General features: G+C 66.5%; 193 protein-coding genes, 6 tRNA genes, 1 other RNA gene and 2 riboswitches (1 of these 202 only partly in view). Of the genes, 71 read left to right on the forward strand and 129 right to left on the reverse strand.

From position 1 onward, the window contains the following. From C563_RS0107530 to C563_RS0107565, 8 genes are all read right to left on the reverse strand, one after another. On the reverse strand, positions 1–680 hold the 5' portion of the coding sequence (locus C563_RS0107530; RefSeq protein WP_018761433.1) for a shikimate dehydrogenase. It extends 181 nt beyond the left edge of the window; the window shows 680 of its 861 coding nt (coding positions 1–680); it begins with the start codon at positions 678–680; its stop codon lies beyond the left edge, outside the window. Further along, positions 677–2,425 (reverse strand): endolytic transglycosylase MltG, encoded by a 1,749-nt coding sequence (gene mltG / locus C563_RS0107535; RefSeq protein ID WP_018761434.1) that lies wholly within the window; start codon positions 2,423–2,425, stop codon positions 677–679. Before mltG ends, C563_RS0107530 begins: the two co-directional genes overlap by 4 nt. Further along, complete coding sequence (gene ruvX, locus C563_RS0107540) at positions 2,422–3,021, reverse strand: Holliday junction resolvase RuvX (RefSeq protein ID WP_018761435.1); 600 nt, start codon at positions 3,019–3,021, stop codon at positions 2,422–2,424. Before ruvX ends, mltG begins: the two co-directional genes overlap by 4 nt. Positions 3,022–3,028: 7 nt before the next feature. Next, positions 3,029–5,707 (reverse strand): alanine--tRNA ligase, encoded by a 2,679-nt coding sequence (gene alaS, locus C563_RS0107545; protein ID WP_018761436.1) that lies wholly within the window; start codon positions 5,705–5,707, stop codon positions 3,029–3,031. 122 nt (positions 5,708–5,829) lie between these two features. Beyond that, the gene (locus C563_RS0107550; RefSeq protein ID WP_018761437.1) at positions 5,830–6,042 is read right to left on the reverse strand and encodes a hypothetical protein; all 213 of its coding nucleotides are present in this window, start codon (positions 6,040–6,042) and stop codon (positions 5,830–5,832) included. 35 nt (positions 6,043–6,077) lie between these two features. Further along, positions 6,078–6,452, reverse strand: coding sequence for a DUF948 domain-containing protein (locus C563_RS0107555; RefSeq protein ID WP_018761438.1), 375 nt, complete (start codon positions 6,450–6,452; stop codon positions 6,078–6,080). A 145-nt stretch (positions 6,453–6,597) separates the two neighbouring features. Continuing rightward, positions 6,598–7,224, reverse strand: coding sequence for a 30S ribosomal protein S4 (gene rpsD / locus C563_RS0107560; protein ID WP_009357431.1), 627 nt, complete (start codon positions 7,222–7,224; stop codon positions 6,598–6,600). 171 nt (positions 7,225–7,395) lie between these two features. Next, positions 7,396–8,862, reverse strand: coding sequence for a replication-associated recombination protein A (locus C563_RS0107565; protein ID WP_018761439.1), 1,467 nt, complete (start codon positions 8,860–8,862; stop codon positions 7,396–7,398). A gap of 64 nt (positions 8,863–8,926) precedes the next feature. Here C563_RS0107565 and C563_RS0107570 point away from each other — a divergent pair, with 64 nt between their 5' ends. Then, the gene (locus C563_RS0107570) at positions 8,927–9,595 is read left to right on the forward strand and encodes an acVLRF1 family peptidyl-tRNA hydrolase (protein WP_018761440.1); all 669 of its coding nucleotides are present in this window, start codon (positions 8,927–8,929) and stop codon (positions 9,593–9,595) included. A gap of 17 nt (positions 9,596–9,612) precedes the next feature. Here C563_RS0107570 and C563_RS0107575 read toward each other — a convergent pair whose 3' ends face one another. Both C563_RS0107575 and aspS read right to left on the reverse strand, forming a co-directional pair. Beyond that, on the reverse strand, positions 9,613–10,434 hold the full coding sequence (locus C563_RS0107575) for a GNAT family N-acetyltransferase (protein WP_018761441.1): 822 nt from the start codon (positions 10,432–10,434) through the stop codon (positions 9,613–9,615). Positions 10,435–10,517: 83 nt separating this feature from the next. After that, on the reverse strand, positions 10,518–12,299 hold the full coding sequence (gene aspS / locus C563_RS0107580) for an aspartate--tRNA ligase (protein WP_018761442.1): 1,782 nt from the start codon (positions 12,297–12,299) through the stop codon (positions 10,518–10,520). 97 nt (positions 12,300–12,396) lie between these two features. Here aspS and C563_RS0107585 point away from each other — a divergent pair, with 97 nt between their 5' ends. Beyond that, positions 12,397–13,662 carry an APC family permease gene (locus tag C563_RS0107585; RefSeq protein WP_018761443.1) on the forward strand — a complete coding sequence of 422 codons (1,266 nt, stop codon included), beginning with the start codon at positions 12,397–12,399 and terminating at the stop codon, positions 13,660–13,662. Here C563_RS0107585 and hisS read toward each other — a convergent pair. Then, positions 13,659–15,029, reverse strand: a complete 1,371-nt coding sequence (gene hisS, locus C563_RS0107590; RefSeq protein ID WP_018761444.1) for a histidine--tRNA ligase — start codon at positions 15,027–15,029, stop codon at positions 13,659–13,661. The genes C563_RS0107585 and hisS overlap by 4 nt on opposite strands. A 226-nt stretch (positions 15,030–15,255) precedes the next feature. Between hisS and C563_RS0107595 the strand changes: the two genes are divergently transcribed. The 3 genes from C563_RS0107595 to C563_RS22075 all read left to right on the forward strand — a co-directional run bounded on the left by C563_RS0107595 (position 15,256) and on the right by C563_RS22075 (position 18,526). Beyond that, positions 15,256–16,074, forward strand: coding sequence for a peptidylprolyl isomerase (locus C563_RS0107595; RefSeq protein WP_018761445.1), 819 nt, complete (start codon positions 15,256–15,258; stop codon positions 16,072–16,074). Between the two features lie 67 nt (positions 16,075–16,141). Then, entirely contained in the window at positions 16,142–17,659 is a 1,518-nt protein-coding gene (locus tag C563_RS0107600; RefSeq protein ID WP_026264495.1) for a DUF349 domain-containing protein, read from the forward strand. A 93-nt stretch (positions 17,660–17,752) separates the two neighbouring features. Next, positions 17,753–18,526: a type IV toxin-antitoxin system AbiEi family antitoxin gene (locus C563_RS22075; RefSeq protein ID WP_231369858.1), complete on the forward strand. Its 774-nt coding sequence runs from the start codon at positions 17,753–17,755 to the stop codon at positions 18,524–18,526. Here the strand turns inward: C563_RS22075 and C563_RS0107610 are convergent. From C563_RS0107610 to pdxT, 9 genes are all read right to left on the reverse strand, one after another. Beyond that, positions 18,407–20,797: a RelA/SpoT family protein gene (locus tag C563_RS0107610; RefSeq protein ID WP_026264496.1), complete on the reverse strand. Its 2,391-nt coding sequence runs from the start codon at positions 20,795–20,797 to the stop codon at positions 18,407–18,409. The genes C563_RS22075 and C563_RS0107610 overlap by 120 nt on opposite strands. A 147-nt stretch (positions 20,798–20,944) precedes the next feature. Further along, positions 20,945–21,961 (reverse strand): protein translocase subunit SecF, encoded by a 1,017-nt coding sequence (secF, locus tag C563_RS0107615; RefSeq protein ID WP_018761448.1) that lies wholly within the window; start codon positions 21,959–21,961, stop codon positions 20,945–20,947. After that, positions 21,961–23,718 carry a protein translocase subunit SecD gene (gene secD, locus C563_RS0107620; protein ID WP_018761449.1) on the reverse strand — a complete coding sequence of 586 codons (1,758 nt, stop codon included), beginning with the start codon at positions 23,716–23,718 and terminating at the stop codon, positions 21,961–21,963. Before secD ends, secF begins: the two co-directional genes overlap by 1 nt. A gap of 100 nt (positions 23,719–23,818) precedes the next feature. Then, a complete protein-coding gene (gene yajC, locus C563_RS0107625) occupies positions 23,819–24,214 on the reverse strand; it encodes a preprotein translocase subunit YajC (RefSeq protein ID WP_018761450.1) in 396 nt (131 codons plus the stop codon). A gap of 209 nt (positions 24,215–24,423) precedes the next feature. Next, positions 24,424–25,509: a Holliday junction branch migration DNA helicase RuvB gene (gene ruvB, locus C563_RS0107630; protein WP_018761451.1), complete on the reverse strand. Its 1,086-nt coding sequence runs from the start codon at positions 25,507–25,509 to the stop codon at positions 24,424–24,426. Then, entirely contained in the window at positions 25,502–26,146 is a 645-nt protein-coding gene (ruvA, locus tag C563_RS0107635; RefSeq protein ID WP_018761452.1) for a Holliday junction branch migration protein RuvA, read from the reverse strand. The genes ruvB and ruvA overlap by 8 nt, the downstream gene beginning before the upstream one ends. Before the next feature lie 89 nt (positions 26,147–26,235). Then, positions 26,236–26,814 carry a crossover junction endodeoxyribonuclease RuvC gene (gene ruvC / locus C563_RS0107640; protein WP_018761453.1) on the reverse strand — a complete coding sequence of 193 codons (579 nt, stop codon included), beginning with the start codon at positions 26,812–26,814 and terminating at the stop codon, positions 26,236–26,238. Between the two features lie 35 nt (positions 26,815–26,849). Beyond that, on the reverse strand, positions 26,850–27,605 hold the full coding sequence (locus C563_RS0107645) for a YebC/PmpR family DNA-binding transcriptional regulator (protein ID WP_018761454.1): 756 nt from the start codon (positions 27,603–27,605) through the stop codon (positions 26,850–26,852). A gap of 3 nt (positions 27,606–27,608) precedes the next feature. After that, entirely contained in the window at positions 27,609–28,319 is a 711-nt protein-coding gene (gene pdxT, locus C563_RS0107650; RefSeq protein ID WP_018761455.1) for a pyridoxal 5'-phosphate synthase glutaminase subunit PdxT, read from the reverse strand. A gap of 90 nt (positions 28,320–28,409) precedes the next feature. Here pdxT and C563_RS0107655 point away from each other — a divergent pair, with 90 nt between their 5' ends. Then, positions 28,410–29,702 carry a Mur ligase family protein gene (locus C563_RS0107655; RefSeq protein WP_018761456.1) on the forward strand — a complete coding sequence of 431 codons (1,293 nt, stop codon included), beginning with the start codon at positions 28,410–28,412 and terminating at the stop codon, positions 29,700–29,702. Then, the gene (locus tag C563_RS0107660) at positions 29,699–30,454 is read left to right on the forward strand and encodes a type 1 glutamine amidotransferase (RefSeq protein ID WP_018761457.1); all 756 of its coding nucleotides are present in this window, start codon (positions 29,699–29,701) and stop codon (positions 30,452–30,454) included. The genes C563_RS0107655 and C563_RS0107660 overlap by 4 nt, the downstream gene beginning before the upstream one ends. A gap of 28 nt (positions 30,455–30,482) precedes the next feature. On the opposite strand, the gene C563_RS0107665 is transcribed toward C563_RS0107660, so the two are convergent. After that, positions 30,483–31,844: a ferredoxin reductase family protein gene (locus C563_RS0107665; RefSeq protein WP_018761458.1), complete on the reverse strand. Its 1,362-nt coding sequence runs from the start codon at positions 31,842–31,844 to the stop codon at positions 30,483–30,485. A 163-nt stretch (positions 31,845–32,007) separates the two neighbouring features. Here C563_RS0107665 and C563_RS0107670 point away from each other — a divergent pair, with 163 nt between their 5' ends. Then, positions 32,008–34,020, forward strand: coding sequence for a M3 family metallopeptidase (locus C563_RS0107670; protein ID WP_018761459.1), 2,013 nt, complete (start codon positions 32,008–32,010; stop codon positions 34,018–34,020). A gap of 262 nt (positions 34,021–34,282) precedes the next feature. Here the strand turns inward: C563_RS0107670 and pdxS are convergent, their stop codons facing one another. The 6 genes from pdxS to C563_RS22080 all read right to left on the reverse strand — a co-directional run bounded on the left by pdxS (position 34,283) and on the right by C563_RS22080 (position 42,513). Beyond that, positions 34,283–35,209: a pyridoxal 5'-phosphate synthase lyase subunit PdxS gene (gene pdxS, locus C563_RS0107675; RefSeq protein WP_026264497.1), complete on the reverse strand. Its 927-nt coding sequence runs from the start codon at positions 35,207–35,209 to the stop codon at positions 34,283–34,285. A gap of 137 nt (positions 35,210–35,346) precedes the next feature. Next, on the reverse strand, positions 35,347–35,970 hold the full coding sequence (pgsA, locus tag C563_RS0107680; protein ID WP_018761461.1) for a phosphatidylinositol phosphate synthase: 624 nt from the start codon (positions 35,968–35,970) through the stop codon (positions 35,347–35,349). After that, on the reverse strand, positions 35,960–36,547 hold the full coding sequence (locus C563_RS0107685) for an HIT family protein (RefSeq protein WP_018761462.1): 588 nt from the start codon (positions 36,545–36,547) through the stop codon (positions 35,960–35,962). The genes pgsA and C563_RS0107685 overlap by 11 nt, the downstream gene beginning before the upstream one ends. 18 nt (positions 36,548–36,565) lie before the next feature. Next, the gene (gene thrS / locus C563_RS0107690) at positions 36,566–38,575 is read right to left on the reverse strand and encodes a threonine--tRNA ligase (protein WP_018761463.1); all 2,010 of its coding nucleotides are present in this window, start codon (positions 38,573–38,575) and stop codon (positions 36,566–36,568) included. Positions 38,576–38,701: 126 nt separating this feature from the next. Next, positions 38,702–42,193 (reverse strand): DNA polymerase III subunit alpha, encoded by a 3,492-nt coding sequence (locus tag C563_RS0107695; RefSeq protein WP_018761464.1) that lies wholly within the window; start codon positions 42,191–42,193, stop codon positions 38,702–38,704. Next, positions 42,190–42,513: a DUF6504 family protein gene (locus tag C563_RS22080; protein WP_081624119.1), complete on the reverse strand. Its 324-nt coding sequence runs from the start codon at positions 42,511–42,513 to the stop codon at positions 42,190–42,192. The genes C563_RS0107695 and C563_RS22080 overlap by 4 nt, the downstream gene beginning before the upstream one ends. 132 nt (positions 42,514–42,645) lie before the next feature. Here C563_RS22080 and C563_RS0107700 point away from each other — a divergent pair, with 132 nt between their 5' ends. Then, the gene (locus C563_RS0107700; RefSeq protein ID WP_018761465.1) at positions 42,646–43,035 is read left to right on the forward strand and encodes a hypothetical protein; all 390 of its coding nucleotides are present in this window, start codon (positions 42,646–42,648) and stop codon (positions 43,033–43,035) included. A gap of 8 nt (positions 43,036–43,043) precedes the next feature. On the opposite strand, the gene C563_RS0107705 is transcribed toward C563_RS0107700, so the two are convergent. Then, positions 43,044–43,367 carry a chorismate mutase gene (locus C563_RS0107705; RefSeq protein ID WP_018761466.1) on the reverse strand — a complete coding sequence of 108 codons (324 nt, stop codon included), beginning with the start codon at positions 43,365–43,367 and terminating at the stop codon, positions 43,044–43,046. Between the two features lie 16 nt (positions 43,368–43,383). Between C563_RS0107705 and C563_RS0107710 the strand changes: the two genes are divergently transcribed. Continuing rightward, entirely contained in the window at positions 43,384–43,806 is a 423-nt protein-coding gene (locus C563_RS0107710) for a VOC family protein (protein WP_018761467.1), read from the forward strand. A 27-nt stretch (positions 43,807–43,833) separates the two neighbouring features. Here C563_RS0107710 and C563_RS0107715 read toward each other — a convergent pair whose 3' ends face one another. Then, positions 43,834–44,595 carry an SOS response-associated peptidase gene (locus C563_RS0107715; protein ID WP_081624120.1) on the reverse strand — a complete coding sequence of 254 codons (762 nt, stop codon included), beginning with the start codon at positions 44,593–44,595 and terminating at the stop codon, positions 43,834–43,836. A 131-nt stretch (positions 44,596–44,726) separates the two neighbouring features. Here C563_RS0107715 and C563_RS0107720 point away from each other — a divergent pair, with 131 nt between their 5' ends. Next, the gene (locus C563_RS0107720) at positions 44,727–44,984 is read left to right on the forward strand and encodes a mycoredoxin (protein WP_018761469.1); all 258 of its coding nucleotides are present in this window, start codon (positions 44,727–44,729) and stop codon (positions 44,982–44,984) included. Between the two features lie 43 nt (positions 44,985–45,027). Here C563_RS0107720 and C563_RS0107725 read toward each other — a convergent pair whose 3' ends face one another. The 4 genes from C563_RS0107725 to C563_RS0107740 form a co-directional block, all read right to left on the reverse strand. Continuing rightward, positions 45,028–45,777 (reverse strand): lipoate--protein ligase family protein, encoded by a 750-nt coding sequence (locus C563_RS0107725; RefSeq protein WP_018761470.1) that lies wholly within the window; start codon positions 45,775–45,777, stop codon positions 45,028–45,030. 77 nt (positions 45,778–45,854) lie between these two features. After that, positions 45,855–47,525: an ABC1 kinase family protein gene (locus tag C563_RS0107730; RefSeq protein ID WP_043423913.1), complete on the reverse strand. Its 1,671-nt coding sequence runs from the start codon at positions 47,523–47,525 to the stop codon at positions 45,855–45,857. A gap of 47 nt (positions 47,526–47,572) precedes the next feature. Further along, positions 47,573–48,115: a PadR family transcriptional regulator gene (locus C563_RS0107735; protein ID WP_018761472.1), complete on the reverse strand. Its 543-nt coding sequence runs from the start codon at positions 48,113–48,115 to the stop codon at positions 47,573–47,575. A gap of 107 nt (positions 48,116–48,222) precedes the next feature. After that, positions 48,223–49,026 (reverse strand): thioesterase family protein, encoded by an 804-nt coding sequence (locus C563_RS0107740; RefSeq protein ID WP_018761473.1) that lies wholly within the window; start codon positions 49,024–49,026, stop codon positions 48,223–48,225. Positions 49,027–49,183: 157 nt separating this feature from the next. Here C563_RS0107740 and C563_RS0107745 point away from each other — a divergent pair, with 157 nt between their 5' ends. After that, positions 49,184–49,861, forward strand: coding sequence for an endonuclease/exonuclease/phosphatase family protein (locus C563_RS0107745; RefSeq protein ID WP_018761474.1), 678 nt, complete (start codon positions 49,184–49,186; stop codon positions 49,859–49,861). A gap of 21 nt (positions 49,862–49,882) precedes the next feature. Here C563_RS0107745 and C563_RS0107750 read toward each other — a convergent pair whose 3' ends face one another. Then, positions 49,883–50,398 carry an NUDIX domain-containing protein gene (locus tag C563_RS0107750; RefSeq protein ID WP_018761475.1) on the reverse strand — a complete coding sequence of 172 codons (516 nt, stop codon included), beginning with the start codon at positions 50,396–50,398 and terminating at the stop codon, positions 49,883–49,885. A gap of 32 nt (positions 50,399–50,430) precedes the next feature. Further along, the gene (locus C563_RS0107755; RefSeq protein WP_018761476.1) at positions 50,431–50,622 is read right to left on the reverse strand and encodes a DUF1918 domain-containing protein; all 192 of its coding nucleotides are present in this window, start codon (positions 50,620–50,622) and stop codon (positions 50,431–50,433) included. Between the two features lie 74 nt (positions 50,623–50,696). Here C563_RS0107755 and C563_RS0107765 point away from each other — a divergent pair, with 74 nt between their 5' ends. Beyond that, positions 50,697–51,200, forward strand: coding sequence for a metallophosphoesterase family protein (locus C563_RS0107765; protein ID WP_018761477.1), 504 nt, complete (start codon positions 50,697–50,699; stop codon positions 51,198–51,200). A gap of 144 nt (positions 51,201–51,344) precedes the next feature. Further along, positions 51,345–52,238: a glucose 1-dehydrogenase gene (locus C563_RS0107775; protein ID WP_018761479.1), complete on the forward strand. Its 894-nt coding sequence runs from the start codon at positions 51,345–51,347 to the stop codon at positions 52,236–52,238. A 33-nt stretch (positions 52,239–52,271) separates the two neighbouring features. Here C563_RS0107775 and C563_RS0107780 read toward each other — a convergent pair whose 3' ends face one another. Genes C563_RS0107780 through C563_RS0107795 form a run of 4 tightly spaced genes read right to left on the reverse strand, consistent with a single transcriptional unit; the run spans position 52,272 to position 54,961 of the window. Then, complete coding sequence (locus C563_RS0107780; RefSeq protein ID WP_018761480.1) at positions 52,272–52,718, reverse strand: DUF1810 domain-containing protein; 447 nt, start codon at positions 52,716–52,718, stop codon at positions 52,272–52,274. Positions 52,719–52,742: 24 nt separating this feature from the next. Next, positions 52,743–53,270, reverse strand: a complete 528-nt coding sequence (locus tag C563_RS0107785) for a hypothetical protein (RefSeq protein ID WP_018761481.1) — start codon at positions 53,268–53,270, stop codon at positions 52,743–52,745. After that, entirely contained in the window at positions 53,267–53,626 is a 360-nt protein-coding gene (locus C563_RS0107790) for a TraR/DksA family transcriptional regulator (protein WP_018761482.1), read from the reverse strand. The genes C563_RS0107785 and C563_RS0107790 overlap by 4 nt, the downstream gene beginning before the upstream one ends. 21 nt (positions 53,627–53,647) lie before the next feature. Continuing rightward, positions 53,648–54,961, reverse strand: coding sequence for a coiled-coil domain-containing protein (locus tag C563_RS0107795; protein WP_018761483.1), 1,314 nt, complete (start codon positions 54,959–54,961; stop codon positions 53,648–53,650). Between the two features lie 253 nt (positions 54,962–55,214). Next, positions 55,215–55,387, forward strand: a riboswitch (cyclic di-AMP (ydaO/yuaA leader). Between the two features lie 3 nt (positions 55,388–55,390). Between C563_RS0107795 and C563_RS0107800 the strand changes: the two genes are divergently transcribed. Beyond that, positions 55,391–56,227 carry a C40 family peptidase gene (locus C563_RS0107800; protein WP_018761484.1) on the forward strand — a complete coding sequence of 279 codons (837 nt, stop codon included), beginning with the start codon at positions 55,391–55,393 and terminating at the stop codon, positions 56,225–56,227. 78 nt (positions 56,228–56,305) lie between these two features. On the opposite strand, the gene C563_RS0107805 is transcribed toward C563_RS0107800, so the two are convergent. Then, positions 56,306–57,772, reverse strand: a complete 1,467-nt coding sequence (locus C563_RS0107805) for a protein adenylyltransferase SelO (protein ID WP_018761485.1) — start codon at positions 57,770–57,772, stop codon at positions 56,306–56,308. A 50-nt stretch (positions 57,773–57,822) separates the two neighbouring features. Next, the gene (locus C563_RS0107810) at positions 57,823–58,347 is read right to left on the reverse strand and encodes a mycothiol transferase (protein ID WP_018761486.1); all 525 of its coding nucleotides are present in this window, start codon (positions 58,345–58,347) and stop codon (positions 57,823–57,825) included. Between the two features lie 187 nt (positions 58,348–58,534). Between C563_RS0107810 and C563_RS20965 the strand changes: the two genes are divergently transcribed. From C563_RS20965 to C563_RS0107850, 8 genes are all read left to right on the forward strand, one after another. Continuing rightward, positions 58,535–59,686 carry an AI-2E family transporter gene (locus C563_RS20965; protein WP_155845122.1) on the forward strand — a complete coding sequence of 384 codons (1,152 nt, stop codon included), beginning with the start codon at positions 58,535–58,537 and terminating at the stop codon, positions 59,684–59,686. Between the two features lie 111 nt (positions 59,687–59,797). Further along, complete coding sequence (locus C563_RS0107820; RefSeq protein WP_018761488.1) at positions 59,798–60,664, forward strand: universal stress protein; 867 nt, start codon at positions 59,798–59,800, stop codon at positions 60,662–60,664. 62 nt (positions 60,665–60,726) lie between these two features. Next, positions 60,727–62,325, forward strand: a complete 1,599-nt coding sequence (locus tag C563_RS0107825) for a DUF4389 domain-containing protein (RefSeq protein WP_018761489.1) — start codon at positions 60,727–60,729, stop codon at positions 62,323–62,325. Between the two features lie 75 nt (positions 62,326–62,400). Beyond that, positions 62,401–62,868: a universal stress protein gene (locus C563_RS0107830; RefSeq protein WP_018761490.1), complete on the forward strand. Its 468-nt coding sequence runs from the start codon at positions 62,401–62,403 to the stop codon at positions 62,866–62,868. 52 nt (positions 62,869–62,920) lie between these two features. After that, positions 62,921–63,916: a polysaccharide deacetylase family protein gene (locus C563_RS0107835; RefSeq protein ID WP_018761491.1), complete on the forward strand. Its 996-nt coding sequence runs from the start codon at positions 62,921–62,923 to the stop codon at positions 63,914–63,916. Positions 63,917–63,936: 20 nt separating this feature from the next. After that, positions 63,937–66,708 (forward strand): cation-translocating P-type ATPase, encoded by a 2,772-nt coding sequence (locus C563_RS0107840; protein WP_018761492.1) that lies wholly within the window; start codon positions 63,937–63,939, stop codon positions 66,706–66,708. Positions 66,709–66,873: 165 nt separating this feature from the next. Next, positions 66,874–67,131, forward strand: coding sequence for an SHOCT domain-containing protein (locus tag C563_RS0107845; RefSeq protein WP_026264502.1), 258 nt, complete (start codon positions 66,874–66,876; stop codon positions 67,129–67,131). Between the two features lie 37 nt (positions 67,132–67,168). Next, on the forward strand, positions 67,169–67,489 hold the full coding sequence (locus tag C563_RS0107850) for a DUF3040 domain-containing protein (protein ID WP_018761494.1): 321 nt from the start codon (positions 67,169–67,171) through the stop codon (positions 67,487–67,489). A 108-nt stretch (positions 67,490–67,597) separates the two neighbouring features. On the opposite strand, the gene C563_RS0107855 is transcribed toward C563_RS0107850, so the two are convergent. Next, positions 67,598–68,098 carry a universal stress protein gene (locus C563_RS0107855; RefSeq protein WP_018761495.1) on the reverse strand — a complete coding sequence of 167 codons (501 nt, stop codon included), beginning with the start codon at positions 68,096–68,098 and terminating at the stop codon, positions 67,598–67,600. A 247-nt stretch (positions 68,099–68,345) separates the two neighbouring features. Here C563_RS0107855 and C563_RS0107860 point away from each other — a divergent pair, with 247 nt between their 5' ends. Beyond that, entirely contained in the window at positions 68,346–69,020 is a 675-nt protein-coding gene (locus tag C563_RS0107860) for a response regulator (protein ID WP_018761496.1), read from the forward strand. A 45-nt stretch (positions 69,021–69,065) separates the two neighbouring features. On the opposite strand, the gene C563_RS0107865 is transcribed toward C563_RS0107860, so the two are convergent. Next, a complete protein-coding gene (locus tag C563_RS0107865; protein ID WP_018761497.1) occupies positions 69,066–70,718 on the reverse strand; it encodes a GAF domain-containing protein in 1,653 nt (550 codons plus the stop codon). 241 nt (positions 70,719–70,959) lie between these two features. Between C563_RS0107865 and C563_RS0107870 the strand changes: the two genes are divergently transcribed. From C563_RS0107870 to C563_RS0107885, 4 genes are all read left to right on the forward strand, one after another. Next, entirely contained in the window at positions 70,960–71,415 is a 456-nt protein-coding gene (locus tag C563_RS0107870; protein WP_018761498.1) for a pyridoxamine 5'-phosphate oxidase family protein, read from the forward strand. A 74-nt stretch (positions 71,416–71,489) separates the two neighbouring features. Beyond that, positions 71,490–72,356 (forward strand): universal stress protein, encoded by an 867-nt coding sequence (locus tag C563_RS0107875; RefSeq protein WP_026264505.1) that lies wholly within the window; start codon positions 71,490–71,492, stop codon positions 72,354–72,356. Between the two features lie 25 nt (positions 72,357–72,381). Continuing rightward, positions 72,382–74,814, forward strand: a complete 2,433-nt coding sequence (locus tag C563_RS20970; protein WP_018761500.1) for an HAD-IC family P-type ATPase — start codon at positions 72,382–72,384, stop codon at positions 74,812–74,814. 104 nt (positions 74,815–74,918) lie between these two features. Beyond that, positions 74,919–75,341, forward strand: coding sequence for an Hsp20/alpha crystallin family protein (locus C563_RS0107885; RefSeq protein WP_018761501.1), 423 nt, complete (start codon positions 74,919–74,921; stop codon positions 75,339–75,341). A 65-nt stretch (positions 75,342–75,406) separates the two neighbouring features. Here C563_RS0107885 and ppsA read toward each other — a convergent pair whose 3' ends face one another. The 4 genes from ppsA to C563_RS0107905 all read right to left on the reverse strand — a co-directional run bounded on the left by ppsA (position 75,407) and on the right by C563_RS0107905 (position 82,964). Continuing rightward, positions 75,407–77,824: a phosphoenolpyruvate synthase gene (ppsA, locus tag C563_RS0107890; RefSeq protein ID WP_018761502.1), complete on the reverse strand. Its 2,418-nt coding sequence runs from the start codon at positions 77,822–77,824 to the stop codon at positions 75,407–75,409. Positions 77,825–77,901: 77 nt separating this feature from the next. Further along, complete coding sequence (locus C563_RS0107895; protein ID WP_018761503.1) at positions 77,902–80,475, reverse strand: cation-translocating P-type ATPase; 2,574 nt, start codon at positions 80,473–80,475, stop codon at positions 77,902–77,904. Continuing rightward, positions 80,472–80,933, reverse strand: a complete 462-nt coding sequence (locus tag C563_RS0107900) for a universal stress protein (RefSeq protein ID WP_018761504.1) — start codon at positions 80,931–80,933, stop codon at positions 80,472–80,474. Before C563_RS0107900 ends, C563_RS0107895 begins: the two co-directional genes overlap by 4 nt. 45 nt (positions 80,934–80,978) lie before the next feature. Next, on the reverse strand, positions 80,979–82,964 hold the full coding sequence (locus C563_RS0107905; protein WP_018761505.1) for a heavy metal translocating P-type ATPase: 1,986 nt from the start codon (positions 82,962–82,964) through the stop codon (positions 80,979–80,981). A 170-nt stretch (positions 82,965–83,134) separates the two neighbouring features. Here C563_RS0107905 and C563_RS0107910 point away from each other — a divergent pair, with 170 nt between their 5' ends. Together C563_RS0107910 and C563_RS20975 are read left to right on the forward strand one after the other, a co-directional pair. Then, positions 83,135–83,605 carry a GyrI-like domain-containing protein gene (locus tag C563_RS0107910; protein WP_018761506.1) on the forward strand — a complete coding sequence of 157 codons (471 nt, stop codon included), beginning with the start codon at positions 83,135–83,137 and terminating at the stop codon, positions 83,603–83,605. Positions 83,606–83,960: 355 nt separating this feature from the next. Then, positions 83,961–84,332: a YegP family protein gene (locus C563_RS20975; RefSeq protein ID WP_331271248.1), complete on the forward strand. Its 372-nt coding sequence runs from the start codon at positions 83,961–83,963 to the stop codon at positions 84,330–84,332. 23 nt (positions 84,333–84,355) lie between these two features. On the opposite strand, the gene C563_RS0107920 is transcribed toward C563_RS20975, so the two are convergent. Beyond that, complete coding sequence (locus tag C563_RS0107920; protein WP_018761508.1) at positions 84,356–85,813, reverse strand: DUF5129 domain-containing protein; 1,458 nt, start codon at positions 85,811–85,813, stop codon at positions 84,356–84,358. Between the two features lie 28 nt (positions 85,814–85,841). Between C563_RS0107920 and C563_RS22760 the strand changes: the two genes are divergently transcribed. The 4 genes from C563_RS22760 (at position 85,842) to C563_RS0107940 (ending at position 88,258) form a co-directional block, all read left to right on the forward strand. Then, positions 85,842–86,072 carry a hypothetical protein gene (locus tag C563_RS22760; RefSeq protein WP_018761509.1) on the forward strand — a complete coding sequence of 77 codons (231 nt, stop codon included), beginning with the start codon at positions 85,842–85,844 and terminating at the stop codon, positions 86,070–86,072. Between the two features lie 102 nt (positions 86,073–86,174). Beyond that, positions 86,175–86,369, forward strand: a complete 195-nt coding sequence (locus C563_RS0107930) for a hypothetical protein (protein WP_018761510.1) — start codon at positions 86,175–86,177, stop codon at positions 86,367–86,369. A gap of 50 nt (positions 86,370–86,419) precedes the next feature. Continuing rightward, a complete protein-coding gene (locus C563_RS0107935) occupies positions 86,420–87,286 on the forward strand; it encodes an HNH endonuclease (protein WP_026264507.1) in 867 nt (288 codons plus the stop codon). A 24-nt stretch (positions 87,287–87,310) separates the two neighbouring features. Further along, complete coding sequence (locus C563_RS0107940; protein ID WP_026264509.1) at positions 87,311–88,258, forward strand: alpha/beta fold hydrolase; 948 nt, start codon at positions 87,311–87,313, stop codon at positions 88,256–88,258. A gap of 54 nt (positions 88,259–88,312) precedes the next feature. On the opposite strand, the gene C563_RS0107945 is transcribed toward C563_RS0107940, so the two are convergent. Together C563_RS0107945 and C563_RS0107950 are read right to left on the reverse strand one after the other, a co-directional pair. After that, entirely contained in the window at positions 88,313–89,125 is an 813-nt protein-coding gene (locus C563_RS0107945) for an IclR family transcriptional regulator (protein WP_018761513.1), read from the reverse strand. A 40-nt stretch (positions 89,126–89,165) separates the two neighbouring features. Then, complete coding sequence (locus tag C563_RS0107950; RefSeq protein ID WP_026264510.1) at positions 89,166–89,999, reverse strand: NAD-dependent epimerase/dehydratase family protein; 834 nt, start codon at positions 89,997–89,999, stop codon at positions 89,166–89,168. Positions 90,000–90,100: 101 nt separating this feature from the next. Here C563_RS0107950 and C563_RS0107955 point away from each other — a divergent pair, with 101 nt between their 5' ends. The 6 genes from C563_RS0107955 to C563_RS0107980 all read left to right on the forward strand — a co-directional run bounded on the left by C563_RS0107955 (position 90,101) and on the right by C563_RS0107980 (position 96,645). Then, positions 90,101–91,426, forward strand: coding sequence for an ABC transporter substrate-binding protein (locus C563_RS0107955; protein WP_018761515.1), 1,326 nt, complete (start codon positions 90,101–90,103; stop codon positions 91,424–91,426). Then, positions 91,423–92,373 (forward strand): carbohydrate ABC transporter permease, encoded by a 951-nt coding sequence (locus tag C563_RS0107960; protein WP_018761516.1) that lies wholly within the window; start codon positions 91,423–91,425, stop codon positions 92,371–92,373. The genes C563_RS0107955 and C563_RS0107960 overlap by 4 nt, the downstream gene beginning before the upstream one ends. Further along, a complete protein-coding gene (locus C563_RS0107965; protein WP_018761517.1) occupies positions 92,370–93,281 on the forward strand; it encodes a carbohydrate ABC transporter permease in 912 nt (303 codons plus the stop codon). The genes C563_RS0107960 and C563_RS0107965 overlap by 4 nt, the downstream gene beginning before the upstream one ends. A 46-nt stretch (positions 93,282–93,327) precedes the next feature. Next, positions 93,328–94,617 carry a glucarate dehydratase family protein gene (locus C563_RS0107970; RefSeq protein WP_018761518.1) on the forward strand — a complete coding sequence of 430 codons (1,290 nt, stop codon included), beginning with the start codon at positions 93,328–93,330 and terminating at the stop codon, positions 94,615–94,617. Then, entirely contained in the window at positions 94,611–95,795 is a 1,185-nt protein-coding gene (locus tag C563_RS0107975) for a hypothetical protein (RefSeq protein WP_018761519.1), read from the forward strand. Before C563_RS0107970 ends, C563_RS0107975 begins: the two co-directional genes overlap by 7 nt. Positions 95,796–96,087: 292 nt before the next feature. Next, on the forward strand, positions 96,088–96,645 hold the full coding sequence (locus C563_RS0107980) for a hypothetical protein (RefSeq protein ID WP_018761520.1): 558 nt from the start codon (positions 96,088–96,090) through the stop codon (positions 96,643–96,645). Between the two features lie 22 nt (positions 96,646–96,667). On the opposite strand, the gene C563_RS0107985 is transcribed toward C563_RS0107980, so the two are convergent. From C563_RS0107985 to C563_RS0108005, 5 genes are all read right to left on the reverse strand, one after another. Then, on the reverse strand, positions 96,668–97,099 hold the full coding sequence (locus tag C563_RS0107985; RefSeq protein WP_155845124.1) for a hypothetical protein: 432 nt from the start codon (positions 97,097–97,099) through the stop codon (positions 96,668–96,670). A gap of 196 nt (positions 97,100–97,295) precedes the next feature. After that, a complete protein-coding gene (locus C563_RS0107990) occupies positions 97,296–97,718 on the reverse strand; it encodes a hypothetical protein (RefSeq protein ID WP_018761522.1) in 423 nt (140 codons plus the stop codon). 28 nt (positions 97,719–97,746) lie between these two features. Next, positions 97,747–99,039, reverse strand: coding sequence for an ABC transporter permease (locus tag C563_RS0107995; protein WP_231369859.1), 1,293 nt, complete (start codon positions 99,037–99,039; stop codon positions 97,747–97,749). Beyond that, positions 98,987–99,919 (reverse strand): ABC transporter ATP-binding protein, encoded by a 933-nt coding sequence (locus C563_RS0108000; RefSeq protein ID WP_026264513.1) that lies wholly within the window; start codon positions 99,917–99,919, stop codon positions 98,987–98,989. Before C563_RS0108000 ends, C563_RS0107995 begins: the two co-directional genes overlap by 53 nt. Before the next feature lie 198 nt (positions 99,920–100,117). Further along, entirely contained in the window at positions 100,118–100,336 is a 219-nt protein-coding gene (locus C563_RS0108005) for a hypothetical protein (protein WP_442852926.1), read from the reverse strand. Between the two features lie 456 nt (positions 100,337–100,792). Between C563_RS0108005 and C563_RS0108010 the strand changes: the two genes are divergently transcribed. After that, a complete protein-coding gene (locus C563_RS0108010) occupies positions 100,793–101,434 on the forward strand; it encodes a hypothetical protein (RefSeq protein WP_018761526.1) in 642 nt (213 codons plus the stop codon). Further along, entirely contained in the window at positions 101,434–101,595 is a 162-nt protein-coding gene (locus tag C563_RS22545) for a hypothetical protein (protein ID WP_018761527.1), read from the forward strand. Before C563_RS0108010 ends, C563_RS22545 begins: the two co-directional genes overlap by 1 nt. Positions 101,596–101,679: 84 nt before the next feature. Here the strand turns inward: C563_RS22545 and C563_RS0108020 are convergent, their stop codons facing one another. Further along, a complete protein-coding gene (locus C563_RS0108020; protein ID WP_133247071.1) occupies positions 101,680–102,015 on the reverse strand; it encodes a hypothetical protein in 336 nt (111 codons plus the stop codon). 411 nt (positions 102,016–102,426) lie between these two features. Here C563_RS0108020 and C563_RS0108025 point away from each other — a divergent pair, with 411 nt between their 5' ends. Continuing rightward, on the forward strand, positions 102,427–102,900 hold the full coding sequence (locus C563_RS0108025) for a DUF3995 domain-containing protein (protein WP_018761529.1): 474 nt from the start codon (positions 102,427–102,429) through the stop codon (positions 102,898–102,900). A 183-nt stretch (positions 102,901–103,083) separates the two neighbouring features. On the opposite strand, the gene C563_RS0108030 is transcribed toward C563_RS0108025, so the two are convergent. From C563_RS0108030 to C563_RS0108080, 10 genes are all read right to left on the reverse strand, one after another. Continuing rightward, complete coding sequence (locus tag C563_RS0108030; RefSeq protein WP_018761530.1) at positions 103,084–103,887, reverse strand: hypothetical protein; 804 nt, start codon at positions 103,885–103,887, stop codon at positions 103,084–103,086. Between the two features lie 952 nt (positions 103,888–104,839). After that, positions 104,840–105,814 (reverse strand): class 1b ribonucleoside-diphosphate reductase subunit beta, encoded by a 975-nt coding sequence (gene nrdF, locus C563_RS0108040; protein WP_018761532.1) that lies wholly within the window; start codon positions 105,812–105,814, stop codon positions 104,840–104,842. Further along, complete coding sequence (locus C563_RS0108045) at positions 105,811–106,602, reverse strand: NUMOD3 domain-containing DNA-binding protein (protein ID WP_018761533.1); 792 nt, start codon at positions 106,600–106,602, stop codon at positions 105,811–105,813. Before C563_RS0108045 ends, nrdF begins: the two co-directional genes overlap by 4 nt. A 32-nt stretch (positions 106,603–106,634) precedes the next feature. Further along, positions 106,635–108,755, reverse strand: a complete 2,121-nt coding sequence (gene nrdE / locus C563_RS0108050; protein WP_018761534.1) for a class 1b ribonucleoside-diphosphate reductase subunit alpha — start codon at positions 108,753–108,755, stop codon at positions 106,635–106,637. Between the two features lie 20 nt (positions 108,756–108,775). Next, entirely contained in the window at positions 108,776–109,246 is a 471-nt protein-coding gene (gene nrdI / locus C563_RS0108055; RefSeq protein ID WP_026264518.1) for a class Ib ribonucleoside-diphosphate reductase assembly flavoprotein NrdI, read from the reverse strand. 84 nt (positions 109,247–109,330) lie between these two features. Beyond that, positions 109,331–109,576 carry a glutaredoxin-like protein NrdH gene (nrdH, locus tag C563_RS0108060; RefSeq protein WP_013601222.1) on the reverse strand — a complete coding sequence of 82 codons (246 nt, stop codon included), beginning with the start codon at positions 109,574–109,576 and terminating at the stop codon, positions 109,331–109,333. A gap of 377 nt (positions 109,577–109,953) precedes the next feature. Continuing rightward, the gene (locus C563_RS0108065) at positions 109,954–111,192 is read right to left on the reverse strand and encodes an SAM-dependent methyltransferase (protein ID WP_018761536.1); all 1,239 of its coding nucleotides are present in this window, start codon (positions 111,190–111,192) and stop codon (positions 109,954–109,956) included. Then, entirely contained in the window at positions 111,192–112,565 is a 1,374-nt protein-coding gene (locus C563_RS0108070) for a class I SAM-dependent methyltransferase (RefSeq protein WP_018761537.1), read from the reverse strand. The genes C563_RS0108065 and C563_RS0108070 overlap by 1 nt, the downstream gene beginning before the upstream one ends. After that, on the reverse strand, positions 112,562–113,293 hold the full coding sequence (locus C563_RS0108075) for a DUF1365 domain-containing protein (protein ID WP_018761538.1): 732 nt from the start codon (positions 113,291–113,293) through the stop codon (positions 112,562–112,564). The genes C563_RS0108070 and C563_RS0108075 overlap by 4 nt, the downstream gene beginning before the upstream one ends. Then, positions 113,290–114,687 carry an NAD(P)/FAD-dependent oxidoreductase gene (locus tag C563_RS0108080; protein ID WP_018761539.1) on the reverse strand — a complete coding sequence of 466 codons (1,398 nt, stop codon included), beginning with the start codon at positions 114,685–114,687 and terminating at the stop codon, positions 113,290–113,292. The genes C563_RS0108075 and C563_RS0108080 overlap by 4 nt, the downstream gene beginning before the upstream one ends. Positions 114,688–114,782: 95 nt before the next feature. Here C563_RS0108080 and C563_RS0108085 point away from each other — a divergent pair, with 95 nt between their 5' ends. Genes C563_RS0108085 through C563_RS0108095 form a run of 3 tightly spaced genes read left to right on the forward strand, consistent with a single transcriptional unit; the run spans position 114,783 to position 117,017 of the window. Next, a complete protein-coding gene (locus C563_RS0108085; protein ID WP_026264521.1) occupies positions 114,783–115,700 on the forward strand; it encodes a LysR family transcriptional regulator in 918 nt (305 codons plus the stop codon). Positions 115,701–115,745: 45 nt separating this feature from the next. Next, the gene (locus C563_RS0108090; RefSeq protein WP_018761541.1) at positions 115,746–116,252 is read left to right on the forward strand and encodes a DUF2004 domain-containing protein; all 507 of its coding nucleotides are present in this window, start codon (positions 115,746–115,748) and stop codon (positions 116,250–116,252) included. Positions 116,253–116,300: 48 nt separating this feature from the next. Continuing rightward, complete coding sequence (locus tag C563_RS0108095) at positions 116,301–117,017, forward strand: hypothetical protein (protein ID WP_018761542.1); 717 nt, start codon at positions 116,301–116,303, stop codon at positions 117,015–117,017. Between the two features lie 28 nt (positions 117,018–117,045). Here the strand turns inward: C563_RS0108095 and metE are convergent, their stop codons facing one another. From metE to C563_RS0108130, 7 genes are all read right to left on the reverse strand, one after another. Beyond that, on the reverse strand, positions 117,046–119,388 hold the full coding sequence (gene metE / locus C563_RS0108100; protein ID WP_018761543.1) for a 5-methyltetrahydropteroyltriglutamate--homocysteine S-methyltransferase: 2,343 nt from the start codon (positions 119,386–119,388) through the stop codon (positions 117,046–117,048). A gap of 62 nt (positions 119,389–119,450) precedes the next feature. After that, positions 119,451–120,416 carry a methylenetetrahydrofolate reductase gene (locus C563_RS0108105; RefSeq protein WP_018761544.1) on the reverse strand — a complete coding sequence of 322 codons (966 nt, stop codon included), beginning with the start codon at positions 120,414–120,416 and terminating at the stop codon, positions 119,451–119,453. A gap of 332 nt (positions 120,417–120,748) precedes the next feature. Then, positions 120,749–121,462 (reverse strand): hypothetical protein, encoded by a 714-nt coding sequence (locus C563_RS0108110; protein WP_018761545.1) that lies wholly within the window; start codon positions 121,460–121,462, stop codon positions 120,749–120,751. Next, a complete protein-coding gene (locus tag C563_RS0108115; protein WP_155845125.1) occupies positions 121,459–123,441 on the reverse strand; it encodes a vWA domain-containing protein in 1,983 nt (660 codons plus the stop codon). The genes C563_RS0108110 and C563_RS0108115 overlap by 4 nt, the downstream gene beginning before the upstream one ends. Continuing rightward, positions 123,432–123,902, reverse strand: a complete 471-nt coding sequence (locus C563_RS0108120) for a hypothetical protein (RefSeq protein ID WP_018761547.1) — start codon at positions 123,900–123,902, stop codon at positions 123,432–123,434. Before C563_RS0108120 ends, C563_RS0108115 begins: the two co-directional genes overlap by 10 nt. After that, positions 123,892–124,791, reverse strand: coding sequence for a DUF58 domain-containing protein (locus C563_RS0108125; protein ID WP_018761548.1), 900 nt, complete (start codon positions 124,789–124,791; stop codon positions 123,892–123,894). The genes C563_RS0108120 and C563_RS0108125 overlap by 11 nt, the downstream gene beginning before the upstream one ends. A 6-nt stretch (positions 124,792–124,797) precedes the next feature. Next, the gene (locus tag C563_RS0108130; RefSeq protein WP_018761549.1) at positions 124,798–125,805 is read right to left on the reverse strand and encodes an AAA family ATPase; all 1,008 of its coding nucleotides are present in this window, start codon (positions 125,803–125,805) and stop codon (positions 124,798–124,800) included. 110 nt (positions 125,806–125,915) lie between these two features. Between C563_RS0108130 and C563_RS0108135 the strand changes: the two genes are divergently transcribed. After that, the gene (locus C563_RS0108135; protein WP_018761550.1) at positions 125,916–126,143 is read left to right on the forward strand and encodes a hypothetical protein; all 228 of its coding nucleotides are present in this window, start codon (positions 125,916–125,918) and stop codon (positions 126,141–126,143) included. Here the strand turns inward: C563_RS0108135 and C563_RS0108140 are convergent. From C563_RS0108140 to C563_RS0108165, 6 genes are all read right to left on the reverse strand, one after another. Further along, complete coding sequence (locus C563_RS0108140) at positions 126,140–126,997, reverse strand: carbohydrate ABC transporter permease (RefSeq protein ID WP_026264525.1); 858 nt, start codon at positions 126,995–126,997, stop codon at positions 126,140–126,142. The two genes, C563_RS0108135 and C563_RS0108140, sit on opposite strands and share 4 nt — an antisense overlap. Further along, the gene (locus C563_RS0108145) at positions 126,994–127,875 is read right to left on the reverse strand and encodes a carbohydrate ABC transporter permease (RefSeq protein WP_018761552.1); all 882 of its coding nucleotides are present in this window, start codon (positions 127,873–127,875) and stop codon (positions 126,994–126,996) included. Before C563_RS0108145 ends, C563_RS0108140 begins: the two co-directional genes overlap by 4 nt. A 2-nt stretch (positions 127,876–127,877) precedes the next feature. Further along, complete coding sequence (locus C563_RS0108150; protein ID WP_018761553.1) at positions 127,878–129,227, reverse strand: extracellular solute-binding protein; 1,350 nt, start codon at positions 129,225–129,227, stop codon at positions 127,878–127,880. Positions 129,228–129,234: 7 nt separating this feature from the next. Beyond that, entirely contained in the window at positions 129,235–130,434 is a 1,200-nt protein-coding gene (locus tag C563_RS0108155; RefSeq protein ID WP_018761554.1) for an ROK family transcriptional regulator, read from the reverse strand. Between the two features lie 220 nt (positions 130,435–130,654). Continuing rightward, complete coding sequence (locus C563_RS0108160; protein ID WP_018761555.1) at positions 130,655–131,812, reverse strand: class I SAM-dependent methyltransferase; 1,158 nt, start codon at positions 131,810–131,812, stop codon at positions 130,655–130,657. Positions 131,813–131,862: 50 nt separating this feature from the next. Next, complete coding sequence (locus C563_RS0108165; RefSeq protein WP_018761556.1) at positions 131,863–132,945, reverse strand: FAD-dependent oxidoreductase; 1,083 nt, start codon at positions 132,943–132,945, stop codon at positions 131,863–131,865. Between the two features lie 46 nt (positions 132,946–132,991). Here C563_RS0108165 and C563_RS0108170 point away from each other — a divergent pair, with 46 nt between their 5' ends. Then, on the forward strand, positions 132,992–134,314 hold the full coding sequence (locus tag C563_RS0108170) for a class I SAM-dependent methyltransferase (RefSeq protein WP_018761557.1): 1,323 nt from the start codon (positions 132,992–132,994) through the stop codon (positions 134,312–134,314). Between the two features lie 20 nt (positions 134,315–134,334). On the opposite strand, the gene mctP is transcribed toward C563_RS0108170, so the two are convergent. From mctP to C563_RS0108245, 15 genes are all read right to left on the reverse strand, one after another. Continuing rightward, complete coding sequence (gene mctP, locus C563_RS0108175; RefSeq protein ID WP_018761558.1) at positions 134,335–136,011, reverse strand: monocarboxylate uptake permease MctP; 1,677 nt, start codon at positions 136,009–136,011, stop codon at positions 134,335–134,337. After that, the gene (locus C563_RS20985; RefSeq protein ID WP_018761559.1) at positions 136,008–136,385 is read right to left on the reverse strand and encodes a DUF3311 domain-containing protein; all 378 of its coding nucleotides are present in this window, start codon (positions 136,383–136,385) and stop codon (positions 136,008–136,010) included. The genes mctP and C563_RS20985 overlap by 4 nt, the downstream gene beginning before the upstream one ends. Before the next feature lie 205 nt (positions 136,386–136,590). Beyond that, a tRNA-Ala gene (locus tag C563_RS0108185) sits at positions 136,591–136,663 on the reverse strand. A gap of 196 nt (positions 136,664–136,859) precedes the next feature. Continuing rightward, positions 136,860–136,932: transfer RNA gene (locus tag C563_RS0108190), tRNA-Ala, on the reverse strand. Positions 136,933–137,049: 117 nt separating this feature from the next. Beyond that, positions 137,050–137,451 (reverse strand): ribosome silencing factor, encoded by a 402-nt coding sequence (gene rsfS / locus C563_RS0108195; RefSeq protein WP_026264528.1) that lies wholly within the window; start codon positions 137,449–137,451, stop codon positions 137,050–137,052. 43 nt (positions 137,452–137,494) lie between these two features. Then, a complete protein-coding gene (locus tag C563_RS0108200) occupies positions 137,495–138,784 on the reverse strand; it encodes a hypothetical protein (RefSeq protein WP_018761561.1) in 1,290 nt (429 codons plus the stop codon). A gap of 7 nt (positions 138,785–138,791) precedes the next feature. Beyond that, positions 138,792–139,406: a nicotinate-nucleotide adenylyltransferase gene (gene nadD, locus C563_RS0108205; RefSeq protein ID WP_018761562.1), complete on the reverse strand. Its 615-nt coding sequence runs from the start codon at positions 139,404–139,406 to the stop codon at positions 138,792–138,794. A gap of 55 nt (positions 139,407–139,461) precedes the next feature. Then, on the reverse strand, positions 139,462–139,701 hold the full coding sequence (locus tag C563_RS0108210) for a hypothetical protein (protein WP_018761563.1): 240 nt from the start codon (positions 139,699–139,701) through the stop codon (positions 139,462–139,464). A gap of 80 nt (positions 139,702–139,781) precedes the next feature. Then, positions 139,782–141,146: a glutamate-5-semialdehyde dehydrogenase gene (locus C563_RS0108215; RefSeq protein WP_018761564.1), complete on the reverse strand. Its 1,365-nt coding sequence runs from the start codon at positions 141,144–141,146 to the stop codon at positions 139,782–139,784. After that, on the reverse strand, positions 141,143–142,324 hold the full coding sequence (proB, locus tag C563_RS0108220; protein ID WP_026264529.1) for a glutamate 5-kinase: 1,182 nt from the start codon (positions 142,322–142,324) through the stop codon (positions 141,143–141,145). Before proB ends, C563_RS0108215 begins: the two co-directional genes overlap by 4 nt. After that, positions 142,314–143,903, reverse strand: a complete 1,590-nt coding sequence (gene obgE / locus C563_RS0108225) for a GTPase ObgE (protein ID WP_018761566.1) — start codon at positions 143,901–143,903, stop codon at positions 142,314–142,316. The genes proB and obgE overlap by 11 nt, the downstream gene beginning before the upstream one ends. Before the next feature lie 117 nt (positions 143,904–144,020). Then, positions 144,021–144,284 carry a 50S ribosomal protein L27 gene (gene rpmA / locus C563_RS0108230; protein ID WP_009372867.1) on the reverse strand — a complete coding sequence of 88 codons (264 nt, stop codon included), beginning with the start codon at positions 144,282–144,284 and terminating at the stop codon, positions 144,021–144,023. A gap of 61 nt (positions 144,285–144,345) precedes the next feature. After that, a complete protein-coding gene (rplU, locus tag C563_RS0108235; protein ID WP_018761567.1) occupies positions 144,346–144,654 on the reverse strand; it encodes a 50S ribosomal protein L21 in 309 nt (102 codons plus the stop codon). Between the two features lie 264 nt (positions 144,655–144,918). Next, complete coding sequence (thiD, locus tag C563_RS0108240; RefSeq protein ID WP_026264534.1) at positions 144,919–146,439, reverse strand: bifunctional hydroxymethylpyrimidine kinase/phosphomethylpyrimidine kinase; 1,521 nt, start codon at positions 146,437–146,439, stop codon at positions 144,919–144,921. A gap of 7 nt (positions 146,440–146,446) precedes the next feature. Further along, positions 146,447–146,544, reverse strand: a riboswitch (TPP riboswitch). Positions 146,545–146,694: 150 nt separating this feature from the next. Next, the gene (locus C563_RS0108245) at positions 146,695–150,069 is read right to left on the reverse strand and encodes an Rne/Rng family ribonuclease (RefSeq protein ID WP_018761569.1); all 3,375 of its coding nucleotides are present in this window, start codon (positions 150,067–150,069) and stop codon (positions 146,695–146,697) included. A gap of 436 nt (positions 150,070–150,505) precedes the next feature. On the opposite strand from C563_RS0108245, the gene C563_RS0108250 reads away from it, so the two are divergent. After that, the gene (locus tag C563_RS0108250) at positions 150,506–151,174 is read left to right on the forward strand and encodes a vitamin K epoxide reductase family protein (RefSeq protein ID WP_018761570.1); all 669 of its coding nucleotides are present in this window, start codon (positions 150,506–150,508) and stop codon (positions 151,172–151,174) included. A gap of 62 nt (positions 151,175–151,236) precedes the next feature. Here C563_RS0108250 and ndk read toward each other — a convergent pair whose 3' ends face one another. From ndk to ileS, 4 genes are read right to left on the reverse strand one after another with little or no spacing between them, the layout of a single operon-like run. After that, the gene (gene ndk, locus C563_RS0108255) at positions 151,237–151,656 is read right to left on the reverse strand and encodes a nucleoside-diphosphate kinase (protein ID WP_018761571.1); all 420 of its coding nucleotides are present in this window, start codon (positions 151,654–151,656) and stop codon (positions 151,237–151,239) included. Positions 151,657–151,703: 47 nt separating this feature from the next. Then, a complete protein-coding gene (locus tag C563_RS0108260; protein ID WP_026264535.1) occupies positions 151,704–152,159 on the reverse strand; it encodes a DUF4233 domain-containing protein in 456 nt (151 codons plus the stop codon). Between the two features lie 3 nt (positions 152,160–152,162). Continuing rightward, positions 152,163–153,521, reverse strand: coding sequence for a bifunctional folylpolyglutamate synthase/dihydrofolate synthase (locus C563_RS0108265; protein WP_018761573.1), 1,359 nt, complete (start codon positions 153,519–153,521; stop codon positions 152,163–152,165). 3 nt (positions 153,522–153,524) lie between these two features. Beyond that, positions 153,525–156,851, reverse strand: a complete 3,327-nt coding sequence (ileS, locus tag C563_RS0108270) for an isoleucine--tRNA ligase (protein WP_018761574.1) — start codon at positions 156,849–156,851, stop codon at positions 153,525–153,527. A gap of 459 nt (positions 156,852–157,310) precedes the next feature. Here ileS and C563_RS0108275 point away from each other — a divergent pair, with 459 nt between their 5' ends. After that, a complete protein-coding gene (locus C563_RS0108275; RefSeq protein ID WP_026264537.1) occupies positions 157,311–158,315 on the forward strand; it encodes an endonuclease/exonuclease/phosphatase family protein in 1,005 nt (334 codons plus the stop codon). On the opposite strand, the gene C563_RS0108280 is transcribed toward C563_RS0108275, so the two are convergent. Beyond that, positions 158,312–159,070, reverse strand: coding sequence for an SDR family oxidoreductase (locus tag C563_RS0108280; protein WP_018761576.1), 759 nt, complete (start codon positions 159,068–159,070; stop codon positions 158,312–158,314). The genes C563_RS0108275 and C563_RS0108280 overlap by 4 nt on opposite strands. A 74-nt stretch (positions 159,071–159,144) precedes the next feature. Here C563_RS0108280 and valS point away from each other — a divergent pair, with 74 nt between their 5' ends. Then, positions 159,145–161,766, forward strand: a complete 2,622-nt coding sequence (valS, locus tag C563_RS0108285; protein ID WP_018761577.1) for a valine--tRNA ligase — start codon at positions 159,145–159,147, stop codon at positions 161,764–161,766. Between the two features lie 349 nt (positions 161,767–162,115). Here valS and C563_RS0108290 read toward each other — a convergent pair whose 3' ends face one another. The 6 genes from C563_RS0108290 to C563_RS0108315 all read right to left on the reverse strand — a co-directional run bounded on the left by C563_RS0108290 (position 162,116) and on the right by C563_RS0108315 (position 167,308). Next, the gene (locus C563_RS0108290; RefSeq protein ID WP_018761578.1) at positions 162,116–162,730 is read right to left on the reverse strand and encodes a mycothiol-dependent nitroreductase Rv2466c family protein; all 615 of its coding nucleotides are present in this window, start codon (positions 162,728–162,730) and stop codon (positions 162,116–162,118) included. 14 nt (positions 162,731–162,744) lie between these two features. Then, on the reverse strand, positions 162,745–164,025 hold the full coding sequence (gene clpX / locus C563_RS0108295) for an ATP-dependent Clp protease ATP-binding subunit ClpX (protein WP_018761579.1): 1,281 nt from the start codon (positions 164,023–164,025) through the stop codon (positions 162,745–162,747). 177 nt (positions 164,026–164,202) lie between these two features. Further along, entirely contained in the window at positions 164,203–164,862 is a 660-nt protein-coding gene (locus C563_RS0108300; RefSeq protein ID WP_018761580.1) for an ATP-dependent Clp protease proteolytic subunit, read from the reverse strand. 37 nt (positions 164,863–164,899) lie between these two features. Continuing rightward, the gene (locus C563_RS0108305) at positions 164,900–165,523 is read right to left on the reverse strand and encodes an ATP-dependent Clp protease proteolytic subunit (RefSeq protein ID WP_018761581.1); all 624 of its coding nucleotides are present in this window, start codon (positions 165,521–165,523) and stop codon (positions 164,900–164,902) included. Between the two features lie 235 nt (positions 165,524–165,758). Further along, positions 165,759–167,153 carry a trigger factor gene (gene tig, locus C563_RS0108310; protein ID WP_018761582.1) on the reverse strand — a complete coding sequence of 465 codons (1,395 nt, stop codon included), beginning with the start codon at positions 167,151–167,153 and terminating at the stop codon, positions 165,759–165,761. Between the two features lie 80 nt (positions 167,154–167,233). Further along, positions 167,234–167,308 (reverse strand) — tRNA-Pro (locus C563_RS0108315). A gap of 131 nt (positions 167,309–167,439) precedes the next feature. On the opposite strand from C563_RS0108315, the gene C563_RS0108320 reads away from it, so the two are divergent. Beyond that, positions 167,440–167,513, forward strand: a tRNA-Gly gene (locus C563_RS0108320). 45 nt (positions 167,514–167,558) lie between these two features. Here the strand turns inward: C563_RS0108320 and C563_RS0108325 are convergent. The 3 genes from C563_RS0108325 to C563_RS0108335 form a co-directional block, all read right to left on the reverse strand. Further along, entirely contained in the window at positions 167,559–168,518 is a 960-nt protein-coding gene (locus C563_RS0108325) for an Fpg/Nei family DNA glycosylase (RefSeq protein ID WP_018761583.1), read from the reverse strand. Next, a complete protein-coding gene (locus C563_RS0108330; protein WP_018761584.1) occupies positions 168,518–169,012 on the reverse strand; it encodes a ribose-5-phosphate isomerase in 495 nt (164 codons plus the stop codon). Before C563_RS0108330 ends, C563_RS0108325 begins: the two co-directional genes overlap by 1 nt. A gap of 88 nt (positions 169,013–169,100) precedes the next feature. After that, the gene (locus tag C563_RS0108335) at positions 169,101–170,117 is read right to left on the reverse strand and encodes a hypothetical protein (RefSeq protein ID WP_018761585.1); all 1,017 of its coding nucleotides are present in this window, start codon (positions 170,115–170,117) and stop codon (positions 169,101–169,103) included. A gap of 190 nt (positions 170,118–170,307) precedes the next feature. Between C563_RS0108335 and pepN the strand changes: the two genes are divergently transcribed. Continuing rightward, the gene (pepN, locus tag C563_RS0108340; protein ID WP_018761586.1) at positions 170,308–172,881 is read left to right on the forward strand and encodes an aminopeptidase N; all 2,574 of its coding nucleotides are present in this window, start codon (positions 170,308–170,310) and stop codon (positions 172,879–172,881) included. Next, positions 172,878–173,351, forward strand: coding sequence for an OsmC family protein (locus C563_RS0108345; RefSeq protein WP_018761587.1), 474 nt, complete (start codon positions 172,878–172,880; stop codon positions 173,349–173,351). The genes pepN and C563_RS0108345 overlap by 4 nt, the downstream gene beginning before the upstream one ends. On the opposite strand, the gene C563_RS0108350 is transcribed toward C563_RS0108345, so the two are convergent. After that, positions 173,348–174,343: an NAD-dependent epimerase/dehydratase family protein gene (locus C563_RS0108350; protein WP_018761588.1), complete on the reverse strand. Its 996-nt coding sequence runs from the start codon at positions 174,341–174,343 to the stop codon at positions 173,348–173,350. The two genes, C563_RS0108345 and C563_RS0108350, sit on opposite strands and share 4 nt — an antisense overlap. Positions 174,344–174,409: 66 nt before the next feature. Here C563_RS0108350 and C563_RS0108355 point away from each other — a divergent pair, with 66 nt between their 5' ends. Beyond that, on the forward strand, positions 174,410–175,093 hold the full coding sequence (locus C563_RS0108355; protein ID WP_018761589.1) for a mechanosensitive ion channel family protein: 684 nt from the start codon (positions 174,410–174,412) through the stop codon (positions 175,091–175,093). Position 175,094: 1 nt separating this feature from the next. Then, complete coding sequence (locus C563_RS0108360) at positions 175,095–175,574, forward strand: globin (protein ID WP_018761590.1); 480 nt, start codon at positions 175,095–175,097, stop codon at positions 175,572–175,574. Positions 175,575–175,598: 24 nt separating this feature from the next. Here C563_RS0108360 and C563_RS0108365 read toward each other — a convergent pair whose 3' ends face one another. After that, on the reverse strand, positions 175,599–176,258 hold the full coding sequence (locus tag C563_RS0108365; protein WP_018761591.1) for a hypothetical protein: 660 nt from the start codon (positions 176,256–176,258) through the stop codon (positions 175,599–175,601). 64 nt (positions 176,259–176,322) lie between these two features. Between C563_RS0108365 and C563_RS0108370 the strand changes: the two genes are divergently transcribed. Further along, positions 176,323–177,258, forward strand: a complete 936-nt coding sequence (locus C563_RS0108370; RefSeq protein WP_018761592.1) for an acyl-CoA thioesterase — start codon at positions 176,323–176,325, stop codon at positions 177,256–177,258. 85 nt (positions 177,259–177,343) lie between these two features. On the opposite strand, the gene ettA is transcribed toward C563_RS0108370, so the two are convergent. The 3 genes from ettA to C563_RS0108385 form a co-directional block, all read right to left on the reverse strand. Continuing rightward, the gene (gene ettA / locus C563_RS0108375) at positions 177,344–179,026 is read right to left on the reverse strand and encodes an energy-dependent translational throttle protein EttA (protein ID WP_018761593.1); all 1,683 of its coding nucleotides are present in this window, start codon (positions 179,024–179,026) and stop codon (positions 177,344–177,346) included. A gap of 60 nt (positions 179,027–179,086) precedes the next feature. Further along, positions 179,087–179,644: a DUF6993 domain-containing protein gene (locus tag C563_RS0108380; RefSeq protein ID WP_018761594.1), complete on the reverse strand. Its 558-nt coding sequence runs from the start codon at positions 179,642–179,644 to the stop codon at positions 179,087–179,089. A gap of 112 nt (positions 179,645–179,756) precedes the next feature. Further along, a complete protein-coding gene (locus C563_RS0108385) occupies positions 179,757–180,314 on the reverse strand; it encodes a single-stranded DNA-binding protein (protein ID WP_018761595.1) in 558 nt (185 codons plus the stop codon). A 206-nt stretch (positions 180,315–180,520) separates the two neighbouring features. On the opposite strand from C563_RS0108385, the gene C563_RS0108390 reads away from it, so the two are divergent. Next, positions 180,521–180,593 (forward strand) — tRNA-Arg (locus C563_RS0108390). A gap of 51 nt (positions 180,594–180,644) precedes the next feature. Here the strand turns inward: C563_RS0108390 and C563_RS0108395 are convergent. Continuing rightward, a complete protein-coding gene (locus C563_RS0108395) occupies positions 180,645–181,871 on the reverse strand; it encodes an ROK family protein (protein WP_026264541.1) in 1,227 nt (408 codons plus the stop codon). Positions 181,872–182,012: 141 nt separating this feature from the next. On the opposite strand from C563_RS0108395, the gene xylA reads away from it, so the two are divergent. Next, positions 182,013–183,200 (forward strand): xylose isomerase, encoded by a 1,188-nt coding sequence (gene xylA, locus C563_RS0108400; protein WP_018761597.1) that lies wholly within the window; start codon positions 182,013–182,015, stop codon positions 183,198–183,200. A gap of 3 nt (positions 183,201–183,203) precedes the next feature. Continuing rightward, a complete protein-coding gene (xylB, locus tag C563_RS0108405) occupies positions 183,204–184,622 on the forward strand; it encodes a xylulokinase (protein ID WP_018761598.1) in 1,419 nt (472 codons plus the stop codon). Between the two features lie 117 nt (positions 184,623–184,739). Here xylB and C563_RS0108410 read toward each other — a convergent pair whose 3' ends face one another. Genes C563_RS0108410 through C563_RS0108420 form a run of 3 tightly spaced genes read right to left on the reverse strand, consistent with a single transcriptional unit; the run spans position 184,740 to position 187,959 of the window. Beyond that, positions 184,740–185,579, reverse strand: a complete 840-nt coding sequence (locus C563_RS0108410; RefSeq protein WP_018761599.1) for a sugar phosphate isomerase/epimerase family protein — start codon at positions 185,577–185,579, stop codon at positions 184,740–184,742. Continuing rightward, positions 185,576–186,790: a dihydrodipicolinate synthase family protein gene (locus C563_RS0108415; RefSeq protein WP_018761600.1), complete on the reverse strand. Its 1,215-nt coding sequence runs from the start codon at positions 186,788–186,790 to the stop codon at positions 185,576–185,578. The genes C563_RS0108410 and C563_RS0108415 overlap by 4 nt, the downstream gene beginning before the upstream one ends. Then, on the reverse strand, positions 186,790–187,959 hold the full coding sequence (locus tag C563_RS0108420; RefSeq protein WP_018761601.1) for a Gfo/Idh/MocA family protein: 1,170 nt from the start codon (positions 187,957–187,959) through the stop codon (positions 186,790–186,792). Before C563_RS0108420 ends, C563_RS0108415 begins: the two co-directional genes overlap by 1 nt. Before the next feature lie 171 nt (positions 187,960–188,130). On the opposite strand from C563_RS0108420, the gene C563_RS0108425 reads away from it, so the two are divergent. Both C563_RS0108425 and C563_RS20990 read left to right on the forward strand, forming a co-directional pair. Next, complete coding sequence (locus C563_RS0108425; RefSeq protein ID WP_018761602.1) at positions 188,131–189,213, forward strand: LacI family DNA-binding transcriptional regulator; 1,083 nt, start codon at positions 188,131–188,133, stop codon at positions 189,211–189,213. Next, complete coding sequence (locus C563_RS20990; RefSeq protein WP_018761603.1) at positions 189,210–189,986, forward strand: alpha/beta hydrolase; 777 nt, start codon at positions 189,210–189,212, stop codon at positions 189,984–189,986. Before C563_RS0108425 ends, C563_RS20990 begins: the two co-directional genes overlap by 4 nt. Here C563_RS20990 and C563_RS0108435 read toward each other — a convergent pair. Next, positions 189,983–190,894 (reverse strand): aldose 1-epimerase family protein, encoded by a 912-nt coding sequence (locus C563_RS0108435; RefSeq protein WP_018761604.1) that lies wholly within the window; start codon positions 190,892–190,894, stop codon positions 189,983–189,985. The genes C563_RS20990 and C563_RS0108435 overlap by 4 nt on opposite strands. An 80-nt stretch (positions 190,895–190,974) precedes the next feature. Between C563_RS0108435 and C563_RS0108440 the strand changes: the two genes are divergently transcribed. Continuing rightward, positions 190,975–191,688 carry a DNA alkylation repair protein gene (locus C563_RS0108440; protein ID WP_018761605.1) on the forward strand — a complete coding sequence of 238 codons (714 nt, stop codon included), beginning with the start codon at positions 190,975–190,977 and terminating at the stop codon, positions 191,686–191,688. Here C563_RS0108440 and mptB read toward each other — a convergent pair. After that, positions 191,685–193,241, reverse strand: a complete 1,557-nt coding sequence (gene mptB / locus C563_RS0108445) for a polyprenol phosphomannose-dependent alpha 1,6 mannosyltransferase MptB (RefSeq protein WP_026264543.1) — start codon at positions 193,239–193,241, stop codon at positions 191,685–191,687. The two genes, C563_RS0108440 and mptB, sit on opposite strands and share 4 nt — an antisense overlap. 153 nt (positions 193,242–193,394) lie before the next feature. On the opposite strand from mptB, the gene orn reads away from it, so the two are divergent. From orn to def, 3 genes are all read left to right on the forward strand, one after another. Continuing rightward, complete coding sequence (gene orn, locus C563_RS0108450) at positions 193,395–194,024, forward strand: oligoribonuclease (protein ID WP_081624126.1); 630 nt, start codon at positions 193,395–193,397, stop codon at positions 194,022–194,024. 129 nt (positions 194,025–194,153) lie between these two features. After that, positions 194,154–194,226: transfer RNA gene (locus C563_RS0108455), tRNA-His, on the forward strand. A 135-nt stretch (positions 194,227–194,361) separates the two neighbouring features. Further along, positions 194,362–194,934 carry a peptide deformylase gene (def, locus tag C563_RS0108460; protein WP_018761608.1) on the forward strand — a complete coding sequence of 191 codons (573 nt, stop codon included), beginning with the start codon at positions 194,362–194,364 and terminating at the stop codon, positions 194,932–194,934. A 19-nt stretch (positions 194,935–194,953) separates the two neighbouring features. On the opposite strand, the gene C563_RS0108465 is transcribed toward def, so the two are convergent. The 5 genes from C563_RS0108465 to rnpB form a co-directional block, all read right to left on the reverse strand. Next, a complete protein-coding gene (locus C563_RS0108465) occupies positions 194,954–195,751 on the reverse strand; it encodes an HNH endonuclease family protein (protein ID WP_018761609.1) in 798 nt (265 codons plus the stop codon). Positions 195,752–195,867: 116 nt separating this feature from the next. Continuing rightward, positions 195,868–196,077: a hypothetical protein gene (locus tag C563_RS0108470; RefSeq protein ID WP_018761610.1), complete on the reverse strand. Its 210-nt coding sequence runs from the start codon at positions 196,075–196,077 to the stop codon at positions 195,868–195,870. A 74-nt stretch (positions 196,078–196,151) separates the two neighbouring features. Further along, positions 196,152–197,630: a glyceraldehyde-3-phosphate dehydrogenase gene (locus tag C563_RS0108475; protein ID WP_081624127.1), complete on the reverse strand. Its 1,479-nt coding sequence runs from the start codon at positions 197,628–197,630 to the stop codon at positions 196,152–196,154. Positions 197,631–197,881: 251 nt separating this feature from the next. Continuing rightward, complete coding sequence (locus C563_RS0108480) at positions 197,882–198,421, reverse strand: TspO/MBR family protein (RefSeq protein ID WP_026264545.1); 540 nt, start codon at positions 198,419–198,421, stop codon at positions 197,882–197,884. A gap of 45 nt (positions 198,422–198,466) precedes the next feature. Then, positions 198,467–198,854, reverse strand: an RNA gene (gene rnpB, locus C563_RS21850) — RNase P RNA component class A. A gap of 57 nt (positions 198,855–198,911) precedes the next feature. Here rnpB and C563_RS0108485 point away from each other — a divergent pair. Further along, a complete protein-coding gene (locus C563_RS0108485) occupies positions 198,912–199,676 on the forward strand; it encodes a YaaA family protein (protein WP_018761613.1) in 765 nt (254 codons plus the stop codon). Between the two features lie 12 nt (positions 199,677–199,688). On the opposite strand, the gene C563_RS0108490 is transcribed toward C563_RS0108485, so the two are convergent. Together C563_RS0108490 and C563_RS0108495 are read right to left on the reverse strand one after the other, a co-directional pair. Beyond that, positions 199,689–200,426, reverse strand: a complete 738-nt coding sequence (locus tag C563_RS0108490) for a zinc ribbon domain-containing protein (RefSeq protein ID WP_018761614.1) — start codon at positions 200,424–200,426, stop codon at positions 199,689–199,691. 98 nt (positions 200,427–200,524) lie between these two features. Next, on the reverse strand, positions 200,525–201,448 hold the full coding sequence (locus C563_RS0108495; protein ID WP_026264547.1) for a Nif3-like dinuclear metal center hexameric protein: 924 nt from the start codon (positions 201,446–201,448) through the stop codon (positions 200,525–200,527). Between the two features lie 98 nt (positions 201,449–201,546). Here C563_RS0108495 and msrA point away from each other — a divergent pair, with 98 nt between their 5' ends. The 3 genes from msrA (at position 201,547) to epsC (ending at position 203,697) form a co-directional block, all read left to right on the forward strand. Then, positions 201,547–202,071 carry a peptide-methionine (S)-S-oxide reductase MsrA gene (gene msrA, locus C563_RS0108500; RefSeq protein ID WP_018761616.1) on the forward strand — a complete coding sequence of 175 codons (525 nt, stop codon included), beginning with the start codon at positions 201,547–201,549 and terminating at the stop codon, positions 202,069–202,071. A 64-nt stretch (positions 202,072–202,135) separates the two neighbouring features. Then, positions 202,136–203,071: a cysteine synthase A gene (cysK, locus tag C563_RS0108505; protein WP_026264549.1), complete on the forward strand. Its 936-nt coding sequence runs from the start codon at positions 202,136–202,138 to the stop codon at positions 203,069–203,071. A 41-nt stretch (positions 203,072–203,112) separates the two neighbouring features. Next, a complete protein-coding gene (epsC, locus tag C563_RS0108510) occupies positions 203,113–203,697 on the forward strand; it encodes a serine O-acetyltransferase EpsC (protein ID WP_018761618.1) in 585 nt (194 codons plus the stop codon). Positions 203,698–203,748: 51 nt separating this feature from the next. Here epsC and C563_RS0108515 read toward each other — a convergent pair whose 3' ends face one another. Both C563_RS0108515 and gndA read right to left on the reverse strand, forming a co-directional pair. Then, positions 203,749–204,582, reverse strand: a complete 834-nt coding sequence (locus C563_RS0108515; protein ID WP_018761619.1) for an oxidoreductase — start codon at positions 204,580–204,582, stop codon at positions 203,749–203,751. A 134-nt stretch (positions 204,583–204,716) separates the two neighbouring features. Further along, positions 204,717–206,153, reverse strand: coding sequence for an NADP-dependent phosphogluconate dehydrogenase (gndA, locus tag C563_RS0108520; protein WP_018761620.1), 1,437 nt, complete (start codon positions 206,151–206,153; stop codon positions 204,717–204,719). A gap of 231 nt (positions 206,154–206,384) precedes the next feature. On the opposite strand from gndA, the gene C563_RS0108525 reads away from it, so the two are divergent. Next, positions 206,385–207,110 (forward strand): FadR/GntR family transcriptional regulator, encoded by a 726-nt coding sequence (locus C563_RS0108525; RefSeq protein WP_018761621.1) that lies wholly within the window; start codon positions 206,385–206,387, stop codon positions 207,108–207,110. 3 nt (positions 207,111–207,113) lie between these two features. On the opposite strand, the gene C563_RS0108530 is transcribed toward C563_RS0108525, so the two are convergent. Continuing rightward, positions 207,114–208,024, reverse strand: a 911-nt coding sequence (locus tag C563_RS0108530) for an L-idonate 5-dehydrogenase (protein WP_018761622.1), incomplete at its 5' end; no start/stop codon positions are given.

Below are 208,024 nucleotides of genomic sequence, written 5' to 3' on the forward strand. Positions count from 1 at the left end.
CAGGGATCGTAGGCGACGTCCAGGAGGACTCCCGGCGTCGTCGTCTTCAAGGCGGCGATTTCGGCGGCGAGCCCGTCGGCCGCGCGTGGCGGCAAGGTGGAGATGACGACGTCGGCTTCCGACGTCGGGCGCGCGGCGGCGGTGAGGGGGCGGACCTCCAGCGCGACCCCCAGGCTGCCCGCAGCGGCGCGGACGTCCGACGTCCGCGACGAATCACGGACGTACACCTGGACCGTGGTGGTGCCAAGTTCCTTGAGGGCAGCAACAGCCGACGCCGCCGTGCCGCCGCCGCCGAGGATGACGGCGGACGGCGCCGCAGCCGTCCCGGCGTGGCGCAGGGCATTCACGATCCCCGGGACGTCGGTGTTGGAACCTACCGTCTTCACTGCGCCGCCGGATTCCTCGAAGGTGACTGTGTTCACGACCCCCAGGGTCTGCGCCACTCCGCGGACTTCGTCCACTTCATCAAGCATGGCGGTCTTCAGCGGCATGGTCACCGAGAGCCCGCGCCAGCCGGGCTGGTTCCGGATCTGGCGCATGAACGACGGCAGCAACTGCTCGGTGACGTCGATGGCCGTGTAGCTGATGGCCGCGCCCAGCCGCTCATACGCCGAAAGGTGCAGCGCGGGAGACTTTGAGTGGCTGATCGGGTGGCCCAGGACGGCAGCCCGCAGGCTCATGTGCAGCGGCCCGCGTTAGCCTTGCACCACGCGTTGTATTGCTCAACGTTGACGTTATGTTCGGCGAGCGTCTTCGCGAACTTCGTTTCGTTGGTGTCCAGGTTGACGGTCACCCAGTACAGGTAGTCATTGGACTTGGGCCGTGCTGCCGCGTCGATGGCAGTCTTGCCGGGCGAACCAATGGGGCCCGGCGGGAGTCCGGGGTTGGCATAGGTGTTGTACGGGTTGGACTTGTCCTTACGCTGGTCATCCGTGAAGTTCAGGCTCTTGGTGCCCAAGCCGTAAGTCACCGCCGAATCCACCTGGAGGAAACCGCCGGTCTGGTCGTTCGGCTTGAGCCGGTTATAGATCGCACCGGCCACGTCGCCGTAATCGGCCTGGCCACCCTCGGCCTGGACAATGCTGGCCACAATGACGGCCTCGTACTGCTTGGCGGGGTCGGTGATTCCCTGCGACACCAGCTCATCGGTGGTGGCTTTCACGAGGGCCTGCAGGATGTCCTTGGCCGGGGTTCCGAGCGGGAAGCGGTATTCTCCGGGGGCGAGGTAACCTTCAAGGTTCTTCGCGTTTGCCGGCAATCCAAACTGGGCAGGCTGGTTGCTCAGGGCCTGCAGCTGCTGGATGGAAACGCCCGAACCCTCGGAAACTGCCTGCAGCGACTCACCGATCCGCAGACCTGCGCTCAGGGCGAAGTAGATGACCTTGGACTTGTCTTTGCCGGCCAGGACATCAACGGCGTCGGCGTTCTTCATTTCGGTCTTGAAGACGTAGTCGCCCGGCGACAGCGTTGCGCCGGAGGCATGGAACGCCTGCATGAAGGTGTCGGCATTGGCGACGACCCGCTGGTTCTCAAGGTCCACAGCTACGGACCGGGTGCCCTCGCCGCTTGCCACGGTCACGTGGACCTCGCCGGTCCCCGGTCCGGGGAAGTCCGATGGCTTGCCGCTGCCGAGGAGGGGCTTGAGGAACTGCGCGCCCACGGCCACGGCCGTCACGAACACAGCGAGCGTCAGGAACAGCGCCAGCAACCTGCGCCGGCGCCGGACCTTCTTCGAGGGCCGGGGCACTGACTGGGCTGCCGAGGACACGGGAAGCAGCTCATGGGCGGCATCCGGGTGGGCAGCATCCGTATGCGCATCGTCGTGGTATCCGGCGTCGTATGAATGGTCGTCGGGGATTTCCCCGTAATGGTGCCCGTCGGCGTCATGGTGGCCGTCGGCGAAGGTGGCGTGGTCCGGGTGGTGGGCCACGTCGTCGTGGTGCTGTACGTCCTGGTGGTGTGCAACGTCCGCGTAGGCGTACGCGTCCCCGGGGTGCTCCGTATCCGGGACATGCGCCAGCTCCTCGTGCTGGTGTACGTCGTCGCCAACCTGCACGTCGTCATGCGGCGGCGCAACGGCGTCGTGGTGGGTTCCGGCGGAAAGCCCGTTACTCCAGGCTCCAGCGGGGTGGGAGTCACCGGGGTGCGGTCCGTCCTGGATGGATCGCGGCGCATCGGGGGCAGCCGGCACGTCCTCGGCGCCCGGCAGCGGAGCAAAGGTTGGTTCTCCGGCCGAGGGTGCGGTTGCCGGCGGCGCGACGGGAGGCGGCGGGACCTCGCCCGTCTCATAGGCCTGCTCGGGGACGGCGTCGTGGCCGCCGGTATTGAGGCTCTTTTCGCGTGCGCGCAGTTCCTTGCGGGTCAACGGCCTCGCGTCCCCGGCGTCCTGCGGGCCGGAAGTGTCGTCAATGTTGGCAGGGCTCACTGTTGCCTTCCATTATCTGAAAATCGGGCCGTGTCTGCGGAGATGGCGCGGACTGGTTCGTCCACCCCACCGGCCCCCAGGTCCACGGTCGGGGATGGCGCTGTCACGCGTGAGCCGACATCCGCTCCCCTGGCTTTCTGCATGTCGATGGCGTGCTGAAGGATACCCACCGCCGCGACCTGATCAACTACTTTACGGTGGTTCCTGCTGCTCATGCCAGCTTCGTGCAGGTTCCGGTGCGCCGTAACGCTGCTCAGCCGCTCGTCCACGAGGTTCACCGGGACCGCCAAACCGCGGGCGGAAAGCTCTTCAACCAGCAGCAGGGCGTAGTCCGTGGCCATCCTGGCGGACGCGTGTTCTTCGCCCTTCATGGTGCGCGGCAGTCCCACGAAAACCTGGACGGCTCCCTGTTCCTCCGCCAGTTTGGCGATGACCCGCACGTCCGAGTTCTTCTTGGCGTTCCGGTCAAGGGTCTTGTAGGGCGTGGCCAGGATCCCGTCGCGGTCGCACAGGGCCACCCCTACCCGGACGGTGCCCACGTCCACCCCCAGTTTGACGCCCTGGGGGTAGCCGCCGGCAGCTGCAGGATTGGTCATGACAGGATTAGCGCGCGGAAATGGCGTCAACGACGGCGGCCAGCGCGGCGCCAACCTTTCCGGCGTCGGTCCCTCCACCCTGGGCAACATCGTCCTTGCCGCCACCGCCACCGCCGAGAACGCCGGCGGCGATCCGGACCAGCGCACCGGCTTTGACGCCGGCCTCCCTGGCTGCCTCGTTGGTGGCCACCAGGATCAGCGGACGGTCGTTGGCGACACCGGCGACGGCAACCGCGGAGGCCGCCGAGCCGAGCCGGTTGCGCAGGTCCAGGGCCAGGCCGCGGAGGTCGTCGGCTCCACTGACGGTGCCGGCGTCGTGGGCCAGCACCTTCACTCCCCCGGCGTCCTTGGCCGTGTCCACCAGCCGCGCGGCAGAGGCGGCCAACTGTTCCTTGCGGAGGCGGTCCAGTTCCTTCTCGGTGGCCTTCAGCTTGGCCAGCGTGGCGGAAATCCTGTCGGCGAGCTGGCCGGACGGGACTTTCAGCAGGTCGGTCAGTTCGGTCACCAGGGCCCGCTCGGCGGCAAGGTGGCGGAAGGCTTCCATGCCCACGAAGGCTTCCACGCGCCGGTTGCCTGAACCGACGGACTGTTCGCCCAGGAGGGACAGGCTGCCGATCAGCGAGGTGTTGGCAACGTGGGTGCCGCCGCAAAGCTCGCGCGACCACGCGCCGTCGATTTCCACCACGCGTACTTCGCTGCCGTAGTTCTCGCCGAAGAGGGCCATGGCACCCATGGCCTTCGCCTCGGCCAGGCCCATGATCTTCGTTTCCACCGCGTAGTTGTTGCGGATGGCAAGGTTGGACACCTCTTCGATTTCTGAACGCGTCGCCGTGCTCAGGCCTTCGCCCCAGGCAAAGTCGAAGCGCAGGTAGCCGGCCTTGTTGAAGGAGCCGCGCTGGGTGGCCTCCGGCCCGAGGATCTGGTGCAGGGCGGCATGCACGATGTGCGTGCCCGTGTGGGCCTGCTCGGCGGCGTGCCGGCGTTCACGGTCGACGGCGGCGCGCACCAGCGAGTCCGCGCCGATCTCGCCTTCGCGGACGATCGCCTTGTGTACGCTCAGGCCCTTGATGGGGCGCTGGACGTCCAGGACCTCGACGACGAACCCGTCACCGGTAATGAGGCCAGTGTCGGCAGCCTGGCCGCCGGCCTCGGCGTAGAACGGGGTTTCGGCGAGCACGAGTTCGATTTCGTCGCCGGTGGCAGCCTGCTGGACCTTGCGTCCGGCGCTCAGGAGGCCGCGGACACGGGACTCGCCTTCGAGTTCGGTGTAGCCGGTGAAGACCGTCTCACCCTGGCCCAGGAGCTCCTGGAACACGGTGACGTCTGCGTGGCCGCCCTTCTTGCCCTTGGCATCTGCCTGGGCGCGCTGGCGCTGTTCCTGCATCAGGCTGCGGAAGGCAGCCTCGTCAACCTTCAAGCCCGCCTCTTCGGCCATCTCGAGCGTGAGGTCGATGGGGAAGCCGTAGGTGTCATGGAGGGTAAAGGCGTCCTCGCCGGACAGCGGCTTGTTGGCTGCCTTGGATTCCTTCACGGCGTCCTCAAGCCGCGCAGTCCCGGACGCAATGGTGCGCAGGAACGCTTTCTCCTCGGCGTAGGCGATGCGGCTGATCCGGGCGAAGTCGGTGTCAACGACGGGGTACACGCCCTTCATGGCATCCCGCGACGCCGGCAGCAGCTCCGGCAGGCAGGCCTGTTCGACGCCCAGCAGGCGCATGGAGCGCACGGCACGCCGGATCAGGCGGCGCAGGACGTAGCCGCGGCCCTCGTTGGACGGGGTGACGCCGTCGGAGATCAGCATTAGGGCCGAGCGGATGTGGTCGGCCACAACCCGCATCCGGACGTCGTCCGTGTGGTGGGGGTCCTCGGGAGTCTCAGCGGAGGTGTACTCCTTGCCGGAGAGTTCCGCGGCCTTGTCGATGACCGGCCGGACCTGATCGGTCTCGTACATGTTCTCGACACCTTGCAGGATCATGGCGAGGCGTTCCATGCCCAGGCCAGTGTCGATGTTCTTCTTGGGCAGCTCGCCCACGATGTCGAAGTCCACCTTGGAGCGCACGTTCTCGATCTGATACTGCATGAACACGAGGTTCCAGATCTCGATGTAGCGGGTCTCGTCAGCCAGCGGGCCGCCTTCGATGCCGTAGGCCGGTCCGCGGTCGTAGTAGATCTCCGAGCAGGGCCCGGCCGGACCCGGCTGGCCGGTGGACCAGTAGTTGTCCGACTTGCCCATCCGCTGGATGCGTTCAGCGGGGACGCCGGTGTTCTTGAGCCACAGTTCCTCGGCTTCGTCGTCCTCTTCGTAGACGGTCACCCACAGCCGCTCGGGCGGAAGGCCGTAGCCGCCGTCGTCAACGCTCGTGGTGAGCAGCTCCCACGCGAACTTGATGGCGTCTTCCTTGAAGTAGTCGCCGAACGAGAAGTTGCCGCACATCTGGAAGAAGGTGCCGTGCCGGGCCGTCTTGCCCACTTCTTCGATGTCACCGGTGCGGATGCACTTTTGCACGCTGGTGGCACGGGAGTAGGGCGGTTCCTCACGGGCTGTGAGGTAGGGGATGAACGGGACCATGCCGGCCACCGTGAACAGCAGCGAGGGGTCGCTGGAGACCAGCGATGCGGAGGGAACCGCCGTGTGGCCCTTGCTGACAAAAAAGTCCACCCAGCGCTTAGTGATCTCCTGCGACTTCATGAGCTGTTTTCTTACCCTTCGTGGTCCGCGGCTCCTGCCGGGCGCGGAAAGTTAATTCAGGTGGCGGGATCCGGGATTGGTTCCTGCCGGTTTTCGTTGGCTGCCGTTGCTTGCCCCGGGGCTCAGCGGCGCACCAGTTCCGCGGAGTCGACGCCCAGTGCGGCGCGGAGGTCGGTCTCACGCTCGCGCATCCCGGCCCGGACGGCATCAGCGAAGTCGTAGACGCCGTCTGCCAGGCGCCCAACAGCACGGTTGAGGCCTTCGGGTCCGAGGTTGGCCTGCGCCTCGGTGACTTTACGGAACGCGATGACGCCGATGGCTACGCCAATTCCCATCCAAACAATTCTTTTCATGTTCGTTCTTTTCGAATCTAGCGGCTGCGGCGGCCGGCTGCGGGCTTCCTGCGGTTCGCGAAGGCGCTGCGCACGCCGTAGCTGAACGCGGCCACCTTGATCAGCGGCGAACCCACCGTGGCGGCGACCAGCGAAGACAGGGCGGAAATGTTGGCGGATGCATCCGAGACGTTGGACGAGATGCCGTCGACCTTCTTCAACTGCTGGTTGGTGGTCGAAACGGTGGCGGTGACCTCGTCCATCAGGGGCGTGGCGCCGTCACTGATGGACTTGATGGCGGTGCGCACCTCGTCGAACACACTTCCCAGCTTCAGGATGGGTACCGCGAGCAGCAGCACCAGGAGCGCGAACACCCCGGCAGCGATCAGGCCGGCAATATCGCCACCAGACATAGACGTTCATCTCCTCGAAATTCCGTGGTCGGGTTCCATCCTGGCCGGGCCCGGAAGGCCCGATGCGCAGATGTCCCCCAAGTACCTTACATACAAAGAAGCCCGTGGCGCTTGCCACGGGCTTCTTTGGATACGCTGCTGGGATTTAGCGTGCGTAGAATTCGACGACGAGCTGCTCTTCGCAGGTCACCGGGATTTCCGAACGCTTGGGGCGGCGGACCAGGCGGGCCTGCAGGGCTTCCAGCTTGACGTCCAGGTAGGCCGGAACGGCAGGCAGGACGTCGCGGTGGGCACCGGCGGCGGCAACCTGGAGCGGAACCATGGTCTCGCTGCGGCTGTGGACGTGGACCAGCTGGCCCTCGCCGACGCGGAACGACGGACGGTCAACGCGGACGCCGTCAACCATGATGTGGCGGTGCACAACCAGCTGGCGGGCCTGGGCGATGGTGCGGGCGAAGCCGGCACGCAGGACCAGGGCGTCAAGGCGCATTTCGAGCAGTTCGATGAGGTTCTCACCGGTCAGGCCCTTGGTGCGGCGGGCTTCTTCGAAGGCACGGGTCATCTGTGCTTCGCGGATGCCGTACTGGGCGCGCAGGCGCTGCTTTTCGCGCAGACGTACGGCGTAGTCGGAGTCCTGCTTCTTGCGGGCGCGGCCATGCTCACCGGGGCCGTACGGGCGGCGCTCCATGTACTTGGCGGCCTTGGGGGTCAGAGCGATGCCGAGGGACCGCGAGAGGCGGGCCTGACGGCGAGCACGAGTGTTGTTAGCCACTTGTGTCCTTCCAATATCTGCGGTGTGTCAGTGTTACTGGCCTCCACGATGGAGAGCATCGGCCAACCGCTGCCTTTTGCTACTGGGCACAGGGCATAACCTTCTCAACGGTAAAATTGGGGAGATTGTGCGCCGGGCCTTGCCAGACAAACATATAGCCTACCACGGCAGCTACGTGCCCCTCACAATCTTCCGCAGCCGCTCCAGCCGCACGGCGATGTCCCGTTCGGCTCCATTGCCCGTTGGCTGGTAGTAGTCCCGCCCCACCAGGTCATCCGGCGGATACTGCTGGCTGGCCACCCCGTGCGGAGCATCGTGGGCGTACTTGTAGCCCACACCATGGCCCAGCTGCTTGGAGCCCGGATAGTGTGCATCGCGCAGGTGGGCGGGGATTCCGACCCCGAGGCCGGCCCGCACATCGGCGATCGCCTTGTTGATGCCCATATAGGCGGCGTTGGACTTCGGCGCGGTGGCCAGGTGGACCACTGCCTCGGCCAGGATGATCCGCCCTTCCGGCATCCCGATCAGCTGCACTGCCTGTGCTGCGGCCACCGCCGTCTGGAGCGCGGTGGGATCCGCCATGCCCACATCCTCTGCCGCGGAAATGACGATCCGCCGGGCGACGAACCGGGGGTCCTCCCCCGCTTCGAGCATCCGCGCGAGGTAATGCAGTGCGGCATCCACGTCGGAGCCCCGGATGGACTTGATGAAGGCGCTGGCCACGTCATAGTGCTGGTCGCCGGCCCGGTCGTACCGCACCGCGGCAGCGTCCAGGGCACGCTCGGTGTGGCGCAACTCCACCGTGACCGGCTCTGTGGTGCCGCTGCCCTCCGGGACGGAACGTTCGACGTCGTCCGCGTCGCCGAAGGCAACCCCCGCCGCGGCTTCCAGCGCCGTCAACGCCCGGCGGGCGTCGCCGCCGGAGAGCCGGACCAGGTGGTCAAGGGCCTCGTCGCCAAGCCTGACCTTGCCGCCGAGACCGCGGGGGTCTTCCACGGCCCGCACCAGCAGGCCCTCTATATCGGCGTCCGTGAGTGGCTTGAGCGTCAGGAGCAGGGACCGTGACAGCAGCGGGGAGACCACGGAAAAGGACGGGTTCTCGGTAGTGGCCGCCACCAGGACCACCCAGCGGTTTTCGACCCCTGGCAGCAACGCATCCTGCTGGGCCTTGTTGAACCGGTGGATCTCGTCAAGGAAGAGCACGGTGGTGGTCTTGTAGAGGTCGCGGGCCGTCAGGGCGTCGTCCATGACGCGCCGGACGTCCTTGACCCCTGCCGTGATGGCGGACAGTTCAACGAATTTTCGTCCGGGCCCGCGGGCAATGACATGCGCAAGGGTGGTCTTGCCGGTGCCCGGGGGTCCCCACAGGATCAGCGAGCTGGGACCCGCCGGGCCTGCGGCGTCGGCCCCCGCCGCCAGCTGCCGCAGGGGTGAGCCCTGGCCGAGCAGGTGCTGCTGGCCCACCACCTCATCCACGCTGCGCGGCCGCATGCGCACCGCCAGCGGGCTCCGCGGCGATCCCTGTCCGCGTGCACCCTGTCCTCGCGCGCCTTGTCCTCCGGTACCGGCGCCTGCCTCGGCGACGGCATCGTCGTCGTCGTCGTCGTTTTCTGGGCCGTGCCCGAAGAGATCATCCACATAGATAGGCTACTTCCAGTCCCCTCCTGCATTTTCCCGCCCCCACCACAGCGAAGGAACACTTATGCCCGCCACCGCTTCCGCCGGCGGCCCGCCATCGGTCCGGACGGCATTCGTGGCCGGCGCCCGGCTGGCCGGCTGGGTGGAACGCTTCGGCTCCTCCCACGGCGGCTTCCGGTTGCGGGATGACGACGACGGTCTCCGGCTTTTGGCCGCTGACGGCACTGAGGCGCTCCTGCAGGCGCCGTGGCCGGCTGACGGCCGTCCCGGACGCGGCAACGGCCCGGTGGATCGGCTGGCCGCCCTTGCGTCCCAGCCGCGCCGGCTGGGACTGCTCCTGGTGCGTCGGGGCGGCTACGGCGTCGGGGTGGCATGCGAAGGCATGCTGCTGGCGTCCAAGGCCGGGACCCGGTACGTTCAGTCGCGTACCGCGGCGGGCGGCCAGTCCCAGCAGCGGTTTGCCCGGCGCCGTTCCAACCAGGCGGATGCCTTGGTGGCCTCCGTGGCGGAACAAGCGGCTGGGGTATTCGGTGGTGCGCCGTTCGAGTACGTGGTGCCGGGCGGTGACCGGGCCCTGGCTGACCTTGTCCTGCAGCAACCGCCGTTGCGGCCCTATCTCCCGCTGCCCCGCCTCGCATATCTCGACGTCATTGAGCCGCGGGCGGCCGTGCTGAAGAAGGCCGCGGCGGACGCCTGCTCCGTCCGGGTCCAGGTAACCGACCCGTCCGGCTAACGTGGGCCGCCGCTTGGTCAGCAGCCCGTCAGCGGCCGGCGGGGCCGCTCCTGGCGGTACAGGTAGCGCCCGTACTCACTGAAGCCCGCCCTTGAATAGAGCTCCCGGGCACCATGGTTCTGCGCCGTCACCAGCAGCCAGAAGTCCGTCATACCGTGGTCGACGCCGGCATGCAGCAGCGCATGGAGAATGGCTGCCGCAAACCCCTTGCGGCGCGCGCCAGTCCGTGTGGCCATGCCATACACCCCACCGAGGGTGCTGCCGGCAGGCATGGCAAGGCGTCCGACGGCGGCGGGGCGGCCGTCGCTGTCCCGCGCCAGGGCGTACAGCGACGGGCAACCTTCGAGGATTGCCCGTGCGGTGCCCAAGGCATCCTTGCCGCCGCGGCCGTCCACCTCCCACCAGACCCGCAGCCAGTCCTCGGACGGCATCGGTGCCAGTTCAACCGCCGCGCCGTTATGGCCGCCTTCAGGGGTACCGCCCGCGGCCGCGCTGCGTGTCATGACCACGGTCTCGGACTGGCGGGTGAACCCCTCGGCGTCGAGCAGGTCCTGGAGCGCTGCCGTGGCGGGGTGGTCGAACAGTTGGAAGATCACGGGCAGCCGGCGGAGGCGGTACCAGGCCCTTGCTTCGGCGAGCAAGGCGGCCAGGTCGCCGTCGGGGTGGCCGTCCTCCAGGACACGCGGCCAGATGGAGTTGGCCCGCTGCGTGACGCCATCCGCCGCCCGGAGCACCCAGTTTCCGGCCTCCTGCCGTTCCCGGGCCGGCCACGCTGCATCCATGGCAGATTCGAGTTCCAGGGCACTGGGTTTCACATCGTCCGGGCTCGCCACCGGCATTCCTTCCTTAAAGGCCGAAGGTCCCCCGGTTTCCCCGGGGAACCTTCGGTGACGGACGGCGCCCTGCGGCTGCCGTCCTTCGTCTACTTCTTTTCTTCCGGCTTCTTAGCCTCCGGCTTGAAGTCCACGCCGGCCTCTTTGCGCTGCTGCGGCGTAATGGGCGCCGGAGCCTCGGTCAGGGGGTCGTGGCCGCCGCCGGACTTCGGGAAGGCGATGACGTCGCGGATGGACTCCACGCCGGCGAGCAGCGAAACAACGCGGTCCCAGCCGAAGGCGATGCCGCCGTGCGGGGGTGCGCCGTACTTGAAGCCCTCCAGCAGGAAGCCGAATTTAGTCTGCGCGTCTTCCTTGTCCAGGCCCATGAGCTCAAAGACCCGTTCCTGGACCTCACGCTGGTGGATACGGATGGAGCCACCGCCGATTTCGTTGCCGTTGCACACGATGTCGTAAGCGTAGGACAGCGCCGATTCCGGGTCCTTGTCAAAGGTGTCCAGGAACTCGGGCTTCGGTGAGGTGAAGGCGTGGTGGACGGCGGTCCACTTGCCGGCACCGACGGCGACGTCACCGGAGGCGATGGCTACGGCGGCCGGCTCGAACATCGGTGCGTCCACGACCCAGCAGAAAGCCCACGCGGTGGGGTCGATCAGGCCGGTACGGTGGCCGATTTCCACGCGCGCGGCGCCCAGCAGGGCACGCGATGGCGTCTTCTCACCGGCGGCGAAGAAGATGCAGTCGCCGGGCTTGGCGCCGACGGCGTCGGCCAGGCCGGCGCGTTCGGTGTCGGTGAGGTTCTTGGCCACGGGGCCCGCGAGTTCGCCGTCTTCCTTGTAGAGGACGTAGGCCAGGCCTTTGGCGCCGCGCTGCTTGGCCCATTCCTGCCAGGCATCCAGGGCGCGGCGTGCCTGCGAAGCGCCCCCGGGCATCACGACTGCGCCGACGTAGGGGGCCTTGAAGACGCCGAAGTTGGTGTCCTTGAAGAATTCGGTGAGCTCGGTCAGTTCCTGCCCGAAGCGAAGGTCAGGCTTATCGGAACCGAAGCGCGCCATGGCGTCCGCATAGGTGATGCGCTCGATGGGGGTGGGGATGTCGGCACCGATGAGCTGCCATACGGCCTTGACGATGTTCTCGCCCAGCCGGATGATGTCGTCCTCGTCCACGAAGCTGGCCTCGATGTCCAGTTGCGTGAATTCCGGCTGGCGGTCCGCGCGGAAGTCCTCGTCCCGGTAGCAGCGGGCGATCTGGTAGTACTTCTCAAAGCCGCCCACCTGCAGCAGCTGCTTGAACAGCTGCGGGGACTGTGGGAGGGCGTACCAGGAACCCGGTGCCAGGCGGGCCGGAACCAGGAAGTCGCGGGCACCTTCCGGCGTGGAGCGGGTCAGCGTCGGGGTCTCGATCTCCACGAAGCCCTCGTCGTGGAGCAATTCACGGGCCACGCGGTTGGCCTCGGAGCGCAGGCGCAGGTTCCGGCTGGGGCCCGGACGGCGGAGGTCGAGGTAGCGGTGCTTGAGGCGCGCTTCCTCGCCCACCTCGACGTGCTCGTCAATCTGGAAGGGCAGCGGGTCCGAGGTGTTGAGGATGGTGACGTCCTCGGCGATGACCTCGATCTCGCCCGTGGCCAGCGCCGGGTTCTCGTTGCCCTCGGGGCGGCGGGAAACAGTGCCCTTGACCTGCAGGACGTACTCGTTGCGCAGGCCATGGAAGACCTCTTCTTCACGCACCACCACCTGCGAGACGCCGGAAGCATCGCGCAGGTCCACGAAGGCCACACCACCGTGGTCACGACGGCGGCCCACCCAGCCGGCCAGGGTTACGGTTTGTCCAATGTGCTCGGAACGGAGGGATCCGAGGTCATGTGTGCGCAGCACAGCACGCCTTTCTGCGGGAAAACAGTGGGAAGTTCAATATGATCGTTCCGGGAACGATCCCGTCCGAGTTTACCCGCTGGAAAGGTACTGCCGCCTCATGGCCCAACCCCAGCAGCTCCAACGCCGGCTCGGCGCCTTCGATGCCACCGCCATGGGCCTTGGCTCCATGCTGGGCGCCGGCGTGTTCGTGGTGTTCGCCCCCGCCGCAGCCCTGGCCGGCAACCTGCTGGCCTGGTCCGTGGTCCTCGCCGGTGTCGTGGCATACTGCAACGCTGTTGCCTCCGCGGCGCTTGCCGCGCGGTACCCCACCAGCGGCGGCACCTATGTCTACGGCCGGAAACAACTGGGTGAGTGGCCCGGCTTTGTCGCCGGATGGGGATTCGTCACGGGGAAGACCGCGTCCTGCGCGGCCATGGCCTTGACTTTCGGCAGTTACGTCGCACCGGGCTATGCCGTGCCGGTGGCCGTCGCTGCCGTGGTTGCCCTGACCGGCATCAACCTCTTGGGGATTACCCGCACTGCCCAGCTCACGCGGATCTTGTTGTGCGTGGTCGTGGCGTCCCTGGTGTTCGTCGGAGTTGCCGCAGTCCTTGGCCCGCATCCCGCGGCGGACGCGGCCGGTCCGGGTTCCGGTGGCCCGGCGGGGGTCCTGCCGGCAGCCGGGCTGATGTTTTTCGCCTTCGCCGGGTACGCGCGGATCGCCACACTGGGCGAAGAAGTCAAAGATCCCTCCCGCACCATTCCGCGGGCCATTCTGGCCGCGCTGGCCTCCGCCTTCACCATCTACCTGCTGCTGGCCCTACTTTTGCAGGCCCACCTGGGAGACCGGCTCGCTGCTGCCAGGACTCCCCTCCTGGACGCGGTATTGGCATCGCAGCTGGCGGCGGGTGCACCACTGGTGCAGGTGGGCGCCGCCGCCGCATGCCTGGGCGCCCTGCTCGCGCTGATCACCGGCGTCGGACGCACGACGCTGGCCATGGCGCGGGAAGGTGACCTTCCCCGCACCCTGGCCAGGGTGGGCGGGGCGCACACCGTTCCGTTCCTCGCGGAACTGGCCGTGGCCGCCGTCGTGATCCTGCTCCTGCTGACCACGGACGTAATGACCGTGGTGGGCTTCTCAAGCTTCGGGGTGCTGGTGTATTACGCCGTTGCCAACGCCTCCGCCTACACCCTCGGTTCGCATCCGGCCTATGCGCCGCGCTGGCTGAACGCGGCGGGCTTCCTGGGGTGCGTGGTGCTGGCCTTCACGCTGCCGCCGGCTCCCCTGCTGACCATGGCAGCGGTCCTGGCCGCGGGTATGGCCGGCCGTTGGCTGGTGCTGCGCTTCAGGCAGCGCCAGCACGGCCGGCCGCGCGGCCGCTAGGCCGACGCCGGTGCGGTGGCCGTGGTGCTCACCTGGACGGTGAGGTCCTCCAGCGGCGGGGCCCAGGTCTCCGGGGCTGCCACCACCTGTTCACCGGTCCGGATGTCCTTGACCTGGTGCGTGCCGTCGTCGTCCGTGAACCATACGAACGGGATTCCGCGCCGGTCGGCGAACTTGATCTGCTTGCCGAATTTCTCCGCTTTCGCCGCGACCTCCGTGGGGATGCCCCTGCTGCGAAGCAAAGCAGCAACATCCTGCGCTGCGCCCCAGCTGTCGTCGTGGCTCAGGGCCACCAGCACGGCGGTGGGCACGGAACGGGAGGCCCTGGCCATGTCCTGGCTGAGGATACGGGACACAAGGCGGGTGACGCCGATGGACAGGCCAACCCCGGGGAACTTGCGGCTACCCTTGGACGCCAGTGCATCGTAGCGGCCGCCGGAGCAGATCGATCCCAGCTGTTCATGGCCTACCAGGACGGTCTCCACGACAGTGCCCGTGTAGTAGTCCAGGCCGCGGGCGATGCTCAGGTCCGCCAACACCTTGCCGGGGGCGCGCTGCACGGCGGCATCGATCACCTGCTCCAGTTCATCCAGGCCCTCGTCCAGGAGCTCGTCGCTGACGCCCAGGGCGCGGACCTTCGCCACGAACGAGGTGTCTTCTGTGCGGATGGCCGCCAGCTGCAGCGCCTTGGCTGCCTGCTCGTCGGTGGCACCGAGCTCTGTCTTCAGCAGCTCCGCCACCTTGGCGGGACCGATTTTTTCGAGCTTGTCGATGCTGCGCAGCACGCCCGCGGTGTCATCGAGCCCGATCCCCCGGTAGAAGCCTTCAGCCAGCTTGCGGTTGTTGATCCGGAGCCGGAAGTCCGGGATGGGAAGCGCGCTGAGCGCCTCAGCGATCACCAGGGCAATCTCCACGTCGTAGCGGAACGGCAACTCACCGTCGCCCACAACATCGATGTCCGCTTGGGTGAACTCCCGGGCCCGGCCTTCCTGGGGCCGCTCGCCGCGCCACACCTTCTGGATCTGGTACCGGCGGAACGGGAACGCCAGGTACCCGGCGTTTTCCACGACGTACCGGGCAAACGGGACCGTCAGGTCAAAATGCAGGGCAAGGGCGTGTGGATCGGCCTTGCCGCCCTTGACGGGGTTGTCGCTCTCGTCCTCCTGCAGCCTGCTGAGTCCGTACACTTCCTTGTCGATCTCTCCCTTGCGCAACAACTGGCCCACCGTTTCCACGGCGCGGGTTTCGATCGAGGCAAACCCGTGCAGTTCAAAGACCCGGCGCAGGGTATCGAGCACGTGCAGCTCCACCAGCCGCTCCTCGGGAAGCCACTCGGGGAATCCGGACAGGGAGGCGGTGCGTGCCATGGGGAAAGTTCTCCTTACGGTGAAAGGTGCGCCGGGGGCTGCCCGCGCGCCGCTCCAAGGCGACGTTCGGCGGCAGCACAGCCAGCCATGCATAAACTATGTGCGGCAGCCAGTTTATGCGCCATCCGTGTGCATCTCTAATGCAGCGGACCGGCGCTGATGGCGGCCCCACCTGCGCCCGGCGGCCATCCGCCGGGCATCAGCAGCCCGACGACGAGGAGGACCCTTGGCGGCCAGTTCACGCAGTGCCCGCGAAACAAAACGGCGCATCCAGCAAATGGAGGCCAAGCGCGAGCTGCGGCGCAGCCAGGAGAAGCGGCGCAAACGCGACAACCTCGTGGCCGCCGGCGCGGGAGCCGCCGCCGTCGCGCTCGCCGTCGTGCTTCAACTCACCGCCTTCGCCGGAAATCCCACCGAGGACGAATACGCTGCCGCGCAGGCCGGGCTGACCGACCCGTCGGCGTCCGCAAGCGCCTCCGCCACCCCGTCTCCGCAAGTATCCAACGGGGCGAACATTCCCGCAGCCGAGACCGCCGCCGGCAAGACATTCTCCGGTGAGCTGTCGCTGAACGGCAGCCCCCTTGGCGTGGAAGTGGACGGCACCAAGGCGCCCCAAGCGGCCGCAGTGTTCAAGTCACTCAGCGACCAAGGCTTTTTCAACGGCAAGACCTGCCACCGCTTGACCACAGCGGACCAGTTCGGTGTCCTGCAATGCGGCTCCGCCAACGGTGACGGCCAGGGTGACCCGAACTACACCTGGGGCCCCTTGGAAAATGCCCCTGCCGACAACAAATATCCCGCAGGAACCATCGCCGTGGCGCGGAGCGGCAACAACGCCTACGGAAACGGCACGCAGTTCTTCATTGTCTACAAGGACACTGTCATCAATCCTGACTCTGCCGGCGGCTACACGGTGGTGGGCAAAGTGACCTCCGGGCTGGACGCAGTGACCAAGATTGCCGCCGCAGGTATTAAGCCCGGGGCCAGTGACACAGACGGCGCACCGATCCAACCAGTCACGATAGACTCGTTTTCTCTGAAGTAGGACGCCGGGCCCAAGCGGACACGGTGCAGTACGTGAGTATTTCCCTCCAAGCGAAAGACTTTTAGCGGTGACAGACAGTCAGAAATCCGACGAAACAGCAACAGACCTGACCGTGGCGGCGGCCTCGGACACCAGCGAAGGCGCCGGCACCGAAGCAACCAACCCACCGGCATCCGCAGCCCCGGAAGAGGCCGCTCCCGAGGAAACGCCTTCCGCAGCACCTGCTGCGGGCCCCCGGCCTTCCGCGCCTTCTCCTGCCGCGTTTGCGTCGCGCCCGAAGCCTGCTGCAGCCGCTCCTGCCGCCGCACCCGTTCCTGCCGCTCCCAGCACGTCCGTCGCCGAGGCCTCCAAGTGGGGCCGGGTGGAAGGGGACGGCCACGTTTACCTGACGATCGACGGCGGTGAGCACCCGGTTGGGCAGTACCCCGGCGTCAGCGGCGAGGAAGCCCTGATCTACTTCGCCCGGAAGTACGACGACGTCGTGGCACAGATCGTGCTCCTGGAACAGCGGGTCAGCTCCAAGGCTCCCAGCACTGACATGCAGAAGACCGTGACCCACCTGCACGAGCAGCTCGCCGAGCGGAACATGGTGGGCGACCTCCGCGCCGCCGAGGCCAGGCTGGAAAAGCTGGCCGGCCAGATCACGGAACTCGAGAAAGCCGAAAAGGCCGAGCACGACGCCGTCCGCGCCGCCGAACTCGCGGCCAGGGAAGCCATCGTGGCTGAAGCGGAGGAGATCTCCGGCCAGGATCCCGCGCAGACGCAGTGGAAGACTTCCAGTGCCCGGATGAACGAGTTGTTCGAGAACTGGAAGGCCGCGCAGAAGAGCGGTGTCCGGCTGGGCCGCAGCAACGAGGATGCACTGTGGAAGCGGTTCAGGGCTGCACGTACCGTCTTCGACCGCCACCGCAGGGCGTATTTCTCGCAGCTGGACAGCAACAACTCGGCGGCCAAGGCCGCCAAGGAGAAGCTGATCGCCGAGGCTGAGGCGCTGTCCACCTCGACGGACTGGGGCTTCGCCGCCGGAGAGTACCGCCGGCTAATGGACCAGTGGAAGGCATCGCCGCGCGCCAGCCGGAAGGACGACGACGCACTGTGGGCCCGGTTCCGCGCCGCCCAGGACGTGTTCTTCACCTCCCGCCAGGCTGCCAACGACGAGATTGACCAGGAGTACACGGCCAACCTCGCCGTCAAGGAGGAGCTGCTGGCTGAGGCCAACGCGATCCTCCCGGTGAATGACCTCGCGGCCGCAAAGAAGGCACTGCAGTCCGTCCGTGACCGTTGGGAAGAAGCAGGCAAGGTGCCCCGGGCAGACATGGGCCGGATTGAAGCAGGCCTGCGGAAGGTGGAGGACGCCGTCCGCCACGCCGAGGAAGAGCAGTGGCAGCGGTCCAACCCGGAGCGCAAGGCCCGCACCAACAGCGCCCTGTCACAGCTGGAGTCCGCCATTGCAGGGCTCCAGGAGGACCTCGCAAAGGCAGAGAAGAGCGGCGACCAGCGCAAGATCAAGGCCGCCCAGGAAGCCCTCGAAGCCCGCCAGGCATGGCTGGACCAGATCCAGCGCTCGGCCAGCGAGCTGTCCTGACGCTTCCCCTGACTGACGCGGGCCCGGTCCGGTTATCCACATAACCCGGACCGGGCCTGTGCTCGTTAACGGCCATCCGGGCAGGATAGGGACATGGCCACAGCACCAGTTCCTCCGGCTCCCGGGCAACCCAGCACTTCCGTTGCGGGCACTCCCGGTGCAGGCAGCCAACTCCAGGGCACAGACGCCGCCTCAGCGCCCCGTTTTCCGGAGCTCTACGCCCCCGGGGCTCCCTTTGCTGCGCCCGAACTGCAGTCACTCGCCGCCGACGGTCTGCTGGCCCGGTTCCACCAACACGGCTACACCCTGCCCGGGATGCCCGCCTCGCCGAAGCTCCGGGCCCGGGCGGCCGCCGCAGTGGTCCCCGCGGCGGTACGGCAACGTGTGGTGGCCGGCCGGATGACCGCTGCCTGGATCTTCGGTTGTGCCGCGGAACCTGACCGGCTTGCACTGCTGGTGGATACGAAACGGAGGGTATCGAGCCTGCGGAACACGCGCGGCTGCACCCTTCACGAAGTGAAGCTTGGTCCGCTCGATGTCATCAGCCTGGGCGGGCTGATGGTCTCCACCCCGCTGCGGACGGCGCTGGATATTGCCCTCCACGTGGAAGCGGAACGAGCCCTGCCTGCCCTCACGGCCTTACTGGCCAGGCCGCAGCAGGACGTGGGACTCCGGCTGCTTGTCCGTGCCATCGAAGCCACACCCCGGGTTCCCCACAAGCGGGCAGCGCTGGAAAAACTGGCGCTGCTAGCTCCGGCGCTTGTTCCCGGTGGTGCGGTAGACATCGAACACGCCGTCGATCCGTCGGACCGCGCTCAACACGTGGCTGAGGTACTTGGGGTCGCCCATTTCAAAAGCGAACTTTGAGATGGCCACCCGGTCGGTGGACGTGTGGACACTGGCCGCCAGGATGTTCACGTGGTTCTCCGACAAGACGCGGGTGACATCGGAGAGCAGCGATTTGCGGTCGAGCGCCTCTACCTGGATTTCCACCAGGAACACGCTTGACTGGGTGGGCGCCCAGTCAACGTCCACGATCCGGTCGGGCTGGTCCTTGAGGTCCGAGATGTTGGTGCAGTCGGTGCGGTGCACGGAAACGCCCGAACCCCTGGTCACGAACCCGAGGATGGGATCCGGCGGCACGGGGGTACAGCACCGGGCCAGCTTCACCCAGACGTCGCCCACGCCGCGGACCACCACGCCGGAATCGGAGAAGCGGGCCTTGGTGACCTGGGTGGGGATGCTGACCTCTTCGACGTCATCATCGGCGCTTTCGTTGCCGCCCAGGCTCTCGATGAGCTTCTCCATGACGGACTGGGCCGACGTGTGGCCGTCACCCACGCCAGCGTAGAGGCCGGAGATGTCGGTGTACTTGAACTCCTCGGCCACGGCGGCCAGGGCCTCGTGGGTCATCAGCCGCTGCAGCGGAAGGTTCTGCTTCCGCATGGCGCGGGTCAGCAGTTCCTTGCCGCGGTCGATCGCCTCTTCGCGGCGTTCCTTGCTGAACCACTGCCGGATCTTGTTGCGGGCCCGCGCGCTTTTAACGAAGTGCTGCCAGTCCTGGCTGGGGCCGGCGCCCTCGGCTTTCGAGGTGAAGATCTCCACCCAGTCGCCGTGATTCAGTTCGCTGTTGAGCGGAACCAGCTTCCCGTTGACCCGGGCGCCGATGGTTCGGTGCCCCACCTCGGTGTGCACGGCGTAGGCGAAGTCAACGGGTGTCGATCCCGCCGGCAACGCCATGACCTCGCCCTTGGGGGTGAAGACGAACACTTCGCGGGCGTTGATTTCAAAGCGGAGCGAGTCCAGGAACTCTCCCGGATCGGACGTTTCCTGCTGCCAGTCCACCAGGGAGCGCAGCCAGCCCATGTCGCCGTCGCGCGGGCTCCCGGGGCCGACGGCGGTGCGGTTCGGCTGGTCTTTGTATTTCCAGTGTGCGGCCACGCCGTATTCGGCCCGGCGGTGCATTTCGTGCGTGCGGATCTGGATTTCCACCGGCTTGCCGCCGGGGCCGATCACGGTGGTGTGCAGGGACTGGTACATGTTGAATTTGGGCATCGCGATGTAATCCTTGAACCTGCCAGGCAGCGGGTTCCAGCGCGAATGCATGGTGCCCAGGGCTGCATAACAGTCCCGGACGGAGTCCACCAGGACACGGACACCCATGAGGTCATTGATGTCGTCAAAGTCCTTGTCGCGGACAATCATCTTTTGGTAGATCGAGTAATAGTGCTTGGGCCGGCCGGTGATGGTGGCCTTGATGCGGGCGGCACGCAGGTCCTCGGTGATCTGGTCGCGGATGACGCCCAGGCTCTTTTCCCGCTCGGGGGTCCGGTCCCCCACCATCCGGACAATCTCTTCGTACACCTTGGGATAGAGCGCCGCGAAGGACAGGTCCTCCAACTCCCATTTGATGGTGTTCATGCCCAGGCGGTGCGCGAGCGGAGCGAAAATCTCCAGGGTCTCCCGCGCCTTGCGGGCTGACGACTCAGCGGACACGAACCGCCAGGTGCGCGCATTGTGCAGCCGGTCCGCCAGCTTGATCATCAGCACCCGGATGTCCTTGGCCATGGCGACGACCATCTTGCGGACCGTCTCGGACTGGGCGGCTTCGCCGAAACTGACCTTGTCCAGTTTGGTCACGCCGTCCACCAGCATGGCCACTTCGGGCCCGAAGTCCCGCTTCAGGTCCGCCAGGGTATAGGGGGTGTCCTCCACGGTGTCATGCAGCAGGGCCGCTGCCAGGGTGGTGCCGCTGAGCCCTAGTTCTGCCAGGATGGTGGCGACGGCCACTGGGTGGGTGATGTAGGGGTCGCCACTCTTGCGTTTTTGCCCGCGGTGGCTTCGCTCGGCGACATCGAACGCGCGCTGGATGAGGTCGAAGTCCTCTTTGGGATTGTTGGCCCGGACCGTCCGCAGCAGTGGTTCGAGGATGGGCGAGTATGTGGCCGTCCCCCGTCCGGTCAGGCGGGCAAGCCGGGACCTGGTGCGCTCACGGCGGCCGGGAAACGTCGCGCGCGAGCCTGAATTGTCCACGGGAACCAACGATCCGGGGCGCGCCGAAGATGCCATACCGGCCTGTATACCGGCAGGATTCTTATCATCCTCTGCCGTAGGCGCCGACGCCGATCGTTCTTCCAATGAAGCACCCCTCACCACCATTTAATTACCCCAGTCTATTCCCCAAGGCAGTGACTTTTATAACCGGCCCCGCATATGCGAAGACCGGGCAACGCAGAGGATGCGTTGCCCGGTCTTTCGGGAGTAACGGGTGCCGTTGGCGGCGGATCAGGCCTGGGCCGGCGAGGCCGGAACTGGCCGTTCCGGCGCACCCGCCCGCCGTTGTTCCACGCGCCGCGCCTGCTTGACGAGGTCCGGTTCGCCCTGGCGGAGCCACGCGTACATCGGAGCGGCCACGAAGATGGTCGCGGCGGTGCCGATGAGGATGCCGACGAACAAGGCCAGCGACAGGTCGCGCAGGGTTCCCGCACCCAGGAGCCCGGCCCCGATGAAGAGGATGGCTCCGACGGGGAGGATGGCCACCATCATGGTGTTGATGGAACGGACCAGGGTTTGGTTGACGGCAAGATTGACCTCCTCGCCGAAGGTCCGGCGGGTGGAGGCATCAATGCCGGAGGTGTTTTCCCGGATCTTGTCGAAGACCACCACGGTGTCATACAGCGAGTAGCTGAGAACCGTGAGGAAGCCGATGATGGCCGACGGCGTGACCTCAAAGTCGCTGAGGGCGTAGACCCCGGCGGTGATGAACATCGTCACCGCCATGCCGGCAAGAGCCGACAGCGACATCTTCCAGGTGCGGAAGTAGAGGGCCATCAGCAACGCCGCGAGGAGCACGAAGACCGCCAGGCCGATCAACGCCTGCTTGGTCACGTCAGCACCCCAGGTGGGACCGACGAACGTGGATGTCACTTCGTTGTCGGTGACTCCGTAGGCCGTGGTCAGGCCTTGCTTGATCTTAAGGGTTTCGTCATCGGTCAGCTTGTCGGTCTGGATCCGCATGGTGTTGCCCGCGACGTTCGCCACGCGGGGGACACTGCCGGCCACCACATCGGTGACGGCGCGCTCACCCACGGTGGCGTCGGTCGTCTTAACATTGGAGACCGTGAATTCAGAGCCGCCCCGGAATTCGATGCCGAGGTTGAAGCCGCCCTTGGCCACCGGGATGAGGATGGACAGGGCCACTGCCACGGCAGCGATGAGGAACCAGATCTTCTTGGCGCCCACAAAGTCGTAGGAGCGCTTTCCGGTGTAGAGCTCGTTACCAAAACTGGCGAAGCCTGACATTACTTGTTCTCCTTCGCGGAGGTTTTCGACGAGCCGGCGAGCTGTTCCTGCTTCTCTGCCAGGCGCCGTTCGGCGATGGTCATGCGTCGTTCGGCCTCAGCTGCGGCACCGGCATTCTTGCCGCGCACCGCCATGGGCCGGTCCTCCGGGGTCCGGATGCGACCGGCACCGCGGTACAGGGGCACCGCTCCGAGCCGCTCCGGATCCAGGCCGGAGAACTTATGGCCCTCACCGAAGAACTTGGTGCGCGCCAGGAGCTGCAGCGTGGGGTGCGTGAACATGAACACCACGATGAGGTCGGCGATGGCTGTCAGGCCAAGGGTGAAAGCGAACCCCCGCACGTTGCCCACAGCGACGAAATACAGGACCAGCGCAGCGAGGAGGTTGACCGCCTTGGAGGCCAGGACGGTGCGCTTGGCGCGCTTCCAGCCGTTTTCGACGGCGGACACCAGGCCGCGGCCCTCACGCAGTTCGTCACGGATGCGTTCAAAGTAAACAATGAACGAGTCCGCCGTCTGGCCGATGGCGACGATAATGCCCGCGACGCCCGCCAGGGACAGCCGGTAGTTCTCGGTCCAGCCGAGGATCGCGATGGCCAGGTAGGTCAGGGCTCCGGCCACCACCAGGGATGCGATGGTGACAAATCCGAGCGCCCGGTACTGGAACAGCGAGTAGACCACCACAAGGAGGAGGCCGATCAAGCCGGCCAAAAGGCCCATACGCAGCTGTTCACCACCGAGGGTGGCCGAAATCTGCTGCTCGCTTTGGATGTCGAAGCTGATGGGCAGAGCCCCAAAGCGCAGCTGGTCGGACAACGCCTTGGCGGTTTGCTCGGTGAAGCCGCCCGTGATCTGCGGGCGTCCGTCAGTGATGACGGCCAGCGAGCGGGGAGCGGAGATGACCTGATCGTCAAGCACAATGGCGAACTGGGACTTGGGATCGGTGCCAGACTCGCCCCCAGCGGCGACGTAGAACTGGTTCAGGCGCTCGGTGACGTCCTTGAACTTGGCCGTGCCTTCGGCGTCGAACTGGATGTTCACGGCCCAGTCATTGGTGACCGCGCCCTGCGCGCCCTGCTGCAGCTGGAAGGACGAGGTGACGATGTTCGTTCCCTTGACCTCCACCGGCCCCAAAATGTACTTGATGGCAGGGGTTTTGGCGGTGGCGGGTTCGCAGGTTACCAATGGCTTGGTGGGATCTGACCGCTGTGATTTCTCGGCTGCGGGGCTGTTGCAGTCCAGCGCTTCGAACTGCTTGTAGATTTCCGGCGTGATCCAGTTGGTGTCGCTGCTGTTGGCCGGCGCAGCGGTCGGCTTGGGCAGCTGGTCGTCCGGGGTCTGTGATTCCGGCGGCACTGCTGCTCCGTCACCGTTTAGGATCACGGGGCGGAAGTTCATGTCGGCGGATGCCTGGATCAGGTTCCGGGTTTCAGCCGACGGCGTGCCGGGAAGGCTGACCACCACGTTGCGGCCGGACTGGGTGCTGATTTCCGCTTCGGAGACGCCGGAGCCGTCCACGCGCTGGCGGATGATCGCCACGGCCTGGTTGAGTTGCTGTTCGTTAATGTCCGAACCACCCTCAACCTTCGGCGCCAGGATCATCTGGGTGCCGCCTTCGAGGTCCAGGGCCAGTTTGGGTGCCCAGCTGGCTTGTCCGGCGATGGTGCCGCCCGCCAGGACGGCGGTCAGTGCTGCCAGGAGTACGCCAAGCCAGACCAGGACGCGCAGCCCTGGTTTCTTGCGGCCAGTTCGTGCCATTGTCGATCTTTCTCTTATTCGCGGAAGAACCGCCGGCGCGGGCTGCAGCCTGCGCCGGCGGCAATCCGCAGCGGTAGAGGGAGGAAAGGAGCCAGCGGGCCTAGCTGTCCTTCTTGCCCTCGTCGTTGAGGCGCTTCAGGGTTTCCTCGGGAGTCTCAGTGCCCGTCACTGGGCTGCCCGTCTCCGGGGTGGTGAGCGAGGAAGCATCGTCGGGGACGGCAGGCGAGGCGGCGGCCGGCTCAGCTGCAGGCTCGACCACCTTGGTCACCGCTTGGCGGTGCACGGTGGCAAGGTTTCCGGGGGACAGTTCAAGGGTGACCTTGTTCTCTGCTTCGTCGATGTCCACGATCCGGCCGAAAAGGCCGAAGCTGGTCATGACCTCCACGCCCGGGGCAAACTTCGACTGGAGCTCTGCCTGCTGCTGCTGCGTCTTCTTGTTGCGGCGGAACATCATGAAGATGAAGACGCCGAGCATGACGAACAGGAGAATTGACATTGGATCCAAGGGGAATTCCGTTCTTTTGCGTGGGTGTTGCCGGTTTTCCAGCGACGTCGGCCTCGCTTCAGCCGGGGCGGGAAGTAGATGCAGGCAAAGCCTGACGGTTCCTTCCCCAAGCGACGGAGGCGTCAGGGCCACCGGCGAAACAAAGCGCCGAACGTGCCGGGCGTCATACCAGTCTAAAGGGAAAAGCTGAAGGCAGCCTGCTATTGGCCTTCCGGGGCCCATTCGCCGGCGCCGGCGGCTTCTTCCCCGGAATCGAAAAGGTCCAGCTGTTCCTGCGCGAAGACTCCCGACGGGATGGCGTAGCCCAGGTGCGTCCAGGCGGGCGCCATGGCGATCCGGCCGCGGGGGGTCCGCCCCAGCAGGCCCTCGCGGACCAGGAAGGGTTCCGCCACCGTCTCCACGGTTTCGGTTTCTTCACCGACGGCGATGGCGAGCGTGGACAGGCCTACGGGGCCGCCGCCGAACTTGGTGATCAGGGCCTCAAGGACGGCCCGGTCCAGCCGGTCAAGGCCCTTCTTGTCCACTTCGTACATGTCCAGGGCGGCTGAAGCTGCCCGTGAGTCGATCTGCTCGATGCCGTGCACCAGCGCCCAGTCCCGGACCCGGCGCAGGAGCCGGTTGGCAATGCGGGGGGTGCCGCGGGAACGGCCTGCGATTTCGGCGAAGCCCGCGGAGTTCACTTTCAGGTCCAGCAAGCCGGCGGAGCGCCGCAGGACCAGCTCAAGTTCGGGAACGGAGTAGAACTCGAGGTGGCCGGTAAAGCCGAACCGGTCCCGGAGCGGTCCCGGGAGCAGCCCGGCCCTGGTGGTGGCACCCACCAGGGTGAACGGCGGGAGTTCCAACGGAATGGCGGTGGCGCCGGCGCCCTTGCCCACCACGATGTCCACGCGGAAGTCTTCCATGGCCATGTAGAGCATCTCTTCTGCGGGCCGGGACATGCGGTGGATTTCGTCCAGGAACAGCACCTCGCCCTCCGACAGGGAGGACAGGATCGCAGCAAGGTCGCCGGCATGCTGGATGGCGGGGCCGCTGCTGAGCCGCAAGGGCGCATTCATCTCCGCGGCAACGATCATGGCCAGCGTGGTCTTGCCGAGGCCGGGAGGCCCCGAAAACAGCACGTGGTCCGCCGTCCGCCCGCGCATCCGGGAGGCCTGCAACACCAGGGACAGCTGCTTGCGGACGCGGTGCTGCCCAACGAAATCATCGAGGTTCTTGGGCCGCAGCGCCGCCTCGATGGCCCGTTCTTCCGGCTCCTCCCCCGCTGCAACCAGTGACGGTTCAGCCACGGCTGCCTACGCGGTTGCCTGCCCGGGCGCCGTCCTGGCCCAACCAGCGGAGCGTGGTGCGCAGGATCTCCGGAACATTGCCGCGGAAGGAGACCTCGGGTTCGTCGGCCAAGGCCTTGTCGATGCTGCCAGACGCGTCTTTTTCGGACCAGCCAAGGCTGGTCATCGCGGCGATCACCTGCGGCTTCCAGGCGGCCTCGGCGGGGGTTGCGGCGCCGGCCACGGGAGCGGTCCCGTGCGGAACGAGCTTGCCGGCCAGTTCAAGCACAATCCGGCCCGCCACCTTGGGACCGATCCCCGGAACCTTGGTGAACGTCTTGCTGTCCCCAGTGTGCGCGGCGACGCGGATCGCCTCCGGCTCATGGACCGCCAGCACGGCAAGGGCAAGCCTGGGTCCGACGCCGCTGACACTGAGCAGGACGTCGAAAACCTCGCGTTCGTCGTCGGAGGCGAAGCCGAAAAGCGTCAGCGAATCCTCCCGTACGATCAGGGACGTGAAGAGCTGCCCCTGTTCGCCCACCTGCAGCCGGCTGAGGGTCTGCGGCGTCGCGTTCACGCTCATGCCTGCGCCATTGAGGTCGATGACGGCCGTGGACAGGCCGACGTGCGCTACGGTTCCGCGGAGGAAACTGATCAAGGCCGGGCTCCCGTTGTATCGCCGGCCTCGCAGTGAGCACCCGGCTATCCGAACATATCTACGAATACCCTAGCAAGCGGCAGGGACATTCAGCGTGCGCGGCGCGCCTTGGCCTCAGCCTCGGCCCACGCCCGCTGGGCCGGCGTCAAGGACGAACTGCCCGGCCCGGTGGTTGCCACGGCGGCACCGCTTCCGGCCCGCCACGCGTGGGTGATGGCCAGCGCCAGCGCGTCGGCGGCATCGGCCGGCCGCGGCGGCGCCTCGAGGCGGAGGATCTTGGTGACCAGCTTGGTTACGGCGTCCTTGTTGGACGAACCGCTCCCGGTGACCGCCGCCTTCACTTCCGACGGCGTATGCAGCGCCACCGGGATACCGCGACGGGCGGCCGCCGCGATGACGACGCCGGACGCCTGCGCCACGCCCATGACGGTGCTGACGTTCAGTTGCGAAAAGACGCGTTCGACGGCGAGGACCTCGGGTTCGTACCGGTCCAGCCACTCGTCGATGGCGGTGGCGATCACCAGCAGCCGCCGGTCCAGCGATTCCTCGGGCGAGGTGCCCACCACACCGACGGCCACCATGGTGGCCCTGCGGTTCCGCTCGACGTCCACCACGCCGATCCCGCAACGGGTCAGGCCGGGGTCGACGCCCAGGACACGGAGCGTCAACGCCGGTGCCGGGCCTTAGCTGGCAAGGCGGGACGTCACTCTGATTCCAGGGCAGCCTGGACTTCGTCGCTGAGGTCGGCGTTGCTGTAGACGTTTTGGACGTCGTCGAGGTCTTCGAGGGCGTCTGCCAGCTTCAGGAACTTCCGGGCGCCGTCGACGTCGAGCTCCACCTGCATCGACGGGACGAACTCCACCTCGTCGGTGTCGTACTCGATGCCGGCTTCCGTCAGGGCCTCGCGGATGGCCTGCAGGTCACCCGGTTCCGAGTGGATCTCGAAGGTCTCGCCGTTGTCCTTGACTTCCTCGGCGCCCGCGTCCAGCACGGCCATCAGGACGTCGTCCTCGCTCAGGCCGTTCTTGGGCAGGTTAACCACGCCCTTGCGCGTGAAGAGGTAGCTGACCGACCCGGGATCGGCAATGGTGCCGCCGTTGCGGGAGATGGCCAAGCGGACCTCGGAGGCCGCGCGGTTCTTGTTGTCCGTGAGGCACTCGATCAGCAGCGCCGAGCCCTGGGGGCCACGGGCCTCGTACATGATCTCGGTGTAGTCCACCACTTCGCCGGTGAGGCCGGCGCCGCGCTTGATGGCGCGGTCGATGTTGTCGTTGGGGACCGAGGTCTTCTTGGCCTTGGTCACCGCCAGTTCCAGGCCCGGGTTGCCCGCGAGGTCCGGTCCGCCCATCCGGGCGGCTACTTCGATGTTCTTGATCAGCTTGGCGAACGACTTTGCGCGGCGGCTGTCAATGATCGCCTTTTTGTGCTTGGTCGTCGCCCATTTGGAGTGGCCTGACATGCTTTACGCTTCTCCTCTGATCATGCGGATAAAAAGTTCGTGTACGCGTTTTTCGCCAGTCACTTCCGGGTGGAAGGAGGTGGCCAGCAGCTGGCCGGAACGCACTGCCACAATTCTAGCCGCCCCGGGCAGCGGGACGGCGTGGGAGGCGTGCTCCGGGTCCGCCGGTTCAACCTGGGCGAGGACTTCCACTCCCGGGCCTACCCGCTCCACCCACGGGCCGCGGATGAACACGGCGCGCACCGGGGCCACCCCTGATTCGGTGGCGCTGAAGTCCAACCCCTTGAAGTCCAGGTCGGTTTCGAAGGACTCCCGCTGGCGCCCGAACGCGTTGCGGCGGACGGTAATGTCCAGCCCACCGAATGTCTGCTGCGGGGCGCCTGCGAGGTCGGTTGCGGGATCCGCGATGTCCGAGGCGAGCAGGATCATCCCGGCGCACGAGCCGTAGACGGGGAGCCCTTCGGCGATGTACTTCCGGAGCGGATCGGCGAGCTCGAAGGCCCGGGCGAGCTTGTCGATGGTGGTCGATTCTCCGCCAGGGATGATGAGGCCGTCCAGGCCGTCCAGCTCCCGGGGGCGCCGCACCGGCACGCCGCGGGCGCCGGTGGCCTCGGCCGCATGGAGGTGCTCGCGGAAATCGCCTTGCAGGGCCAGGACACCGATCCGCAGGCCTGCTCCTACGCGCGCAGGAGCCGCTGAAGGGGGATTTGTCATCCCTCCAGCATACGGCCAGGCCCGCGGCCCGCGGTCCGGCAGCACCTTTCCGGCAGCGGTTGCATGCCGTTGCTGGGATATATTCAAAACATGGTCTTCTTCAGTGTTCCGCTCGGCAAGCTGGTCCGCCGGGTATCCCGGCTTCGGGGCGGCGGCTCGGCCCTGCCGGGCCTGGTGGTCGAGAAAATCGATCCCGGGTTCATGCGGCGGACGCTCAGCACCCTCCCCCACGGCGTGGCCGTCGTCAGCGGCACCAACGGCAAGACCACCACCACGAAAATGGTGGTTGAACTGCTCGAAAGCCAGGGTCTGAAGGTTTTCACCAACCGCACCGGGAGCAACTTCACCCGCGGCGTGGCGGCGGCGCTCCTGGGCGAAGTGGACTGGCGTGGCCGGCTGGACGCCGACGTCGCGGTCCTGGAACTCGACGAAGCCCACGCGGTGCACTTCGTGAACAGCGTCCCGCCCCGCTACTGCCTGCTGCTGAATGTGCTGCGCGACCAACTGGACCGCTTTGGCGAGATCGATAAGACCGCCCAGCTGCTCCAGCACATCGCCGCCAAGACCACCGGAACCGTTGTCCTGAACCGTGAGGACCCGCGGGTGGCACGCATCGCGGACACCCTCACCGGCCAGGAGGTCAAGTACTTCGGCCTGGACGAATCGTTGCTGGGAACCTTCCCCAACGACGACGACATGCGCGCAGCCCCCGGCAGCCCAGCCCCGGCGGGCCTGCCGCAGAAGCCGCAGGCCGACGTCGTACTGCTGAAGGTGGGCGCGGACAGCGCCGAGTTTGCGTACGACGGCGGCACGTTCACCACGGCAATGAAGCTGCGGGGCGTGTACAACATCTTCAACGCCGCAGCGGCACTGACGCTGGCCCGCAGCATTTGCGGCGGCGGCGCCGCCACCGCCAACCACGCCACCTTGCTGGAGGCGCTGTCCCGGGTGGCGCCCGCGTTTGGACGCGGCGAAAGCCTGACCGTTGACGGCCTGCCGCTTGACCTTGTCCTGGTGAAGAACCCCAGCGGATTCCGGCTGGGGCTCAAGTCCTTCCCGGCCGGCGGGTACGCCACCATGATCGCGATCAATGACAACTACGCCGACGGCCGGGACATGTCCTGGCTGTGGGATGTGGAATTCGATTCCCTCCGGGCCGAAGGTGTTGACCAGCTGACCGGTTCCAGGGCCTATGACATGGCGCTGCGGCTGCAATATGATGACGTCCGCATCGGCGCCGTCCAGCCCGAGATCGCCCCCGCGCTGGCGGCTTTCATCAGGGAAGGACGCGGAAAGCCCAAGCGGATCTTCTGCACATACACCGCCATGCTGGCCATCCGCCGTGAGCTGGCCAAAATCACCACCGTGGAGGTTGTCTCGTGAACCCAGCCGAAGCCTCGACCGCTGCCGCTCCGTCCAAGGGCACGCTCCGAGTGGTGCAGCTTTACCCGCGGGACATGAACATTTACGGCGACTGGGGCAACGCCCTTGTCCTGCAACGCAGGATCGCCTGGCACGGCTACACGCCCGATGTCCTTGAATACAACGTGGGCGATCCTTTTCCCGACAATGTGGACATCATCGTCGGTGGCGGCGGCCAGGACAGCGGGCAGCTGGCGATCCAGGACGATCTGCAGGCCCGGGCCGGCGAATTGCGGGAACTGGCCGAAGAAGGGGCGCCCATGCTGGTCATTTGCGGCCTCTACCAGCTTTTTGGCCGCTTCTTCAAGACCCGCACCGGTGCAGTGATTCCGGGCATCGGCATCCTTGACGTCGAAACCCACGGCACGGACGAGCGCCTGATCGGTAATGTCAAGGTGTCAACCAGCGAGTTCGGCGAAGTCCTTGGCTACGAAAATCACAGCGGGCAAACCACCCTGGGCAGCGGGGTCAGGCCCCTGGGCACGGTTCCCAAGGGCACAGGAAACAACAGCACTGACGGCCACGAAGGTGCCCGGTACCGCAATATTGTGGCCAGCTACCTGCACGGTTCCCTGCTGCCGAAGAACCCGGCCATTGCAGACTTCCTGATCCGGACCGCGGCAGAACGAAAGTTCGGCAGCTTCTCCCCCGGAACACCGGACGATGCCTACGCTGTCCTGGCGCGGGAGCACGCAGCCCGCAGGCCCCGCTAAAGTCACTGCCGCACGCGGGCGCCGCCGCCTAGCGCCATTGAAAATACTCGCGGTGGATGTTGGCCCGGCGGACTCCGGCTGCCCGGAAGGCCTTCCGGAACTGGCGCAGCATGGTGTCCGGGCCGCCCATGAACACCGACAGCCTGCGCGGTTCGGTGCCCACGGCTTCCAGGACCGACTCAGGGGTCAGGCGGCCGTCCGCCGCGGTGTCCACCATGTGGACCATAAGCCGCGGATGGTTCCTGGCGACGGCGGCGATCTCGTCGGCGAACGGGGAGGGTCCCGCCGACGTGACGAAGAAATGGACGTTTTCATGCAATTCCCCGTCGAGTGACCGGAGCCAGCTGAGGAACGGCGTGATGCCCACGCCGCCGGCGATCCAGACCTGGTCAAATGTGCCGCGGTGCCGGTCGAAACGTCCGTAGGGGCCGCCGACCACCGCCGGCATCCCCGGCTGGATGACGTCCGGAAGCCTGGTGGTGTGGTCCCCCAGAGCCTTCACCGTGATGCTGATGCCGCCCTCGCCCGCGGGCCCGGAAATGGAAAATGGATGCCGCTGCCAGCCTTCTGCCGTTTCCAGGTAGATCATGGCAAACTGCCCGGGTTTGAAACCCAGGGGGCGGCCCAGGGGACGGAGGGCCACCTCCACCAGGTCCGCAGCGACCGTCCGGACGCCCGATACCTGGTAATCGTGGTGCGGCAGGAAGTGGCGGGAAAGCAGCTCCCGATAGGCATAGAACGCCAGACCCGTCGCCCCGATGGCCACGTAGCTCCACCGCAACGCGGGGGCCGCCTCGAAGGCGCTGGCATCCAGCAGACCGTGCAGGAATCCGGCAGCCACGAACAGACCGGTCAGCCGGTGGAAGCCGCGCCAGCGTTCATAGCCACCGAGCACGCGGCCTGCCAGTTGGAAGGCCCGGGTTTGCAGCGAGGCGATGACGACGCGGCGGGCGGCCGCCGGAAGCATGGTCCGCCACCGCGGGAGGACAGCCCACACCACCAGCGCAATAAGGCCGCAGATGGCCACCACGGCCAGCGTTTTGCCCAGGCTCGTGGCCTCGGGGCTGGCCGCAAATTCAATGTGCGGCAGCAACAGGACAGTTGCCGTGATGGCCGCCCTCCGGTGCCAGATGGCCGCGTGGTCAATTCCGCCAAAAATCGGTTCGACGTGCGGGAGCGTGCTGACCAGGACCAAGGCAATCGAGTACAGCAGGACCGACTCCCCGCCGAAAAGCTGACCCACGTAGCCAAGGACAGGTTCCCCCGCCGGACGCACCGCGTACCAGAACAAGGCGTACGCCACTGCCAACACCAGCACCGCCCCGGGACCCATCCAGCGGAGGGGCATTCCCAGGATGGCGGCCCGTGGCCTCTTGGCAGGCTTGGTCATTGGCCGGATCCCTTCGTGGTGGCAACCTGCTGCGGATCCAGGCAAAGGACACGCAAAGTGCGGGCCGTTCGTGGCACGCACTCGCAATTCTAGGGAGGGCCACGCGCCGCAGCCGCCTTTTCGGATAATTGAGAAGCGTGGCCTGCTGTGAAAGGTTTACCCCATGACGAACCCGCTGCTGACCCCGAGTCCCTTGCCGTATGGCCTGCCGCCCTTTGCACTCATCACCGCTGAGCACTACGGGGAGGCCGTCAGGGCAGGGTTGGCGGAACACGTGCGCGAGATCAACGCCATCACAGACTCTGAAGAGGCCCCGACCTTCGAAAATACTGCACTTGCCATGGAGCGCTCGGGGCAACTGCTGAACCGGGCGGCAGCTGCCTTCTTCACGCTGGTTTCCGCCGACGCCTCGCCGCGGATCAGGGAACTGGAAACGGAACTGTCGCCGCTCCTGTCAGCCCACCAGGACGAGATATATCTCAATCGGGCCTTGTTCGACAGGTTTTCCGCGATCGACACCGACCGCCTCGACGCCGAATCCGGCCGGCTGGTGGAGGAATACCTCAAGGAGTTCCGCCAGTCCGGCATCCAGCTGGACGACGCCGGCCAGGAACGCCTGCGGGCCATCAATGCCGAGCTGGCCCGACTGGGCACCGAATTCGGGCAGCGGGTGAAGGAAGGGATGAAATCGGCCGCCCTGTTGCTCGATGATGCCAGCGACCTGGCGGGCCTGCCGGCGGACGATGTCGCCAGCGCCGCCGAGGCCGCCCGCACCGCTGGGCACGAGGGGAAGTTCCTGCTGACCCTGATCCAACCCAGCAACCAGCCGGCCCTGGCGGCGCTGCAGGACCGGGACGTCCGGCGCCGCCTGTTCGAAGCATCGGTGGCGCGGGGAAGCGATGGCAGCAGCCTGGACGTCCTGGACCTGGCCCGGTCCACGGCCGGCCTGCGGGCCGAGAAAGCCCGGCTGTTGGGCTTCGCCAATTACGCCGAGCTCGTGGCGGACCGGCAGACGGCGCCTGACTTCCAGGCGGTCCACACCATGCTCAACCGGATGGCCCCGGCTGCCGTCCGCAATGCCGACGCCGAGGCGGCAGCCCTGGCGGAAATTGCCGGCCACGCCCTGGAACCCTGGGACTGGGCTTTCTATTCGGCCATGGTGCGGCGGGACAAGTACGACGTCGACGAACAAGCCCTCCGCGCGTACTTCGAACTGGACCGGGCCATCACGGACGGCGTCTTCTTCGCCGCCACAGCACTGTACGGGATCACGTTCCACGAGCGGACCGACCTCCAGGGCTACCACCCGGACGTACGGATCTGGGAGGTCCGCGATGAAGACGGCGCCGGCCTGGGCCTGTTCCTCGGTGACTACTTCGCCCGCGAAACCAAGCGCGGCGGGGCATGGATGAACTCGCTCGTTGAACAGTCCGCGCTGCTGGAGTCCAGGCCCGTGGTGATCAACACCCTCAATATTTCCAAACCGGCGGCCGGTGAACCCACGCTGTTGACCCTGGATGAGCTGCGCACCTTGTTCCACGAATTCGGCCACGCACTCCACGGCCTGTTGTCAGCGGTCACCTATCCGCGCTTCGCCGGGACGTCCGTGCCGCGGGATTTTGTTGAGTACCCATCCCAGGTCAACGAAATGTGGATCATGTGGCCCGAGGTGCTGGCCAACTACGCCCGCCATCACGTCACCGGGGAGGCGTTGCCCCGGGCCGTCGTGGAGCGGCTGGACGAATCGCGGTTGTGGGGAGAAGGTTTCGCCACCACGGAGTACCTCGGCGCGGCACTTCTCGACCTCGCCTGGCACGTGCTGGAGCCGGGAGATATCCCTGATGACGCACTGGCCTTTGAGGCGAAGGCCCTTGCAGCGGCCGGAGTCGGGCACCGCCTGATTCCGCCGCGGTACCGGACCGGGTACTTCCAGCACATCTTCGCGGGGGCGGGCTACGCGGCAGGTTATTACTCCTACATCTGGAGCGAGGTGCTCGACGCCGAGACCGTCGAGTGGTTTAAGGAGAACGGCGGCCTGTCCCGGGCCAACGGGGACTTCTTCCGCACCGAACTGCTCTCCCGCGGCAACAGCCGCGACCCGCTGGAGTCCTTCCGGGCCTTCCGCGGCCGGGACGCCCGGCTGGATCCGCTGCTCAAGCGCCGCGGCCTGGAGTAACGCCGCATCGATTGCCCAGTAAGCGTCGTTTAGAGCCCCCAAAACGACAAGTACGGAGCAATCGATGCAAAAGAACGACGCCGGTCCCCCACCAAGAGAGGTGAGGAACCGGCGTCGTACTATAAAGAAAAGCACGACGGTGGGTGCTGATCCGGCAGCGTGCGTAAAAGGGGCCCCGCCCCCAGCCACCACCAAAAATGGCGGCAGCGGAAGGCGGGGAATAGCACGCCGAGGATCAGCGCCCACCGGGCGCGGAAGCGACTTACCAGCCGCGTTCGGCGAGGCGGTGCGGCTGGGGGATTTCGTCGACGTTGATGCCCACCATGGCTTCGCCCAGGCCGCGGGAGGCCTTGGCGATGACGTCGGGGTCATCGAAGAAGGTGGTGGCCTTGACGACGGCGGCGGCGCGCTGGGCCGGGTTGCCGGACTTGAAGATGCCGGAGCCGACGAACACGCCGTCGGCGCCAAGCTGCATCATCATGGCGGCGTCGGCCGGGGTGGCGATGCCGCCGGCGGTGAACAGCACGACGGGCAGCTTGCCGGCAGCGGCAACTTCCTTGACCAGTTCGTACGGTGCCTGCAGTTCCTTGGCCGCGACGTAGAGCTCGTCTTCGGGGAGGGCTGCGAGCTTGGCGATCTCGGAGCGGATCTTGCGCATGTGGCCGGTGGCGTTGGAGACGTCGCCGGTGCCGGCCTCGCCCTTGGAGCGGATCATGGCCGCGCCCTCGTTGATGCGGCGCAGGGCCTCACCGAGGTTGGTGGCACCGCAGACGAAGGGAACCTTGAAGTTCCACTTGTCGATGTGGTTGACGTAGTCGGCCGGGGTCAGGACCTCGGACTCGTCGATGTAGTCCACACCGAGGGACTGCAGGACCTGGGCTTCGACGAAGTGGCCGATGCGGGCCTTGGCCATGACCGGGATGGACACGGCGTCAATGATCTGGTCGATCATGTCGGGATCGGACATGCGGGACACGCCGCCCTGGGCGCGGATATCGGCCGGAACACGCTCCAGCGCCATGACTGCCACGGCACCGGCGTCTTCGGCGATGCGGGCCTGCTCGACGTTGACGACGTCCATGATGACGCCGCCCTTGAGCATCTCGGCCATGCCACGCTTCACGCGGCTGCTGCCCGTGACGCTGTTCGCGGACGAACCGGCCTCGTTGCTTACATCAGGTGTAGACACAAAAACCCCTATGGGTAGACAGATGATCTTCGCCGGGCATGCGGCGGCAGCTGCCGGAGGTGCACGCACGGATTGCCGGGTCGCTTGACCGGGCACTTATATACTAGTCCCCCGCCGCACGGCAGGCTTAATCATGTCTAATCCGCGGGTGTGGGCTCCGCCAAGGCCTGCCGGCGCACGGAGGTGATGCGCTGGACCACCGTCACAAGGCTTGCCGCCGCGAGGAGGACCAGTGTTGCCAGGAGCACCACCGCGGGGAGGCCCAGCCCCGTGAGGCCGGTCACCACCAAGACGGACACCAGGCGTTCGGCCCGCTCCGCGATCCCCACATTGGCGGTGAACCCCAACGACTCGGCCTTGGCCCGGGCGTACGAGACAACCATGCCCAGGACAAGGCAGACCAAAGCTGCCGTGGCGATGATGACATTGTTGCCGCCGGTGTAGAACCAGACGGCTACCCCGGCAAAGAGCGCGCCATCGGCGACGCGGTCCAGGGTGGAGTCAAGGAAGTTGCCCCAGCGGCTCTTCACGTCCTGCATCCGGGCCATGATGCCGTCCAGGACGTCGGAAAAGATGAAGGCCGTGATAAAAAGCGTTCCCCAAAAGAGCTGGCCCAACGGGTAGAACACCAAAGCCCCCACCGCCACGCCGAGGGTTCCTGCGATGGTCACCGCGTCCGGGGACACGCCCATCCGAAGCAGCCAACGGGCCAGCGGGGTGAACAGTGCGGTGAAGAATCCGCGGGCGTGCCTATTCAGCATCCGACTCCCCGGGCCAGGCCTGGGCCACTTGTTGCCGGACCTCGTCCAGGGTCTGGGTGATGGCCTTGGTCTGGGCAATGATCGGGAAGAAATTGCCGTCCCCGCCCCAGCGCGGAACGATGTGCTGGTGCAGGTGTGCGGAAATGCCTGCTCCGCCGACAACGCCCTGGTTCATGCCAAGGTTGAAGCCCCCTGGATTGGATACCTTGCGCAGGACCCGCATGGCCGTCTGGGTGAGCTCGGCGAATTCGGCTGTTTCCTCACGGGTCAGGTCCGTGTAGTCCGGGATATGCCGGTAGGGGCACACCAGAAGGTGGCCGGGGTTGTAGGGAAACAGGTTCAGCACCACGTAACAGGTGCTGCCCCGGTAGACGATCAGCGCTTCTTCGTCTGTGCGGGCGGGCCCTGTGCAGAAGGGGCAATCGTCTTCGTTCTTGAATTGGTGCTGGCCGCCCTTGATGTAGGCCATGCGGTGCGGAGTCCACAGGCGCTGGAAGGCGTCCGGGACACCGGCGAGGTCGAAATCGTCGGTAACGCCGGCATCACCTGGATACCCTGCGCCTGTGTTCTCCTGCACTCTGCTGCTTCCGTTCGGCTAGCTGGTCCGGTTGCGGACGGCTTCGGTGATCCGCTTGACCGCTTCGGCCACGGGCACGCCGTTGTCCTGGCTGCCGTCGCGGAAGCGGAAGGACACGGCTCCTGCCTCCGCGTCGTCGCCGCCGGCGATGAGCACGAATGGAATCTTGTCCTTGCTGGCAGTGCGGATCTTCTTGGGGAACCGGTCCGAGGAGGTGTCCACCTCGGCGCGGATTCCCGCCGCTTTAAGCTCGTCGACGACGTCGAACATGTACTCGTTGAAGGCCTCCGCCACGGGGATGCCCACCACTTGGACCGGGGCCAGCCAGGCGGGGAACGCGCCGGCGTAGTGCTCGGTCAGGACGCCCATGAAGCGCTCCACGGATCCAAACAGCGCACGGTGGATCATCACGGGGCGCTGGCGGGTTCCGTCCGCGGCCTGGAACTCGAGTTCGAACCGTTCGGGCAGGTTGAAGTCCAACTGGATGGTGGACATCTGCCAGGTCCGGCCGAGCGCGTCCTTGGCCTGCACGGAGATCTTGGGTCCGTAGAACGCGGCTCCGCCCGGGTCCGGTACCAGTTCCAGCCCGGACTCCTGTGCCACCTCGGCGAGGGTCCTGGTGGCTTCCTCCCAGGTGGCGTCGTCGCCCACGTACTTCTCCGGGTCCTTGGTGGACAGTTCCAGGTAGAAGTCGTTCAGTCCGTAGTCCTTGAGCAGGTCCAGGACGAAGGTCAGGGTCTTGGTGAGCTCGTCCTTCATCTGCTCGCGGGTGCAATAGATGTGGGCGTCGTCCTGTGTCATGCCGCGGACGCGGGTCAGGCCATGCACCACGCCGGACTTCTCGTACCGGTACACCGAACCGAATTCGAACAGTCGAAGGGGCAGTTCGCGGTAGGACCGGCCGCGGGCGCGGAAGATGAGGTTGTGCATGGGGCAGTTCATCGGCTTCAGGTAGTAATCCTGGCCGGGCTTGCGCACGGTGCCGTCCTCATTGAGTTCGGCGTCCACGTGCATGGCGGGGAACATGCCGTCCTTGTACCAGTCCAGGTGCCCGGAGACTTCGTACAGGTGGCCCTTGGTGATGTGCGGGGTGTAGACGAACTCGTAGCCGGCCTCGACGTGGCGCTGGCGGGAGTAATCCTCCATCTCCTTGCGGATAATGCCGCCCTTGGGGTGGAACACCGGCAGGCCGGAGCCAAGCTCGTCCGGGAAGGAGAAGAGGTCAAGTTCGGAGCCGAGCTTGCGGTGGTCGCGGCGTTCGGCCTCGGCAATGCGCTCCTGGTAGGCCTTCAGCGCGTCCTTGGTGGGCCAGGCGGTTCCATAGATGCGCTGCAGCTGCTGGTTCTTCTGGTTGCCCAGCCAGTAGGCAGACGAGGACCGGGTCAGCGCGAAGGCGTTGGAGATGAGCTTGGTGTTGGGCAGGTGCGGGCCACGGCAGAGGTCGCACCAGACAGTGGTGCCTTCCTTGCGCTCCACGTTGTCGTAAATGGTGATGTCACCGGCGCCGACCTCGACGTTAACGCCCTCCCCGGCCTCGGCAGCGCCGTCCTTCTTGCCCAGCAGTTCAAGCTTGTAGGGCTCGTCCTTCATGGCCTCGCGGGCCTCGTCCTCGCTGACCACGCGGCGGACAAATTTCTGGTTCTGGTTGACGATTTTGAGCATCATCTTTTCGAGGGTCTTCAGGTCCTCAGGGGTGAAAGGCTCGGCCACGTCGAAATCGAAGTAGAAACCGTCGGTGATGTAGGGGCCGATGCCAAGCTTGGCGTCGGGACGCAGCTGCTGCACTGCCTGCGCCATCACGTGGGCAGTGGAGTGGCGCAGGACGTTCAGGCCGTCGGGGGAATCGATGGTGACGCCCTCCACTTCGGCGCCCTCGGGAAGTTCCTGGTCCAGGTCCTTCAATTCGCCGTTGACGCGGGCTACAACAACGTCACGGCGCTCAAAGAAGAGTTCCGCACCGGTTGTCCCGGTAGTCACCTTGGTCTCTTCGCCATCGACGAGAAGGGTGATCTGCTGGGCATCTGACACGGGTGTCTCCTATTCAAAGTTCAGGCTTCATAGCTTGTGGCATACGGGGACCACAGCCAGCCATCGTCAATGCTATCGGTTCCGACTGGGGCCGACCAACGCGGCAGGTGGTGCCCGGGGCTTGGTTCAGCCGCTGAAACCGGTGATGGCCAGTGCCCTGCTGATGCCGTCAAGGGGATGTGGACCGTCAGAGTCCGCATGCGGTGTTGATTCCGGGAACGGCAAAGTCGCGGTCCTGGCCAGGTCCCAGGCCATGCTCGCGCTCAGGCTGATGCCCCGGGGTCCGGTCCTTCTGGTGGTGCCCCGGATCAACAGCAAACGGGTGCCAAAAAGGAGGGGCCCTGCACTCTCCTGGGCTTCATGGAAGAAGACTGAGTCCACGCAGCCTGTGCCGTCGTCGATGCTGATGAACACAACCCGCCTTCCGCCGCGCATGGGAGGGGTCTGGGTGGCCACCCGCACACCGGCCACCAGGACCTCGGTGCCGTTGCGCAGGCTGAGGAGTGAGTCAGCAGTGGTGACGCCAAGCTTGTCCAGTAACGGCCGGTGGCTGTCCATCAGGTGGCTGCTGACATCGACGGCCATGAGATCGAGTTCGGCCCTGACATTCTCCACCAGGGTGGGTGCCGGGAGTCCGGGTTTGATATTTCGCAGTTCAACATCCCCCAAGGGCAGGGAAAGTTGCCCTTCAAGGACTTCAACTCCCTTCCGTGCCCCTTTGCCTGCTTGGAGTTGTTGGAGGTGTTGCACAAGATCGGCCCGGTTTGCGTGGCCTCCCGCTTCACGGTGCAGTGAATCGAAGGCGCCCAGCTGCGCCAGGCGCCTGATGCTGGGCTTGCTGAGCCGCGAGCGCGCCCTGAGGTCCGCCAAAGAGTCGTAGGGCTGTCCGGCGACAATCCGCTTCAATTCCGTCGCTGAGAGCCCGTAAATACCGTTCAGGCTCAATCGGATACCCAATTTTCCCTGGTCCTTGCCTTCCTCCACCCGTTCCACCCGGTACTCCGCCTGGCTGCGGTTGATGTCCAGGGGCAGGATGGGGATGCCAAGACGCCGGGCTTCGGCTACCAGCAGCCGCTTGGGATACATTCCCGGGTCATGCTCCCAGAGCCCGGCGAGGAACGCTTCCGGATGGTGGGCCTTGAGCCAGGCAGACTGGTAGGTGGGCACGGCAAAAGCGGCACCGTGGGCCTTGCAGAAACCAAAGCTGCCAAAGGCCTTGAGGGTTCCCCAGACCTTGTCCACCACGTCAGGAGCGTAATTGCGGGCACGGGCTTCGCGGCGGAAGAATTCCTCCACCGCAGTCTCCAGCGCTTCGTTGCCCAAGGCGCGCCTGAATTCGTCCGCGCGGGCCAGCCCACAACCGGTCATGACATTGAACGTCTTGAGGATCTGCTCATGGAAGACCGTCACTCCATGGGTTTCCTGGAGAACGGGCTTGAGGTCCGGGTGCGGATACACCTCCGGGGCGAACCCATGGCGGTGTTCCAGGAAGGGACGGACCATGTCCGATTTCATGGGTCCCGGCCGGAACAGGGAGATGTCGATAATGAGGTCGTTGAACTCCCGGGGTGCCAGCTTTCCAATCAGTTCCCGCTGGCCCGGGGATTCGATCTGGAAACACCCGAGGGTGTGGGTGCTGCGGATCAGCTCATAGGTCGGTTCGTCATCGAGGGGGACGGCGTTGAGGTCGATCCGGCCGTCAGCGGCGATGTAGTCAGGTCCCCTGCCATCCGGACCTGCCGGGTGGCGGCCAGCAGCCACCACCTCGGCCTTGGAAGGGTGCAGGCGGATCACTTCCCGGACCGCGAAGGCCATGGCGCTCTGCATCCTGACGCCGAGGACATCGAGTTTGAGCATTCCCATGGGGTCCATGTCGTGTTTATCGAACTGGCTCATGGGCAGGCCCAGGCCGCTGGGCTGGACAGGGGTGCGGTCCAGGAGCGTGGCGTCTCCCAGGATGACACCGCAGGGGTGCATCGAGATATGCCGGGGCAGCCGGTCCAGCCGCTCCGTCAGGTCGACCAGAAGGTCCAGCTGCTGGTTTCCGTCGGCGTCTTTGTGCTCCACCCGGCCGGCGAACTCCTTGAGTTCGGGTTTTTCCTGCAGCGCTTCGCGGAATTTCCTGGCCGAGAACCGCCACAACTGCTTGGCAATCTCCCCCACCTCGTCATCGTCCATCCCCAACGCCATCCCGGCGTCGCGCACTGCCCCGCGGGCCCGGTAGCCGTTTTGCATGCTCATCAGGGTGACGCGCTCTGAGCCGAAGCGTTCGAAGATTTGGCGGTAGACGTTGTGGCGTTCAGCGCTTTCAACGTCGATGTCGATGTCCGGCAGGGTGGCACGGTCGTTGGAGAGGAACCGTTCAAAGATGAGATCGTGCTGCAGCGGATTTACGTGGCTTACCTCGATCAAATAATTGACCAGGCTGGACGCCCCGGACCCACGGGCTGCCGCCCTGACTCCCATGTCCTGGATCATCCGGGATACCTCTGCCACAGTCAGGAAGTAGGACGAGAAGCCCAGGTTCCGGATGATCCCCAGCTCATGCTCAAGCCGTGCCATCATCGTTTTTTCGTCGTGTCCGCCGATCCCCGGGAACCGCCTGCCAATTCCGGCATGGCACCGCTGGATGAGTTCCATATGCGGATCCCGGGTAATGCCAATGACTGATGCCTCCGGCACCACGGGCTGCTTCCATCCCATGTCCGAGGTGGGGTCCATCCGGCAGAGGTCGGCGAGCGCCTCGGTTTGGGCCATCAGTTGCTTGAGGTCAGCGGCCCCATACCCTGCTGCGGTAATGATTTCCTTTCCCAGGCCGAGCATCTGTTCCGCGGTTTTCAGCCACCCCTGGCCTGTGGGCTGGAGCAGCGGTTCCCCTGCCAGCTCCGGCAGGGACTTCAGCGTCCGGGCAGAGTCAAGGACATCCGCGGTTGGCGCCCCGTCCGCAGCGCAATACCGCACCGCGTTGCTGAGGATGGCGGGGACGTGGTGTTCTTCGGCGAGCCGGAGCATGCGGACTGCATGGGCAGTGCTGAGGGGGAAGCCGGGCGCGCTGAGCTGGGAGACGATTTCTGCAACGACGGTTCCCGCGGGCATGGCATCCAGCCATTGTTTGAAAAGGGTTCGGGGACGGAGGTACCGCCTGCCTCCCATGGCCTTGCCGACGTCGGAATCCGGTCCAATCAGCACGGTCAGCACCGGTTTGAGCGTTGCCGGGTCGAGGGTCCGGGAGGCCAATTCGGCGCGGGTGACCGCTACCGGCACTGTTCCCCCGGCCTTCCCGGAGGTCCGGGCGTGGGCATCGGAAACCAGCCGGCATAGAGCACGATAACCCGCGCCATTGTTGTGCCCGCGGGCGAGCACCACCACCCGCCCGGCTACCTGCGTGCGGTGGTCCCCGTCGTCGTCGAAGACCGCAAGGTCCACCCCCACGATGGGGTCGATGCCTGCAGCCATGCAGGCTTTGAGGTGCTTGATGGTGCCATACAGGCCGTCCCGGTCGGTGCATGCCAGGGCAGTGGCGCCGTCGCTTGCGGCGGCCTGTGCAAGTTCCTCCGGCCAGGAGACGCCGTAATGGGCGCTGAATGCTGTGGAAACGTGAAGGTGGGTGAAGCTCATGCTGTTCTGGGGCGAAGGGCGTCATGGATCCGCAGCAGCCGCCACCGGCCGCTGCCAACATGCCGGGTGAGGTCGAGGGTCAGGGGTTCTGAAGCATTGTTCCCAGCAGCGGGAAGCACCTGGATTCGCCAGATTTCGTGGTCCACCACGCCAGGGCCGCTCCCCAGGGGAGCCCTGGCGTCTTCAGCCCACCACTGGCGGCGTTCATACCACCGGACGGGGTCTGCGCAGACGAGATAGTCCCTGCCTGCCCACGTTAACGATTCAGGCTGCCCGGAGGGGGAACATGCCACGTCTATGGACTCGCTGAACATGCCCATGCGCGCCTCCCGGACGGTTCTTCCCAAATGCTCCATTCGAATATGTGTTCGAATAAATCAAGTCTACGCCGGGGAGCCGGCAAAACATAGGCGGGGGTGGACGGACCGTGCGGCAGGGAGCAGGATGATGGCATGAGTACCGATGACGCACTCCTGAAGCAGGCAAGCATCAAGACCCAGGACTCCACCCTGGTGGCCACGTTCGATATCGATGGCGCCATTCCGGAGTCCGGCGCCTACGTGGTGGGCTTGATGGGAGCCACGCCGGACTATTCAACGCAGCGGCGGCTTTGCATTGAATTCATGAACGGTGAGGCCATTGCCTGCTACGCGTTCAACCGGGACCAGGGAATCGAAGAAGATTACGACCTGTCCGGCGTATCCCACTCGGAAAACACCATTACCGGGAGCTTTCCCGCCACGGCCTTGAACGGGCTCGGGAAAGGACACGTCCTGTCAGCCTTCAGCGAGGCGGACGGGCGGGAGTTCCAGCATGGGGTTCCGGTAGAGGAAACCCTGTAGGGGTTTCCTTAGCTGTTTTCCTTATGGATCTTCAGTTCGAGTTCAATGAACGCGGAGATCATGGCCCGGTAGGTTGACTCGACGATGTCCGGGTCAATGTCTTTTTTCTCTGCCGCGGCCCGGACGTGCTCGATGATCCGCTCCACCCGGCCGGGGGCCCGCACCTCGGCGTCGTCGCCTTTCAGGGTGCCGGCGATCCGGATCAGCCGCTCGCGGCGGGCGATGAGGGTAACAATCTGGTCATCCACCTCATCGACGGCAACCCGGACAGCTGCGAGCTGTTCCCTGTCGGCCTGGGCATCCCGATCGTTTCCTTGAATTGTCGCCATCATCTGACAGTATCGAAGCATGGAGCCAAGAGTCGACTTTATCTCCCTCGGCGTCCGCAGCGTTGACCGGTCGCGGGCTTTCTACATCGACGGCCTCGGCTGGCCGGTCCACCGCGAGGTTGCCGGGGAGGTGCTGTTCATCCAGGTGAACCACGGACTGGTGCTCTCCCTCTGGGACGCCCGGCAGATGCAGGCGGAGGCAGGCGTCAGCCCGCCGGACGGGGTTCCCTGCATCACCCTCAGCCATAACCTGGCCAGCGCCGGGGACGTGGACCGGGTCATGGAAGAGGCCGCAGCGGCGGGGGCAGCCATCATCGCCGAACCCGTTACCCAGCCCTGGGGCGGCTACACGGGGTACTTCGCGGATCCTGACGGCTTCCGCTGGGAAGTCGCCTACAACCCCACGTGGACCGTGGACGACGCCGGCACGGTCACCGTGTGACGGCGTCCGCACCCTGGGCAGTGGCTGCTAGAACAGTGCCTCCACAGGGCGGATCAGGTCCGGTCCGTTGTTGCGGACGTTCCCCACGTCCTTGCCCACGGACTCCACGTGCCAGTCGGCGGCAGCTTCCTTGACCCCGGCCCGCACCAGGTCCACAAGGGCGGCTGCGTCGTCAGCCTGCGGGTCCAGCCAAGCCTGCGTGGTGGCCTTGTCCATGGGCAGGGGCACGCGGTCGTGCAGTTCCGTCAGCTTCCCGAAGATGGTGGATTCAGTCCCGGGCGGTGGGGTGTCCGCCGTGAGGATGGAAGTGGACAGCAGCCAGCGCCCTGGTTCCCCTTCCGGAATGGACGGGTCCTTCCACCACTCGTAAAGGCCGGCGAATACCAGCCCGTGGTCCTCACCGGGGTGCACATAATAGGGCTGCTTGGACTTCCCGGGCCCTTGCTTCCATTCGTAGTACCCGTCGGCGGGGACGGCGCAGCGGCGTGACTTCACGGCCTTCCTGAACGCAGGCTTCTCCAGCACCGATTCGCTGCGGGCGTTGATCATGCGCGACCCGATCCCGGGATCCTTGGCCCAGGACGGGACCAGGCCCCAGCGGGCCACATGCAACTGCCGTACCTGCCGGGCCCCTGCAGCATCCTCCACCAGCCGCTCCAGGACGATGGGGACGGCGTCCGTTGGCGCTACGTTCCACGACGGCGGGATGCTGACCTCCTCCTCCAACTCGGCGTCGAACTCGGCCAGCAGGTCCCCCACGGCGCGTGCCATTACGTAGCGTCCACACATGGGACCAGCATGCCACCGTCGCCACATACTGTCATGCAGCCGCCCCGCCGCCCCGGAAAGTCCGGGAATACCGGCGGCCACGCTACCGTTGACCGTAAGGAAACCTTTCAAGCGACGTTTAGGAGATCCGCGTGGACTTCACTCCCGAATCCGGCACCATCACCATGTTTTCCACTACTTGGTGCGGCTATTGCAACCGGCTGAAGAAGCAGCTGGACGCAAAGGGCATCGGCTACACGGAAATCAACATCGAAGAGGTGGACGGCACCGCCGAACTCGTGGAGAAGCTGAATGGCGGCAACCGCACCGTTCCCACCGTCCTGTTCCCGGACGGCTCCGCTGCCACCAACCCGTCAGCTGCTGAGGTCCAAAGCAGGCTCGCTGCCTAAGCGGCAGGAGACAGCCGGCTTCGCGCCGAAGAACTGATGCGGGTCACGCCCCCAGGCTGCTGAAGGAAGCAGTTTCCAGGGTGGCGTGGCCCGCATACGTTTCCAGGAGGGCATGCTCCACGGCCGCCACATCCAGCCCGGGTACCAGGTCGTCGGCGGCGCCGGCCGTGGACGGGTCCCAGTCCAGGCCGAGGGCGGCATAGCTGTCCGTGAGCACCTTCCGGATCGGGCCTGAATCCTCCACCACAATCACCGAGCTGAACAGCCAGCCACCGGAAACCACCCGTTGGGCGGTGCCGACCAGCTTCACGCGGCGGGAGCTGTCGGCCGCATCGGTTCCGTGCACACTGAACTCGCCGGGGCAGTATTCGCCGGGAATTTCCCCTACCGCGGCCTGGACCCCGACGCTTCGCAGAGCCTGGGCAAAGAGCTCACCGAAATAGGCGAACCGGGCTTTGGACCCGGCTACTGCGTCGGCGTCCGGTTCGATGTGGTCCACCACCAAGGTCCCCTGGTGGTAGGCGGCGGCCCGTCCCCCGGCCCTGCGGACCAAGGGCTCAAATCCGTTGGCCAGGCAGGCCCGTGCGGCCGCATCAAATCCGGGCAACCGGGTGTCCCGTTGCCCGAAGGCGACGGTGGGAGCGGGCCGGTACAGGCGCAGGGTGGGACCGAGGCTGCCTGACCTGGCCCTGGCCAGCAGCTCCAGCCCGAATTCGAGGTCACGTCCCGCGCCGAGGGACACGTCCTGCCGCACCACAGTCAGCGGGCGGGCGTCGGTACCGGTGTGGTGCATTGTTGCTGAACTCCCTGGGGTCGATGGCCGCCGGCGGACAGGCCTCCCTTAGGTTACGCCCGACGACGGCACGGGCCTTAACGGCCCCGGCGCCCTGCCCACACTGCGTGCATCAAGGGAACGGCAGAAACGGCCATCAGGACGTTGCCGAAAACCAGGTCGTCAGAGCGGACGATGGCGCCCGCCACCAGCAGCGCACCGAACACCAGGGCCGAACCGGAGCGCCGCGCCGCCCTTTCCAGCCGGGCAGCCTGCCGCTCCAGCCGCGGGACTGCGACCTCAAGCGATCCTTCCTCGAGCCGGCCGGCCAGGGCGTCCAGCCTGCCGGGCAGGCGGAAGGCGGTAGCGGCGGCATCGAGGGCCTGCCGGGCCACGTCCTGGACCACGTTGCCGCGTTCGTTCCGCAGCAGCTGCGCGGCGTAGGGTTCCACTGAGTCCCAGAGGTTGAAGCGCTCATCCAGGGCGCTGCATACCCCTGACGTCAGGGACATGGCGCGGATGATCAGGAGGAAGTTCTCCGGCAGCTGGAATGGCAGCGAGCGGACCACGTCACCGAATTCCACCGCGAAGTCGCGGAACTCGCGGGGGTCCACCTCGCGGAGTTCGGCAAAGCCCATGCCGCCGAAGCGGGCGAAAAGCTGGGTCATGGCCCGTTCCAGTCCTGCGCTGTCCGCCGACGGCATCAGCACGCCGACGTCGTTGATCGCCGCCACGAGTCCCTTGCCGTCGCGCGCGGCCGCAGCGATCAGGAGCTTCCGCAGGCCGCTGCGCGTGGAAGCCGTGACCTCCCCCATCATGCCGAAGTCGATGAACGTCAGCTTCCAGCCAGGTCCCCCCGTCCCTGCAGGGACAGGCGTGACGAAGATGTTGCCCGGATGCGGGTCGGCATGGAAGAACCCGTTGGTGAAGAGCTGGTCGAACATGATGGACGCGAAAACGGGGGCCACCGCGGCGGGATCGATGCCGGCGGTCCGGAGCGCTCCCGCATCGGTGATTTTGATGGCCGTGACGTCCTCGAGCGTGAGTACGCGGCGGGTGGTGCGCTCCCAGACGACTTCCGGCACTGCGACCCTGGCGTCGCCGGCAAAGTCTGCGGCGAAGCGTTCGGCGTTGACGGCCTCGCGCAGGTAGTCAATCTCCTGCAGGCTGATCTGGGCGAATTCCTCCACCAGCGCCGGCATGTCCGCGCGTCGGGAGACGAGGCGGACATGGCTGAGCCAACCGGCCACCTTCCGAAGGGCGGCGAGGTCGACGTCGACGATCGCGCCGATGCCCGGACGCTGTACCTTCATGACGACGGCGTCCAGGCCCGTATCTTCGGCGTCCAGGAGATTCAGGCGGGCGCGGTGGGCCTGGCCCAGGGAGGCGGCCGCAATCGCGGATTCGTCCACGCTGGCGTAGACCCGGCCCACGGGGGCACCCAGTTCACGCTCTGCCAGGGCGGCGATCAGCGGGAAGGCCACGGGCGGCACCTCGTCCTGAAGCCCTTCGAGTTCTTTGGTGATTTCGGGCGGGAGAACGTCGAGCCGGGAGGACAGGAATTGCCCCACCTTGATCATCAGGCCGCCGAGGTCGATGGCCAGGTCGTGGAACCGGCGGGCAAAGTTCTGCATCCGTCGGGACCGTGTCCGCGTGGAGATGCTGCCCAGCCCCACCCTGGGCAGCAGCAGTTCGAACCACCACGTGGTGGCAAGATGCCAGGCGGCAAACCGGAGGATCCGCCGGTACCGGCCGCGGTGTTCCCGCATGGGCGACGCCGGGTCGGCCCGGTCCCGTACGGTCAGCGCCACCCGGGTCAGTCCTGCGCGAGGATGGCGTACAGCCGCCGGCGGGCCTCGTCGAGCACCGCCACTGCCTGCTGCACCTGGTCCGGTGAACCGGTCCTGCCCACCTGCGCCGCGGCCTGGGCCAGCTCAATCCCGGCCTTCGGAAGGGAGGCGCCGCCGGTTCCGAAGGTGGCGGCCGCGGGATCCCAGGGCGCGGACCCGTGCAAGTCAGCCGCCTCTTCGCGGCCCGCATCGGTCAGCGAGTAGATCTTCCTGCCGTTGGATTCCTCGGCCCTGATGGACCCTTCGTCTGCCAGGAGCTGCAAGGTGGGGTAGACGGACCCTGCGCTCGGCTTCCAGCTGCCGCCGCTGCGCTCCTCAATCTCGTGGATGACCTGGTAACCGTGCATGGGCTGCTCAGCGAGCAGCGCCAGAATCGCCGCCCGGACCTCGCCTTTCCCGGCCCGGGTTCCAGCCCGTTTCTCGAACCTGGAGCGAAACTCTTCGACCGCTTGCCACATTCCGTCCAGGTTGTTCCCGCCGAACCCGCCTGCAGGGTTTGAACCACGCATGATGCACTCCTTCGTCAATCGCGAACGATACACAACGATACTCAGCGATACATTCCGGCACCATAGCCGGACGGCCGGTTTCCGGGGCCGGAAAGGCCCAGGCGGCGTCAGGTCCTGCGCAAGGTGAGGATTTGCTCCGCCCGGCCGAAAGGTCCCTGCCGGTCGTGCAGCACCGTGGACGTCAGCCCAATCCCGTCCGAGCCGAAGGAAACGGCGTTGTCCAGCCCCAGCCACTCCCCTTGCGGCCGGCGGTACATGTGGATCTGCAGGTCCAGGTTGGGGAAGGCATAGCTGTCCTTGCCGGGCGGGACCCTGGCGGCGATTCCGTTGGCCGTGTCCACCATTCCCATCAGCCGCGCCAGGTCGCCAGTGTCGGCCCGGTCGGTCAGCGGGTGCCCGGTGCGGAGCCACACTTTCCCGGCGCCGGGGCGGTGCCCCTCAGCCACCCGCATTTCCAGGGAACGGATGTAGCCTCCCGGCCACACGGCCGAGCCGTCATACGGCTTGCATTCGTCCGGGCCCGGTATGGCCGTGTCTTCGACCTCTGCTACCGGGCTGGTATCGCTGGTCAGCATGCGCCACGCCGTGGCACGGATGGCGGTACGGCCGCCGGCCACCAGTTCGGCCTGCACAAGTTCAATGGTCCTGCCTGGCCGCAGCGTGGTGGTCTCGATCCGGAAGTCGCCACCGGGGATCAATCCCAGGATCTCGTAGCTGATCCGGGCCATCCGCATGTCGTCGCGCGGCTGGTGCCGTTCCAGGAGGTCAGCCATCAGGCCCGAGGCCGGCGCCATGTGCTGCTCGTGGGTGTTCCAGGCACCCTGGGCATGGATGGTTGACCGGAACCGGCCCCCGCCCAGTTCCTGGTAATAGAAGTTGCCCTCGGCGAGTTCAGGCAGGTCTGCAGTCAAAGCTGGCCCCTTAAGCAAAGTTCAGTGAATTGCCACTAACCCTATCGCCAGTGAGTGCGCCGCGACGCGGCAGGCAACGAAATGTTGGCGGGTACCACAGCCAAGCGGACTACACTCAGGAACTGGTCCTGTCAGCAACCCTCAAAAGAGGTGTTTCATGCGCGTCATCAGCTACAACCTCCGCAAGCATGCCGCAAGCGGCGAACTTCTCGCCCTGGCACGGAATCACGACGTCGATGCGCTGTGCCTCCAGGAGGTGGATTCCAGCGACCTCCCGGAGACCCTGGGCCCCCTCCATCTGGCGGATGCCACCAAGGGCAACAGGCTGGGCCTGGCCATCTACTACCGGACCAGCAGGTTCACGGCCCTGGACACGCAGTCCTTCGCGTTGAAGAAATCGATGCACGACAGGGTCCTTGCACCGGCCCATGAGCGGCTGATCGGCACGCGGGTCATGGACAACCAGACCGAACACGAACTGGTGATCGGCTCGTTCCACGCAGCACCCCTGACGGCGTCGAACTCATTGCGGCGAAAGCAGATCCACGCGGCCCACGCGGAACTGCTCAGCATGGGCAAAGGCCTGATGACGCTGATGGTGGGCGACTTCAATTATCCGTTCTTCACCAAGAACCTGGATATGCACATGAAGAACTCCGGCTATGCCCTCTCCTTGAGCAACCGGCGCACCTACACCCGGTACAAGGTTTTCAAGGGCCATTTCGACTTCGCCACCTCCCTGGGGCTGGATATCGCCAGCGTGGAAACCCTTCCGCGCGGCAATTCAGACCACCTGCCCATCCTGGTGACAGCCGAGTACGGCGAAGGCTACTAGGCCCGGCTGCAACGCCGCCAATTACCAGGACTCCCCGGCGTCCAGTTGTGCCATCAGGTCCGGCCAGGCTGCTGCGAAACCGGGGTGGAGTTCCATGCCGTGGACCTCAGCCACCGGAACCCAGAGAAGGGCAATGCTCTCCGGATCGCTGATGACCGGCTCAAAGGACTCCCGCACACGGACCACCACGGTGGTGTAGGACCAGTAGCCATGGTCCAGCACGGAGGTAAAGAGAACGTCGACGTTGCCGGGCGGAACCGACGCTTCCTCGTAGGCCTCCCGGAGGGCGCCGTCAACCGGCTCTTCGCCCTGGTGCAGGGCCCCGCCGGGCAGGCCCCAGGTTCCGCCGTTGTGACTCCATACCGCGCGGTGCTGCAGCAGGACTCCCTTGGCGGGATCCCAGGCCAGGACCCCGGCCGCTCCGAACCTGCCCCAGAACCGGCCGCGGTCACCTTCCACCCAGGCGTCGCCCGGATCGCGGGGGCCGGTCCGCGGCGGCGGAGTGGAGGACAGGCTGGAGGGCGGGTAATGGTCCATTGCCCCAGTTTGACAGGTGAAGCGGCGGGACGTCAGGTGCCCTGTCCGTGGTCGACGGCGAAATCACCGCCCGGGTACATGACTGTTTCGTGGCCGTCGTCGAACCGGACCAGGTAGGGCGGGCCGCCGCCTTGGCCGCGCACCTCCAGGATCACCCCGTGCCGGTCCGCGGACCCCACGTTCCTGCCGCGCACCACGATCCGGTCGCCTTGGGCTGCCTCCATGGCAATCACCTCCACGGCCCAAGGGTACGACCCGCGGGCGCACCGGAACAGTGCCGCATGGCAGGATTTCCGGTATGCCGCTGAACCTCGTCCTGCTCGCCGACACCCATGTACCAAAACGCGCCAGGGACCTGCCGGGGCAGGTGTGGTCCGCCGTCGAAAATGCCGATGTGGTTTTCCACGCCGGCGACTGGGTGGAGGCAGCCCTGCTGGACGAATTCGAACGCCGGAGCAAACGGCTGCTGGCCGTCTACGGCAACAACGACGGTCCCGAACTGCGCCGGCGCCTGCCGGAAACGGCAACCGCCGCCCTGGATGGGGTCCGCTTTGCCATGGTCCATGAGACCGGGCCGGCCACAGGACGCGAGCTCCGGTGCGAAGCGCTGTACCCGGACGCCGATGTGCTGGTCTTCGGCCACAGCCACATCCCCTGGGACACGGTGTCACCGCGCGGGCTTCGGCTGCTGAACCCCGGGTCGCCTACGGACCGCCGGCGCCAGCCGGTTTGCACCTATATGGAGGCGGTACTCGACGATGGCGCCCTTGCCGGGGTCCGGCTGGTGGAGGTCCCGCGGTGAGCCGCTTGGCACGGCGGCCGGAATTGCCTAGGCTGGAACAGTAAGCAAGCTTAGTTTTTGTTGGCTACCCTTTCCGCAATTGCCGGCTGCTTCATGTCCCGGGCCACCAATGGGCCCGCGTCCCACCCGAACAGGAGGACCACCATGACTGACCAGTACACCTTCCGCAATCCCGTGACCGCCTACGAAAAGATCTCCCCGCCCAAGCAGCACCAGCCCGAACCGGGCCTGGACGCCGACCTGGAGCCCAAGGCCGACCTGGGTGAGGAAACCTACCGCGGCACCGGCCGGCTGGAAGGCCGCCGGGCCATCGTTACCGGCGCGGACTCCGGGATCGGCGCCGCGACGGCCATCGCCTTCGCCAGGGAAGGCGCCGACGTCGTCCTTTCCTACTTGCCGCAGGAAGAGGAAGACGCCGCGCGCATCGCCGGGATCATTGAGGCCGCAGGCCGGAAGGCGGTCAAGGTGCCGGGCGACCTGAAGGATTCCGCAGCGTGCCGCGAACTGGTGGATACTGCCGTGGCAGTGCTGGGCGGGGTTGACGTCCTGGTCAACAACGCCGGAAAGCAGGTTGCACAGGAGGATCTGCAGGACATATCGGATGAGCAGTTCGACCACACGCTCAAGACCAACGTCTACGCCATGTTCTGGGTCACGAAGGCTGCCGTGCCGCACATGCCCGCCGGCTCCACCATCATCAACACCACGTCCATCCAGGCCTACAACCCGTCGCCGACCCTGGTGGACTATGCCACCACCAAGGCCAGCATCAACAACTTCACCAAGGGCCTGGCTCAACAGCTTGCGCCCAAGGGAATCCGGGTCAACGCGGTGGCGCCCGGGCCCATCTGGACTCCGCTGCAGGTCAGCAGCGGCCAGCCCAAGGAAGAATTGCCCGAGTTCGGCCAATCCACTCCCCTGGGCCGCGCCGGCCAGCCCGCTGAACTGGCCCCCGCCTACGTCTTCCTGGCCTCACCCGAGTCCAGCTACGTGGTCGGCGAGACACTGAATGTCAACGGCGGCAGCCCCACGCCCTAGGCTCCCGGCCGCCCAACACGGCGGGCCCTCCGGTTATTCGGCGGCCTCCTGGCCGGCCAGGAGCTCATCCGTGGCAGGATCCGGCTCGCCATCAAAAAATTGGGCCAGGACCGTCTTGAACACTGTTTCTCCGGGCGCGGCCCGGAGAAACAGTGTCATGGACGAACGGAGCTTCTGCGTATCGATTCCGCCAAGGATGTCCGACGCCGAACGGCCGGAATGCGTGGTGAGAGCCAAGGCACACTCAAGAAGGCGCGGGCCCAGGACGGGGTGGTCCAGGTAGGCCCGTGCCTCTGCCAGGGACGAGATGGCGTAAGTCCGCGAGGTGGCGCTCTGCCCCAGCCCGGCAACTTGGGGGAAAATGAACCACATCCAGTGCCCGGTCTTGTTGCCGAGCTGCAGTTCGCCAAGCGCGCTTCGGTAGGTTCCCCCACTGTCTTGGGCGGCGACGAATCGTTCCAGGTCAAACGCTTCACTCATGGGCTCTCCTCTGTGGCCTGCAGGTCATTGTGTCAACTCTTTCTCCAGGAGGCGTGCTGCCGTTTGGAGTTGGGATTCAGGGTCTTCACGCCAGCGCGCCAGGACAGCCGCGGCCCGCTGGCGGTCTCGGTGGTCCAAGCCGGCCAGCAAGGGCACCAGGACGTCGGAGACCAAAGGCCCGGCCAGCTCTGCCGCCTGGGCCGAGCGGAGAAAGCCCTCCAGCCGGGTGAGGTCCGAATGCCGCAGCACCTGCACCTTTGTTTGCAGCAGGACAACGGCGGCCAGCCGGCGTTCGAAGACCGGCTGCGAGCCTGGTTTCGGCTGGCCCCACAGGGCGGAGGCCAGCATGACCGTGGTGTCATGGCCCATGTCCTTGAACTTCCGAAGGGCGTCCCGGACTGTGCCGCGGACTGCGCCGATCGAAGACCCGTAGGAGGCCAGGGCTCCGCCCAGCCGGTAGCCCACCTCGTCGGCCCGATACCAGGCACCCTCGTTCTGAAGGGTCCGGTCGATAAATTCAGCAGCAGCCGCGACGTCGGGCACCTCGGTCACCGCCCCCGCCCCGCAGAGGCATGAAGGATACAGAATGGGGTCCAAGGCCGCGCCTCGAGTCTGCCGGCCGCGATGGGCTCGCCGCAGACCGCACAGGTTCCATATGTGCCGTTGGCCAGCCGCTCCAGGGCTGCCTCCACCTGGTCCAGCCCGGCTGAACTCTGCTTCAACAATGCCGACGCCTGCGACAGTTCGAAGGCGATCGTGGCGCCCTCGGGATCGTGTTCGTCATCGACGTTGGAGTCCTGCCGGGCCGCGTTGGCCGCGTCGATATCAGCCCGCAGCGCCGGCAACAGGGCCAACCTCCGGGCCCGTTCCTCTTCGAGCAGCACCCTGAACCGTTCGAAATCTGGCATGCGGAAAGCCTAGCGCGCCAGTCAGTACCAGTTCAGGGCGACGGAATGGCTCCAGGCGCCGCACGGGGACCCGTAGCGGTCGCGGATGTAGCCGAGCCCCCAGTCAATCTGCGTCCGGTAACTCGTCAGCCAGTCGCTTCCGGCGCTGGCGTACTTTCCCGGCGGCAGGGCCTGGGCTATGCCATAGGCCCCGGATGAGGCATTCGTGGCCGTGGTCAGCCAGCCGGATTCCTTGGTCCACAGCTGGGACAGGCACTGGAACTGGTCGGCGCCCCAGCCGAGGGCACCCAGGCGTCCTGAGGCATAGGCCTTGGCGCCGGCAGGATCATTGACGGCACCGCCCGGGACGGAGGGAACGACGACGGGCGGCGGGCCTGGCAGGGCAGGCTGCGGCGGACTGCCGGGAACCGGGTCGGCCGGCGGGGCCGGTACCGCCGCGTTGCCGGCCGGAGCCGCAGCCGCGGGTTTGGGCTGCCGGGCTGCGGCCGCGGCAGCCTGCGCCGCGGCTTCGGCCTGCCGGCGGGCCTGCTCCGCCGCAGCGGCGCGCTTGGCCTCCTGGGCCGCTTCATAGGCAGCCAGCGCCGCCTGGCCCTGGCGATACTCCCCCTCAAGTGCCGCCGTCGTTCCCTTCAGCGAGGCCAGCTGGGCGGTCAGTTCGGTGCTGTGCTGCTGTTCGTCATTTACCTGCCGGGCAAGCGCGTCCTGGGCGGAGCGGGCTGCGTCCAGTTTGGCTTTTGCTTCCCCGGACAGTCGTTCCCGCTCAGTGCGGGCCACTTTTTCCTGCTCTGCCAGGGATGCGGCAACTTTTCCGGCAGCCGCAGCTTTCTCCACCAGAGCAGCAGTCTTGTCGCCCACCAGCTGGACGAGGTTGAGCCCTTGGACGCTGTTGTTCCGCAGGGCATCAAGGGCCACGAAGAATCCGGTATTGGTCCCGCCCGTCTTGTACGCCTGGACGGCAAGCGCTCCGATTTCCTTGCGATGACGGGCCAGTTCGTCGTTGGCGCGGGCAGCCTGGGTGGACAATGAATCCAGCCTGACCGATGCCGCTTGCAGCCCGGCGTCGGCTGCGGCGTAGTCGGCCGCTGCCCGGACCGCCGTGTTACCGGCGGCTTCAGCCTGGGTCTGGAGGCCGTCCAGGAGCCCGTTGATGGTGGTGATCTCTGCCACTTTCGCTGCCTCGGAAGACTGCGCCTGCTGCACGTCAGCCCAGGACGGATACCCACCGGGAGGTGCAGGCTCGTCTGCCGTGGCAGGCAGGACCGTGGCCGCTGCCACTGCGATGGCGAGCAGTCCCCCCACCAGCGGGGACGTGGGCATGGTCACGAACAGGGGCATAGTCCCGAAGCATACCGGCGGCACGCCGGAGCGGAAAGGCGGCCGTGCCTGCTTTGTTACCCGTTTGGTCCGGTGCCGGACCGGCGGGAGCCCGGCGAGGGTGGATCGGACCCATCCAATCGCTGGTTGAATACGAGAGAAGAACCTCGCATGTTATCTAAACGTGACAATGGGAGGGTCGGCGGGTTATGGTCTTCTGGTGTCCCTCCCCAAACGGGACACTCCCATCAGTTTGCCGAGCCCTGCCGCTGATACCGGGATTCAACCGCATTCATGCTGGCAGGGACGGGGGAACCAAGTTTCCACGACCTTTCAGGTCTTGGGGTTAAGTCGGACAGCTCCTCCGCCCACCGCGGAGATATGTTCGGCCGGGTATCTCCAACCCGAACCCGACAGCTCACCCCGCAGGCATGGGAGAGGCGATCAATCGTGTCAAAGAATCTCAGCACTGCCCGCCACCGCGCGACCCCGGCCCGCTCCATTGCGCTCGAGGGACTCGCCGTGACGGCCAAATCACAGGCCCGTTCGTTTGGCCGTCCGGCCCTCGCTGTTGCCGCCGCGTCCGGCATCGCGTTCGGCGTCGGCGCCCCGGCCCATGCGGGCGTGACGGGCGCGGACACCACTGAGCAGGCCAGCGTCCAGGCCGCCGCAGCTCCTGCAACTGCTCCGGCAGCCGCGGCAGCAACCGTCCACACCGTCGTTTCCGGGGACACCCTCGGCGCGATTTCGGCCGCGTACGGAGTCAGCCTCAATGACGTCCTGGCTGCCAACGGCCTGGGATTGTCGTCCATCATCTACCCCGGTGACCAGATCCAGATCCCCGGCGCCGGCTACGTGGCAGCACCTGCCCCGGCGCCGGCAGCGGCCCCCGTCCAGGCGGCAGCCGCCACCGCACCGGCGAACACCGGCATGAACATGTCCTACGCATCAGCAACGCCGGTGGCGTCCACCACCGGGAGCGGGACCGGTGCTGCCATCCTGGCCTCCGCCTACGGCCAGGTCGGCGTGAGCCAGGACTGCACCGCCATGGTTGAAAAGGCCCTGCGCTCCGTCGGCAAGAGCGTCGGCGACCTGGCTCCCACGCAGTTCTTCCAGTACGGCAGCGTGGTCGGGAGCCCGGCACCCGGCGACCTCATCATCACCTCCGGCCACGTGGGCGTTTACGCCGGCAACGGCCAGGTTGTGAGTGGCGGCGTCAACGGCTACACCACGCAGGTGCACTCCATCAGCTGGCTCAGCGGCTACTCAGTGGTCCGCGTCGCCTAGTCTTCGCGCAGTAAAGCCTGCTCCCAACAGGAGGGTGGCAGCCGGGTCTCCGGTTGCCACCCTCCTGTTGTCGTCGGATCAGGTCCCGCAAAAGGTCGTATAGGTCCCGAAGTCCGCCGGGGCACCGTCCATGTAGCGTTCCAGCCCGGCCCGCTCGGTGAAAGGATCGGTCACGGCCTGAAGCAGGCGGTGCAACGGGGCAGGATCTCCCTCCGTGCCGGCGGCGAGGGCTTCCTCCACCAGATGGTTCCGTGGAATGTACGCCGGGTTGACGCTGTCCATCAGCCCTGCGTCGGGTTGCAGCGCCAACCACCGCTCCGACCAGGCGTCGAAGCCGGCCAAATCCATCACCATCCCGCGCACCGGGCGCAGGTCGCCGCGGGCCGCCCTGCCAAGGTTACGGAAGAACAGGGTGTAATCCACCGGGCCGTCCTTGAGGATGGCCACCACATCGTCAATAAGGCTGGACGCGGCGTCGTCGCTGGCGTTTCCAGCGGCAAGACCCAGTTTGGTTTTCATGCCGCCCGTCCACGCCGTGCTGTACTGTCCACGGAATCCACCAAGCACCTCCACCGCTGCAGCAACAGCCTTGTCCTCGTCTTCGTCAACGAGCGGCAGCATTGCCTCGGCAAGGCGGGCAAGGTTCCATTCGGCAACGACTGGCTGGTTGGCGTAGGCGTAACGGCCACTGACATCGATGGAACTGAACACGGCGGCGGGATCGAAGGCATCCAGGAACGCACACAGGCCGTAATCAATGGTTTCCCCTGAGATGGTCATGTTGTCCGTATTCATGACCCCGTGCACGAATCCCGCCAGCATCCACCGGGCCACCAGCCCGGCCTGGGCGGAACAGACGGACGCAAACAGTGCCAGATAGGGGTTTGGGGCGACTGCAGCGTCCGGATAGTGCCTGCTGATGGCGTGGTCAGCCAGCCGCTTGAGCAGGTCCATGTTCTCCGTGGCCCGGGCGTACTGGAAACTCCCAACCCTCAAGTGGCTGCTGGCCACCCGTGCCAGGACAGCACCGGGCAGCATGCCCTCGCGCCGGACCTGCCGCCCCGTCGCCATGACGGCGAGGGAGCGCGTGGTGGGAATACCCAGGGCGTGCATGGCCTCACTGACAACGTACTCGCGCAGCATTGGCCCGACGACGGCCCGGCCGTCCCCGGCGCGGGCGAAGGGGGTGCGCCCCGAGCCTTTGAGGTGGATGTCCAGCAGGCGGCCGGCGCGGTCCGTGACTTCCCCCAGCAGGAGCGCGCGTCCGTCGCCGAGCAATGGGGAGTAGCCGCCGAACTGGTGGCCCGCGTAAGCCTGCGCCACCGGGGTGGCACCGGCGGGAACGTGGTTGCCCACGAGGAGGCGCACCCCTTCGGGACTGCGGAGGTATCGCGGGTCAAGGCCCAGGCCTGCTGCGAGCTTTTCATTCAGGACCAGGAGTTCGGGGTCCGGAGCTTCCTCGGCCTGCCAGGGAACGGCAAGTTCCGCCAGTTCACGGGCGAAGTGGCCGTCGAAGGTGACCGTGGATTCAGCTGCTGCCGTCATGGGTTAACCCTATCGCCGTGGTGCCGCCCGCCCTTCCTGCACGGAGAGCTTCAGGCCCTGCCGCCGCTGGCCCCTGCATCATCCAGCCCCTTGGCATAGGCCGCCTGGCCGGCATGCTGGAGGCAGTCCCCCAGAATGCTGACAAGCCGCACCCCAAGGGTCACCGGCGGATCCCAGCGCCTGTCCACCACGCGGTCCAGGTCCTGTTCTTCCAGGCTTTCGAGGACCTTCGTGGTCTGCCGGTGGACTGCTTCACAGTACTCAAGCAGGAGCTCACCGGATGCCCGGACAGCATCCACCTGGCCGCTGGAGTGGCCATAGCCCGTGTCGCCTTCCGCCAACGGGAGGCCAAAACGCGACACGAAGCCTTCCGACGTCCAGACCTGTTCCAACTCCGAGGCGGAGGCGACCTGCGCATCCTCCACCCTCCCCAGGTGCCACACCAGCCAGGCGATGGAGTTGCCGCGGCCGGAGGGGCGGTGCTGGAGCTGTTCCTCGTCGAGCCCGTCGAGCACCTGCCGGACCAGGCCCGGGAGGCGGCCAAAGGACTCGAGGAGCAATTCTTTTGAATCCATGGATCTGGCGCCTTTCGGGTTGCCCGGTCGGGGGAACAATAAGGTTACTGAGTAAACATAATGCCCGTGAACAGGCGGCCCCAGTCAACACGTGCGTTTGTTTCGACTTTGAGGGGGACGCGGGGTACAAGGTAACCAAGGTGCATCATGTCGTGGGCCGGGCGTTGACCGCAAGCAAGGAGAACCGATGGAACGCAGCAATGTATCCCCGGACAGTCACGGGACAGAACCGTCCCGGACCCAGTCCCCCGCGGCAAGGATGTCAGCGCTCTGGGCGGATGGTTTGGGCAGGGCCAGCATCAGGGCCGTCCAGGCGCTCTCGCTGCTGGCGCTCGCCTGGGTGGCCGTGGTGGCCGCCACCCGGGTTCCGCTGGTGACCGTACCCGTTCTGGTCGCCCTGATCCTGGCGTCGGCAATGGCTCCCGCCGTGCGGTGGCTCGCCGCCCGCGGGTTCCCCCGGTCGCTGGCCGTGCTGTCATCCTTCCTGGTGATCATCGCCGTCGCGGCCGGAGTGGTGGGCGGCATCGTTGCACTGGTCCGCCAGCAGGCCCCGGTTCTGGCAGCACGGGCGGAAGCAGGGATTGGCCAACTGCAGCAATTCATCACCACGGGACCCGTCGCACTGACCGGCGCACAAATCGACGCGGCCCGCAACGAATTCCAGAAGTTCCTTGCCGGCGGAACCCTGGGAGCCGATGCGCTGACCGGACTCAGGACCGCCGGGGAGATAGCTGCCGGCACGGTCCTGACGGCCGTCATCCTTTTCTTCTTCCTCAAGGACGGCGAGAGGATCCGGTCGTTCCTGATCGGGTTCCTTCCCGGCAACCATCAAGGAAAAGCACAGTTGGCCGCGGAACGCAGCCTCCTGGTGCTCGGCGGCTACGTCCGGGGCACCCTCATCATTGCCGCGATCGATGCGATCCTGGTGCTGGTGGGGCTGCTCATCCTTCGGGTCCCCCTGGCCGTGCCGCTGGCCGCCGTGGTCTTCCTGGGCGGGTTCATTCCGATCATCGGGGCAACCACCGCCGGCAGCCTCGCCGTACTGGTAGCCCTGGTGGAAAACGGGCCGGTACCGGCGCTCATCGTGCTGATCATCCTGGTGGCTGCCAACCAGTTCGAACACCACATCCTGCAGCCAGTCTTCATGGGCCGGGTCCTGCGGATCCACGGGCTGGTCATCATCCTGGCGCTGACGGCCGGGGCCACCTTGGCCGGGGTGGTCGGGGCGCTGCTCGCAGTCCCGCTGGCCGCCGTCGGATGGACCATCTACAGGACGCTGTCCGGACGCGAAGCAACGGCCGGCGATCCACCGGCACCGCCGCCGGCACCTTCGGCCTAGCGGCCCTCCTGCACGCCTGCTTCGGTGACTTTAGGCCCTAGAGTGCCGGTGGGGCGGGGGCCAGTCTTGAAGGGCAGGAAGACCCTTTCACGACAAGCAGGAAGTGCGGCCATGTCATCCCAGAAACCCATCGCCGTGGGCACCAACGATTCAGCACAAAGCCAGGCCGCAGTCTTGTGGGCTGCCCGCCGTGCACACGACGCCAAGCTGCCCCTGGTGATCCTCCACGTCGTCGATGACCGGTGGATCGCCGAGCCCTACCCCTGGTTCGGGACCCTGCAGCACGCTGGCGAGGAACTCCTGAAGACCGCCGCCGCGCGCCTTGAAGGATCCGTCCCGATCACGCCCGCCACGGAAATGCTCACCGGGAGCGTGGGCGGATCGTTGGCCAAATACTCCAAGAAGGCCTCCATGATGGTCATCGGCTCCGGGAGCGGACACCTCGGCGGCACCCTGGCCGACCGGGCGCTCCAGGTTGCCACCGCGGCGAAAGTCCCGGTCGCCGTTATCGGAACCCAGGACCTTGAGGGCAGGACGGGCGTCGTGGTGGGCGTGGATGGGTCCGCGGAATCGACCCAGGCTGTCGCGTTCGCCGCTGCCGAAGCAGACCGCAATGGTGACGAACTCACGGTCGTCTACGCCGTTAACATCCCGAATCCGGTCGTCGATGCGGGCCTGACACCCGGCGCCCTCGCTGACCTGATCGTCGATGAGGAACGCGTTGTTCTCTCCGAAACCGTCGCGGGGCTCAAGGAAGACTACCCCGACCTGACGGTGCACCAGCGCCTTGTATCGGACAAGGGCCCGGTGGACGCCCTGGTCGACGCCGCCGCAGGGGCCCGCCTCCTGGTGGTGGGCAGCCGCGGACGGGGCGCCTTCAAGCGCCTGCTCCTTGGTTCCACCGCCCATGGCGTGCTGAAGCACCTTCCTTGCCCCACCATCATTACCCGGACCCAGGCCATGAAGGACACCATCTAGCCGCAGAGCCTGCAGGTCCTCTTCCCCACCTGTCCATGACCCCACCCGGAAGGTCCGGCGCCATGAAAAAACCCGCCGCAATCATCATGCTGATCCTTGGGATCCTGCTGGCACTCCCGGGCCTTGCAGCACTGGCGGGAGGCGCCGTGGCTTCCGCAGTGGGGTCGATCCAGGGAGACGGATTCCTCACGTCCGGTACGTCACGGTTCTCGGTGAACTCCTTCGCCCTGACTTCCCCACGCGGCGACACCATGGGGCAGGAAGTGCCCGGCCGGCTTCCCTTTGACATTGGTACCCTGCGGCTGCGGGCAGAATCCGAGACGGCGGGCAAGGCGGTCTTCATTGGCATCGCACCGCAGGCCGACGTCGAAAAGTACCTGGCCGGCGTGCACCACTCCGAACTGCTCAACGTCTCCCAGCGGCCGTTCCGGGCCGATTATCGTGATGTTCCCGGGACCAGTCCTGCCACCCCGCCGGCGGACCAAGGCATCTGGAGCGCCTCGGTTTCCGGCTTCGGCCAGCAGGAACTCACCTGGAACCTGGCACCGGGGGCCTGGGAAATCGTGGTGATGAACGCTGACGCCTCCTCCGGCGTGGACGTCCAACTGCAGGCGGGCTTCCACTCAGACCTCTTCCGTCCGGCGGCCACGGCCCTGCTGGTGGCCGGGATTATTGCCCTGCTGATCGGGATAGCCCTGATCATTGTCGGCGCGGCTGGGCTGGGGCGGCACGCAGGACCCCCAAGGGGCGGCCCGCCGGTGGGAGCACCGGCAACCGCAGGCCCGGCGATGGCCATGGCCGGGCCAGGCCAGGCCGCCGGACCAGCAGTACCCGGCACTCCGGCGCCGTACGGGGCATTCCATGAACCACAAGCCTTCGCTCCGGTACCTGTTCCCCCCACGGGCTACCCGGCGAGGCTGGTGGGCGAACTGGATCCAGGCCTCTCCCGCTGGTTGTGGCTGGTCAAGTGGTTCCTGGCCATTCCACACTTCATCCTTCTGTTCTTCCTCTGGTTCGCCTTTGTCATCACCACGATCGTGGCAGGATTCGCCATCCTGTTCACCGGCCACTACCCGCGGGCACTGTTCGACTTCAACGTCGGCGTGATGCGCTGGAACTGGCGGGTGGCCTTCTACGCCTACGCCGCCGTCGGCACCGATCTCTACCCGCCTTTCACGCTGAGGCGCACCAACTATCCTGCCGACTTCGACGTGGACTACCCTGAGCGGCTCTCCCGCGGCCTGGTCCTGGTGAAATGGTGGCTCCTGGCCATCCCGCATCTTCTCCTCGTGGCCGCATTCGCGGGCACCACGGGCGCCGTATGGCGGTGGGAGGCAGGGAACGACATCATCGGTGGCACGTATGAACGCGGATCGGGCCTGTCCCTCCTGGGCCTGCTGGTGCTGATTGCGGCGGTCATCCTGTTGTTCACCGGCCGCTACCAGCGTCCATTGTTCGATTTCATCCTCGGCGTGGACCGCTGGATCTACCGGGTCCTGGTGTACACCTCACTGATGAGTGACGAGTACCCGCCCTTCCGGCTTGACCAAGGTGCCGGTGAGCCCGGCGTGGCCCCGGCCGCTCCCCCGGCGGGCCTTCCACCCGCCGCGGCCGGGCCGCCGCCGGCGGGCGGGCCCCAAAGCGTGGGGCCGGTGCAGTGACCTTCGCCCCTACCTCCCGGCCGCCGGGGCGAACGATGATGGGCGTGACCAGCCGGGTCCGATGAAGGAGCAGACATGAGCGTTGCCGGGGCACCGATAACCAACATCGTGGTGGGCGTCGACGGATCGGAGGCGTCCGTTGAAGCCCTCCGCCAGGCCCAGCGGATGGCCGTCCCGTTGGGCGCCAAAGTCCAGGCGGTAGCCTGCTGGGACTACCCCCAGGTGTATACCGGCTACGTGATGATGGGCGTGGAAGGCTTCGAGGAAGGCGCTAAAGCAGTCCTCGACGGCGCCGTGACGCAGGCCTTCGGCGCCGACACGCCGTCGAACGTCACCGCCACGCTGGTCCGGAGCCATCCGCGGGAGGCGCTGATCGACGCCAGCCGCGAGGCTGACATGGTCGTGGTGGGGCGCCGCGGGCACGGCGGGTTCGGCGGCCTGCTCCTGGGCTCGGTGAGCTCCGCCGTCGTCGCCCATGCCCACTGCCCGGTCCTGGTGGTTCACACCCCGGAGGCCAGCACCGCCGATTCCAAGGCCTCCTGACGGCGACGGCGACGACGCCAACAGCCACCGGCGTGCCGGGCGGGTGAGGCAAGTGCCGGCGGATGACGTACGACGACGGACGCTCGCCCTGGCGATCGCCGGCGCGCTGGTGGTCCTCGCCGTCGCCCTGGCCCTGTTTCGCCCCGCACCGGCGGCCGGCCCGCCCCTGCCCACCCCGTCGGGGGCGTCTGACGCCCCGGCCGCAACCCAACCCATCCGGTCCGCATCAGCCAGCGCGGATGCTGCCCCCGGCACTGCGCCGCCGGCAGAAACGGACACGCCCGAAGCGGGCGGGACACCGGTGGAACCTCCAGCCACGATCCCGCCGGCCGGGCCCTCCGAGGTACCGGATGAACCGGTGGCACCCCCGGCACCTCCGGCTCCCCCGGCTCCCCCGCTCCCGGAGTTTCCCGAAGCCCTCCGCGGCCAGGACCTCACAGTCGTTCCCGGGGCAGGCCCCAACGTCGCACTCACCTTCGATGCCGGAGCCAACGCGGCAGGGCTGGCTGGAATCCTGTCCACCCTCGCGGCCAAGGGCGTTGCCGGCACTTTCTTCCTGACCGGAAACTGGGCTGCCAGCAACCCGCAGGGAGTGGCACAGATTGCCGCAGCCGGGCACCGGGTGGCAAACCATTCCATGACGCATCCAGGGTTAACCGGGCTGGCAGGGGACGCCATCGTCAACGAGGTGCGAAGTGCAGAACAGGCCATCCTGGCCGCGGGCGCCGACCCCAGGCCCCTGTTCCGGTTCCCCTACGGGGACCGTGATGCGCGGACCATCGCGGCCGTCAACGCCCTGGGATATGTGGCTGTTCGATGGACGGTGGACACTTTGGGGTGGAAAGGAACCAGTGGCGGCGCCAGCGTCCAGTCGGTGGCCGACCGTGTCCAGGCCGGGCTGCAGCCCGGGGAGATCATCCTGATGCACATCGGTTCAAATCCCGACGACGGCACCACGCTCGACGCGGACGCCCTCCCCCGGGTCATCGACCGCATCAGGGCCGCTGGCTACGGTTTTGTCACTCTCGATGCCCTGCTGGCGCGCTAGCCTCCGGCCGCACCACCATCATGGGCAACAAGACGCCGGCAGGGACCACCCCGGCAGGCACCCCGGGCCCGGCCCACCATGGACTGCCCGTCCACGAAGTGGTGCTGCTGTTTGGCACGGACACCGCCATAGGCCTGGACCCGGCCGAGGTGGTCCGCCGGCGGGCGCAGTTCGGCGCGAACATGCTTCCCCGGCCACGGCGCGGGGGTATTGCCGGCAAACTCGGGCGCCAGTTCAACAACCCGCTGGTTTACGTCCTGCTGGCGTCCGCCGCGGTGACCGCGTTCCTTCGCGGGTTCCTGGACGCCGGGGTGATCCTCGCCGTGGTTCTGGTCAATACGCTCATCGGTTTCATCCAGGAGGTTCGGGCCGACGCGGCCCTCGATGCCCTCCACTCCATGGTTCGCACCCATGCGGCAGTCGTGCGGCGCGGCGAAAGGTTGAGCGTTCCCTCCGAAGACCTGGTGCCCGGAGACCTGGTGCTGCTGGAAGCGGGTGACAGGGTCCCCGCCGACCTGCGCCTGGTCCGCCTTTCAGCGATGCGGGTGGATGAATCCGCCCTGAGCGGCGAATCCGAACCGGTTGCCAAGGACCAGGTGGTGCTCCCCCGGTCCACACCCGTGGCAGACCGGCGGAACATGCTGTACAGCGGCACGTTGGTGACTGCCGGAACCGGGGCAGGGATCGTCGTCGCTATCGGCGGCGAAACCGAACTCGGCGAAATCCACCGGCTCATCGGCGACATCCGGCCCGAGGCCACGCCCCTTACGCGCAAGCTGGCACGGTTCAGCACAACGCTTACCGCGGCCATCCTTGCCCTGGCGGGCGTGGCTTTCCTTGCCGGCGTGGCACGCGGTGAACCGCCCGAAGAAATGTTCACCGCAGCCGTCGCCCTTGCCGTTGGGGCCATCCCCGAAGGCCTGCCAGCCGCTGTCACGGTGGCCCTTGCCATCGGCGTCCGCCGGATGGCGAGGCGCCGTGCCGTGGTCCGCCGGCTTCCGGTTGTGGAGACGATCGGCAGTGTCACCGTGATCTGTTCGGACAAAACAGGAACCTTCACCGAAAACCAGATGACCGTCCGAGTCCTCTGGACCCCTGCCGGCAGGTATGGCGTGACAGGCACCGGCTACAGCCCGGAGGGACACATCATTCCCCCAGGCACCATCCACACCGGCGGCACAGCGCAGCCGCCGGTGTCCCTGGGGCGCGACGGGATCCGGGACGAGGCACTGCGATGGTGCCTCCTGGCTGGGGCAGCCTGCAATGACGCCGGTGTCCGCCGCGAGGGAGCAACCTGGCAGGTGCGCGGAGATCCCACCGAGGCCGCGATGCTGGTGGCCGCCGGGAAGGGAGGCATCTCGCTTGCGGAGTTCCTCGCCGGCTGGCCGCGGCACGCCGAACTGGCCTTTACTCCTGAGCGTCAGTTCATGGCCACGATGCATCGCTCCGCGCATCCGGACGGTACCGGGTTCGTGTTTGTCAAAGGCGCCGTGGAACGTGTCCTTGAACTCTGCGGTGGCGAGATGGACGCACAAGGCGGCGCCAGGCCGCTCCGCAGGCAGGCCGTGGCCAATGCTGCACATGCGCTCGCCGACGGTGGACTGCGTGTGCTGGCAACGGCCATGATGCGCCTCCCCGCGGCTACCGGAGCCCTTGACGGCACGGAGTTGGAAGGACGCATGACCCTGACCGGGCTCCAGGCAATGCACGATCCGCCGCGTGAAGCGGCGGCATCGTCAGTCCTGGCGTGCCGACGCGCCGGGGTGGCCGTCAAGATGATCACCGGCGACCACGTCCGGACCGCCCTGACTGTCGCCGCGGCGGTAGGGCTGACCAACGGTCCAGAACCCGGAGCAGCGCTCACCGGCGCGGAGCTGGACACCATTCCAGCCGATCGGCTGCCGGATGCGGTGGAACGCGCCACGGTGTTCGCCCGGGTTTCCCCGGAACAGAAGCTCCGCCTTATTCAGGCCCTCCAGTCCCGGGGCCATGTGGCGGCCATGACCGGGGACGGCGTCAACGATGCGCCCGCCCTCCGGCAGGCCAATGTTGGCATATCCATGGGGCGCAGCGGAACCGAGGTGGCCAAGGAAGCCTCGGACATTGTCCTGACGGATGACGACTTTGCCACCATTGAGGCTGCCGTTGAAGAAGGACGGAACGTTTTCGACAACCTGGTCAAGTTCATGGTCTGGACCCTGCCAACCAACATGGCAGAGGGGCTGGTGATCCTGGCGGCCATCCTGGCGGGCGGGACGCTCCCCATCCTCCCTACCCAGATCCTCTGGATAAACATGACCACAGCCGTTGCCCTTGGGCTGATGCTCGCCTTCGAACCGAAAGAGCCCGGACTGATGACCCGGCCGCCGAGGGCACCGGACCGTCCGCTCCTGACCTGGGCCCTCACCGTGCGCGTCATGCTCGTCTCAGCGCTCCTGGTCGCGGGCACCTGGTGGCTCTTTGGCCACGAGCTCACCGTCGGTGCATCCGTTGCCCAGGCCCGGACGTCCGCCGTGAATCTCTTCGTGGCCGTTGAGGTCTCCTACCTCTTCAGCTGCCGGTCCCTTACCCGGCCGGCCTGGCGGATCAGGCCATTCGGCAACCGCTGGCTCCTCCTCGGGGTGGGCCTCCAGTCCGCCGGACAGGTGGCCCTCACCTACGTTCCCCTCATGAACGAACTCTTCCATACCGCCCCCATCGGACTGGATGCCTGGCTGCGGATCCTCGGCCTGGCCATGCTCGCATCCTTGGCGGTCGCCGTCGACAAGCGCCTGCGCCGGCAGGGTTTCTAGATCGTTTTCCCGCTGGCTCACGAGCGGCGGCGGATCTGCCGGCGCAGGGCTCCGGTGCCGGCCGGAACGGGACTAATGGCTCTGCCTGCGCCCACCCCGCAATCCAATACTGGAAGGGAAGGCAGCCGGTTGGCGGCGGCCTTCTGTGAATCGGAGGTCGGGGAAGTGTACGGCTGGAACGACGGCATGGGCCTGTGGGGCTATGCCCTGATGAGCATCAGCATGCTGGTGGTCTGGGGAGCGATCATCACCGGCATTGTGCTGCTGGCCCGATCACTGCGGGCCCCCTCCCCGCACAATCCACAGCCTCCGTCTCCGCGGATGGCGGAAGACCTGCTGGCGGAGCGTTTCGCCCGCGGGGAGATCGACGTTGCGGAGTACCAGAACAGGCTGGCCGTCCTGCGCGGCCGCCCGGGCACCTGAGCCAAAGTCCGCAGGAAACGGACACGGGGAGCCCACGATGCCTCTTTCCGAATTCGAGAAAAGGGAACTCGAACTGATCGGGCACGGCCTGGAGCAAGACGACCCCAGGCTCGCCGTACTGCTGAACCACGACGCCTTCGCCTTGTCCCGCCGGACAAGCTTCCGGCGCGCAGTGGTGCTCTTCGCGGCCGGGGTCTGCATCCTGCTGCTTGGCCTGGTGGCCCACGCCCCTGTCGTTGGTATTGCCGGCTTCACGGTGATGAACGGTGCCGGGTACTGGGCCATCAAAGATCTGCACTGGTCGCCGCGGAAGGCAGCCCCGCACGCCACCCGGATGGAAGGCACCACCAGCGAATAGCAGGACGACGCCGGCGTCCCGGCTGTGCGGGGCCAAGCGTCCCGGGCGGCATCGGGCCAGGCGGGTCGACGTTCAAGCGGGCCGGCGGTGCAGGGCTTCAGGGGCGCTTCAGGGCTGTGCCGTCGCGTCGGTCAGCGCAACTTCTTCCGCGGCACCGGTTTCCGCGGCGTGGACCACGAGTACCGGGCAGTGGGCATGGCTGACAAGGGTTGAACTGACCGAGCCAAGGACAAAGCTGCCGTGGCCCCGCCGTCCCACGATCAGGAGCGATGCGGTGCGGCTCGCGTCCAGGAGAACGGGGCCGGGCTTCCCGCGGACCACCCGGGGGTGCACAAAGGGCGGCGCCTGTCCGAATGCGTCCCGGATCGCCTGGCCCAGCACCTGCTCGGCGGCATACTTGAAACCCTCAATGCCTACGGCCAGGTAAATCCCGTAACCGGCCGGGACATCCCAGCACGCCCATGCTTCAACCGGAGCCCCCAGGGGTTCAGCCACCGCCCGCGCCACGCGCAACGCCGCGACCGACGCGTCGGAACCATCAACTGCGACGATGATCCTGGGGCGCCGTTCAGGTGCCGCGGACGGCCCTTGGTTCCCTGCTGTTGCCACATTTCCTCCCGTTGCCCTTCGGACCAAGCGTGGACCGGAGCCGGCCGCCGGACCAGGGCCAAAAGTCATGCGGCATACAGCAGCTCCGCGGTCCGGACGGTGCACCCGGCAGCGACAGGACCGGCGCGGCGGACTTTGGTCCCTTCCGGCGGGGCCGGTTGCGGGTAAGAATGGGGTGTGGCCGCTCCGGGGAGCTGCCCGCACAGGTGCGGTTTGGTCCTGCAAGCGTTTGGGAGCGTGGGTGCACATGCATGAAACTGCCGGCAGTGAAGCCACCGGGTCCTCCGGGCCGGTCCGGGTGTTCATCCTTGACGATCATGAACTTGTCCGGCAGGGCCTGAGGGACCTCCTTGAGGGCGAGGGTTTCGTGGTGGTTGGCGAAAGCGGATCGGCGGCCGAGGCCACCCGCCGTATCCCGGCCCTGCACCCCGACATTGCCGTCCTTGACGGGCGCCTTCCCGACGGCACCGGAATTGAGGTGTGCCGCGACGTCAGGTCCCTTGATCCACGCCTGCGCTGCCTGATCCTCACAAGTTACGACGACGAGCAGGCCCTTCGCGGCGCCGTCCTGGCCGGCGCATCCGGGTACATCCTGAAGCAGATCAGGAGCGATGACCTCCTTGCCGGCATCCGGAGGGCGGCGGCGGGCGAGTCCCTGTTTGAACCGGGCGTTGAGCAACGGATCATCGCGGGCCTTTCCACAGCACCCACGGACCCCCGCCTGGACGGGCTGAGCACCCAGGAGAAGAAAGTGCTCGCCCTGATCGGCCAGGGCCTGACCAACAGGCAGATTGGCGATGAACTGTTCCTGGCGGAAAAGACGGTCAAGAACTACGTCTCGTCCATCCTGGCCAAGCTCGGTTTTGAACGGCGGACGCAGGCCGCCGTCTACGTCACCCGGAACAGTACGGACGGCGCCTGACCGGGTACCCCCAACAGGGGTGCCGCGCCGCCGGCCGACGCGCACTCAGGACAGGCGGGCAACCCATTTCACTGACGTGCCCTCGCCGGGGATGCTGTCGATGTCGCAGCGGCCGCCAAGAAGCCCGGCGCGGTAGCGCATGTTGGCAAGCCCGCTTTCCGTGGCGGGTCCGCTGAATCCATGGCCGTTGTCCTGAATGCACAGCTGGACGTCATCGCCGGAAACGGTGAGGCTGACCTGGATCTCCTCGGCACCGGAGTGCCGCAACGCGTTACTGAGCGCTTCGGAGAGCACGGGCAGCAGTTGGGCAGCCACATCTTCCCTGACCGAATCCACCGGACCGTCGAGCGACACCTTGGGAATCAGCCCGTAGCTGCGCGAGCTTTCCCGGACAACCCGGAGGATCCGGCCGGTGAGGGGTTCCCGTTCCACATCTGCCGTGCGAAGCGAGTAAATGGTGTCCCGCAGCTTGCGGATGGTGTCATCAAGTTCCTTGGTGACCGCAGCAATTCGATCATGGGCCACGGGGTCTGTGGTGAAGCGTCGCAGGCTTTGGATGCTCAGGCCGGCAGCAAACAACCGCTGGATGACAAGGTCGTGCAGGTCGCGGGCAATCCGTTCCCGATCCGTCAGGAGCAGGTCCTGCTCGCGCAGGGCACTCACGCGTGCCAGGTCCAGGGCCAAGCCGATCCTGCTCCCAAAGATCGAACTGGATTCGGCGTCAGCCTGGGTAAAAGCGGCAGCTCCGTGGGCACGGGCCAGGACAAGCACCCCGTTGCCGCTGTTGCCGTGCCCCAGTTGGCAGACAAGGACAGGCCCCAGCGTTTCGACAATCGCGTGCTCGAAGACCTGGCGCGGCTCCGGAGCCACGAAAGATTCGCCGGTTGCGAAGACTCCGGTTACTGCACTGGAAACCACCAGTTCCTGCCCTGCCTTGATGCCCTGCACGCCAAGGCACGACCGGCACCGGATCACGCCGTCGCCGGCCGGAACTCCGATGAAGGCCACCGAGGCGTCGGCTGCCTTGAGGGCGGTCCCGGCCACGATATCCAGGCTTTCCGCATCCCCTGCATGGGGCTCCATGATCAGTCGGCTGCTCAGTTCCATGCCGGCCTCCAGCCATTTCTGCCGGCGGCTGCTGTCTTCAAAGAGGCGGGCGTTCTGGATCGCGACCCCGGCTGCGGCCGCCAAGGCCACTGCGAGGTCTTCGTCTTCCTGCGTGAAATCAACGCCGCCCTGCTTTTCGGTCAGGTACAGGTTTCCGAATACCTCGTCCCGGACGCGGACCGGCACACCCAGGAATGTCCTCATCGGCGGATGGTTGGGTGGAAAACCCGACGCTATGGGGTGCTGGCCGAGGTCATGAAGGCGCAGCGGCTTGGGTTCGCGGATCAGGAGCCCGAGGACACCGTGCCCGGTGGGCAGGTCTCCGATGGAACGGATGCCCGCCTCATCAATTCCCACCGTGATGAAGTGGCTGAGCCGGCGGTCCTCGCCAATGACACCAAGCGCCCCGTAGCCGGCACCCACCAGGGCGCAGGCAGACCGCACCAGCCGGTCCAGGACCGCTTCAAGGCTCAGGTCCTCCGCGACGGCTATGACGGCCGCCAAGAGGCCGTTGATCCGCTCGCGGGTATCCAGCAGCTCATCGCCCCTGGCTGTGAAATCCCGCAGCAGGTCTTCCATCTGGTCCCGCATTGGGGAGCGCCACGGCTGCTCAGTGCTCACGTCCCACCTCCGGCGGCAAAAGCCCGCAAGGCAGCAGGCCCGTAGCGCGAATCAAGTGTTCGAAGACATCCTCTGGGAGTAGTCTAGGGGCCGCGTCAACGGCAGGCAGTCCCTGCCGTTGACGCTGAGTCCGGCTCACCGCCGCCAGCCCCCTGTACCGGCGGGACCTTTTCCCCTACCGGCCGAATGATCGCGGACCTAGGCTACGGCCATGAACACAGCAGGGGCAGATCCGGAAATCAAGGAACTCGGTGTCCACGATTGTTGGAAACTCCTTCATTCCACATCCGTTTGCAGGATCGCGTTCACGGACGGCGACTCGGTCGAGAACTTTCCCATGAACTTTGTCACCACCAACGGAACCCTGCTGATGCGGACGGGTGGGGCAACAAAACTCTCCTCCTTCGACGGCAAGGCCGTGGCTGTTGAGGCGGACGGCATGAACCAGTACGGAACCATCGCGTGGAGTGTCATCCTCAAGGGGCACGCCACAGTGGTTTCCGATGCCGAGGAGACCCAGGACGCCATGGATGCCGGACTCTCACCGTGGCAACCGGGTCAGAAGAACACCCTGATCCGGGTTACGCCCCACGACATCAGCGGCCGGAGGTTCGTCATCGCGGCACCTACGCACTGGTGGCCGCCCCGGGAGCCGGCAGCGGACTGAAGATCGCAGCGGCCAGGAACCCGACTTTCGACCTCGCCCCAGCCAACGCCACAACACTCCAAAGGATGGCCCCCATGGCACCTGCCAAGCCAATCGCCGTCGGCATCACCAACACACCGGCGTCCGACGCCGCCCTGATGTGGGCCGCCGCACGGGCCGACAGGCTCAAGGCTCCCCTCGCCGTCGTCACCGTGGTCGATGACCGGTGGATGGCCTCCGAAGTACTGCCCTACTTTGAGGTGTTGCGTGAATCAGGCCTGGGCCTGCTCAAGGAGGCCGGCGAGAAGGTCAGTGCCGCCTACCCGGGGCTGAGCCTTTCGCTGAAACTCCTCGAAGGAGGGGTGGGCTCGGCGCTGGGCGCATACTCGAAAGAGGCCGCAATGCTTGTCCTGGGTACCAGCGGCCACTCACGTGGCGCACTGACAGACCGTGCCCTCCAGGCTGCTGCAACGGCCGAATGTCCGGTTGCGGTCATCGGCGGGGGGCAAGAGGCCGGCCGCGGCGTGTTCGTGGGGGTGGACGGTTCCGAGGAGTCAACGCAGGCGGTGGCCTACGCTGCCACCGAGGCCGATATGCTGGGCGAGGAGCTGACGGTCCTCTACGCGTTCACCGGGCCCAACCGTTGGATCGCGGCGGGACTGCCCTCAAGCAGTTTTGCCACCCATGTGCTCGAGGAGGAGCAGATTGTCCTGGGCGAAACGGAGGCAGGCCTGCGGCAGGACTACCCTGACCTCACCGTGCACACGGTGATGGAAACCGTCGTGGAGCCCGCGGCTGCCCTGGTCCGGGCCGCCTCCGGGGCGCGCCTGCTGGTGCTGGGCAGCCGCGGCAAGGGCGGCTTCGAGCGGCTGTTGCTGGGCTCCACGGTGCACGCGGTGCTGGCACAGCCGCCATGCCCCACCATCATCACGCGGATGCACGTACCGCAGCACGGCGATTGAGCGCGCCCGCTTGGTGGAGCATGCCATGCCGGCCGCCGGGAAAGCCGGGGCCTCCGCCCCCGATGTGGAGGCCCGCCGTGCCCGTGAGGGGCTGACAACCGGTGAAGTCCAGGAGCGGACCGCTGCCGGACGGATCAACAGCGTGCCCACGGCCACCAGCCGAACGGTCCGGGCGATCGTCCAGGCGAACGTGTTGACGCTTTTCAACGCCGTTGTGGGCGGCTGTTTCATCCTGCTGTTCGTCCTGGGCCAGTGGCGTGACGCCCTCTTTGGGTTGTCGGCCATCAGCAACTCGTTGATCGGGATAGTCCAGGAGTACCGGGCCAAGCGTTCGCTCGACCGGTTGGCCATCACGCAGGCGGCGACGAACACGGTGATAAGAAACGGCGCACGGGAACGGATCCCGTCGGCGGGGCTGGTCCCCGACGACACCGTCGTCCTGGCCGGCGGCGACCAGGTCACGGCTGACCTCCTGCTGCTGGGCGGAGCCTCACTGGAGGTGGACGAATCCTTGTTGACCGGCGAATCCGAGCCGGTTCCCAAGATGGGCGGCGCCGTGCTGCTCTCCGGGTCGCTGATCCTGGCGGGCAGCGGCCGGGCCACCGTGCTCAGGGTGGGGCCGGATACGTTCGCGTACCGCCTCGCGGCGGAGGCACGCCGGTTCTCGCTGGTCACGTCGGAGATCCGCAGGGGCCTGGGGAAGGTCTTCGCCGTCATCACATGGTTGCTGCTGCCCACTGCGTTGCTGCTGGTAAACGCGCAGATGCAGGACCGGGGCGGGTGGACGGGTGCCTTCGGCTCGGGGCGGTGGATCCCCGCCGTGGTGGGGGCAGTGGCCGGGATCATGGCGATGATCCCCCTCGGCCTGCTGCTGATGACCAGCGTGGCATTCGCCGTTGGAGGCCTCCGGCTGGCACGCCAAAAGGTCCTGATCCAGGAGCTGGCGGCCGTGGAAGTGCTGGCGAGGGTGGATGTCCTGTGCCTCGACAAGACGGGCACGCTGTCCTCAGGCTCCATGGTGTTCGACGCCGTCCACGCTCAGGGGGCCTTCCGGGCAGCACGCTGGCAGCCGGTGCTGGAGTGGTTCGGGGCCCAATCGGAAGGCGGCAGCACTGCAGCGGCCATTGGTGCGGCTTTTCCCGCGGCCCCGCCGCTGGCGGAACGGTCCGCCATCCCCTTCTCGTCCGCCCGGAAATGGAGTTCTGTCACTGTGGGGCCGGAATCCGGCGCGGCCGGCACGTGGATCCTCGGGGCGCCGGACGCCGTCCTCGGAGGCTCCCCTGGTTGCGCGGCGGCACACGGGGAGGCCGCCGCCCTGGCCTCCACCGGCCTTCGGACGCTGGCCTTGGCCTACCTTCCGGACATCCTGCCGCCGGACGCGGGCGAGACGGGTCTCCCCACGACACTGGAGCCGGTGCTGCTGATAACTTTCCGCGAAAGAATCCGGGCGGACGCCGCCGCGACACTGGACTACTTCCGACGGCAAGGCGTCACCGTGAAGATCATCTCCGGCGACGACCCCCGGACGGTGGCGGCCCTGGCACGGGGAGTTGGCTTCGGCAACGGGGCCGCGTACGACGCACGCCTCCTTCCCGGGGATCCGGCCCAACTGGAGGACATAGTGGACGCGCAGAGCCTCTTTGGCAGCGTCACGCCGTCCCAAAAGCGGGATCTGGTCAGGGCCCTGAAGCGGCGCGGGCACACGGTGGCCATGACCGGAGACGGCGTAAACGACGTCCTGGCACTGAAAGAGGCGGACCTGGGCATCGCCATGGACTCGGCCTCGCCGGCCACCAAGGCGGTGGCCCGGCTGGTTCTCCTTGACGGCCGCTTCGAAAGGCTGCCCGCGGTGGTGGATGAGGGGCGCCGGGCGATCAGCAATATCGAGCGGGTTTCCTTGGTATTCCTCAGCAAGACCGTCTACGCCACGGTCATCTCCGTGGTGTGCGGCATCCTGCTGCTGGCCTTTCCGTTCCTGCCACGGCAGTTGTCCGCACTCGACGGCTTGACCATCGGCCTGCCGGCCTTCTTCCTGGCCCTGCAGCCGGGCGGCGAGCGCTACGCCCCCGGGTTCCTCCGCCGTTCCCTGGCCTTTGCCGTGCCGGCGGGGTTCTGCACCGCCGTGTGCGTTTTGGCCGTCAGTGCACTCGCCACAGGCTTCGGCGGGCACACCCGGGAGAACGCGCAGTCCGCAGCCACCGTAACCTTGGGTCTGTTGGCTGCGTGGATCCTGGTGATGGCGTCCCGGCCGCTCAACGGCACCAAGGTCCTGATCCTGGCCGGTATGTACGCGGGCCTGGTCCTCCTGTTCAGTGTGCCCCTGACCCGGCATTTCTTCCGGGTGGATTGGCCTCCCCCGGGCCTGCTGGCCCTCGCGGTCGGGTTTGGCCTGGCAGGCTGCGCGGCCATCGAAGGGGTGGGCCGGTTTACCCGGCACAGGCGCGCCCGTGCCGGGTAAAGCGGCGCTGGGACCTTGGACTCTGGCTGCTGTCCTGCCAAGAGGGGATGGTGGAAATGCCGGGCGATCCGATGGTCCGGCTTCCACTTGAGCAGGAGGCAGTAATGACTGACCTGATGAAATGGTTCGATTCACGGCGCTCACCCTTGGACGTCATCGAACGGCTTTTTGAAGGTGACGTGGGAACTTCCGCCATCCGGGTGGAGGAGATGGTGGACGGCAATACCCTCGTAGTACGGGCTGAGCTGCCCGGCATCGACCCCGAAAAGGATGTTGACGTCACCGTTTCCGACGGCGTGCTGTCCATCAAGGCGCAGCGGGAGGAAAAGAAGGAACACAAGGACAAGGGCAGTTACCGCTCCGAGTTCCGGTACGGGTCCTTCGTCCGGCGTATTCCGCTTCCCGGTGGCGTCCAACAGGCGGACGTCACCGCCGCCTACAAGGACGGCGTCCTGGAGGTCCGTGCCCCGATGCCTGACCAGGCGGTCGAAGCCAGCGCGTCGAAGATCCCCATCACCAGGGGCTGAGCAGCGCCGGGCGGACGACGTCGGTGCCTGGCCCCCGCGGGGACCAGGCACTTTGTCCAGCGGGCTTAGGACGCCTTGCCGGCCGCAGCTTCCGCTGCGGCGATGACCGGAACTGTTTTGACGTAGGTGTCCGGGTTCAACGAAACGGAGTCGATGCCCTGGCCGACCAGGAATTCGGCAAGGTCCGGATGGTTGCTGGGCCCCTGCCCGCAGATTCCGATCTTGATGCCGGCCGCGTGGGCTTTGCGGATGGCCTCGGCAATGAGCGCCGTCACGGCGGGGTCGCGTTCATCGAAGAGGCCGGCAAGCTCCTCGGAGTCGCGGTCCACTCCCAGGGCCAGCTGGGTAAGGTCGTTGGACCCGATGGAGAAGCCGTCAAAGCGCTTGGCGAATTCCTCGGCCAGGACCACGTTGGATGGGATCTCGCACATCATGTAGAGCTGCAGGCCGTCAGCGCCACGGACCAGGCCGTGCTCCGCCATCGCCTCGATGACCTGGTCCGCTTCGCCGACTGTGCGGCAGAAGGGGACCATGACGATGACATTGCGGAATCCTGCCTGCTCCCGGACCCGTTTGAGGGCCCTGCACTCCAGGGCGAACCCTTCCCTGTAGTGGTTGCTGTAGTAGCGGGAGGCGCCGCGGAAGCCAATCATGGGGTTCTCCTCCGGACGTTCGAAGAACCTGCCGCCCACCAGGTGGCTGTATTCGTTGCTCTTGAAGTCGCTGAGCCGGACGATCACCGGTTTCGGATGGAAGGGAGCGGCGATCTTGGCGATTCCCGTCGCCAGCACGTCCACGAAGTACTCCTGCGGGTCGTCGTAGCCGCTGGTGAGCCGCTTGATGAGGTCTGCTTCCTGCGGATCGGTCACTTTTTCCGGATGGACCAAGGCCATGGGGTGGACGCGGATCAGGCTGTTGATGATGAACTCCATCCGGGCCAGTCCCACCCCGGCTGCAGGCAGCCGCCACCATTTGAACGCCGCGGCCGGGCTGGCGATGTTGACCATCACATCCGTTCGGGTGGCGGGAAGACCCGCCATGTCCACATCCTCCACTGAGTACTCCAACAGTCCTTCATAGACGCGCCCCTCCTCCCCTTCCGCGCAGGACAAGGTGACCGGGGCGCCGTCGGACAGTATCTCCGTTGCGTTGCGCGTTCCGACGACGGCCGGCACGCCAAGCTCACGGCTGACGATCGCGGCATGGCTCGTGGTCCCGCCGTGATCGGTGACGATGCCGGCGGCGCGCTTCATGACCGGCACCCAGTCGGGGTCGGTCATCCGGGTGACCAGCACGGAACCGTCAACGAAAGACTCGATGTCCTTCGCATCGCGGATCACGCACGCCGCGCCCTTGGCGATGGCATCGCCAATCGCCGCCCCGGTTGCCAGGACCGGGCCGGGGTGCAGGAGGTGGTAGGTCCGGAAGGTGGAGGCGCTTCTGCGCGCCTGGACAGTTTCCGGCCGCGCCTGCACCATGAAAAGGTCACCGGTCAGGCCGTCCTTTGCCCACTCCATGTCCATCGGCCGCCCGTAATGCTGTTCGACGGCGGCGGCCCACCGGGCCAGGAGGACAATTTCCGCGTCGCTCAGCACCAGCGAGCGCCGCTCGCGTTCGCTGGTGTCAACGGTCCGGGTCCGTGCATCACCGCCCTGGCTGTACACCATCTTGCGCTCCTTGGCGCCCACGGCCCGTTCGATGACGGGACTGAACCGCGGGTCGGCCAGGAGCGGCTTGAACACCTGGTATTTGTCCGGGTTGATGGTGCCCTGGACCACGGTCTCCCCCAGCCCCCAGGCGGCGCTGATCACCACAACGTCGGGAAAGCCTGATTCGGTGTCAATCGAGAACATCACCCCGGAAGCGCCGACGTCGGACCGGACCATTCTTTGGACCCCCACGGAAAGGGCGACGTCCAGGTGGTCATAGCCCTTCATCTCCCGGTAGCTGATGGCGCGGTCGGTGAACAACGATGCGTAGCAGCGCCTGCAGGCATCAAGGACGCCGCGCTCGCCCGCCACGTTCAGGAAGGTCTCCTGCTGCCCGGCGAAGCTGGCATCGGGCAGGTCCTCTGCCGTGGCGCTGCTGCGCACGGCCACGGGCACCTGGGCCTGCCCCGTCCGGCGGCACAGGTCACGGTAGTGTTCCTGGATGTCTGCGGCGATGGCGTCGGGAAAACTCGCTTGCAGGAACAGTTCCCGGATGGCTGCGCCCGCCTGGCGCAGCGTTGCCCGGCCGGCGCGGTGGTCATCCATGTGCTGCCGGATCCCCGGTTCCAGGCCGTTGGCTGCCAGGAAGGTCCGGTAGGCGGCGGCAGTCGTGGCGAATGCTTCGGGAACCCGCACTCCCGAGGATTGAAGGGACCGGCTCAGCTCACCCAGGGATGCGTTCTTGCCGCCAACCGAAGGTATGTCCGCGAGCCCGGTGTCTTCGATCCAGGTGACATTGACGTTGGCCAGGACGGCTTCTGCGGGGGCACTCATGGCTCGATTCTGGCGGCCGCCGGGCAGGGCAGGCAGAGTCTTTGGTCCCGGTGCCGCCCCCTCAGCGGCACCAGTACTTACGCAACAGCGGACCCCTGGGCCGGCCGCAGGCGGTTCCGGACAGTTTTGTGGATCCAGTCGGCTGCCAGGACGGCGGGGGCGGCGAGGAGGGCGAGGGCCATGCCCATGGGGGTAGGCGGGGCCTGGCCCAGCACTGCCGCAAGATAGGGCACGTAGAGGCATGCTGCCAGGATGGCCAGTTCAGCCAGCACGGCCCACACCAGCAGCCTGTTGGTCCCCCATCCCAGCTTCCACGGCGGCACGGTGGCGCTCCGGCACGCGAAGGCGTTGGCGAGCTGCCCCAGGACCACCGCCATGAAGGCGGCGCCGGATGCGGCCGCCAGGAGGCCGGGAGCCGGTGGTTGCCCCCGGGTCCAGCCGCCGGCCGCGAGGACAGCGGCGAACACCGCCATTTCCGTCGTGGCCTCCACCGGCCCCAGGATGCAGAAAACCCTGATGATCAGCCGCCTGTCCATGAGGTGCCGGCGTTCGGGCGGACGGGACAGGACACGTTTGCCCGGCGCCTCCGCCCCGAGCGCCAGGGCCGGCAGCAGGTCGGTGCCAATGTCCAGGGCAAGGATCTGGAGCACCCCCAACGCCAGCGGAAACTGCCCGCCGGAAAGTGCCCAAATGACGAAGGGGGTCAGTTCCGCCACATTGTCAGTGAGGTGGTAGGTGAGGAAGCGGTGGATGTTGGCGTAGGTGGCACGGCCCTGCTCGATGGCTGCGACGATGGTGCCGAAGTGGTCGTCAAGGAGCACCAGGTCCGACGCCTCCCGCGCCACGTCGGTCCCGCTGAGCCCCATGGCCACGCCGATATCGGCTTCGCGGAGGGCAGGGCCGTCGTTGACGCCGTCGCCGGTCATGGCCACCACATGCCCACGGGCCTGCAGGGCCCTGGCGACGCGGAGCTTCTGCTCGGGCGATACCCTGCTGACTACTACCCCGTCCCGGTCCAAAAGGGCCCCCAGAACCTGGTCGTCCGCGGGAAGGTCCGAACCTTCAAGGACACATTCGGGTGATCCCGTCAGACCGATTTGGCGGGCAATCGCTGCCGCGGTCCCCGGGTGGTCACCGGTAATCATGGCGATCTTCAGGCCGGCCCGGCGCGCAGTCCCAATCACGTCGCCCACATCGGGGCGAGGCGGATCCTGGAGGCCAATCAGGCCGAGGAATTCCAGCCCGGTTTCGAGGTCGGCCGGCGTGCCGGTCTGCCATGTTGCCGGCACTCCCCCGAGTCTCCGCCGCGCCACGGCGATGACGCGCAAGCCACGTGATGCCATCACTTCAACATGTTCCTTGACGTGCGGCGGCACGGAGCCGCACACCGGGAGCACAGTTTCGGGGGCGCCCTTGCAGAACAGGTCCGCTCCCACAAGGGCAGATTCCCGGCGCCGCACCGGGTCAAAAGGCAACCGCCGCGCAGGGGCTGCCCCGGGTCCGGTTCCAGTCAGCCTGCGGGCCAGGACGTCCAGGGCTGCTTCCATCGGATCTCCTTGCGCGCGCCACTGCCCGCCGTGCAGCTCGGCCCGGCCCTGCGACGCCGCCCGTGCTGCGAGTGCGGCGGCGGCCGCCTTGTCCATTCCGTGTCCCTGCACGTCGGCGTCGGGGCCATACCCGTCGCCGGTCACGTGGACGGATCCATCGGCGGTGAAGACTTCGACGGCGTTCATCCGGTTCTGGGTCAGGGTGCCGGTTTTGTCGGTGCAGATGAATGTTGTGGACCCGAGCGTTTCGACTGCTTCGAGGTTGCGCACCAGTCCGTTGCGTGCAGCCATCCGCTGTGCGCCCATGGCAAGGGAGAGAGTCACGGTGGGAAGGAGCCCCTCCGGTACCAGCGCCACGGCAACGCCAATGGCGAAGAGGAACGAATCGCGCCATTGGAAACCCACCAGCAATGAGGCCATGAAGAAGACGGCGGCGATTCCCAGCGCCATCGCCGCGGTGACCCGGACGATCCGGCGAAGTTCCAGGGACAGTGGTGTGGGGGGCGAAACCGCTTTGCTGGTGAGGTCGGCGATTCCGGCCAGCCTGGTGTTGGCGCCGGTCGCCGTGACGGTCGCTTCCCCGTAACCGTTGACCATGAAGGTGCCGCCCCAGACCCGGTCTCCCGCCGCTTTGGAGACCGATTCGCTTTCGCCGGTCAGCATCGATTCATCCACCGCGCATGCCGAGGCCAGCATGAGGGCCATGTCGGCGGGGAGCCGGTCTCCGGCAGCGAGCAGGACCACGTCGCCCACCACCAGTGCGCTGGCGTGGACGGTCTGCACCTTCCCGTCCCGGCGGACCATGACGTCGGCCGGCAGCAGGGCGCGCAGCTTGGCTGCGGCGTGCTGGGCGCGTTCCTGCTGGATGTGGGCAAACACGCCGTTGACGATCACGACGACGACGATCGCCACCGCCAGCTGGGGCATGTCGGCAATGAAGGCCAACCCGGCGGCACACCAGAGCATGAGGGCGAAGAAGTGCGTCATCTCGGCCCAGAGCTTCCGCCATTGCGGGACGGGTTTTTCAGTGGGCAGCTGGTTGGGGCCGGCCTGTTCCAGGAGTTGCGCGGCCCTTGCAGATGTCAGGCCCTCCGCGGTCCTCACACAGCGTCCGCCTCCTGGCCCACCAGGAGCACCGGGCAGGCGGAGTGCGCTGCGCACGCCTTGGTGACGGACCCCATGGACTGCTTAAGGAGGCCGCCCTCTCCATGCCTGCCCACCACCAGCATCTGCGCCCGGCGGCTTTCGTCCACCAGCACCTTCGCCGGTGGCCCGAATTTGACGTCCACATCGACGTTCGCCGGCCGCTCGCCCGGGAAGGCCCGGCCCAGGGCGTCCTCCACGAGCCGTTCGGCGGCGTCCTCCAGCCTCGCGGTGAACTGCCGGTCTGCCCCCTCGAGGCGTGAGGTCACCAGGTAGTCGGGCATCCCGACGCATGTGATGACCTCAAGGCGGGTCCCCAGGCGGGCGGCCAGCTTGCCGGCATACCGCAGGGCGGCGGAGGAATATTCGGAACCGTCCACGCCAACGATGACGGGCTTGGCCACTGTTTCTGCGTTCATACCACCACGTTGGCCGCTGGTGCATTTGGGCGGAAGGGCCGAAAGTCATGCTGACGGGCGGACAACGCCGGCAGCAGGCGAAGGGCGCCTGGAGCCTGCCATCCGCGTCGGGTCGGCACCGTGGAGAGCGCGCAGGCCGTTCAGGATGGTGGCCAGGTCCACCAGCTCCTGCAGGAGGGCACCGGCGACGGCGGGAATGTACCCAGTCATGGCGATGGCCATCAGGAGCAGGCTGAGCCCTATCCCGGTCCAGATGCTCACCAGGGCCACGGCTACCGTCCGTTTGCCGATGGCGACGGCCTGGGCCACCTTGGACAGGTCATCGAGCATGATTACCACGTCGGCCGATTCGCTGGCGGCCGTTGCGCCTTTGGCGCCCATGGCTATTCCTACCTCGGCGGCGGCCAGGACGGGGGCGTCGTTGACGCCGTCGCCCACCATGATGACCGGGCGTTCCCGGATGGCGGCCACGGTGTTGACTTTGTCCTCCGGCAGGCATTCCGCCTGCACGCGGCCGATTCCCGCTTCCTCGGCAATGTGCGCCGCGGTGGCTTGGGCGTCCCCGGTCAGCAGCATGGTGTTCCGCACTCCCAGGGAGTTCAACTGTGCCAGGGTATCCACGGCGTTGCGGCGTAACGGATCCTTCATGACCAGCGCACCGGCGTACTCGCCGTCCACGGCCACGTGGATGGCCAGCTGGCCGCTGTGGACCGGTGTTTCACGGAACCCGGTCGAGACATTGCTGACCAAAGCTGCTTTGCCCACCACCACGCGCCGGCCGCCGCAGACAGCTTCCACCCCGTGGGTGGCAGTTTCGGCCGCCTGCTGTACCGGCAGGAGCTCCAGGTTGGCCAACCGTGCCGCCTCGATCACCGAGCCTGCCAGGACGTGCGAGGAATATTGTTCAGCCGAGGCAGCCAGCTGCAGGATCCGGTGGCTGCCCAGGGACCCGCCCTTGCCCGGGGCCACCCGGACCTCGTCAAGGACGGGACGCCCGGAGGTGAGGGTTCCGGTCTTGTCGAAAACCGCTGTCTGCGCCTTGGCAAGTTGCTCGAGGGTCCGGGTGTTCTTGATGATGATGCCCTTGTGCGCGGCCTGGCTGGTGCCGGCCAGGAAAGCCACCGGCGCCGCGATCAGGAGCGGGCAGGGCGTAGCCACCACCAGGACCTGTGCAAAGCGGAGCGCTTCACCTGACAGGATCCAGGCCGTGGCGGCCATGGCCAGTGCCAGGAGGGTGAAGGGGACGGCGTACCGGTCAGCGAGCCTCACCACCGGGGCCCGGCTGTTTGATGCTTCCTCGACCAGGGCGATGATGCGGCTGTACTGGGAGTCGGCCGCGGTGGCCGATGCCCGCATGCGGATTGCTGCCACACCGTTCACCGATCCGCTGAGCAGCACCTGCCCCCTTGCGTGTTCCACGGGAAGGCTCTCGCCCGTCAGCGAAGATTCGTCAAGGCTGGCCGTTTCAGACAGCAGCGTGCCGTCCACCGGCACCAGCTCGGAGGGGCGTACCATCAGCACGTCCCCCGGCACCACCTCGCCGATCGGGATATCTTCGAGCACGGTGCCGGCTCGCTCGCGGTGCGCGAAGCGGGGTGCCCGGTCCAGCAGGGACCGCAGCTCCCGGGCGGCACGTCCCTGGGCGAAGTTTTCGAGCGCTTCCCCGCCGGTCAACATGAGGATGACCACCAGGGCGGCCAGGTATTCGCCCACTGCCACGGTGCTGCCGATCGCCATGAGCGCCAGGAGGTCGATCCCCCAGCGCCCTTCCCGCAGGGCGCGGACCATCCCGGCGGAACGCAGTACCACGATCACAGCGGCATAGGCAGAGGCCAGGATCCGGACCTGCAGTTCCAGGCCGGATTGCATCAGCACCAACGTGGCCGCCAGCACCAGGCACGTCAGCGCGACGACGGGATACTGCTTGGTGAATCGCCACGCCTTCTCCGCGGGGGACTTTGCGGGCCCTTCGGGGTCAACTCCATCGAGGCGCCCGCCCGACGCCGTGGGCGGGGCGGCCGGCTTCCTCATTCAGGACACTTCAAAGCTGTGTACCGATGGTGTTCACGCATAGAGCCGAACCTACCGGTCCGGCACTGCCTGGGGTAGGGCATTTGGACCCGGCACCGGGCTCGTCGCTCCTTGTGGCGGTGTGACCTTTGGCCCTGTCATGTAACCGGCCTCGCGGCAATGCTGGTGGCATGAACGGAAATGGGCAGGAACCGCGGAAGACCCACGTTGCGGAGCAGGCTGTGGCAGTGGTCCACGAACGCGTCCCGATGGACGCACTGACAGGCTTTTTTGGCAGGGCCTTCGGTGCCGTCATGGCGGCTGTCCAGATGCAGGGAGCCAGCCCTGCAGGCCCGCCGTTCGCGCTGTACCACGGTATGCCTGGCGAATCAGTGGACGTTGAAGCGGGTTTCCCCGTCGCGGGACGCTTTCACCGAACAGACGAGGTGGCCAGCGGGACGCTTCCCGACACCGATGCGTATGAGGCCATCCACAGCGGCCCGTATGACACGTTGGGCACCACCTACGATGCCATCCGGCAGCGCATGGAGGAAGACGGCGCCACCCCGGGCGGGATGGTGTGGGAATACTACTTGAGCGATCCGGAAAAGCAGCCGGATCCGGCCACGTGGCAGACCAAGGTGGTTTGGCCCGTTGCCTAAGGCAGGGCAGACGCCGTCGATCAACTCCTGGCACGGCTGAAGGTCAGATCCCAGGGCTGTGTGCCGCGGGCAGATAGTTGCCACCCGTCACGGGCTATGTCCCGGCGCAGTTGGCGGAGGCTGGCCTGCAGGCCCGGGGCCCACTGTTCCTCGGGAGGAGTCCGGTTCAGCGGCGGCCCGGGAAACGTGCAAGGACCGGCGCCACAGAACAGGGCACTTGGTACCTCTTTGGGTGAACCAACGGAACCGCCTGACAGCCGGGCCGAATGGTGCTGTCTACGCCGGCGCCCCATATGGCGGAGCCCAGGCATGAAGAGGCCTGGGCGTGTTGCTCTTTGACGGGAGCCTGCCGCTGGTGGCCTTGGTATTCGGCGCCCTGCCGTGGGCCCTGCCCGGCAGCCGGAACCGGCCAACCGGGACTTTGGGCCCTAAACGCGGGCCGTGTCCTCTGGAATGGTGGTCTGGGCCGGAACACCGCTGTGGTTGTACATCCGCCAGGATCCGATTCCGGCTTGTGATGCCGGACGGCCACGTTCTGGCTGTCTCCGGCCCGTTCACGAACAAGCGGTCGGCGGCCGCGGCCATAGAAGAAGTCCGGGAATGTGCCGGGACCGGACTGATCCGTGACGTGGTGCCACCAGCGGGACTCGTCCTCGCTCCCGCAGCACACACCCGGTGCAGCATCCGGCGCGGAATCGGCCGGTTGGGTGCGCTCGGCGTCGCGTAGGCCCCCGGATACCGCCCCCGGAACTAGAAGCTTGACGAACTGCCCGACCCGGAAAAGCTCCCGCCGGTGCTGCCGTACCCGGTGGTGCTGCCGCCGCCCCTGGCCGAGTTGACACTGCCGATGCCGGTGGTGAACCCGGAGTTGAAGGTGGCAACGGAGAAGAACTGGTATGTGGGATAGCACGTGCCAAGGATGCTGGGTTCGTACCTGCGCTGCCCGTGGTGGGTGGGCCCTTCATGGGCGGCGTCCATTTTCTCCCGCATCAAGCGCGCCTCGTCCTCATTCCTGGCGAACCCCTGGATGACCGTTTCGGCGTGCTGCTCCAACAGCTCCGACAGCCGGGAACGGGCATCGTAGAGCCGGTCCAGTGCCTGCTCCGGCGTGATTGTTCCGTCGGCCAGGTCAGCCGTCCAGCGCTCGATCTCCCGCAGGCTTTCGTCCCTGAAGGACCGCAGGGCCGCCGCGCTGGCGGACTCGCCCTGCCCGTGCCTCTTGCTCAGGAGCTGCTCCAGCCCGGCTAAGTCCTCGCGGAACGGTGCAAGCTGCCGGTCCCAGGCCGTGGGCCAGGTGGCGGCGCGGTTCAGCAGGGCGTTGCTGTCCGCGATGACGTCATCCAGGGCATCCAGCTGGGCTGCGTTGTCGGCGAATTCGCGGGCAAGGTTGAGGCTTTTCCGCCGACTCAGCGCTCGCCGCGGGAGCGCATGCACCTGGTTGGACAAGTCCGTGGTGGCTGCGTACCGGCTCAGGAAAGTGCGGTGCTTCTCCAGGACCTGGCTGCCATAGCGCGACGATTCGGGGATGGTGCCCGCGTTCAGCTCCGTGACCTCCAGGTCCATGCTGACGTTGGAATAGCTGCGGTCCCCCCGATCAATCTGCCTGCGGCACCGGGCTCGTGTCACGCCGCGGACTGTAAGCCATGCGGCTGCGACCAGCGCCGCCAGCCCGCCCGTTACCCCCACTGTGATGAGGAACCCGGCAGAGCGGTACCATGGCTGGTTGATGAGCTCGGCGGCCCGGCGGATGCCGGCCACGGTGCCGTCGGTCCACTGGGCGTCACGGAAGAGTTCCTTCGACGCGTCCTGGATGTCGCTACGCTGCTCCAAGGACACTTTCCGGTCCTCACCCATGTATGTGCCCACGTGGCGGCCCACAGGATCGAGCGCGAAAATGAACAACCCGTCCGCCCATTTCTGCCCATCCGCACTGATCCATTCCGGATGCCGGGACCGGGCAAACGCGAGGACCTTTTCGTTAAGGTTGTCCGCGGCGGTTCCGTTGTAGGTGAAGACTGCGATACGGGTGGGTTCGTAGAACTGGATACTTTCGACGGCGGGGACCAGCGTGTTCTGGTCCAGCACCCCTGCGGTGTCCTCCACAACGATGGCCACGGGCGCACCCGCGGCGCTCGCCGCCGGCACCCCCACCAGGAGGGCACCCAGCGCAAGCACGATCGCACCAATCCGGCTGGCCAGAGTACCCATGTCCCTCTCCTTACTGCGTGGAATCAGGATGGAACCAGGACCAAGCCGGACAAAGGGCCAAAAGTCCCGCCGGGCCGAGTGGCGGCGGACCCCGTGGGCCTTGGACAGGGCCCTGGACCCGGGCGAAGGAACCAAAGCGCTGGGGCTGGCCACCCTGGAGGTGCTGGCACGGAGCGGGCTCGCGCGCACCGAGGAGCTCGAGCTGTTCGATATTGCCTGGAAGAGCGTCTCCGGGGAAAGAGAACGGAGAGGACACTGAGACGGACACGGGCCCATGGGAGGAGGCGGCCGGCGTGGACGGCCGCGCCATCTTGGGCGAGAATGAAACGAAAGACGAAGAAAATGCCGAGGAGGTTGGACCATGAGCGCAACGTCGCCTGAGCAGCGTTATGTCCACCCCGCACGGGAAGCCGCTGCCCCCTCGGCCACAAAGAAGGCAACCCCCGCCGAGCGCCGGGTCCAGGTCGCTGCGGCCAGGCTCCGGGTCACGCTCGATGAAAGGCTGGGGCGCGAAACACCCGCCAAGACCAAGGCGCTGGCCAAGGAACCGATCTAAATCCCGCTGCACGGTGGGGGCCGGCCCCGCGCGCCAAGGCAAGGTGAACAGTGGCTGCAGTAATACTGGCCGTGGACGCCGACGACCTGCATCGCCGGGACTACCGTGCCGCCGTCGAACAGGTCATGGAATCCGGCAGGTTCGTGGACCGGTGGAAACTCGATTCCCGGCCGGAAGCAGTCCCGGGAACGGACGCCTGGCTGCTGCTGCGCGGCGGCGGGCAGGGCAATGGCCTGATCGGCCACGGGCTGGTGGAGTCCGAGCCTTACCAGGTCCCCGCAGCCGGCCATGCCGCAGACACTGGCTGGTTCATCACGGTGGTCTTCGACACGCTGTTGCCCATTGGTGAACAGACCGGCCCTGAAATCATTGAGTGCGCGTTTCCGGGCGGTTTCCTTGCCGGTGAGTCCGCGCATTCCTTGGTGGACGTCCCGCCGGAGTGCGAGCCGGCCCTTCACAGGCTGTGGCGTGGCCAAGGTCCTGCGATGACGGATCCTGATGAAATCCCCGGTGGAACCTTTCACCCTTCTGCCGTCCGCCACGTCCAAGTGAACCGTTACGAGCGGGACCCGGATGCGCGCAGGTTGTGTTTGGCGTTCCACGGCACGTCCTGCGCGGCCTGCGGCTTTTCCTTTGAAGCCACCTACGGAGTGGCCGGTGCCGCCATGGTTGCCGTGCACCACCTGGTTCCGGCAGAGATGCTGGGGAACGGCTATCAGCTTGACCCCGTAGCCGATCTCGTCCCGCTATGCCGGAACTGCCACGTGGTCGCGCACAGCGAGAACCCGCCCCGGACGGTTGCGGAACTGCGCACCATGGCCTCCACCGGCGGCAACGTGGCGGGTGACGTGGTCAGCACGGCCCAACTCCAAGCGCAGGCCGATGCACGCCGGATTCTCGGAGGCGGCCCGGCGTAGGGCTTACCGGACTATGTTGGGACCATGGCAAAGCCTGGCCGGAGCGGAAACGGGGAAGACCCGGGGGACCTCGGTCGTGCCCGGGTGGACGCGGCCGCACTGCTGGATGCGGGGCTCGGCGACGTCGACTGGGCAGTCCCGCCGCCAGGCTCGGTGGACTTCACCATCGACGTGCCGAGCGGCAAGCTTGCGGCTGTCGCGTTGGGCGATCCGGAGGATCCCTGCGTCGTGCTGGTCCCCGGCGCCACGGGGTCGAAAGAGGATTTTTCCCTGATGATGCCGGACCTCGCCGCGGCCGGTTACTTTGTTCTCGCTTACGACCTTGCAGGCCAATACCAGTCAGCCGGGGCCGGCCCGGAGAATCTGGTTCCGCCACGCAACCATTACGACTACCGGCTGTTCGTGGATGACTTTGTGGCCGTCCTGGAGACGACGGCAACGCCGGTCCATGTGGTTGGGTACTCGTTCGCCGCCATCATCGCCCAGCTCGCCTATGTGGAGCGGCCCGGGCTTTTCCGGTCCTTGACGCTGCTGGCCTGCCCGCCCGAACCGGGACAGGGCTTCAAGGGAGTGGGCAGGATCGGCCGGTTCAGCACGTGGGTGAACGGCCGGGCAGGGGCCGCCCTCCTCATCTGGGGCATCCGCAGCGGCCGGGTGGCGAGGGTCCCGCGGGGCAGGCAGCGGTTCGTGAACTATCGATTCCGTTTCACCCGGCGGGCCTCAATCCGGGACATCTACACCCTCATGCAGCATGTTCCGGATGTCCGGCAGGAGCTGGCCGGGGCATCCCTGCCCAAATTCGTAGCGGTCGGTGACCACGACCTGTGGCCGCTGAGCCTGCACCGGCAGTTTGCCCAGGCCATCAAGGCGCGGATCGGGGTGTACCGGGGTGGCCACAGCCCCTGCGAAACCTCGCCCCACGAGTTCAGCCGGGATTTGCTGGCCCTGTACGCCGGGGCCGGGGAGGCGTAGCGCCCTGCTGCCGCCAGGGGCCGGCGGATCGGCGGCCAGGCCCTGAGGGAAGGCCTAGCGGATGCCTGCGGCGCGCAAAGTGCGGGCCAGTTCGCCGGCCGCTGAGTGCAGGGTCTCCACGGTCTTTTCGATGACGTCATCGGTGGCCAGCTCGATCGGCATGGAGCAGCTCATGGCGTCCGTGCCGGGGATGCGGTACGGGACCACCACACTGACACAGCACAGCCCAACCGTGTTCTGTTCCCACTCCACGGCGTGCCCGGTTTTCCGGAATTCAGCCAGCTCTGCCTGCAGCGCCCCGAAGTCAGGCACCGTGTTGGGGGTCAGCGGGGCGTAGGGTCCCGGACCAAGCCGTTGCCTTACTTCATCGTCGGTGTATTCGGACAGGATGGCCTTTCCCAGCGCAGTCACCTGGGCCGGCAGCTTGCGGCCCACCCGGGAGGAAAGCCGGCGGCGGTCCACTGCCTGCCGGGTGGCCAGATAGATGACGTCGGAACGGTCCAGGCGGGCGTAGTGGGTGGTGAAAGTGGTCGCGTTGCGGACTTTTTCCAGGATGCCGGAGACATGTTCCATCACAGGATCACGGTCAAGGTACGCGGTGCCGCACAGGAGTGCATGGGTCCCGATCCGGTAGGCGCCCTCCGGCGTCTGCTCGATCCAGTTCAGCTCAAGCAAAGTCAGCAGCAGCCAGTGCAGGCTGGAGCGCGGATAGCCGGTCAGTTTGAAGATCTCGGCGGTGGTCAGCGGCTGCGGGGCCGCAGCGACCAGTTCGAGGATCGCGATGGTGCGCTCGGCGGACTTTACCAGTTTCACGTCGCCGCCCGGCGCCTCCCCGCGCGGACTCTCCTGGACCTCGAGTGATGCCATCAGTGCTCCCCCTGTCGCCACAGTCCCGGCTCGCCGCAACTCATTTGACGGCCAGGTGCGGGTAGTTGTCTATTCCCACCTTATGGTCACTGCCCGCCCAGCCACCGCCAAGGAGTGCAGCCCATTCATCGGGAGTCGTGGTGTCAACGTCGCCGGCGAATTCTTCCGCATTGTCCCGCGGCTCAAATCCGATGGCACGGCCGGCTTCCAGGTTCGCCCATCCCCGGCTGTTGGCGGATACCGCCCACACCACATGGTGGCCGGGCGCGCCCGCATCGCTGAGTGCCGCCTCCACCAGGCGGAAGGAATCCGCCGGGGAGAGCCACGAACCAAGGGTCCGCAGGTTTTCCGGCCGCGCACCGCCGGTGCCGATGCGCGCACTGACCACCTTCATGCCGAACTTGTCGGCGTACAGGCTGCCCAGCGCCTCCACGGCGGCTTTGCTGACGCCGTAGTAGGTGTCCGGGCGCGGCGCCAGGACAGCATCCGCCGCCGCCGCGTGCGTGGGATGGAATCCCACGGCGTGCGTGGAGCTGGCCAGGAGGACACGGTCGACGCCGTTGCGACGGGCCGCTTCAAGCGTCACCTGGGTGCCCGTGATGTTGGTGGACACAATTTCCTCCCACGTCATCTCGCGGTGCAGGCCGCCCCAATGCACAACCCCGGTGACTCCGGCCAGGGCGGCGTTCATGAAGTCGGGGTCCGTTACCGATCCCACGTATACCGACTCGTGGGCACGGGGGTCGGCAGCCTCTGCCAGGTCCAGCAGGCGGACGGCATATCCGGCCTCTGCCAGATAAGGCCGCAGCAGCGTGGCCATCATTCCCGCCCCTCCGGTGACGGCAACAGTGACGGGCTTCGATCGTGCGGCCAAGATTTCCTCCAGTGGTTGACAGCCTGTGACCATGATCATACTCTCGTGAAGTACGTTTCACATAGTAACAGTCATTTATATATGTAAAAAGGAGAATCAGAGTGGATTCGAAATTCAAGTCCCGCTCCCGGGCGGCGCTGGCGCTGTCCATCGCTTCGGCTGCCTTGCTGACCGGTTGCGGCAGCGGATCCTCGGCACCGGCGGCGAAGGATGATGGACAACCCATCGAGGTGTGGGCGCGAGCCGGAACCGATGCCGCCACCACTTACTCCGCACTGTTCAAGGAGTTCACCGCCAAGACGGGTGTGCAGGTCAACTTCCAGGGTGTCCCGGACCTGGACCAGCAGCTTCAGACCAGGGCGGCGTCCAAGAAACTGCCCGACATCGTCATCAACGACTCAGCTGCCCTGGGCAACTACACATCCCAGGGCTACCTGCAGAAAATTGACAAGTCCTCCGTCGCAGGACATGACATGATCCCGGACACCCTGTGGAAGGAAACACAAGGCCTGGACGGCTCCACCTACGGCGTACCGTTTTCCCGCCAGACCATGGTGACGATGATCCGCAAAGACTGGCGTGAAAAGCTGGGCCTGCCCATCCCCAAGACGCAGGAGGACCTGGCAAAGCTCGCAACCGCTTTCGCCACGCAGGACCCCGACGGCAACGGCCAGGCCGACACCTATGGCATGACTGTTCCCGGCTCCACAGAGCGCGGCTACTTCGGCTGGTGGGCCTCCTCCTACCTCTGGCAGGACGGCGGGGCCTACCTTAAGGACGACGGCAACGGCAAGTACTCGGCCTCCGCCTCCGGCGCCCAAGCGGGCGTCACGTGGATCAAGCAGCAGTTCTGCACCCCGGGCAACACCCAGCCGGGCGCCCTCACCGCGGCCACGAGCGCCGCGACCCCATTCTTCCAGACCGGCAAAACAGGCATCATCCTGACCGGCCCCTACAACTTCTCCTCGTTCGATGCCTCGCTCGGCAAGGACAAGTACGAGGTCATCGAGACCCCGAAGGGCAGCAAGGACAACACCGTCCTGGCAGAAGGCGAGAACATCTACGTCACTGCCACCAATGGCAAGAAGGACCAGACCAAGCAGGTCATCGACTACCTCGTCTCGGCAGAGGGGCAGAAGGCGGGCATGACCGCCGGCAAGCAGCCGATCGTCCGGGTTCCCGTGAATTCGGGCGTCGATGCCGCCGCCGTCTACAACGATCCGCGCTGGGCCGTGGTCCAGGATGCGTTGAAGAACTCTTCGAAGGCCTTCCCGTCCGCCATCAACTTCGTCCCGATCAAGCAGGCCGCCGCGGAAGCACTGAACAAGATCGCCTCCGACTGCGCTGCAGACAACGTGTCGTCCGGCCTCAAGGACCTTGACACCGCCATCAACAACGAACTGACAAGCCAGAACGCGAAGTCATGACCACAGCCCCAACCAAACCAGCACGGTCGCTGACCGGAGCTCCGGACACGGGGCAGGTGCCGGTGCGCAGGAAGCGCAGCAACGGCAAGCAACTCCTGGCCATCTGGCTCTTCCTGGTGCCGGCGGCCGTGCTGGGCCTCTATTTCAAGTTCATCCCCATGGTCGAGGGCATCCGGCTGAGCTTCTTCAAGGTCCAGCCGTTCCTGGGGGACGTGTTTGTCGGCATGGACAACTACATCAGCGTCCTGACGGACGCCCGGTTCATGGAAGCCCTGGGCCACACGGTGGTACTCGGCGTAACCCAGACGCTGGGCGCCCTCGTGGTCGGGTTCGCGTTGGCCCTCCTCCTTGAAGGCCAGGCCCGGTCCCTGTGGATCCTGCGCACCACCATCTTCCTGCCTGTTGTGACGGCCCTGGCCGTCGTAGGCGAGATCTGGCGGATCCTGTACTTTCCCACCGCTGACGGACCGCTGAACAATATCCTGGGCTGGCTGGGACTCGGTCCGCTGCAGTTCCTCAACGGTACGGACACGGCACTGTGGTCCATCGCCGTCGTCGGCATCTGGAGCGGCGCACCCTACAACATGGTGATCATCCTCGCCGGCCTCACCGGCGTGGACCGTTCCCTCTACGAATCGGCGGGGGTGGACGGAGCCAGCGTCTGGCAGCGTCTGCGCTATATCACTCTGCCGGCCCTGCGCCCATCGCTGGTGATTGTCCTGACCCTGGCCGCCATCCGGAGCCTTCGAAGTTTCACCGAGGTCTACGTACTCACCGGCGGCGGTCCCGCCGGGTCCACCGAAGTCTGGATGACGCGCATGTACTCTCTCGGATTCCAACGCAATGACATCGGGGTCGCGTCTGCGGCCGCCGTCCTACTGCTGGTGGTCACCCTGCTGCTCACGGTGGGGACACAGCTTGTTGGCAAAAGGAAGGCCGTACGATGACCCATACCGTTTCCCGCCCCAAGGCGCGCCCAGCCAAGCCTTCCGCCGGCGCGCGATTCGACACCGCATTGGGCTGGTCTCCCCGGCTGGGGCCGAACATGGTCCTCCGCGTCCTGCTCTGCGTGCTGGTCTTCTGCATCTTTGCGCTGCCCTTCGTGGCCATCATTTCCGGTGCCTTTGACCGGAATTCCAGCCCCACGGACATATCGCTGCTGCCCAAGAGCTTCACGCTGCGGAACTTTGAGGCGGCCACGCAACAAGGGCTGTGGGGTTACCTGCTGAACTCCCTGGTGGTGGCCGGCGGCGGACTCCTGCTGCAGATGACAGTTTCGGTGTTCGCCGCCTACAGCCTCAGCCGGAGGAAGTTCCGCGGACAGGCGCTGGTGCTGCTCCTGGTCCTGATGACCATGATGCTGCCGGAAGAGATCATCGGCATCCCGCTGTCCCTGGTCCTTGGAGATTTGCCGCTGCTGGGGATCAGCCTGCGCGGTTCCGTCCTGGCCGTCATCCTCCCGGTGGGCATCTGGGGTTTCTCCATCTTCATCATGAGCGAATTCATGAAGGAGATCCCGGGCGAGATCGAGGAAGCCGCCCGGCTGGACGGAGTGGGCGAATTCCGGATGCTGTTCACCATCATCCTGCCGCTCTGCAAACCCGCCCTCGGCGTCATCGGAATCTTCGGCTTCATGATGGTCTGGGACCAGTACCTGCTGCCCCTCATCGCCGCCAATGACCCCAGCGACTACACCCTGACCGTCGCGCTCTCGGTGCTGCGCAATGACACCACGGTGGGCCCCGGCGTACTGCTGGCGGGCGCCCTGATGGCCATGATTCCCAGCCTCCTGGTGTACCTCTTCCTGCAACGCTCCATGATCCGCGGCATCACTTCGGGCGCCACCAAGGGGTAGGGCATACCCTTCGCTCCCCCGCCGCCCATTCCACGAAAGAAACCTTATGAAAACCAGCACCACCATCCACGCAGCGTCCACACCCGTAGCGGCGGACCTCATCATCACGGATATCACCATCACGCCCATTGCGTTCTCAGACCCTCCGCTGCTGAACGCCGTCGGAGTGCACGAACCCTTGGTCCACCGGGTGGTCATTGAGGTCCGGACAGCCAACGGCCTGCTGGGGCTGGGCGAATGCGCCGGCGGCCGCAGCCGGCTGGACAACCTTGCTGTGGGGGCCAACGCCATCAAAGGCGTGAATGTATTCGAGACCACCCGGATGGAACAGCTGATCAACCAGGCCCTCGACCCCGCCCTGTCCGCGTTCGAACGGGCAGCCGTCTTCTCCGCCTTCGAGGTTGCCGCGCTGGACATCCAGGGACACGCCACGGGCCGGACTGTCAGTGAACTGCTGGGCGGCACCGTCCGCAACGAAGTTCCCTTCAGCGCCTACCTCTTCTACAAGTGGAAGGAGCATCCGGCCATGGACGGCAAACCTGCCATCGGCGACGAGTGGGGTGAGGCGCTGGACCCCGCGGGCATCGTCAGGCAGGCACAAAAGATGATTGCCGATTACGGGTTCAAGTCCATCAAACTCAAGGGCGGAGTCTTCCCGCCGGCGGAGGAAATCGAAGCCATCAGGGCCCTTCGCGAGGCGTTTCCGGACATGCCGCTGCGGCTCGACCCCAACACCGCATGGACAGTGGAGACGTCCCGGTGGGTTGCCCGGGAAACCGAGGGTTTGCTGGAGTACCTGGAGGACCCGACGCCGGGCCTTGAGGGAATGGGGCAGGTGGCCGCCGTAGCCACCATGCCCCTGGCCACCAACATGTGCGTCGTTGCGTTCGAGCACATCAAGCGGAGCGTCGAACTGGACTCAGTCCAGGTCATCCTCGGCGACCACCACTACTGGGGCGGCCTGCGCCACACCCGGGAGCTCGGAGCCATCTGTGAGACGTTCGGAATAGGATTGTCCATGCACTCCAACTCCCACCTGGGCATCAGCCTCGCCGCCATGGTGCACGTGGCCGCGGCCACCCCGGCCCTGACCTACGCCTGTGACACCCACTATCCCTGGAACGGGCACAACGATGTGGTCAAGCCCGGCGCCCTGCGCTTCGAGGACGGCAGCGTCCGGGTTCCCACAGGCACGGGATTGGGCGTGGAACTGGACCGGGACAAACTGGCCGAACTGCACCAGCAGTACCTGGACGCCCGGATGACGGCCCGCGATGACACCGGATACATGCAGCGCTTCGTTCCCGACTTCACGGCGGACCTCCCCCGGTGGTAGGCACGCAGGCGCCGCGGGCCACCGGCTACCTCTATCCCTGGGACGTGCTGGGTGACCCCGGAGCCGTTCACTGGATCAAGGCCAGCGGCGTGGATCGCGTGGCGCTTGCGGCGGCTTACCATTCGGTGCGGGCCGGCACGCCAAGGCACCCCGGCCGCCGCGTGGTGGACGCCCAATCCGCGGCACTCTATGTTCCCGCCGCGGATGCGTTCGCAGCCAACCCCATCGTCCCGGGCAGTGCGAGCGAATGGACGGGCACGGACAACGCGTTCGGTGAGGCCGCTTCGGTACTCCGTGCCGCCAACATCCCGGTGGACGCATGGACGGTCCTGACCCACTCAAGCGCAGCCGGGGGCAACAACCCCGGCATGTGCGTGCGCAACGCCTTCGGCGAGGTCTACAGCTATGCTCTGTGCCCCTCGCACCCGGAGGTCCGCGGTTACGCCGCCGGCATCGTGGCCCAGGTCCTGGCCCACGGGCAGCCCGACGGCCTCATCCTGGAAGCTGTGGGGCCGCTGGGATTCAGCCACCAGAACAGGCACGAAAAGACGGAGGGCGCGGAGTACTCACCATGGGTGCAGGCTCTGCTGTCGCTGTGTTTCTGCGAGGCATGCAAGGCTTCCCATGAGGCTCGCGGCCTGCCGGCTGACGTGGAGCAGGACCGGGTGCGGGCAGCAGTCATGGAATCAGAGGATCCCGGGCTCACCGCAGCCACAGCGGCCGGGGCGCAGGACTTCCTTCCGCTGCTGGAGGTCAGGTGGGACGCCGCCGCAGCGCTTCTTGATCAGTGCCTGACGGCCGTTGCAGCCTCCGGCTCCAATCCCCAAATCTCCTTGCACGCGTCCCCGGATCCCTGGAACACGGGACCGTTCCTGCCGGTGGAGGCGCTGCGCAGGAGCCGGCTGTGGAGGCAGCGTGGTGACGTGACCGCCGTCGTGCCTTGCTGGGGCAACCCGGACGACGGTGCGCTGACGGTCCAAGCCATGTCAGCCAACGGTGTGCGCACCGGCGCGTACGTCCTGGCGCTGCCGCCAAAGGCGCCCGACGGCGGCGGGCTGGCCGGCGAGTGGGGCGCACTTCATGCGGCCGGCGCCGACGAACTGCACGTGTATCATCTGGGACTTGCCTCGACCAGGCGGCTTTCGGCAATTTCTGCGGCACTCGCCGGGCTGCGCTGAGGGCTTGGTCCGGGCGGGCACCGGCGCGCTGCCGCCCTGATCGCCGGCGCCCCGGTCCGAATCTTGAGCCAAATTTGCGGGGATCATGGGCGGCCGTTGGGGTTCCAGTCCTACCGTTGAAAACAAGATCCTGCCGGCGAGGGCAGGATCTTGGCACCAGGGACAGGACCGGCGGCCGGAGCATCCACGAGACCATGGGTGCCGCCCCCCAAACGCCGCCGGTCCAGCCCCACCTTGTCCGCCGGTTTTGGTTGCGTTCACCGGTGGCCGCGCCCACCATGGAAGCGTGCGAATGACAGGCTTCCGGCGCCGGCTGGCTATGAGCCTCTGCTTTCTGGTGCCGGCGGCCGGAACGGCCGGGTGTTCCTACGACTACCCGGATCCGGCGCACAGCCCCGGCGCCGAAACTGACGGCACGGCCACAGCCGTGACGGCGCAATCCGTCGCAAGCCCCGACCCCCAGGTCCTTGAGCGCGAGGTGCGGAACTATCGGGATTTGGACGGACTCCTCAAGGCTGTCCCGGGGGACGCCCTGCTCTTTCAAGAAGGGCCCTTGGACGGGCCCGCCAGCGGTTTTGGCACCACTGAACAGGTCATCACGGCTGGAGAATACACCGTCACGGCTGCCTGCATCGGCGCCCCAAACGCTACGATCTACATCCGCCAGGAGAATCCCAAAGTCACACTCTGGCCTGTCGAAGTCACCGTTGACTGCCCGGGATCCACGTCACAGGTCATCACACTGCAACAGGGCTATGTTTCGGCGCACCTTTCCCTGCCTGCACACGGTGACACACCCTGGACGGGGGCGGTGGCTGGAGTGCGGGTAACCGGCTGGCGTGTGTCATAGAGGCAGCGCCTGGCCCCCGGTTTCACCTGGCCGGTTCTTCGACGTCGATTTCCACCGTCTTCTCCCCGCACACCAGCCGCAGCACCGCCTCACCCGCGTCGAGCCTGCACTCCCGGTCCCTTACCCGCGGCCACCCGGACAGCTCCGGGGCGCTGCGGGCCCATTTGTAGCGGAAGCTGCCGTTCTCCGTGTAAATGTCCACCACGTCTCCGTCGAATCCGTCCTGGGTTACGAGCACCGACCGTCCGTCCGCGGCTTCCAGCCTGACCGTATCCCCGATCCCCGTGGCCTCTAGGAGGGCGAATGCGGCAACCACCCCAAAACAGGTCGCAGCCGCTGCGGCCCCTCCTACGGTGGCCCATCCGGCGAGCCGTCGCACCGCTCTCCTGCGAATACGGCCGATCAGCACCGGAAGAAGGAGCAGCAGGCCTGCGGCGCCGATGGGAACCGCCACGACGAGAAGCCAAGCGGCCAGGGAGTTCAAGGGGGCGCCGGCAAACAACAGTTGGTGCTCGCGCCTGGCGGCCCAATATGCATCGTCAAGTATGCAGAAACCCGTTACCGACAGGGCTGCACCGATGAGAAGGATGACACCCCAGCTTGAGCGGCTCCTCAATGCCTCACTTCCCGGGCGGCGGGCCGGCCCGCGGTCATCTGACGGCCACATCCCGCCAGACGGCCAGTCGACCCAGGGCAGCGGCGAAACCAACGGTTGCCCACAGGCCGAGGGCACCGACGGACCAACCGAAGCCGAGCACGGATCCCAGGGCCCAGAAGCCCAGTGTCGGCACGATGAAGAACGCGGCAACATGGATCCACTGGTTGCGGATGGGTCGGAGCAGGCGGCCAAGGATCCATGCCAGCGGGACTCCCGTCACCAGCGCGATGCCATACCCGTACATCAGGACCATCAGGGCAAGGTCGAGCAGGAACCCCTGCGAGGTGGCGGCCAGCACGATATACAGGCCGACGAGCCACAATGTCGTGGTGATGGCCCAGCCCTTGAAGAGCGCCCGGCCTGTCAGGATCACGCCGCTCCTGATCAGGACGTCGCCGGCGGCACCGGGTGTCATGGCACCTTTCCCCGAGCCAGGACCAGGGTCATTTGGCGGCCAGCTCGTTGCGACGGAACGTTCCGGCAATGGAGAGTTTGCGGCCGTATTCAATGGATCCGTACCTGAACAGATGGACGGCCAGTCGAAGGATCAGGGTCCCGACGACGAAGAGTTCGACGACGACGATGGTCGCTTCAACAGGGTTGAGGGTTCCGAACCCGTTGCGAAGCAAGGCGGTGACGGGAGCGGTCAGCGGGAAGTAGGTGAAGATCTGGACGATCAGTGCACCCGGATTGGAGATGATCAGGCTGAATGTGTAGAAGGGGATGAACATCATCGCCACGAGGGGACCGAAGACGGTTCCGGCTTCCTTGGCGGTTGGCATGATCGCCCCGATGGCTACGAGGACCCCGGTGAAGACCGTGAACCCGCCCAGCGTGAGCAGCGCACCAGTGATCATGGGGCCGGGTTCGAAGACCAAGGAGGACAAGTCAACCTCCGGCAAGGCCAGGCGGTCCCGGAAGAACAGGTAAGCCAGTCCCACTGGCGCCAGGAACACCAGGATCTGGACCAGCCCGACGGCGAACAGCGAGATGATCTTGCCGGTAATGAGTGTGGTTGGGTTCAGCGTGGTCAGGATCATCTCGGTGACACGGTTTTCTTTCTCCTCCAGGGTGGAGTTCAGCATCTGGTTCGAAAGAAGGATCATCGAAATGTAGAAGACGACCAGGAACAACAAAGGCGGGATGATTCCGCCGACGCCTGGCGCGACGCTGCCGTCCTTGAACGTTTGCGAGTCAAACTTAACGGCTCCAGTCAGGGCAGCGGTCAGCTCGGGTGAGCCCACCTGGTTCTGGGCTGAGACCGCCAGAAGCTCTTTGGCCACTGCTTGGTATTTATCATTCTCGAACATGCCTTTGTCAGCCCCGTAAACCTTCACCGATTCCTTCGCAGGGTCGGCCGGGTAGGCGAAGTAAGCCTCCGAGGTGCCGTCTTTTACAGCTGCGATGGCAGCCGCCGGGTCGCCGGCTACCGTCCCGCCGGCCAGTTTCGCAGCAGCTGGCACGATGATTCCGGACGCGTCGGTGTAGGTGAACGCGAACCTTGCGCTCTTCTGTGCGGCCGCGGTGTCCTTGGTGCTGGCGTTGGACGCGTACACCAGCGCGAAGATGAGCACGAGGATGACCGGGAGCGCCAGGGTGGCGATCACGAATCCGCGCTTCTTGATGGTCCGGAAGAACTCGAAGGAGATGACGGTGCCGAGGTTGTGCTGTCCCATTGCCATCTCAGCCTTCCGCCAGTTCATGCTGTTCGCCGTAAACCTGGATGAAGATTTCATCCAGGGAAATCCTTGCCGGGGTAAAGGACCGGATCCCGGCGCCGGCGTCCACGAGCGCGAGGAGAACGGATTCCTCCGTTGCCCCGGGCCGCGGCGAGAGTTCAGCCCGGCCGTTCTCCTGCGATACGACGTCGAACAGGGCCGACGCAGGCAGCGGACCGTCGTGGGTGACCCGGTAGACGGTGCCGCCGAATTCTTCCTGTACCTCTTCCACTGTCCCGTAGGCGCGGGAGACGCCGTCCTTGAGCAGGATGACACGGTCGCAGAGCCGTTCGACTTCCTCCATTTGGTGGGTGACCATGATGACGGTCGCCCCGGCCCGCTTGTGCTCTTCGATGATGTCCATCAGCAGCCGCCGGTTGACCGGATCGAAGCCCTTGGTGGGCTCGTCCAGGATCAGCAGTCCCGGGTTGTTCATGATGGTTACCCCGAGCTGGACTTTCTGCTGCTGGCCGCTGGAGAGTTTGTCGAGCCGGGTCTTGGCTTTGCCCGCCAGTCCGACCCGTTCCAGGTAGTCCTCGGACCAGGACCGGGCCGTGGCCTTTGACAATCCTTTGAGCCGGCCGAAGTACACCATCACGTCCAGGACGTGTTCCTTTTTGTACAGGCCGCGCTCCTCGGGCAGGTATCCGAGGCTGGCCCCGTCCCTGGGCTCGAAGACCTTCCCGCCGATGTGCAACGTCCCTGCCGTGGGCCGGTAAATACCCAGGAGCGCCCGCAGCGTGGTGGTCTTCCCGGAACCGTTGCTGCCAAGGAACCCGAAGGTCTCTCCGGCGTGGACATCAAAGGACAGGTCCCGGATGACCGTGGTGTCCCCGAAGTCCATCCTGAAGTCTTGAATGTGTACCAGCGGCTCCTGCGCCGTTTCCCCCATTGTCATGATCCCAGCGTATCGTTTGGCGAACCCGGCCTCCTCCCCCGCGTTTCACGTCAAGGGCCAGGCTCTTTTGTCGATGTCGCCATTCAGAGACAATGGGTATTGCGCGAACAAAGATAAGCATGCTTATGATAGGTGCAGCCGACGGGAGACGGCTGTGAGGGGAATAAAGGGGGTGCGCTCGGTGAACGGGCGCACCCCTTATCCGCGTGCTTCCCGGCGGCGGACTCCTCGCCACGCCCGCTTCCCGGCCTGCAGCCGACGATAGCGCAGGGCTGCGCGGAGCCGCTCCACCAAATCGTCAAGCGATTCGCGCCATTCCGGTTCGTCGGCATCGTCCCATAATTCGGCGCGCTCGGAGTCCTGCCCCGGCACGCGCTGAACGGCCTCCAGGGCCATCTCTACATCATCGTCCGTGATCTCTGCGCCGTGGGCCGTGGGCCGTGGGCCGTGACCAAGTCAGCTACGTTCTCGGGCAGTCTTTGCCAACGCTACAAGTTTGCCATGTCTTGACCAGCTAACTATCAGCATGCTTATGATAGGGGTAACGGATGGGGATCCGGGTTGTGGAGGATCGAAAGGGTGCGCTCAGCGAACGGGGCGCACCCTTTTCGTGTTCTCACGGTCCGGAGTTGCGCGAAGACATCACGCGCCCCGGACCTGGAGTCGCGAACATCTGATATGGCTGCAGCACGGACGTAGCGGTCCCTTCGTACCGAAGCGCCGCCAGCCGACAGTCAAGACGCGAGGTCCTCGCGGTGGATCCGGCAAGACCGGCCGGTAGACTGGGCCGCGTAAGGACGGATTGGGGGATCCACGGCGGGCTCGCACTGCTGTTCCGCTGGTCAGTCGACGCCAGCACCCCAAGGAACCGCCTTGACCTTCTTCCAGGACCTGCCCGTACCCGAATTACCACCCCGGGGCCGTACCATCCGTTACGTACCGCCCGTATGGGCGGGCGCCCCGCGGCATGAGCTGCCCGCGGTGGTGGGGGTTGGCCGTTTCCTTCATATGTCGCCAACGTTCGTCATGGCTGTTGAAGCCGTCAAGGTGTATTCCACGGGTTGCCTTTTTGATCTGTCGTGGAAGTTGCGTCGGCATGACGAGAACGACGAAGAATGGGCTGAGCTCAACGCTTCCTTCTTCAGCCAGCCGCACGCCCGGTGGGCCAAGGCCAACATGCCTCTCGCGGCCCTTCTCTGCGGAGTGGAGTTTGCTGACGGCTCCAAAGCCTCCACCGGGGCGATGCTGAACAGACCCCACCCTGCACCCGACGCACCCCAGCCGGAGCCGCCGGTGGTTCTCTTTCAAGGCCAAGGCGGCAGCGGCGGGGACGACGAGATGGCGGCCAGCGGAACCCTCTGGCTGTGGCCCTTGCCGCCGGCGGGAGCCATGCGCCTGGTCACCCAATGGACCGACATGGGCATGCCCGAAACCTCCATTGACCTTGACGGAACCCAACTCCGCGATGCCGCGGCCGGCGCCCGGCAGTACTGGCCGGAAGGTGACGGAGAGTAATGGCACTCGACAGCTTGGTCCTGTCCGTCGTCTTCGTGGCAGTGTTCTTCTACATCCTCTACGGCATCATCCGCGCTGCCGTCCGTGACGGCATCCTCCAAGCCGACGAACGGCGACAGAAAGCCCGTCAAACGGTGGGCGGCGGCGGACATGAAATGTAGGCGCCACAGGCTAATAGAGGAACACCAGCCCACCCTGCATGCGCTTGTCCTAGTCTTCGTCGCAGGTTGGCGGTCCCGATCGAGTCACCACGGCAGATTCAGCAGGAGGACCACGCCGATGGCAACCCCCAGCACAGCAATCCCTGCGCCCACTATCCGGTAGACACCGCTGTCGGGAGCCGACCCCTTTGCATACAGCGAGGCATTGTTCTGAGCGACCTGCCCCAGCCATTGCGCCGATCCGCGGACGTCGGCAAGAAGGCAGGTTCCCAACAGTACAGCGGCGCCCGCCGCCACACCCCCCGCATAAACAAAGTAGGGCCGCCCCATTTGGCCAAGCAGGACCATGGCCGCGACGGAGAGAAAGAGTAACCCGCCAGATAACATCAACGGCCACGGCATCCCAAGTTTAGGTTTCATCAGATCCCCCAAGTTCGCAAAGCGAGTCGTCGTCCTGCCATGAGCATAGAGGCTGAAATGCTACCCATCCGTCCCGGACGGATGAGGGGATCCAGGGCGGCTCACGCCGTCGTTCCGCTGGTTGGTCGCCGCCCGTGGACCAAGGACGACCGTGGCTTTTTCCAGGACCTGCACGTCCCGGAGCCACCCCGCCGCGCCCGCAGGACGAGAGCGACGAAGAATGGTCCGGGCTTGGCGCCCCATTTTTCCCCCAGCGGCACGCATGGGCATGCCAGAATCGTCCACCACGTTGGTCGGTGCCCAGCTTCGAGACTCCGCTGTCGGCGCGCCGCAGTTCGTCTCGGCGCCCTCCAAGCCGACGCCGATCTTCAGCAATTAGCTACAGTGATCCAGGTGACGCTTGAGAGAAACATGTCCTTCAGCCGATCGTTGGCTTGGTTGGCATGCATAGCCGGTATCGTCCATGCCGGATTCAGCTTGTACTGGGCTCTGGGTGGGCGATGGCTTGTAGCCACGGTGGGCCAATGGGCGGTCCAGCTGTCCGTGGAGGCCCCGCTTGAGGCAGGGCTAGTGCTTGGCCTCGTTGGGATAGGAAAGTTGCTGGCAGCGACGATCCCCGTCGTCGTCGCCTATGACCGTATGCCCTGGCGAAGATTCTGGCGTGCGGTGAGCTGGGCCGGAGGCCTGCTCCTGGTCAGCTACGGGGGCGTGAACACCGTCGTCAGCAGTGCCGTCCTAGGAGGGTTGATCCATCCTTCAGGTGGCTATGACCTCAACGCGATGATTGGACACGCATGGTTGTGGGATCCCCTGTTCTTGCTTTGGGGTACAGCCCTGGTTATCTCGCTCTGGACCTCGCGAAGGAGCTCACCAGTGATTGCGTAAGTCCAATCAAGGTGGGCCGGAAGCTGGTGTGCCGGCTGCAGCACACGCCTCCCTCCGGGCTCCCCATGTCCAATTCCGACCCACTCGAAACGCGATAGGCAGACCATTATCCGGACGAAGAGCTCCGCCCATCAGCTGGCCCCCGACCACACGGGCGGACGGCACCACTTCCGCCGGAAGCGACTACGGGTTCGGAACAAGCTTGAAGGCATAACGGGTTTTGGTCCCGCTGCTCGGGACCATGCTGAATTCTGCTCCCCGAGTCCGGAGCTCAACAGGGGCCTTGAAGACGTTTCCGTTGCAAGGGATGCTCATCGGGCTCAAAACTTCCGCCCCTGTCCAACTGGCCACTGAAAACTCAACGTCGGCCGCTCCGTCGCAAAGGAACTGCACTTCGTAGCTGCCCGGTTCTGCCGATAATCCTTGGCTCGTGGGCGAGCTTGAGCTGGCGGCACCCGCCAACTGTCCAGGCAGTTTGGGTTGAAGCTGCCGAGCCACCCATTCCGACATGTCCTCAAACTCTGACGCGCGCGGATCAGTGTTGAGTTCAAGCATGACACCGGCGGCGGCAGGCTTGTCCACGGGCGAGACGGTACTGATGGTGATCGGGCCGCCGGCGTGCCGGACAAATCGCTCCAAGACAGAGTCACACGTGTAGGGCACCCCTATCGTTGGCTTCTCGCCTTGGACAATGGAGACTGTGACACCGTGAACACCAGCACATGCACTCTTGATCACGTAGTCCCCTGGCGCGAGGTCAACCGATAGTTTCCCTAATGGTTCCCCAACCGTCGGCATCCCTGGTTCATCCGAAGAAACCATGAGTGCGCGCGCAACTTCATCAACGTTTTCCTCAAAGGACAGCATTCGCGTGCCGCCGGCCTGGGCCTGGGAACTGACCGGCGCGCTCTCCGGGCCGGTGTACTCACATCCGGCCAGCGCGACGATGAGGACTGCGGATACCAAACAACCTGTTGCCATGCGCATATGCGTTGCTTCCCCCAAGCTCGCTTATGAATCGAGTCTAGCCCCGGCAGCGCCGTCCACCACGTACATGCAGGCCCGTCGCTGGACTGGGCCGGGCAAGGAGGGATTGGGGGATCGCTCGCTGCGACCGACCAGCGGAGCCGCCGGTGCGAGCCGCCCTGGATGCCCTGGATCGACCGTTATGTTTGAACCTGGCGATTCCGCTCCCGACTGCCAGCTCGTCCCCTAGTCTGGCAACGTCCCCATACGGTGAATGCACCTGCCCTAGCCCGGACCACCTCCGGGCCGGTCTTTCGGAAACCTCTCCGGGTGCTTGGGGTCCCGGCCCCGTTCCCGCCAGTATTCGTCACGCTGCCACAGTGAGAACCGGATAACGGCCGTTCCGTAGACGACGACAAACACGATCTCGACGGGCATAACTGCAAATCGCCAAGCATCAGGACGGTTCGGAATTAGATTCCAGACCCCGAAGGCGATCATGAAGGGCAGCGACCAGTACGCGACTCGGTTGATCCTGCGCCGGGCTTCCTCCTTAGAGGCAACCGGCTTACTACTCTGAGGCCCGGTCGGTGCTGCTGACATGCCTGCACTGAACCACCCGACTGGCCCCCGTGCAAGGTGCTTGAGCTGATCTTGCTTCGGAGACTACGAGAATGCAGGCTCAACGGATTCATGATCTTTCGCAGCGCGGCGGGGCTGGCGGCCATCCCCGGATCTGATTGCCATTTGCACCGGTTGCGGAAACATTTCAGTGTGAACTGCCGGTGGACGTACACCGGGCGCGGCGCCGATTACAAGCCAAGGTCAAAGTGGCCAAGCGACTGAAGCTGGCCAAGATAGTTGGCGCCGCGCCCCTGTTTGTCACAGCGCCAACCATCTTGTCAGTGGTGCCAACTAAGTCGTCAACTCATAACCAGCCGCAAACCGCCAACCAGCTTCTCTCACACCCGATTTAGAAGTCCCAGTCCTCATCTTCAGTATTGACAGCCTTGCCGATCACGTAGGACGAACCGGATCCGGAGAAGAAGTCGTGGTTCTCGTCCGCGTTCGGGGACAGCGCCGACAGGATGGCCGGGTTTACGTCGGTGACGGAGGCCGGGAACATGGCCTCGTAGCCGAGGTTCATCAGCGCCTTGTTGGCGTTGTAGTGCAGGAACTTCTTGACGTCCTCGGCCAGGCCCACGCCGTCGTAAAGGTCGTGGGTGTACTGCACCTCGTTCTCGTACAGCTCGAAGAGCAGCTCGAAGGTGTAGTCCTTGATCTCCTGGCGCTTCTCCTCGGAAACCTTCTCCAGGCCCTTCTGGAACTTGTAGCCGATGTAGTAGCCATGCACGGCTTCGTCGCGGATGATCAGGCGGATCAGGTCAGCCGTGTTGGTCAGCTTGGCCCGCGAAGACCAGTACATGGGCAGGTAGAAGCCCGAGTAGAACAGGAAGCTCTCCAGCAGCGTGGAGGCCACCTTCCGCTTCAGGGGATCGTCGCCCTGGTAGTAGTCCATGACGATCTGGGCCTTCTTCTGAAGGTTCTCGTTCTCGGTGGACCACCGGAAAGCCTCGTCAATCTCCTTGGTGGAGGCCAGGGTGGAGAAGATGGAGGAGTAGCTCTTGGCGTGCACGGACTCCATGAACGCGATGTTCGTGTACACGGCTTCCTCGTGCGGAGTCAGCGCGTCCGGGATCAGGGAGACAGCACCAACGGTGCCCTGGATGGTGTCCAGCAGGGTCAGGCCGGTGAACACGCGCATGGTGAGCTGCTGCTCGGCCGGCGTCAGCGTGTTCCAGGACTGGACGTCGTTGGACAGCGGCACCTTCTCCGGCAGCCAGAAGTTGTTCACCAGGCGGTTCCAGACGTCCACGTCCTTGTCGTCCTGGATGCGGTTCCAGTTGATGGCCTCGACGTGACTGAGAAGCTTCACTTTTTCGGTCATGACTCCGACTCGCTTTCTGAAGAGAGACTTGGTTTGGCTGAGTCCTCGACGCAATACTTGCAGTCGGCTTTCTCGATGCCTTTGTTGGTGTGATGTCTAGTGTGTGCGCTGCGCTGGCTGGAAGGCATTGGACGGCCCTTCCGAACCGCTGACATTTTCGCACGGGTTTCCTCGCTGGCCTTCTTCCCGAAGTTCGGATTCCCGGCGCCCTTCCTGGCTTCAGAAAGTGCCCTTCGGGCTTCTTCGCCGACAGTGCGTCCGAACCCTGGATGGTCCGGCCCGAACCTGCCGTAATTCGGGTTAGCGGTCCCGGAATTCGTACCTTTGCGGTCCTGTGACCACTTGCTGCGCTGCTCCACGCTGTGCTTTCCGCCATAGAAGGGGTTCGCTGCACCCGGCCGGCTCGACCCCTTACGCCCGGTACCACGTACACTGGCTGCCGCCCGCATCTCGTCCGTCCAGATGACGCCCATGGGACCAAGTCCGCCATCGGAAAGATTCAGCAGGCGATCACCCTCGCGGCGCAGGAAGCTGATCCACTCCATCTCGGCCCGGCCCAGATCCTGCAAGCCCTCGATCCAATCCAGTTCGTCCGCGATCAGGTCGGCGGGATCGTGCTTGCGGACCCAATCGTAGAACGGCGTTTTTCGGCCCTCCGCTGCTGCCCGGAGGTGTTGATGGAAACGACGACTGGCCGTCTTGGTGGTGATACCGACGTAGCGGTACTCGACCTCCCGCCGAAGCCGGATGCCGTAGACCAAGCCGCCCGCCGCCGTCGTCGTTTCCATCTCTCTCCTAAGCAGAACTCAACCGATTCTGGTTACAGCATGCAGGAAACGCAATTTTCCACCTCGGTCCCTTCCAGCGCGAGCTGGCGGAGACGGATGTAGTAGATCGTCTTGATGCCCTTCTTCCAGGCGTAGATCTGGGCCTTGTTGATGTCGCGCGTGGTGGCGGTGTCCTTGAAGAACAGCGTCAGGGACAGGCCTTGGTCCACGTGCTGGGTCGCGGCGGCGTAGGTGTCGATGACCTTTTCGTAGCCGATCTCGTACGCGTCCTGGTAGTACTCCAGGTTGTCGTTCGTCAGGTACGGCGCCGGGTAGTACACGCGGCCCAGCTTGCCTTCCTTGCGGATCTCGATCTTGGACGCCACCGGGTGGATGGAGGAGGTGGAGTTGTTGATGTAGGAGATCGAGCCGGTGGGCGGCACGGCCTGCAGGTTCTGGTTGTAGATGCCGTGCTCCATGACCGAAGCCTTCAGCTCGCGCCAGTCAGCCTGCGTGGGGATGTGCACGTTCTTGAAGAGCTCGCGGACCTTCTCGGTCTGCGGAACCCATTCCTGCTCCGTGTACTTATCGAAGAACTCCCCCGAGGCGTATTTGGACTTCTCGAAGCCGCCAAACGTCTGGCCGGTTTCGATGGCCAGCAGGTTGGAGGCGCGCACCGCGTGGTACACCACCGAGTAGAAGTAGATGTTGGTGAAGTCCAGGCCCTCTTCGGAGCCGTAGTGGACCCGCTCCCGCGCCAGGTAGCCGTGCAGGTTCATTTGGCCCAGGCCGATGGCGTGGCTCTGGTCGTTGCCCTTGGCGATGGACGGCACCGAGGTGATGTTGGACATGTCGGAGACGGCGGACAGCGAGCGGATCGCAGTCTCGATGGTGAGGCCGAAGTCCGGCGAGTCCATGGTCTTGGCGATGTTCAGCGAGCCCAGGTTGCAGGAGATGTCCTTGCCGGTGTCGGCGTAGGACAGGTCATCGTTGTACGTGGTGGGCTGGGAGACCTGGAGGATCTCCGAGCACAGGTTGGACATGATGATCTTGCCGTCGATCGGGTTGGCCCGGTTCACGGTGTCTTCGAACATGATGTACGGGTAGCCGGACTCGAACTGGATTTCGGCGAGGGTCTGGAAGAACTCGCGCGCCTTGATCTTGGTCTTCTTGATCCGGGAATCGTCCACCATCTCGTAGTACTTTTCGGTGACCGAGACGTCGGAGAACGGCATGCCGTAGACGCGTTCGACGTCGTACGGCGAGAACAGGTACATGTCCTCGTCCTTCTTGGCCAGCTCGAACGTGATGTCCGGGATGACGACGCCCAGGGAGAGGGTCTTGATTCGGATCTTCTCGTCCGCGTTCTCCCGCTTGGTGTCCAGGAAGCGGTAGATATCCGGGTGGTGGGCGTGCAGGTATACGGCACCGGCGCCCTGGCGGGCTCCGAGCTGGTTGGCGTAGGAGAAGCTGTCTTCGAGGAGCTTCATCACGGGGATGACGCCGGAGGACTGGTTCTCGATCTGCTTGATGGGCGCGCCCACCTCGCGGATGTTGGTCAGGGCGAAGGCCACGCCGCCGCCGCGCTTGGACAGCTGCAGCGCGGAGTTGATGGAGCGGCCGATCGACTCCATGTTGTCTTCGATGCGGAGCAGGAAGCAGGAGACCAGCTCGCCGCGCTGCTTCTTGCCGGCGTTCAGGAAGGTGGGGGTGGCCGGCTGGAAGCGGCCCTCGATGATCTCGTTCACCATCTGCAGGGCGAGCTGCTCGTTGCCGCGGGCCAGGTGCAGGGCAACCATGCACACACGGTCCTCGTAGCGCTCCAGGAAACGCTTGCCGTCAAAGGTCTTCAGCGTGTACGAGGTGTAGAACTTGAAGGCACCGAGGAAGGTTTCGAAGCGGAACTTCTTCTTGTAGGCACGGTTGAACAGTTCACGGATGAAGTTCATCGTGTACTGGTCCAGCGTTTCGCGCTCGTAGTACTGGTTCTTCACCAGGTAGTCGAGCTTCTCCTCCAGGTCATGGAAGAACACGGTGTTGTTGTTCACGTGCTGCAGGAAGTACTGGTGGGCGGCCTCGCGGTCCGCCTCAAACTGGATTTCGCCGCTGGGACCGTAGAGGTTCAGCATGGCGTTCAGCTCGTGGTAGCCCAGGCCCTTGTAGGCGGCCGGCATCTCGGGCTTCCCGGCCCTGGTTACTTCTGTGTCTGCGACAGTCGTGTCCAAAACGTGTCCAATCCTTGGTTGACCCGGGTGACGTCTTCCGGCGTTCCCATAAGTTCGAATCGATAAAGGTGGGGTACTTTGCACTTGGCGGCGATGATGTCACCGGCCATGCAGTAGTTGTCCCCGAAGTTCGTGTTGCCGGCACCAATCACGCCGCGGAGCAGTTGCCTGTTCTGCGGGTTGTTGAGGAACCGGATGACCTGCTTGGGAACGGACCCCTCTCCCCCGGTGCCACCGTAGGTAGGCACCACCAGCACGAACGGCCGGGTGGCGAGGAGGGGTGCGTCCTTCGCGTAGAGCGGGATCCGGGCCACCTCACGGCCTAGCTTCCTGACGAAGCGGCTGGTGTTCTCGGATGCGGAGGAAAAGTAGATGAGCTGGCTGCCGGTACTGACCGGCCCTGCATCAGCCTGTGCACCGGCCAATGCGGACGCCTCCATGCGCTGAGCCGCATGGTCACGCTGTGCTGTGGGTGCCACCATGGACGTCACCTCAGCTTGTTGCTGTCGGGAAAAGCGGAAACCTTAGGCTACGGAGGAAACGGCGGACAGTGCCAGTTCCTCGATCTTGTCCGGGCGGAAGCCTGACCAGTGATCCTGGTCGGTGACCACAACGGGAGCCTGCATGTAGCCCAGTGCCTTCAGGCGCTCCAGCGCCTCGGCGTCCTGGGAGATGTCGACGCTCTGGTAGGTGATGCCCTTTTTGTCGAGCGCACGGTAGGTGGCGTTGCACTGAACACACGCAGGCTTCGTGTAAACCGTTACGGTCATTGTCGCTGTCCCCTTAGTTGAAATCTCTTGCTGGTGCGGTGTCCCCGTCCAAGCCGTATGTAGATACTACATGTAGTGCAGGCGCCTCTTTTGGACCCCAAGATGATGTATTACAAGTATGTCATTTAATGCACCGTTAATCCACAGGCAGGGCCCCATAAAATGGCCGGGATCCCGGGATTTTTGGAAGTTCCGTCCACACCCTGTGGACTACTTAGCCACAATTAACGGCCAGCGTGTCGCGAAAACGACGGCGTGTCGCGGCGTTGTCCACAGGGCTTCCGGGCACGGAAAAGGGGTCCCGAAGTGACCTTCGGAACCCCTTGGGGTGACCAATCGCACCCACCGCCTGGTGCTGGTGGAAGCGGCGGGAGCCGCTACAGCGGGGCGGGCCTGCTGCAGAGGATCTGCTCTACGCCCATCCGGCCTTCGGCAAAGCTGCGGAGGGCCCCCACCAGGTACAGCCGCCAGACACGGACCACTTCCGGGCCCATCATTTCCCGGGCCCGGTCCAGGTTTTGCTCGAACGTCGCGTACCAGGCGTCAAGGGTGCGGACGTAGTGCCTGCGCATGCCCTCGACCCCCTCCACCTCAAACCCTGCGCCCTCGAGGAAGTTCAACGTCTCCCCCACCGGGCGCATGTGCATGTCCGGCGCGATGAATGATTCGATGAACGGACCGCCGCCGGGGTGGCGGCCGCGCCGGGACATCTGCTGTACCAGCACTTTCCCGCCCGGCGCCAGGTTATCGAACAAGGCCTGGGCGTAAACGGGATAGTTCTTCTGCCCCACATGTTCGCCCATCTCCAAGGAGGCAACGGCGTCGAATGGCCCGTCCGGGATCTCGCGGTAATCCTGTACCCGGATCTCCACCTGGTCCGCCAGGCCGTACTCGTTGATCCGCGCGTCGATGAATGCTTTCTGTTCCACGGAGAGAGTGACACCAACCACCTTGGCTCCATACTGCCGCGCGGCATGCAGGCTGAGGGAACCCCATCCACAGCCAACGTCCAGCAGGCGCATACCCGGTTCCAGCCCGATCTTGCGGCACACCAGGTCCAGCTTGTCGCGCTGGGCATCCTCGACGCCGTAGCCGGGACCGGGAGCTTCCGTCCAGTAACCGCTGGAGTAGGCCATCTGCGGGTCCAGGATCAGGCCGTAGAAGTCGTTGCTGAGATCGTAGTGGTGGCTGATCGCGGCGCGGTCACGGATCAGGCTGTGCAGCCGTCCCCGGACCTTGGCCTGCGTTGCCGGGGGCGCCGGCGGTGTCCCCAGGGCCCCGGCCGAGCGGGCGATCCTGCCGATGCCGGCGATGACTCCGGGCGTAAGGCGGATGCCGGACAACCGGCGCTGCCGGACCACTTCCCACAGCTGCTGCAGCGCCGAATTGAGGTCACCGTCAATGTCCAGTTCACCCGTGACGTAAGCCTGTGCGGCGCCAAGTTCGCCGGGGTTCCACAGCAACCGGCGGATGGCGTCCGGGCTGTTGAGCCGGACCACCGGGGCGTCCACCGGCCCCGCTTCCGAACCGTCCCAGGCCTTCAGGCGGACAGGCAGGTCCCCGCCCACCACGGGCCGCAGCACCTCTGCGATCGTTTCGGCAAGTGCAGCGGTCATCAGCGGCCTCCGTTGACGGCAGCGTTCTTCCTCCGGTCCAGCACAATTTGCTGGACGTTCAGGTAGCCCGAGGCAAAACCGGCCCTTGAATAGCAAAGGTAGAAGAGCCACATCCGCTGGAAGACGGCGTCGAAGCCGAGTTCAGCAACCTCGTCCTTCCGCGCCATGAACCGTTCCTCCCAGAGGCGCAGCGTCTCGGCGTAGTGTTCGCCGAAGGCAAGGCGTTCACGCACCTGCAGTCCGGTCCGCTTCTCTGTGACTTCCTCGATGGCCCGCACCGACGGAATCACGCCGCCCGGGAAGATGTATTTGTGCACCCAGGTGTATCCGGTCCGGGTGGCCAGGAGCCGGTCATGCGCGATGGTGATGGCCTGGATGGCCACCTTTCCGCCGGGGGCAAGGACACGCTCGATGGTTTGGAAGTACGTGGCCCAATATTCGTAACCGACGGCCTCGATCATCTCGACCGAAACGACGGCGTCGTATTCGCCCTCCACGGCACGGTAATCCTTCAGCTCAATGGTCACCTGGTCCGCGTAGCCTGCCTCCGCCACCCGTTTCCGGGCCAGCGCCTGCTGCTCGCTGGACAACGTGACCGAGTAGACGGTGGCGCCGCGGGCGGCTGCACGCAGCGCCAGTTCGCCCCACCCGGTGCCGATCTCAAGCACCCGGGTTCCGGGTCCGACGCCAGCCTTGTCCAGCAGTCGGTCGATCTTCGCCTGCTGGGCGGCGGCGAAGCCCTCCCACGGCATGTCCTTCACGGCGCTTCCCGATGCAGGGAAGAGCGCGCTGGAGTAGGACATGGTCTCGTCGAGGAACGTGGCGAACAGTTCGTTGGAGAGGTCGTAGTGACGGGAGATATTGGAGCGGGTGTTCTTCAGGGAGTTGCGTTCCGTCCGCGGCTGGCGCGGCAGGAAAATGGACCGCAGTTTCTGCAGCGGAGCCGGTATCAGGGTGCCCGCCCGCTCCGCGAAGACCTCCAGCACTGCTGTCAGGTTGTCCGCATCCCAGTCGCCGGCCATGTAGGACTCGCCCAGGCCGATCAAGCCCCCGTCGCCCAGCCGCAGGGCAAACTGCGCGGGCCGGTGGATGGTCATGACGGGTGCGCCCGAGCCGGCCGGGGCAGAACCCAGCACCTGGCCATCGGGATAGCGCACCTCGAGCGGAAGGCGCCGCACCGCGGCCTTGAAGATCCCGTCCGCAATCCGCGCTGCACCGTTCGCCTTGAAACCCGAAGGCACGGCGGCGATTCCCGGCCAGATGCCCGCATCGATGGACGCGGGTGGCCGCGGCACGGTGTACGGTGCGGCGGAACCGTGATGGTCCGCCGGCCGCTCAGCCGAGGCGGTGCCGTTATCGTCCGTCATTGTCATTGAACTGCCTCCTGTGGGGGGTGATGTGGTCTGGCGACGACGGGCAGGCGTCTTGCCCAGAGCTTAACGCCCTGAAGCCGGATAAGTGCGGATACCAGCATCGGCGCGGCAGGCACTGCAACGGCTGCCGCGAGGATGTTCCGGATGGTGGCCGGTTTACGCCTGCCGTCCATGGTTGCCACGAAGGGTCGGTGCCCTTCGCGTTCCAGGACGATTGACACCGCCAGCCGCTCTCCGGGGGCGGGAAGCTTCATCCGGTATTCGCCGTCAACGTCGTTAAAGGGTGAAACGTAGAAAGCCTTCGGCACTGACGCGCGTCCCGAGGGGTCTGTCCGGAGCAGGTAGCAGTGCCGTTCGCCGTAGGTGTTGTGGACCTCGGCCACCACGCACCGCAGCTCTCCGTTGGTGCCGTAGCACCAGAAAAGCGTCAGCGGGTTGAAGACGTAGCCAAAAACCCTGGCACTGGTCAGCATGTGGATGGGGCCGCCGTCGGGCTCGATTCCCTGCGTCCGCAGGTAACGCTCCACGTTGGCCCTGAAGCTGGCCCCGGGATCGCCCAGATGGTCTCCCGCGCGGAATTCCGCCAGTGGCCGGAGCAGGCGGGGCAGGCGTGGCAGGTCATCCACGTCCACGAACCAGCTGTAGCTGCGGTAGGTGAACGCGTTCTTCAGCGGGGTCTGCCGCACATGCGCGATGGCGGTGCGGTAGATGGCGGCACCCATGGTCACGCCGGTTCCGCGGCAAGCAGTTCCCGCTCCCCCTCGCCGGAGGAGTTTCCGCCGTCATCGGCCCTGGCCACCGGCCAGGTGCGGCCGAGCTGCTCCGCGGCACGGACCCCGGAGAGGGCGCCGTCTTCGTGGAAGCCCCAGCCAAGATAGGCCCCGGCATAGGCGATCCGGTCGTTGCTGAGAGCCTTGATGGCCTGCTGGGCCTGCAGGGACTCGGGGGTGTACTGCGGGTGCTCGTAGACCATCCTGTCCAGGACGGCGACGTCGGCAATCAGTTCGGACTCGCCAAGACTGACCAGGTACGGCCTGCCGTCGGCCGGTTCAAGCCGCTGCAGGCGCGTCAGGTCGTAGCTGACCAGGACTTTGTCCGGTCGGGCGTCGCAGCCGGGAAGCCGGTAGTTCCATGAAGCCCTGGCATTCTCCGCCGCGGGCAGGACTGCGGGGTCCCGGTGGAAGACGGTGTGGTTGACCGAGTACGGCATGCCGCCGAGCGCTTCCTTCTCCGCAGGCGTGGCGTCGGCCAGGAACCCCAGTGCCTGCGCCGGGTGGGTGGCGATGACGACGGCGTCGAAGGCTTCCAGCCCAGCGGCAGTTGCCAGTTCCACACCGTCAGGGGTCCGCCGAAGGGCAGTGACCGGGGTTTCCAACCGGACATCGGGAAGGGCCGCAGCCAGCTTTTCGACGTAGCGGGCGGAGCCGCCGGTAACGGTGCGCCACTGCGGTGAGCCTTTGATGCCCAGCATCCCGTGGTGGCCGAGGAACGTGAAGAGGTACCGCGCAGGGTAGGACAATGCGGTGGTGGGGTCGCAGGACCAGACGGCGCTCACTACCGGGGTCATGAAGTGCGAGATGAAGTAGGGGCTGAATTTTTCCCGCTCCAGGAAGGCGCCGAGCGTCAGGTCGGGAACGTCCACCCCGCCGCTGACGGCCGACGGCGGCGCGGTCCTGAGCAGTTCGCGCGCCTTCCGGTAGAAGCGGGTGACCTCCAGGAGCATCAGCAGGTAGCGGCCGCGCAGCAGGCTCGACGGTTTGGCGATGATGCCGCGTGCACCGTCCCGGGCGCCGGCATATTCGAGTCCGCAGCCGTCACAGCGGATGGACATGCTCATCTCCGAGTCCTGGGTTTCCACGCCCAGTTCAGCGAACAAGCGCAGCAGCGTGGGATAGGTCCGTTCATTGTGAACAATGAAACCCGTATCGACGCCGATGGCGCTGCCGTCCGGCTGGGGCATGTCGTGGGTGTGGGCATGGCCGCCCAGGCGTGAATCTGCCTCGAACAAGGTGACGTTGTCCTGCCGGTTCAGCACGTAGGCGGCCGTAAGTCCGGCCACGCCGCTGCCGATGACGGCGATGCGCCGCCGCCCGCCTGCATCTACTGCTGGATTAGGTGACAATTCGTGCTCCTCTGTTGGACATCTGCCGCCGGACCGGGTGTACAGAGGCAATTCGGTACCGTGGCGGCGGCGGATGGGTGCAGTACTGTGGGCTGGTGGTAAACCCCGTGCACTTGAAGACCTTATTGGAGGTCACGCGGCTTGGCTCATTCGCCGCGGCCGCCGCGACACTTGGTTATACTGCCTCCGCTGTTTCGCAGCAGATGTCCGCCCTGGAGCGGGACACCGGCGTCACGCTCTTCCAGCGCTCGGCGCGGGCCGTGGTCCCTACGGAAGCCGCCGTCGTCATGACCCGCCACGCCGCGAAAGTGCTCACGGACATCGAAGCCCTGATGGCGGCAGCGTCCAGGGCACAGGACACGGGAAGCCAGGAGCTCCGGCTGGGAATCTTCCCCAGCCTCGCCACCTATGTCCTGCCCCGGATCCTGAAAAATCCGGCCTGGAAGAAGCTGGGCATTGACCTGCGGGTGTCCGTGGCTGAACCGGGCCAAACCATCCAGGGGCTGCGGACGGGCGGCGACCTCGACCTGGCGGTGGTGTTCCAGGTGGGCCAGACCGGCTTCGCCTGGCCCAACACGATCAACCGGCAATGGATTGGCGACGACGACTTCCGGGTGGTGCTGCCTGCCGGCTGGGGATTCCGGGCCGACGCGAAGGTGGCAGCGGACCATCTCTCCGACATGCCATGGATCATGCACCACCCCGGCACCAGTGATGCCATGGTGATTGAGCGGCTCTTCGCCGGCTGCAACCTGCACCCGCGCGTGGTGGCGCACAGCGACGACTTCCACGCAAGCCTGGAAATGGCAGCTGCCGGGCTGGGCGCCGCCCTTGTCCCGGAGCTCGCGCTGCGGAACAAACCGGCTGGGGTGGTGGTGCTGGACGTCCCCGAGATCCGGCTGGCACGCAACGTGTTCGCGCTTCTGATCAATGACCGGAAAACGGCACGGGTGCAGCTGTTCGTCGACCTGCTGGCTGAAACCCTTGCCGGCATGCGCACCGCAGTGAATTAGCCCCGAACGCTGGAATGGGCCGGACTTCGGGTCTATGTTGAGAATATGAACAAGGTAGCGAGCCAGCACTTTGGAGAGATCGATCTGAACCACGGCATGGATCATCTCTTCGCCGCCCGGCACGAGCTGCGCGGCCACCCGCTGGAACTCGACCTGAACATCAATGCCCACGACCACTTCGATGAAGCCGCGCTCCGGAAAGTCGAATACCGGCTGCGTTTCCTGCCCGAACTGGTGGACGAGGTCCGCGAGATGATCGCCGAGGAACTTGAGCAGGAGGGCACCAGCCCGCAGGAATACCTGCACTTCCACTGCAACGCGCTCAAGGAAGAACATCTGCACAAGGTGTTCGGTGTCCAGGACCGCAGCCAGCTCACCAATGAGGTGTTCCTCAAAGCACTGAAGCTCGGCCATGTGGGCATCTACCCCGGCCAGCCCGAACGCTACTTTGTCCTGGACTTCACCCTCGGCGAGCACTTCACCGATGAGGTCCTGGTGGCCTGTGCTGACCAGGATGGCGTGGTCGACGACGAGATCGTCTGGGAGTCGTGAGGCTGCCGGCGCTGTTGTGACACCCCGGCACTAAGGAGTGCAGGCGCCATGGATGTGTTTGATGACAGGCGCGGAACCCGGCGGCTGGCGTCCTCGCTGCTGCTGGCCGGCGTCGTGGTGTCGATCCTCGCCGGCGTCCTGCACGCCGAATCCCACGACGCGAATGATCACGTGGCATCCTTCACCGCCTACGCCAACAGTGGAATCTGGACCGCCGTGCATCTGGGCCAGTTCGTGGGCATGGCGTTGGTGGGCGCGGGCCTGGTTTGCCTGGGCACCGTGCTCGGTGGCCAGCGCCGGTCGCTCGCGTGGACCGCACGCTTTGGTGCCCTTTTCGCTGCTGCGGCCATTGCGTTGTACGCGGCCCTGCAGGCGGTGGACGGGGTGGCCCTGAAACAGGCGGTGGACGCCTGGGCTGCCTCGCCCGAACCGGAGAAGGCCTCGCGGTTCGCCACGGCGGAGGGCATCCGCTGGCTGGAATGGGGCATGCGCAGCTATCAAAGTATCCTGCTGGGCACGGCGTTGGTGTTGTTGGGTTTCGTGGTGGCCGCTTCGCACCGAATGTCCCGGACAGCCGGTTATGCGATGGCGCTGGCCGGGCTGGCCTATATGGCGCAAGGGTGGATTATCGGGGAATCCGGGTTCTCCGCCGACAATGCGGTCCCGACGCTGGTGGGCATTGCGGCCATCGTGGTGTCGGCGGTGTGGCTGACGGTCGGCGCATGGCGGATGAAGAAACCGGCGACGGCCGGCCACGTGATGTGACCGGCCGCGTGCCCGCTTCTCAAACTTCCTACTTGGCCGCTTCCAGCAGGCCGGCGCGGACCGTCTGGGTTGCCTTGGCCAGGTTGCGCAGGGATTCTTCGGTCTCGGCGTAGCCACGGGTCTTCAGGCCGCAGTCCGGGTTGACCCAAAGCTGGCGGGACGGGACGTGCTTGACGGCGGTGGACAGCAGCTCGGTGACTTCGGCTTCGCCCGGAACGCGCGGCGAGTGGATGTCGTAGACGCCGGGGCCAACGCCGCGGCCGAAACCGTGGGACTCGAGGTCGTGGACAACCTCCATGCGGGAGCGGGCTGCTTCGATGGAGGTCACGTCGGCGTCAAGGCCGTCGATCGCGTCGATAATCACGCCGAACTCCGAGTAGCAGAGGTGGGTGTGGATCTGGGTGGCGTCTGCGGCACCGGCGGTGGCCAGGCGGAAGGAATCAACGGACCACTTCAGGTAACCGGCCTGGTCCGCCTTGCGCAGCGGGAGCAGCTCGCGCAGGGCGGGCTCATCCACCTGGATGACCTTGATGCCGGCGGCTTCGAGGTCGGCGATCTCATCGCGCAGCGCCAGGCCAACCTGGTTGGCGGTCTCGCCCAGCGGCTGGTCGTCGCGTACGAAGGACCAGGCCAGGATGGTGACGGGCCCGGTCAGCATTCCCTTCATGGGCTTGGCGGTGAGGGACTGGGCGTATTCCGCCCATTTGACCGTGATGGGGGCGCTGCGGGTGACATCGCCCCACAGGATGGACGGGCGGGTGCAGCGGGAGCCGTAGGACTGGACCCAGCCGTGGACCGTGACGTCGAAGCCTTCGAGGTTCTCGGCGAAGTACTGGACCATGTCATTGCGCTCGGGCTCGCCGTGCACCAGGACGTCGTAGCCCAGCTCTTCCTGCAGGTCCACGACGCGCTTGATCTCGTCCTTCATGAGCCGCTCGTACTGGTCGTCGCTCAGCTCGCCCTTGGTGTTGCGGGCACGGGCGGAACGGATCTCCGAGGTCTGCGGGAAGGATCCGATGGTGGTGGTGGGCAGGGGCGGCAGCTGCAGCGCCGCTTCCTGGGCGGCTTCGCGGACGGCGTATTCGGAACGGCTGAAGTCGGCAGCCGTCAATGCTTCGGTGCGGGCCCGCACATCCTGGCGGCGGACACCGTGGGCGGTGGCACGCGAAGCGATCACGGCGGTGGCGTCATCGATGGCTGCCTGTGCGGCCGCGGGGTCGCCCAGCCAGGACGCCAGGATCTTGACTTCGGCGGCTTTCTGGTCGGAGAACGCCAGCCAGCTGCGGAGCTGCGCGGACAGCTGGGTTTCTTCCTCGACGTCGTGGGGAACGTGCTGGGTGGAGGTGGACGTGGAGACGGCGACCTTGGCGGCGGCGCCCTTCAGTTCGTCCAGCTTCGCCGCCGACGCTGCAAGGTCGTTGCGCCAGATGTTGTGCCCGTCAACGACGCCGGCAACCAGGGTCTTGTTGCCCAGTCCTGCCAGCGCCGCGGCGGACGGAACGGCGCCCTTGAAAACGTCGATGTGCAGGGCGTCGATGTTGGTGGCAGCAAGGGTACCAAGCTGTCCGTCGAGGGAACCGTACGGGGTGGAGACCAGGATCTGCGGGCGGTTGGCCGCAGCGGTCAGTACCTCGTAGGCCCGGGCAACCGCGGCTTCGATCTGGGCGGCAGGGAGGTCCTGGTCGACCACCAGGGCGGGCTCGTCGAGCTGGACCCAGCTGGCGCCGGCGGCAGCGAGCTGTTCGAGGAGCTGGACGTAGATGGGGAGGATGTCCGCCAGCCGCGACAGCGGCGCAAAGCCGGCCGGTGCGTCGTCTGACGCCTTGGACAGCAGCAGGTAGGTGACCGGACCCACGATGTAGGGGCGGGTCTCGATGCCGTTCTCCAGCGCGAACGCGAACTCGTCCACCTTGGCGGTGGAGGCAAGGGTGAATTCAGTCTCCGGGCCGATCTCCGGGACCAGGTAGTGGTAGTTGGTGTCGAACCACTTGGTCATTTCCAGCGGCTGCTGGTCCTTGTTGCCGCGGGCCAGGGTGAAGTACGCGTCGATGTCCAGGCGGCCCTCGGCGTCGAGGAGCTTGCCGAAGCGGGCCGGGACGGCGCCCAGGTGGGCGGTGGTGTCCAGGACCTGGTCGTAGTAGGAGAACGTCCCCGGCACGGCGGCGGCTTCGGTCAGGCCAAGGTCCTGCAGGCGCCGGGCGATGGTCAGTTGGATGTCCTTGGCGGCAGCGTCGAGGGCGGCAGCATCAATTTTGCCTGCCCAGTAGGCTTCAACGGCCTTCTTGAGTTCGCGGCGGCGGCCGATGCGCGGGTAGCCGAGCAGCGATGCCGACGGGAACGGGGTGTTTTTGGGCGCGGTCAGTTCAGGCATGGAGTTCTCCTAGGAAGTGTGGAGCGTGCGGGGGTGGTTTGTGGGGTTCGGCCGGGAAGTGCTCAGCTGGCGAGCTGGGGCCGGGCGGCGGAGTCCCGGCGGGTGCCCAGGCGGCTGTGGCGCGGCAGGGCCAGCTTGTCCAGCACTTCGAGCGCGCTTTGGTGCTCGTTGAAGGTGTAGAGGTGGATACCGGGGGCTCCGGCATCCAGGGCGGCATTGGCCAGGTCCACCGTGGCGTCGACGCCGATGTGGAGGCGTTCGAGGTCGCTGTCGGCGGCGGCCAGGCGTTCCATCAGTGCGGGTGCCGGTTCGACGCCGGCCAGTTCACCGAGCCGGGTGAGCCGGCGGAGGCTGGTGAGCGGCATGACGCCGGGGATGATCGGGATGGTGACCCCGGCGCGGCGTGCCCTGGTGAGGAGGTTCGCGTACTGCTCGGTCTCGAAGAACACCTGGGTGATGGCGAAGTCGGCGCCGGAACGCTGCTTGGCCAGCAGCACCTCGACGTCGTGTTCCTCGCTGGGCGATTCCGGGTGCCGGGAGGGATACGCGGCCACGCCGACGGCGATCTTTCCGGCGCAGAGCAGGGCTGAACGCCGCTGCTCCACCCGCCTGATCAGCTCGATCAGGTCCTGGGCGTACCGCAGTGCACCGTCGGAGGGCCGGACGCCGTCCTTGGGCAGGTCGCCCCGCAGCGCGAGGATGCCCCGCACTCCGATGTCCAGCAGTTCGCCGATGATTCCGGCCAGCTCCTGCGGCGTGTTTCCAACGCAGGTCAGGTGTGCCAGCGGCCGGAGGGTGGTCTCGAGCAGGAGCCGGTTAATGAGTTCGACGGCGGTGTCACGGTTGGATCCGCTGGCACCGTACGTCACGGAGACGTAGTCGGGCGCCGTGGTCTCGAGTTCACGGATGGTGGTCCAGAGCGTCTCGGCGGCGGCCGGGGAGCGCGGCGGGAACAGCTCATAGGACAGTGCCACCGGGGCGGTGTCCGAGAGGTTTGGGTGTGCTTCAATGAGGCTTGGTGGTGACATTTGCGTCCTTGGCTTTGGGCCACTGGGGTTGCCTGCCGGTAAATCTACAGGGAAACCCGCAATGAATTGAGTTTGGGGAACACGGAGGGACTCCATTGAGGACGCAGCCGCGACTGTTACGCCTGGAATGAAGTAGTCCGTGAGCAAATGTCAGGCCCACATGGGGGCACCCACACCCTCCGGAACGGAGGATCGCTGACACGTTACCGCGGTAACTTGTCTACGACTCTATGGGGGCACGGAGGGTGCATTCAAGTCGGCAACCGAATAAGACGCAGTTTTACGGCGTGTTCCACACCCGCTGCAGAATTTCCTTCGCCGGCGGGCCAGCCCTACCAGGGCCGGTCCGGCGCCGTTCCGCTGGAGTCGTCCAGGTATTGCTCGCGTTCACGGCCGCTGTTCCGTTCCCGCTCGGCCTGCCGCGCACTGTCCCGAAGTTGGTCCAGCTGGCTTTGCCGCGCCTCTGCCGAAGGGTCCGGCGCGGGCTCCGTCGATGGTGCCACTGTTGGGCCTGGCGCTTGGGCGGCCGAGCTAAGCTTTCCTTCCAGCCGTTCGGCGGCTTGCCCCAACCGTCCACCGGCCCCGGCTGGCGCGTCCGGCGACAAGCAACCCGGTGCCTCCTTCGCCGCGGACAGTGCGGCCTGGTACAGGGCAGCGGCCGACGCCGGATCCCCGGCCTCCAGCCGTTCGTCACCAAGGCGTTCGATCACCAGGGCCAGGTTGACCCTGATCAGGCATTCATCCCCGGAACCGGCCGGGACAGTGCGGAGCGCCGTTTCGAAGTCGGTCCGGGCGGCCCCGTAGTCTCCGCGCAGCACCGCAGCGCCGCCGGCAGCGAACGGCGCTTTGTGCGGCTCCACCACGTTGGCCACGCCGAGGCCACCGGCGGCGGCGTCCACGCCGGCGGCGTCCCCGGCCGCGTACCGTACGGCAGCATGCTCGGCGAGGACGCCGAGGCTGAGGAGCTTTGCCGCCACGCACAGCGCCAGGAGCACCGGCAGCAGCGACCAGAGCAGCAGGCGACGGCGGCGGACCGGAGGCCTCACCGTGCGGCCTCCGCCCGTGCCGGCCGCGGGAGGCCACGCAGCCGGCGCAGGACCGCCGCCGCTTCGGGCAGGGCCAGCAGGAACGCACCGGCGGCCAACAGCCAATACACCTCGGTCCGGGCCGCGACGGAACCGTCGCCGTCCGAGTGTTCCGCCTTTCCCGGGTGCGCCTGCCGCATCATGTCCGCCACCGGGGCGCCCGCGTCCCGATGCACGTACGGTACGCCCAGTTGCGCCGAAATGGTCCGGAGCCGTCCCTCGTCGATGACGGAGCGTGCGTCCCCTGCGCCGTTGTCCTGGACATATCCGCCGTGCGGTCCTGTCGCAGCGCCGCCGGCAGAGCCGTCGCCGGCGTCCAGGCCGGAGTTTTCCTTCATCCGGCCGCCCTCCGCCGTGCCATAGCCGAGGACCGCTCCCCCAGCCACCAGTCCGGCGTCGAACGCCATTGCCTCCGGTTCCGTGCCGCTGGTCTGTTCCCCGTCACCCAGGTAGTACACCAGCCGCGGGCGGCCGGGGTGGCTGTCCCGGGCGGCGGCCAGCCGCTCTGCGAGGACCTGCCTGGCGGCGGTGATGCTGCTGCCCTTGGCGTACGCGGTGACTTGGGGCTCGAGGACATCGGTGATGGTCTCAAGGGCCAGGGTATCGGTGCTCAACGGCATCCGGACATGGGCGGTGGTGTCGAAGGTGATGACTGAAAATCGCGCGCCCGGCAGCTGTTCCGCAATGGCCTTGATGTCCTTGCGGACGCCTTCCAGCCTCGGGGTTGCGCCGCCGTAGTCCTCGGCCACCATGCTGGTGGTGGTGTCCACCACGAAGAACACGTTGAGGTCCGTCGAGGCGGCCGGCACGTTACCGCCGGGCAGGCCGGGCCGCAGGGCTGCTGCCCCGACGAGCAGGACGACGGCGGAACGCCTGAACCATGCACGGCGCCCCGGCCCGGCGGGACGTGGCGGCGTGCCATGCCGGCCGCGCCTCAGCGGTGGCTGCACCTGCCACAGTGCAGCGCAGAGTACCAGTGCTGACAGAGCTGCGGTGGCCAGCGGTACTCCGGGAACCTCCGTCAGCACGGCCCGCGGCGCTCCCTGGATTGCAGCAGCCTCGGTCTTTTCGACGCCGGACACGATCCCGGCCACGGCGTCAGGGCTGTCCAGGGCGTAGTAGGAGCCGCCCGTAGACTCCGCCGCAGCCCGCAGCCGGGCGCCCGGCTGGTCCGTCCCGGCGCCGTAGTCAACGTCTCCCGGATTCAGGGCGTAGACGTGCACCGACCTTTCCTTGGCCAGTTGCGCCGCCTGCTCCAGGGTCATGATGGGTTTGCCGGAAAGGAAGTTATCAGTGGCCAGCACTATCGACCGCGAGCGCTGCGGTCCGGCGGCACCCGGGCCGGTGGCGCCCTGGAAACTGTTCAGGCAGGACGCCAGGCCATCGCCGATCAGCGAGGAACCACGGCCGCTCCAGGTGCCGTCCAGGAATCCGGAGCTGCCGGGCTTGCCGTCGAAAGCGTCCTTGGCGGCCTGGAGTTGCTCCTGGGCGTAAGCGTAATCGTCCGTCAGCGGGAACACCTGGATAGCGCTGCTGTCGAAAATGGTCAGGCCGATCCGCTCGCCGTCGAACTTCCTGGCCAGGCCGGCGAAGACGTCCACCACTGCGGCGTCGGCGTTGCTCATGGAGCCGGATGCGTCCAGGCACAGCATGATGTCCCGGTTGTGCTGCTCCGGCCTGGTGGTTGCCACGTCCACGGGGCGGGCAGCAGCCACCGCCGTCGAGGCCAGCAGCAGGGCACACGCGGTCCCGGCCACGAGCAGCCATCTCCGGTGCCGCCGAAGGGCTGCCTGGTATTCCGGCAGCGCGGTGAGCCGGTCCGCGTGGGCCACCGGACGGCGTCGAACGTCTTCCCGTCCGTTGCGCCGCAGCCCGGCCCACACGGCCCACGCCACGGCAGCGGCAGCCGGCAGCAGCACCCACCACAACATCAACTCCATGCGCGCACCACCGCCGAAGTCCTTGCCGCGGAGGCGCCCACGGAGGGCAGCGGACCGGGCCCGAATTCGGCCGGGTAGAGGGCTTCGACGGCGTCCGCGGCCGCAGGAAGCGGGTGCTGCGCCAGGTCCTGCTGCGTCATCCGGGTGGCGTCCACCCCGGTGGCGTCCCGGACGAATCCGCGCAGGAGCATGCTGATCTGCTGGTGCGCGGCCCGGGCGTCGAGGGTGCCCGCCGCAGCATCGAGTTCCACGTCACGGATGCGCTGCAGGTAGGCGGCCTTGAGCGACGGGAGGTCTGTCAGGGCGGGACGCGCCGGTTCGGAACCGGAAGCGGGGCCGGTACGGGAGCTTAACCACACGTAGGCGTACCAGCCGGCCACCAGGGCCAGGATTGCCGCTCCGCACCACACCCATGCGGGGTTGTACGGCAGCGGTCCGTAGAATCCGGGGTCAGCCTGCACGCCGGTGCCTTTCCAGCAGGGCAAACAGACCGGTCATGACGTCGTCGCTGGCGGCCACATCCCCCTCAACGATCCCCGCAGCACGCAGCATGGCCTTGCGCTCCGCATCGCGCTGGGCGGCCGCGGTGGCATAGGCGGCCGCCACGCCGGCCGCCGCCGCAGGCTGCCAGGCCAGGACCGCGGAATCGGCCACGCTATAGGAATCGGAGGTGGAAGATTCCCGTATCTCCTGGCTGGACGGCGCCAGGTCCGCGTCCCGGACCGTCAGCCAGAGGATCTCGTGCTGCGCGCGGAGCCTGCGGAGGAGCTGGCCCGTGGCGTCATCAGCGGGCAGTTCATCCGCGACGACGAACAACAGGCGGCGGCCCTTGACGTTGCCGGCCACGTGCTGCAACTGGTCCTGGAGCCTGCTCGGGGGGCCGTCCAGCCTGGTGTTGGTGTCGACGTGCCTCAGCAGCCGCTCCAGGTGCTCCTCACCGCCCTTAGCGGGCAGGGACCGGGTGGTGGAAGAGTCGCCGCAGACCAGGCCCACCACATCCCCATGGCGGAGGGCAAGGTAGCCCAAGACTCCCAGTGCGAGGATGGCAATGTCCTTCTTTGCCTCCCCGGATTTGGCCTCCGCAGCCATGTTGCGCCCGGTATCGGTAACGAGGAGGACTGTTTGCCTCCGGACTGCCACATAGCGCCGGATCAGGGGTGAGCCGTGGCGCGCCGAGGCCTTCCAGTCGATGTCGCGGACCTCGTCACCGGGAACGTAGGCGCGCAGGTCATCGAAGTCGAGGCTGCGGCCACGGAAGACGGAACCGTATTCGCCGTCGAGCATTCCCCGGGCTTTCCGGTGCGCGAAGATGGCCATCTTCGACTTCACGCGCTGGAGCAGGCTTGGCATGCGGGGTCAGGGGGTCTGGACGGCTGCGACAATGGCGTCGATCACCGATTCGACCGGCACTTGCTCGGCCACGGCGTCGAAGTTCAGGATCAGCCGGTGCCGCAGCACACGGTGGGCCAGCGACCTGACGTCCTCAGGGACCACGTGGTCGCGGCCATTCAACAGGGCCACCGCGCGGGACGCCTGGCTGAAGGCGATGCTGGCGCGGGGGCTGGCGCCGAATTCGATGAATCCGGCAAGCCGGGAGTCGATGTACTGCGAAGCATGCCGGGTCACGTACACCAGCCCCACGATGTAGTTGATCACCGCAGGATCAATGTAGATCCGCCTGGCGAGGGCCTGGATTTCGGTGATGGCGTCGAGGGAGGCGGCGGCAGCAGGCTTCTGGTCCGCGGTGAAGATGCCGGCATCGATCCTGCGGATAATCTCCGCTTCCTCCGCAGGCGAGGGGTAGTCCAGCACATCCTTGAGCATGAAGCGGTCCATTTGGGCTTCGGGGAGCTGGTATGTGCCTTCCTGCTCGATCGGGTTCTGGGTGGCCAGGACCAGGAACGGTGAGGGCAGCCGGTAGTCCTGGCCGCCGATGGAGGTCTGGCGTTCCTGCATGGCCTCCAGCATGGCGCTCTGGGTCTTGGCGCTGGAGCGGTTGATCTCGTCCAGCAGCACGATGTTTGCGTGCACCGGACCCAGCTGGGTGACGAAGGTTCCTTTGCCGGCGTCGTAGATCTGGGTTCCCACAATGTCGCTGGGCAGCAGGTCCGGGGTGCACTGGATCCGGCGGAACTCGGCGCTGACGGCCTCGGCCACCGTTTGCGCCGCGGTGGTTTTCGCCAGTCCCGGGACGCTTTCGAGGAGGATGTGGCCGCCGGTCAGCAGGCCCACCAGGAGCGATTCGCGCAGCCGGGACTGCCCCACCACCTTGGCGTCGAAACTGCGGGAAATGTTCGCGACCACCTGCTGCGCCCTGGCCAGCTCCGCCGGTTCGATTCTTGCGGGCACGCTGGTCGAAAGCACTGGTATTCCCCCTGGTGACGGTGATGGAGTCGCGGGCCGGGCCGGCCGTGTCCCGCCCGCCATCTTATCCAAGACCGCGGGGCCCGGAACGGCAATGGGCACCCCTCCCCATGCGGGCCGGGCAGGTCTATCCTTTTGCCATGACCGAGCTTCCAGACAGTTACAAGGAGTACCTCGCCGGCAAGAACCAGTTGTTCGTCGACACCGTCAGGCCGGTCCTGATGCAGTCCGCGGCGGACAAACTGCACGGCGTCCGCGTGGTGGACACCCACCACGGACACCAAGCCCACCTGGACGATACCCTCCCCTTCGGGGTGGTGCTGGAGGACATCGACTAACCCCTGACAGCTCCCGACAGCGCCAACGGGTTGCCGGCGCCGCGCGCCACGATGCCGTAGAGGGCCAGCACCGGCAGGGAGTACAGGATGGAGAAGGCGGCCAGCTGGCCATACGCCACGGCCCCGTACTGGCCGAAAAAGCTGAAGATCGATACCGCCGCCGGCTGGTTGGCTTCAGAGAGCAGGAGCACGAACGGTACGAAGAAGTTCCCCCAGGCCTGGATGAACACGAAGATAAACACCACGCCCAGGCCCGGGCCCATGAGCGGCAGCACGATTGAACGCAAGGCAGCCAGCCGGGATGCCCCGTCCACCCAGGCGGCCTCCTCCACAGCCAAGGGCACCGCATCCATGAAGTTCCTGGTCATCCAGATGGCCATGGGCAGGCTGGTCGCGGACAGGAACAGCACTGTGGCGGGCAAGGAATCCAACAGCTGAAGCTGAACGAACAATCCGTACACCGGAACCATGATGGCCGTCACCGGCAGGCAGGTGCCGAACAGGATGCCGTAGAGGAACGGGGTGTTGAACCGCGACCGGAAACGGGAGAGCGGATAGGCAGCCAATACGGCCGCTGCCAGCGTCACGGCACCGGTCCCTGCAGAAAGCAACAGGCTGTTCCACAGCGGCCGGAACAGCAGCTCCGGGGTGAGGACTGCGGAAAAATTGTCCAGGGCAGGCCGCAGCGGAACTTTGGTGCCATGCCCGGCGGCCGGGTCCAGCGAACCGAGGACCAGCCACAGCAGCGGCAGCACGAAGCACGCGCCGATCACCAGCAGGACGGCATCCGCCACCGCGCTCCCCCGCGGACGGCGGCGGGCCCGTGGCCGGAGGGAAGTCCGTGCGGCGGTCACGGCTTCTGCTCCCGCAAGAGTCGAAGATAGGCGGCCCCGAACACTGCCCCGATCAGGATCAGCACCGAGGCGACCGCCGTGCCATAGCCGATATCGCCGAATTTGAAGGCCTCCTGGTAGGCCATGACGGGCAATGTGGAGCTGCCGTTGGCCGGACCGCCCGCGGTCATGACCCAGATCAGGGTGAACACGGCCAGGGTCTGCAGCGTGACCAGCATCAGGTTGGTGGCGATGCTGCCCCGGATCACCGGCAGGGTGATGAACACCAGCCGCTGCCAGGCGCCGGCACCGTCCATGTGTGCCGCTTCGGTGAGCTCGGCCGGCACCCCGCCCAGCGCCGCGCGGTACACCAGCATGGAGAAGGCGGTGCCACGCCACACGTTCGCCATGATCACGGCCAGCATGGGCACGGCGTAGAGCCAGTCGACCTCCGCCAGTCCCATCCCGCCGAGCAACTGGTTGAGCGTCCCGTCGCGGCTGAAGAAGGCGTAGGCAGCGAAAGCCGCCACGATTTCGGGCAAGACCCAGGCGGCAACGACGGCGGTACCCACCACCGCCGAGACTGCGGGCCGTGCCCGGCGCAGAAGGACCGCCAGGGCCAGTCCCAGGACGTTCTGGCCCAGAACGGCGGAGCCGCCCACGAACAGCACCGTCAGGGCCAGCGAGAGCGGGAACACCGGGTCCTGCAACAGCCGCTGGTAGTTCTCCAGACCCACCCATTCCGGGTTCCTGGCATGCCGGCCGGTCAACCCGGCATTGGTCAGCGAGGCCTGGAACGCCCACAGCACCGGGCCCGCCAGGAAGACAGCAAGCAGCAGGATGGCCGGCAGGACCGGCAGGTAGCGGGCGAGCTGCCGACGTTGGTGGTGGCGTGCCACCGCTACTTCCGGACGGTCTTGTCGCCGCCCACGATGCCTGCCACGGCCGTGTCGTAGTCGGCGGCCGCCTGCTCCGGGGTCCTCTTGCCCGTGATGACGGCTTCGGTGGCCTCCTGGACGGCAGCGGAGATCCGGGGGTAGTCCGAGGTGGCAGGGCGGTAACGGGTCACCGACACCAGGCTGGACACGTCTTTGACGAAGGGGTTGGCGGACTGGTAGCCCGGATCGGCTGCGACGTCGGTGCGGACGGCGATCTGTGAACTGGCGACCGTGAACTGCAGGGAGTTCTTTGCATTCAGCGCCGTGGTCAGGAACGTGAAGGCGAGGTCAGGTTGCTTGGTTTCCGCGCCCACGGCCAAGGTCCAGCCGCCGGACATGCTCACGGCACCCGGTGCCCCGCCGTTCCGCGTGGGGAACGGGGCCACGCCCATGTCCTGCGCGTACGCCGGCCATTCGTAGCTTCCACCTTTTTGCCAGAACGACGGGGTATAGGAGCCTTCCACGGTGGCGCCCAACTGTGCTTTCGGGAACCAGTCCCCGAACACCTTCTTCCAGACGTTCGGGTCCAGCGCATCGGCAGGCGGCACTGCGAGGTTCTCCTGGTAGAGCGTCTGGAGGAAGGTGAGGGAATCCTTAAAGCCTGCTGAGCCGACGACCCACTTTTTCGCATCCTGGTCATAGAGGCCGGCACCGGTGCCGTAGAGCAGCTCGTAGAACCCCTGCATCACTGTTCCCTCGCCGGTGCCTTTGCCGGCGTACATGTTGAACGGGATCACGGTGGGGTTGGAGGCCTTGATCTTCCTGGCGGTGTCCAGGATGTCCTGCCAGGTGGCCGGGCGCCAGGGCAGCGCGATGCCCGCGGCTTCAAAGACTTTCTTGTTGTACCAGATGGCCCGTGTGTCGGTGCCCAGCGGCACTGCGTAGGTGCCGCCGTCGTCCGCCTTCCCGGCTTCCTTCGCGCCGGCGTCGAACTTGTCCCAGTCTTTCCACGCCGCCAGCCGGCTGTCCAGGTTCAAGAGGTACCCGGCATCCACGTCCGAACGGACCTTGAACGTGTCTTCGTAAAAGACGTCGGGGGCGGTGGCAGGCGACCTGAGCGCGAGGGCCAGTTTGGTGCCGTAGTCGTCGTCGTTTGCCTGGATGGGCTGGAGTTCAACGGTGACGCCCTGGTGCGCTGCTTCGAACTCCTTCTTGGCGTCCTGGAACATGGTGTCCAGTGCGGTGAAGGAATCCGTCTTCTGGTAGGCCACCTTGATCGTCTTGCCGCCCGCAGGATCGGCGGGAGTACAGCCGGCGAGGGCCAGTGCTGCGGCGGCCAGCAGGGACACCGTGGCGGATACCCGGCGAAGCATGGTCCGGTCAGCTTTCCAGCAGCAGCCGCTGGGCGCGGGGCGCGAGGGTATGTTCCAGGACCAGCGATGCTGCGCCGATGGCGCCCACGTCCTCGCCTACGCCGGTGCCCACAACCTCGATGGGGTGGATCAGGCGGGCGGCGCTGTTGGTATCCAGGAGGGACGGGATCAGCTCCAGGTAGCGTTGGGACAGGCAGGTCCAGAACGGTCCGCCGAAGACAACCCGTTCAACATCCAGGGTGTTGGTGACCACTGAAACTGCGCGTGCCACCAGGACGGCTGACTTGTCCAGGATGGCGGAGGCCCGTTCGTCCCCGCCGTAGGCGCGTGCGCAGAGGTCGGCGAAGCTCTGCTTGATTTCGGCGGCACTGCTGGCCGGGGATCCTTCCAGGATGCCGGCCGCCTCCGCCTCCGCCACCAGCACCTGCGGGATGCAGGAGGATTTCACGCAGCCCCGCTGGCCGCAGTCGCAGGGAGGGCCGTCCGGATCCACCACGATGTGGCCGATCTCGCCGGCGTTGCCGGAGGTTCCGCGAATGACCTCGTCGTTGAGGACGATGCCGCAGCCGATGCCGGTCCCCATGTACATGAAGACGAAGCTCCCCGCGCCGCTGGGGCCGCCCGCCCAGGTTTCCGCCACGGCCGCGCTGGTGACGTCCTTGTCCACCAGCACCGAGTAGCCGGTGGCCCTGGCCAGCGCCTCACGCAGTTCCACCCGGTCCCAGCCCGGCAGCAGCGGCGGGTCCACCACGGTGCCGTTGTCCAGGTCGATGGGGCCGGGAGCGGCCACGCCCACGCCTGCGATGCGGCTGCGGTCCACGCCGGAATCGGTGACGAGCTGCGCCAGTTCCGCGGCGATGGTGGTGATGACGGCGGAGGGATCGTTCCCGCCCGGGGTCTTGATGCGTGAATGCCGGACCACCGCCCCCACCAGGTCCAGGACCACGAACGTGGTCACTGCCGGGTCAAGGTGGACACCCAGGGCGTACATTCCGCCAGGGTTGAGCCGCAGGATGGTGCGTGGCTTGCCCGGTCCGCTGCCCTCTTTGCCGGCTTCCACGATCAGGTTCTGGTCCAGCAGGCGCCGGGAAATATTGGAGATGGTCTGCGGGGACAGCCCCACGATCTGCGCGAGTTCCACGCGGCTCAAACCGCCGGTGGTCCTGCGGATCGCGTCAAGGATGACGGTGAGGTTGAAATCCCCCATCCTGGGCAAGTTGGTTCCGCGCCTCGGAGAAGATTGGCGGATCTCAGACACGGTGTCCCCTAAACGTCTTCGGCTACCTGCATACGGTGATGCTTTGAATCGTACGTTACGGGCGGGCGCCCGCCCACATGGCCGGGCGGCGGCGCGGCGCGGGAACGGTCCACGTCAGCGGCGGGTTGGCGGTGGGTGCCGGTCAACGGGTGGCAGCCGCCGGCCCGGATCAGCGGGGACGGCGGACGCTTCGCGTGACGGTGAATTTAGGATTCAGGCCTTCCACGACGGTGGGTCCGACGTGCCGTTCCAGGGCCGGCAGGTAGGCAAGGTGCCGGTTGAAGACCGTCCACAGCTCCCCGCCGGCGGCCAGGACGCGTCCTGCCGCCTCGATCATCTTGATCCCGGCGCCCGCGTGGACGCCGGCGCCAACGTGGAAGGGCGGGTTCAGCAGGACGGCATCGGCAGCGCCGTCGGGGAAGGTACTGAGCGCGTCATCCTGCAAGACAGTGATCCGGTCCGCCAGGCCGTTCGCCCGTGCGGTGGCGAGGGCCGACTGCACGGCGGCCGCGGACTGGTCGGTGGCCGTCACGGCGGCGCCAGGGAACTGGCGGGCGTACATGGCGGCGAGGATGCCGGTGCCGCAGCCGAGATCGACGGCGTGCCGTGCCGGTCTCATGGCGGGCAGGAACGTCAGCAGGAATCGGGTGCCGATGTCCAATTTGGCGCCGGCGAAGACAGCGCCGTGGGCGGCAACGTCAAGGTCCAGCTCGGCGAGATGCTCCACCACCGGAAAGCGTGGCGGTGCGGCCGGCTTTGGTCCGGCGGCCAGGACCAGCCGCGACTTTCGCCGGGCGAGCTGCGGCTGGACGGACGCGAAAAAACGTTCCAGGACCGCGTTCATGCCCAGGGACATGTGTTTGACCCTGCCGCCGGCCAGCAGCAGCACCCCGGGGGCCGCATGGCGGGCGACGGCAGCCGCAATCTCCTCCAGCTCCGCCAGGGTCTTGGGCAGTTGCAGCAGGACTGTTTCCGCGCCTGCCAGGAGCTCAGGCCCGAGGGGCAGCTGGACGAACTCCGTGCCGTCACCGGCGTATCCCGGCAACTGTGCGTCGCATTGCGCGGCGTTCAACCGCAGCGCCCGCTCCCCTGTCACCAGGTCCTGGTGCACGCGCAGGGAGGCCGTGGCGAGGACTGCGGAGGCGCCCAAGGTCAGGGCGCCGTAACGGTCACCGATGACGGCAATGGTGCTGCCGGACCGGCCAAGCTGCACAGCGGTGTCCAGGAGCAGCCGGTCCGTGGCGTCCCAGGCGTGGAGGTTGGGCGCTTCAACATCGGGCCGCCGGCGCAGGACATCGAAAATCTCCGCCAGGGTATGTGCTGCCACCGCTGTCCTGCCGCCTTCTGTCGTCCGTGCCGGCCCCGGGTCCCCCGGAGTCACCCCCACGTTACCGTTTCCGCCGCCGAAGCCATCCCGGGCAGTGCCGCGATGGCTGCCACTGCAGCGCGGCCGGCCCGGTTGGCGCCGATGGTGGACGACGACGGCCCGTAGCCCACCAGGTGGACGCGCGGCTCAGCTGCCACCTGGGTTCCTTCCATCGCGATCCCGCCGCCCGGTCCGCGGAGGTGGAGCGGGGCAAGGTGTTCCAGTTCGGCCCTGAAGCCGGTGGCCCACAGGATGACGTCCGCCTTCAGGAAACTGCCGTCGGCGCGGCGGACTCCGTCCGGTTCGATGGACGTGAACATGGGCTGCCGGTCAAGGACGCCGCGCTCCCGTGCTGCGCGGAGCGCCGGAGTCCAGATGAGTCCGGTCGCCGATACGACGCTTTGCGGCGGGAGGCCCCGGCGGACACGGTCCTCCACCAGGGCCACTGCGTCGTGCCCGGCCCTGGCATCGAAAGGGGCGTCCCGCCAGGCCGGTTCCCGGCGCGTGAACCAGCTGGTGGACGTCACGCGGGAAATCTCGTCCAGCAGGCCGACGGCGGAGATGCCGCCGCCCACCACAATCACGTGCTTGCCCGTGAATTCAGCGGCGGAGACGTAGTCGGCAACGTGCAGCTGCCGGCCGCGGAATGAGGACCGGCCCGGGTAGATGGGCCAGAACGGGCGGGTCCAGGTGCCGGTGGCGTTGATGAGGGCCTTGGCGCTCCAGACGCCGTCGGACGTCTCCACCCTCAGCCGTCCGGCCGGGTCCTCGTCTTCCCGCCGGACAGCACGCACTTTGACGGGCCGGTGCACGGCAAGGCCCAGGGCGGCCTCGTAGCCGCCAAAGTAGCGGGTCAGGAATTGGGAGCTGGGCTCGGTTGGATCGACGTCCGGTTTGGGGATCCCCGGCAGGTCGCTGATTCCGTTGACCGTTGCCATGCGCAGGCTCTTCCACCGATGCCGCCAGGCACCGCCCGGACCGTCCTCGGCGTCGAGCACCGCAAAATCGAATTCCCGGCGCTGCAGGTGGTAGGCGGCGGACAGGCCGGCCTGGCCCGCCCCGATGACCACCACATCGGTCGGCTCAGGAATCACTCCCCAATGATAGTCGCGGAGGGCAGCACAGCCTTAGGGTGGGCCCATGGACACTGCGGGAGCCACCAAGGCCACGGGACATGCTGACCGGCTGGCAACAGCGTTGGGGGTGGTGCTGGGGACGGATCGGATCCCCTTGCGCCTGAGGGCCTGGGATGGCTCCGAGGCCGGGCCCGCGGACGCCCCGGTCCTGGAGTTCAGGTCACGCCGGGCACTCCGGCGGATGCTGTGGTCACCGGGGCAACTGGGACTGAGCCGGGCGTATGTAGCGGGTGAGATCGACGCTCCGGGAGACGTGTTCGCGGCCTTCGGGGCACTGAGCTCGGCAGGGAAGTTTGCCGAGCCCGGCCCCTTCCGTCCGCCCACTGCCCGCGAACTGTTGCTGCTGGCACGGACTGCGGTCAGGCTGGGCGCGGTGGGTCCCAACCCGGTTCCGCCGCCGGAGGAGGCCCGCATTGCACGGAAGGGCCGGATGCATTCCCGGGGCCGGGATTCTGCCGCCATCTCCCATCACTACGACGTCGGCAATGATTTCTATGCCCTGGTGCTGGGATCCTCCATGGTCTATTCCTGCGCGGTATGGCCGGCCGCCGGCGCGCCGGATCCGCAGGCGCCGGACGTGGGCCTGGACGCCGCGCAGGAGGCCAAACTGGACCTGGTCTGCCGCAAACTGGGCCTCCAGCCCGGGATGCGGGTCCTGGACGTGGGGTGCGGCTGGGGCAGCTTCGCCCTCCACGCGGCCGCCAGGTACGGGGTCAGCGTGGTGGGGGTGACGCTGTCGACGGAACAGGCCGCCCTGGCCGCCAAGCGGGCTGCAGATGCCGGCCTCACCGGCAGCGTGGAGATCCGGGTGCAGGACTACCGGGATGTGCACGACGGACCGTTCGACGCCATCAGCTCCATTGGCATGTCCGAGCACGTGGGCCGGGCCCAGACCCCCGCCTACGCCGCAGCGCTCTTCGGGCTGCTCAAGCCCGGCGGCCGGCTGCTGAACCACGCCATCTCCTGGAATGCCGGCCCCACCAGCCCCGATCCCGACTCGTTCATTCCCCGGTACGTTTTCCCCGATGGGGAAATGATCAGCCTGGGCGAGATGGTGGCCGCCTTGGAAACAGCCCGGTTCGAAGTCCTCGACGTCGAGGCCCTCCGCCGCCACTATGCCCTGACCCTCCGGGCCTGGGTCCGGCGACTGGAAGAGAACTGGGACGAAGCGGTAGCCCTCGCCGGGGCGGGGCGCGCCAGGGTATGGCGCCTCTACATGGCGGCCAGCGCCCTGGGCTTCGAAAACGGGCTGACCGGCGTCAACCAGGTCCTTGCCCGCCGGCCGGGCGGGGCTGAGCCGCCACTGCGCCGCCACGACTGGTTGTGACACCAGGCCCGGATGGGCGGCTAGGCCACTGGCGACGGGCCGCCCGGCTGGGTGTAATGCTGGGTCTGCTCGATCTGCACGACCTTCGGGTCGGTCTCATCGGCGGCGTAGTCCGTGGGCCGCGTCAGGTCCTCCCCCGTCCGGACCTTCAGTGCCCGCAGCACCACGGTCAGGACGACGGCGACCACCAGGTTGAGCGCGAACGCGGACACCGCGATGTACACGCTGAAGTCCGTCCCCGGGAAGGCGGCCACCGAGCCACCAAAGTGCGCCTTGGTGACAGGGTTGACCACGTTATAGGCGGAGACTGTTCCGAATACGATGCCCACTGCCCAGCCGGCCAGGAGGGCCCACCGGTCGAACCAGCGGGTGTACAGGCCGGCCACTACCGCCGGGAACGTTTGCAGGATCCAGATGCCGCCCAGCAGCTGCATGTTGATGGCGGCGGACTGGTCCATGGCGATGACGAAGACCAATGCGCCCACCTTCACCACCAGGGAGACGATCTTGGATACTTTCGCTTCGGTCCTGGCGTCCACGTCGGGCCGGATGAAGTCGCGGTAGATGTTGCGGGTGAACATGTTCGCGGCGGCGATCGACATGATCGCTGCCGGCACCAGGGCACCGATGGCGATGGCGGCCAGCGCGATTCCCGCGAACCAGGCCGGGAAGTGGTCAAGGAACAACTGAGGGACCACCAGCTGCGGGTTGACCGATCCATCCAGGTCGATGGGCTTGGTCCCGGCCTGGATGGCCACGAATCCCAGCAGGGCCAGGAAGCCGAGCATCAGCGAATACAGCGGGAGGATCGCGGCGTTGCGGCGGATGGTGTTCCGTGCCTTCGAGGCCAGCACGGCCGTCACGGAGTGCGGGTACATGAACAGTGCCATGGCTGAACCAAGGGCGAGTGACCAGTATGCGGAGTAGTTGGCGGCGCCTGGAATGAAGACGCCGGCCGGCTTGCCCGTGGCCTGGTTGACGGTGCCCAGTTTGGCCTGCGCGGAATTGAAGATCGTGTCCCAGCCACCAAACTTGATGGGCAGGTAGATCACGGCCACGATGACGGCGAGGTAGATCAGCAGGTCCTTGACCACGGCGATCATCGCCGGTGCACGCAGCCCCGAGGTGTACGTGTAGGCGGCCAGGACCACGAAAGCCAGGATCAATGGCAGGTCGGTCAACAGCACGTTGCCGGAGCTGCCCAGGCCCAGGACCGTGAGCACCGCCTTGATGCCGACAAGCTGCAGCGCGATATACGGCATGGTGGCTACGATTCCGGTGACTGCCACCGCCAGGGAAAGCCAGCGGCTGCCGTACCGGCCGCCCACGAAGTCGGCCGAGGTGACGTAGCCGTGGCGGTGGGAGACCGACCACAGCCGGCTCATGATGATGAAGATGATCGGGTAGAGGACGATCGTGTAGGGGACGGCGAAGAAGCCGCTGACCGCGCCCGTGGCCCACATGGCCGCCGGGACCGCCACAAAGGTGTAGGCGGTGTAAAGGTCACCGCCCAGCAGGAACCAGGTGATCCAGGTTCCGAACCCGCGGCCGCCCAGGCCCCACTCGTCAAGGCTGTGCAGGCCCTCCACTTCGGTTCCGCGCCGCCACTTGGCAGCGAGGAACCCCATCACGGCCACGACGACGAACAGCAGCACAACGATGACCAGGGCGGTCCAGTTGATTTCGCGCCCGTTCATGGCCGGTCCCCTCCCCGGCCGGGCCGGGCGGAGGCGCCACCCGCCCTCGGCGGGCCGCCGGCCCGTGCTTCAGCCCGCCGTCGTCGGTCTTCCCTGGTGACCAGCCAATAGGCTGTGCCGGTCAGCACGGCGGAAATTGGCACCCACGCCAGCTGGTACCAGTAGAAAAACGGCATGCCGCCCAGCCGGGGTGCGTCAAAGGAGTACAGCTGCGGCATCAGCGGGAGGAGAATGGCTGCCGCCAGCAGGAGGCCGGCCCCAATATACGGAGCCGGCCTGGCCGGTCCCCGGATGGCTGTATCACGCGACAGCGGCGTCCCGTGGGGAACCCCTTCGCCATTCGCACCGTAACCGGACTCATTCGCCTGGGACATCTGCGACCTCCTCGTCAGCGACGTCCCGGGGCTGGACTCTGGTGAATGAAGACCAGCGGCGGGACGCTGTGCCCTCCATGATCAGTTGTACGCCGGTTTGACCTGCGCGGGAAGGGTTTTGCACCTGGGCCGGCCCGCTTCCAGGGAGCAATGAAAAAAGGGAACCATCACCAGGTGATGGTTCCCTTTTTCCTACTTTGCACGGTGGAGCTGAGGGGACTCGAACCCCTGACCCCCTGCATGCCATGCAGGTGCGCTACCAGCTGCGCCACAGCCCCGTACTTCGCGTTCCTTCGGTTGATTTCCCCGGAGCAACCTGACCAGAGTAATGCACTTTTCCGCTGGACGCCAATCGGGCTTTTCCTGCCGCACCGGCGGCGATGGACCACCGCCGAAAGCTGCCCCGGCGGCGGCCGCGAACAACGCAGAACAAAAAAATCCGCCGGAACCGTGATGGTTCCGGCGGAAGTCCGGTGGAGCTGAGGGGACTCGAACCCCTGACCCCCTGCATGCCATGCAGGTGCGCTACCAGCTGCGCCACAGCCCCGGAATGTTGCCGCTCCGAGAAGCTTTGTTCGGGGTCTCCCCCGAAGCAACTCAAATATCTTAGAACAGCAATTCCGAAAATTCCAAATCGGGAATATTCAGGGATCTGGCGTCTCGCCTACTCGCCGTCGGCCGCCGCACCGGCCTGGGCGGGGACGTCGTCGCCGAGCTGCAGGTCCACCACCGGGCAGTCCTTCCAGAGCCGCTCGAGGGCGTAGAACACGCGGTCTTCCTCGTGCTGGACGTGGATGACGATGTCCGAGTAATCCAGGAGCACCCACCGGCCACCGGAGCGGCCCTCGCGGCGCACCGGGCGGAGGTCCTGCTTGGCAAGTTCTTCCTCGATGCCGTCCACGATCGCGTTGACCTGGCGTTCGCTGGGTGCAGAGGCGATGAGGAAGACGTCGGCCAGGGCCAGCCGTTCGCTCACGTCAAGGGCCACGATGTCGTGGGCTATCTTGTCAGCGGCAGCCTTGGCGGCCGTACGGGCCATGGCGATGGACGTTTGTGTTGCAGTCACGGGACTCCTTGTTTGGGTTAAGTGTTTGTTGCCGCTGGTGGGATCAGCGGGACATGCCGGTGACGATCAGGATGATGCCGGCAACCAGTGCCAGGATCCCGAACGCGAGGATGCAGAACTGGAGGACCCGGTTGCGCCGCGCCCTGGTGAGCCCTGCTGTTGCTGCGTCCAGCGGATCAAGGCCGTAGGCGGACCGTGCGGGTACCCGGGGCAGGTCTTCGAAGAGGTCTTCGGACTGGCCCTCCGGCCGTGCAGCCGGTTTGGGCCGGCCGGCCGCCTTTGCGGCCGCTTCGGCCCTGGCAATCACCTGGGACCGGCCGGTGCCGGACTCGGCTGGCGCTGCTTTGGTACGGGCTGCCGGCCGGCGTTTGCCGCCCGCCTGGACCTTCGTACCGGGCCGGGTGGTGACCGGAACATGCGAAGTTGCCGGCGGTTTCATCACCGGGCGCTCCACGCCGGGCACCTGGACGAACTCAAGCGGCGTGACCATGGCAAGGTTGCTGGCAGTGGATGGGCCGGATTTGTCCTGGGTGCCCGCAACCGCTGCCTGCTTCGCGGGATCTGCGGCTTGGGCCTGGCCTCCCGCCTGTTCGGCGAGTTTTTGCCGGGCCATCGCCCGCCGGTTCATGACAGCGGCCCTCTCGGCCAGCGCGATCTGTTCGGCGAGGATTTCCGGGTCCACCGCTTCGGGGTCCTGGGAGGCGATGTGCTCCATTTTGGCGATCTGGTTCCGCGCCTGTGCGGCGATGAGGGCCCGTGCTTCCAGGGCCTGCTCCACGGTCATGCCGTCCGGGGCGGAACTGCCGGCTTCCGTCGTAGGTCCCGGGTTGACGGTGTCACCTGGCGCACTGTTCTTTCCGCCGGCCGGCTTGGCTGTGGGCGCAGGAGCTCCGGCGGCCGGCGGGGAGGTTGGGCCGGCCGCGGGTGGAACCACTGGATTGGCGGCCGTCAGTGCCTGCTCCTTGAGCTGCTGCAACCGCAGCTGGCGCCGGGTGGGCGGACCGCCGGCGGACAGCTGCCCCTCCTTCTCTTCGAGCTCCTTGATGGTGCGCAATGCGGCGCGGTCGCGGGCACGGATCTGGGATGAGCGCTGGGGGGCGGACTGGCTTGGAACAGCCTCTGGACGCGCGACAGGCTCGGCGCTTGCGGTCGAGGCAGGGCGGACCGCAGGGTCCTGCGCGGCAGGTGCCCGCCTGGCAGGTTCGGGCGCACCCTCGGCCGGCCGATTCGCGGCAGGCGGGCGTTGCTCCGTGATGGCCGGGGTGCCCTGTTGGGCGTCCCTGGCCTTCCGGAGTTCCCGGCGGCTGCGGATGGGAGGCTGTTCCTGACTCATTGAGAACTCATTCAGTACTGGCTGGTTCGCGTGCTTCGGAAAGTGGTTCATCCGCGCCTGCCGGCGGATCGGCATAGAGGTCGTACTTGGCGATGTACTGCACCACCCCGTCCGGGACCAGATACCACACCGGATGGTTCGCTGCCACGCGGGCACGGCAATCCGTGGACGAAATGGCCATGGCAGGCACTTCCAGGAGACTGACGTCCTTACGGCCCATCCCGTCCAGGACGTGCCCCGGGCGGGTGACTCCCACGAAGTGGGCCAGCGACCAGAGCTCGTCAATGTCTTTCCAGGACAGGATTTGCGCCAAGGCGTCAGCACCCGTGATGAAGAACAAGTCGGCGTCCGGCCGCTGGGCCCGGAGGTCGCGCAGGGTGTCGATGGTGTACGTGGGACCCGGCCGGTCCACGTCGACCCTGCTGACGGTGAAACGTGGATTGGAGGCCGTGGCGATCACGGTCATCAGGTAACGGTGCTCAGGCTCGCTGACCTGTTTATGGGACTTTTGCCATGGCTGCCCGGTAGGCACGAAGACCACCTCGTCGAGGTCGAATTCGGCCGCGACCTCGCTGGCCGCCACCAGGTGCCCATGGTGGATGGGATCGAACGTCCCACCCATGACACCAAGCCGCAGCCTTCCCCGGGCACCATTGCGGTGCAGGTTGTGCGAAATGTTAGTGGCCCTGCCCGCGATCGTGCTTGTTGGGGTGCTGGCGGTGCGGATCCGCGTGCTCTTCGGTGGCCGCGTGCCGGTTGCCCAGGTTGTTGTAGGACAGCGTGATGAACATCAGGACCACCAGGATGGCGAACATTGACACGCCGAAGACCCACGGCTCTGCCAGCAGCGGGGCGGGCTCCTCATGGGCTGCGTCGCCTGCCGCGGCGATGGACGTGACGATCTGCTGGAGCAGCATTTTCTCCCCTATGGTCAAGGATTTTCAGGCAGCGGAACCTTCCGCTGCTTTCTAAGGTTCTGGTCTATGTTACCGCGTTGCTACCCGCGGACCTGGCCTTCGCCCTGGACAATCCACTTCGTGGTGGTCAGCTCGTTCAGTCCCATCGGGCCGCGGGCGTGCAGCTTCTGGGTGGAGATCCCCACCTCGGCGCCCAGGCCGAGTTCACCGCCGTCGGTAAAGCGTGTGGAGGCGTTGACGATGACCGCTGCGGAATCCACCTCTGCGATGAACCGTTCAGCGTTGGCGAGGTTGTTGGTGAGGATCGCTTCGGTGTGGCCCGTGGACCATGTGCGGATGTGCTGCACGGCTTCGTCGAGGCTGTCCACCATGGCCACGGCAAGGTCCAGGTCCATGTATTCCGTGGCCCAGTCTTCGTCCGTGGCCGGCTCCGCGTCGATCCCGGCGGGCAAGGCTGCACCGATCCGTTGGTCCACATGCAATCGGACCCCGGCGTTTCGAAGGGCTGTTGCGACGGCGGGCAGCACGGTCGCGCCGGAGTGGACCAGCAGGGTTTCGACGGTGTTGCAGACGCTGGGCCGCTGGGTCTTGGCGTTGAGCAGGATCTCCACCGCCATGGTCTCGTCCGCGGATTCGTCCAGGAAGATGTGGACGTTTCCCTCTCCCGTCTCGATGACCGGCACGGCGGAATTGGTCACCACCGTCTGGATGAGGTCGCGGCCGCCGCGGGGAATCAATACGTCCACCCGGCCGCGGGCCTTCATCAGGACATTGGCGCCGGCGCGGCCGAACTGGTCCACGGTCTGGACGGCGTCGGCCGGCAGGCTTACGGATTCGAGAGCTTCGCGCAGTACCCGCACCAGGACCTGGTTGGTGGCTTCTGCTGCACTGCCGCCGCGCAGGATGACGGCGTTGCCGCTCTTGAGCGCCAAGCCGGCGATGTCCACAGTGACGTTGGGGCGTGCCTCGTAAATGGCTGCCACAACGCCCATGGGCACGTTGACCTGGCGGAGGCGCAGTCCGTTGGGGAGGGTTTGGCCGCGGACAACGTTGCCCACGGGGTCCGGGAGGTTGGCCAGGTTCTCGAGGGCCGCCACCAGGCCGTCAACACGGCTTTCGGTGAGGGTGAGCCGGTCCAGGAGCGCTTTGGAGGTGCCGTTGTCCCGGCCGCGCCGGACATCCATGGCATTGGCTGCGAGGATTGCCTGCACGTTCTCCTGCAGGGCCGCGCCCACGGCGCGGAGGCCGCGGTCCTTCCATGCCCGGTTGGCGGTGGCCATGCTGCGGGCGGCGTGGCGGGATCGGTCCGCGATGGCGTGGACTGCCGCTTCGACGTCCGCTCCGGCGGCCGGCACCCCTGCCTCCTGTCCTGCCGCCGGGCCCGGCTGCGCGTGGTCAGCAGTGGTTCCGGTATCAACGGCAGCGTGGATCAGGGCGTCAGTCATAGTCCAAGTTTAGGCGAGCCGGGGGCCTGGACCAGCACCAGGTCATCTACATGAACAACTTCGCGGTCATAGCCGCTGCCGAGTTCCTCGCCCAGCTCCCTCGTGGAGCGCCCCAGCATGTGCGGCAGCTCCTGGGATGAGTAGTTCACCAGTCCCCGGGCAACTACGGTGCCGTCGGCACCGGCCAGTTCGACGGCGTCGCCCGCTTCAAAGTCGCCATGCACCGCCGAGATGCCCGCCGGCAGCAAGGACGTGTGATGGTGGCGCACGGCCCGCACCGCGCCGTCGTCCAGGACCAGGCGGCCCTGCACGGACGCGACATGTGCCAGCCAGAGGAGGCGGACGGGCTTGCGCGAGCCGTTCACGGAGAACCAGGTACCGACGTCCTCGCCGTTCAGGGCGGCGGCGGCGTTGGGCGTGGATGTCACCAGCGCGTGGATGCCGGAGCCTGCCGCCATGCTGGCCGCTTCCACCTTGGTCATCATTCCTCCGGTGCCCACCCCGGCCTTGCCTGCTTTGCCAATGGACACGCCCTCGAGGTCCCGTGCTCCGGTGACCAGCGGGATGCGCTTGGCACCGTGGGCCGGCGGACCGTCGTAGAGGGCGTCGACGTCGGACAGCAGCACGAGCGCGTCGGCGCGCACCAGGTGTGCCACCAGGGCAGCGAGCCGGTCGTTGTCGCCGAAGCGGATCTCGTGGGTGGCCACGGTGTCGTTTTCGTTCACAACGGGGACCACTCCGAGGCTGAGCAGCCGGTCCATGGCGCGGAGGGCGTTGGTGTGCTGGCTGCGGCGCATCAGGTCCTCGGCCGTGAGCAGGACCTGGCTGACAGTGACGCCGTGGGCGCCAAACGCCTGGGTGTACCGGGCCATCAGGAGGCCCTGGCCCACGCTGGCCGCCGCCTGCTGCGTGGCCAGGTCCCGGGGACGCTTTTCCAACCCCAGCGGGGCCAACCCGGCGGCGATGGCGCCGGAGGAGACCAGGATGATTTCGGCACCCGCGTTGCGCTTGGCGGCGAGGGCGTCGGCCAGCGCGGTGAGCGACTCCTCGGAAATGCCGCCCTTGATGCTGGTCAGTGAGGAGGACCCCACCTTCACCACGATGCGGCGGGCATCTGCCAGCAGGCTTCTGTCCGCGGAGCCCGCAACGGGCGCCGCGTCCACGACCCTAGAGGTCATCGTTCGCTTCCATTCCACTTTCCTGGACGGGGCGGGCAGCACGGCGTCCGCTGACGGACTCGGTCCAGATACCGGCTTTGCGCTCGGCCTCGAGTTCGGCACGGGCGGCGGCTTTGGCGTCGCGGCGTTCCTGCTGTTCCTCACGCTTCTGGCTGCGGGTGGGGCGGTCGCCAATATCGGCGAACCGGACGTCCGTGCCACGGGGTGAAGCCAGGAGTTCCGCACCTGCCATCATGGTGGGCTCCCAGTCGAAGACAACGCCGTCGTCCTCGCCAATGACCACGGTATCCCCCGGCTTGGCGCCCTGCTTGAACAGTTCGGTTTCCACGCCCAGCTTGGCCAGCCGGTCGGCAAGGTAGCCGATGGCTTCCTCGTTGGTGAAGTCGGTCTGCTTGACCCAGCGCTCGGGCTTCTCGCCGAGGACACGGAACAGCGGCTCCAGGTTCTTTTCCTCGCGGCGGATCTTGAACCCGGTTTCATTGACGGCGCGCGGCCGGAGCACGACCGGCTGGACCTTGGGAGGTTCGGCCGCGACGGCGTCGCGGGCGGCTTGGACGATTTCGGCCATGGCGAAGCCGAGCTGGCGCAGGCCCTCATGGCTGGTGGCAGAGACCTCGAAGACGCGGTAGCCGCGCGATTCCAGTTCCGGGCGCACGAATTCTGCCATGTCCTTGCCGTCGGGCAGGTCCACTTTGTTCAGTGCGACGAGGCGGGGGCGGTGGTTGAGGGGGACGACTTGGCCGTCGGAGCCTGCGTAGCTCATGTCCACCGCGTACTTTTCGAGTTCGCCTTCGATGATGGCGAGGTCCGAGAGTGGATCGCGGTCGGATTCGAGCGTGCCGCAGTCGAGCACATGCACCAGGGCCGCGCAGCGCTCAACGTGGCGTAGGAAGTTGTGCCCGAGGCCCTTGCCTTCGCTGGCGCCTTCAATCAGGCCGGGGACATCGGCAATCGTGAAGCGGACGTCGCCTGCCTGGACGACGCCCAGGTTGGGGATCAGGGTGGTGAAGGGGTAATCGGCGATCTTGGGCCGGGCGGCAGACATCGCGGCGATCAGGCTGGACTTGCCCGCGGACGGGAATCCCACCAGCGCGATGTCTGCAATGGACTTCAGTTCCAGGACCACATCGCGGGATTCGCCTTCGATTCCCAGCAGGGCAAAACCGGGAGCACGGCGTTTCTGGGAGGACAGGGCTGCGTTGCCGAGTCCGCCGATGCCGCCGGCGGCAGCCACATATTCGGTGCCTTCACCCACCAGGTCGGCCAGAACGGTGCCGTCCTTGGACTTGACCACGGTGCCGTCCGGAACGGGAAGGACCAGGGTTTCGCCGTTCTTGCCGCCGCGCCAGTCGCCCATGCCGGGTCCGCCGTTGCTGGCGTGCCGGTGCGGCGCGTGGTGGTAGTCGAGGAGGGTGGTGGTCTGGTGGTCCACCCGGAGGATCACGTCGCCGCCGTTGCCGCCGTTACCGCCGTCGGGCCCGCCAAGGGGCTTGAACTTCTCACGGTGGACGGAAACGCATCCATGGCCGCCGGTACCGCCGGATACATGCAGTACTACCCGGTCTACAAAGCTGGCCACGTGGATCTCCTCAGATGCTGTTCAAGCGGCGCCCGGGGACGCCACAACGATTGTAATGCGGTTAAAAGAACAGTGGAGCGGGCCCTCAGGCCCGCTCCACCGCTTCAAGACTGCTTGTTACTCTGCGGCTGCAGCAGCAACGATGTTGACCACGCGACGTCCGCGGCGGGTGCCGAATTCAACGGCGCCCGGGGTCAGTGCGAACAGGGTGTCGTCACCGCCGCGGCCTACGCCGGCGCCCGGGTGGAAGTGGGTGCCACGCTGGCGGACGATGATCTCGCCTGCGGAAACGACCTGGCCGCCGAAGCGCTTGACGCCGAGGTACTGTGCGTTGGAATCGCGACCGTTGCGAGTGGAGCTCGCGCCCTTTTTATGTGCCATCTGAAATGCCTGCCTCTAAATTCTGGGGAATCTGTTGAAATGCCTGAACAGTAACCGGTGGTTACTTGATGCCGGTGATCTTGACCTTGGTCAGTTCCTGGCGGTGACCCTGGCGCTTCTTGTAGCCGGTCTTGTTCTTGAACTTCTGGATGACAATCTTAGGACCACGCAGGTCCTGGAGGATTTCAGCCGTAACAGTTACCTTGGCCAGGTCCTTGGCTGCGGAGGTGACCTTGTCACCGTCAACCAGGAGCAGTGCGGGCAGCTCAATGGTGCTGCCGGCTCCACCGGCGACGCGGTTCAGGGTAACGAAGTCTCCAACGGAAACCTTCTCTTGGCGGCCGCCTGCGCGGACAATCGCGTACACCACTTGGGAACTCACTTCTCTCGACGTTTATAACAAAATTTGCGTGCGGAACCGACTCAATAAAAGCCTGGTTTCTCGCTGTGCCTCAACGCCGTGGGGTCATAACCCAAGTGTTGGCGTAAGCACCGAAGATCCAGAATACGCTAAATCCGTCTCCAGCCGCAAATGAGGCTGGTTCCGGAGGGCCGGCTGTGATAGTAACCACAGCATGGCATGCAGCGCCGCAACCGTGCGTATCCATTGTAGCCGGGGCGCCGCCGTTGGACGTCAGGAGTGAATGCGCGGCGCGTCGAAGAATTCCACTTCGAGCCGGCAGGACTGCTTGAACGCCGTGACCATGGCGGCCTGTTCATGGTCGGAGGCCTTCCGTCCGGCCGCATCCACCATGGCGATGGCCTGCCGGGTGGCTTCGGCGAAGCCCTCGTCGGCATAGGTGCGGAGCCACGCGGCGTACGCGTGCCCGTCCGGTTCGCCCGCCGCGAGGAACCGGGCGTGCAGTGTCCTGCCAACCTCGGCGTAGAGCCAGAAGCAGGGCAGGACGGCGGCGGCAAGGACGGCATAGCTGCCCGACGCCGAGACGGCTGTGAGGTGGTCAACGTAGGACTTGGTGACGGGTCCCAGGCCCGTCTGCCCGGGCCGGGTGCTGAGCCATGAGCGGTGCAGTTCCGATTCAACCTCCAGGCACTGCCGGGCCGAGCCTGCCCAGAACAGCTGCTCCTCTTCGGAGGGGGCCAGGGAACTGGCGCGGGCCAGGACCCGGGAGTAGCCGTTCAGGTATTGGGCGTCCTGGGCCAGATAGTAGGCAAAGTCCTTTTCCGCCAGTTCGCCGGAGACCAGGCCTTGGATGAAGTCCAGGGCGTAAATATCCGCCAGGTCCTGCCGGGCTTCGGCCCAGAGCCTGGCCGCGAAGCCGCCTTCCGGCAGGTGGGGCCGCACATGGTGGAAGTGGTGCACGGGCCCGTTCCCGTGGCCGACCTCCAGCCTGCCGGAATCCTCAAGCGCTCCGGCCAGCCAGGGCTTGACCGTCCGCAGCGACCCTTCCCAGTCGCCCAACCGGGCCTGGACCGTGGCCATGGCAGAGGACAGCGAACAACCCGTCCCGTGGCTGTTGCGGGTGTTGACGCGGGGGCCGGGCACTTCCACCACGTCCCGGGCCAGCACACCGGCGGTGTTCACCAGGGCGTCCGGGCAGCCTTCGCCTGACAGGTGTCCGCCTTTTACCAGGACGGTGGCGCCGGTGGCATCCGCCAGGCGCCTGCCCTGGTCCAGCGCACCTTCCCAGTCCCCCGCTGGCTCTTCGCCCACCAGCATGGCCAGTTCGGGCAGGTTGGGGGTGATGAGGTGGGCAAGCGGAAGCAGGTCGCGGAGGGCGGCTTCGGCGGTTTCCTTCAGCAGGCGGTCGCCGCTGGTGGCCACCATCACCGGATCCAGGACTACGACGGCGGGACGCACCTTGTCGAGCCACTGCTGGACCGTGCGGATCACCGCTTCGTCGCCGAGCATGCCGATCTTGACGGCGTCGATGGTGATGTCGTCGCTGACGGCATCGAGCTGCTGCGCCAGGAACGCAGCAGGCGGGACATGGACGGCCACAACGCCACGGGTATTTTGCGCCGTCAGTGCCGTGATGGCGGCCATGCCATATCCGCCGTGCGCTGCAATGCTCTTCAGGTCCGCTTGGACTCCTGCTCCGCCGGAAGGATCAGAGCCCGCAATGGAGAGGACACGTGGGATATCGCGCCCCGCAGGGGTCCCGGAGGAGTCAGTGGAGGCACTTGGCAGGGGCATGGAGAGGGTCGAAGACAACAGACATCCCTTCGCCGGTACTAGCCGGACAGGTTCAACGGGTGTGGATCTCAGCCGGCCTTCTGCGCGGCACCCCGTGTCGGTTTCCCAGCCTAGCCGGTGGCGCGGTACCGGGCTAAAGGTGACAGCGGCCGGATGCAGGAAGTCCCCGCCTCGTGGACTGTTCCCCCTGTTCTTTCGGGGGGAATGGTCCACGAGACGGGGACTTCACCTAGCGACGCCGTGGCCTGCCGGAATTTAGAGCTCCGAAGCCGGGACGCCCACGCCGAGGATGATGGGTTCCTCGGAACGCTTGCCGCTATCAGCGGGCTGCTGGTTCGCGGGCTCGGGGGCCTTGGCTGCGTGCGAGTGCCCGGTAGTTGCGGCTTGGACGTTCTCATGGTGCTGGACGGCGGTTTCGTTCGCGGCGCCCTGGGCTCGGCTGGCGGCCCGGTGGCGGCGCGGCCTGCGCTGCCTTGTTTGCTCCAGCGTGTGGTCGGAGTAGTCCTTTTCAGCCGGTGCTTCCGCGGCCCGCGAAGGGGCTTCGCCGCCCTGCGGCCGGGGCTCCTGTGCGGCCTGTTCCGTTGCCGGTTCAGCCGCTACAGGATTTTTCGGAGCGTCCTCGACGGCGGAAACCGGCTGGCCGAGGTGCGCGAATGCTTCCGCGAGCCGGTCCAGCGTCAGGGCGGGCTTGGGCTGCTGCTCCTCCGCGTGCTCCACGAACGGAAGCGGGACTTTCTCGCCGCCGAACGTCAGGACCGCCGCGGGACGCCCGTGCGTATCGGCGTCGTGCCTTTCCCCGTCAGCTGCCGGTGCAGGCTGGACCGGTGCTTGCGGGGCCGTAGCCTGCTCCGCCGGCGCGTGCCGGGCAGCTGCCAGCTCGTCGTCGTGGAGATGCGCCGCGTGGGCCGCCGCGGCGATGTTGGCCAACGCGAGCCGGGTGGCTTCAGCCTTGGCGTGCCGCTCGGCGTCACTGGGATCCGGCTGCACAGTGTGCACGTGCACTGCCGGCGCCGGTACTGCCTCGGCCTGCTGGCCGCCGCGTCCACGGCGGCGTTTCCGCTCGGGGCGTGCACCGGGCTGGCCGGCATCGGTCCGCTGTCCGTCGGGGCGGTGGGCCTCCCCGCGGGCTTCGGGACGGTTGTCGGCGCGCTGGACGTGGTGTTCGGCCGCCACGATGTTGGCGCGGCGGTGCTCCACGGGATCGTCGTGGGTCACGACGCCGCGTCCGGCACACGCCTCGCATTGCTCGCCGAAGACTTCCAGCAGGCCCGTGCCCATGCGCTTGCGGGTCATCTGGACCAGGCCCAGGGACGTGACCTCGGCAACCTGGTGCTTGGTCCGGTCGCGGCCCAGGCACTCGACGAGGCGGCGCAGGACCAGGTCCCGGTTGGATTCGAGCACCATGTCGATGAAGTCGATCACGATGATGCCGCCAATATCGCGCAGCCTCAGCTGGCGCACCACTTCCTCGGCAGCTTCGAGGTTGTTCTTGGTGACGGTTTCCTCGAGGTTGCCGCCGCTGCCGGTGAACTTGCCGGTGTTGACGTCCACCACGGTCATGGCTTCGGTCCGGTCGATGACCAGGGAACCGCCGGAGGGCAGGAACACCTTGCGCTCGAGTGCCTTGTGGATCTGCTCATCGATCCGCCAGGCGGAGAAGATGTCCTGGTCCTTGGTCCACTTCTCGAGGCGGCCCACCAGGTCCGGGGCGACGTAGGTGACGTAGGCCTCGATGGTGTCCCAGGCTTCCTCGCCGGAGACGATCAGCTTGGAGAAGTCCTCGTTGAAGACGTCGCGGACCACCTTGATGGTCAGGTCCGGTTCGCCGTACAGCAGTTCGGGGGCAAGGACCTTGGTGGAGGTGGACTGGCTTTCGATGCCTTCCCACTGTGCGCGCAGCCGGTTGATGTCGTGCGTGAGTTCCTCTTCGGAGGCGCCCTCTGCGGCGGTGCGGACGATGACACCGGCGTGTTCGGGGAGGCGGTCCTTGAGGATGCGCTTGAGGCGGTTGCGTTCGACGTCCGGCAGTTTGCGGGAAATGCCGGTCATGGAGCCGCCGGGCACGTACACCAGGTAGCGTCCGGGCAAGGAGATCTGGCTGGTGAGGCGGGCGCCCTTGTGGCCCACAGGGTCCTTGGTCACCTGGACCAGGACAGTGTCGCCGGACTTCAGGGCGTTTTCGATCCGGCGCTGCTTGCCTTCGAGGTTGACGGCTTCCCAGTTGACCTCGCCGGCGTAGAGCACGGCGTTGCGGCCGCGTCCGATGTCCACGAAAGCAGCTTCCATGGACGGCAGCACGTTCTGGACCTTGCCCAGGTAGACGTTGCCGATCAGCGAGTCCTGCTGGGTCTTGGACACGAAGTGCTCGGCCAGGACGCCGTCTTCGAGGACGCCGATCTGGATTCTGTCGTCGCGCTGCCGGACGATCATCTGGCGGTCCACGGATTCGCGGCGGGCCAGGAACTCGGCTTCGGTGATCACGGTGCGGCGGCGGCCGGTATCGCGGGATTCGCGGCGGCGCTGCTTCTTGGCCTCAAGGCGGGTGGAGCCCTTGACGCTGGTGACCCGGTTGTTGACCGGCGCTTCGCTGACCGCGCGCGGCGCACGGACCCTCGTCACCGTGTTGGGCGGATCGTCGCCTTCCCCACCGGTCAACTCCAGGTCCTGGTCACCGCGGCGGCGGCGGCGGCGACGGCGGGAGGTCACGCCGTCTTCCAGTGGCCCGTTGGCGTCCTCGTCGGCTTCGTCTTCGGCATCGGCGTCATCGGTGCCGCCCTCGACGTCTTCATCTGTCCGCTCGCCGATGCGGCTGCGGCCACGGCGGCCACGGCTGCGGCGCCGGCGGCGGCTGGCGGAATCGTCTGCGTCGTCGGTCTCTTCCTCGTCGGTCTCTTCCGCCGCGGGCGTTGCGGGGCGGACCACGGTGCTCAGGTCCGGCGCCTGGAAGAGGACTGACGTGGGGGAACCTGGTTCCAGGAACAGCGAACCAAAGGGGCTTGCTGCCGCCGTGGACGCGGCGTCGCTTCCGGCCTCGGGAGCTGCAGGTGCGGCGGCGGGCTCCTGTGCCTGCACCGGCGCCTGCGGGACCTCCTCGACCGCGGGGGCGGCGGCTTCCGGGGCAGCAACAGACGCCTCGGGGGTTTCCTCCGTTGCGGTTTCCCCCACGGCGTCCTGCACCGGAGCGGCGGCAGCAGCTTCCGCCGCTGCAGTTTCCGGGGCCGGAGCCGGGGAAGCGACCTTGCGGGTGGCTACCCGACGGCGGCGCACAGGCTTCGTTTCGACGTCCGCCTCGGCAGCCGGGGCCTCATCGGCCGGCGCCGGTGCGGATACCTCAACTGCGGCAACGGCTGCGGCGGTGGTGGACGCAGCGTCGTCGGCGAACGCGGGCAGGGGTTCGGCGGCGTCGGCTTTCTTCCGGGCGCGGGTGCGGCGGGCCGGGGCCTTCTTCTCCGCGGCTGGTTCTTCCACCGGCGCGTCGGCCGCAGGCTCTGGGGCGGCAGCTTCGTCCGCTACGGCTTCGGCAGCCTTGGGCGCCGCCTTGCGCCGGACCCTTGGAGCCCTCTTCGGTGCAGCAGCGGCCTCCGGGGCCACTGCTTCGTCGTTAACGGCCAGTTCTCGATCAATATCCATATGTGGCTACACTCCTGCCCCTGACGTACCGCCACATCCGGCACCCATTGGGGCACATATTGTCAAAACCCGCAGGCGTTGACAGAAGTCAAATGGATGCTCCCGGGTTCGCACCGTCATTGGGGTGCGGCAGCCCACAGGAGCCGGTGGATGTTCTGAAACCCGTTGTTCTGCGTGCCACAACCAGGTGCCGCTCAATGGAGTCGCGGGAGTGCCGGAGAATTCCGAAGCCTGCCCTGCTCATCATTGGCGGTCTTGGGAACAAACCACCGGACCGGAGTCCGAATGTGGATCGGCTTCCAGCCACGTTCATTCTCTCATACCCGGGCCGGATCGCCGCGGAGGCCCGCGCTGCTCCTGCCTTCCTGGGTGGCGGGACCAGCCACCGGCGTTACAATCAGGCACAGGAGCACCGGATGAAAAGGACGCCACACCCATGCCCAGCATCTCCCCCGTCAGCGCCCACGAAAGCGATCGAGCCGTTGCGCCGCGCACCGCTGCTGCCGAAAACCTTCCCCGGATGACCCGGAACCGGCCGTTCGGCTGGCTTCTGGTCATCACTGGAATCGTGGGATGGCTTGCCTCCGGAACCCTTGTCCTGGAAAAGCTCGAGGTTCTCAAGGACCCCAACCACACCACCGTCTGCGATGTGAATCCGTGGATCTCATGCGGCCAGGTCATGCAGACCTGGCAGAGTTCACTGTTCGGGTTCCCCAACATGTTCATCGGAATCGTGGCCTTCGCCATCATCATTACCGTGGGCATGGCCCTGCTCGCCGGCGCCACCTTCGCCCGCTGGTACTGGGTTGGCCTGCAGGCGGGCGTCACGCTGGGCTTCGCATTCGTCGTGTGGCTGTGGTCCCAGGCCCTGTACTCCATCCACATCCTGTGCCCGTTCTGCATGATCGTGTGGTCGGCCATGATCCCGCTCTTCGTCTGGACCACCATCAGGAACATCACGGCAGGAGTGATCCCCCTGCCCGCCCGGGCAACCCGCATCCTCGGTGACTCCGGCTGGATCATCACGGCGCTGCTGTATGTTGCCGTCATCGCCACCATCTTTTTTGCGTTCATCCAGGTGTTCGCAGGTACCTCCGGCTTCTAGGCCGCAGACGAAAGAAGCCCTTGGTTCCGAAGAACCAAGGGCTTCTTGCTGTTCCGGGCCTGTCAGCCCTGGAACCAGATCTTGATCTCGCGCCCGGCGGATTCGGTGGAGTCCGAGCCGTGCACCAGGTTCTGCTGGACCTTCAGGCCCCAGTCGCGGCCGAAGTCGCCCCGGATGGTGCCCGGCGCCGCCGTGGTGGGATCGGTGGTCCCGGCCAGTGAACGGAAGCCCTCGATGACGCGGTGGCCTTCGAAGATGGCTGCCACGACCGGGCCGCTGAGCATGAACTCCACCAGCGGCTCATAGAACGGCTTGCCCACGTGCTCTTCGTAGTGCTGCTCCAGCAGTTCGCGGGTGGCGTCAACCTTCTTCAGCTCAACAAGGCTGTAGCCTTTGGCTTCGATCCGGGCCAGGATGGCGCCGGTCAGGTTACGGGCGACGCCGTCGGGCTTGATCAGGACGAGGGTGCGCTCTGTGGTCACAACTGCTCCAATGGTTCGGGTGGGGTTTCAGGTCAAGTCTACGGGGACTATGGCTGGGCCGGGCCGGCGGCCTGGTCCGGGTGGGAGGCTTCCCATTCAGCTTGCTCGCGGGCGCGCTGCGCCGCTTCACGGTCAAGCCGGATGCCGGTGCGGATCCCGTACCACCAGGCGATGGCGAACAGGGCGCCCACCAGGAACATGGCCGGCTCAAAGATGCCGGTCAGGATCAGGATGACCTGCAGGATCCACCCCAGCGCCACCCCCCAGGGCTTATTGAGGACCGCGCAGGCCATCACCATGACGGCGCTCAGGGCAAGGCCCACGCCCAAAATGAGGGCGGGCGGGAACTCCTCCCGGCGCAGGCCGAACACCGCGAGGGTGGCGAAAAACATGACGAACGCTTCCAGGAGCAGCACCGTGGAGGCAAACATGACCTTGGTGGAGCGGCGCTTCTTTGGCATCCCGGGGCGCCACTCGCGCTGTGCCTTTGTCAGTCTGGCCATGGATTACGCCTCAGTCTTCCCGAGCAGGATCCGTGCCTCAGCCACCAGGGTGATGGAGCCCGTGACCAGAACGGCGCCGGAGAGGTCGTCGTTGGCTTCGGCCCGCTCAACAGCCCATTCCAGTGCGTCGTCCAGCTTCTCGGCGATGTGCACTTTGTCTTCGCCGAAGCCAAGGTCAATGGCGAGCTCGGCGAGTTCGGCTGCCGGAACTGCGCGCGGGGAGTTGGACTGGGTGAAGCAGTACTCGTCTGCCAGGCCGCCCAGGGATTCCTTGAGTTCGCGCAGGATCTCTTCGGCGTCCTTCTCCTTGAGTACGCCCACTACCGGAACCAGCTTGGTGAACGTGAATGCTTCCTGCAGGGCGGCGGCGGAGGCCCGGATGCCGTCCGGGTTGTGTGCGGCATCCACGACGATGGTGGGCGCCGTGCGCACCACTTCCAGGCGGCCGGGCGAGGTCACTGCAGCGAATCCTTCCTGCAGGACATCGAAGTCGAGTTCCTTTTCGCCGCCGAAGAACGCCTCCAGTGCGGCGACCGCCACGGCGGCGTTTTGGGCCTGGTGGGATCCATGCAGGGGCACCAGCAGGTCCGGGTAGCGCCCGGCGATGCCCTGGATGGTGACCATCTGGCCGCCCACGGCCACGGTGCGTGACTCGACACCGAACTCCACCCCCTCGAAGCGGAAGGGCACGCCTACTTCCTTGGCCTTCTCCAGCAGGACCTGGGCCGCGTCGATGGGCTGGGCGGCACTGATGAGGTAGCCGCCGGGCTTGATGATGCCTGCCTTTTCGTGGGCGATGTCCTCCGTGGTGTCACCGAGCAGGTCGGTGTGGTCCAAGGAGATCGGGGTAACCACCGAGACCTGGCCGTCCCCGACGTTGGTGGCATCGGTGATGCCGCCCAGGCCCACCTCGATGACGGCCACGTTGACCGGCTGGTCAGCGAAGATGGCGAAGCCAAGGATGGTGAGGCATTCGAAGTACGTCAGCCGCGGCTGGCCCTCGGCTTCCAGTTCCGAATCCACAATCTGCAGGTAGGGCCGGATTTCGTCCCAGATCCGCACAAACGTCTCATCCGGCACGGGGTGTCCGTCGATGCTGATCCGCTCGGTGACCTTGGACAGGTGCGGGCTGGTGTACCGCCCCGTGCTCAGGCCATGGGCGCGGAGCACCGACTCGATCATCCGCGACGTGGAGGTCTTGCCGTTGGTTCCCGTCACGTGGATGATCGGGAACGCCTTGTTGGGTTCGCCGAGGACGTCCATGGCGCGGAACAGCGGAGCCAGGCGAGGCTCCATCTTGTTTTCCGGCGCCCGGCCCAGCAGTTCCGCGTAGACGCTTTCCACCGAAAATTCGTCGGTCATGTCCTAGGCCTCCACTTTTTCCACCACGACGGCGGGTTCGTCCACGTCTGCCGGTTCGGCAGCCAGGTCAACGGTCAGGGTCTCGCCCTTGACCAGTTCGGCGTTCGCCAGCAGGGCGGCCACGACGTTCTGCGCGGCGGATACCGTGGTGCGGATCCGGTCGCTGACATTGAGTCCGGCATCCTTGCGGGCCTGCTGGATGGCGCGGACCATGTCGCGGGCCAGGCCTTCGGCCTCAAGTTCAGGGGTCACTTCGGTGTTCAGCACCACGAAGCCGCCACCGGGCAGCACGGCCACGGCCTTGGAGCCGCCGTCACCGCCATCGGAATCCGCCACGACGGTCTCCAGGGTGTATTCCTGGGGCTCAAGGCGCAACCCGCCCGCGGTGACCACACCGTCGTCGTCCACTGACCAATCGCCGGACTTGGCGCCCTTGATGGCAACCTGGACGTTCTTGCCCAGCCGCGGGCCGGCGGCGCGGGCGTTGACTACCAGCTTCTGCTGGATGCCAAATTCCTCCGGGGACGCGTTCTCCGCGTCGAGCAGGCGGACTGCGCGCAAGTTGAGTTCATCGGCGACGACGGCGGCGAAACCCTGCAGGGCGTCCGCTCCGGGTGCCACAACCGTCAACTCCTGCAGGGGCAGCCGGACGCGCAGGTTGGCTGCCTTGCGGAGCGAGGATCCTGTCGAGCAGATCTGCTGGACCCGGTCCATGGCTTCGACGAGGGAGGGGTTTGCGGGGAAGAGGCCCGCGTCCGGCCAGTCGGCCAGGTGCACGGACCGGCCGCCGGTCAGGCCGCGCCAGATTTCCTCGGACACCAGCGGCAGCAGTGGCGCGGCGGCACGGGTGACGGTCTCGAGGGCCGTGTACAGGGCGTCGAAGGCGTCCTTGTCCTCATCAAAGAACCGCTGCCGGCTGCGGCGGACGTACCAGTTGGTGAGCATGTCCAGGTAGCTGCGCAGCGAGTCGCAGGCACCGGAGATGTCATAAGAGTCCAGCTGGGCCGTCATGTTCCGGACCAGGTCGCCGGTGTTGGCCAGCAGGTACTGGTCCAGGGTGTCCGCGTAGCCGTCGTAGCGCAGCGTGGCGTCGTAACCCCGGCCGCCGTCTGCGGCGTTGGTGTAGAGCGTGAAGAAGCTGTACACGTTCCAGAGCGGCAGGATGACCTGGCGGACGCCGTCGCGGATGCCTTGCTCGGTGACGATCAGGTTGCCGCCGCGGAGGATGGGGCTGGACATCAGGAACCAGCGCATGGCGTCGGAGCCGTCGCGGTCCAGCACTTCGGAGACATCCGGGTAATTGCGCAGGCTCTTGGACATCTTCTGCCCGTCGGAGCCCAGCACGATGCCGTGGCTGATGACGTTCCGGAACGCCGGGCGGTCGAACAGCGCCGTGGAGAGGATGTGCAGCATGTAGAACCAGCCGCGGGTCTGTCCGATGTACTCCACGATGAAGTCTGCCGGGTTGTGCGTGTTGAACCAGGCTTCGTTCTCGAACGGGTAGTGGACCTGGCCGTAGGGCATGGAGCCGGAGTCGAACCAGACGTCCAGGACGTCCTCGACCCGGCGCATCACGGACTGGCCCTCTTCCGGGGTGCGGGGATCGTCCGGATTGGGCCGGGTGAGCTCGTCGATGAACGGGCGGTGGAGGTCCACCTGGCCGTCCTTGTTCAGGGGCAGGCGGCCGAAGTCCGCTTCGAGTTCGGCGAGGGAACCGTAGACGTCGGTGCGCGGGTAGTCGGGATCCGTGGACTGCCACACCGGGATGGGGCTGCCCCAGTAGCGGTTGCGGCTGATGGACCAGTCACGGGCGTTGTCCAGCCACTTGCCGAACTGGCCGTCCTTGACGTTGCCGGGGATCCAGTTGATCTCCTGGTTCAGTTCGGACATCCGGTCCTTGAACTTGGTGACCTCGACGTACCAGGAGGACACGGCCCGGTAGATCAGCGGGTTACGGCAGCGCCAGCAGTGCGGGTAGCTGTGCTCGTAGCTCGCCTGGCGGACCAGCCGGCCCTGGGCGCGGAGCACCTGGGTGATGGGCTTGTTGGCCTCGAAGACCTGCAGTCCGGCAATGTCGTGGAGGTCGCCGTGCTTGAACAGGGGCAGGAACTTTGCGCCCTCGTCAACGGAGAGCACCACCGGGATGCCGGCTTCCTCGCAGACCTTCTGGTCGTCCTCGCCGTAGGCCGGAGCCTGGTGCACGATGCCGGTACCGTCCGTGGTGGTGACGTAGTCGGCCACCAGGAAGCGCCAGGCGTTCTCCATGCCGTACTTTTCGTTGTCGGCGAAGTCGTCCCAGAGCCGCCGGTACTCCAGGCCTTCCAGTTCGGCACCGGTGTGGGTGGAAACGACCGCCGCTTCGGCGTCCTCGAAGCTGCCGTATCCGAGGTCCTTGGCGTAGTTGCCCAGCAGGTCTGCCGCCAGCAGGAAGCTGCCCGTCACCGGGGCCTCGGCCGAGGCAGCCTTGACGCCGTTGGGTCCGGCGGGGAGCACCGCGTAGGTGATGGCGGGGCCGACGGCGAGCGCGGCGTTGGTGGGCAGCGTCCAGGGCGTGGTGGTCCAGGCGAGGGCCTGGACGCCGTCGAGCTGCTTGGACAGCGCGGAGTCGCCGGCCAGGATGGGGAACGTGACGGTGACCGTCTGGTCCTGGCGGTTCTTGTAGACGTCGTCGTCCATGCGCAGCTCGTGGTTGGACAGTGGGGTCTCGTCCTTCCAGCAGTACGGCAGGACGCGGTAGCCGTTGTAGGTCAGGCCCTTGTCGTGCAGCTGCTTGAAGGCCCAGAGCACCGACTCCATGTACTCGACGTTCAGGGTCTTGTAGTCGTTGTCGAAGTCCACCCAGCGTGCCTGGCGGGTGACGTAGCTGCGCCATTCGTCGGCGTACTTCATGACGGATGCCCGGCAGGCGTCGTTGAACTTGTCGATGCCCATGGCTTCGATCTGGGTCTTGTCCGTCATGCCCAGCTGCTTCATGGCTTCGAGCTCGGCGGGCAGTCCGTGCGTGTCCCAGCCGAAGCGGCGCTCGACGCGGCGCCCGCGCTGGGTCTGGTAGCGGCCCACGAGGTCCTTGGCGTAACCGGTGAGGAGGTGGCCGTAGTGCGGCAGGCCGTTGGCGAACGGCGGGCCGTCGTAGAACACGAATTCATTGCTGCCCGGCTCGCCGCCGGGGGTATCCGCGCTGCGCTGGTCGATGCTGGCCTGGAACGTTCCGTCCTGGTCCCAGTACTTCAGGATGCGCTCTTCGATCTCCGGAAACTTCACGGAGGCGGAAACGCCGGCATTGCCGCTGGCTGGGGTGCTGGAGGCTGAGGCCTTGGGGTAAAACGTCATGTTCGACATCCTGGGTTGGGCGCGGTGAACTTCCGGCGCGGGCCGGCTGTTCCGTTCAGGATGCGAGGACGGCGTCCGTGCCGTCCTGGGACTGCACGCTCACCGCGGTACCACCTCACTTACCGGCACTGCGTGTCCCTCGCGGAACGGGCGCCGCACCGGCCTCTCGTTGACTGCTGTGACGGGCTTACCCGTCCGGTTCTACTGGCGCGGCCGCCGTTGACGGGCGGCAGCGTGTTCTTCCGGAAGCTCACCGGTGATTGCCGGGTCATAGCCACTGGCCAGTCTACTATTTCCGCCGCGTCCAGTGCCATTCCGAAGGCCGGGGTGGCGGCACGGTGCCATCGGCTGCATCCGGTTGCCGCTGGTGGGTGATTTGGCCGGCATCGCAGGATCGGCCAGCCCACCTCCATGTCCAACACGATCACACCCGGGGCATGGGGTGCCTAGACTCGCCCCATGACAGCATCGAAAGGTTCTTCCCCCGGCGCGCGGGCGGCTGCGGTGTGCAGGTGGCTGTTTCTTCCCGCGGTCCTGCCTGTGGCGGCGGGAACAGCCCTCCGTGCAATACCAGCCGATTGGCCGGTGCTTGGGGTGCAACTGGTGGCCTTCACTCCGTGGCTCGCAGTCCCGGGCGCCGCAGCACTTGCCTTGGCTTTCGCGGGGCGGCGCCGCTGGCAGCAGGCTGTGGCAGCCATCCTGCTGGGGGTCCAGGTTTTGTGGCTTGTTCCACTGGACATCAGGGAGCCTGCGGTCGAGGCCGCAGCGCCGGTCACGCTGGTAGCCATGACCATTAACGCAGAACTGGGCGGTGCGGACGCACCCAGCATCGTGGGGATGGTCCGTGACCGGCGCGTGGACCTGTTGGCCGTGGAGGAGTACACGCCCGCGCTGGCACGGAGGCTGACGGCGGCCGGCTTGGACCAGCTGCTCCCCCACCGCGTTGCCCACGCCAGGGAGGGCGCAGGCGGCGCCGCCATCTATTCCACCTACAAGCTCAAAGAGTCCGGAGTGCTGCCCGGCACCCAATTCACCATGCCCGTGGCCAGCCTCGAACTGGCCGATGACAGCGGGACGGCCCTGCGGGTGGTGGCCGTTCACACCTTGGCGCCCGTAGGCGCGGCCGTCAGGCAATGGCGCAGCGACCTCTCGGCCGTGGGGAGGGTGGACACCGGCTCCGGACCGCTGCTGCTGGCCGGCGACTTCAACGCCACCTGCGACCATCACGAATTCCGGTCGCTGCTGGCAGGAACCGGCCGGACCCGAAGCCTCGTGGACGTGGCCGCCTCGCTGGGAACGAGGCTCGTGCCCACCTGGCCGATGCGCGACTACCGGCTGCCCGGGATCACGTTGGACCATGTGGTGACCAGCCCGGACATCAGGGCCACGAACTATTCAGTCCAGCCGGTTCCGGGCACCGACCATGCGGCGGTGGTTGCCACCCTGCACGTCGGGGGCTCCTAGCCCTTCCTGATCAATTTGTGTGTCGCGGCCTGCGCCACAGGCCGGACAACGATTTGGTCCAGGTTGACATGGTGCGGGGCGGAGACGGCGTATCGGACCACGTCCGCGACGTCCGCCGCGGTCAGCGGCTTTTCCACCCCCTGGTAGACCTTCCCGGCGGCCTGCGCATCGCCCAGCCGATTAAGCGCGAATTCCTCGGTCTGCACCAGGCCCGGCGCCACCTCAATGACGCGCAGGTTGTGCTCCGCTTCCTCCAGGCGGAGGGCATTGGTCATGGCGTGCTGGCCGAACTTGGCCGCGTTGTAGCCGCCGCCGCCCTCATAGGCGTCCAGTCCCGCCGTCGACGTCAGGTTGAGCACGGTGCCCCGGCCGGTGGCGCGGAGCATCGGCAGGAAAGCGCGGGTCAGCTTCATGGTTCCCAGGACGTTGACCCGGAACATCCACTCCCAGTCCTCCGTGCTGGCATCTCCTACCCTGTCGGCGCCGCGGGCGCCGCCGGCGATGTTGATGAGCGTATCGATGCCGCCCGCATCGGTGACCCGGGCAAGAAGCCGGGACACGTCGTCGTCCTCTGCGATATCGGCCGGGATGGCCATGGCGCCTGTCTCACCCGCCAGGGTGGCGAGGCGGTCTGCCCGGCGCGCGACGGCGAAGACTGTCCAGCCTTCTGCGCGCAGGGCACGGACGGATGCTTCCCCGATTCCGCTGCTCGCTCCGGTCACCAATGCTGCCTTTTTCTGCAAGTCCTCAGTCATGGCACCACCCTAACGGGACCGGGCGGCCCGGCGTTGGTTGGGTGGGATTGAAGCGGGCATGAAAGAATTGCCCAATGGCTGAAGACACGCAGGGTACAGACACGCCCACCACCGCCCCCATCAACGTTCCGGACAAGCCGGCCCTCGAAGGCCTGGAAGCCACGCTCACCCAGCGCTGGCTGTCCGAAGGAACCTACAAGTTCAACCCCGACACCACCCGGGAGCAGGTCTACTCGATCGATACTCCCCCGCCCACCGCGTCGGGTTCCCTGCATGTGGGGCACATGTTCTCCTTCACCCAGACGGACGTCCAGGCGCGCTACATGCGCATGACGGGCAAGAACGTCTTCTACCCCATGGGCTGGGACGATAACGGCCTGCCCACCGAGCGGCGCGTGCAGAACTACTACGGCGTGCGGTGCGACCCCGCTGTTCCGTACAACGCCGACTACCGGCCACCGGCCCAGCCAGCCAAGAACCAGCGCGATTTCGACGTCGTGTCCCGGCAGAACTTCATCGAACTCTGCGAGGAACTGGCTGTTGAGGACGAGAAGGTCTTCGAGAACCTGTTCCAGACCCTGGGCCTGTCCGTCGACTGGGACCTGACGTACCGCACCATCGATGACACCTCCCGTGCCGTGTCACAGCGCGCTTTCCTGGCCAACCTGGCCGCCGGCGACGCCTACATGGCCGAGGCCCCGACCCTGTGGGACGTGACGTTCCGCACGGCGGTGGCGCAGGCAGAGCTGGAGGACCGCGAGGTTCCCGGCGCGTACTACCGCTACCCCTTTTTCACCGAAGACGGCGAAAAGATCTTCATCGAGACCACACGTCCGGAATTGCTGGCCGCGTGCGCCGCGCTGGTGGCAAACCCCGACGACGAGCGGTACCAGCCGCTGTTCGGCAAGACCGTGACGTCGCCGCTGTTCGGCGTCGAACTGGAGGTCAAGGCCCACCCGCTGGCAAAGGCGGACAAGGGCTCGGGTATCGCCATGGTCTGTACCTTCGGCGACCTTACCGACGTCACCTGGTGGCGCGAACTGCAGTTGCCCACGCGCGCCATCATGGGCCGTGACGGCCGCATCATCGGCGAAACCCCCGAGTGGATCACCAGCGAGTCCGGCAAGGAGGCGTACGCGGCCATTGCCGGCAAGACGGCGTTCTCCGCGAAGGAGGCCGTGGTGGAACTGCTCAAGGAAGCCGGCCTGCTGGACGGTGAGCCGAAGAAGATCACCCACCCGGTGAACTTCTTCGAGAAGGGCGACAGGCCGCTCGAGGTTGTGACCTCACGCCAGTGGTACATCCGCAACGGCGGCCGCGACGAGGACCGCCGCGAACGCCTGATCGGCCGCGGCAAGGAGATCGACTTCCACCCCTCGTTCATGCGGTCCCGCTACGAGAACTGGATCGCCGGGTTGAACGGCGACTGGCTGGTCTCCCGGCAGCGGTTCTTCGGCGTGCCCATTCCGGTTTGGTACCCGCTGGACGGGCAGGGCAACCCGGATTACGACCACCCCATCCTCCCCTCGGACGACATGCTCCCCGTGGATCCGGCAGCGGACGCCGCGCCCGGCTTCGACGAGACGCAGCGCGACCAGGCAAACGGCTTTACCGGAGATGCCGACGTCCTGGACACCTGGGCCACGTCATCCCTGACCCCGCAGATCGTGGGCGGCTGGAGCCGCAACGAGGACCTCTTCGCGAAGGTGTACCCGTTCGACCTCCGCCCCCAGGGCCATGACATCATCCGCACCTGGCTGTTTTCCTCTGTGGTCCGCGCCGACGCCCTCCAGGAGAGTGCGCCCTGGAAGCACGCGGCCATCTCCGGCTGGATCCTGGACCCGGACCGCAAGAAGATGTCCAAGTCCAAGGGCAACGTCGTTGTCCCCACGGATGTGCTGAATGAGTACGGCTCGGATGCGGTCCGTTACTGGGCCGCCTCTGCGCGCCTCGGGGCCGATACCGCCTATGAGATTGCGCAGATGAAGATCGGCCGGCGCCTGGCCATCAAACTGCTCAACGCCTCCAAGTTCGTGCTGAACCTGGGCGCCACCGAAAACTCTGTCCTCTCTGACGATCTTTCGGTGTTGACCAACCCCTTGGACCGCGCACTGCTGGCGCAACTTGCCGACGTCGTTGCCCAGTCCACCAAGGCGTTTGAGAACTACGACTATGCCCGGGCCCTGCAACTCACGGAATCGTTCTTCTGGCAGTTCACGGACGATTACGTGGAACTGATCAAGGACCGCGCCTACGGTGCCGCCGGCGAATCAGAGCAGGCGTCGGTGCTGGCCGCTTTGGCAACCACCCTGGACGCCCTGCTGCGGCTCTTTGCCCCCTTCCTCCCGTTCGCCACGGAGGAAGTCTGGAGTTGGTGGCGCAGCGGCTCAGTCCACCGCGCAGCATGGCCGTCGGCGCTGGAGATTCCCGGCGGTGACACCACCATGCTGGCCACGGTGGGGATTGCCCTCAGCGGAGTCCGCAAGGCCAAATCCGAGGCGAAGGTCAAGCAGCGGACCGAGGTGCTGTCTGCCACGATCACCGCAACTGAGGCCCTGACGGCACAGCTGCGGGCCGGGCTGGCGGATTTGAAGGCGGCATCAAACGCCCGCGAAATTACCCTGGTGGTGGGTGACGGGGATCTTGCGGTCACCGACGTTGCCCTCGCCGCGAGCGACGAGCCCGCCAAGGCCTGACACCCGGTCCCGTCAGGCCGCCCTGGTTCCAGGGCAAAGGGGAAGCCCCATCAGCGTTTTGCCGTTGGTGGGGCTTCGACTTTTCGGCCATCTGGTGACGTTTGTCCGATGGTCTGGCAGGATCCGCTGAGTTTCCAGGTCTTACTGCTCCGTCACTGGCAGCTTGCATTCGACTTTGCCGATGGCTGCGTCGAAATTGCATATCACTGAATCTTTGGTTCCTGCGTCCCGCTTCTTTCGAAGTGGGTAAGAACCATTGTTCTCCCGTGCCGGGCCACGTGCAAGGGCCCCGGGGGAACTACTGTCATGTAGTTCCCCCGGGGCCCTTGGCCTGCAATCGAACCGGGTTCTAGTCGAACTCGGGGCTCTCAGTGCGGCTGCGCTTCAGCTCGAAGAAGTGAGGATAGCCGGCGATCGCGGTGGTCGCATCCCACAGCTGCCCGGCAACCTCGCCGCGCGGAATGCGGGTCAGGACGGGGCCGAAATAGGCTGTTCCGTTGAAGGCCACCACCGGCGTCCCAACGTCCTGGCCCACCAGGGAGATACCTTCCTCGTGGCTGGCCCGGAGCTCAGCGTCAAAAGCGTCAGTGGCCGCGGCCTCGGCGAGGGACTCTGGGAGGCCGCATTCGGCGAGGGCCTTGGCAATGACCTCCGACCGGTCCTTCTCCCCACGCTCGTGGATCAGGGTTCCCATGGCGTCGTACAGCGGCTTGATGACCTGCGGGCCGTGCCCTTCGCGGGCCGCGATGATCACGCGGACCATACCCCAGGCGTTGTCCATGGATTCCCGGTAGGCCGGCTCAAGATCGCGGCCCTCGTTCAGGACGGCCAGGCTCATGACGTGCCATTCGGTCTCGATGTCACGGACGGCCTCCACCTCGCCAATCCAGCGGGACGTAATCCACGCGAACGGGCACAGGGGGTCGAACCAGAAATCGGCTTTGTTCTTGGCGGGTGCAGTCACGAAAATCCTCTCGGTCAGGCAGACTTGCGGCGCTTGGCCGCGTGCGGAATCAGGGTGGGTTCGGCGCCCCGCAGCACCACATCCTCGGTGATGACCACGCTGGCAACGTCCTCGCGGCTTGGCAGATCGAACATCACCGGAAGCAGGACTTCCTCCAGGATGGCGCGAAGGCCGCGGGCACCGGTGCCGCGCTCAAGGGCCTGCTCCGCGATGGCGTCCAGGGCGGTGTCGTCGAACACCAGTTCCACGCCATCAATCTGGAACATCTTCTGGTACTGCTTTACCAAGGCATTCTTTGGCGTGGACAGGATCTGGATCAAGGCGTCACGATCCAGGTTGGAGACGGTGGTGATGACAGGAAGCCTGCCGATGAATTCGGGGATCAGGCCAAACTTCAACAGGTCCTCCGGCATGACTTCGCCGTATGAGTCGACCTTCTTGCTGGCCTCGTTGAGCGGGGCGCCGAACCCGATGCCCTTGCGCCCGGAGCGCGAGCCGATGATCTCTTCCAACCCGGCGAAGGCACCGGCCACGATGAACAGGACGTTCGTGGTGTCGATCTGGATAAATTCCTGGTGCGGATGCTTCCGGCCGCCCTGCGGCGGGACCGACGCCACCGTGCCTTCCAGGATCTTCAGGAGTGCCTGCTGGACGCCCTCGCCGGACACGTCCCGGGTGATGGAAGGGTTTTCGCTCTTCCGCGAGATCTTGTCGATCTCATCGATGTAGATGATGCCCTGCTCGGCCTTCTTGACGTCGTAGTCCGCAGCCTGGATGAGCTTAAGCAGGATGTTCTCGACGTCCTCGCCGACGTAACCCGCCTCCGTCAAAGCGGTGGCATCTGCCACGGCGAACGGAACATTCAGGCGCCTGGCCAGGGTTTGGGCAAGGTAGGTCTTGCCGCAGCCGGTGGGACCGATGAGGAGGATGTTGGATTTGGCGATCTCGACGTCGTCATGGTGCCCGGCGTCGCCGAGGCTCCCGGACTTGGGCGCGTGCCCGGCCTGGATGCGCTTGTAGTGGTTGTAGACCGCGACGGCGAGGGAACGCTTGGCGGGCTCCTGGCCTATGACGTATTCCTGCAGGAAGTCGAAGATCTCCCGCGGTTTTGGAAGTTCGAAGCTGCCCAGGTCCGCGACTTCGGCGAGTTCCTCTTCAATGATTTCGTTGCACAACTCGATGCATTCATCGCAGATGTAGACACCGGGCCCGGCAATGAGCTTGCGGACCTGCTTTTGGCTCTTTCCGCAGAAAGAGCACTTCAGCAGATCAGTGCTCTCGCCAATCCGAGCCATATGTGAACCCCTTAGTATCCTGCTGCCAGGCAGCCCTGCGCCGTTGCTGAAAAATCTCTTCCGGCCAGCGGGGACCGGTTTGTGACATCTTCCACTCTAGGTCACATTCGACGCCAAGGGTGGAATGAAAAGGCCGGTGCGGCCAAATGAACTTGGCCGCACCGGCTAATGGCACTGCTACCGCGTGATCGCCTGCGGTTTGATCTTGCGGGAATCGAGCACCTGGTCGATCAGGCCGTAGGCCTGCGCTTCAGCGGCCGTCAGGATCTTGTCGCGCTCAATGTCGTTGTTGACCTGCTCCGACGTGCGTCCGGAGTGGTGGGCCAAGGTGTCCTCCAGCCAGGAGCGCATCCGCATGACCTCTGCCGCCTGGATCTCAAGGTCGGAGGCCTGGCCGCCCTGGCCGCCGGAGAGCGCCGGCTGGTGGATCAGGACGCGGGCATTGGGCAGTGCCAGCCGCTTGCCGGGGGTACCGGCGGCCAGCAGAACGGCCGCCGCACTGGCGGCCTGGCCCAGGCAGACCGTCTGGATCTCGGGACGGATGTACTGCATGGTGTCGTAGATGGCAGTCATGGCCGTGAACGAGCCACCCGGAGAGTTGATGTACAAGGTGATGTCACGGTCCGGATCGGTGGACTCCAGCACCAGCAGCTGCGCCATGATGTCGTCGGCAGATGCGTCGTCCACCTGCACGCCGAGGAAGATGATGCGGTCCTCAAAGAGCTTCGTGTAGGGGTCCTGGCGCTTGAAGCCGTAGGGCGTGCGTTCCTCGAACTGCGGCAGGACGTAGCGGCTGGACGGAAGATTCCCGGCGGACCACCCAAAGTTGTAGTTCATTGTGTTTACTCCTGATCGAAGGGGTTCTGGATGCCGGTTAGTTCTGCGAGGCTGATTCGCCGGAGGATCCGTTGGACGTTCCGCCGCCGCCGGAAACCGACCCGGCGTGCGCGGCGATCTTGTCGAAGAAACCGTATTCAAGGGCTTCGGTGGCGGTGAACCACTTGTCGCGGTCGTTGTCCTTGAGGATGGTCTCCACGGTCTGGCCCGTCTGCTCGGCAGTCAGTTCGGCCATGACCTTCTTCATGTGCAGGATGAGCTCGGCCTGGATCTTGATGTCCGAGGCGGTGCCGCCGATGCCGCCGGAGGGCTGGTGCATCAGCACGCGTGCGTTCGGCGTGGCGTAGCGCTTGCCCTTGGTGCCGGAGGACAGCAGGAACTGGCCCATGGAGGCTGCCAGGCCGGTGGCCACGGTGACGACGTCGTTGGGAATGAACTGCATGGTGTCGTAGATGGCCATGCCTGCCGTCACGGATCCGCCGGGCGAGTTGATGTAGAGGTAGATGTCCTTTTCGGGATTCTCCGCGGACAAGAGCAGCAGCTGCGAGCAGATTGCGTTGGCGTTATCGTCACGCACCTCCGAGCCCAGCCAGATGATCCGCTCCTTGAGGAGGCGGTTGTAAATGTAGTTGTCCTGGGCTGCAGGATCGACGGTCGCCATCCGGGGGGCCTCTGAGTGCTGTGACATGTTTATTTACCTCTCACTGGTGACGGTGACATCACTGAAAATCACTACTTGGACACTAACCGGTTTCCCGGATGATTTGTTCGCGCACTGACTGCTGTTCGCTGACGGCGCACGATCGGCGGACAGCGCCCCGCTCCGGTTTGCCGCCCAACGCGAACGGCCCCCGGATCGGAAGGATCCAGGGGCCGTTCGCTGCGGCTGGGAAGGACTATGCCTTGGCCTCGGCAGTGGTTTCCGCTGCCTCGGCAGTTTCGGTTTCCGCCGCGTCGGTGGCGTCAGCTTCAGTGGCTTCCGCAGCAGGAACTTCCTCGCCGCCGGGGCGGACGAAGTCGCTCAGGTCGACTGCGTTGCCCTCAGTGTCGGTCACCGTGGCCTGGCCCAGGACGACGGCCAGTGCCTTGCGGCGGCGGACCTCGGAAACCATCATGGGGACCTGGCCGCTCTGATCGATGATCTGGGCGAACTGGTTGGGGTCCATGCCGTACTGGCTGGCGGTGGTGACGATGTAGTCGATCAGCTCGTTCTGGCTGACGTTGACTTCTTCCTTCTCCGCGATGGCGTCGAGGATGATTTCGTTCTGGAAGGCGCGGGCCGTGTTGGCGCGGACCTCTTCGCGGTGCTCTTCGGTGTCGTGTTCGCCGTCTCCGTGGCCGTTGCCCTCCTGGAAGTGGGCTTCAAGCTGCTCTTCGACCACCGAGTCGGGAACGGGGACCTCAACCAGCTCGACGAGCTTGTCGAGGACCTTGTCGCGGGCTTCGACGCCTTGCTCGACGATCTTGGAGTCGGCAGCCTGCTTGGCGAGGTCCTCGCGGAGCTCGGCAAGGGTGTCGAATTCGGAGGCCAGCTGGGCGAAATCATCGTTCGCTTCGGGCAGTTCACGCTCCTTGACGGCCTTCACAACGACCTTGACCTGGGCGGCTTCGCCGGCGTGGTCGCCACCCACGAGGGTGGTGTCGAAAATGGCGTCCTCATCCGCGCTGAGCCCGGTTACGGCCTCGTCCATGCCCTCGAGCATGGTGCCGGCACCCACCTGGTAGGACAGGCCGGCAGCGGAGTCAACCTCTTCGCCGTCGATCGTGGCGGTGATGTCGATGGTCAGGAAGTCGCCGTCGGCGGCCGGACGGTCAACGGACTTGAGCGTGCCAAAGCGGCCGCGCAGCTCGTCGAGGGCCTTGTCCACGTCGGCCTCGGAGGATTCCGCGGCGGCGACCTGGACCTCGATGCCGGAGTAATCCGGGAGTTCGATTTCGGGGCGGACGTCAACCTCGGCGGCGAACTTCAGGCCGCCGTCGGTTGCGGAAGGATCGGGCACCTCGGTGATCTCCACCTCGGGACGGCTCAGGGGGCGGATGCCGGATTCCTGCACGGCAGCCTGGTACCAGCCGTTGAGGCCATCGTTGATGGCGGTCTCCAGGACGTAGCCGCGGCCGACGCGCTGGTCGATGAGCTTGGCGGGAACCTTGCCCTTGCGGAACCCGGGGACCTGGATCTGCGAGGCAACGGTCTTGTAGGCCGAGTCGATGCTGGGCTTCAGTTCCTCAAAGGGGACCTCAACATTGAGCTTGACCCGCGTGGGGGTGAGGTTCTCGACAGCGCTCTTCACGGTCTAAGTACTCCTGGGTTGTGGGATGGGTTTCTGCAAAACGCGTTGGATGTCCAGGCCTGCTGGTCCTGGCCGCAGAGTCGGGGTGACAGGATTTGAACCTGCGACTTCCTGCTCCCAAAGCAGGCGCTCTAGCCAAGCTGAGCTACACCCCGTAAGTGCACAGGCAAGTCTACGGTGATACGCGTCGCGAATGCACATTTGACACGTAGGCCATGGATTAGGTTTAGTTGTATCCGGCTTCAACAGCCAGCCCGGAGTTTCCGCGAAAAGCGGATCTTCCTTCGGGGACGTAGCTTAATGGTAAAGCCTCAGTCTTCCAAACTGATTACGCGGGTTCGATTCCCGTCGTCCCCTCCATAAACACAAGAAGGCCCCTCCATGGAGGGGCCTTCTTCGTTTTTCCTACTCGGCCGGCCGCTGGCAGGAGGGGCACCAGTAGAGGTTTCGCCCCACGAGGTCGGTGACGAGCACGGTGGTCCGGCACACCCTGCAGGGCAGGCCCTGCCGCTTGTAGACGAAGTGGACGTCCTCGCGGGCGGGGAAGTGCGCGCCCTTGGGCGGCACGGGATTCCCGGCCGCAGCGGCCTTGGCCGCCGTGGTGCCGTTGAGGGTCCAGTACTTTGGCGGCGTGGTGATGATCCGCCCGTCGGCGACGCCGTCGGCCATGACGGCGACGACGTCACGCCACAGCTTCCGGGCATCGCCGTCCGCGACGGCGCCGCCGGGAAGCCACGGATCCAGCCGGCGCCGGAACAGAACTTCGGCGCGGTAGACGTTGCCTACCCCGGCAATGATCTTCTGGTCCATCAGCAGCGCAGCCAGCGGCGTCTTCCGGGCCCGAAGGTTCGCCGCGAACCGGCCCGCGTCGCCCCGCAGGTTCCGCAGCGGATCCGGTCCGAGCCGGGCCAGGACGGCGTCCGCCTCCGCGGCGGTGATGGTTTCGCAGGTGGTTGCCCCGCGCAGATCCGCCCAGCCATGGCTCCCGGCCAGCCGGACCCGGACGGCCCCCACCGGTGGCGGCGGACCCTCGTACGCTTCGCCGCCGTCGTCATCCCCGCCGGAAAAGGCTTCCCGCTCCCCCACCCGGCGGGGCGCGCCAATACTGGAGGCGCCGGCGAAAGTACTGTCGCCGCCGAAGCTCCAGGCGCCGTACAGGCCGAGGTGGACGTGCAGTACCAACGCGTTGTCAAAGCGGAGGAACAGGTGCTTGCCGTGTGCCTCGGCGGCGACGAGGGCGTGCCCGTCAAGCAGGGCCGCTCCCCCGGCAAACCTGCCCTGCGGGCTGGAAACAGCCAGGGTCTCGCCAAGGAAGACGTCTCCGAACTGCCGGGCGAGCCTGCGGACCGAATGTCCCTCAGGCACTACTCGATGACCTCGCCCGTGGCCTCATAGGCTGCGATCTTGCCAATCCGGCGGACATGGCGCTCATCGTTGCTGAACGGCTCGGCAAGGAAGGCCTCAATCAGTTCGGTGGCTTCTTCCACCGAGTGCTGGCGGCCGCCCACCGCCACCACGTTCGCGTCGTTGTGCTCGCGGGCGAGGGTGGCGGTGGAAAGGTTCCACGCCAAGGCGGCACGTACGCCCTTGACCTTGTTCGCGGCAATCTGCTCACCGTTTCCGGAACCGCCCAGCACGATGCCCAAGGCGTGCACGCCTGCCTGCTGGTCGGCGACCACGGCGAGGGCGGCGTTAATGCAGAAGGAGGGGTAGTCGTCCTGGGCGTCGTAGACCTTGGGCCCGTGGTCCACCACCTCGTACCCCTTGCCCGTCAGGTGGGACACCAGGTGGGCGCTGAGCTCCATCCCGGCGTGGTCGGTAGCGATGTGGACCCGCGGGAAGGCAGGGGAAGTTGTCACGAGCAAGATCCGTTCGGTTCGGTGGGCTGGCGGCCGGCCGGGTGGGGGCCGGAACAACACGGATAAGGATACTAGGACTGTTCCGGGGTCAGGACCCGGGCTGCCCAACCGCCGGCGGTCCGCCCCCGCGCCGTGCCCTGGCCGCGACCCTGGTCAGGACATCGGCCAGCCGTGCCGCAGAGTCCTGGGTGCCGCCGCTTACGGCCAGGCGCTGGCCGTCCGTCTTGCGCACGACGACGGCGGGCCCGCTGCTGACCAGCATCGCCGCGGTGCCGCGGTGGTGCCGGTAGCCCCACCCGCCGTAGTCAGCGGCCCTCACCTCGGCTGCGCTGGCGGCCGAAATGGCGCCGGCGGGGACATCCATGACAGGTACCACTCCGGCAAGCAGGACTTTCAGGCCGCCGCGGTCAGCTTTGACGCGGGCGAACAGGAACGCCGTGCTGACGGCGGCCAGGAGGACCAGCAGGATCCCGAGCCACGGCAGCACGACGGCGAGCAGCGCTGCCGGGAACAGCGTGGCGATGCCGATCATGACGAAGACCGAGCTCCGGGCGTGCACCCACAACCGGATGGTGTCCAAGGCGAGATCCGGGTCCGTTTCCCTGGCGATGGCGGTTTGCAGGGCACGGTCGTCGTCCGGGGACCACTGCCGGTCAGCCTTGTAGACCATGGCCATGGTGACGCCCAGGGAAACAGCAGCGCCGCTCCCGAGCGCCAGGACGGTCATGTCCACGCGTGACTGCCGGGCGTCAGCGAGCCCCACCTGGCCGATGAGGCCTGCCGCCAGGGCCGAGGTGATAAAGAGGCTGAGGAAGAAGCCGGTGCCCATCATGATCCGGCGCATCAGCACGGGCCTGCCCAGGGGCACCGCCTGCAGCAGGACCACCCAGCCGGCAACCACAATCGCCCCGGCCCCTGCGCCCACATAGGCGCCGAATGGGGCGAAGGCGGCACCGCCGTCGGCCGTCCAGCGCACCGCGAGCGGGTCTGGAAGGTCAGGCCGGAGCAGCCAGGCGCAGAAGGCGAAGGCGGCGGCGAGCGCGACGGGGAACCCGAGGGCAAAGCGCAGCGCCTTGGCATCCACCGAATCCAGCAGCTTTCCCATGCCTCCAACGCTACCCCCGCAACCCCGGGAGGAAATGACGCGGCCGGGGCCGCGGCGCGCTGTGACCCGGGCAAGCTGTGACCCGGGCAACTTGCCAAGGACTGCAAGGATGAAAGAATGCAGCACAGTGCCGGAACCGGGACCACCGGCCGGCAACCGAAACTTCTCTGGAGGCCCTCCTTTGCCAGGTATGAACCTGACGCGCGCCGAAGCCCGTGAGCGCGCCGAACTGATCACCGCCGAGTCCTACGATGTCAGCCTCGACCTGACCCGGGGCGGAGAGGTTTTTGGCAGCACCACCACCGTGAAGTTCACGGCCGTGCCGGGATCGTCCAGCTTCATTGATGCTGTGACCCGGACCGTGCACCGCGTGACGCTGAACGGCCGCGCCCTCGATCCCGCAACCGTGTCCGACGGCGTGCGGATCCAACTGCCCGGGCTGGAGGAGCACAACGAGCTGACCGTCGTGGCTGACATGCCCTACATGAATACCGGCGAAGGCCTGCACCGGTTCGTGGATCCGGTGGACAACGAGGTCTATCTCTATACCCAGTTCGAGGTTCCGGATTCACGCCGCATGTTCACCGTCTTCGAACAGCCCGACCTGAAGGCAACCTTCGCGTTTACGGTCACGGCGCCCTCGCACTGGGATGTGGTGTCCAATTCCCCCACCCCGGAGCCGGTGCAGGCCCCGCCCGCGGAGGACGGCGGAGCCAGGTCCGTATGGGCATTTGCGCCCACCCCGCGCCTGTCCTCCTACGTCACCGCGCTGATCGCCGGACCGTACCAGTCCGTCCGCAGCGAGGTGGCCAGCTCGGACGGACGCGTCATCCCGTTGGGCGTGTTCGCGCGGAAGTCGCTCATGCAGTACCTGGACGCGGACAATATCTTCGAACTGACCCGGCAGGGCTTCGGGTTCTTCGAAGCCCAGTTCGGCTGCCCCTACCCGTTCGAGAAGTACGACCAGCTGTTCGTGCCGGAATTCAATGCCGGCGCCATGGAAAACGCCGGCGCGGTCACCATCCTGGAGGGCTACGTCTTCCGCAGCAAGGTCACCGGCGCGCAGATCGAGCGGCGCGCCATTACGGTGCTCCACGAGCTGGCCCACATGTGGTTCGGGGACCTGGTGACCATGCGGTGGTGGAACGACCTCTGGCTCAACGAGTCCTTTGCGGAGTACATGTCCCACCTGGCCGCGGTGGAGGCCACGTCCTTCACCAGTGCCTGGACCACGTTCGCGTCCGTGGAGAAGTCATGGGCCTACCGCCAGGACCAGCTGCCCACCACCCACCCCATCTTCGCCGAGATCAACGACCTGCAGGATGTCGAGGTCAACTTCGACGGCATCACCTACGCCAAGGGCGCCTCGGTGCTCCGGCAGCTGGTGGCCTGGGTGGGTCCTGAACAGTTCATGGCCGGCGTCCGGGAGTACTTCGCCAAGCACTCCTGGCGCAACACCGAGCTGCGCGACCTGCTGGTGGAGCTGGAGAAGGCCAGCGGACGCGACCTTGACGGCTGGGGCCGGCAGTGGCTCGAGACGGCGGGCGTGAACACCCTCACCCCCGAGCTGGACGTGGACCAGGACGGGACGCTGAAGTCCCTGGCGATCGTGCAGTCCGCCGTTCCGGAGTGGCCCACCCTCCGGCCGCACCGCCTTGCCGTGGGGTTCTACAACCTCAACGACGCCGGAAAGCTGGAGCGGGTGCACCGCGAGGAGCTGGATGTCGACGGCGAACGCACGGAGGTGGCGGGCGTGGCCGGCCTGGCGCAGCCGGACCTGATCCTCGTCAACGACGATGACCTCGCCTACGCCAAGGTGCGGCTGGACCCGAAATCCCTGGCCACCGCCACCGCACACCTCAAGGACTTCGAGGCCAGCCTGCCCCGCACCCTCGTCTGGAACTCGGCATGGGATGCGGCCCGGGACGGCCAGGCACCGGCACGGAAGTACGTGGAGCTGATCCTGGCCAATGTGGCCGCGGAGACCGATTCGTCCGTCATCCTGGTCCAGCTCCGCCAGCTGGCCACCACCCTGAATTTCTACGTGACGGAAGAACACCGCGAAGCCACCATGGTGGCAGCCGCAGACAGGTTGTGGGAGCTGGCATCGGAAGTCCCCGGCGGCTCCGACGCGCAGCTGCAGTTCGTGAAGTCCTTTGCCCTCCTTGCCGGCAGCGCGTCCCAGCTCGACCGGGTAGCGGCCCTGCTGGACGGCTCAGCGGTCCTGGACGGGCTGGCCGTCGACCAGGACCTCCGGTGGGAGCTCGTGGCATCCTTGGTGGCCGGCGGCCGGATGGGCCAGGACGGCATCGACGCCGAGCTGGAGCGGGACAACACGTCCAGCGGGCAGAACGCCGCGGCCCTGGCAAAGGCCGCGCTTCCCACGGCGGAGGCCAAAGCGGCCGCCTGGGAGTCGATCGTGGTCAAGGGTGACCTGTCCAACGCCCTGCAGGGATCGGCCGTGGCCGGCTTCATGCGGGTCCGGGACCGGTCGCTGCTGGAGCCGTACGCGGAGAAGTATTTCGCGGCGGTGCCGGCCATCGTGGCGACCCGGACCCACGCACTCGCCCAGCAGATCGTCGTCGGCCTCTACCCGGCGCTGCTGACCACGCAGGCCACCATCGACCAGACCGACGCCTTCCTGGCGGCGCTGCCCGCGGAAAGCGCCGCGCTGCGGCGGATGATGCTGGAAAACCGCGACGGCGTGGCCCGGGCCCTGCGCGCCCGCGCAGCCGACGTGCTGCCGGACGGCAGCGCGGGGTGAGCATCGGCGAACACACCTACACGCTGACGGTCCAGTGGACCGGCAACCGGGGTGGCGGCACGTCGTCGTACCGGAGCTACTCGCGGGACCATGACGTGCTCATCCCGGGCCTGCCGGTATTGAAGGGCTCGGCGGACCCGACATTCCATGGGGACCGGGAACGGTACAACCCCGAACAGCTCCTCCTGGCGGCCCTGGCGCAGTGCCACATGCTGTCCTACCTGCACGTGGCCGTGAAGCATGGCGTGGTGGTCACTGACTATCGGGACGAGGCCTCCGGGGTAATGCGGCTCAACCGCGACGGCAGCGGCCAGTTCGAACAAGTGACGTTGCACCCCAGGGTCACCGTGGCCGACGCCGGCCAGGTTGAGCTGGCCGCCGGGCTGCACCATGAGGCGAACCAGGTGTGCTTCATTGCCCGGAGCGTGAACTTCCCGGTGGGGCACCAGCCCGTTACGGTGGCAGGCTAGGCACCGCCTTGGTGGAGCATAGCGATCAGCCGCTGCTCCATCTCGGGCGACAGGCCGGCCTTGCGGGGCCGGTCCAGCCCCCGGGCGCGTTCGTCGGCCAAGGTGTCCGCCAGGGTTTCCCGCCAGGGCCGCAGCACCATTCCCGCGGCCCTGGCGGCCTGGTTGCTCCGGGCCATGAAACCCTCGTGGCCGGGCGGGAGCCAGAGCGGCAGGGAGTCCGGGCCTGACCAGTAGTTGATCCCTTGCGCCACCAGCCACGCTTCGGCGGCAGTGGCCGGAGCACCTTGGTGGCCTGCTGTTTCCCGGCAGGCATCCACCAGGGCTCCGAACGGCACCTCTTCCCCACAGGCGTTCAAGGCACCGGTGGTGCCCTGTACGGCCGCGGCCAGGATCCAGGCGGCCAGGTCCCGGACGTCAATGGCCTGGGTAGGATGGGCGGCAATGTCCGGGACCAGTACCGGCTCCTGGTTACGGGCGAAGCGCGCGGGCCAGTAGCCGTATCGGTCGGACGGGTCGCCGGGGCCGCTGATCAGGCCGGCGCGGCACAGATGGGCGTTCCCGGCAGTCGCCTCAAGGGTGGCCGCCTCGATGGCCACTTTGGACTCTCCATAGTTCTCCGGCGCGGACGGAATCCCCGGAGCGAGCGGAGGCAGGAGGGGTGCGTCCTCCGCCGCGCCCGGGACCGAATGGTCCGCGTAGGCCGAGCAGCTGGAAACAAAGGTCCAGTGCCCCGTCCGGGCGGCCAGCGCCTTGAGTGCGCCGCGGGCAGGTCCGGGGTCCCGCGCCACCTCGATCACGGCATCCCACTCGCCCTCCACCTGGGCATATGCCGCAGCGCCGGCGGCCCGGTCCGCCTGCACCCATGCCGTGCCCCGCGGCGGTCCACCCGCGGTTCCCCGGGCCAGGCAGGTGACGGCGTGTCCCGCGGCCAACGCCTGCGCGGCAATGTGCTTGGAGAGGAAGGCCGTACCGCCCAGGATGAGGATGCGCATTGCTCCACGCTACGGCGCTAGGGTTGAAAGAGAACAGCGCAAACCCCCAAGGAGCTATTTCCCCCCATGGTCAGTATGTTGTCCATCATTCCCCCGGTCTCCAGCCAGCCCGGCGGCGTCAGCGTTCCGGGCATAGTGATCAGCGTCGGTGTCGGTGTCGGCGTCTGGCTTGTTGCCACCTTCATCATCTCGCGCATCACCAAGCGGGTGGCGTCCGGAAGCAATTTCTTCAAGAAACCCACGTTCAAGTGGGTGGCACCTGCCCTCAGGGCCCTGGACCACGAACGGCGCGTCCAGCGGGCGGAAACCATCGGGTCGCTGCTGAACAGCATCGTCGGGGTCCTGGTGGCAGTCATCACCGGCATGTATGTCCTGCAGAACCTGGACATCAACATCGCTCCCCTGCTGACCAGCGTGGGAATCCTGGGTGTGGCCATCGGCTTTGGCGCCCAGCAGCTGATCCGCGACTTCCTGGCCGGGATCTTCATCACCATCGAGGACCAGTACGGCATCGGCGATGTCATCGAAACCAGCGAGGTGGTGGGCGTCGTGGAGTCCATGGGGCTCCGGATCACGCGGGTCCGCTCCGACGACGGCGCCATCTGGTACCTGCGCAATGGCGAGATCCTGCGCGTGGGGAACCGCTCGCAGGGCCGTTACCTTCCGCTGCATGAGTCCGAGGACGGTACCACCGACCAGGCCTCTGCCCACGTGGAGACCCCAAAGACTGACCAGAAAGCCGGCGAGTAGCATGACTCTTCCCATCGAACCACGCCCCGGGGTCCCGGGCCCCCTCCAGCCACAGCGGCCCCAGCTGATGCAGAACGACCCCTTCAGCCAGCCGGCGTACACCGACAGTTTCTACGAAGCCGTGGGCGGCCACGAGACGTTCGTGAAGCTCATTGATGTTTTCTACGACGGGGTCGCCGCCGATCCGCTGCTTCGGCCGATGTACCCGGAGGAAGACCTGGCTCCGGCAAAGCGCCGGTTCCTGATGTTCCTTGAGCAGTACTGGGGCGGACCCACAACCTACGGTGAGGAGCGCGGGCATCCGCGCCTGCGGATGCGGCACATGCCCTTCAAGGTCACGCCGGAAGCAAAGGACCGGTGGCTGTTCCACATGCGCGCGGCAGTGGACGCCCTGGACCTGCCGCCGCTCTATGAGGGAACACTGTGGGAGTACATGGAGCGTGCGGCCCTGTCCATGGTGAACAGTCCGTCCGGCGCGTGATGCCCGCCCGCCAGGAGCCCGGGTTTACAGGAGGCCGCTGCCGGTGCGCGCCAGGACGTGCCCGCGCGGGCCACTGAGCCTGAACCAGCGGCCGGCACGGTAGAGTGCCTGTTCGCCGTCGGCAAGGAACCCCAGGGCAAGTGCTGCGAAAGCTGCGCCGGCCGGCAGGCCGGAGTGGTCCAGTTCGCGTCCCCACACGGCAGCCCGGGCGTTGTTGACGATCAGGGCGCCGGGTTTGTCCGGCACGATGCCCGCCACTTCGCCGATGCCCGACTCGGCGGCCTCCCGCAGGCGGGCGTCGCTGATGGCGCCCAGCGGCTCCCATCCGCCACGCGGGGCGCCTACCCCGGTCCAGGATTCGGTGACGGTGGTGGGCGGAACCGGCAGGTCGACGTCGGATGCGCCGGCGCGGGCAAGCCGGTCCAGGACGGCCGCCAGGGGCACCGTGACGTCTGTCGCTGACGGCTCCGCCAGCGCCATGGTGCGCAGGCCCAGGATGGTGGGGGTCGATTCACCAAGCAGCCGGGGCCGCAGGACGCACACGTAGGCCGCCAGGACGGAGCCGGCGGCCTGAAGCCGGATGGCGCCGTCGTCAATTGCCTTGGCGCGGGTGGCGAACGTCTTCAGGTCCGCAAGATCCCTGGGATCGGCGAAACGGAAGGACGAAGTGAGGAGATCAGACACAACAAGAACACTACCGGCTGCGGGCAGGTTGAGTGGTTCCGCGGCCGCCGTCTAGAGTCGGACCATGACTGAAGCCGAAGCCGGACTGCTGGCGCCCCCCAGCGGCGATCCCACCTCATCGCTGATCGAACTGCTGGACCTTGGTGATCTCGAAGGCGCCCGGACGGACGAGGACATCTTCCTTGGCCCCTCCCAGCGGCAGCCGCATCACAGGGTCTTCGGCGGCCAGGTGCTGGCGCAGTCGCTTGTTGCTTCCACCAGGACGGTTGATCCGGACCGGCTGGTCCATTCCATGCACGGTTACTTCCTGCGGCCCGGCGACGCCAACAAGCCCATCACGTTCGGTGTGGAGCGGTTGCGGGACGGCAGGTCGTTTTCGGCCAGGCGTGTCCATGCCTACCAGGACGGTGTGCCGATCCTGTCCATGATTGCTTCCTTCCAGGTTGAAGCCGAGGGCATTGAACACGCGGCCGCCATGCCGGCCGGGATCCCGGATCCGGAGTCGCTTCCCAGCACTGCGGACCTGCTGGGCAAGTTCGACCATCCGGTGGCGCGGCATTGGGCGTATGAGCGGCCCTTCGACATCCGGCATGTAGACCCTGCCCTGTACGTTTCGGCCAATGGTCCGCGCGAGGCGCGCAACGCCGTTTGGATGAAGACCCTCGGTCCCGTGCCGGACGACCCCAACCTGCACCGGGCGGCCCTGGCCTATGCCAGCGACTACACCCTGCTCGAGTCAATCCTCCGGAGGCACGGACTGAGCTGGATCACCCCCGGGATGAACGTTGCCAGCCTGGACCATGCCATGTGGTGGCACCGTCCCGCCCGGGTGGACGACTGGCTGCTGTACGTCCAGGAGTCGCCCAGCGCCCAGGGCGCCCGCGGCCTGGCCACCGGCAGGATCTTCAACAGGGCAGGCCAGCACGTCGCCTCCGTGGCCCAGGAGGGCATGGTGCGGGTCCCGCTCGACACGGCGGGACCACCCGAATCCGGGTCATAGGGAATCCCTGGACGACATAAGGGCGGCACCCTCTCGGGTGCCGCCCTTATGTCTTCGTGGGTAGGCCGCTTTGTCGGCCCGCGGTTTAGTCGCGGGTGAGGCGGCGGTGGGTCACCCGGTGCGGCTTGGCAGCGTCGGGTCCGAGGCGTTCGACCTTGTTCTCCTCGTAGGATTCGAAGTTGCCCTCGAACCAGTACCACTTCGAGGGGTTTTCCTCGTCACCTTCGTACGCGAGGATGTGGGTGGCCACCCGGTCGAGGAACCACCGGTCGTGGGAAACGACGACGGCGCAGCCGGGGAACTCCAGCAGGGCGTTCTCCAGGCTGCTGAGGGTTTCGACGTCGAGGTCGTTGGTGGGCTCGTCAAGGAGCAGCAGGTTGCCGCCCTGCTTCAGGGTCAGGGCAAGGTTCAAGCGGTTCCGCTCACCACCGGACAGGACGCCGGCCTTTTTCTGCTGGTCCGGGCCCTTGAAGCCGAATGCTGCAACGTAGGCGCGGGAGGGCATCTCCACGTTGCCGACCTGGATGAAGTCCAGCCCGTCGGACACGACCTCCCACAGGGTCTTGTTGGGGTCGATGCCGCCACGGCTCTGGTCCGCGTAGGAGATCTTGACCGACTCGCCGATCTTCAGGTCGCCGCCGTCGAGCGGTTCCAGGCCCACGATGGTCTTGAACAGCGTGGTCTTGCCAACACCGTTGGGGCCGATGACGCCCACGATGCCGTTCCGCGGCAGGCTGAAGGACAGCCCGTCGATGAGGGTCCGGTCCTCGAAGCCCTTCTGGAGGTTCTTTGCCTCCAGCACCACGCCGCCGAGGCGGGGTCCCGGCGGGATCTGGATTTCTTCGAAGTCAAGCTTGCGGGTGCGGTCGGCCTCCGCAGCCATTTCCTCGTACCGGGCCAGACGCGCCTTCGACTTGGTCTGGCGGCCCTTGGCGTTGGAGCGGACCCAGTCCAGTTCCTCCGCGAGGCGCTTGGCCTGCTTGGCGTCCTTCTTGCCCTGGATCTCAAGGCGGGCGCGCTTCTTCTCCAGGTAGGTGGAGTAGTTGCCTTCGTAGGGGTAGAGGTGTCCGCGGTCCACCTCGGCGATCCACTCGGCCACGTGGTCGAGGAAGTACCGGTCGTGGGTGACGGCGAGGACGGCGCCCGGGTAGCTCGAAAGGTGCTGCTCGAGCCACAGCACGCTTTCGGCGTCCAGGTGGTTGGTGGGCTCGTCGAGGAGCAGCAGGTCCGGCTTCTGCAGCAGGAGCTTGCACAGTGCCACGCGGCGGCGCTCACCACCGGAAAGGTTGGTAACGTCGGCGTCGGCCGGCGGGCAGCGGAGGGCATCCATGGCCTGCTCGAGCTGGGAGTCGAGGTCCCAGGCGTCGGCGGCATCAATGGCTTCCTGCAGTTTGCCCATCTCTTCGAGGAGGGTGTCGTAGTCGGCGTCCGGGTTGGCCATTTCCTCGGAGATCTCGTTGAAGCGCTGGATCTTGCCGTAGATCTCGCCAACGCCTTCTTGGACGTTGCCCAGGACGGTCTTTTCCTCGTTCAGCGGCGGTTCCTGAAGCAGGATGCCCACGCTGTATCCGGGGCTGAGCCTGGCCTCACCGTTGGAGGGCGTGTCCAGCCCGGCCATGATCTTGAGAATGGTGGACTTACCGGCACCGTTGGGGCCCACAACACCAATCTTGGCACCCGGGAAGAAGGACATGCTTACGTCATCAAGGATGAGCTTTTCGCCAACGGCCTTGCGGGCCTTGGTCATTGTGTAGATAAATTCCGCCATGGTCTCAAATCTAGTGGGTCGGCGGGCAGATCTCACATTTGCAGGGATCCTTCGGATCGATCAGGACCCGACGAAGCACTTCCCGCTGGCAAGGACGGGCAGGACGGTGACGGTCACGGCCCCTTCCCGGACCTGTCCGATCACGCAGTCCTTGCCTTGCAGCACCGCCGCCTCGATGGCATCCGCTTCCAGCCCGGTCGGCGTGCGGCTTTGCGAGACCTGGAGCACGCCCGGTGAAATGCCGGCTCCCGTCAGGGCGTCGCTTACCTGCCCCGTGGCGGGTTTGGGGGCACCGGCGGCCAACTTGGTCAGGGCGTCGGTGACCGTCCGCTTCACCGTCTCGGTGGCCGCGGCGTCGGAGGCCTGCGACGAAGCTCCGGAGGTGTCCGCGAGCGCCCCGCCGCTGTTTTCACCAGTGGCCGCCGAGGCCTGGGGCCGCGCGGACTGTCCCTGCGTGGCCTGGGCGACAGCTGACGGAGCCGGGTTGCCGGGCTGGGCCATGGCAGGATCGTTCGATGCAGGACCGGCAACGCACCCTGTCAAGAGTGTGGCCAGGACGGCGCACGCCAGCGCTGCACCGGCCCGGTTGTACTGCCGGTGGGAAAGGGTGTGCCGCATGGTGCCATTCTGCCATGGCCCCGTAAGCGGACGGGCGGTGGACGGCCGGGGGGTGCCGCCGCTCCGCCCGCCCGGGACCTGATGGGACGCGCTGAAGGCTGATGCGTGGTTCCTAGACTTCTGCGAGTTCCCCCGTTTCGAGGTCAAGCGAGGCCATGGCACCATCACTGTCCTCGATGACCACTGACAGATGGCCTTCATCGTCCGGGTGTTCGTCGTCCCTGTCCTCGGGCTCATCCGGGAGTTGGTCCAAGCCCGGGTGGGGGCCGGGCTCGGGGGCTGGTGGTTGTTCCACGAGCGAGAGCGCCGGCCGTGACGATGTCCGGATGAAGTTGGCCGAGCCCAGCGAAAGGTCGTGCCCCACGGTGTCGGCGTCAATGACGGTGGAGTGGTAGATGCGCCCGTCCTTCTCCCAGGTGCGGATCTTCAGTTTGCCAACCACGATGACGGGCTGTCCTTTCCGGATACTGCATCCAAGGGTTCCCGCGAGCTGGCGGTAGCCCTGGACGGTGAACCAGTTGGTGTGGCCGTCATGCCAGGTTTTGGTTTCCCGGTCGAAACGGCGGCTGGTGGAACCGACGCGGAAAGAGGCCGTGGCCACTCCCCCCGGCGTGGTGGAACTCGTGATCTCGGTGGCCACGAAGCCCCGGATGGTGATCGTTTCGCTCATCTCTTCGTCCTGTCTCAATGGTGCTGCCCTGTGCAGGCATGACCAGCATTGCGCCCGACGGCGGACGGAAGGAGGGGGAGGTTGGTGTATGTGGACAACGAGGGTGCAGGCGCCTTTGTGGAGGGACAGTGGGTGACGGATGACAGCGCCGGCAGCTCCGGCAAGGTAAACTTTTCGAGGCGCCGGCGTACAGGCCGGAACCCATTGCCTCAGTAGCTCAGGGGATAGAGCAGCGGCCTTCTAATCCGCCGGTCGGGGGTTCGATTCCCTCCTGGGGCACCCGGATACGCCCCGGTCTTCGGACCGGGGCGTTTTTTGCATTAACCCTTGCTATGCCAGCAGCTTGTGCGGCGCTTCGACGAGCGACCGGATGACACTGCCGGCAGCACCCAGGAGCGCCCCCGACTCCCCCACGGCCGATACCGAGACCTGGCCGGCCGCGTACCTGCCTGGAGCGTACTTTTGCAGGCTCTCAAGCAGCGGACTGCGGAGCCATGGTTCGAGGACGGCGAAGTGGCCGCCGAGGACGACGGAGGCAATATTGACCACCCGGGCTGTTGACGCGAGCGCTATGCCCAGGCAGCGCCCCGCACGCTCGACGGCGGCCAACGCCCCGGGCTGCCGTGCGTCCAGCGCCTGGAGGAGCTTGGCCATGGCGGCCGAACGCGAATGTTCCACGGGTCCAATCCCCGCCGCCTCGAAGATGGCATCCTGGCCGGCCACGGTTTCCAGGCAGCCCGTCCCGCCGCATGAGCATCGCGCGCCGTCGGGGTCCACCACGATGTGGCCCACTTCGCCGGCATGGCCGCCGGGGCCCGTGAAGAGTTCGGACCCAATCACCAGGCCGCCACCGACGCCCACCTCACCGGAGACAAAGAGGAAATCGGATGCCCCATCGGGCCGGTGCCGCAGCTCGGCCAAGGCCGCAGCGTTGGCTTCGTTGAAGAGGGCAACCCCCAACGGCGCTTCCGGCAGGAGGGCGCCAAGGTCAAGGTCAACGCCGGCCCAGCCCAGGTTGGGTGCCGTGAGCACCCGTGCGGCGGCAGGGTCCACCAGCCCGGGCACTGCGAGCCCGCCGCCCAGGACCTCGACGCCGTGTCCCCCGGCCGCACCCCGAACCCGGGCGGCCAAAACGGCGAGCGCCGCCAAGACGGGACCGTCCACGCTGTTGCGGTTGTCGCGTTCCTGCACTTCACGGACCAGCACTTTTCCGGCCAAGTCAACCACTGCAGCGGAGATGTAGTCCACATTGATCTCCATCCCCATCACTGCCCGGCCGGGGTTAAGTTCCAGCCCGACACCCGGCCGCCCGCGCCCCTGCGGGTTGAAGCCGATCTCGCGGATGATGCCGGCATCCAGGAGATCCAGCACCAGGCTGGACACGGATGCCTTGGTCAGGCCGGTAGCGGCTGCCAGCTGGGCACGACTGGGATGGGCCCCCCGCGGGAACTCGGCGATCCGCCCCAGCACCAAGGCCAGGTTGCTTCGCCGGACGTCACCCACGCTTCCAGGGGCCGACCCCCCGGATCCCGCCACGGCAGGTGCCGGTATCACCATCACAAAGCTCCTCCGTCAGCACGTGGGCCCGGCCGTCATGTGCCCGCCGGACCCTTGACCCCACCCTACGTCCACCCATATAGTTCAGGCAATAAACTAAAGCTTCGCATCCGGCGGAGCACTCGATTGCAAGGACGCATCATGACTCACTCCCCCACCCCCGCTGACAAGTTCACCTTTGGCCTTTGGACCGTCGGCTGGACCGGCGCCGACCCGTTCGGCGTGGCCACCCGCGCCGCGCTGGATCCCGTGGAAGCAGTCCACCGGCTTAGCGAACTGGGCGCCTATGGCATCACCTTCCACGACAACGACCTGGTCCCTTTTGACGCCACCGCCTCCGAGCGGGAGCTGATCCACAAGAACTTCCGCGCAGCCCTGGCAGAGACCGGCCTGAAGGTCCCGATGGTCACCACCAACTTGTTCAGCCACCCGGTGTTCAAGGACGGCGGCTTCACCTCGAACGACCGCTCCATCCGCCGCTTCGCCCTCTCCAAGGTCCTGCGCAACATTGACCTCGCCGCGGAACTCGGGGCCGAAACCTTCGTCATGTGGGGCGGCCGCGAAGGCAGCGAGTACGACGGATCCAAAGACCTGGCCGCCGCGCTTGACCGGATGAAGGAGGGCGTGGACACCGCAGCGGGCTACATCAAGGACAAGGGCTACAACCTGCGGATCGCACTGGAACCCAAGCCCAACGAACCCCGCGGCGATATCTTCCTGCCCACTGTCGGACACGGCCTGGCCTTCATCGCCCAACTGGAACACGGCGACATCGTGGGCCTGAACCCGGAAACCGGCCACGAGCAGATGGCCGGGCTGAATTTCACCCACGGCATCGCCCAGGCCCTCTGGGCCGGCAAACTCTTCCACATCGACCTCAACGGACAGCGCGGCATCAAGTACGACCAGGACCTTGTCTTCGGCCACGGCGACCTGACCAGCGCCTTCTTCACGGTGGACCTGCTCGAAAACGGCTTCCCGGGGGGTGGACCGAAGTACGACGGCCCGCGCCACTTCGACTACAAGCCCTCCCGCACCGACGGCTACGACGGCGTCTGGGAATCCGCGAAGGCCAACATGTCCATGTACCTGCTGCTCAAGGAGCGGGCCCTCGCCTTCCGCGCCAACCCCGAAGTCCAGGAGGCGCTCAAGGCCTCCGGCGTCTTCGAACTCGGCGAGCCCACGCTCAACGCCGGCGAAAGCACCGCGGACCTGCTCGCCGACGCCGCCTCCTTCGAGGACTTCGACGCCGACAAGGCCGCCGAGCGCTCCTTCGCGTTCGTCCGCCTCAACCAGCTTGCCATCGAACACCTCCTGGGCGCCCGCTAGGCCATGGCACTCGTCGCAGGGATCGACAGTTCAACCCAGTCCTGCAAAGTGGTAATCCGCGACGCGGACACCGGAGAACTGCTCCGCCAAGGCCGCGCCGGCCACCCCGACGGCACCGAGATCCATCCGGACCACTGGTGGACGGCTCTGCAAAAAGCCGTTGCCGAAGCGGGCGGCCTGGATGACGTGGCCGCCATCTCCGTCGGCGGCCAGCAGCACGGAATGGTCTGCCTCGACGCAGACGGTGACGTGGTCCGTCCGGCACTGCTGTGGAACGACACCCGCAGCGCCGGGGCAGCGGTGGAGCTCATCAACGGCGCCGGCAACGGAGACCCCGTTGCCGGCGCCCGGTACTGGGCCAACGCCACGGGCACCGTCCCCGTGGCCTCACTGACAGTGACCAAGCTGCGCTGGCTTGCGGAGAACGAGCCGGACAACGCCGCCAAGGTCGCGGCCGTATGCCTCCCGCACGACTGGCTGACCTGGCGGCTCGCCGGTTACGGGCCCGGCAGCGGCGCGTCGGGCCTGGCCGCACTGGCAACGGACCGCTCTGATGCCTCGGGCACCGGGTACTACTCGTCGGCGGAGGGCCGGTACCTGCCGGACGTCCTGGCATCCGCGCTGGGACACGTCCCCACCGTCCCCAAGGTTCTCGGGCCACTGGAACAGGCGGGCCGCACCCCCGCCGGCTCCCTGCTCGGAGCCGGTGCCGGGGACAACGCGGCCGCCGCGCTCGGCGCCGGAGCGGACCTGGGCGACGTCGTCATGTCCCTGGGCACCTCCGGAACCGTATTTGCCGTCTCGGACACGGCGCCGGCGGATGCATCGGGACTGGTGGCCGGGTTCGCCGATGCAGCCGGCCACTACCTTCCGCTGGTGTGCACGTTGAACGCCACGCGTGTTTTCGATGCCACCGCCGCCCTGCTGGGCGTCGACCTGGCGGAGTTCAACAGGCTGGCACTCTCTGCCGAACCGGGCGCCGGAGGCCTGGCCCTGGTCCCGTACTTCGACGGGGAACGGACGCCCAACCTCCCGGACGCCACCGGCACCCTGCATGGCATCACGCGGGCCAACTACACCCCCGCCAACCTGGCGCGCGCCGCCGTCGAAGGCGTGGTCTGCTCCCTGGCTGACGGCCTGGCAGCGTTGCAGGACCAGGGCGTGGCCGCGCGGCGGATCCTCCTCGTGGGCGGCGGCGCCCAGTCCGACGCGGTGCAGGACGTCGCAGCGCGCCTGCTGGGAACCCGTGTCACGGTTCCCCTCCCGGGCGAGTATGTCGCGGACGGAGCGGCCCGCCAGGCCGCCGCCGCACTCACCGGGCAGTTCCCCGCCTGGTCCGCGGACGCCGTCGAGCTGCCCGCGGGAACGGACGACGCCGGCGTGCTGGCCCGCTACCGCAGCGTCGCCTTGGCGCACGCCTAGGGCGGTCCGCGAAACCACGAGGGACCCGGACCGCCTGCGGCGGTCCGGGTCCTTCCATATGGGGCGCGGGCTCCTGCCTGCGGAAAGCGCCGGCAGGAGCCCACGGCCTGTATCCGGTCAGGCGAACGGGAGGACGAGCTCCGCGTACCGCTCCTTGACCGTGGCCAGGACGGCATTGCCGTCCGTGTCCCAAATTTCCTGGTTGAAGATCTCCACCTCGATGTCTCCGGTGTAGCCGGCGTCCCGCACCCAGGTGCCGATCGTGGCGAAGTCCACCACGCCGTCGCCCATGTACCCGCGGGACAGCAGCGGGTCCGCGGCGATGGGCATGTTGAAGTCGCACACCTGGTAGGAGGCGAGGCGGTTTTCCCGGCCCGCGCGCCCGATCTGCGCCTTCAGTTCCGGGTCCCACCAGACATGGAAGGTGTCGACGGCGACGCCCACCGTTGAGGGATCGAACGGCGCGGCGAGGTCCAGCGCCTGCCCCAACGTGGAAATCAGGGCACGGTCGGCCGCATACATCGGGTGCAGCGGCTCCAGCACCAGGCGTACGCCGTGCTCCGCAGCGAACGGGACCAGGTCGGCGAGCCGGTCGGCAACGCGCTGCCGCGCCGCCACGACGTCCTTCTCCCCCGGGGCCAGGCCGCCGACCACCAGGAAGAGTTCCCGGGTGTCCAGGGCCACAGCCTCAAGGATCGCCGCGCGGTTGTCCGCGAGCGCAGCCGCCTGGCCGTCGGCGTCCGCCGCGGTGAGGAACCCGCCGCGGCACAGCGAGGATACACGCAGGCCGGCATCCTTGATCAGGCGGGCCGCCTTGTCCAGGCCGGCCTCCTCCACCCGGTCCCGCCAGGGGCCGATCGAGGGAATGCCGGCGTTGACGCACCCCTCCACCACCTGGGCGAGCGTCCACTTCTTGGTGGTGGCGCTGTTGATGGACAGGCGCGCGAAGTCGCTCATACGCCCACCCCGTTGATGCGCAGGTAGTCGGACATCCGGAAGGCCGCCAGTGCGGGGTCTTTCAGCAGTCCGGCCTGGTCCGCGAGCTCGAAGGTCCTGGCCAGGTGGCAGACCGAGCGGCCCGAATGCAGGCCGCCCACCATCTGGAAACCGGGCTGCTTGCCGTTGAGCCAGGACATGAACGCGATGCCCGTCTTGTAGTAGAACGTAGGGGCGCTGAAGATGTGCTTGCCCAGTTCCCGCGTGGAGTCGAGGATTTCGCGGGCTTTGGCGGCGTTGCCTGCGTCGTAGTTCTGCAGGGCGACCGAAGCGGCGGGGTAGATTGCCGCGAAGATGCCCAGCAGGGCGTCGGAGTGGTGGCTGCCATCGCCGTCGATCAGTTCCGGGTAGTTGAAGTCGTCGCCGGTGTAGAGCCGGACGCCCTCGGGCAGGGCCGCCCGCAGGGCCACCTCGTGGCCGGCATCGAGCAGCGAGACCTTGACACCGTCCACCTTGCCGGCGTTGTCCTTAATGAGGCCGAGGAACGTTTCGGTGGCCGTGGCAACGTCGTCCGATCCCCAGTAGCCGGCGAGGGCGGGATCGAACATGGTGCCCAGCCAGTGCAGGATGACCGGCTGGTCCACTTCCTGCAGCAGGGTGGAGTACACCTCCAGGTAGTCTTCGGGGCCGCGTGCCACTTTTGCCAGGGCGCGGGAGGCCATGAGGATGACCTTGGGCCCGGCCTCGGTGACGACGGCGATCTGCTCGCGGTAGGCCTCAAGGACGGCTTTGATGCCGGCCTCGCCGGAGGGCAGGGCGTCGATGTCCAGCTGGTCGGTGCCGGCGCCGCACGAGACGAGGTCGCGGACGGACTTGCCGGCGGTGGCCGCGTTGCCGGACGAAACCACGGAGGCAGCTTCCACCCCGGTCCGCTTGATGAGCTGCTGGGTGGCGGACCAGTCCAGGCCCATGCCCCGCTGGGCGGTGTCCATGGCGTCGGCCACGCCCAGGCCGTAGGACCACAGCTCGTGGCGATAGGCCAGCGTGGCGTCCCAGTCCAGCCGCGCGGGGGCACCCGGGGTGTTGTCGGCGAGGACTTCGGGGATGACGTGGGCGGCGGCGTACGCCCGGCGTGCGGTCAGGGGTGCCGTGGGGCGGGCCCACGTGGCGCCGCCCTGCAGCCGGTACTCCCGGGTGCCGCCGTCTTCGGAGGGAAGGATGAGGGAAGTCATCAGAGCGTGATCTCCGGGATGTCGATGGTGCGGCGTTCGTCGTTGGACTGCAGGCCCAGCTCCGCGAGCTGGACGCCCCGGGCGGCGGAGAGCAGGCCGAAGCGGTGTTCGCGGCCGGCGACGACGTCGCGGAGGAATTCCTCCCACTGCAGCTTGAAGCCGTTGTCCAGGTCGGCGTTGGCCGGTACTTCCTGCCACTGGTCGCGGAACGACTCCGTCACCGGAAGGTCGGGGTTCCAGACGGGCTTGGGAGTGTGGGCACGCTGCTGGGCGACGCACTTGTTCAGGCCGGCGACGGCCGAGCCGTGGGTGCCGTCCACCTGGAATTCCACCAGTTCGTCGCGGTATACCCGGACAGCCCAGGAGGAGTTGATCTGGCCGACGACCTCGTCGCCGGCCGGGGTAACGAGCTCGAAGATGCCGTAGGAGGCGTCGTCGGCGGTGGCCTTGTACTCCTTGCCGGCTTCGTCCCAGCGTGCCGGAATGTGGGTGGCGGTCTTGGCATTGACGCTCTTGACCTTGCCGATAATGCCTTCGAGCACGTAGTTCCAGTGGCAGAACATGTCGGTGGTCATTCCGCCGCCGTCTTCCTTGCGGTAGTTCCAGGACGGGCGCTGGGCCGCCTGGATGTCGCCTTCGAAGACCCAGTAGCCGAACTCGCCGCGGATGGACAGGATCCGGCCGAAGAAGCCTTCATCCACCAGCCGGCGGAGCTTGACCAGGCCGGGAAGGTACAGCTTGTCGTGCACAACGCCGGCTGTCACGCCGGCCTCCTTGCCGATGCGGGCCAGTTCAATGGCCTCCTCCAGGGTTTCTGCCGTCGGCTTTTCCGTGAAGATGTGCTTGCCTGCCAGCATGGCCTTTTTCAGCGTGGCGGCGCGCAGGCTGGTCATGGACGCGTCGAAGACGACGTCCACGGTGGGGTCGTTGATCACGGCGTCCAGGTCCGTGGTCCACTCGGACACCTTGTGCTGCTCCGCCAGCTCGCGGATTTTGGCTTCGTTGCGGCCCACCAGGATGGGCTCCACCTGGACCCGGGTGCCGTCTTCCAGCGAGAAGCCGCCGGCGTCGCGGATGGGCAGGATGGACCGCAGCAGGTGCTGGCGGTAGCCCATGCGGCCGGTGATGCCGTTCATGGCAATACGGATCGTTTTAGTTTCGAAGCCCATGTGTCCTCCACGGTGAGTGAGCAAGGTGTACTCAAGACGAATCGGGAAAGCGCATTCCCTCTGTTTCCATGATGCACCGCGCCGTTCCGCTTGGCAAGCGCTTTCCGGAAGTAGTTTGAACTGTCATAATGTCCTTAGCCGTTGAGGCCGCCCCGACCACCAGGAGATGCTGTGGCTGCTAGTACCCTTACCGAGGTTGCCCGCCTCGCCGGCGTCTCGCCTGCCACGGCGTCCCGCGTGCTGAACGGCTCCGCCCGGACCCCAGGCAAGGACATTGCCGAGCGCGTCCGCCAGGCGGCGGACTCACTGGGGTACATCCCCAATGCGCAAGCCCAGGGCCTTGCCAAATCCAGCTCGGGCCTGATCGGCCTGATTGTCCACGACATCGCCGACCCGTATTTCGCCGCCATTGCCCGCGGCGTGCAGGATGCCGCTCGGGAACAGCGGAAAATGGTGCTCCTTGCCACGACGGGGGGCGGCCCCGCTGAAGAGAAGGAGGCCGTGGCCGCCTTCGCCGCCCGCCGTGCCGACTCCATCGTGATCGCCGGTTCGCGCTCCTGCCGTGCCGAGGACCAGGAGGGCAACGCACAGCTGGCCGCCGAACTGGACCGCTATTGCCGCAACGGCGGCAGGGTGGCAGTGGTGGGGCATCCCGTGGTGGGCGCCACCGCACTGGAGGGCTACCACGTCGTCGAAGTCCCCAACCAGGAGCTTGCGGGCCGGCTGGCCACCGAGCTTGCCGCCGGCTGGGATGGCGACTTCGTCATCATCGGCGGGCCCGACGGCCTGTACACCTCCGATGACCGGGTCCGGGGTTTCCAGGAAGGCCTGGCACGCGCCGGACACCGCCCGGCAGAGGTGCTCAGGAGCGCTTTCAACCGTTCGGGCGGCTACGAGGCCGGCCTGCAACTGGCCGCACGGATCAAGGCAGCCTCCGCCGGCAACCCTGCCGCGCCGAAGCTTTGCATTTTCGCGGTCAACGACGTGATGGCGATCGGCGCCGCAGCAGCACTGCGGTCCGAGGGGCTGAGGATTCCCCGCGACGCGTCAATCGCTGGTTTCGACGACATCGAAACGCTGCGGGACTTCCGGCCGGCCCTGTCCACCGTGCGCCTGCCGCTCGAAGATATTGGACGGCTGGCAACCAGGGCCACCCGCCCCCGCCCGGCCGGCCAGGACCAGGAAGCAGCGTCCGACGAAGCCGTTACCGGCGAGGTCACGCTGCGGCGCAGCACCGAGGCCGCCGCCGTATGATGCCGCGAAGGATCACCGCGGTTCCGGCCCGCACTGAAGCCGCGGGCCCCCGCCCGGCCATCCTTGTCCTGCCCGGCGGCGGTTACGCGCGCCAGGCGGACCACGAGGCGGAGCCGGTTGCGGAATGGCTCGCAGCGCTGGGCATCCACGCTTTCGTCCTGCGTTACCGAGTGGCGCCGGACCGCCACCCGGCGCCCCTTGAAGACGCCAAGGAGGCCATGCTCTCCATCCGGAGCGGACCGCACGGCCTGGCCGTGGACCACGAGCGTGTGGGCGTCCTGGGATTCTCGGCCGGCGGCCATCTGGCGGCCACGCTGTCCACCGCAGCAGCCACCGGCAACCGGGACCTCGACGTCGATGCCGCCGTCCCGGACCTCTCGGTCCTTTGCTACCCTGTGGTGTCGCTGATCCAGGACACGCACCAGGGGTCGGTGGACAACCTCCTGGGCGGGCTGCCGCCGTCGAACCTTCTTGCGGACCTCTCCGCGGACCGGAACGTGACAGCCCGGACCCCGCCGGCTTTCCTCTGGCACACCGCGGACGACGACGCTGTCCCGGTGGCCAACAGCCTGAACTACGCCAAGGCGCTGATCGCCGCCGGCGTTCCTGCCGAACTGCACGTCTTCCCGGAAGGGCGGCACGGACTCGGACTGGCAGCCGGTGACCCCGGCCCCGGACAGTGGACGTCCTTGTGCGCGTCCTGGCTGGTTCGTGCCGGCTGGGCGGAGCCCACGGCCGCAGCAACCCTCACCGCAGCAGCCGGCCGCCTTTAGCCCCGCCGGTCCACCGCGCGGATGGTCCAGCCCGCCGAGTGGGACTCTCCCGGCTCCAGGTGGATCAGGTCCGTTCCGGAATTGAACGCGTCCGGCGGGCAGGTCATGGGCTCAACCGCGAGGCCCAGCCGGTCCGGACCGACAGGCTTGTCTCCCGTGTGCACCTGGACCCAAGGCCACTCCGGCCCCCATTCAAGCTCCACGCCCGTGCCCGATGGATCCATGACGCGCACGCGCGCCAGTCCGGCAGCGTCGCGGGAGATACCGGTGAAAGCGTGGTCGATCCTGACCGGTCCCAACCTGTGCGGGAGGCGGAAGTCGAAGGCATCCTGCTCCACCTGCCGGATGGCCACCGGGAGCAGCCGGTCCGGGGTGACCTCGAGGTAGGCAACTGCCGGAAGTTCCAGGGACCAGTCATCCAGTGGAGCAGGGCCGGCGACAAGGTAGGGATGGGGGCACACTCCATACGGCGCGGCCCGGGTACCGGTGTTGACGGCGGTGACCGTACCGCGGAGGCCGTCGTCGGAGAGGGAATAGGCGACCGTGAGTTCCAGGCTGCCCGGGTAGCCCGGCCCGGCCGGAACGCGGCAGCCCAGCACCACCCGGTCCGTCGATGCCTCCACAATGTCCCAGGCCTGATGGATGGCCAGCCCGTGCAGGGCCGATCCGCGCTCCGGCTCATTGATGGCGGCCGAATAGGACTGGCCGGCGTACGAATAGGCGCCGTCAGCGAGCCGGTTGGGCCACGGTGCACAGATGACGCCCCGGTAGTCCGGGACCCCGCCCTCCGGCCCAAAGCCCACCACCAGGTTCCGGTCCCCGCAGCGCAGCTCCCGGAGGGCGCCACCGCGGGTGGTCACGACGGCGGTGTAGGGTCCGTGGGTAATGCGGACTTCGGTTCCGGGCATGGCTTCCTCCGCGATGATCTTTGTTAGCGCTAAAACAGCATACGTCATCGAGACGGAATCCGGCTGGCTAGAGTTGCCCCATGGAAGCGGCACCCGACCAGCACCTTATCGCCGCCGTCAGGAGCGCACTGTGGGAGCTGTCCGACCCCGATCGTGCCGCCGGCGCGCAGGCGTACATGAAGTCTTCCGTTCCGTCGCTGGGTGTCCGGGTCCCGGATGTCCGGCGGATCGCGGCGCACGCTACGGCAGAGTTTCCTCCGGCATCAGCCGCCGGGCTGCGCGCCACAGCGCTGCAACTGTGGCGCACGGCAGCGTTCCGGGAAGAACGCTATGCGGCCATCGACCTGACCGGCAACCGGCTGGTTGCCAAAGACCTGGACATGCTGCCGGTGTACGAGGAAATCATCCGCACCGGAGCATGGTGGGATTTCGCGGACGGCGTGTCCGGCAGGATCTGCAACCTGCTGCTGGCTCACCCGGCCGAGATGTCCGCGATGCTGAGGACGTGGAGCCGTGATCCGGACTTTTGGATTCGGCGCGCTTCCATCACATCGCAGCTGCGGGCCAAGGAAGCCACCGATACGGTGCTGCTTGCCGATGTCATTGAACCGAACCTGGCGGACCGGGAATTCTTTATCCGCAAAGCGATCGGCTGGGCGCTGCGCGAGTACGCCAAAACGGCGCCGGAGTGGGTGCAGGAATTCGTCGCCCTGCACGGGCAGGAGATGAGTCCGTTGTCCCGCAGGGAGGCCCTGCGGAGGATCAGCGCCGGCCGGCCGCAGCGTCCCCGCTAAATGACGGGACGTTCGACGACGGGCTCGTGCGACTTCCGGAACAGCCGGCGGGTGCCGGGATCCCAAAAGATCAGGTAAAGCCCAAAGAGCAAGGCGGTCAGGGCAGCCGCAATCCGGGCCAGCAGGAGGGCGAAGCCCAGGTCCTGGGTCTGCAGGTAGGGAAAGACGTCCAGCTGGTCCGAGATTGCGTAGATCATGAAGAACGACACCACGAAGTACAGGGCCTTGACCTGCCAGTCATTACGAATGCCCGTCACGGCGAACAACGGAATCAGCCACACTACATACCAGGACTGGATGATGGGGGCCAGCAGGACCACGGCGGCCAGGCCGAGCGTGAGGCGGCGCATCAGCCGGTCATGGTCGCCCTTGAGGATCTGCCAGGCAAGGATGGCCACGGCAAGCAGCTTGCCGGCGTCGAACACCCAGCCCGCCGGGACTGAGCCGTCGAGGCCGAACGCGTTGGCAAGGGACCCCACCACCATGCCGAGCAGGCCCACCGGGGCATACCAGATGGAGATACTGCCGGGGGCGGAGAGTCCGTTGATCCAGCCGAAGCCGAAGCCGTTGACCAGGCTCATCAGGGCCAGCAACGCCAGGCTCAGGCCGGCCGTGAGCGCCCAGAATGCGATCTTTCGCAGCCACCCCGCGTTCCTGCCCGCCCAGAGGAGGCCGATGAACGGAAGGAACACGATGGTGATGGGCTTGACGGCGATGGACAGCGTGACCAGCGCGACGCCCCGGACCTCCCGGCGGGTCGCGGAGTAGTAGAGCCCGGCAAGGGCCAGCCCGATCATGAGTGAGTCATTGTGCACGCTGGCAATGAAGTTGGTCAGGAAGAGCGGGTTGGCCGCGGTGAGCCACAAGGCCCTGTGCGGGTTGATGCCGTGCAGCTCTGCGAGCCGGGGCACGTAGATCACGCAGAGCACCACGCCGGCCAAGGCAACCAGCCGGAACAGCATGATGCAGGCTTCCGGCTGGACGTTGGTCACCCACACAACGAACTGCTCGATCCAGAGGAACAGCTGGCCGTAGGGAACCGGAGCTTCGGTCCACTGCTTGTCGGCTCCCAGCTGGAAGTAGTTGGACAGGGCGGAAATGCCGTTTTCGTACGGGTTGAACCCTTCCACCATCAGCCGCCCCTGGCCGATGTAGGCATAGACGTCGCGGCTGAACAACGGGACGCTGAACATCATGGGGAGCCCCCACGCCACCACCGCCGCCAACGTGGCGCGACGGGCCTGGCCGCCCCACACCCGGACTTTTTGGCCGAGCCGCAGCCAGGCGCGCACCAGCAGCATGCCCCCTGCCGCGACCAGCACGATGGACAGGGCCACGCCCGGCGCTTCGGTGCGCATCCAGATGAACAGCGGCATGCGGCGGAGTTCGGAGACCGGCGCGAGCCAGCCCACGCCGGCGGAACCGAACATCATGAACATCGACCCGAGGAAGCCGGCAAGCAGTGGAGAGCGGGGATTGTCCACCTCGGCACCGCCCGCCGGGGCAGTACCAGCCGCCGCCATCTCCCCCGCTGCGGGCACAGGCGCCGTCATTTCAGGAATGTCCAATCTTCTTGCGTTTCCGCTCTTACCCGGCGGACCGCGTGGGCGGCCGGGACATCTTCGAAGGCGGCGGGGCGACCCGCCGCGTACCCCAAAATCCTAGCATCGGCGGGGCGTCCGGGGCGGTAACGGTAGGCTGGTCCGGTGCCTATATCTAACGAACGAATCGTCTGGATCGACTGCGAAATGACCGGCCTGGACATCAAGAACGACGCCCTCATCGAGGTGGCAGCCCTGGTCACCGATTCGGAACTGAACATCCTCGGGGACGGTGTCGACGTGGTGATCAAGCCCGAGGACGCGGCCGTCGCCCAGATGTCCGACTTCGTCCGGGACATGCACACCAAGTCCGGGCTCCTGGCGGAACTCCCCCACGGCAAGACCATGGCGGAGGCTGAGGCCGCCGTCATGGAGTACATCTCCGCGTGGGTTCCCGATCCGCGGAAGGCTCCCCTGGGCGGCAACTCCGTGGGCACCGACCGGGTGTTCCTCTCCCGCGACATGCCCGCCGTCGTGGAGCACCTGCACTACCGGGTGATTGACGTCAGCACCATCAAGGAACTCTCCCGCCGCTGGTTCGCGCGGGCGTACTTCCAGTCACCGGCGAAAAAGGGCGGCCACCGGGCACTGGGCGACATCAAGGACTCCATTGATGAACTCCGCTACTACCGCGAAGCGGTGTTCGTGCCGGCGCCGGGCCCTGACAGCGCCACCGCCCAGAAGATCGCCAGGCGCATCACCAGCGGCGACGCTGCCAACCCTGCCGGCGAGTAATCTGCGCCACGTTTGGAGGAAATTTCGCGGAAATCGCCGAAAGTGGACAAAGCACCCCTTCCGAGCAGGTAAGCTATTTGAGTTGCGTTTCCAGGGAGCCGGTAACACGGCCTGACCTTGAAACACATGGTGGGCGTAGCTCAGTTGGCAGAGCGCCTGGTTGTGGTCCAGGAGGTCGCGGGTTCAACCCCCGTCGCTCACCCTCACGGGGCGGCACTTGCAGCCGTCAACAAAGGAGGCCGCACCGGATATCCGGTGCGGCCTCCTTTGTTGTGTCCCACCAAGGTACGTGCAGGGACGCCGGCGCTGCCGGCCCCGAAGCCGAAGGACTAATGCTATGACCGTTCTGCCGATTACCATCTGGGGCGAGCCCGTCCTGCACCGCCGGGCAGCCGAAGTCGAGGTTTTCGACGACGAACTGCGCACCCTGATTGCCGACATGTTCGAGACCAACGACGCCGCCAACGGCGTGGGTCTCGCGGCGCCGCAAGTCGGCGTGGGCAAGCGGATCTTCGTCTACAAGTACGCCAACGACGACGGCGCGCCACCGAGCGGTGTGCTGGTGAACCCTGTCCTCACCCTCTCCAAGGTTTCCGGCGCCGCCCCGGACCCGGACGAGGAAGAAGAGGGCTGCCTGTCCTTCCCGGGCGAGCAGTACCCGCTGAAGCGGGCCGAGTGGGCCCGGGTGGAAGGCTTCGACGGTTTCGGCGAGCCGGTGAAGTTCGAGGCGACGGGCTGGTTTGCCAGGGTCATCCAGCATGAATTCGACCATCTGGACGGCAAGCTGTACGTCAACCGGTTGATGGACCGCTACGCCCGGAAGGCCCTGAAACAGGCCAAGAAGAACGGGTGGGGCGTGCCAGGGCTGACCTGGATGCCCGGCGTCGATCCCGACCCGTTCGGCCACTAAGCGGTTCCCGGGCCGCCCCTCAGCCGGCGGTGATCGTTGGCTGCCCGGGGCAGGATGCCAGCACTTTCTTCATGGCATCCTTCTCCGCCGCAGTCACCCACAGGCCGTAGGCGGCCTTGACGGAGATCTGCCGGGCTACATAGTGGCAGCGGATCGCAGTGTTTTTTGGAAGCCACGTTGCGGCGTCACCGGCACCCTTTTTCTGGTTCGCCTGCCCGTCGGCGGCGATCAGGTTGAGCGGATCGTTGGCGAGGCTCTGGCGTTCCTTTGGGGTCAGGCCCTGTGCTCCCTTTTGCCAGGCGTCGCCCAGGGCCACCACATGGTCGATCTGCACCGCGCTGCTGGTGTCGGCGCCGCGGCGGAATTCAATGGCGTGTCCGGTGTACGGCTCCTGGAAATGACCGCCCGATACCTTGCAGGTGGAACCGTCGGCGAAGATGACTCCCGCGAGGTCGCGCCGCAGGATGTCGTTGCGGGTATCGCACCCGTTCCGGTCCACATCCAGCCACGCCTGGCCGAAGGCTTCCCTGCTGTAGCCGGTATTCGGCGCCCTGCCCTTCACGGCCAGGCCATCCAGGGCAGAAACGGCGGCCCCTCCCGGTACCGGATGGGGCTCCGCCACCGGCTTCATCCAGGCGGCATCGAACACCGGCGCCTCCGTCGGCCCGGCGGCCGCAGGTCCGGCTGCCGCGAACTGTCCGGCGGTGAAGAACCAGAAAAGCGCGGCCACCGCTGAGACGGCGAAGGCGGCCAGCAGACCCCAAGCCTGCCGGGACCGGCGGCGGGCACGGCGGTAGTCGGACCAGCTGACAGTCACGGCGGTGATACCGGATCACTAGTGGGAGGCACCCCACGAGCCTAGGACGGGGAGCCCGGCCGGCGGCCGATATCCACACTGTGGAGGACGGGTGATCCCTCACCCGCCCGCGGCATCTACTGCTCGCGCGTGACCCTCCGGAGGTCCTCCTCCGCGGTGGCCAGGAGTTCCTCGAGTTGGCGGACGCGCTCCTCGCTGGCGTCCCCGGCCTGGTGGGCGGCGCGGGCGCCCTCCAGGAGCCTGAGGGCTTCCTTGTGGTTGGCCTTCGCCACGTCGAGTGCGTGTTCGAGGGTGGTCTCGTGCTGAAGCGTCGATTCGTTGTCCATGCCACCAGTCTGGTCCGGTTTCCCGGCTGATTCCAGTGAACCAGCCGGGAATTGGCAGGACGTGTCGCTTTTGGTCAGACGGCGATGGCGGCCAGGGCGGCCGCGCTTTCCTTGGCAGGGAACGACGGCGGGTTCACGCCGGCCATCTCCTCCATGACCCGGACCACCTGGCAGCTGTAGCCAAATTCGTTGTCGTACCAGACGTAGAGGACCAGGTTCTTGTCCGTGGACACCGTGGCCAGGCCGTCAACGATGCCGGCGCGGCGGGAACCCACGAAGTCGGTGGAGACCACCTCGGGCGAGTCGATGTAGTCGATCTGCTTGCGCAGGTCCGAGTGCAGCGACATCTCGCGCAGGTAGTTGTTCACCTCATCCTTGGTGGTGCCGTTCTCCAGGCTGAGGTTCAGGATGGCCAGGGAGACGTCCGGGGTGGGAACGCGGATGGAGCTGCCGGTCAGCTTGCCCAGGAGCTCGGGCAGGGCCTTGGCCACCGCCTTGGCGGCACCGGTTTCGGTGATGACCATGTTCAGCGCGGCCGAGCGTCCGCGGCGGTCGCCCTTGTGGAAGTTGTCGATCAGGTTCTGGTCGTTGGTGAAGGAGTGCACGGTTTCCACGTGCCCGTGGATCACGCCGAACTTGTCGTTGATGGCCTTCAGGACCGGAGTGATGGCGTTGGTGGTGCAGGAGGCTGCGGACACGATCCGGTCGGAGTCGTCGATGTCCCGGTGGTTGATGCCGTGGACAATGTTCTTCAGTTCACCCTTTCCCGGAGCCGTCAACAGGACGCGTGCAACACCCTTGCTCTGGAGGTGCTGGGACAGTCCTTCGGCGTCGCGCCAGCGGCCCGTGTTGTCCACCACCAGGGCATCCTTGATTCCATAGGCGGTGTAGTCGATGGTGGCGGGATCGTTCGAGTAGATCACCTGGATACGGACGCCGTTGGCCGTAATGGTGTTGGCTTCTTCATCGATCCGGATGGTGCCCTCGAAGGAACCGTGGACCGAGTCCCGGCGGAGCAGGCTGGCCCGCTTGGAAAGGTCGTTGTCGGACCCGCGGCGGACCACGATGGCGCGCAGGCGCAGGCCGTGGCCGCCACCGGCCTTTTCGATCAGCAGGCGTGCCAGGAGCCGGCCGATGCGGCCGAAGCCGTAGAGCACCACATCGGTGCTGGTGCGTTCGTCGCCGCCACGCTTGCCAACGATCTCGGCGAGTTCGGCGCGGAGGAACTCTTCAAGGGTGGCCCCGTTGCCCTCTTCCTTGAATTTCTGGTTCAGGCGGGCGATGTCGATCGCGGCGGCGCCCAGGTCCAGCCCGGCCAGCGTGTTGAGCAGCGGCGCCGTGTCCTCCAGGAGCAGTTCGTCCTTGCTCATCCGGCGCGCGAAGCGATGTGCCTTGAGGATGTTCATGGTGGACTTGTTGATCAGGCTCCGGCCGTGGATGCTGGTCACCACGTTGTTTTCCCGGTACAGCCTGCCGATCACCGGGATCATGGCCTCGGCGAGGGCCTCCCGGCCCATCCACGTATCAAGACAAGAATCAGACGTCTGGCTCACTGAAATACCTTCCTCGGGTCAGCCGTGTACGTCCTCGTACACAGATGTAGGCCACCTGATGATGTCCAGGGGCACCGGCACCTGCAGGGGTCGGCCCCCAGGCACCTGGATCGCGTGCAAAGAAAAACCGCCGGCTGCGAACGCAACTTTCGGCGGTAGAACTCCTGCGTCCGGGATCCATTCTAATTTGGCGCAGCCCCCCGAACACGCCTGCGCTGCGTGAAATCACTCACACGGCTCACCCCGTGGGCTTAGTTGTGGATGGCAGCATACAAGTTGAGGCTGGCGGAAAAGACCACCCAGGAGAAGTACGGCAACACCAGCAGCCCTGCGGTGGCGTCCACCGGGCCGAACCGGACGATCAGGAACGCCAGGGTCGCGGCCAGGGTGCAGATGACGAGGAATGCCGCCCACAAAGCCGCGGCGCCTGCCATGGGGTACATCGCGAAAAACGCCACCGGCCACGCGGCGTTGAGCACGAGTTGGACGGAGTACCCTGCCAGGGCCGGGCCGGTCAATCCACCTTTGCGCCACACCAGCCACGCCGCGGCGGCCACCCCGACGTACAGCACCATCCAGGTGATCCGGAACATCAGCGACGGCGGCATCCACGGCGCCTTGAGCGAGCCGGCATACCAGCCCGTGGAATTGAGGATGATGGGGATCGAGGCAAGCAGCCACGCCGCAGCAGACAGTCCAAGGAAGCCCGCAAAGGCGACAATTTGGGAGCGCAGGCCGGGCAAGGTTCCGGCCGTTCCGGCGGCCGGCCGGAGATCAGTAATAACGGGCACGGTCCAGCATCCCCAACACAGCGCCCAAGGTCAAACCCGATTTTGCGGATGGGACAGCCGGTACGCCGGGTTCTGTTCTCCCCTGCCGTTGCCGGCAAGGGAGCGACGGCCATCCATCTACGAGTACCGTTGCCGGCACCCTCCAGCGGCTTACCCGGACACTCGGGCGGGCAGCCCTCGAACGTGTCCTGTCTAGCCTTGCTCCGGGTGGGGTTTACCTAGCCTTCCCGGTCACCCGGGAAGCTGGTGGTCTCTTACACCACCGTTTCACCCTTACCTGCCCTCTCCGGCCAAGGCCGGACATGCAGGCGGTCTGTTTTCTGTGGCACTGGCCTGCGGGTTACCCCGAGTGGGCGTTACCCACCACCCTGCCCTGCGGAGCCCGGACGTTCCTCGAGCCACTTGCGTGGCGCGCGGCCGTCTGGCTGTCCCATCCGGATCCAGTCTACCGGGCGCCTCCGACCGCTTTTGTCGCCGGTAGGATCGGACGGTGCTGATTCTGCTACCCCCTTCCGAAGGCAAGACACCCGCGCGCCGCGGGTCCGCCGTCGACTGGCCCTCGCTGAGTTTCCCTGAGCTCAATCCCTGCCGCACCAAGGTCCTGGCGGCGCTGGAAGCGGTCAGCGGGCACCCGGACGCCCTCTCGCTGCTGGGCGTGGGCGCCTCCCTGCGGGACGACGTCGAACGCAACACCCGCCTCCACGCTGAGCCGGCCGCGCCGGCACACAGCATCTACTCGGGGGTCCTGTATGACGCCCTGGGATACCGGAGCCTGACGCCCGCGCAGCGGCGCAAGGCCGACGAGTCCGTGCTGGTGGTCTCCGCGCTGTGGGGGGCAATCCGCTTTGGCGACAGCGTGCCCGCCTACCGGCTTTCCATGGGGACGGCGTTGCCCGACGTCGGCCGGCTGGCTTCGTTCTGGAAGGCACAGCTGGATGACACGCTGGGCCGCGCCGCGGAGGGCCATCTGGTGGTTGACTGCCGGTCGAGCACCTACGCGGCCGCCTGGGCGGCGCCGCCGGAGCGTACGGTCACGGTGAACGTCTTTACCGAAGCCGCAGGAGTCCGGAAAGTGGTGAGCCATTTCGCCAAGCACACCCGCGGCGAACTGGCCCGGCACCTGCTGGCCCGCCGCGGGAAGGCTCCGGCTGCGGCCTCTGACCTGCTGAAGGTTGCGCGCGAAAAATGGGACGCGGAGCTGGTGCCGGGTACGGCACGCAGGCCCCATGCCCTGAACATCATCCTGCCGGGCTGAGGCGCCGGCGGTTCAGGACCAGTCGTCCGAGCGGACCAGGATGGCGCCGGAATCCGGGCAGAACACGATGTCATCCGCCGCGGCCGCCTTGATCTCGGCAAGGTCGCCTGGGCTGAGCTTCATCCCCGAGGCCTCCGATGTCCCGTGGAAGAGCCGCGCGGCGCCCACGCCCCGCTTGGCGAGGGTCTTTTCGTAGACGGCCAGCATGCCTGCATCAAGGCCTGCGGCGAATTCGGCGCGCCGGGCCACGAGCCCTTCGGCTTCGGCGGCCACCTCGGCGAGGGCCGCGTCCAGCTCTGCCCGGATCGTGCCGAACGAGCCTTGGATGCCATCAACGATCGCCTGCTGGGCGGCCTGCCGTTCCCGCAACGTGTCCAGCCGCTCCAGGATTTCCAGTTCCACATCTTCGAGGTCTGAGCGCCGCTTGTTCAGCGATTCAATGTCCTTCTGCAGGGCCACCAGGTCCTTGGAGAGCCCGGTTCCGCTGTTGAGCCTGGCCTCGTCGCGTTCGATGCGCGAAGCGACCTGTTCGACGTCGGCTTCCGCCCGCTTGAGCGCGGCTTCAGCGTCATGCACGGCCACCTTGGCAGCGCCCAGTTCTCCGTTGGCCACGGACAGGGCCGCTTCGAGGTCCTTGATCCGGGGATCATTTTCGAGCGTCCGACGGCGGTTGGCGAGGCCGGTCAGCCTGGCGTCCAGTCCTTGCAGTTCGAGCAACTTCAACTGTTCCGCCGGTGCTGCCTTCGCCACTGTTACCTCCGCTTGATCCCTTCCGGCCAGGGCCGGGCACCCTATGGGCGCTTCCTAGACTCTATCGCCTGGGCTGAACCGTTGCCTCGCTGCCGGGCTCAGCCCGGCGTGAGGATGAAGTCCCAAGGATCACTGTTGGTGGTGCTGACCCGGATCTCCAGGTCGTGCCCCTGGTCCGCCAGGACGTTGCCCAGGGCTGCGGCGGCGGCCGGCAACCAGAGCCATTCACTGGCAAAGTGCGAGACGTCCACCAGGTAGGGCCGGCCGTTGAGGGCAGCTTCCCGGGCCTCGGACGCAGGGTGGTGGCGAAGGTCCGCGGTGACGTACACGTCCGCGTTGCTGGCCCTGACCTCGTTGAACAGGGAATCGCCGGCGCCGCCGCACACTGCAATCCGCCGCACCACGCCGTCCTTGTCCCCGGAAACGCGCACACCCCCGGCCACGGAGGGAAGGATGCCGAACACCCGTGCAGCGAAATCGCCCAGGCTCATGGCGTCCGCCAGGTCGCCGACCCGCCCAATGCCTTCCTCCGGCAGCCCGTTGGCCGCCGCGGTGAGCGGGGCAACATCCTGCAGTCCCAGCGCGTCGGCCAGGACATCGGAAACGCCGCCGACGGCGGAGTCGCCGTTGGTGTGCACGGTCAGCAGTGCCGTCCCCGACTCGATCAGCCGGTGGACAGCCCGTCCCTTCGCCGTGGTTGCCGCCACCGACGTGACACCTTTCAGCAGCAGTGGATGGTGGGTAATGAGGAGGCCGGCACCCCACTCAACGGCTTCTTCGATGACCTCCAGGGTGGGGTCCACCGCGAACATCACCTTGCTGACGGGCGCGGACGGGTGGCCTGCCACGAGCCCCACTTCGTCCCAGTTCTCCGCCAGCGATTCGGGCCACAGTTCCTCAACGGCAAGCAACAATTCGGCCAGGGTGGGAGCCTCGGGGGCACTGTCCTGGCCCAGCGCGTCGGAGGAGGCTTCGCCGTCGTGATCTGCCTGGCCGGTAACGTCGGTGTCCACAGGTTCCATAGTCTTAGTTTTACCCCATCGCCTTCCCGGCGCCGCATGTTGCGGTGCCCGGAAGGACCGGCGGGAATCATCCGGGGCCGTCAACCATTGAAGAGGTCATGAAAACTTTTGTTCTTGGCGGGGGCTGCTTCTGGTGCCTCGACGCTGTCTACCAGAAGACCAGGGGCGTCACCTCGGTGGTGTCCGGTTATACCGGCGGCCACGATCCCCATCCCGACTACTACTCGGTGTGCAGCGGCACCACCGGCCACGCGGAGGTTGTGGCAGTGACCTTCGACGAGGAGGTCATTCCGGCCGAAGTCATCCTGGACATGTTCTTTGCCCTGCACGACCCCACCACGCTCAACCGCCAGGGGTACGACGTGGGTACCCAGTACCGTTCCTCCATGTTCTACGAGACAACGGAGGAAAAGATCCTGTTCGAGGAAGCGATCGAACGCAACCAGGCGCTGTGGAAGCACCCCATCGTCACCGAAGTCAGCCGCCTGCCGCGGTTCCACGTGGCGGAGGAATTCCACCAGGACTACTACGCCAAGCACCCGGAACAGGGGTACTGCCAGGTGATCATCAACCCCAAGCTGGCCAAGGCCAGGAAATATTACTCTGCATGGCTTAACGCTTAGCCTGCGTTACGCGGCCTCGTTAGGCTGACCTCAGTATTCACCCCTTAGAGATAGGCGTATGTACATGGCACGGATCTATGACGATGTAACGCAACTGGTCGGCGGGACCCCGCTGGTTCGGTTGAACCGGCTCAGCGAGGGACTGGACGCCACCGTTGCGGTCAAGCTGGAGTTCTACAACCCGGCCAACAGCGTCAAGGACCGTATCGGCGTCGCCATCATCGACGCCGCGGAAAAGTCGGGTGCACTGAAGCCCGGCGGCACCATCGTCGAGGGCACCTCCGGCAACACGGGCATCGCCCTGGCCATGGTCGGTGCCGCGCGCGGCTACAAGGTCATCCTCACCATGCCGGAAACCATGTCCACCGAACGCCGCGTCATGCTGCGCGCCTTCGGCGCCGAGATCGTGCTGACCCCGGGCTCCGAGGGTATGCGCGGAGCCGTGGAAAAGGCCCAAGAGATTGTGGCCAACACGGAGAACTCCATCTGGGCACAGCAGTTTGCCAACGAAGCCAACCCGGAGATCCACCGGAAGACCACCGCAGAAGAGGTCTGGGCCGACACCGACGGTGCCGTTGACATCTTCGTGGCGGGCGTCGGCACCGGCGGAACCATCACCGGCGTCGGACAGGTGCTGAAGGAGCGCAAGCCCGGCGTGCAGATCGTGGCCGTGGAACCCAAGGACTCCCCCATCCTTAACGGCGGCGCTCCTGGCCCGCACAAGATCCAGGGCCTCGGCGCGAACTTTGTTCCGGAACTGCTGGACACCACCGTCTACGATGAGGTCATCGACGCTTCGCTTGAGGACTCGGTCCGCGTTGCCCGCGAGCTGGGCATCAAGGAAGGCATCCTGGGCGGCATCTCCTCGGGCGCCATCGTCTGGGGTGCGCTGGAACTGGCCAAGCGCCCCGAAAACGCGGGCAAGCTGATCGTGGCCGTGGTCTGCGACTTCGGTGAGCGTTACATCTCCACCGTGCTCTATGACGACATCCGGGGCTAAGCAGACTGAGCTGCCCGCCCATTTCCTGTAGAAAGAACTTTGTGGGCTTTTTCGCAAGACTGAAGGAAGACCTCGAGGCCGCCCGGTCCCACGACCCGGCGGCTCGAGGTTCTTTTGAGAACTTTTTCGCCTATTCCGGCCTGCACGCCATCTGGATCCATCGGCTGACCCACCGCTTGTGGCAGAACCCTGCCCTGCGTTTTCCGGCGCGGCTCCTGTCGCAGCTGGGCAGGTTTGCCACCGGCATCGAGATCCATCCGGGTGCCACCATCGGCCGCAGGTTCTTCATCGACCACGGCATGGGGGTGGTGATCGGTGAGACCGCGGAAATTGGCGAGGACGTGATGATCTACCACGGCGTCACGCTGGGCGGCCGCTCGCTGGCCCGGATTAAACGCCACCCCACCATCGGGGACCGCGTGACGATCGGTGCGGGAGCCAAAATCCTGGGGCCCATTACCATTGGCCGGGACAGCGCGGTCGGTGCCAACGCGGTCGTGGTCAAGGACGCGCCGCCGGAGTCGATCGTTACCGGCGTTCCTGCCAAGTGGCGGCACCGCGATGCGCAGCGGGAAACCAAACCCGCAGTGGATCCGGCCGAATACGATATCGAGTACCGGATCTAGGGTCCGGCGTTGCCTGGACGAAGTTCGGGCCCTAGCTTGGACCCTGTCCTGTTAGCCGGGGAAGCGCTTGTAGATGTTCCACAGCACGGTGTCGAAGGCGCGGTCCGGAAGCAGCCGGCGCAACAGCAGGATGGCCCGTGCGCCCTTGCCCACCGGGTAGCGGGTCCTGGGCCGAGGCGAGGTGGCGGCATGAACGATTGCGTCCGCTATCACGGCGGGGTGCGAGGACAACGCCGAACCGTCGGTTGAAGCCAGCGCTGCCGCCACCACCTTGGCCTGGGCGGCGTACGGTCCGGTCCCCGAATTCGCCAGCAGGCCCTCCGCGGAGATGGCGCCCCACTCGGACTGGGTGCCGCCCGGTTCGATGATGGAGACGTCGATGCCGTGTGGCTTGAGTTCTACCCGGAGCGAATCGCTAAGGCCCTCAACGGCGAACTTGGTGGCGTGGTACCAGGCGCCCAGGGGCTCGTACATCTTTCCGCCGATCGAGGAGATATTAATGATCCGCCCCCGGCCGGCGGCCCGCATGGCCGGCAGCACGAGCTGCGTCATCCGTGCCAAGCCAAACAGGTTGACGTCGAACTGCCGGCGGCCCTCCGCCAATTCGACGTCCTCAAGCGAGCCGTAGGATCCGTAGCCGGCGTTGTTGACCAGCACGTCGATCCGGCCGTGGGCCGACAGGACTTCCCCGACGGCGGCGACCATCGTCGCCTCGTCCGTCACGTCAAGCGCCAGGGTCCGGACGCCGTCGGCCTTGAGCGGTTCCATCTTCTCCACCCGGCGTGCGCCAGCGTACACGGTGAATCCGCGGGCTGCGAGCTTCCGGGCAGCTTCGAAGCCGATTCCAGTGGACGCACCGGTGACGAAAGCGACGGGCTGGTTCATGGCGGACTCCTTGGGACGCCGCCCCGGAGGGAGGGCGGGCTGCGCGGATCAGGGGCGGTGCGGCCGGAAATGCCGACGGCCGGCGCCCCCAGAGTATCGGGAAGCGCCGGCCGCCGCGCCGGAAGCGCCGTGGGCTAGTGCGTGTCGACTGCCGAAATTTCGGACTTGTCCTCGCCCCAGAGGGTGTGGAACGTGCCTTCGGTGTCCACACGGCCGTAGGTGTGGGCGCCGAAGAGGTCGCGCTGGCCCTGGATCAGGGCGGCGGCAACGCGCTTGCGGCGCAGGCCGTCGTAGTAGGCCAGCGAGGAGGAGAACACCGGCACCGGGATGCCAAGCTGCACGGCGGTGGCTACTACCCGCCGCCACGCCGGGAGGGCGTCGCCAATGGCCTTGGTGAACGCCGGTGCGAACAGCAGGTTTGCGGGCTTCTCGTCCGCAGCGTAGGCCTTGGTGATGTCCTTGAGGAGCTCCGCGCGGATGATGCAGCCGGCGCGCCACAGGGAAGCGATTTCGTCCAGCTTGAGGTCCCAGCCGTATTCCTTGGCTGCCGAGGTCAGCATGTCCAGGCCCTGCGCGTAGGAGACCAGCTTGGAGGCGTAGAGCGCCTGGCGGACATCCTCAACGAACGTCTCGGGGATCTCAACCGTTGCCTCGTTGCCCGCCAGCAGCTCCTGGCCAAGCTTGCGCTGGGCAGCCTGGGAGGAGAGCGCACGGGCGAAGACCGATTCGGCGATGCCGGACACGGGGGAACCGAGCTCCAGGGCCGAGATCACGGTCCAGCGTCCAGTGCCCTTCTGGCCCGCGGCGTCGACGACGACATCCACGAACGGCTTGCCGGTCTTGGCATCGACGTGGCCCAGGACCTCGGCGGAGATCTCGATCAGGAAGGACGAGAGTTCGCCCTGGTTCCACTCGGAGAAGATCTTTGCCTGCTCGGCCGGTTCGATGCCGGCACCGGAGCGCAGGAGGTCGAAGGCCTCGCCGATGACCTGCATGTCTGCGTATTCGATGCCGTTGTGGACCATTTTGACGAAGTGGCCGGCGCCATCGGTGCCAATCCACGCGCAGCAGGGCTCACCGTCCACCTTTGCCGAAATCTTTTCCAGCAGCGGACCCAGGGCCTTGTACGACTCCTTGGAGCCGCCGGGCATGATGGACGGACCGTTCAAGGCACCCTCTTCGCCGCCGGAGACGCCGACGCCCACGAAGTGCAGATCCTTCTTGGCCAGCGCGGCTTCCCGGCGGCGGGTGTCCTCGTAGTGTGAGTTGCCGGCGTCGATGATGATGTCGCCCGGTTCCAGCAACGGTTCCAGCTGCTCGATCACCGAATCGACCGGCTTTCCGGCTTTGACCATGATCAGCACCCGGCGCGGCTTCTCCAGGGAATCGACCAGCTCCTGCAGGGATTCGGTCCGGATGAAATCGCCCTCCGAGCCGTGCTTCTCCAGCAGTGCGTCGGTCTTTTCCACCGACCGGTTGTGCAGGGCAACCGTGAACCCGTTGCGGGCGAGGTTGCGGGCAAGGTTGGCGCCCATCACTGCGAGGCCGGTGACACCGATGTGTGCAGACATCAATAACTCCAATTCATTGTTTGCCCCGGATCCAGGTTCCGGTGCGGGGTGGGACGCCGGGGCATATCAGGGGGTCGGAATAAAGCATATATATTCTGGCGGTGACGCGAAAGTAACGTCCGCGTCATGAAACCGATTGTGTCGCTGCCAGTCTAGGACTGCCGCACTCCCCTGTCCCGGCCGTCCGGGTCAGCCGGCAATCCCGCATCCGCCAGCAACTAGGCTTACAGCATGACCAGCAGCCTCCACCACCGTGCCATCGAGAACCTGGGCACCCGGATCATCTCAGGGGATCTCCCCGCCGGACACGTCATGCTCGCCGAGCAGCTGGAGGATGAACTGAAGGTTTCCCGCTCCGTAATCCGTGAAGCCGTGCGCGTCCTGCAGTCCCTGGGGCTGGTGGAAACCACCAAGCGGGTGGGGATCCGGGTGTTGCCCTCAAGCCGCTGGAACCCCTTTGACCCGCAGGTGATCCGGTGGCGGCTGGCCAGCGATGCGCGCGGAGCCCAGCTTCGCTCCCTCGCCGAACTCCGTGCCGCCGTCGAACCTGCAGCCGCCGAACTGGCGGCAGAGAACGCGCCGGCGCCGCTGCGCCTGGAACTCGTGGATGTTGCCCGCGCCATGCGGGAGGCCGGCAACAAGGGCGAGGTTGCCCGCTTCCTGGAACTGGATATCCGCTTCCATTCGCTGCTGCTCTCCGGCTCCGGCAACGAGATGTTCGCCAACCTGATGGGGCAGGTGGCCGAAACACTGACGGGCCGGACGGTGCACGGCCTGATGCCGGACCATCCCCACCAGACCGCCCTGCAATGGCACGAAGATGTGGCAGAGGCGATCGCCAAGGGCGACGCTCCCGCTGCCCGCGAGGCATCGGACCGGATCATGCGGCGGACCATGTCACAGATGGCTGACACCTGGACGGAGCAACCGCGGGTGTTCATCCCCGTCCGGCAGTAACGGTCAGCTGCTTCCGTTCCCGTCGAAGCTGAGGAGGACTTTGCCGGAGCTGGTGGAGTCCTTGGCCATCTCGAAGGCGTGCAGGGCGTCCTCCACGGGGTATTGGTGGGTGATGACGGGGCTGATGTGCAGGGACCGGTCGGCAAGCGCCGCGATGACCTGGTCGATTTCGTCGTTGAAGCGGAAGGAGCCTTTGAGGTCCAGTTCGCGGGTGATGGCCAGCGAGATGGGCAGCGGTTGCATGCCGGTGGGCAGCAGCCCCACCATGACCACGGTCCCGCCGCGGACCGCGCCGCGGATGGCGGAGGCCAGTCCGTGGTGGTTGCCGGAGGATTCGATCACCACATCGGCCTCCACGGCGGCGATCGCTTCGGTGTCTGCGGCGTTGATGACCTGGTCCGCACCGACGGCCTGGGCGATCTCCAGCGGCTTGGGATGGAGGTCCACAGCGGTGATGTGCGCGGCTCCAGCGCGTTTGAGGACCGCGACGGCGAGGGCACCGATGGGGCCGGAGCCGATCACCAGCGCGGTCTTCCCGGCCACGTCCCCGGCCCGGGAGACGGCGTGCCAGGCCACGGACGCGGGTTCGACCAGGGCGGCTGTGCGCAGGTCGATGCCCTCGGGCAGGGCCCGCAGCATCCGGGCCGGCAGGTTCACGTACCGGCTGAAGGCGCCGTCGGTGTGCGGGTAGCGGGCGGCGCTGCCCAGGTAGGTGCACCCGGGTGAGAGGTTGGGCCGGTCCACAGGGTACCTGGCCGCGCCCGGACCGGGGGTGGCGGGGTGGACGGCGACGGCGGTTCCGGGCTGCGGCCCCTGGCCGTTGGCGGCGGCGCGGACCACCACGCCGGAGATTTCGTGGCCCAGCACCAGGGGCGCCTTCAGGATGGATTCCCCGGCCGCACCGTGCAGCCAGT

Source organism: Arthrobacter sp. 135MFCol5.1 (assembly GCF_000374865.1).
Taxonomy (GTDB): domain Bacteria; phylum Actinomycetota; class Actinomycetes; order Actinomycetales; family Micrococcaceae; genus Arthrobacter.

Bases quoted from the DNA above. Each gene is read 5' to 3' on its own strand.
- C563_RS0107700 (WP_018761465.1), top strand. From the start codon at position 42,646: ATGAGTACCGATGACGCACTCCTGAAGCAGGCAAGCATCAAGACCCAG.
- metE (WP_018761543.1), bottom strand. From the start codon at position 119,388: ATGCCTGAACTGACCGCGCCCAAAAACACCCCGTTCCCGTCGGCATCG.
- thiD (WP_026264534.1), bottom strand. From the start codon at position 146,439: ATGCCCCTGCCAAGTGCCTCCACTGACTCCTCCGGGACCCCTGCGGGG.
- C563_RS0107885 (WP_018761501.1), top strand. From the start codon at position 74,919: ATGACTGACCTGATGAAATGGTTCGATTCACGGCGCTCACCCTTGGAC.
- C563_RS0108170 (WP_018761557.1), top strand. From the start codon at position 132,992: ATGGACACTGCGGGAGCCACCAAGGCCACGGGACATGCTGACCGGCTG.
- C563_RS0107745 (WP_018761474.1), top strand. From the start codon at position 49,184: ATGCGCGTCATCAGCTACAACCTCCGCAAGCATGCCGCAAGCGGCGAA.
- C563_RS0108385 (WP_018761595.1), bottom strand. From the start codon at position 180,314: ATGAGCGAAACGATCACCATCCGGGGCTTCGTGGCCACCGAGATCACG.
- C563_RS0108335 (WP_018761585.1), bottom strand. From the start codon at position 170,117: ATGGGAAAGCTGCTGGATTCGGTGGATGCCAAGGCGCTGCGCTTTGCC.
- C563_RS0107790 (WP_018761482.1), bottom strand. From the start codon at position 53,626: ATGCCAGATTTCGAACGGTTCAGGGTGCTGCTCGAAGAGGAACGGGCC.
- C563_RS0108395 (WP_026264541.1), bottom strand. From the start codon at position 181,871: ATGGTGATACCGGCACCTGCCGTGGCGGGATCCGGGGGGTCGGCCCCT.
- pepN (WP_018761586.1), top strand. From the start codon at position 170,308: ATGAACCTGACGCGCGCCGAAGCCCGTGAGCGCGCCGAACTGATCACC.
- mptB (WP_026264543.1), bottom strand. From the start codon at position 193,241: ATGACGGCGCCTGTGCCCGCAGCGGGGGAGATGGCGGCGGCTGGTACT.
- C563_RS0108250 (WP_018761570.1), top strand. From the start codon at position 150,506: ATGCCCAGCATCTCCCCCGTCAGCGCCCACGAAAGCGATCGAGCCGTT.
- C563_RS0107810 (WP_018761486.1), bottom strand. From the start codon at position 58,347: ATGGATTCAAAAGAATTGCTCCTCGAGTCCTTTGGCCGCCTCCCGGGC.
- hisS (WP_018761444.1), bottom strand. From the start codon at position 15,029: ATGGCACGCACCGCCTCCCTGTCCGGATTCCCCGAGTGGCTTCCCGAG.
- ettA (WP_018761593.1), bottom strand. From the start codon at position 179,026: ATGGCGGAATTTATCTACACAATGACCAAGGCCCGCAAGGCCGTTGGC.
- C563_RS0107830 (WP_018761490.1), top strand. From the start codon at position 62,401: ATGAGCGTTGCCGGGGCACCGATAACCAACATCGTGGTGGGCGTCGAC.
- C563_RS0108105 (WP_018761544.1), bottom strand. From the start codon at position 120,416: ATGTCACCACCAAGCCTCATTGAAGCACACCCAAACCTCTCGGACACC.
- C563_RS0107765 (WP_018761477.1), top strand. From the start codon at position 50,697: ATGCCGCTGAACCTCGTCCTGCTCGCCGACACCCATGTACCAAAACGC.
- msrA (WP_018761616.1), top strand. From the start codon at position 201,547: ATGAAAACTTTTGTTCTTGGCGGGGGCTGCTTCTGGTGCCTCGACGCT.
- C563_RS0107900 (WP_018761504.1), bottom strand. From the start codon at position 80,933: ATGAACGCAGAAACAGTGGCCAAGCCCGTCATCGTTGGCGTGGACGGT.
- C563_RS20970 (WP_018761500.1), top strand. From the start codon at position 72,382: ATGCCGGCCGCCGGGAAAGCCGGGGCCTCCGCCCCCGATGTGGAGGCC.
- C563_RS0108350 (WP_018761588.1), bottom strand. From the start codon at position 174,343: ATGCGCATCCTCATCCTGGGCGGTACGGCCTTCCTCTCCAAGCACATT.
- C563_RS0107965 (WP_018761517.1), top strand. From the start codon at position 92,370: ATGACCCATACCGTTTCCCGCCCCAAGGCGCGCCCAGCCAAGCCTTCC.
- C563_RS0107670 (WP_018761459.1), top strand. From the start codon at position 32,008: ATGACGAACCCGCTGCTGACCCCGAGTCCCTTGCCGTATGGCCTGCCG.
- C563_RS0107860 (WP_018761496.1), top strand. From the start codon at position 68,346: ATGCATGAAACTGCCGGCAGTGAAGCCACCGGGTCCTCCGGGCCGGTC.
- nrdH (WP_013601222.1), bottom strand. From the start codon at position 109,576: ATGACCGTAACGGTTTACACGAAGCCTGCGTGTGTTCAGTGCAACGCC.
- proB (WP_026264529.1), bottom strand. From the start codon at position 142,324: ATGACCTCTAGGGTCGTGGACGCGGCGCCCGTTGCGGGCTCCGCGGAC.
- C563_RS0108070 (WP_018761537.1), bottom strand. From the start codon at position 112,565: ATGACAATGACGGACGATAACGGCACCGCCTCGGCTGAGCGGCCGGCG.
- xylB (WP_018761598.1), top strand. From the start codon at position 183,204: ATGGCACTCGTCGCAGGGATCGACAGTTCAACCCAGTCCTGCAAAGTG.
- C563_RS0107995 (WP_231369859.1), bottom strand. From the start codon at position 99,039: ATGAAATCTTCATCCAGGTTTACGGCGAACAGCATGAACTGGCGGAAG.
- C563_RS0108260 (WP_026264535.1), bottom strand. From the start codon at position 152,159: ATGGCCAGACTGACAAAGGCACAGCGCGAGTGGCGCCCCGGGATGCCA.
- C563_RS0107940 (WP_026264509.1), top strand. From the start codon at position 87,311: ATGGCAAAGCCTGGCCGGAGCGGAAACGGGGAAGACCCGGGGGACCTC.
- C563_RS0107840 (WP_018761492.1), top strand. From the start codon at position 63,937: ATGGGCAACAAGACGCCGGCAGGGACCACCCCGGCAGGCACCCCGGGC.
- C563_RS0107805 (WP_018761485.1), bottom strand. From the start codon at position 57,772: ATGACGGCAGCAGCTGAATCCACGGTCACCTTCGACGGCCACTTCGCC.
- C563_RS0107920 (WP_018761508.1), bottom strand. From the start codon at position 85,813: ATGGGTACTCTGGCCAGCCGGATTGGTGCGATCGTGCTTGCGCTGGGT.
- C563_RS20985 (WP_018761559.1), bottom strand. From the start codon at position 136,385: ATGTCCCAGGCGAATGAGTCCGGTTACGGTGCGAATGGCGAAGGGGTT.
- C563_RS0107710 (WP_018761467.1), top strand. From the start codon at position 43,384: ATGGAGCCAAGAGTCGACTTTATCTCCCTCGGCGTCCGCAGCGTTGAC.
- nadD (WP_018761562.1), bottom strand. From the start codon at position 139,406: ATGGGTGGGACGTTCGATCCCATCCACCATGGGCACCTGGTGGCGGCC.
- C563_RS0107665 (WP_018761458.1), bottom strand. From the start codon at position 31,844: ATGACCAAGCCTGCCAAGAGGCCACGGGCCGCCATCCTGGGAATGCCC.
- C563_RS0107585 (WP_018761443.1), top strand. From the start codon at position 12,397: ATGGCCCAACCCCAGCAGCTCCAACGCCGGCTCGGCGCCTTCGATGCC.
- C563_RS0107990 (WP_018761522.1), bottom strand. From the start codon at position 97,718: ATGACACCCGGTGCCGCCGGCGACGTCCTGATCAGGAGCGGCGTGATC.
- C563_RS0108410 (WP_018761599.1), bottom strand. From the start codon at position 185,579: ATGAGCGACTTCGCGCGCCTGTCCATCAACAGCGCCACCACCAAGAAG.
- nrdF (WP_018761532.1), bottom strand. From the start codon at position 105,814: ATGACCGAAAAAGTGAAGCTTCTCAGTCACGTCGAGGCCATCAACTGG.
- C563_RS0107970 (WP_018761518.1), top strand. From the start codon at position 93,328: ATGAAAACCAGCACCACCATCCACGCAGCGTCCACACCCGTAGCGGCG.
- C563_RS0108245 (WP_018761569.1), bottom strand. From the start codon at position 150,069: ATGGATATTGATCGAGAACTGGCCGTTAACGACGAAGCAGTGGCCCCG.
- C563_RS0107870 (WP_018761498.1), top strand. From the start codon at position 70,960: ATGAACACAGCAGGGGCAGATCCGGAAATCAAGGAACTCGGTGTCCAC.
- yajC (WP_018761450.1), bottom strand. From the start codon at position 24,214: ATGTCAATTCTCCTGTTCGTCATGCTCGGCGTCTTCATCTTCATGATG.
- C563_RS0108380 (WP_018761594.1), bottom strand. From the start codon at position 179,644: ATGCGGCACACCCTTTCCCACCGGCAGTACAACCGGGCCGGTGCAGCG.
- C563_RS0108150 (WP_018761553.1), bottom strand. From the start codon at position 129,227: ATGCTTCGCCGGGTATCCGCCACGGTGTCCCTGCTGGCCGCCGCAGCA.
- C563_RS0108440 (WP_018761605.1), top strand. From the start codon at position 190,975: ATGGAAGCGGCACCCGACCAGCACCTTATCGCCGCCGTCAGGAGCGCA.
- C563_RS0108125 (WP_018761548.1), bottom strand. From the start codon at position 124,791: ATGCCAAGCCTGCTCCAGCGCGTGAAGTCGAAGATGGCCATCTTCGCG.
- C563_RS0108525 (WP_018761621.1), top strand. From the start codon at position 206,385: ATGACCAGCAGCCTCCACCACCGTGCCATCGAGAACCTGGGCACCCGG.
- mctP (WP_018761558.1), bottom strand. From the start codon at position 136,011: ATGAACGGGCGCGAAATCAACTGGACCGCCCTGGTCATCGTTGTGCTG.
- C563_RS0108025 (WP_018761529.1), top strand. From the start codon at position 102,427: ATGTCCTTCAGCCGATCGTTGGCTTGGTTGGCATGCATAGCCGGTATC.
- C563_RS0107850 (WP_018761494.1), top strand. From the start codon at position 67,169: ATGCCTCTTTCCGAATTCGAGAAAAGGGAACTCGAACTGATCGGGCAC.
- rpmA (WP_009372867.1), bottom strand. From the start codon at position 144,284: ATGGCACATAAAAAGGGCGCGAGCTCCACTCGCAACGGTCGCGATTCC.
- C563_RS0107980 (WP_018761520.1), top strand. From the start codon at position 96,088: ATGACAGGCTTCCGGCGCCGGCTGGCTATGAGCCTCTGCTTTCTGGTG.
- C563_RS0108135 (WP_018761550.1), top strand. From the start codon at position 125,916: ATGCGGGCCGGGCAGGTCTATCCTTTTGCCATGACCGAGCTTCCAGAC.
- clpX (WP_018761579.1), bottom strand. From the start codon at position 164,025: ATGGCTCGGATTGGCGAGAGCACTGATCTGCTGAAGTGCTCTTTCTGC.
- C563_RS0108360 (WP_018761590.1), top strand. From the start codon at position 175,095: ATGACTCTTCCCATCGAACCACGCCCCGGGGTCCCGGGCCCCCTCCAG.
- C563_RS0107715 (WP_081624120.1), bottom strand. From the start codon at position 44,595: ATGTGTGGACGCTACGTAATGGCACGCGCCGTGGGGGACCTGCTGGCC.
- C563_RS22075 (WP_231369858.1), top strand. From the start codon at position 17,753: ATGGCCACAGCACCAGTTCCTCCGGCTCCCGGGCAACCCAGCACTTCC.
- C563_RS0108215 (WP_018761564.1), bottom strand. From the start codon at position 141,146: ATGACTGACGCCCTGATCCACGCTGCCGTTGATACCGGAACCACTGCT.
- C563_RS0107705 (WP_018761466.1), bottom strand. From the start codon at position 43,367: ATGATGGCGACAATTCAAGGAAACGATCGGGATGCCCAGGCCGACAGG.
- valS (WP_018761577.1), top strand. From the start codon at position 159,145: ATGGCTGAAGACACGCAGGGTACAGACACGCCCACCACCGCCCCCATC.
- C563_RS0108095 (WP_018761542.1), top strand. From the start codon at position 116,301: ATGGATGTGTTTGATGACAGGCGCGGAACCCGGCGGCTGGCGTCCTCG.
- C563_RS0108030 (WP_018761530.1), bottom strand. From the start codon at position 103,887: ATGCGCATGGCAACAGGTTGTTTGGTATCCGCAGTCCTCATCGTCGCG.
- alaS (WP_018761436.1), bottom strand. From the start codon at position 5,707: ATGAAGTCGCAGGAGATCACTAAGCGCTGGGTGGACTTTTTTGTCAGC.
- C563_RS0107645 (WP_018761454.1), bottom strand. From the start codon at position 27,605: ATGTCAGGCCACTCCAAATGGGCGACGACCAAGCACAAAAAGGCGATC.
- nrdE (WP_018761534.1), bottom strand. From the start codon at position 108,755: ATGCCGGCCGCCTACAAGGGCCTGGGCTACCACGAGCTGAACGCCATG.
- C563_RS0108370 (WP_018761592.1), top strand. From the start codon at position 176,323: ATGACTGAAGCCGAAGCCGGACTGCTGGCGCCCCCCAGCGGCGATCCC.
- C563_RS22080 (WP_081624119.1), bottom strand. From the start codon at position 42,513: ATGGGCATGTTCAGCGAGTCCATAGACGTGGCATGTTCCCCCTCCGGG.
- C563_RS0108275 (WP_026264537.1), top strand. From the start codon at position 157,311: ATGACAGCATCGAAAGGTTCTTCCCCCGGCGCGCGGGCGGCTGCGGTG.
- C563_RS0108470 (WP_018761610.1), bottom strand. From the start codon at position 196,077: ATGGACAACGAATCGACGCTTCAGCACGAGACCACCCTCGAACACGCA.
- C563_RS0107825 (WP_018761489.1), top strand. From the start codon at position 60,727: ATGAAAAAACCCGCCGCAATCATCATGCTGATCCTTGGGATCCTGCTG.
- C563_RS0108495 (WP_026264547.1), bottom strand. From the start codon at position 201,448: ATGGAACCTGTGGACACCGACGTTACCGGCCAGGCAGATCACGACGGC.
- C563_RS0107570 (WP_018761440.1), top strand. From the start codon at position 8,927: ATGCCCGCCACCGCTTCCGCCGGCGGCCCGCCATCGGTCCGGACGGCA.
- C563_RS0108210 (WP_018761563.1), bottom strand. From the start codon at position 139,701: ATGCTGCTCCAGCAGATCGTCACGTCCATCGCCGCGGCAGGCGACGCA.
- C563_RS0108065 (WP_018761536.1), bottom strand. From the start codon at position 111,192: ATGACCGCTGCACTTGCCGAAACGATCGCAGAGGTGCTGCGGCCCGTG.
- C563_RS0108115 (WP_155845125.1), bottom strand. From the start codon at position 123,441: ATGGAGTTGATGTTGTGGTGGGTGCTGCTGCCGGCTGCCGCTGCCGTG.
- C563_RS0108200 (WP_018761561.1), bottom strand. From the start codon at position 138,784: ATGAGTCAGGAACAGCCTCCCATCCGCAGCCGCCGGGAACTCCGGAAG.
- secD (WP_018761449.1), bottom strand. From the start codon at position 23,718: ATGGCACGAACTGGCCGCAAGAAACCAGGGCTGCGCGTCCTGGTCTGG.
- C563_RS0107730 (WP_043423913.1), bottom strand. From the start codon at position 47,525: ATGCGGGAACACCGCGGCCGGTACCGGCGGATCCTCCGGTTTGCCGCC.
- C563_RS0108265 (WP_018761573.1), bottom strand. From the start codon at position 153,521: ATGACCGACGAATTTTCGGTGGAAAGCGTCTACGCGGAACTGCTGGGC.
- C563_RS0107910 (WP_018761506.1), top strand. From the start codon at position 83,135: ATGAACGGAAATGGGCAGGAACCGCGGAAGACCCACGTTGCGGAGCAG.
- pgsA (WP_018761461.1), bottom strand. From the start codon at position 35,970: ATGCTGAATAGGCACGCCCGCGGATTCTTCACCGCACTGTTCACCCCG.
- C563_RS0107555 (WP_018761438.1), bottom strand. From the start codon at position 6,452: ATGTCTGGTGGCGATATTGCCGGCCTGATCGCTGCCGGGGTGTTCGCG.
- C563_RS0107655 (WP_018761456.1), top strand. From the start codon at position 28,410: ATGGTCTTCTTCAGTGTTCCGCTCGGCAAGCTGGTCCGCCGGGTATCC.
- C563_RS0108000 (WP_026264513.1), bottom strand. From the start codon at position 99,919: ATGACAATGGGGGAAACGGCGCAGGAGCCGCTGGTACACATTCAAGAC.
- C563_RS0107945 (WP_018761513.1), bottom strand. From the start codon at position 89,125: ATGGCATCACTCGAGGTCCAGGAGAGTCCGCGCGGGGAGGCGCCGGGC.
- C563_RS22760 (WP_018761509.1), top strand. From the start codon at position 85,842: ATGGAACCAGGACCAAGCCGGACAAAGGGCCAAAAGTCCCGCCGGGCC.
- ruvX (WP_018761435.1), bottom strand. From the start codon at position 3,021: ATGACCAATCCTGCAGCTGCCGGCGGCTACCCCCAGGGCGTCAAACTG.
- C563_RS0107750 (WP_018761475.1), bottom strand. From the start codon at position 50,398: ATGGACCATTACCCGCCCTCCAGCCTGTCCTCCACTCCGCCGCCGCGG.
- C563_RS0107875 (WP_026264505.1), top strand. From the start codon at position 71,490: ATGGCACCTGCCAAGCCAATCGCCGTCGGCATCACCAACACACCGGCG.
- C563_RS0108515 (WP_018761619.1), bottom strand. From the start codon at position 204,582: ATGAACCAGCCCGTCGCTTTCGTCACCGGTGCGTCCACTGGAATCGGC.
- C563_RS0108420 (WP_018761601.1), bottom strand. From the start codon at position 187,959: ATGGGCTTCGAAACTAAAACGATCCGTATTGCCATGAACGGCATCACC.
- secF (WP_018761448.1), bottom strand. From the start codon at position 21,961: ATGTCAGGCTTCGCCAGTTTTGGTAACGAGCTCTACACCGGAAAGCGC.
- C563_RS0108155 (WP_018761554.1), bottom strand. From the start codon at position 130,434: ATGGGGGATTTCAACCTCACCGTCATCCTTGACGCGATCCGCAGGACC.
- C563_RS0107695 (WP_018761464.1), bottom strand. From the start codon at position 42,193: ATGAGCTTCACCCACCTTCACGTTTCCACAGCATTCAGCGCCCATTAC.
- C563_RS0108090 (WP_018761541.1), top strand. From the start codon at position 115,746: ATGAACAAGGTAGCGAGCCAGCACTTTGGAGAGATCGATCTGAACCAC.
- C563_RS0107905 (WP_018761505.1), bottom strand. From the start codon at position 82,964: ATGAGGAAGCCGGCCGCCCCGCCCACGGCGTCGGGCGGGCGCCTCGAT.
- C563_RS0108415 (WP_018761600.1), bottom strand. From the start codon at position 186,790: ATGACTTCCCTCATCCTTCCCTCCGAAGACGGCGGCACCCGGGAGTAC.
- C563_RS0107930 (WP_018761510.1), top strand. From the start codon at position 86,175: ATGAGCGCAACGTCGCCTGAGCAGCGTTATGTCCACCCCGCACGGGAA.
- ppsA (WP_018761502.1), bottom strand. From the start codon at position 77,824: ATGAGTGCCCCCGCAGAAGCCGTCCTGGCCAACGTCAATGTCACCTGG.
- cysK (WP_026264549.1), top strand. From the start codon at position 202,136: ATGGCACGGATCTATGACGATGTAACGCAACTGGTCGGCGGGACCCCG.
- C563_RS0107775 (WP_018761479.1), top strand. From the start codon at position 51,345: ATGACTGACCAGTACACCTTCCGCAATCCCGTGACCGCCTACGAAAAG.
- C563_RS0107735 (WP_018761472.1), bottom strand. From the start codon at position 48,115: ATGCGTGGTTCAAACCCTGCAGGCGGGTTCGGCGGGAACAACCTGGAC.
- C563_RS0107755 (WP_018761476.1), bottom strand. From the start codon at position 50,622: ATGGAGGCAGCCCAAGGCGACCGGATCGTGGTGCGCGGCAGGAACGTG.
- C563_RS0108435 (WP_018761604.1), bottom strand. From the start codon at position 190,894: ATGCCCGGAACCGAAGTCCGCATTACCCACGGACCCTACACCGCCGTC.
- nrdI (WP_026264518.1), bottom strand. From the start codon at position 109,246: ATGGAGGCGTCCGCATTGGCCGGTGCACAGGCTGATGCAGGGCCGGTC.
- xylA (WP_018761597.1), top strand. From the start codon at position 182,013: ATGACTCACTCCCCCACCCCCGCTGACAAGTTCACCTTTGGCCTTTGG.
- C563_RS0108300 (WP_018761580.1), bottom strand. From the start codon at position 164,862: ATGAACTACAACTTTGGGTGGTCCGCCGGGAATCTTCCGTCCAGCCGC.
- C563_RS20990 (WP_018761603.1), top strand. From the start codon at position 189,210: ATGATGCCGCGAAGGATCACCGCGGTTCCGGCCCGCACTGAAGCCGCG.
- C563_RS20965 (WP_155845122.1), top strand. From the start codon at position 58,535: ATGGAACGCAGCAATGTATCCCCGGACAGTCACGGGACAGAACCGTCC.
- C563_RS0107865 (WP_018761497.1), bottom strand. From the start codon at position 70,718: ATGCGGGACCAGATGGAAGACCTGCTGCGGGATTTCACAGCCAGGGGC.
- C563_RS0107725 (WP_018761470.1), bottom strand. From the start codon at position 45,777: ATGCACCACACCGGTACCGACGCCCGCCCGCTGACTGTGGTGCGGCAG.
- C563_RS0107780 (WP_018761480.1), bottom strand. From the start codon at position 52,718: ATGAGTGAAGCGTTTGACCTGGAACGATTCGTCGCCGCCCAAGACAGT.
- C563_RS0108355 (WP_018761589.1), top strand. From the start codon at position 174,410: ATGGTCAGTATGTTGTCCATCATTCCCCCGGTCTCCAGCCAGCCCGGC.
- C563_RS0107960 (WP_018761516.1), top strand. From the start codon at position 91,423: ATGACCACAGCCCCAACCAAACCAGCACGGTCGCTGACCGGAGCTCCG.
- C563_RS0107820 (WP_018761488.1), top strand. From the start codon at position 59,798: ATGTCATCCCAGAAACCCATCGCCGTGGGCACCAACGATTCAGCACAA.
- C563_RS0108020 (WP_133247071.1), bottom strand. From the start codon at position 102,015: ATGAAACCTAAACTTGGGATGCCGTGGCCGTTGATGTTATCTGGCGGG.
- C563_RS22545 (WP_018761527.1), top strand. From the start codon at position 101,434: ATGGCACTCGACAGCTTGGTCCTGTCCGTCGTCTTCGTGGCAGTGTTC.
- C563_RS0108045 (WP_018761533.1), bottom strand. From the start codon at position 106,602: ATGGAAACGACGACGGCGGCGGGCGGCTTGGTCTACGGCATCCGGCTT.
- gndA (WP_018761620.1), bottom strand. From the start codon at position 206,153: ATGTCTGCACACATCGGTGTCACCGGCCTCGCAGTGATGGGCGCCAAC.
- pdxT (WP_018761455.1), bottom strand. From the start codon at position 28,319: ATGACAAATCCCCCTTCAGCGGCTCCTGCGCGCGTAGGAGCAGGCCTG.
- C563_RS0108280 (WP_018761576.1), bottom strand. From the start codon at position 159,070: ATGACTGAGGACTTGCAGAAAAAGGCAGCATTGGTGACCGGAGCGAGC.
- C563_RS0107550 (WP_018761437.1), bottom strand. From the start codon at position 6,042: ATGGGAATTGGCGTAGCCATCGGCGTCATCGCGTTCCGTAAAGTCACC.
- ileS (WP_018761574.1), bottom strand. From the start codon at position 156,851: ATGACGTTTTACCCCAAGGCCTCAGCCTCCAGCACCCCAGCCAGCGGC.
- C563_RS0108305 (WP_018761581.1), bottom strand. From the start codon at position 165,523: ATGGCGACCGTCGATCCTGCAGCCCAGGACAACTACATTTACAACCGC.
- def (WP_018761608.1), top strand. From the start codon at position 194,362: ATGACCGTTCTGCCGATTACCATCTGGGGCGAGCCCGTCCTGCACCGC.
- C563_RS0107575 (WP_018761441.1), bottom strand. From the start codon at position 10,434: ATGCCGGTGGCGAGCCCGGACGATGTGAAACCCAGTGCCCTGGAACTC.
- C563_RS0107795 (WP_018761483.1), bottom strand. From the start codon at position 54,961: ATGCCCCTGTTCGTGACCATGCCCACGTCCCCGCTGGTGGGGGGACTG.